This window comes from Clostridium coskatii (assembly GCF_001675205.1).
GTDB classification, from domain to species: Bacteria; Bacillota; Clostridia; order Clostridiales; family Clostridiaceae; genus Clostridium_B; species Clostridium_B ljungdahlii.
In genome coordinates this window covers 1-194,032 of sequence record NZ_LROR01000037.1, presented here as the reverse complement: position 1 = coordinate 194,032, position 194,032 = coordinate 1, and the positions used below count along the sequence as shown (strand labels likewise).

The 194,032-nt window shown below is 31.3% G+C and carries 160 protein-coding genes, 2 pseudogenes and 3 riboswitches; of the genes and pseudogenes, 124 read left to right on the top strand and 38 right to left on the bottom strand.

Annotation, left to right across the window (positions count from 1 at the left end):
• Positions 1–151 precede the first annotated feature (151 nt).
• The 4 genes from CLCOS_RS07360 to CLCOS_RS07345 all read left to right on the top strand — a co-directional run bounded on the left by CLCOS_RS07360 (position 152) and on the right by CLCOS_RS07345 (position 3,244).
• Positions 152–637 (top strand): RNA polymerase sigma factor, encoded by a 486-nt coding sequence (locus CLCOS_RS07360; protein ID WP_082853490.1) that lies wholly within the window; start codon positions 152–154, stop codon positions 635–637.
• A complete protein-coding gene (locus CLCOS_RS07355) occupies positions 616–843 on the top strand; it encodes a helix-turn-helix domain-containing protein (protein WP_063600307.1) in 228 nt (75 codons plus the stop codon). The genes CLCOS_RS07360 and CLCOS_RS07355 overlap by 22 nt, the downstream gene beginning before the upstream one ends.
• Before the next feature lie 433 nt (positions 844–1,276).
• Positions 1,277–1,423, top strand: coding sequence for an SHOCT domain-containing protein (locus CLCOS_RS07350; RefSeq protein ID WP_058953099.1), 147 nt, complete (start codon positions 1,277–1,279; stop codon positions 1,421–1,423).
• 60 nt (positions 1,424–1,483) lie between these two features.
• Complete coding sequence (locus CLCOS_RS07345) at positions 1,484–3,244, top strand: recombinase family protein (RefSeq protein WP_063600308.1); 1,761 nt, start codon at positions 1,484–1,486, stop codon at positions 3,242–3,244.
• A gap of 163 nt (positions 3,245–3,407) precedes the next feature.
• On the opposite strand, the gene CLCOS_RS07340 is transcribed toward CLCOS_RS07345, so the two are convergent.
• Positions 3,408–5,195, bottom strand: coding sequence for a sigma-54-dependent transcriptional regulator (locus CLCOS_RS07340; protein WP_013237063.1), 1,788 nt, complete (start codon positions 5,193–5,195; stop codon positions 3,408–3,410).
• A gap of 261 nt (positions 5,196–5,456) precedes the next feature.
• On the opposite strand from CLCOS_RS07340, the gene CLCOS_RS07335 reads away from it, so the two are divergent.
• The 21 genes from CLCOS_RS07335 to CLCOS_RS07235 all read left to right on the top strand — a co-directional run bounded on the left by CLCOS_RS07335 (position 5,457) and on the right by CLCOS_RS07235 (position 28,589).
• Positions 5,457–6,728 (top strand): four-carbon acid sugar kinase family protein, encoded by a 1,272-nt coding sequence (locus CLCOS_RS07335; protein ID WP_063600309.1) that lies wholly within the window; start codon positions 5,457–5,459, stop codon positions 6,726–6,728.
• Position 6,729: 1 nt separating this feature from the next.
• Complete coding sequence (locus CLCOS_RS07330) at positions 6,730–7,890, top strand: iron-containing alcohol dehydrogenase (RefSeq protein ID WP_063600310.1); 1,161 nt, start codon at positions 6,730–6,732, stop codon at positions 7,888–7,890.
• Between the two features lie 49 nt (positions 7,891–7,939).
• Positions 7,940–8,839: a 4-hydroxy-tetrahydrodipicolinate synthase gene (gene dapA, locus CLCOS_RS07325; RefSeq protein ID WP_063600311.1), complete on the top strand. Its 900-nt coding sequence runs from the start codon at positions 7,940–7,942 to the stop codon at positions 8,837–8,839.
• Between the two features lie 23 nt (positions 8,840–8,862).
• Positions 8,863–9,864, top strand: coding sequence for a 4-hydroxythreonine-4-phosphate dehydrogenase PdxA (pdxA, locus tag CLCOS_RS07320; RefSeq protein WP_063600312.1), 1,002 nt, complete (start codon positions 8,863–8,865; stop codon positions 9,862–9,864).
• A 97-nt stretch (positions 9,865–9,961) separates the two neighbouring features.
• Positions 9,962–10,912, top strand: coding sequence for a phosphoglycerate dehydrogenase (locus CLCOS_RS07315; protein WP_013237068.1), 951 nt, complete (start codon positions 9,962–9,964; stop codon positions 10,910–10,912).
• Between the two features lie 35 nt (positions 10,913–10,947).
• The gene (locus tag CLCOS_RS07310) at positions 10,948–12,261 is read left to right on the top strand and encodes an MFS transporter (RefSeq protein WP_023162612.1); all 1,314 of its coding nucleotides are present in this window, start codon (positions 10,948–10,950) and stop codon (positions 12,259–12,261) included.
• A gap of 401 nt (positions 12,262–12,662) precedes the next feature.
• Positions 12,663–13,100, top strand: a complete 438-nt coding sequence (locus tag CLCOS_RS07305) for an MFS transporter (protein ID WP_341467282.1) — start codon at positions 12,663–12,665, stop codon at positions 13,098–13,100.
• 135 nt (positions 13,101–13,235) lie between these two features.
• Positions 13,236–13,496 carry a YkuS family protein gene (locus CLCOS_RS07300; protein ID WP_013237071.1) on the top strand — a complete coding sequence of 87 codons (261 nt, stop codon included), beginning with the start codon at positions 13,236–13,238 and terminating at the stop codon, positions 13,494–13,496.
• Between the two features lie 265 nt (positions 13,497–13,761).
• Positions 13,762–13,965 (top strand): hypothetical protein, encoded by a 204-nt coding sequence (locus CLCOS_RS07295; RefSeq protein ID WP_013237072.1) that lies wholly within the window; start codon positions 13,762–13,764, stop codon positions 13,963–13,965.
• A 176-nt stretch (positions 13,966–14,141) separates the two neighbouring features.
• Complete coding sequence (locus CLCOS_RS07290; RefSeq protein WP_023162614.1) at positions 14,142–14,579, top strand: M20/M25/M40 family metallo-hydrolase; 438 nt, start codon at positions 14,142–14,144, stop codon at positions 14,577–14,579.
• Positions 14,580–14,743: 164 nt separating this feature from the next.
• Entirely contained in the window at positions 14,744–16,456 is a 1,713-nt protein-coding gene (locus CLCOS_RS07285) for a methyl-accepting chemotaxis protein (protein ID WP_013237074.1), read from the top strand.
• Positions 16,457–16,562: 106 nt separating this feature from the next.
• Positions 16,563–16,892: a DUF3870 domain-containing protein gene (locus tag CLCOS_RS07280; protein WP_013237075.1), complete on the top strand. Its 330-nt coding sequence runs from the start codon at positions 16,563–16,565 to the stop codon at positions 16,890–16,892.
• A 226-nt stretch (positions 16,893–17,118) separates the two neighbouring features.
• Positions 17,119–18,057, top strand: a complete 939-nt coding sequence (locus CLCOS_RS07275) for a DMT family transporter (protein ID WP_013237076.1) — start codon at positions 17,119–17,121, stop codon at positions 18,055–18,057.
• Between the two features lie 331 nt (positions 18,058–18,388).
• Positions 18,389–20,101 carry a methyl-accepting chemotaxis protein gene (locus CLCOS_RS07270; RefSeq protein WP_013237077.1) on the top strand — a complete coding sequence of 571 codons (1,713 nt, stop codon included), beginning with the start codon at positions 18,389–18,391 and terminating at the stop codon, positions 20,099–20,101.
• A gap of 87 nt (positions 20,102–20,188) precedes the next feature.
• Positions 20,189–21,127 carry a glycosyltransferase family 2 protein gene (locus CLCOS_RS07265; protein ID WP_013237078.1) on the top strand — a complete coding sequence of 313 codons (939 nt, stop codon included), beginning with the start codon at positions 20,189–20,191 and terminating at the stop codon, positions 21,125–21,127.
• Between the two features lie 23 nt (positions 21,128–21,150).
• Positions 21,151–24,207: a 6-pyruvoyl-tetrahydropterin synthase-related protein gene (locus tag CLCOS_RS07260; RefSeq protein WP_063600313.1), complete on the top strand. Its 3,057-nt coding sequence runs from the start codon at positions 21,151–21,153 to the stop codon at positions 24,205–24,207.
• Between the two features lies 1 nt (position 24,208).
• Positions 24,209–24,832, top strand: coding sequence for a Firmicu-CTERM sorting domain-containing protein (locus tag CLCOS_RS07255; protein ID WP_013237080.1), 624 nt, complete (start codon positions 24,209–24,211; stop codon positions 24,830–24,832).
• Complete coding sequence (gene xrtG, locus CLCOS_RS07250; protein ID WP_013237081.1) at positions 24,829–25,425, top strand: exosortase family protein XrtG; 597 nt, start codon at positions 24,829–24,831, stop codon at positions 25,423–25,425. The genes CLCOS_RS07255 and xrtG overlap by 4 nt, the downstream gene beginning before the upstream one ends.
• The gene (locus CLCOS_RS07245) at positions 25,406–26,776 is read left to right on the top strand and encodes a TIGR03111 family XrtG-associated glycosyltransferase (RefSeq protein ID WP_063600325.1); all 1,371 of its coding nucleotides are present in this window, start codon (positions 25,406–25,408) and stop codon (positions 26,774–26,776) included. Before xrtG ends, CLCOS_RS07245 begins: the two co-directional genes overlap by 20 nt.
• 56 nt (positions 26,777–26,832) lie before the next feature.
• Positions 26,833–28,056 (top strand): GGDEF domain-containing protein, encoded by a 1,224-nt coding sequence (locus tag CLCOS_RS07240; protein WP_013237083.1) that lies wholly within the window; start codon positions 26,833–26,835, stop codon positions 28,054–28,056.
• 41 nt (positions 28,057–28,097) lie between these two features.
• Positions 28,098–28,589 carry a 6-carboxytetrahydropterin synthase gene (locus CLCOS_RS07235; RefSeq protein ID WP_013237084.1) on the top strand — a complete coding sequence of 164 codons (492 nt, stop codon included), beginning with the start codon at positions 28,098–28,100 and terminating at the stop codon, positions 28,587–28,589.
• A 42-nt stretch (positions 28,590–28,631) separates the two neighbouring features.
• Here CLCOS_RS07235 and CLCOS_RS07230 read toward each other — a convergent pair whose 3' ends face one another.
• Positions 28,632–28,946 (bottom strand): hypothetical protein, encoded by a 315-nt coding sequence (locus CLCOS_RS07230; RefSeq protein WP_041705006.1) that lies wholly within the window; start codon positions 28,944–28,946, stop codon positions 28,632–28,634.
• Positions 28,947–29,282: 336 nt separating this feature from the next.
• Here CLCOS_RS07230 and CLCOS_RS07225 point away from each other — a divergent pair, with 336 nt between their 5' ends.
• The 3 genes from CLCOS_RS07225 to CLCOS_RS07215 all read left to right on the top strand — a co-directional run bounded on the left by CLCOS_RS07225 (position 29,283) and on the right by CLCOS_RS07215 (position 32,325).
• Positions 29,283–30,512 carry an ammonium transporter gene (locus CLCOS_RS07225; RefSeq protein WP_013237086.1) on the top strand — a complete coding sequence of 410 codons (1,230 nt, stop codon included), beginning with the start codon at positions 29,283–29,285 and terminating at the stop codon, positions 30,510–30,512.
• Positions 30,513–30,640: 128 nt separating this feature from the next.
• A complete protein-coding gene (locus CLCOS_RS07220; protein WP_013237087.1) occupies positions 30,641–31,015 on the top strand; it encodes a P-II family nitrogen regulator in 375 nt (124 codons plus the stop codon).
• Positions 31,016–31,194: 179 nt separating this feature from the next.
• On the top strand, positions 31,195–32,325 hold the full coding sequence (locus tag CLCOS_RS07215) for a THUMP domain-containing class I SAM-dependent RNA methyltransferase (RefSeq protein ID WP_013237088.1): 1,131 nt from the start codon (positions 31,195–31,197) through the stop codon (positions 32,323–32,325).
• A 38-nt stretch (positions 32,326–32,363) separates the two neighbouring features.
• Here CLCOS_RS07215 and CLCOS_RS07210 read toward each other — a convergent pair whose 3' ends face one another.
• A complete protein-coding gene (locus CLCOS_RS07210; RefSeq protein WP_013237089.1) occupies positions 32,364–33,002 on the bottom strand; it encodes a TetR/AcrR family transcriptional regulator in 639 nt (212 codons plus the stop codon).
• Positions 33,003–33,191: 189 nt separating this feature from the next.
• On the opposite strand from CLCOS_RS07210, the gene CLCOS_RS07205 reads away from it, so the two are divergent.
• The 3 genes from CLCOS_RS07205 (at position 33,192) to CLCOS_RS07195 (ending at position 38,434) form a co-directional block, all read left to right on the top strand.
• Positions 33,192–34,466, top strand: coding sequence for an efflux RND transporter periplasmic adaptor subunit (locus tag CLCOS_RS07205; RefSeq protein WP_013237090.1), 1,275 nt, complete (start codon positions 33,192–33,194; stop codon positions 34,464–34,466).
• 14 nt (positions 34,467–34,480) lie between these two features.
• Positions 34,481–37,537: an efflux RND transporter permease subunit gene (locus tag CLCOS_RS07200; protein ID WP_013237091.1), complete on the top strand. Its 3,057-nt coding sequence runs from the start codon at positions 34,481–34,483 to the stop codon at positions 37,535–37,537.
• 402 nt (positions 37,538–37,939) lie between these two features.
• The gene (locus CLCOS_RS07195) at positions 37,940–38,434 is read left to right on the top strand and encodes a methyltransferase domain-containing protein (protein WP_013237092.1); all 495 of its coding nucleotides are present in this window, start codon (positions 37,940–37,942) and stop codon (positions 38,432–38,434) included.
• 272 nt (positions 38,435–38,706) lie between these two features.
• Here the strand turns inward: CLCOS_RS07195 and CLCOS_RS07190 are convergent, their stop codons facing one another.
• Positions 38,707–40,152 carry a DEAD/DEAH box helicase gene (locus CLCOS_RS07190; RefSeq protein ID WP_063600326.1) on the bottom strand — a complete coding sequence of 482 codons (1,446 nt, stop codon included), beginning with the start codon at positions 40,150–40,152 and terminating at the stop codon, positions 38,707–38,709.
• A 130-nt stretch (positions 40,153–40,282) separates the two neighbouring features.
• Here CLCOS_RS07190 and CLCOS_RS07185 point away from each other — a divergent pair, with 130 nt between their 5' ends.
• The 3 genes from CLCOS_RS07185 to CLCOS_RS07175 all read left to right on the top strand — a co-directional run bounded on the left by CLCOS_RS07185 (position 40,283) and on the right by CLCOS_RS07175 (position 43,404).
• The gene (locus CLCOS_RS07185; RefSeq protein WP_013237094.1) at positions 40,283–41,500 is read left to right on the top strand and encodes a deoxyguanosinetriphosphate triphosphohydrolase family protein; all 1,218 of its coding nucleotides are present in this window, start codon (positions 40,283–40,285) and stop codon (positions 41,498–41,500) included.
• A 201-nt stretch (positions 41,501–41,701) separates the two neighbouring features.
• Positions 41,702–42,703 (top strand): sodium:calcium antiporter, encoded by a 1,002-nt coding sequence (locus CLCOS_RS07180; protein ID WP_013237095.1) that lies wholly within the window; start codon positions 41,702–41,704, stop codon positions 42,701–42,703.
• A gap of 272 nt (positions 42,704–42,975) precedes the next feature.
• On the top strand, positions 42,976–43,404 hold the full coding sequence (locus CLCOS_RS07175; protein ID WP_013237097.1) for an Lrp/AsnC family transcriptional regulator: 429 nt from the start codon (positions 42,976–42,978) through the stop codon (positions 43,402–43,404).
• Between the two features lie 51 nt (positions 43,405–43,455).
• On the opposite strand, the gene CLCOS_RS07170 is transcribed toward CLCOS_RS07175, so the two are convergent.
• Together CLCOS_RS07170 and CLCOS_RS07165 are read right to left on the bottom strand one after the other, a co-directional pair.
• Positions 43,456–44,685 carry an NAD(P)-dependent malic enzyme gene (locus tag CLCOS_RS07170; protein ID WP_013237098.1) on the bottom strand — a complete coding sequence of 410 codons (1,230 nt, stop codon included), beginning with the start codon at positions 44,683–44,685 and terminating at the stop codon, positions 43,456–43,458.
• 105 nt (positions 44,686–44,790) lie between these two features.
• Positions 44,791–46,200 carry an aspartate ammonia-lyase gene (locus tag CLCOS_RS07165; RefSeq protein ID WP_063600314.1) on the bottom strand — a complete coding sequence of 470 codons (1,410 nt, stop codon included), beginning with the start codon at positions 46,198–46,200 and terminating at the stop codon, positions 44,791–44,793.
• 259 nt (positions 46,201–46,459) lie between these two features.
• Here CLCOS_RS07165 and CLCOS_RS07160 point away from each other — a divergent pair, with 259 nt between their 5' ends.
• From CLCOS_RS07160 to CLCOS_RS07125, 8 genes are all read left to right on the top strand, one after another.
• Positions 46,460–47,887, top strand: coding sequence for an amino acid permease (locus tag CLCOS_RS07160; RefSeq protein ID WP_063600315.1), 1,428 nt, complete (start codon positions 46,460–46,462; stop codon positions 47,885–47,887).
• A 370-nt stretch (positions 47,888–48,257) separates the two neighbouring features.
• A complete protein-coding gene (locus tag CLCOS_RS07155; protein ID WP_013237101.1) occupies positions 48,258–49,406 on the top strand; it encodes a methyl-accepting chemotaxis protein in 1,149 nt (382 codons plus the stop codon).
• Positions 49,407–49,812: 406 nt separating this feature from the next.
• Positions 49,813–50,325 carry an RNA polymerase sigma factor gene (locus CLCOS_RS07150; RefSeq protein ID WP_192847877.1) on the top strand — a complete coding sequence of 171 codons (513 nt, stop codon included), beginning with the start codon at positions 49,813–49,815 and terminating at the stop codon, positions 50,323–50,325.
• Complete coding sequence (locus tag CLCOS_RS07145) at positions 50,322–50,771, top strand: hypothetical protein (RefSeq protein ID WP_023162644.1); 450 nt, start codon at positions 50,322–50,324, stop codon at positions 50,769–50,771. Before CLCOS_RS07150 ends, CLCOS_RS07145 begins: the two co-directional genes overlap by 4 nt.
• Positions 50,752–51,276, top strand: a complete 525-nt coding sequence (locus CLCOS_RS07140) for a hypothetical protein (RefSeq protein WP_063600317.1) — start codon at positions 50,752–50,754, stop codon at positions 51,274–51,276. Before CLCOS_RS07145 ends, CLCOS_RS07140 begins: the two co-directional genes overlap by 20 nt.
• Positions 51,269–51,574, top strand: a complete 306-nt coding sequence (locus CLCOS_RS07135) for a LiaI-LiaF-like domain-containing protein (RefSeq protein WP_023162645.1) — start codon at positions 51,269–51,271, stop codon at positions 51,572–51,574. The genes CLCOS_RS07140 and CLCOS_RS07135 overlap by 8 nt, the downstream gene beginning before the upstream one ends.
• A gap of 109 nt (positions 51,575–51,683) precedes the next feature.
• On the top strand, positions 51,684–52,955 hold the full coding sequence (locus CLCOS_RS07130) for a WS/DGAT domain-containing protein (protein WP_023162646.1): 1,272 nt from the start codon (positions 51,684–51,686) through the stop codon (positions 52,953–52,955).
• A 32-nt stretch (positions 52,956–52,987) separates the two neighbouring features.
• Complete coding sequence (locus CLCOS_RS07125) at positions 52,988–53,638, top strand: HAD-IA family hydrolase (protein ID WP_023162647.1); 651 nt, start codon at positions 52,988–52,990, stop codon at positions 53,636–53,638.
• Positions 53,639–53,873: 235 nt separating this feature from the next.
• On the opposite strand, the gene CLCOS_RS22770 is transcribed toward CLCOS_RS07125, so the two are convergent.
• The 4 genes from CLCOS_RS22770 to CLCOS_RS07105 all read right to left on the bottom strand — a co-directional run bounded on the left by CLCOS_RS22770 (position 53,874) and on the right by CLCOS_RS07105 (position 58,826).
• Positions 53,874–54,338 carry a hypothetical protein gene (locus tag CLCOS_RS22770; RefSeq protein WP_242866884.1) on the bottom strand — a complete coding sequence of 155 codons (465 nt, stop codon included), beginning with the start codon at positions 54,336–54,338 and terminating at the stop codon, positions 53,874–53,876.
• Positions 54,339–54,763: 425 nt separating this feature from the next.
• Positions 54,764–56,143 (bottom strand): hypothetical protein, encoded by a 1,380-nt coding sequence (locus tag CLCOS_RS07115; protein ID WP_063600319.1) that lies wholly within the window; start codon positions 56,141–56,143, stop codon positions 54,764–54,766.
• A 96-nt stretch (positions 56,144–56,239) separates the two neighbouring features.
• Positions 56,240–57,613 carry a hypothetical protein gene (locus tag CLCOS_RS07110; protein ID WP_063600320.1) on the bottom strand — a complete coding sequence of 458 codons (1,374 nt, stop codon included), beginning with the start codon at positions 57,611–57,613 and terminating at the stop codon, positions 56,240–56,242.
• 361 nt (positions 57,614–57,974) lie between these two features.
• Complete coding sequence (locus CLCOS_RS07105; protein WP_023162649.1) at positions 57,975–58,826, bottom strand: AraC family transcriptional regulator; 852 nt, start codon at positions 58,824–58,826, stop codon at positions 57,975–57,977.
• Between the two features lie 136 nt (positions 58,827–58,962).
• On the opposite strand from CLCOS_RS07105, the gene dapA (CLCOS_RS21875) reads away from it, so the two are divergent.
• From dapA (CLCOS_RS21875) to CLCOS_RS07090, 3 genes are all read left to right on the top strand, one after another.
• Positions 58,963–59,844 (top strand): 4-hydroxy-tetrahydrodipicolinate synthase, encoded by an 882-nt coding sequence (gene dapA / locus CLCOS_RS21875; protein WP_013237112.1) that lies wholly within the window; start codon positions 58,963–58,965, stop codon positions 59,842–59,844.
• Between the two features lie 33 nt (positions 59,845–59,877).
• The gene (locus tag CLCOS_RS21870; RefSeq protein WP_063600321.1) at positions 59,878–61,146 is read left to right on the top strand and encodes a dicarboxylate/amino acid:cation symporter; all 1,269 of its coding nucleotides are present in this window, start codon (positions 59,878–59,880) and stop codon (positions 61,144–61,146) included.
• A gap of 252 nt (positions 61,147–61,398) precedes the next feature.
• On the top strand, positions 61,399–61,644 hold the full coding sequence (locus CLCOS_RS07090) for a hypothetical protein (RefSeq protein ID WP_013237114.1): 246 nt from the start codon (positions 61,399–61,401) through the stop codon (positions 61,642–61,644).
• 687 nt (positions 61,645–62,331) lie between these two features.
• Here CLCOS_RS07090 and CLCOS_RS07085 read toward each other — a convergent pair.
• From CLCOS_RS07085 to CLCOS_RS07055, 7 genes are all read right to left on the bottom strand, one after another.
• Complete coding sequence (locus CLCOS_RS07085; protein ID WP_063600327.1) at positions 62,332–63,603, bottom strand: SpoVR family protein; 1,272 nt, start codon at positions 63,601–63,603, stop codon at positions 62,332–62,334.
• A 5-nt stretch (positions 63,604–63,608) separates the two neighbouring features.
• Positions 63,609–64,811, bottom strand: coding sequence for a sporulation protein YhbH (gene yhbH, locus CLCOS_RS07080; protein WP_063600322.1), 1,203 nt, complete (start codon positions 64,809–64,811; stop codon positions 63,609–63,611).
• A 4-nt stretch (positions 64,812–64,815) separates the two neighbouring features.
• Positions 64,816–66,738: a PrkA family serine protein kinase gene (locus CLCOS_RS07075; protein WP_013237117.1), complete on the bottom strand. Its 1,923-nt coding sequence runs from the start codon at positions 66,736–66,738 to the stop codon at positions 64,816–64,818.
• Between the two features lie 217 nt (positions 66,739–66,955).
• Positions 66,956–67,447 (bottom strand): MarR family winged helix-turn-helix transcriptional regulator, encoded by a 492-nt coding sequence (locus tag CLCOS_RS07070; protein WP_063600323.1) that lies wholly within the window; start codon positions 67,445–67,447, stop codon positions 66,956–66,958.
• Entirely contained in the window at positions 67,404–68,981 is a 1,578-nt protein-coding gene (locus CLCOS_RS07065; RefSeq protein ID WP_065080047.1) for a DHA2 family efflux MFS transporter permease subunit, read from the bottom strand. Before CLCOS_RS07065 ends, CLCOS_RS07070 begins: the two co-directional genes overlap by 44 nt.
• Positions 68,982–68,993: 12 nt before the next feature.
• Positions 68,994–69,647: an HlyD family secretion protein gene (locus tag CLCOS_RS07060; RefSeq protein ID WP_013237120.1), complete on the bottom strand. Its 654-nt coding sequence runs from the start codon at positions 69,645–69,647 to the stop codon at positions 68,994–68,996.
• Positions 69,648–69,667: 20 nt separating this feature from the next.
• A complete protein-coding gene (locus CLCOS_RS07055; protein ID WP_013237121.1) occupies positions 69,668–70,636 on the bottom strand; it encodes an HlyD family secretion protein in 969 nt (322 codons plus the stop codon).
• A gap of 457 nt (positions 70,637–71,093) precedes the next feature.
• Here CLCOS_RS07055 and CLCOS_RS07050 point away from each other — a divergent pair, with 457 nt between their 5' ends.
• From CLCOS_RS07050 to CLCOS_RS07040, 3 genes are all read left to right on the top strand, one after another.
• The gene (locus tag CLCOS_RS07050; RefSeq protein ID WP_063600328.1) at positions 71,094–72,143 is read left to right on the top strand and encodes a carbamoyl phosphate synthase small subunit; all 1,050 of its coding nucleotides are present in this window, start codon (positions 71,094–71,096) and stop codon (positions 72,141–72,143) included.
• 44 nt (positions 72,144–72,187) lie between these two features.
• A complete protein-coding gene (carB, locus tag CLCOS_RS07045; protein ID WP_023162656.1) occupies positions 72,188–75,394 on the top strand; it encodes a carbamoyl-phosphate synthase large subunit in 3,207 nt (1,068 codons plus the stop codon).
• A 132-nt stretch (positions 75,395–75,526) separates the two neighbouring features.
• Entirely contained in the window at positions 75,527–76,699 is a 1,173-nt protein-coding gene (locus CLCOS_RS07040) for a M20 metallopeptidase family protein (protein ID WP_013237124.1), read from the top strand.
• Between the two features lie 643 nt (positions 76,700–77,342).
• Here the strand turns inward: CLCOS_RS07040 and CLCOS_RS07035 are convergent.
• Together CLCOS_RS07035 and CLCOS_RS07030 are read right to left on the bottom strand one after the other, a co-directional pair.
• Positions 77,343–78,557, bottom strand: coding sequence for a sensor histidine kinase (locus CLCOS_RS07035; protein ID WP_013237125.1), 1,215 nt, complete (start codon positions 78,555–78,557; stop codon positions 77,343–77,345).
• Between the two features lie 3 nt (positions 78,558–78,560).
• Positions 78,561–79,238, bottom strand: a complete 678-nt coding sequence (locus tag CLCOS_RS07030; protein ID WP_013237126.1) for a response regulator transcription factor — start codon at positions 79,236–79,238, stop codon at positions 78,561–78,563.
• 268 nt (positions 79,239–79,506) lie between these two features.
• Here CLCOS_RS07030 and CLCOS_RS07025 point away from each other — a divergent pair, with 268 nt between their 5' ends.
• The 5 genes from CLCOS_RS07025 to hemL all read left to right on the top strand — a co-directional run bounded on the left by CLCOS_RS07025 (position 79,507) and on the right by hemL (position 86,679).
• The gene (locus tag CLCOS_RS07025; RefSeq protein ID WP_013237127.1) at positions 79,507–80,457 is read left to right on the top strand and encodes a glycosyltransferase family 2 protein; all 951 of its coding nucleotides are present in this window, start codon (positions 79,507–79,509) and stop codon (positions 80,455–80,457) included.
• Between the two features lie 162 nt (positions 80,458–80,619).
• The gene (locus tag CLCOS_RS07020) at positions 80,620–81,039 is read left to right on the top strand and encodes a GtrA family protein (protein ID WP_013237128.1); all 420 of its coding nucleotides are present in this window, start codon (positions 80,620–80,622) and stop codon (positions 81,037–81,039) included.
• A 12-nt stretch (positions 81,040–81,051) separates the two neighbouring features.
• Positions 81,052–83,259 (top strand): glycosyltransferase family 39 protein, encoded by a 2,208-nt coding sequence (locus CLCOS_RS07015; RefSeq protein WP_013237129.1) that lies wholly within the window; start codon positions 81,052–81,054, stop codon positions 83,257–83,259.
• A gap of 583 nt (positions 83,260–83,842) precedes the next feature.
• A riboswitch (cobalamin riboswitch) is annotated at positions 83,843–84,021 on the top strand.
• 158 nt (positions 84,022–84,179) lie between these two features.
• Complete coding sequence (gene hemA, locus CLCOS_RS07010; RefSeq protein ID WP_063600329.1) at positions 84,180–85,376, top strand: glutamyl-tRNA reductase; 1,197 nt, start codon at positions 84,180–84,182, stop codon at positions 85,374–85,376.
• Positions 85,377–85,404: 28 nt separating this feature from the next.
• Positions 85,405–86,679, top strand: a complete 1,275-nt coding sequence (hemL, locus tag CLCOS_RS07005; RefSeq protein ID WP_013237131.1) for a glutamate-1-semialdehyde 2,1-aminomutase — start codon at positions 85,405–85,407, stop codon at positions 86,677–86,679.
• Between the two features lie 292 nt (positions 86,680–86,971).
• On the opposite strand, the gene CLCOS_RS07000 is transcribed toward hemL, so the two are convergent.
• From CLCOS_RS07000 to CLCOS_RS06990, 3 genes are all read right to left on the bottom strand, one after another.
• Positions 86,972–87,775, bottom strand: coding sequence for a lipid II flippase Amj family protein (locus CLCOS_RS07000; protein WP_063600330.1), 804 nt, complete (start codon positions 87,773–87,775; stop codon positions 86,972–86,974).
• Positions 87,776–87,921: 146 nt separating this feature from the next.
• Positions 87,922–88,791, bottom strand: a complete 870-nt coding sequence (gene galU / locus CLCOS_RS06995; protein WP_063600331.1) for a UTP--glucose-1-phosphate uridylyltransferase GalU — start codon at positions 88,789–88,791, stop codon at positions 87,922–87,924.
• Positions 88,781–90,427, bottom strand: a complete 1,647-nt coding sequence (locus tag CLCOS_RS06990; RefSeq protein WP_242866885.1) for a glycosyltransferase 87 family protein — start codon at positions 90,425–90,427, stop codon at positions 88,781–88,783. The genes galU and CLCOS_RS06990 overlap by 11 nt, the downstream gene beginning before the upstream one ends.
• 132 nt (positions 90,428–90,559) lie before the next feature.
• Here CLCOS_RS06990 and CLCOS_RS06985 point away from each other — a divergent pair, with 132 nt between their 5' ends.
• The 3 genes from CLCOS_RS06985 (at position 90,560) to CLCOS_RS06975 (ending at position 94,377) form a co-directional block, all read left to right on the top strand.
• Positions 90,560–91,399 carry a DNRLRE domain-containing protein gene (locus CLCOS_RS06985; RefSeq protein WP_063600332.1) on the top strand — a complete coding sequence of 280 codons (840 nt, stop codon included), beginning with the start codon at positions 90,560–90,562 and terminating at the stop codon, positions 91,397–91,399.
• A gap of 151 nt (positions 91,400–91,550) precedes the next feature.
• Positions 91,551–92,447, top strand: coding sequence for a DUF6385 domain-containing protein (locus CLCOS_RS06980; protein WP_013237136.1), 897 nt, complete (start codon positions 91,551–91,553; stop codon positions 92,445–92,447).
• Positions 92,448–92,574: 127 nt separating this feature from the next.
• Positions 92,575–94,377 (top strand): tetratricopeptide repeat-containing glycosyltransferase family 2 protein, encoded by a 1,803-nt coding sequence (locus CLCOS_RS06975; RefSeq protein WP_192847878.1) that lies wholly within the window; start codon positions 92,575–92,577, stop codon positions 94,375–94,377.
• A 30-nt stretch (positions 94,378–94,407) separates the two neighbouring features.
• Here CLCOS_RS06975 and CLCOS_RS06970 read toward each other — a convergent pair whose 3' ends face one another.
• The 4 genes from CLCOS_RS06970 to CLCOS_RS06955 form a co-directional block, all read right to left on the bottom strand.
• Positions 94,408–95,310: a sensor histidine kinase gene (locus tag CLCOS_RS06970; protein ID WP_063600333.1), complete on the bottom strand. Its 903-nt coding sequence runs from the start codon at positions 95,308–95,310 to the stop codon at positions 94,408–94,410.
• Positions 95,311–95,383: 73 nt separating this feature from the next.
• Positions 95,384–96,124, bottom strand: coding sequence for an ABC transporter permease subunit (locus tag CLCOS_RS06965; protein ID WP_063600334.1), 741 nt, complete (start codon positions 96,122–96,124; stop codon positions 95,384–95,386).
• Positions 96,117–97,040, bottom strand: a complete 924-nt coding sequence (locus tag CLCOS_RS06960; RefSeq protein WP_063600335.1) for an ATP-binding cassette domain-containing protein — start codon at positions 97,038–97,040, stop codon at positions 96,117–96,119. Before CLCOS_RS06960 ends, CLCOS_RS06965 begins: the two co-directional genes overlap by 8 nt.
• Positions 97,041–97,126: 86 nt before the next feature.
• Positions 97,127–97,822: a response regulator transcription factor gene (locus CLCOS_RS06955; protein ID WP_063600336.1), complete on the bottom strand. Its 696-nt coding sequence runs from the start codon at positions 97,820–97,822 to the stop codon at positions 97,127–97,129.
• 114 nt (positions 97,823–97,936) lie between these two features.
• Positions 97,937–98,037: riboswitch (SAM riboswitch) on the top strand.
• Positions 98,038–98,115: 78 nt separating this feature from the next.
• On the opposite strand from CLCOS_RS06955, the gene CLCOS_RS06950 reads away from it, so the two are divergent.
• From CLCOS_RS06950 to CLCOS_RS06925, 6 genes are all read left to right on the top strand, one after another.
• Positions 98,116–99,072, top strand: coding sequence for a methionine ABC transporter ATP-binding protein (locus tag CLCOS_RS06950; RefSeq protein ID WP_013237142.1), 957 nt, complete (start codon positions 98,116–98,118; stop codon positions 99,070–99,072).
• Positions 99,073–99,074: 2 nt separating this feature from the next.
• On the top strand, positions 99,075–99,731 hold the full coding sequence (locus CLCOS_RS06945; RefSeq protein WP_013237143.1) for a methionine ABC transporter permease: 657 nt from the start codon (positions 99,075–99,077) through the stop codon (positions 99,729–99,731).
• Between the two features lie 81 nt (positions 99,732–99,812).
• Positions 99,813–101,087: a nickel-dependent lactate racemase gene (gene larA / locus CLCOS_RS06940; RefSeq protein WP_063600337.1), complete on the top strand. Its 1,275-nt coding sequence runs from the start codon at positions 99,813–99,815 to the stop codon at positions 101,085–101,087.
• A gap of 168 nt (positions 101,088–101,255) precedes the next feature.
• A complete protein-coding gene (locus tag CLCOS_RS06935) occupies positions 101,256–101,642 on the top strand; it encodes a GntR family transcriptional regulator (RefSeq protein WP_013237145.1) in 387 nt (128 codons plus the stop codon).
• Between the two features lie 21 nt (positions 101,643–101,663).
• Positions 101,664–102,800 carry a DUF1648 domain-containing protein gene (locus CLCOS_RS06930; RefSeq protein ID WP_013237146.1) on the top strand — a complete coding sequence of 379 codons (1,137 nt, stop codon included), beginning with the start codon at positions 101,664–101,666 and terminating at the stop codon, positions 102,798–102,800.
• 776 nt (positions 102,801–103,576) lie between these two features.
• Positions 103,577–104,761, top strand: coding sequence for a pyridoxal phosphate-dependent aminotransferase (locus CLCOS_RS06925; RefSeq protein WP_013237147.1), 1,185 nt, complete (start codon positions 103,577–103,579; stop codon positions 104,759–104,761).
• 717 nt (positions 104,762–105,478) lie between these two features.
• On the opposite strand, the gene CLCOS_RS06920 is transcribed toward CLCOS_RS06925, so the two are convergent.
• Positions 105,479–106,240 carry a LysM peptidoglycan-binding domain-containing protein gene (locus CLCOS_RS06920; protein WP_063600338.1) on the bottom strand — a complete coding sequence of 254 codons (762 nt, stop codon included), beginning with the start codon at positions 106,238–106,240 and terminating at the stop codon, positions 105,479–105,481.
• A gap of 7 nt (positions 106,241–106,247) precedes the next feature.
• A riboswitch (cyclic di-AMP (ydaO/yuaA leader) is annotated at positions 106,248–106,383 on the bottom strand.
• Positions 106,384–106,838: 455 nt separating this feature from the next.
• Here CLCOS_RS06920 and CLCOS_RS06915 point away from each other — a divergent pair.
• On the top strand, positions 106,839–108,002 hold the full coding sequence (locus CLCOS_RS06915; RefSeq protein ID WP_063600339.1) for a DUF116 domain-containing protein: 1,164 nt from the start codon (positions 106,839–106,841) through the stop codon (positions 108,000–108,002).
• A gap of 19 nt (positions 108,003–108,021) precedes the next feature.
• Here the strand turns inward: CLCOS_RS06915 and CLCOS_RS06910 are convergent, their stop codons facing one another.
• A complete protein-coding gene (locus CLCOS_RS06910) occupies positions 108,022–109,479 on the bottom strand; it encodes an MDR family MFS transporter (RefSeq protein ID WP_063600340.1) in 1,458 nt (485 codons plus the stop codon).
• A gap of 162 nt (positions 109,480–109,641) precedes the next feature.
• Entirely contained in the window at positions 109,642–110,091 is a 450-nt protein-coding gene (locus CLCOS_RS06905) for a MarR family winged helix-turn-helix transcriptional regulator (RefSeq protein WP_013237151.1), read from the bottom strand.
• A gap of 320 nt (positions 110,092–110,411) precedes the next feature.
• Here CLCOS_RS06905 and CLCOS_RS06900 point away from each other — a divergent pair, with 320 nt between their 5' ends.
• From CLCOS_RS06900 to CLCOS_RS06850, 11 genes are all read left to right on the top strand, one after another.
• Complete coding sequence (locus CLCOS_RS06900) at positions 110,412–110,774, top strand: DUF2089 domain-containing protein (protein ID WP_013237152.1); 363 nt, start codon at positions 110,412–110,414, stop codon at positions 110,772–110,774.
• Positions 110,775–110,799: 25 nt separating this feature from the next.
• On the top strand, positions 110,800–111,189 hold the full coding sequence (locus tag CLCOS_RS06895) for an SHOCT-like domain-containing protein (protein WP_063600341.1): 390 nt from the start codon (positions 110,800–110,802) through the stop codon (positions 111,187–111,189).
• Positions 111,190–111,201: 12 nt separating this feature from the next.
• Positions 111,202–111,453 carry a hypothetical protein gene (locus CLCOS_RS06890; RefSeq protein ID WP_063600342.1) on the top strand — a complete coding sequence of 84 codons (252 nt, stop codon included), beginning with the start codon at positions 111,202–111,204 and terminating at the stop codon, positions 111,451–111,453.
• A gap of 50 nt (positions 111,454–111,503) precedes the next feature.
• Positions 111,504–112,775, top strand: coding sequence for an MFS transporter (locus CLCOS_RS06885; RefSeq protein WP_063600343.1), 1,272 nt, complete (start codon positions 111,504–111,506; stop codon positions 112,773–112,775).
• 113 nt (positions 112,776–112,888) lie between these two features.
• Positions 112,889–113,437 carry a hypothetical protein gene (locus CLCOS_RS06880; protein WP_063600344.1) on the top strand — a complete coding sequence of 183 codons (549 nt, stop codon included), beginning with the start codon at positions 112,889–112,891 and terminating at the stop codon, positions 113,435–113,437.
• Between the two features lie 461 nt (positions 113,438–113,898).
• Positions 113,899–115,302, top strand: a complete 1,404-nt coding sequence (locus tag CLCOS_RS06875; RefSeq protein WP_063600345.1) for an amino acid permease — start codon at positions 113,899–113,901, stop codon at positions 115,300–115,302.
• A gap of 56 nt (positions 115,303–115,358) precedes the next feature.
• Positions 115,359–116,768, top strand: a complete 1,410-nt coding sequence (locus CLCOS_RS06870; RefSeq protein ID WP_063600346.1) for an amino acid permease — start codon at positions 115,359–115,361, stop codon at positions 116,766–116,768.
• Positions 116,769–117,240: 472 nt separating this feature from the next.
• Positions 117,241–118,953, top strand: a complete 1,713-nt coding sequence (locus CLCOS_RS06865; protein ID WP_063600347.1) for a methyl-accepting chemotaxis protein — start codon at positions 117,241–117,243, stop codon at positions 118,951–118,953.
• Between the two features lie 325 nt (positions 118,954–119,278).
• Positions 119,279–120,217 carry a sensor histidine kinase gene (locus tag CLCOS_RS06860; protein ID WP_063600348.1) on the top strand — a complete coding sequence of 313 codons (939 nt, stop codon included), beginning with the start codon at positions 119,279–119,281 and terminating at the stop codon, positions 120,215–120,217.
• Positions 120,218–120,306: 89 nt separating this feature from the next.
• Positions 120,307–121,179, top strand: a complete 873-nt coding sequence (locus tag CLCOS_RS06855; RefSeq protein WP_063555714.1) for a tRNA 2-thiocytidine biosynthesis TtcA family protein — start codon at positions 120,307–120,309, stop codon at positions 121,177–121,179.
• Between the two features lie 80 nt (positions 121,180–121,259).
• On the top strand, positions 121,260–121,529 hold the full coding sequence (locus tag CLCOS_RS06850; protein ID WP_063555715.1) for a hypothetical protein: 270 nt from the start codon (positions 121,260–121,262) through the stop codon (positions 121,527–121,529).
• 72 nt (positions 121,530–121,601) lie between these two features.
• Here CLCOS_RS06850 and CLCOS_RS06845 read toward each other — a convergent pair whose 3' ends face one another.
• On the bottom strand, positions 121,602–121,982 hold the full coding sequence (locus CLCOS_RS06845; RefSeq protein WP_063600349.1) for a hypothetical protein: 381 nt from the start codon (positions 121,980–121,982) through the stop codon (positions 121,602–121,604).
• 26 nt (positions 121,983–122,008) lie between these two features.
• The gene (locus CLCOS_RS06840; RefSeq protein WP_063600350.1) at positions 122,009–122,449 is read right to left on the bottom strand and encodes a cell wall hydrolase; all 441 of its coding nucleotides are present in this window, start codon (positions 122,447–122,449) and stop codon (positions 122,009–122,011) included.
• Between the two features lie 181 nt (positions 122,450–122,630).
• Between CLCOS_RS06840 and CLCOS_RS06835 the strand changes: the two genes are divergently transcribed.
• Positions 122,631–123,686 carry a cell wall-binding repeat-containing protein gene (locus CLCOS_RS06835; RefSeq protein ID WP_063600351.1) on the top strand — a complete coding sequence of 352 codons (1,056 nt, stop codon included), beginning with the start codon at positions 122,631–122,633 and terminating at the stop codon, positions 123,684–123,686.
• 71 nt (positions 123,687–123,757) lie between these two features.
• On the opposite strand, the gene CLCOS_RS06830 is transcribed toward CLCOS_RS06835, so the two are convergent.
• Positions 123,758–124,105 (bottom strand): type II toxin-antitoxin system MqsA family antitoxin, encoded by a 348-nt coding sequence (locus tag CLCOS_RS06830; protein WP_242866445.1) that lies wholly within the window; start codon positions 124,103–124,105, stop codon positions 123,758–123,760.
• A 225-nt stretch (positions 124,106–124,330) separates the two neighbouring features.
• Here CLCOS_RS06830 and CLCOS_RS06825 point away from each other — a divergent pair.
• Positions 124,331–124,432: pseudogene (locus tag CLCOS_RS06825) on the top strand (transposase); the annotation flags it as partial.
• A gap of 287 nt (positions 124,433–124,719) precedes the next feature.
• On the opposite strand, the gene CLCOS_RS23165 reads toward CLCOS_RS06825, so the two are convergent.
• Positions 124,720–126,114 (bottom strand): DDE-type integrase/transposase/recombinase, encoded by a 1,395-nt coding sequence (locus CLCOS_RS23165; protein WP_065080046.1) that lies wholly within the window; start codon positions 126,112–126,114, stop codon positions 124,720–124,722.
• A 154-nt stretch (positions 126,115–126,268) separates the two neighbouring features.
• Here CLCOS_RS23165 and tnpA point away from each other — a divergent pair.
• The 4 genes and pseudogenes from tnpA to CLCOS_RS06800 all read left to right on the top strand — a co-directional run.
• Positions 126,269–126,655 (top strand): annotated as a pseudogene (gene tnpA, locus CLCOS_RS06815) (IS200/IS605 family transposase); the annotation flags it as partial.
• A 770-nt stretch (positions 126,656–127,425) separates the two neighbouring features.
• Complete coding sequence (locus CLCOS_RS06810; RefSeq protein WP_063600354.1) at positions 127,426–130,983, top strand: cell wall-binding repeat-containing protein; 3,558 nt, start codon at positions 127,426–127,428, stop codon at positions 130,981–130,983.
• Between the two features lie 6 nt (positions 130,984–130,989).
• Positions 130,990–131,208, top strand: a complete 219-nt coding sequence (locus tag CLCOS_RS06805; RefSeq protein ID WP_063600355.1) for a hypothetical protein — start codon at positions 130,990–130,992, stop codon at positions 131,206–131,208.
• Between the two features lie 354 nt (positions 131,209–131,562).
• Complete coding sequence (locus tag CLCOS_RS06800; protein ID WP_063600356.1) at positions 131,563–131,823, top strand: hypothetical protein; 261 nt, start codon at positions 131,563–131,565, stop codon at positions 131,821–131,823.
• 96 nt (positions 131,824–131,919) lie between these two features.
• Here CLCOS_RS06800 and safA read toward each other — a convergent pair whose 3' ends face one another.
• A complete protein-coding gene (gene safA, locus CLCOS_RS06795) occupies positions 131,920–132,531 on the bottom strand; it encodes a SafA/ExsA family spore coat assembly protein (protein WP_063600357.1) in 612 nt (203 codons plus the stop codon).
• A gap of 358 nt (positions 132,532–132,889) precedes the next feature.
• Here safA and CLCOS_RS06790 point away from each other — a divergent pair, with 358 nt between their 5' ends.
• The 5 genes from CLCOS_RS06790 to CLCOS_RS06770 all read left to right on the top strand — a co-directional run bounded on the left by CLCOS_RS06790 (position 132,890) and on the right by CLCOS_RS06770 (position 138,154).
• Positions 132,890–133,981: a tyrosine-type recombinase/integrase gene (locus tag CLCOS_RS06790; RefSeq protein ID WP_063600358.1), complete on the top strand. Its 1,092-nt coding sequence runs from the start codon at positions 132,890–132,892 to the stop codon at positions 133,979–133,981.
• Entirely contained in the window at positions 133,971–135,422 is a 1,452-nt protein-coding gene (locus tag CLCOS_RS06785; protein ID WP_063600359.1) for a tyrosine-type recombinase/integrase, read from the top strand. The genes CLCOS_RS06790 and CLCOS_RS06785 overlap by 11 nt, the downstream gene beginning before the upstream one ends.
• Positions 135,409–136,935, top strand: a complete 1,527-nt coding sequence (locus tag CLCOS_RS06780; RefSeq protein ID WP_063600360.1) for a tyrosine-type recombinase/integrase — start codon at positions 135,409–135,411, stop codon at positions 136,933–136,935. The genes CLCOS_RS06785 and CLCOS_RS06780 overlap by 14 nt, the downstream gene beginning before the upstream one ends.
• Positions 136,919–137,347, top strand: a complete 429-nt coding sequence (locus CLCOS_RS06775) for a DUF6262 family protein (RefSeq protein ID WP_063600361.1) — start codon at positions 136,919–136,921, stop codon at positions 137,345–137,347. Before CLCOS_RS06780 ends, CLCOS_RS06775 begins: the two co-directional genes overlap by 17 nt.
• Positions 137,348–137,461: 114 nt before the next feature.
• Positions 137,462–138,154 (top strand): metallophosphoesterase family protein, encoded by a 693-nt coding sequence (locus CLCOS_RS06770; RefSeq protein ID WP_063600362.1) that lies wholly within the window; start codon positions 137,462–137,464, stop codon positions 138,152–138,154.
• 59 nt (positions 138,155–138,213) lie between these two features.
• Here CLCOS_RS06770 and CLCOS_RS06765 read toward each other — a convergent pair whose 3' ends face one another.
• Both CLCOS_RS06765 and CLCOS_RS06760 read right to left on the bottom strand, forming a co-directional pair.
• The gene (locus CLCOS_RS06765) at positions 138,214–141,276 is read right to left on the bottom strand and encodes an insulinase family protein (RefSeq protein ID WP_063600363.1); all 3,063 of its coding nucleotides are present in this window, start codon (positions 141,274–141,276) and stop codon (positions 138,214–138,216) included.
• Between the two features lie 372 nt (positions 141,277–141,648).
• On the bottom strand, positions 141,649–142,608 hold the full coding sequence (locus CLCOS_RS06760; RefSeq protein WP_013237171.1) for a helix-turn-helix transcriptional regulator: 960 nt from the start codon (positions 142,606–142,608) through the stop codon (positions 141,649–141,651).
• A gap of 371 nt (positions 142,609–142,979) precedes the next feature.
• Here CLCOS_RS06760 and nifH point away from each other — a divergent pair, with 371 nt between their 5' ends.
• The 10 genes from nifH to CLCOS_RS06710 all read left to right on the top strand — a co-directional run bounded on the left by nifH (position 142,980) and on the right by CLCOS_RS06710 (position 157,757).
• Positions 142,980–143,798 (top strand): nitrogenase iron protein, encoded by an 819-nt coding sequence (nifH, locus tag CLCOS_RS06755; RefSeq protein ID WP_013237172.1) that lies wholly within the window; start codon positions 142,980–142,982, stop codon positions 143,796–143,798.
• A gap of 147 nt (positions 143,799–143,945) precedes the next feature.
• A complete protein-coding gene (locus tag CLCOS_RS06750; protein WP_063600364.1) occupies positions 143,946–144,272 on the top strand; it encodes a P-II family nitrogen regulator in 327 nt (108 codons plus the stop codon).
• A 13-nt stretch (positions 144,273–144,285) separates the two neighbouring features.
• Positions 144,286–144,678: a P-II family nitrogen regulator gene (locus CLCOS_RS06745; protein WP_063600402.1), complete on the top strand. Its 393-nt coding sequence runs from the start codon at positions 144,286–144,288 to the stop codon at positions 144,676–144,678.
• A gap of 23 nt (positions 144,679–144,701) precedes the next feature.
• Positions 144,702–146,312 carry a nitrogenase molybdenum-iron protein alpha chain gene (nifD, locus tag CLCOS_RS06740; RefSeq protein WP_063600365.1) on the top strand — a complete coding sequence of 537 codons (1,611 nt, stop codon included), beginning with the start codon at positions 144,702–144,704 and terminating at the stop codon, positions 146,310–146,312.
• On the top strand, positions 146,312–147,673 hold the full coding sequence (gene nifK / locus CLCOS_RS06735; protein WP_063600366.1) for a nitrogenase molybdenum-iron protein subunit beta: 1,362 nt from the start codon (positions 146,312–146,314) through the stop codon (positions 147,671–147,673). Before nifD ends, nifK begins: the two co-directional genes overlap by 1 nt.
• Before the next feature lie 642 nt (positions 147,674–148,315).
• Complete coding sequence (gene nifE, locus CLCOS_RS06730) at positions 148,316–149,653, top strand: nitrogenase iron-molybdenum cofactor biosynthesis protein NifE (protein WP_063600403.1); 1,338 nt, start codon at positions 148,316–148,318, stop codon at positions 149,651–149,653.
• A 22-nt stretch (positions 149,654–149,675) separates the two neighbouring features.
• Positions 149,676–152,369, top strand: a complete 2,694-nt coding sequence (nifB, locus tag CLCOS_RS06725; RefSeq protein WP_063600367.1) for a nitrogenase cofactor biosynthesis protein NifB — start codon at positions 149,676–149,678, stop codon at positions 152,367–152,369.
• 27 nt (positions 152,370–152,396) lie between these two features.
• Positions 152,397–153,461, top strand: a complete 1,065-nt coding sequence (locus tag CLCOS_RS06720; RefSeq protein ID WP_242872328.1) for a homocitrate synthase/isopropylmalate synthase family protein — start codon at positions 152,397–152,399, stop codon at positions 153,459–153,461.
• A gap of 49 nt (positions 153,462–153,510) precedes the next feature.
• Positions 153,511–154,269, top strand: coding sequence for a homocitrate synthase (locus CLCOS_RS06715; RefSeq protein WP_063600369.1), 759 nt, complete (start codon positions 153,511–153,513; stop codon positions 154,267–154,269).
• Between the two features lie 176 nt (positions 154,270–154,445).
• The gene (locus CLCOS_RS06710; RefSeq protein ID WP_063600370.1) at positions 154,446–157,757 is read left to right on the top strand and encodes a cell wall-binding repeat-containing protein; all 3,312 of its coding nucleotides are present in this window, start codon (positions 154,446–154,448) and stop codon (positions 157,755–157,757) included.
• A gap of 89 nt (positions 157,758–157,846) precedes the next feature.
• Here the strand turns inward: CLCOS_RS06710 and CLCOS_RS06705 are convergent, their stop codons facing one another.
• Positions 157,847–159,406, bottom strand: coding sequence for a cell wall-binding repeat-containing protein (locus tag CLCOS_RS06705; RefSeq protein WP_063600371.1), 1,560 nt, complete (start codon positions 159,404–159,406; stop codon positions 157,847–157,849).
• Positions 159,407–159,821: 415 nt separating this feature from the next.
• Between CLCOS_RS06705 and CLCOS_RS06700 the strand changes: the two genes are divergently transcribed.
• The 3 genes from CLCOS_RS06700 (at position 159,822) to CLCOS_RS06690 (ending at position 162,720) form a co-directional block, all read left to right on the top strand.
• Positions 159,822–160,958 (top strand): TolC family protein, encoded by a 1,137-nt coding sequence (locus CLCOS_RS06700; protein ID WP_063600372.1) that lies wholly within the window; start codon positions 159,822–159,824, stop codon positions 160,956–160,958.
• A 32-nt stretch (positions 160,959–160,990) separates the two neighbouring features.
• The gene (locus CLCOS_RS06695; RefSeq protein ID WP_063600373.1) at positions 160,991–162,133 is read left to right on the top strand and encodes a TolC family protein; all 1,143 of its coding nucleotides are present in this window, start codon (positions 160,991–160,993) and stop codon (positions 162,131–162,133) included.
• Between the two features lie 161 nt (positions 162,134–162,294).
• On the top strand, positions 162,295–162,720 hold the full coding sequence (locus CLCOS_RS06690; RefSeq protein WP_063600374.1) for a hypothetical protein: 426 nt from the start codon (positions 162,295–162,297) through the stop codon (positions 162,718–162,720).
• 279 nt (positions 162,721–162,999) lie between these two features.
• Here CLCOS_RS06690 and CLCOS_RS06685 read toward each other — a convergent pair whose 3' ends face one another.
• Positions 163,000–164,757, bottom strand: coding sequence for a WG repeat-containing protein (locus CLCOS_RS06685; protein WP_063600375.1), 1,758 nt, complete (start codon positions 164,755–164,757; stop codon positions 163,000–163,002).
• Positions 164,758–164,992: 235 nt separating this feature from the next.
• Between CLCOS_RS06685 and CLCOS_RS06680 the strand changes: the two genes are divergently transcribed.
• From CLCOS_RS06680 to CLCOS_RS06560, 26 genes are all read left to right on the top strand, one after another.
• On the top strand, positions 164,993–165,865 hold the full coding sequence (locus CLCOS_RS06680) for an SLAP domain-containing protein (protein ID WP_063600376.1): 873 nt from the start codon (positions 164,993–164,995) through the stop codon (positions 165,863–165,865).
• A 152-nt stretch (positions 165,866–166,017) separates the two neighbouring features.
• A complete protein-coding gene (locus CLCOS_RS06675; protein WP_192847879.1) occupies positions 166,018–167,859 on the top strand; it encodes a cell wall-binding repeat-containing protein in 1,842 nt (613 codons plus the stop codon).
• A 181-nt stretch (positions 167,860–168,040) separates the two neighbouring features.
• Positions 168,041–169,384 carry a cell wall-binding repeat-containing protein gene (locus tag CLCOS_RS06670; RefSeq protein ID WP_063600378.1) on the top strand — a complete coding sequence of 448 codons (1,344 nt, stop codon included), beginning with the start codon at positions 168,041–168,043 and terminating at the stop codon, positions 169,382–169,384.
• A gap of 143 nt (positions 169,385–169,527) precedes the next feature.
• Positions 169,528–170,571, top strand: coding sequence for a hypothetical protein (locus tag CLCOS_RS06665; RefSeq protein WP_063600379.1), 1,044 nt, complete (start codon positions 169,528–169,530; stop codon positions 170,569–170,571).
• Between the two features lie 30 nt (positions 170,572–170,601).
• Positions 170,602–171,285, top strand: coding sequence for a YveK family protein (locus CLCOS_RS06660; RefSeq protein ID WP_063600380.1), 684 nt, complete (start codon positions 170,602–170,604; stop codon positions 171,283–171,285).
• 88 nt (positions 171,286–171,373) lie between these two features.
• A complete protein-coding gene (locus CLCOS_RS06655) occupies positions 171,374–172,141 on the top strand; it encodes a tyrosine-protein phosphatase (protein WP_063600381.1) in 768 nt (255 codons plus the stop codon).
• Positions 172,142–172,179: 38 nt separating this feature from the next.
• Complete coding sequence (locus CLCOS_RS06650; RefSeq protein WP_063600382.1) at positions 172,180–172,899, top strand: CpsD/CapB family tyrosine-protein kinase; 720 nt, start codon at positions 172,180–172,182, stop codon at positions 172,897–172,899.
• A gap of 120 nt (positions 172,900–173,019) precedes the next feature.
• Positions 173,020–173,247: a DUF1659 domain-containing protein gene (locus CLCOS_RS06645; protein WP_063600383.1), complete on the top strand. Its 228-nt coding sequence runs from the start codon at positions 173,020–173,022 to the stop codon at positions 173,245–173,247.
• A 52-nt stretch (positions 173,248–173,299) separates the two neighbouring features.
• Positions 173,300–173,518 (top strand): DUF2922 domain-containing protein, encoded by a 219-nt coding sequence (locus CLCOS_RS06640; RefSeq protein WP_063600384.1) that lies wholly within the window; start codon positions 173,300–173,302, stop codon positions 173,516–173,518.
• A gap of 238 nt (positions 173,519–173,756) precedes the next feature.
• Entirely contained in the window at positions 173,757–174,380 is a 624-nt protein-coding gene (locus CLCOS_RS06635; protein ID WP_063600385.1) for a sigma-70 family RNA polymerase sigma factor, read from the top strand.
• 19 nt (positions 174,381–174,399) lie between these two features.
• Positions 174,400–174,981, top strand: coding sequence for a sigma-70 family RNA polymerase sigma factor (locus tag CLCOS_RS06630; RefSeq protein WP_063600386.1), 582 nt, complete (start codon positions 174,400–174,402; stop codon positions 174,979–174,981).
• Between the two features lie 923 nt (positions 174,982–175,904).
• Entirely contained in the window at positions 175,905–176,573 is a 669-nt protein-coding gene (locus CLCOS_RS06625) for a sugar transferase (RefSeq protein ID WP_153042914.1), read from the top strand.
• Positions 176,574–176,690: 117 nt separating this feature from the next.
• Positions 176,691–178,067 (top strand): nucleotide sugar dehydrogenase, encoded by a 1,377-nt coding sequence (locus CLCOS_RS06620; protein ID WP_082853494.1) that lies wholly within the window; start codon positions 176,691–176,693, stop codon positions 178,065–178,067.
• A gap of 8 nt (positions 178,068–178,075) precedes the next feature.
• Positions 178,076–178,927, top strand: coding sequence for a glycosyltransferase family 2 protein (locus CLCOS_RS06615; protein ID WP_063600387.1), 852 nt, complete (start codon positions 178,076–178,078; stop codon positions 178,925–178,927).
• A gap of 13 nt (positions 178,928–178,940) precedes the next feature.
• Positions 178,941–180,059 (top strand): glycosyltransferase family 4 protein, encoded by a 1,119-nt coding sequence (locus tag CLCOS_RS06610; protein ID WP_063600388.1) that lies wholly within the window; start codon positions 178,941–178,943, stop codon positions 180,057–180,059.
• A gap of 21 nt (positions 180,060–180,080) precedes the next feature.
• The gene (locus CLCOS_RS06605) at positions 180,081–181,220 is read left to right on the top strand and encodes a glycosyltransferase (protein ID WP_063600389.1); all 1,140 of its coding nucleotides are present in this window, start codon (positions 180,081–180,083) and stop codon (positions 181,218–181,220) included.
• A 194-nt stretch (positions 181,221–181,414) separates the two neighbouring features.
• On the top strand, positions 181,415–182,014 hold the full coding sequence (locus CLCOS_RS06600) for an acyltransferase (protein ID WP_192847880.1): 600 nt from the start codon (positions 181,415–181,417) through the stop codon (positions 182,012–182,014).
• Positions 182,015–182,097: 83 nt separating this feature from the next.
• Positions 182,098–184,002, top strand: a complete 1,905-nt coding sequence (locus CLCOS_RS06595; protein ID WP_204524433.1) for an alginate lyase family protein — start codon at positions 182,098–182,100, stop codon at positions 184,000–184,002.
• 11 nt (positions 184,003–184,013) lie between these two features.
• Entirely contained in the window at positions 184,014–186,143 is a 2,130-nt protein-coding gene (locus CLCOS_RS06590; protein ID WP_063600392.1) for a bi-domain-containing oxidoreductase, read from the top strand.
• Positions 186,140–187,531, top strand: a complete 1,392-nt coding sequence (locus tag CLCOS_RS06585) for a phenylacetate--CoA ligase family protein (protein ID WP_082853495.1) — start codon at positions 186,140–186,142, stop codon at positions 187,529–187,531. Before CLCOS_RS06590 ends, CLCOS_RS06585 begins: the two co-directional genes overlap by 4 nt.
• Before the next feature lie 13 nt (positions 187,532–187,544).
• A complete protein-coding gene (locus tag CLCOS_RS06580; protein ID WP_063600393.1) occupies positions 187,545–189,050 on the top strand; it encodes a DUF362 domain-containing protein in 1,506 nt (501 codons plus the stop codon).
• Between the two features lie 120 nt (positions 189,051–189,170).
• Positions 189,171–189,371, top strand: a complete 201-nt coding sequence (locus CLCOS_RS23160) for a CapA family protein (protein ID WP_082853496.1) — start codon at positions 189,171–189,173, stop codon at positions 189,369–189,371.
• A 213-nt stretch (positions 189,372–189,584) separates the two neighbouring features.
• On the top strand, positions 189,585–190,865 hold the full coding sequence (locus CLCOS_RS06575) for a glycosyltransferase family 4 protein (RefSeq protein WP_063600394.1): 1,281 nt from the start codon (positions 189,585–189,587) through the stop codon (positions 190,863–190,865).
• Between the two features lie 29 nt (positions 190,866–190,894).
• Positions 190,895–191,824: an NAD-dependent epimerase/dehydratase family protein gene (locus CLCOS_RS06570; RefSeq protein ID WP_063600395.1), complete on the top strand. Its 930-nt coding sequence runs from the start codon at positions 190,895–190,897 to the stop codon at positions 191,822–191,824.
• A 52-nt stretch (positions 191,825–191,876) separates the two neighbouring features.
• Positions 191,877–193,031, top strand: a complete 1,155-nt coding sequence (locus CLCOS_RS23155) for an EpsG family protein (RefSeq protein WP_063600396.1) — start codon at positions 191,877–191,879, stop codon at positions 193,029–193,031.
• A gap of 152 nt (positions 193,032–193,183) precedes the next feature.
• On the top strand, positions 193,184–194,032 hold an 849-nt coding region (locus CLCOS_RS06560; RefSeq protein ID WP_065080045.1), incomplete at its 3' end, for a glycosyltransferase family 2 protein.

The following is a 194,032-nucleotide window of genomic DNA, read 5'->3' as shown; positions in this document are numbered from 1 at the left end:
GTGCGCCTTTTTTTATCAATATGGTTATTTCAAATCATAAAAATTTGTCTTTAAACTTCTAACAATGCTTTTGCAACTTCTAAACATCTTTTATTCATTTTTATCAGTGAGTTTCGCAATTACCTATGGCTAAGAAAGGAGGTGATATTCTATGAAGCCATCTTCTTTCAGCAAAGTACCATTCGAAAAACTTAACCATCAGATTCAGGAAGATTTTCAGACAAGCATTCAATTCCAATTTGACTATATAGCAAGAAAAGTTATGATACGTACCAGAAGTAATTGCTATCGTTCTATTGGTAGACGAAGTAAGCGTGAATGTCTGTTTTCAGAAATGTCGGAATTGGAATTGAACAAGCTACAAACCTTTGATACCTATCATCTTGATAGTCGAATTTATAAGATCTTGTCGCTGAATGTGGAAGTTATTGATTATCAGATTGCAGAGGCACTGGATATTTTACCAAAACGTAAGCGTGACATCATTCTGATGTCTTACTATCTGGAAATGTCGGATGCAGAAATTGCGGATGAATTAGGTGTAAACCGCAGTACAGTATATCGCAACCGTACTAGTGCATTAAAAATCATAAAAACACTATTGGAGGAAGAGTTATGCAAAAAACAAAAAAGTTGATTCCCTTTCCTATAATAAAAGCAGCAAGTAATGGTGATGCTGTGGCAATTGAATATATACTGGATCACTACCAAGGATATATTGCAAAACTTTCTACAAAGGTGGTTACTGATGAATATGGTAATGGATATTATTTTGTGGACAAGTACATTCAAGAACAGATTACCACTGCCCTACTGAAAATGATTTTAAGTTTTAAAATCTAAACATATAAGGGCGTATGGATCTCCAATACGCCCTAACTTTGAAGTTGTCATTCTGTAAAAGCATATTGTCTATTTAAGTATGCTTTTACGGGTTGATAAAACCTATTTGTTCTTTGACAAAGAAAATGCCATTCGTGGCATAGCATAAAATAATCGGATACATTCAATATGTAGAGAGCCGGCGAACTGGAGCGCCATGACCACTAAAGGGGGAAATAAAAAGTGAGCGATTATTCCAGTGATTCGCAAGTGACCTTTGGCAAGGTTGCTGCCATGACCTGCATATTGGGATAATGATACTCCCGCCTTGAACGTCTGCACGGCATTGGGCGGTATACCCATAAGCATGGGATAAGGCCAAAGTCCTGTGGAGCTTTGCCGAAGCCATCCGATTTGTTGATTTTTTATATATTTAAAAGCAAGGAGGTTTTTAATGGATAAAAAATTAATTCGATACAGTATGCAAATTGCTATGCTAAAACAATTACTTTCCTGTAAGCTAATTTCAAAGAAGGAATATAATCTCGTTAAAAGCCGACTTATGAAAGACTATAAAATATTTTCTGATATAACAGCTTGAAAATGTATTGTCTTATGTAGTATCATAATACTATAAAGTAGATACAAAGGAGGATGTTATATGCAGGAAGTTGAGGTTATAAAAGCAAGAAATGCATTGACAAAACGAATACGCGGGAAAAAGATAGAACGTTTACGTGTTGCTGCTTATTGCCGTGTCAGTACAGATAGCGAAGATCAATTGAATAGTTATAAATCACAAGTCAATTATTATACTGATTTGATTAATAAGAATAAAGAGTGGGTCTTGGTAGATATCTATGCAGATGAAGCAATTACAGGTACACAAGTCACAAAACGTGAAGATTTCCAGCGTATGATTAACGATTGTATGAATGGAAATATTGATATGATTATTACAAAATCTATTTCAAGGTTTGCCAGAAATACCTTGGATACACTAAAATATGTCCGTATGCTCAAAGAAAAAGATATCGCCATCTATTTTGAAGATGAAAAAATAAACACCCTTACGATGGATGGAGAATTGCTGCTTGTTGTACTTAGTTCTGTAGCTCAACAGGAAGTTGAAAACATTTCTTCCAATGTCAAAAAGGGATTAAAAATGAAAATGAAACGTGGAGAATTGGTAGGATTTCAAGGCTGTCTTGGATATGACTATCATCCAGAAGACAAGACTATTACTATAAATAAAGAAGAGGCGGAGATTGTCAAGTACATTTTCAAGCGTTATATTGATGGTGCTGGTGCTTCTGTGATAGGACATGAGCTAGAGAATCTTGGGTACAAGACAAAATATGGGAGCTCAACATGGGCACCATCTACAGTTATTGGAATTATTAAAAATGAGAAATATAAAGGTGATCTGTTGCTGGGTAAGACTTTTACTGTCGACCCAATTTCAAAGAGGCGGCTTGAAAATATGGGAGAGGAAGATCAGTTTTATATACGTAATCACCATGAACCCATTATAAGTGAAGAAGTCTTTGAAAAAGCACATGAAATACTTAAAAGAAGAAGCAAAAACAGAACAACAGTAGGTGTTGGAAAGAGAGAAAAATACAGCAGAAAATATGCTTTTAGCTGTATGCTGAAATGTGGATTCTGTGGCAGCAACTTGTCAAGGCGTGTCTGGCATAGCAGTTCCAAGTACAGCAAGATTATCTGGCAGTGTGTAGTAGCTACCAAAAATGGTAAGAAGTTTTGCCCAGATAGCAAAGGTATATCAGAAAAAGCAATTGAGGACGCTTTTGTTCAAAGTTATCGTCTGCTATGCAGCGATAACAAAGATGTATTAAATGAATTCCTTCAAAGGATGGATGACACACTAAGCAGTAGTACTGTAAATAAACAGCTTGCTAAAGTAGAAAAAGAGATAGGTGCAATAGAAAACAAGAAAAATAAGTTAGTAGATATGCTTCTGGAAGAAGTTATAGATAAAGATATGTATGAAACAAAATATTCTGTATTGATGGAAAAGCAGGAACAACTTTTAAACGAGCGTCAGAAGTTACAAGAAACGGCAGGTGATGAGAAAAATATTAAATGCCGTTTGAAAGAGTTTAAGAAAACATTGGAACAAAATGAGGTCCTAAATAAATTTGACCGATATGTTTTTGAAAGTGTTGTGGAAAAAGTGATTGTTGGTGGATATGATGAAGATGGCAATAAAGATCCAGCACAACTTACATTTGTATATAAAACAGGTATGAAAAATAATATGAATGGAAATAAATTTAAGCCACAAAGAAGAAATATTAAGGATAAAAATAAGACTGACAAATTGTGCTCCCATGATAATAACGAGGTAAATAAATTGTCTTCTCATAATAGCGTTGATACACGTGGAGTGTGTAGTTAAGCTAATCAAGGTAAATCAATAGATTTGTGTAATTAAATATGAAAATTTGGCTGTTTGCCACCCATTTGCCACCGCGTTTATTTTCTGGGTGGCAAATTATTTTATATTAGAAATAACAAATTCTAATATGCCCTTTCCCCAAAATAGATAGTTTGCAGAACATCTATTTAGATTTAATTAAACGCCACAATGTAGTTCGACTGATTTTGAGACTTTCAGCAGCCTTGGTTTGATTGCCGTTACACACCTCAATTACCTTTAGTGCAATATTTTTGTCAATTTCACTAAGAGGACGAGATAGGTCTAATAGCTTTGCAGAATATTTAGAATTGAAAGAAGTTGAAAAAATAGTTTTCTCTTTACTTAAGACTTCTTTTACCTCATCAGAAGAAATATATTGACCTTTAGTTATTATAGTGAGATTTTGAATAACCCGAGTAAATTGCGTATAGTTATAAGGCCAAGAAAATCCGCAAAGCATCTGTATTGCATCTGGCGTGATTCCTAAAATTTGTTTTCCAGTAGATATATTTAGTTTGTTAAGATATAGTTTTAAAATTGAATCTATGCGCGCTGGATCATCTCTTAATGCTGGTAAAGTGATGATAAAACAGTGCAGGTGATTTATAAATGCCATCATATTTGAATCAAGTGTTCCGCTAGAAGAACTTATACATGAAAGTAAAACTCTATTTCTTTTACAAATTTCCATATCTGTCATGGCAATTAAAAGCTCCTTTTGCTGCTGCTGACTTAAACCATTTACATTTTTTATAAAAATAGTGTTACCAGAATCACATAAAGGTGAATTATGATTATTTAAAATGTAATCCCATATTTTATCACTTAATAGAGTACAATCAATTTCTATAAATGGCTGCTTAACTGCAGGACTGTTTAAATAGATAGCCTTAGCAATTTGCTTTTTTCCTGTACCTTCTTCACCAGAAATCATAACAGGGTAAAAATTTTGATTTACTTGGTCAATGGTGCTGTTAAGTTTATCAATTGAACCAACTATACTATAAGCACTATTGAAATAATCTTTTTCTACTTCTTTACTGCTACTGTAATTGATACCGCATTTGTTGCCAGATAGTGGAGGCTTACTAACAGAAAAATAGAAAGCTATATATTCAAATTCGTCAGAGAGAATTCTCTGTCCTTGAATAGAATAAAGCAGGTTATTTTGACGATGTAAGAAATGACGTTTTCCAGTTGGAAGAACTTCATCTATTTTTTTATGAAGTGTATCTAAAATATCTGTATCATCATCTAAAAGTGTAGAATAAAATAATTTCCCATCATTTGTAAAAACTACTGTTTTGGCATCTCTTCCATGGATAAGTTGTCTTAAAAAGTGATTTTCAGATCTCATATTAGTATAGTTATTACAGTAAAAAACAGAAGTATCAAATGCATCACGAATACTTTCAATTCCCGATGTAATTAAAAATGCATTCATACCAAATTTTCTAGCAGTTGTATAGGTAATCATATCGCAAAGAATAGCATGGTAACCAGTATCTTTTAAATTTTGTAGAATTGAAATATCTTCATCTGCAGAATTTATTGTAAATATGTCAATTTCATATGGTAATAATTCCATTAAAGATAAAAGGTCCTTTGTAATATTTGGGAAACCAACTACTGCGACTTTTTTTGTATCAGCATCTGATAATTTTAAAGTACGTAAAATATCATAAACAGATGTGTTAATTTCAATTACAGGCAGTGAAACTGACTGTTGAAGTAATTTAGCAGTACCGCCTCGTGATATAATAACATCGTAGTTTCCGTGAAAATTATTTTGAGCGATTTCTACTCCTTTTTTTAAATCTCCCACTGTAATTGTCAGATCTATATTGGGATAATCTTTTGAGACCTTAATTAGTAAAGGCTCCATACTGGAATATGGTGCAATGGCTAAAATTCTTATTTTAGATGACATTTTATATCTCTCCTTATAATCATATGTTCAAATATGAAATACTTATGTAACAATATTATAATATTTCATCAATAAATACAATAAGCTTTAATATTGTTTCAAAATTAAACGAAAAATGTGGACGTTTTCATTTAATGGAATTATAAGTTCTGATATTATAAGGGCATAAAGAACACGGCATAATGTCCATGAAATCTTTATTAAATATTTTATTTTTATTAATAGAAATCATTACATTAATTGGAGGAGGCCTTACATTACATGGTTAAACTATTGATAATAGCAGATGATTTTACAGGAGCACTAGATACAGGTGTGCAGTTCACACTTAGTGGTGCTGTAACATATGTGATAGTTGATTCTCAAATCAATTACACTAAAATAGAGTCAAATGTGGAAGTATTAGTAATTGATGCAGAGACTCGCCATCTTGATAAGGCAGAAGCGTATCAAAAAGTATTTTCAATTGTAAGACAAGCAACTGAAATCGGAATTTCATATATTTATAAAAAAACTGATTCTGCTTTGCGTGGAAATATTGGTGCAGAACTTACGGCGGCAATGCTGGCAAGTAAATCAAAACACATTCATTTTATTCCTGCATTTCCGAAAATGGGTCGCACTACTGTAAATGGTGTACATTATATAAATGGAATTCCAGTTGCTCAAAGCATTTTTGGTCAGGACCCCTTTGAGCCGATTTGTTACTCAGATATAAAAGAAATTATTAATTCTCAGTCTGAGCTTCCAGTTCATATTATGAGCGCAGATATTTCAGAATCATGTGAATCAACAGAAGGAATCATAGTGTATGATTCGAGTTGTGATCAGGATATCAAAAATATTGCTGAAAAGCTTAATAAAAAGGATGAAATGCATCTAATAGCTGGTTGTGCAGGATTAGCATCTATATTATCACAGATTCTTCAGCTTGGAAGCGAGAGACCGCGAATACCTGAAATAAAACCCAATATGTTTGTAGCATGCGGCAGTGTTAATCCAGTTTCAGTTGCTCAATGCAATGATGCAAAGTGTAAGGGAATACCATATTTTAGACTTACTCCAGAGCAAAAGCTGAACACTGATTGGGCAGAAAACTGTGATGCAGATGAATTTATTCAGAATTTGTATGATTCTAGTGAAAATAATCATATGGTCATTCTTGATACAAACGATATGGAAGGCACTGAGAGCACAACTGCTTATGCACAGAAAAGAGGAATTTCAGTTGAACAGATGCGTACACATATTATATCTAGCATGGGCAAGATTTTGAAGCGGTTAATTGACAAGGGATGTGATAGTACCATTTTCATTATGGGGGGAGATTCACTCCTTGGATTTGCACGTGAGGCTGGTATTAAAGGTATATTTCCTGTATGTGAAATGGATTGTGGAGTTGTGCTGTCACAGCTTAATTATAATGGAAAGATGCTAAATGTAATTTCAAAATCTGGTGGATTTGGTAAAAAAACTATATTTAGCGATTTATCAAAAATGCTTTTAAGATTAAATGAGGGAAGGAAGTTATAAAATGTTAGAAAAATATAATCTAAAAATGCCACATGTTGTATATAGTGGTGAAAATTCATTAGAAAATATAAAAACAATTATTTTAAAAAATAAAGTAAATAAGTTAGCTGTTTTTACAGACAAAGGAATTGAAAGTGCAGGTTTATTAGATTATCCTATGAACTTTGTGAATGCAACAGGAGTTGAAGTAACTATACTTGATGATCTACCACCTGAACCTACATATAGTCAAGCACAAAAGCTTGTAGATGAATTTAAGGCAAGTAAAGCTGATTTTATTATGGCAGTAGGCGGAGGCAGTGTTATGGATACTGCAAAGCTTGCTAGTATACTTGCAACAGATGATTATGGAGTTCATGAATTATTAGATGAACCTAAATTAGCTAAAAAGTGTATAAAGACTTTGATGATACCTACAACAGCTGGAACTGGAGCTGAAGCTACACCTAATGCAATTGTGGCAGTTCCTGAGAAAGAATTAAAGATAGGTATAGTAAATGAAGAAATGATTGCAGATTATGTTATTTTAGATGCAATTATGATTAAAAAGTTACCTAGAAAAATTGCAGCTGCTACTGGTGTAGATGCATTAGCTCATGCTATTGAGTGCTTTACTGGAAACAAGGCAAATCCTTTCAGTGATATTTTTGCTCTAGAAGCTTTGGATATGATTCTTAATAATATTGTTAAGGCCTGTGATGATGCTGAAGCAATGAGTGCTAAAAATAAAATGCAAATTGCAAGTTTTTACGCAGGAGTTGCAATAACAGCTTCAGGAACAACAGCTGTACATGCTTTAAGTTATCCACTTGGTGGTAAATATCATATTGCTCATGGCGTATCTAATGCGATTCTTTTGGTACCTGTAATGAGATTTAATGAACCAGTGTGTCGCGCAAAATTTGCTGAATCATATGACAGATGTGTTCATGGAGAAAAAACTTGCACTACTGTGAAAGAAAAAAGTGAATTTATGATTAAACAGTTTGAAAAAATTGTAAAGCATTTGGATATTCCAACGAGTCTATCTACTTTTGACGTACCAGCATCTGATTTGGATATTTTAGTTGATGCAGGAATGCAGGTTACACGTTTACTAGATAATAATATGCGTAAAGTTACCAAAGAAGATGCCTGTGAATTATATAAACAAATTCTTTAAATTAAAGTTTTTATATAAAATTAAGTTTTTATAGAAAGGATGTTTAAAAATGAAACAAGTTGAAATTAAAGGAATTATATCAGCAATGATTACACCAATGAATGAGGATGAATCTATAAATGCTGCTGCACTTAGAGAACAAGTAAATCGCCAAATTGAAAGCGGTGTACATGCTATATTCTGTTTTGGTACTAATGGGGAAGGTTATATTTTAAATAAAGAAGAAAAAAAGTTAGTTCTTAAAACTGTAATTGAAGAAACTAATGGACGTGTTCCAGTATATGCAGGTACAGGATGTGTTTCAACTAAAGAAACAATTGAGCAATCAAAAATGGCAATGGATTTAGGAGCTGATGCATTAAGTATAATTACACCTAGCTTTGCAGTAGCCAGCCAAAATGAATTATATGATCATTATAAAACTGTAGCCGAAGCAGTAGATATGCCAATCATATTATATAATATTCCAGCTCGTACTGGTAATGCTTTAGCTCCAGCAACAGTTGGAAAGTTAAGTCAAATTCCTAACATTATTGGTGCAAAAGATTCTTCAGGTAACTTTACAAACATTCTTGGATATATTTCTGCAACTGAAAAAAATAATTTCAGTGTCTTATCTGGAAATGACCAATTAATTCTTTGGGCTTTAAAAGCAGGTGGTGTTGGAGGTATTGCAGGTTGTGCAAATGTATATCCTCATACTATGGCATCAATTTACAATTCTTATATAGAAGGTAATTGGGAAAAAGCTAAGGAATACCAAGATAGCATAGCTAGTTTCCGTGGCTGCTTCAAATATGGAAATCCAAATACAGTTGTTAAAACAGCAGTGTCATTATTAGGATACAATGTTGGCAAATGTCGTGCACCTTTTAATCAATTACCAGAGGAAGGCATTGAAGCCTTAAAGAAAGTGCTAAAGGAAAATGCAGATAAAGGAATGAGATAATTTTAGAGCAAGGAGGAAAAGAGATGCTTAAAAAACCTGTAATTGGTATTACAATGGGTGATGCAGCGGGAATTGGTCCTGAAATTATAGTAAAGGCACTAAGTCATAGAAATGTATATGATATTTGTGCACCAGTTGTAATAGGAGATCCAAAGTTTTTAAAAAAGGCAATAGAAATTACTAAGTCTGATGTAAGCTTAAATTTAATAAATGATATAAAGGATGCAGAGTTTTCATATGGTAAAATTGATTGCTTTAATATTGATATAATTCCTGAAGATTTAACTATTGGAAAAATGTCACCGGTTGCCGGAGATGCAGCATTTCAATTTGTAAAAAAAGCTGTTAAACTTGCAAAAGAAAATAAAATACAAGCTATTTGTACCGCACCTTTAAATAAGGAAGCAATGCAAAAAGGTGGACATAAATTTGCTGGACATACAGAAATTTTAGCAGAATTAACTAATACAAAAGATTATTCAATGATGTTATCATCACCAAAACTTAAGGTAATTCATCTTACAACACATGTTGGTCTTGTAAAAGCAGTTGAAATGATAAATCCTGAAAGAACTTATAGGGTTATTAAATTAGCTAATGATGTATTAACTAGAGCTGGATACAAGAATCCGAAGATTGCAGTTTCTGGTATAAATCCACATGCTGGTGAAAATGGACTTTTCGGAAATGGTGAGGAAGAAGAAAAATTGATTCCAGGAATAAAAAGAGCTCAAGAAGAAGGTATAGAAGTAAGTGGACCTTATCCACCTGATACAGTATTTTTCCGTGCTGTAAATGGTGACTTTGATATTGTAGTTGCCTGCTATCATGATCAAGGACATATTCCTATAAAAGTTCTTGGAATGTCTGATGGAATAAATGTAACAGTTGGGTTAAATGGAGGAGTTATACGTACGTCTGTTGACCACGGAACTGCCTTTGACATAGCTGGAAAAAATATTGCTGATGAAAAGAGCATGTTAGCTGCAATTAAATCAGCAGTTGAATTAGTACCTAAAAATTAATAATTATACTATCATTATAAAATAATTGAATTTATCAAATTAGTATGTAAATTTGTTCATACTGATTTGGTAAGAAATGAGAGAGGACGTGTAATAAATGAAAGTAATATCTACATCACCTTCATTTGCAAAATATTCAAAAGAACCTATAGAGTATTTAAGTAAAAACGGTATAGAAGTCAGTTATCTGCCAGCAGATATTGCAGAAGACGAATTTATAGAAAAGATACACGATGTTGATGCATTAATAGTGGCTTTTACTCAAATTAATGAAAACGTATTAAAAAATGCGCCAAATTTGAAAATTGTATGTAAACATGGTGTTGGGGTTGACAATATTGATTTAGAAGCAACAAAAAAGAGAAATGTATATGTAACAAATGTTCCGAATGCTAATAAACATGCTGTTGCAGATTTTGCGTTTGGATTAATACTTGCTTCAGCAAGACAAATCCCTCAAGCTAATGATTTGACAAAGAAAGGCGAATGGCCAAGGACTTTTGGAACTGATGTCCATGGAAAAACTTTAGGAATTGTTGGACTTGGAAACATAGGTAAAGAAGTTGCTTTTAGAGCAAAGGGATTCAGTATGAATGTATTTGCATATGATCCTTATCCAGATGAAAAGTTTGCAGCTGAAAATGGAATTACATTTGTAACGATAGATAAATTATTAAAACAAAGTGATTTTGTTTCAATTCATATTCCACTTTTAGATAGCACGAAGAATTTAATTGACTATAAAAAATTGAAGATGATGAAAAAAAGTTCATATTTAGTTAATGCATCAAGGGGGGGGATTGTTGTAGAAGAGGACCTTTATAAAGCATTGAAAGAAGGAGTAATTTCAGGGGCAGCTTTAGATGTATTTACAGAGGAACCCTTAAAATCACACCCATTATTTGAGTTACCTAATTTTATTGCATCACCTCATATTGCTGGCTATACAGCTGGGGCTACTGATGCACTTGGAATGACTTGTGTAGAAAATATTGTAAGCGTATTAGTCAATAAAGAAAAACCTAAATTTATTGTGAACAAACTTTAAGTTCTTTATAAATAGGTTAAATTGGGGGTATAGTTGTGGAAAATAGAAAAAGTACATTGAAAAACAGCATGGGTAGAAGGACAAATATTCGCTGGATTGTTGCTGCTATGATGTGGGCTGCAATTGCAATTAACTATATTGATCGTACAGTACTTTCTACAGGAGCTACTCATATATCTAAAGAATTTAGCTTATCATCTGGAGAAATGGGTATTCTCATGTCTGCATTTTTCTGGTCATATGCATTATTACAAATTCCAGCAGGTTGGGTTGCAGACAGAATTGGTCAAAAAAAGACCCTTGGATTTGCTGTTGGCTGGTGGTCTATAATGACTGCTGTAACGGGTTTAGCAGTAGGATTTAAATCATTGCTAGGATTTCGTGTAGCTTTAGGAGCTGGAGAAGCTGGTGCGTATCCAAGTAATGCAGGAATAACTTCAAAATGGTTTCCTAAAAAGGAAAGAGCTACTGTTTCTGGATTGTTTGATAGTGGCTCCAAATTTGGAGGAGCAATTGCAATGCCATTAATTGCATGGCTTATTGTAACATTTGACTGGAAATTAACCTTTGCTTTTATAGGTTTGTTAGGCGTTATATGGACTATTATATGGTTGTTATTTTTTAAGGAAACTCCTGCGGAACATAAAGGAGTAAATAAGCTTGAGTTAGATTACATAAACCAGGATAACAATGAAAACGTTAAAGCTGAAAATGTTGATTCAAAGAGTTCGATAAAATGGTATCAATTACTGAAATATAAAAATATTTGGGCTATGTGCATAGGATTTTTTATGATAAATTATAATTCATATTTCTTTATTACATGGCTACCTACTTATTTGGTCAAAGAAAGAGGAATGAGTTTACTTAAAATGGGATTTGCGGCGTCACTTCCTTTATTATGTGCTATGGTTGCTGAAATAATAGCAGGTTGGCTATCTGATAAGGTATACTCTAAAAAGTTATTATCACTTACTGCAACGAGAAAGGTATTTTTAATTGTAGGCTTATTAATGGCATCTTGTATTGGAGTAGCAGCGTTTACTAAATCACCAGCTTTAGCAGTTGCATTACTTTGTATTGCTAAGTCGGGTAACACTGTAGCAGCTTCTCAAGTATGGGCACTACCTGGAGATGTTGCACCTAAAAATATGACATCAGTAGTTGCTGGAATGCAAAATACAGTTTCTAATATGGGTGGAGTTGTAGGACCAATTATTACTGGATTTATTGTAGGAGCAACAGGATCATTTGTTCCAGCACTATTGTTCTCAGCTGTTCTAATTGTAATTGCCATTTTTAATTATTTATTCTTATTGGGAAAGGTTGAACGTATTGAAGTACAATAAATAATAATTGATTTATAGTATACTTTAAATAAATAAGCTGTTACGTTAATTAGCGTAACAAAGTTGAAAAAAGATATTGTAAACTAATATTCCAACGGATTTATTCCACGGTGCTTTTGTACCGTGGATTTGTATTCTTACAATAAAAAGATGGTAGGTTGTCCGTTGAATATATCGTAGAAATCGTGCTATAATGTAAACTCTAGAAAGATGTAAATAGCCTTGAGAGAAGAACTCTTAGGGCTTTTATTATACAAAAATTAAGGCTTCAGACTTATGTTCTGAGGCTTTTGTTATTGTTGGAGGAATATTGAGGTCAAGATTTTGCCTATGTCATCAAATATTATAGCTGTAAGATAAGATAAAATTCTTATATAGAAATTTGGAATTATAGGTAATATATACCAGCAACTTTAATAGGTATTATCATCATGATTGTTTCTTCAAAATTGGCAGACAGAGGAAAGTTATCTATGATAGCGTTTTTTTCATTTGCAGGTATATTAGTTGGAGGAGGAAGCCTTTTTTTTAACAATTTTTATATTATACTTTTGGGAACTACTTTTTTCATGGCAGGATATATGAATTTTAGTGCAATACTCCCGGGAAGTGTAACAAAACTTTCTACAAAGGAAATTAGAGGAACTGTTACTGGTATCTATAATACAGTACAATTTATTGGCTCATTTGTGGGTGGAACTTTAACAGGTATATTGTGGGGAATAAATAGTCATTTTCCAGCAGTATTTATTATTATAGTTAGTATAGTAGGATGTATTTTTGTTAGAAAATTAGAAACTATAGACAAACATACATCTACTGATAAAATAAAGTTGTAAAGGAACTTAATGAAAGTGTAGGTAAATTTAAATTATAATACACCATTATGAAACAAACAACTTTTATTAAAATAAACGTGATAAGTATGTATATCCACACCTATGAGTGGAAAAATAAATACGAGGTGATAACATATGAAAAACATTGGTGTGGAAAAAGGATTGTCTAGAATGGCAGATTATCTAAATGCTCAAGGATATTCAGTGCAAATTTTAGGAGAAGATCTTGAGAATAATGTTTCAAAGTGCAAAAATTTAGATGCAATTGTTACAGCAGGATATAATACAGATATGATGGGTTTTAGTGATACTTCTACAAAAGTTCCTGTTATTAATGCTGACGGTTTAACACAAGAAGAAGTAAAGAATATGATTCAGCAGAAAACTACTAGATAATAATATCAGCATTTCTGTTCGTAGAACGTAGAGTATGAGAAATTATAATAGGATTAAGGAGTAAATGCCTTGGTCCTATATTTTATGTGTGGATGTGTAGCATAATGGTAGTTAATGGATCAATTACTAACACTGCTTGCAATCTCTCAATGACTTAAATAAAAGCTATCCATTGTCTTTAATAAGAAAGTTGTAACAAATGATACTGAACTTATAGTTTTTCAGTGATAAACTAATAGTAAATCAATTCTAAGGAGGAAAGAATATGGATATAGTAAGTTTAAAAAGGCAGCATAGTGAAGAAATGAAGAAAGTTACTGAAGCATATGAAAATTATAAATCAAAATATAATACATCTAATAAAATTACAAATAATATTGAAGGGTTTAAACAAGATACAATACAAATTTTTAAGGCCTTATCAGATAGAATAGATAGAGAAGAAAAGGAGTTATATCCATTACTATAGACGTCAAGTTTTATATAGTGTTAAAGAAGATGATAGGGTTGTACATAGAGAAAAATAGAATATTAAAGGCTTAGTTAAATTTTAGTTTGTAAAAATATAGCTAAGCTTTTTTCTGCTGTATATCTAAACACTATAATACAATTAAAAATCTTCCTTTTGCCAAAGAAAATTCAAAGTTGTACAAAGGACCTTCAATTAATTTAGCAATGATTCATGGAGGGGAAGTATATAATAAAGTACCTGATTATTGTAAAATGTCTCTTGATATAAGAACTTTGCCTGAACAAAATATAGATGATATTGTTTTACAAATTAAGAATAAAGTAGATTGTAAAATAATTATTTCAGATACAGGGGATCCAGTAAAAACTGATATAAATTCTCCTTATGTTAAAAAGCTTAAAAATGTAGCTTCACAATTTTTAGATAGAGATTGCATTTTATTTGGACAACATGGCTCTGCAGATACACGTTTTTATTCAAAAGATAACATTCTGGCAGTAGAGTTTGGATCAAGTGGGGTAAACTGTCATGGAAATGATGAATATGTTTTAATAGATACGATTACAAAATATAAAAATATTTTGAAACAGTATGTAAAAACATTTCAGTAGTTTATGCGTTATGTGAAAAATGACAATAGTGAATAAGATTTATATAGTTGAGAAGCATTTACTTAGGTAGGTGCTTCTTATATTGTGCAACACCGGATAATTTGGATTTTATTAGGCATTGTTGTAATATATAGTATATAGGGGAATGAAAGGGGAGATAATATATGACTTTTTTTAAAAATATGAGAGTAAGGATAAAATTAATTTTATGTTTCCTTATTATATCTATATTAATTGTTATTGTTGGAATTATAGGTATAAAATCGTTAGGAGTTGTAAATGCCAATTCTGAAGAAATGTATAATAATAGACTACAAAGTGTGTATATGCTTACAGATATGAAGCAAAATTTGACACAGGCTGAGTCTGATATATTACAGTTGGTATATGTAAAGGATAATTTTAAAAAGGATGACTTAGAAAAAGATATTCAACAAAATAAGGCTGAAAGTGATAAGTATATCTCTAGTTATGAAAAGTTATCCATGAATGACGAAGAAAAGCAAATATGGTCTACATTTAAAAGTCAACTTAGTCAATATAGAACTTTAAGAGAAAACGTTGTCGAATCTGTGAATACGGCAAATAATGATAAAGTAGTAACACAGTATGAACAATTAATAGGATATAAGACGGAAATGTTTAGCAACCTTGAAAAACTTATAAGTATAAATAACGATAGTGCCAAGGCATCTAATGTAGAGAACCACTTAGTATATATAACTTCAAATAGATCTATGATAATATTAATGATAATAGGGGCATTAATTGCAATAGGTCTTGGATTATTTATATCAAGGGATATAAATAATCCACTAATGGAAACATTAGATTTTGCAGAAAATTTATCAAAATTTGATTTAACCCATGAGTATCAAGTTACTAGAAAAGATGAATTTGGTAAAACCAGTGAAGCACTTATAAAAGCCCAGAAGAATATCAAAGAACTTATAAAGGTAATAATGGATAATTCACAGGATATGAGTGCATCTAGTGAAGAACTTTCTTCTACATCAGAAGAATTGTCATCCAAAGTTCAAGAAATAGACAATGCAGTAACAAATATAACAGCTCAAATTGAAGATGCAAGTGCATCATCACAACAAATATCTGCATCTATACAAGAAATAGATTCAAGCATCAATGAGTTATCTGGCAAAGCAATAGAGGGAAGCAATAATGCAAACAATGCAAAAGAAAAGTCCACCAAAGGCAAGAAAGATGGAAAAGAGATTATGGATCAGGTACAAAATTTGTATACGGAAAAGAGAAACAATATGCTGCAGGCAATTGAAGATGGAAAGGTTGTTAAAAATATAAGGGTTATGGCAGAAACTATTTCAGGTATTGCAGAACAGACAAATTTGCTTGCGCTAAATGCGTCTATAGAGGCAGCTAGGGCAGGAGAGCAGGGAAAAGGTTTTGAGGTAGTTGCACAGGAGGTAGGAAAACTTGCAGAGGAATCCCAAAATGCTGTAGCAAGTATACAGGATACTATTTTAAAGGTTCAGGATGCATCTAAAAAATTATCTGAAAATGGTAGTGATTTGTTAAGGTTTATAAATGAAGAGATATACGGAAAAATTGAACAGCTTAGAGGTATAATAGATTACTATAGTGAGGATTCAAATTTTGTAAGTAAGATGTCAGAAGAAATAGCATCTATGTCGGAAGAACTTACTGCTACAGTTGCTCAAGTAAGCGATGCAATTCAAAATGTGGCTTCAACTTCACAGAAATCGAGTGAAAATGCACAAAATATAAAAATTGGTGTTAGTGAAACAACTAAGGCAATAGATCAGGTGGCTTTAAGTGCACAAAGTCAGGCTGAATTTTCACAAAAACTCAGTGAAATGGTACAAAAATTTAAGATTTAGAAGAGGTCATATCTAAGGATTTTTTATGATAAATATGATATAATGATGCTGTTTAGAAATTTTGCCATAAGGGTTCATCAAGATTAAAGTTTAGGAGATAAGTGAGTTGAAAAGAAATAAGATATTTGTTAGTGGTTATGCAAAACTTCCAGGTGGAATAACTGCAACTGAGGTTTATACTGAGATTGCAATGACAGCTGTTTTAGATAGAGTTACAGGGAAAATATATGAAATAGAGTGTACACTTGTAACGAATACAGCAAGAGAATATATAAAAAAATTGCTGGCTGGTAGAAACATAAAAGATATAGATGATATGGTAAAAGATATTGCTGATAATTATTTCGGAATCGCTAAAAAAGCTATAATAGCATCGTTGACAAACTGTTATGAAAGATATATACTTATTACCAAAAGCGGTAATGAAGACAAGTAAATATAAGTTTAATGAAATTGCCATTTTGTTATGGTGTAAAGTTATCCCTTTGCATAAAAGTGACAGGAACACGGCATTGATATATTCTAAAGTATATTAATGCTGTTTTTTGATGTTGTTTTTTAATTGAAAATATGCAAGTTGAATAAAAGGAGGTATAAGTAAAATTAAAAGAGGTTTCAATTAATATATTTAAATAATATTTTGGGAAAGGATGTTTGTAATTGTGGGTTACGTATTTATTATTTTAGCTGCTGTAATTTTTAGTACGATGGAAATCGTAGGCAAATTAGCTGTGGGTTTAAATCCGTTGCAATTAAATTTTCTTAGATTTTTAATAGGAGGATTAATTTTATTTCCACCAACTATTAAAGCTATGAGAAATAAAAAAATGAAGTTTAAAAAGGATGATTTATATTATTTTCTAGGTACAGGATTTTTATGTGTTGTACTCAGCATGTCCCTGTTTCAATTGGCAATTACATTTACAAAGGCATCTACGGTTGCCATAATTTTTAGTACAAACCCTGTATTTACGGTAATGTTTGCATATTTGTTCTTAAAAGAAGATTTAAATAGAGGTACTATTATATCAATTATACTTAGTCTGGTTGGTATAGTGTGCATACTAAATCCTTTTGGTACAGTTAGTGATGTAAAAGGTATAGTATTATCTATTTTAGCAGCGGTTACTTTTTCACTTTATAGTGTAGTTGGAAAGCTGAGATCTGAAAAGTATGGAAGTATTACTTTAAACTGTGTTAGTTTTTTAGTTGGAGATATTATTATGCTTGTGATTATATTATTATCAAATCTTCCAGTAGTTAGCAGCATAATAAATCCTAAGGGTGGTTTAAGTTTTATGTCTCATATACCAATTATTTATGGAATAAGTGCTGCTAATATAATTCCGGTAATATTTTTAGGAATTGTAGTAACAGGATTAGGATATATGTTTTATTTTATGGCTATGGACGAGACTTCAGCAACCACAGCATCTATAGTTTTCTTTATTAAACCAGCACTTGCACCTATTTTTGCATTAATTGCTTTAAGCGAAAAAATACCTATGAATACTGTCATAGGAATATGCTTCATACTAATTGGATCTTATTTTTCCTTTACAGCTAAGGGTGGGACTAGAGTTGAAGAAGTGGAAAGTTAAATAGGGATTGTACAGTTATAATTTAACTTTACAGGATAAGAATTTTGTTGAATAAGGTATGTATTTGTGTTAATATTATTGATAATGTAAAGGAAACTATGATATATATGCCGTAATTTGGGTATCAGACATATACGGAGTTAATGATACAACCGACCTTACATCTATAATCTATAGGTGTGAGGTTTTATTTTTACAATTTAATAATTTCCATATTTGTAAATAATATAGTAATGATTTTTATTATTTATTGAGGTGGAAATTTAGTAATATATTTAAGTTTTATGTTGTTTAGGACAAGTTATTTGATATCTTACGGGGGGAAAATAATATGAGATGGTTTAATGATTTAAAAATTAAACAAAAGCAGGTTATAGGCTTTTTTATGGTAACTTTATTCGTTGTAATTGTAGGAATAATAGGCTTGGTGAACATGCATAATATAAATAAAGGTGCAAATGAGATGTACAGTGTGGATTTAGAAAATGTTAAAAATCTTGACAAGTTTGATGCTGATATAATGCATCAGCGCTTAGAGACAATAGATCTTGTTGAAAGCAGAGATAAAGATAAGGTTCAGGATACTATAAAAAATATAGCTCCTTATCAAAATAAAGATAACAGTATATTAAATAATTATAAAAACTCTGATTTGACTTTGCAGGAAAAAAATTTAGTATCTAAGTTGGAAAGTCAATTGATTGACTGGAGAAACATATGTAATAAAATTATAGAACTTATGGGTCAAGGAAAATATGATGATGCCATGAATGTAAATAAGGAAGCAGCTACTTATAGAAATAAATTAACTTCTACTATTGAGCAGTTGACTCAAACTGAAGTTCAAAAAGCCAATGATAAGAATAACAGCAATATGTCTATATATAATGAGTCATTGTATATGATAATGATAATTACTCTAATTGGAATAGTTGTAGCTTTCTTTTTAGGAAATAGGATTGCTTCATCAATTTCAAAAGAAGCAAATAGTATTTTAAAATTTACAGATGCTATAAGTCAGGGTGATTTAAGTAAATCTATTCAGGCATTGAGTAAAGATGAAATGGGAACTATAGCTGGAGAATTGGGTAAGGCCAATAAAAATATTAGAAATTTGGTACTTGAGATAACGCAAAGTACTGAAAATATAAGTGCTTCTAGTGAAGAATTATCTGCTACTACGGAGGAAATCTCCTCTATGATGACGTCTGTAAATGAGTCTACTTCACAAATAGCAGGTGGATCTGAAGATTTAAGTAGGATTACAGAAGAAATAAGTGCCTCTTGTGAAAAAATGGAGCAAAATACACATAAGCTTACCCAAAAGGCAAATGAAGCTACAAAGTCTTCAACAGAAATAAAAAAACGTGCTGTAGACATAAAGGAAAAGGCAGCTCAAAGTATAGAAGAAGGTAATGATATATATAATAAAAGAAGAGATGATATTATAAAGGCTATTGAAAAGGGTAAAGTGGTTTCAGAAGTTAAAATTATGGCAGCTTCTATTGGTGATATAGCAGAGCAGACAAATCTTCTAGCCTTAAATGCAGCTATTGAAGCTGCAAGTGCAGGTGAGCATGGTAAAGGATTTGCGGTAGTTGCAGATGAAGTTAGAAAATTGGCAGAAGAATCTTCAGAAGCAGTTGAAAATATAAATAGAATGGTACTTGCGGTGGAAGATGCTTTTAATAATTTGTCTGACAGCGGCAAAGAAATTTTGAATTATATATCAAATAGTGTTAAACCCAATTATCAAATTCTAATGGATACAGGGCTACAGTATGAAAAGGATGCAGAATTTATGAATCAGATGTCAGAGGAAATTGCTGTAGCTTCAAAACAGATGAGTGATATAGTATCTGAGGTAAATGGTGGTATCCAAAGTGCAGCAGCTACTGCCCAGGAGTCTGCGGCTGGATCTGAGGAAATTTCCAGTAGTGTAAATGAGGTTACTAAGGCTATTTCAGATATATCTGGTTCTTCTCAAAGCCAGGCAGAACTTGCAGAAAAACTTACAGATATAGTAAGTCAATTTAAAATATAAAAATTCGAATATTAAAGTAAGAAGTTTGTGCATAAAATTATTTATACTTAATATTATAACTACAAATTGATATAAGGGGTTGAGATTATGGTTTCCATAATTATACCAATATATAATGAAGAACAGCAAGTATATTCTAATGTAGTTAAAGTAATGTCAATTTTATTAGAGAATAATATAGAACATCAATTTGTATTAGTCAATGATGGATCTACGGATAACTCTTCTAAAGAGATGAATAGATTGTGCAGGGATTATAATAACATATCCATTATTGAGTTAAGCCGTAATTTTGGAAAAGAGGCTGCTTTATGTGCAGCGTTAGAGCATGTATCGGGAGATGCTTGTGTCATACTTGATTGTGACTTGCAGCATCCCCCAGAATTAATACCTGAGATGGTACGTCTTTGGAAGGAACAAGGTTATGATGTGGTAGAAGGAATTAAATTGGAGAGAGGAAAGGAACCTTTATTTAGGAAATTTGCTGCGTCAGCATTTTATGATTTGTTCAATAAAGTGTCAGGAATAAACTTAAACAGTGCATCTGATTTTAAATTATTGGATAGAAAAGTAATAGAGGCATGGAAATCAATGCATGAATCAATTACTTTCTTTCGAGGTATGTCAGCCTGGGTGGGATATAATAGAATTCAAATTCCCTTTGAGGTCCAAGCTAGAACTAGTGGTAAGTCTAAATGGTCACTTGGTAATCTAGTAAAGCTTGGAATATACTCTGTTACTTCTTATACATCACTACCACTGTATATAGTTGCTTGGTTAGGCATTATAATGATGCTTGTTGATTGCATTTTATTTGTACAAACTTTGTATATGAAATTTAATGGTAAGGCTTTTACAGGATTTACTACAGTCATAATTCTGATACTGGGAATTGGAAGTTGCATAATGATAAGTTTAGGAATTATTGGCATATATATATCTAAAATATATGACGAAGTAAAGAGAAGACCTAGGTATTTGATTGCCAAAAAACAAGGAAAAGAATTCTATTATAAAAATAAATAGGAATCATTAGGTGGTGATTTTTAGTGAAGTTTCAAGGATATAAGTATAAATTTAAAATAAATATTTCTCATAGTGTTTTAATCAATAATAGACGTGGAAATTTACATTCGCATACGTTTGAAATTTCACTTTTCATAAAAATTATCAACGATGATTTTGCCTTATATGATGATGTTGAAAAAATAGTACAAGAATTTTTGAATATTTATGATGAAAAAGAATTAAACTTGATTGAACCTTTTGATAAGATAGAACCCACAATTGAAAATGTAGGAGATTTCTTATACGTTCGGCTTAAAGAAATATTGAAGAATAATAATATGATACTTGTAAGGTTAGAAATTAGTGAAACTCCTGCAAGGGTTTATGTTGTAAATTATGATGAAAATGATATAAAAGAACCAGGTTACGAGGAAGAGTTTAAAAACTATAAAAAAAGAATGACAAGAATAATTATTAATAATATTTTAAATACTACAGCTAAACAATTAACAGATGATTTAAAAAATTCAAGTAATACTATTGTTGAAGGAACATGGATACAAGAGGATGATAAAAAGGAGAAAGTTATAGAAAAGAAGAATACTATAAAAATAGAAGAAAGTAAAAAAACTCCTAACGCTATAAGGCATAATGACAAAATGAGAAAAAGTAATCATGTTTTCTTAGAGACAGCAGGAGCAATATCTGTTTTGCTAATTGGAACAATAGTACTTTTACTTTGCATAGCAAAAACAGGAGGATACCCCTGGGGTGCAGATACTTATGGACATATATTTAAAGGAGATTTGCTATACAAAAGTATAAAAGAAGGCAATATATATCCACTTTTTACTCAGTTTTGGTACAATGGCGTACAACCCTTTAGGTATTGGGGACCGCTTTCCTATTATGTACTTGCTGCATGTGAATTTATTTCCGGTGGAAATCCCATTAATGGGTATGTAATTTTTATTGGATATTCATTTTTTATAGGAGGTTTAGGGTGGCTGCTGTGGGGTATACACCAGAGAAGGATATTACTTTCCTTAGTTTTTGGAATTCTATGGTTTTTTCTTCCAGAAAATATAAGAGTGCTTTTTGTTGCTGGAAACATACCTAGGGTTATTATTGCAGCACTTATACCTTACTTGTTCTATTTTGTATGGAAATTTGTAAAAGATGATGATAGATCTTCTATTATACCTATTGCACTGTTTATGTGTGCCATAATAATGTGCCATTTAATGATAGGGGCTATGATAGGAATTGCTTCATTTATATTTTTATCTCTTTATTCTATAATGAACAAGAAAATTGAAAGAAGCTTTCATGTTATATTAACAATGCTTTTATCTTTTGCAATTTGTGGAATTTGGATTTATCCTGCTTTAAAGGGCGGACTGGTTTCTATGGATAGTGGAGCTACTTCTTCTCAGATGATGGAGCTTTTAGCTACTCCATTTACTATTTCATTGAATCCATTTTTAAGATTATTTGGTATAGTAGATAGAGAATATTTTTATTATGGATTGTCAATTTTGATTATATCGATTTTGGGAATATTTGTTTCAAACAAAAAAAGTGTACCAGGATTTATTACCTCTATAGTGATATTTCTGGGAACAACTACAGCTTTTGTACCTATGCTTGAAAAGATGCCCTTTAGCCAGCTATTGTGGATGGTTAGATTTACTCCTATAGCCTATGCATTATTTATTATTAGTTTATTGAATTGGACAAAATGTAAAAAATATTTTATGATTATAATGGTGGTTTTAATAGCTGCTGACAGTTCTTTATCATTTAATCTTTCATTATACCCACAAATTAAATCCGCTGAAGTAGACAATATTTTGAGTTCAGCTAAAAATATTACAAAACAGAGAATTGCACTGCTCGACAACAGTACATTTGGGGCATATCCATCTTTTTATATTTGCAGTGAAGACAAGAAAACTTCATATTCCTATGGTTGGGCATGGCAGGGGGCAGCAACGGCTCAAAATATTGTGCTTTTAAATACTGCACTTGAAAAGGGCTATTACAATTATATGTTTGACAGATCCCTTGAAATGGGATGTGATACTGCTGTTGTAGCCAAAGCACCTATGAAAAAGAATAAGAGAGATTTTAGCATTATAAATAGTGCGGCAAAGCTTTCTCAATATACATTATACAAAGAGACAAGCGAGGGTTATGTATTTCATAGAAAAACTTCGGAAAACTTTGGTGTGGTAACAAAATATTCCGGTTTGTGCATAGGGCGTTCTGCATCGGATATACCTCTTCAATATCCTTCTTTTGAAATAGGATCTTCCTGGAATATTGAAGATTATACGTTAGATGAACTTAGTAAATATAAAGTGATTTATCTTTCAGATTTCCGTTATAATAGTAGATCTAAAGCGGAAAATATGGTTTCTAAGTTAAGTAGTATGGGGATAAAGGTTATTATAGATATGAATAGAATTCCGTCAGATACAATTACAAATCGTATGGTTTTTCTTGGGGTTACAGCCCAGCCCATTACGTTTAGTACAAAGATACCGGACATGTTTTTTAACAATAAAAAGTATGAAAGTGTAAATTTTAAAGATGAATATAAAATATGGAATACAGTTTATTTAGATAATGTTCCTCAGGTTACAGGATTCTCTTGGGTCAACGGCAAAAAAGTTCCTTTTCTCGGAAGTGGAAAAGGAAAAAATAAAAATATAACTTTTTTAGGCTTTAATTTAATGTTCCACGGAATGGAAAATGACGACAGCAAAGTACTAACTATAATGGATACAATAATGAGAACTAAATCTTCCATACTGCCTAAGCGGATTCTTATACCTATAGATTTAAAATATGGACAAAATTCAATTACTATAAATTCTCCTAAAAACAATGTCAATACAACAGTTGCATTTTTAGATGCCTATAAAAGTAATAGTGGCGAAATCTATTCAAAACAAAATCTTTTGAATGTAAATAAAGGCGAAACTAAAATTAGAGTTACTTATCCCTATTTATTTCAAGGAATAGCTGTATCTGTAATAGGACTAATGGGGTTTGCATTTTTTATTATTTATATATATAAAAGGGTGGTCTAAAATGAAAAAGATAATTACAATTATATCTGTACTCCTTATATCTGTAATGTTTTTATATCCTTTAAAAGTATATGCTGCTGACAGTGGAGTGACACTAGATGGATATTTTGATGACTGGATTGATAAGCCAAGCCAAAAATTATATTATTGGCAGGGAGCAGTTCACACTGTGAAGTGGTATTCAGACGATAAAGATTTATATTTATATATAAAAATGGCAACTGTAGGAGGCCAACAGTTAAATAACTATACAATAACATATTCTGATAATAATGGCATTCAAGGAAACTTGACTATACAGGTTGATAGACCGTCCAAAGGGCGTATATCTATTTATAATTATAGCATGGATTACAGGCCGTTTTCTACAGACGGATACGTAGTACGTGGAAGCAACAGCGACGGAAAAACAAGTGATCAGGGTGAATTTAGAATACCTTTAACTATTTTTCAAAAGGACAGCAAAGATCAAATGATTACTTTAAATCTTGGGTTTCCTAATTTAGGCAATCAGGGTGTAGCATTTCAAGTAGGTAGTACTTATCCTTACATGGGAGTTTCTATAGGTATCTTGATCGTTGCTTCTGGATTTTTTATCTATCGTAGAAAGAGAAAAATAGAATGAAGATATTAATATGCTTTTTACTAATTGTATGGATATATTTAATAACGGTTTTTACAAGAGCTAAATTGTATTTCTTTAAATTTGTGGCGGGATCTGTTGGTTTGTTTTTTTTCATGATGGTGATTTTACAGCCTTATTTAGTAAATGTGTTAAGTCGTTCAGTTGCAGCAGCCTCAGGTATTATGGGAGATGTCACAGGATGTTATCAGGCATTTTACCAGTATTCACTTATACTTATACAAAGTGGAGGATCAGCTATATCCATGTATATAGACTATGAGTGTTCAGGAGTAATAGAGATACTTGCTTTTACTGCACTTTTATGGTTCTTTCCTTTATATAATACACTGGAAAAAATAATGTACAATATAATAGGAGTAGTGTGGATATTCCTGGCAAATATAATTAGAATTTTTATTATTTGTGTACTTGTATATTATTATGGTAACAATATTTTTTATTTTGCTCATACTATATTTGGAAGAATAGTTTTTTATGCCTTGTCAATAATTTTGTACTTTTACGTATTTACCAGGTCTCAAATTAAAAGGCAAAAGGTAGGTAATGTTTTATATGGAGATGATATTAAGTAAAACCTTTAAGGAAATGATTTTTTGGATGGCATGGATTATAATACCATTTATAATGGAAATTGTGCCTTCCATTGTAGGATTTTTTATTTTAATTAAAAAGAAAATGTCCCTAAAAAAGGAATGTTTTTCGGGAAAACTTCCGGAAATAACAGTTATTGTTCCTGTATATAATTCTGCACAAACCCTGGAATCTTGTATTAAATCCATATATGAATCTAATTATCCTACTGAACTTATAGATGTGATGCTTGTAAATAATATGAGTAGTGATAATAGCTTTGAAATTTTCACAAAAAGTCAGAAAGAATTTGAAGGGCTGTCCATGAGGTACTTAAATGCTAAACAGGGTAAATCAAAAGCACTTAATATGGCACTTTTTAATAGCGGAGGGAAATATATAATTCATATTGACAGTGATGGCATACTTGAAACTAACGCAATAAGGAATATGGTTGTACGTTTTGAACAAAATACGCATATCCACTGTATGACCGGTGCAATTTTAACCGATGCCAAATATATAGAAAACACTAAAACTCCGTTTTTAAAATTAGTAAGAAGGTGTGAATTTTTTGAATATGCTCAAGCATTTTTAGCAGGAAGAAATTTTGAATCGGAGCTCAACAGTATATATACTTTATCTGGCGCCTTTTCAGCGTTTAGAAAATCCACAATTTTAAAAACTCAGCTCTATAATAGTGAAACTGTATGTGAAGATACCCAGATAACTTTTCAGGTTAGGCATTTGCTAAAGAAAAAAGTATATTTGTGTGAAAATGCACTTTTTTTTGTTGAACCTATCGATAATTTTAATAAACTATATACTCAGCGCCAGCGTTGGCAGCGGGGTGAAATGGAAGTTTCACATATGTTTTTAAAGGACAAACTCTATTCAGCTGGAGGATTTTTTAGCAATTTTATGATAAGGATATTGATGTATGATCATACGTTTGCGTTTCCTAGGATGATATGGTATTTTGCCCTTATATTTCTTCTATTTATGGATTACCCACTTTATCTTGTCTTAGGATCTGTATTTGTAATATATTTATTATATGTTCTATCTGCATTCTTATTTTATCTAAATGTAAGGGTATATCTTGCAGAGTATAAGGATATAAGAAAATATTATTCTGCAAAAGTTTATTTGATTGTTTTAATGCCTCTATTTAACTTTATGATATTTTGGATAAGGTTTGCAGGAATTATCAATAGCATAAAGCTTGAGAGTAAGTGGAGAACACTGAATTTAAAAGAGGAGTATAGAGCCTTTTGCAATATAAGTAAGTCAGATTTTAAAAGAGTATTTAAAATAATAGACCAAGTAAGAAGGATAGTCAATAATCCATAATATTGTATTGGAGAAATAAAGCTAGAATCATAATTTCAAGAGAGGAAATTGCATTGATGATGAAGAAGAGAGCATCAGAAAATTATTTGATAAAAATACTTTTAATCTTTATAATAACTGCAGCCTTTATTTCAGCATTGTGGCTCGACGTATTTTATGAAATAGGCAATCATAAAAAGAATATAATAGATGCTTTTTCAAGAGAGCAATATTCAATTACTAATCAATTATCAGACAGGCTACAGGAAAGTTTAAATGATTATGTACAAAATAAGGGATTTACATTACATTCAGCAGAAGAAAAGGTTATAAGCGAGATTATTAAAAAGGAGATAAATTCTCAAAATAAATATGTGTTTTTTTATAATAGCAAGAATATTTTATTTGAAAGAAATTATTTAACCACTGAACAGTATAAGGGTAAAGGATTAAAAGATAGTTTTAATTTATGGGAATATAATGGCGGCAGTAACTTGGATGAAGTAAAAAGTCTCATGAACTCTGGGATAAGTGGTAAAGGTGAAATTGTAAAGGACAGTAAAAAGGGAAAAGAAATGGTTTCCTGGTGCTTTTTTAAAGTATTAAACGAAAAATATGTTATAGGAATGTCAACTTCAGAAGATTATCTATTTAGAGAGACTTTATTTAATCAACACATTGTAAGATTATATATTCTTGCTGGAATAGCTACTATGGCAATTATAATACTTTCAGTGGCTTTTTCACTATACTTGTATTTTATGTTTAAAAAGGTAAAAAATCTTAAAAACCAACTTAAAAATAAGAATATTCAAGTACAAAACTTTGTTTCTACAATAAGTCAGCTGGAGAAATCTGCACGTAAAGCTACTATATGTGATCCACTTACGGGAGTTTATAATAGAAAATTTTTTTATACCATCCTTCCTAAAATGAATGAGGAGTTATTTTTGCCTATTGCAGCAATTAGAGTGAATATAGAAGGTATAAAAAATATAAATAATGTTTTAGGTCGTGGAAAGGGTGATGAGGTATTAGTAGAATTAGCAGAAATACTTTTAGAAAGTTGTAATGAATCTGATATTGTTTCAAGAATAAGTGATAATAAATTTGTATTGATTATGATTAACACAGATAGAGAAGCTGCTTTCAGAAAAGTAGATGAAATAGGAGAAAAAATAAAAAATAGTTTTATTGGTGCTATATGCAGCATATCCTTTGGAATTTCAGTAAAAACATCTGAAACGCAAAATTTATTTAGAATTTTAAAGTCTGCAGAAAAAAATATTAGACAACTGTAATTTGAAGTATAACTATTATGTGGAAATGGAGGAATAAACTTTTGAAATATAACCAATATAGATTTAAATTTTACCTCAATGCATCACATTCCATATATCTAAAGGGTATTTTGGGTGAAGAACACCCACATACCTGGGAGATTACCCTAGATACAGTTAAGTTAGAAGATAACTTTATTATTTTTAATGATATAGAAAAGAATATTGAAAAATATCTACAAAAGTTTCAAGATAAATATATTAATAACATTACTCCATTTAATACGTTGAATCCAACACTTGAAAACATATGTGCATATTTTAAAGAATGTTTTGAAAGCTTACTAATGGAAAATAAATGGCTTCTATTATCTATAGAGATAAGTGAAACTCCAACACGATCATATATTATTGATGTTTCTGATGAAATTAATTACAATAATATTTCATATATTAAAGGCAAAGAAAAATATAATTCGAATAATGGCATTTCCATTGTAAATCAGGAGATTGATCGGATCACAAAATTAGTTATTGATAAAAATAAATCATAAAAATAGATTCATGAAAGTAAAATATTCATGAATCTATTTTTCTTAACTTATCTTAAATGCACCTACCATTTCTTGAAGGTTGTCAGATGAATATTCTAAAGTATCACTTATTTCTTTTAACCTTGTTGTTTTGCTCAGTATTTCTTCAAGTAGATTTAGGGATTTTTCACTGCTGTTAGTACCTTTAACGGTTCTTCTATTTATTTCATCTGCAGCTTGATTTATATTTACAACCATGTTGTCTACATCTTCGATTTCTTTATTAGTTATTTGAAATATATTGTCCGTAGTTAAATTGGAAACTACTTCAACAGAGTCTTTTGATGTTTTGGAAGAAATACCAACTCTCTTTATCATAGACATTTGATTATTTATAAATTTGTTAAACCATCTTGAAAGCTTACCTATTTCATCGTAAGAAAGTTTGTCTACTATTTTTGTTAAATTTTAGCTTATAGTATTCATTAATAATGTGTAGTATATTTCTTAATCTTATATACAATACTGAAATATATAAGAATAAATTCTTATATGAATATTAATGAACTAAATTCTGCAATTGTTAATAAAAATATACTATTCATAATAAATTATTAAAATTTTAATATTACTATTGATAATTTGTCTAAAAATTAGTATTATATATATAAGTTTTTCAAAAATTTATACACATTTTTAAAAGGAGGTATTTTTATGAACGGAGTAAATGGAGCAGATACAGTTTTCGTACTTATAAGCGCGGCACTAGTAATGATAATGACTCCAGCACTGGCCTTATTTTATGCAGGAATGGTTAGAGGAAAGAACACTTTAAACAGCACTCTTCATAGTTTTTCAGCTTTAGCAGTTATATCTATTCAATGGATACTTATAGGATACACATTGTGTTTTGGTACAGACATTGGGGGAATCATAGGTGGTTTTAATTTTGCAGGTTTAAAAGGAGTTGGATTTGCACCAAATGCAGATTACGCAGCTACTATTCCACAGCAAGTATATATGTTGTTTCAGCTTATGTTTGCTATAATAACTCCAGCACTTATATCAGGATCTATTGCAGAAAGAATGAAATTTATGCCTTGGGTAGCATTTGTTTTACTTTGGACAACTTTAGTTTATGATCCTATTGCTCACTGGGTATGGGGAACAGGTGGATGGCTTAAAAATCTCGGAGCTTTGGATTTTGCAGGTGGTAATGTAGTTCATATTAGTTCAGGTATTTCCGGACTTGTAGCAGCACTTATGCTTGGGAAAAGGAAGAATGTAGGCAAACCTAGTAACCTGCCGATGACATGCTTAGGAGCTGCCATACTTTGGTTTGGTTGGTATGGATTTAATGCTGGAAGTGCACTTGCTATAAATGATGTAGCAGTAAATGCTTTTATAACTACAAATACTTCCGCAGCAGCTTCAGCAATAAGTTGGAGTATTTGTGAACTTCTCTATAGGAAGAAAGTTACTTCTCTTGGAGTCGCTAGTGGAATAGTTGCAGGTCTTGTAGCTATAACTCCAGCTGCAGGTTTTGTAAGTCCTTTAGCTTCAATACTTATTGGATTAATAGGAGGAGCTATTTGTTATACTACTGTTACTTTTGTAAAATCTAAGTTTGGATATGATGATGCACTTGATGCTTTTGGATGTCATGGTGTAGGAGGAATCTGGGGAGGAATTGCTACAGGAATATTTGCATGGAAAGCAATAAACTCTGCCGGTGCGAGTGGACTTATACATGGAAATCCTAAATTGGTTTTAATTCAACTTACAGCTGTTGTGGCAAGTGTTGTATATTCTGCAATAGTTACATTTATAATAATTAAAGTAATTAAAGCTGTAAGTGGCATAAGAGTAACTGATAAAGATGAACAAATTGGACTTGATGTTACAGAACACGGTGAAGAAGCTTATGGAGGAATGAATATTTAACAATTGACTATTTTATTGTAAGAAAGGGAACTCTAGTTTAAAATAAGAATTGAATTAGAGAGTTAATTTTCATAAAATATCATAAGCTGTATTATGAAAGCAAATATATGTTTAAAGGAGGTAAAATAATGGGAGACAAACTTACTAAGGTTGATATTATTACTTCTGGCGGAAGATTTGAAGAGCTGAAAAAAGCATTAGGAGATATAGGCATTTCAGGTATGACTGTTACAAATGTTTTAGGGTGTGGAATGCAAAAAGGCCATAAAGAATATTATCGTGGGTTAACTATGGATATTAATTTATTGCCTAAAGTTAAAGTAGAGATAATAGTTTGTGAGGTACCTGTAGAGAAAGTTGTTGAAACTGCTAAAAAAGTTCTTCACACTGGAGAAATGGGCGATGGAAAAATATTTGTATATAATGTAGAAAATGTTATACGAATAAGTACTGGTGACGAAGGCAAAGCCGCCCTTCAATATAATAAAGATGATAAAAGGTAAATATAAACAGAAATTCTGAATTAATAATACTCTGTCCAACAATTAATAATACTTGTTAATTGTTGGCCTTATTTTTTATATTTTATAATTTCTATATAAATTAAAACTACATTTGATATAATAACTATAGAACTTGTAAAGGAAAGCTAGATTTATATATATAACTTTAGGAGGATAATATGGACTATACTTTAATTGCCACATCAACTTTTGGACTTGAGTCCGTAGTGGCTAAAGAGCTTAAAAACTTAGGATATGATGACTTAAAATTGGAAAATGGTAAAGTTACTTTTCCTGGAGATGAGATGGATATAGTTACCTGTAACTTGTGGCTTAGAACTGCAGACAGGGTACTTATAAAAATGTCAGAATTTAAAGCTGAAAGTTTCGAAGAACTTTTTCAAGGAACACTTGCTGTAGATTGGGGAAGCATAATGCCTGAAAATGCGTTTATGCATGTAACTGGAAAATCTATAAAATCCAAACTACATAGCGTGCCGGATTGCCAGTCAATAGTTAAAAAAGCTGTTATTGAATCTATGAAAAAAAAGTATAACAGAGAGAAATTTAGTGAAGATGGAGTAGAATATAAAATAGAAGTAGCAATATTAAAGGATATAGTAACTTTAACGGTAGATACTTCCGGTGAAGGACTTCATAAGAGGGGATATAGGAAGAACTCAGGTGGAGCACCTATGAAGGAAACTTTAGCAGCAGCTTTAGTTCTCCTAAGCAAATGGGAGCCCTCTAGAGTACTCGTAGATCCTATGTGCGGTTCTGGAACTATTGTCATTGAAGCTGCTATGATAGGAAAAAATATAGCACCAGGTTTAAATAGGAGCTTTGTGTCAGAAAAGTGGGGTATAATTCCTCATGATTTATGGGATGATTTGAGAAAGCATGCTAGAAATTCCATAAATAATAAAGAGTTTAAAATTTTAGCTTCGGATATAGATGGCTGGGTAATTAAAACCGCAAAAGATAATGCTAAAAAAGCAGGAGTGGCAGACCAAATTGAATTTCAAAAAATTCCTGTTCAAAGTTTTAGTTCAAAAAAGAAATATGGTTTTATAATAAGTAACCCACCTTATGGCGAAAGACTTGGAGATGTCAAGGAAGTGGAGAAACTTTATGAGGATATGGGCAGCGTATTTTCAAAGCTTGAAAATTGGTCTTATTTTATAATAACGGCTCATGAAGGATTTGAAAAACATTTTGGAAAAAAATCAGATAAGAATAGAAAATTATATAATGGCAAATTAAAATGTTATTATTATCAATATTTTGGAGAGAAGCCAAAATATAATTGAGTGATCTATAAAATGACTTACATATTTTACTATATAAGTCATTTTTGCTTTATCCCATTTAGTAGCAAATCGCAGTATGTCTCTGTGATTTCATTTATAGATTTTTCATGTTTTTTATATGTGGCATATCCTTTGGAAAATTCCACTTCTGGTATATTGAGTCTCTCCACAATGAAATCTCTGAGAAGTACCATATTTCTAAATATATAAAATATCATAATATTTTTATCTAAATCCCTACGTATCAATTTTTTATCTTGAAATATATCTATTATAGCTATAAATTCTTTTCGATTTGTTGGTAAATAGCTTTTAAATTGTTCACTTTTACAGGCATGAAAAAGAAAGCTAGCATAGTTGTAATACATAAAATCAAATTCCAATACATGTATTACAAGTTTTTTTGACAACGTTATAGCATCTAAATGCTCTTCTTCTGGTTTAAAGTTGGTTATATAAGCTAATTGCTTGTTTAAGGTATAGTTAATAAGAAAGATATATAGGTCTGTTTTATTACTAAAATATCTATAGAAGCTTCCCTTAGCAATTTTTAAATTAGTTATAATTCTATTTAAAGAAGATGAATCAAAATCGTGATTTGAAAATTCCTTAATAGATATTTCTATAATTTCCTTCTGTCTTTCTTTGGGCAAATTAAAAAAAGTTTTATTAGGCAAAGTTTATCACTCCTAATTTTATAATTAATACAATTTAAGCAATAGGTTTATAATCATGGAATCTCTCAATAGTAATTATAACATTTATGATCAAGTTTTCTAGTATTGACAATAAAAGTACGTAGGTGGTATAATTTATTGATTGACCACATGGTCGCGACTTATCATTCTTGTATTAGGAGGTGTATTATGTCAAATAAAGTTCTTAATGTTATAAGAGAAAAGGTACCTAATGTTGTTGTAAGAAAAAAAGTACCTATTATTTGTTTAGTTGTTGTGGTTATTATTGCATTAACAACGTATTTTACAGCTTTTTCAAAGAATAAAGAAAAAGAGCCTATTGCTAAAAGTTATCCGGTAAAAACTGTGGAAATTAAAAGCGGAAGTTTTCCTATGACACTCCAATATGAAGGATTAACAGGAGGCAGTGAAGTTAGAAAATTATCTTTTAAGAGTTCAGCTAAAATTTCAAAAATATATGTATCGAAGGGCCAACATGTAAAAAAAGGTGAAAAATTAGCAGACCTTGATAAAACTGATTTAAATTTTGCAGCACAAGCTGCTAAATCTCAAATGGATACAGCTTCGGCACAATATAGTAAAGCAGTAAATGGAGCACAGCAGGAAGATATAAATAAAGCTCAAATAGCTGTGCAAAATGCACAGGATAACAATAATTATTATAAAGATTTATATAATAAATATCTTAAATTAAATCAAGCTGGAGCTATTTCAAATCAGCAGTTAAATGATACAAAGCTTCAGGTAGACAGTACTCAGAATGCATTAGATAGTGCCGAGCAAAGTTTGCAGCAGCTTCAAAATGGGTCTAGACCAGAAGACAAACAAGCAACTCTGGACCAACTAAATGAGGCAAAAGCAGATTATGATTCAAAAGAAAGTTTACTTAATGATGCTACTATGACTGCAGATATGGATGGTTATGTTGTTGATGTATTAGGTAAAGAAGGAGAAATGCAGCAGGCAGGTAATCCTGTAATATTGTTTAGAAGTGAAAATCAGGTTATTACAGTAGGTCTGTCGGATGATGATGTAAAGAAAGTAAAAGTTGGGACAAAGGCACAAGTAAATATTGGAGATGATAAAGCACAAGGAGAAATTGTAAATATAGTCCAAATGGCAGATAGTAAATCTGGAACATATAGTGCTGAAATCAAGTTGTCTACTGCTATAGATGCTAGCAAATATTATGTAGGTGAAACTTCAACAGTTTACATAGACATGGGTCAAACGAATTCTATATCCGTTCCAATTAGTTCAGTCTTAAATGATGGCGAAGATTATGTTTATGTAGTTGAAAATGGACATGCTGTTAAGAAAAATATAACTTTAGGCGATACTGATGAGGATAAAGTTTCAGTAGATGGGTTAAAAGATGGAGATGAACTTGTAGTTCAAGGAATGAAGAACTTAAAATCAGGATATAAAGTTACAGTTAAATAGAAGGAGAATATAATATGGGATTAATTAAAGCAGCTATAAAAAATAAAAAAATTGTATTATTTCTAGTGGCTATAATTATAGTTAGTGGCTTTTACTGTTATAGTGGAATCTCAAAACAGGAAACCCCAGATGTTGCATCTCCAGCAGCTATGATTACTACAGTTTATCCAGGTGCTTCACCTAGCGATATAGAAAAGTTGGTTACTAAAAAGGTTGAACAGAAAGCCGAGGAAGTTGATGGATGTGACTATGTACAATCTTATTCAGAAAGCAATGCGTCAATAGTTATACTCTATTTAAACAATGATGCTGATGAAGATAAATCTTGGAGAGATTTAAGAGATAAGATAAAAGATTTAAAATCTGACCTTCCAAGTGGATGTAATGATAGTGAAATTAATACTAATCTTACAGAAACAGCTGGCAGCATAATAAGTATATCAGGTAATAATTATTCTTATCAACAGTTAGGAGATTATGCTGATGATATAAAGAAGGAACTTCGTGATACTGAAGGTGTTTCTAGGATAGATGTAAAGGGTAAGCAGGATAGACAAGTAAAAGTAGATATAGATTGGAATAAAATAAATAAATATCAAATATCTGTAGCAGATGTATGTTCTGTATTAAAAGCACAGAATGTAGACATACCATCAGGTTCCTTAAATTTGGTTACGGGTAAGATAAAAGTAAATACACCAGGTATGTTTAGTTCACTGCATGATATAGAAAATACTGTTGTAGGAGTCTCAAGTAGTACAGGTGAAATGGTAAGAATTAAAGATATAGCAAAAGTATATATGGACTATGATGATGATTCAACCTATAAATTTACTGACAATGCTCAAAATGCAGTATTGCTTGCGGTGTATTTTCAAAAAAATAAAAATATAATTCCAATAGGAAATGACATAAAGAAAAAATTAGACACAATAAAAAAAGGAACTCCAAGTGATCTCAAAATAGATGAAGTTACTTTTCAACCTAAAGATGTAAGTGATTCTGTCTCATTTTTTATGAAAAATCTCAGAGATGGAATAATACTTGTAATCATAACTGTTCTTATAGGCATGGGATTTAGAAATGCAATGGTAGTATCTGCAGTTATACCTATATCAATATGCATGACTTTTGCTATTATGTATGCTCTTGGAATAAAAGTTGAACAGATGTCAACTACAGCACTTATTATAGCACTTGGAATACTTGTTGATGATGCCATAGTAATAGGAGATGTCATACAGGTTGGAATAGATGATGGATTGCCGAGAAATGAAGCGGCATTTAATGGAATAAAGAAATTATTTGTTCCAGTATTTACCTCTACATTAATTATTGTAGGAGCCTTCTTACCGCTGCTTTCCATATCTGGAGTAGTCGGCAAATTTTTAAAGAGTTTGCCACAGGTTGTTATAATATGTGTAATTTGTTCTTATTTATGTGCGTTGTTTGTAACACCAGCTATGTCTTCTTTGTTTTTTAGAAAGAGTAAGGAGAGCAAACGGCAAAATCCAATCCGTATGATGTTTGAGAATCTTTTAAAATATGGACTTAAGCACAAGAAAACTATTATTGGGGCAGCATTAGCTGTTTTTGCAGTGGCATTGATTTTAATTAAAACTCTCGGAATGCAGCTCTTCCCTTATGTAGATAAAAATATGATATATATAGATGTCTCAAATGAAAAAGTTGCGGATATAAAAAGTACCAGCAAGTTGGTGAACCAAATAGAAGGTATATTAAAACGGCAAAAAGAAGTTACAGCTTATACTTCGGCTATAGGTGGTGGTATGCCTAAGTTTTATGTAACACTTCCTACAGTTGCACCTGCTGATGATACAGCCCAAATTATGGTGAAAGTAGATTTAAAGAAGACAAATAGATTTAAAACTAGGCAGGAGTTAGTAGAATATGTACAAAATCAAATAGATAACAATATTTCAGGAGGTACGGCTACAGTAAAGCAACTTGAGGAAGCAATGCCTATAGGTGCACCGATACGTTTGAGACTTACTGGAGATGACTTAGATCAGATTCAGCAGGCTTCTGAAAAGATACAGCAGCAGTTAAAAAATATACCTGGAACTATGAATGTAAGAGATGATGCTGCTAAAAAGACTTATGAATATGAGGTAGATATAGATGAAAATAGAGCATCACAACTTGGCTTATTAAAATCAGATGTCCTGCAGCAGATTAATATTGCACTTAAAGGATATAAGGCTTCTACTTATAGAAAAAATGGTAATGAATATGATATTATGGTCAAAACAAATATTTCATCTGTAGGAGACTTGAAAAATTTATATATTGAATCAAGTGTTACCAAGAATAAAATACCTTTATATGAGGTTGCATCTGTTAAACTTAATTCGGAAATAGATAAGATAACCCATTATAAAGAAGACAGAACTGTAACTATTTACAGTGATGTTAAAAGTGGATATAATTCAGTTAATATAGAAAAAGAATTGCAGCAAAAAATAGATGGAATGAGTATAGATCCAGTAAAAGTTATATATGATGGTGAAAAGGCTCAGATAAGTAAGTACTTTACAAGCCTTGGTGTAGCAGGTGTGCTCATTTTAGTAATAATATATGTACTTTTGTTTATCCAGTTTAAATCATTTGTACAACCGCTTGTAATAATGTGTTCTCTGCCGCTGTCCCTTATAGGAGTTTCAATAGGGCTTCATGCTTTTGGAATGAATCTGTCACTTACAGCTTTTATGGGCATAATAAGCTTAATTGGAGTTGTTATAAGAAATGCCATACTTCTCATTGAGTATATAAACAATGGTAGAGAAGATGGGCTTTCTGTAGATGATGCTTGTATGTTTGCTGTAAGCCAAAGATTTAGGCCTATAATATTGAGTTCTACGGCAACTATTACAGCACTTATACCACTGGCTTTTTCAGGTAGTGCACTTTTTGGACCTATGTCTGTTGCCATGATGTGTGGACTTTTGACAGCTACATTCCTTACTTTTGTGGTAGTACCTGTAGTTTATTCTATGGTAAATACGAAACTAGAGAAAAAGATTAAGAGTAAAGAAGTTATTACTGATTAAGAAATGCAATATAGAGTTCTAACTTAAAAATCAACTTATACCTAGAAATATTTAATTGTACTTGTGGTTGTACAAATATTGGGAGTATAAGTTGATTTTTTGCTTAGAAATTCCATAACAGGAAAAGGGTAAGGTATATTAATATAAAAAGTTTAATATAATTATAGTAAAGAAAGTATGAATTCGTTGGATACTTTTCACATTTTTATGTAGCTGTAAATAATATATATTAAAAGCATGAAGGAATATTCTCTAGTAAATGTTTAGGAGTGGTTTATAACGAAATATAATAGTGAAGAAGAAAATTGCTATAAAGATAGGGGGTATAGGAAACTTCATCTTGGATGTGGAAGAACTATACTTGAAGGATGGATAAACTTAGATCTTATAAAGCTTCCAGGTGTGGATGTAGTTGCAAATTTAGATGAATGTACTAATGTTAAGCTTCCATTTGAGGATGACTATTTTGAAGAGTTTTATGCAAGCCACTTAATTGAGCATATAAAAAATGCACTGCCTATGATGCAGGAACTTCATAGAATAGCAAAACCAAATGCTAAAGCTACTTTTAGGTGCCCTTATGGATCCAGTGATGAAGCTTTTGAAGATCCTACTCATGTTAGGCAGTATTTTTTAAACTCTTTTGGGTATTTTGGACAACCGTTTTATTGGAGAGCTGACTATGGTTATAGAGGAGATTGGAAAGTAAAAAGACTTATTTTAACAGTTGATAAAAATAAATATGAGGGTGTTGAGCCTTATAAGATTTTAGAGGAAGTAAATAAATTTAGAAATATTGTAAAGGAAATGGTTGTTGAATTAATAGCAATAAAGCCTATAAGAAAGCCTAATAAAGATTTACAAGATCGTGTAAATGTTGAATTTAATCTAGTTTAGCTTTACGCCTATAGGGGTTCTAGATTGAAAGTTAACTTATAAAAAAAGTTTTTAAGTGTGATTTCCATTTTGTTAGTATATTTTATGTATAAGTTAAAATTTCAATTGGAAACTCTATACAAGTTCTCTAACTTAAAAATCAACTTATACGTAGATATATTTTACAATAAACAAGTACATTTAAACTTATCAAAATATTTAATTGTACTTGTGGTTGTAAAATATTCGAAGAATAAGTTGATTTTTTGCTTAGAATACTTATAGGTTTAGCATTATTTTTGAGCTATTTCTACTCTTACAGATTTCCCCTTGATGGTTTTGTGTTTAAGCCCATCGAGAACTATATGGCCTTTCCCAGATAGTATATCAACGTAAGAAAAGTTATCTTGAATTTCTATTATGCCAACGTCCTCAGGATTAATACCATCGATACTTGATATAGTTCCAGCAATATCTCCTGGTCTTATTTTTTTCTTTTTACCTGCACTTATATATATTTTTGTGATGTCTTTATTTAGTTTAGTGGATTTATCTTTTTTTATCTTAGGAGCAGCTTTTAATTTTTCCTTGTATATATCCTTACCTTTTTCTACTTCTTCTTTTGATGGAATTGTACCTTTTTCAATAGTAAGATTGAAGAATTTTTCTATTTCTTCTAGAAATCTATATTCTTTAGGTGTAACAAAAGTTATGGCAGTTCCACTTTTCCCGGCACGACCGGTTCTTCCTATTCTATGAACATAACTTTCTTTTTCCATAGGAATATCATAGTTTATGATATGAGTTATATTTTCTACATCTATCCCACGGGCTGCAACATCCGTGCATACAAGGAAAATAAATTCTCCTCGTTTAAATCTTTTCATAACATCAATTCTTTCGGATTGAAGCATTCCTCCGTGAAGACCACTGCAGGAATAACCTTTACCTTTCATTTGAAGCACAAGGTCTTCTACATTCTTCTTTGTTCTGCAAAATATCATAGAACTTTCTGGCCTTTGAGTATATACTAGCTTATTTAACAAATCGAATTTTTTATATGCCTCTATCTGATAATATATTTGATTGATTCTATTTATTACGGGATCTTCGGCGTCTATTTCTACATTAATAGGATTATTCATATATGCAGCACATAATTTAAGTATTTCCTGGGGAATGGTTGCAGAAAAAAGGAGAGTTACTCTATTTTTAGGCAGCTTATCTAGAACAGCCTTAACTTGGTCTATAAATCCCATATTTAGCATTTCATCTGCTTCATCTATGATCAAATATTGTATTTTCTTCAGGGAAAGAGTACCTTTTTCTATATGATCTAGTGTTCTTCCTGGTGTTCCAACTATTACGTGAGTTCTTTGTTTAAGTTCTTTTATCTGAGTTGTTATAGGCTCTTTTCCAAAGATTGCAGTACAATTTATTCTCTTAAATCTTCCTATATCGTAAAAATCTTCTTTTATTTGCAGTGCAAGTTCTCTTGTAGGAGCAAGTACTAATACCTGGGGATTTTTTTCTTCAAGTTCTATTTTTTCACAGATTGGTATGGCGAAAGCTGCTGTTTTTCCGCTGCCGGTTTGTGACTTTACTATAATATCCTTGTTTTTAAAAATAAGTGGTATTACTTTTTCTTGAACCTGAGACGGATTTTTATATCCCAATTTTTCTATTGACTTTAATATATCTTCGCTTAATGCGAAATCTTTAAATTCTAGTTTATCCATAATTTTTTTTACCTCGTATACTTTTATATTAACAATACTTATCATACTATTATGTCCTTATAATGTATAGGAAATTATAGTTATGTTATAATATTTACGCGATACAAGTTGCAAAAAGGAAGGTCGAAAAATGGAGAGAAAAAAATTTTTAGATGTTGCTACTACAGAGAATAACGAAAAATGGAAACAAAGCATTTCTAGAGAAAACAAGTTGTATGAAAGAAACCATGAGCTCCGAAGCGAATTTTCAAGAGATTATAATAGAATATTGCATTCTACTTCATACAGGAGACTAAAACATAAAACTCAAGTATTTTTTGCAACAGATAATGACCATATATGTACAAGAATCGAACATGTAAACCATGTCTCTGCTGTGAGCTATACTATTGCCAACTATTTGGGGTTAAATACACAGCTTACTACAGCCGTTGCTATTGGACATGATTTAGGACATACCCCTTTTGGACATGAAGGTGAAAAAATATTAGGAGACTTTTCTAAAGCACAATTAGGCAATGAATTCTGGCACGAAAAAAATAGTTTAAGGTTTGTAGATAAAATAGAAACTTTACCAAACCCTGCGGGAAAGCAAAGCAATCTTGATTTAACCTATGCTGTAAGAGATGGAATTGTATGTCACTGTGGAGAGGTAAGAGCAGAGGCAATTTTTCCAAGAGATCAGGTTGTAGATTTAAACGACATACAAAAAACATTACAAATATCTTCTTATACCTGGGAAGGTTGTGTCGTCAAAATAGCAGATAAAATATCTTATCTGGGGCGGGATATAGAAGATGCTTTTAAACTTGGAATATTAAAGAGAAGTCAATTAAAAGAACTATATAATATAACAAAAGATACTGTTGGTATACACAGTATAAGAGAAATAAATAATACGGTGCTCATGCATAATTTTATTGTAGACCTATGTCAAAATAGCAGTCCGGATAATGGTATTGTATTGTCAAGCAAATATTTGACTTTTATTAATCTTGTGAATAAATTTAATTATGAAAATATTTATAATCATGAAAGGCTTAATAATTTTAAAAATTATGTAAAATTAGTTTTAGACACCATATTAAATACTTTAATGCGTTATTATGATGGTGAAAAAACTTTAGACAAAATTAAAGACTTTAAAAGAATATATCCTTCGCTGCATGAGGGGTTTTCTGGATGGTTAAAAAAATATTGTATTCAATTTAAAGGAAAATGGAGAGATAATGAAAAAATTTATGATTTAAAGAATTATCGTGATTATATCCAGGCTATCATAGATTATACATCCGGTATGACGGACAATTTTGCCATAAGAGTTTTTAATGAAATGTTGAGATTTTAATTGACAATATAAAGTTATGTGAGTAAAATATAATAAATTGATATATAGTCAAGAGGGAGTAGTTTGAAAGATAATGTCAACATATTGGCTTTTTAAAAACCTGGCATTATCCACAATTATGTGTAACGAGACTTTTGGTGTATTTAGTTTAATACACCAGAAGTCTTTTTTTATTTTTTACTTTAAGAGGAGGCGTTTAAAATGATTTTATCTGGTATTACTATGCTTTTGTCAGCTCTTTTAATTTATTTTAGCTGCGAATTTTTTGTTAATAGTATTGAATGGGTGGGCAAGGCTTTTAATATATCCAAAAATGCAGTAGGAACTGTACTTGCAGCCTTTGGTACTGCTTTACCTGAAAGTATTGTGACCTTAATTGCAGTAGTATTTGGAGCAAACTCAAGCCAAAAGGATATCGGAGTTGGTTCAGCTTTGGGAGGTCCTCTTGTACTGAGTACCATTGCTTATGCAGTAGTTGGGGTAAGCATAATTATGTTTAGTAGTAAGAGGAAAATAGGAAAGCATATTAAAATTAACGCAAGAAAGTTGGGAAGAGACCAAATTTGGTTTATGTGTATTTTTGTATTTAAAGTAGCATTGGGATTTGTAGCTTTTTCTATAAAGCACTGGTTGGGATTCTTATTCCTGGCTGTTTATGTACTTTATTCTTATGGGGAATTAAAGGCAGGTGCGGAAGAAACTGAAGAAAAACTTGAACCTTTAAAGATTAGTCCTAAAAATACGCATCCTACAAAAATTATGATTTTAGGTCAAACCATAGTATCTCTAGTATTTATTTTTGCAGGTTCTCAGATATTCGTACACAATTTAGGCTCACTAAGCAGCTTCCTTGGAGTACCACCGCATATAATAGCATTGATACTCAGTCCTGTGGCAACAGAACTCCCGGAGACACTAAATGCAGTTATATGGGTAAGACAGGGAAAGGAAAATTTAGCACTTGCAAACATCAGTGGATCTATGATGATTCAAGCTACTGTGCCAAGTGCACTTGGAATTATTTTTACACCATGGATGTTTGATAAAAGTCTGGCGCTTTCAGCTTTTATAACTTTTATAGCAATCTTATTTTTATGGATAACTTTAAGAAAAAGCCATTTATCAGCTTGGAGATTATCTCTTAATGCCTTACTATATGTTGTTTTCATAGTTGGAATATTATTTATAAAAAGTTGTATATAGATTATTTTGTTTTTTTAGTTGGTAAATTAAATATTAAATTAAAAAAATTAATTGGGAGGATGAAAAAGTTTATTTTAAAAGTTATTGAGGATAATTTATTGACATATAGTATATTTAAACTATAATAAAAATGTACTACAATTGGATAAGTGGTAGTATTCTAATGGAATAAATTTACATATAAATGTTTACATTTTACTAAATTTACCTATAAGAGATATTCAGAACAAAATTGTTTTCGTCTCATTTTTTACATTATGGAGGAATAGAAAATGGACATGATTGATCGTCAAATTGTAAAGTGCCTGCAGAAAAATGGTAGGATTTCAATAAAAAAATTGTCAGAAATAGTTTGTCTAACTCCTCCTGCGGTCGCAGAACGCATAAGAAAGCTTGAAGAAGCAGATGTTATTATGGGATATAGGGCTGTTATTAATCCCCAGAAGATGGGAATGAATATAGAAGCTCTTATAAATATTACATTAAAAGCAGGTAAACGAAAAGAATTTATTGATTTTGTAAGAAAAAGTAAGTGTATAGTGAAGTGTTATCATGTTACAGGAGGTTTTTCCATGACTGTTAAAGTAATAGTCAAAGAGACGTCCGAGTTAGAAACATTAGTAGGTAAAATTCAGCAGTATGGTAATACACAAACTCTTATTATTCTTTCTACTATTATTGAACATAAAGGAATTGTATAGATAATATTTTTAAAGTCTGGAAGAAAACCAGACTTTAAATTTTTGTGTTTATTATGATTGTACAAGCTTTTTAGTATGTTCTTCTACCATTTCAGGAGTGATGTCAGTTCTTCTTGCAACTCCACTTTCTATGGCAGCTTTTGCTACATAGTAAGCTACCTTTGGTGCTATCCTTGAGTCGAAAGCATCTGGTATAACATAATCTTCATTAAGTTCTTTTTCAGTTATTATGTCTGCTATAGCACATGCAGCAGCTATTTTCATTTCTTCATTTATTTTTGATGCTCTTACATCAAGTGCTCCTCTAAATATTCCAGGGAATGCAAGAACATTATTTATTTGATTTGGAAAGTCCGATCTTCCTGTACCAACTACTTTGGCACCTGCAGCTTTTGCTTCATCAGGGTAGATTTCAGGCTTAGGATTGGCCATAGCAAAAATGAGGGGGTCTTTAGCCATTGTTTTTATCATTTCAGGAGTAATTACTCCAGGAGCAGATACACCTATGAATACATCAGCTTCTTTTAGTACATCTTTAAGTGCACCTTTTATCATACTAGGATTTGTAACTTCTGCTAAGTCTTTTTTTGCAGCACTTAAATTTTCTCTATCTTTTGATATAGCACCTTTTCTATCGCATACAATAATGTTTTTAACTCCTCTACTTACAAGCAGTTTTGCAATTGCTGTACCTGCAGCTCCTGCACCATTTATTATTACTTTTAAGTCTTCAAATTTTTTGTTTACTATTTTAAGTGCATTTATCATAGCAGCTAAAGTTACTACTGCTGTTCCGTGCTGGTCGTCATGAAAAACTGGTATATTGCAGACCTTTTTTAATTTATCTTCTATTTCAAAGCACTCAGGTGCTTTTATATCTTCTAGGTTTATTCCTCCAAATGTGGATTCTATTAATTTTACTGTTTCTACAATCTTGTCAGGATCTTTGCTGTCAACACAAATAGGAAAAGCGTCTACTCCTGCAAAAGTCTTAAATAGAATAGATTTACCTTCCATTACAGGTAAGCCAGCTGCAGCACCTATATTTCCAAGTCCCAAAACTGCACTGCCGTTAGTTACTACTGCTACATAATTTCCCTTAGAAGTATAATCGTATAACGTATTATAGTCCCTGTTGATTTCAAGACATGGTTCAGCAACACCTGGAGTATATGCTAAGCCTAGGTCCTCTCTAGTTTTAACAGATACTTTACTTTTAAGTGCTATTTTACCTTCATGTTCTTTATGAAACTTTAATGCTTCTTCCTTTAAATTGTTCATATGTAAACCTCCTTGTATGATAAAAAATATTTCCAGCAACCAAAATAACTAATGAAGAACAGGTTGCTGGAAATTATATTACGTTATAGGTTTTCTAAACCTATATTAAGCAAATTCATATTTTTTTAATTCCCTAGGTTCAGTCATACTTATAGGATCTAGTATACGATCTAATTCAGATTCTTTTAAAATACCATTTTGAAGTATGATTTCTTTTACTGGCTTTCCTGTTTTTATAGCACTTTTTGCAATTGAGGCAGCCTTTTCGTATCCAACATAAGGGGTAATGGCAGTAACTATACCAACACTATTATCCACTAACTTCTTACATCTATTTGTATTTGCTGTTATACCTGAAATACAATTTTCTGTAAAAGTTTTTACACCGTTAGTAAGGGTTTCTATGGATTCAAATAAGTTGAAGAATATAACTGGCTCAAAGGCATTTAATTCCAGTTGACCAGCTTCAGCAGCCATTGTTATTGTAACATCATTTCCTATAATATTAAAGGCCACTTGAGTCATTACTTCTGGAATTACAGGATTAACTTTTCCCGGCATTATGGAAGATCCGTTTTGTTTTGGTGGAAGATTTATTTCTTCTAAACCAGTTCTTGGACCTGATGACATAAGCCTTAAATCATTTGCCATTTTGGATAAGTTAACGGCACAGGTTTTTATAGCACCAGATACTGACACAAAACCATCTAAATTTTGTGTGGCATCTATCAAATCATCAGCTTGTTCTAATTGTATACCAATAATATCACTGAGTATAGGTACTACTGTATTCATATATTTATTATCTGCATTTATTCCAGTACCTATTGCAGTACCACCTAAATTTAATACTTCTAATTCTTTTTTTGCGGCTTCAAGTCTTGAGATATCTCGTTTTATAACGGAACTATAAGCTTTAAATTCTTGTCCTAATCTAATGGGAACTGCATCTTGAAGCTGAGTTCTTCCCATTTTTATAATATTATTAAATTCTTTTGCTTTCATATCTAAATTCATATCTAATTTCTTTAGTTGTTCTATAGCTTTTAAAAGAAGTTTTAAAGCAGTTATTTTTCCTGCAGTTGGGAAGACATCATTTGTAGATTGTCCCATATTAACATGGTCATTAGGATGTACAATTGAGTAGTCTCCTTTTTTTTCACCTAAAATTTGAATAGCTTCATTTGCAATTACTTCATTTGCATTCATGTTTGCAGAGGTACCAGCTCCACCTTGAATAGGGTCTAGTATGAATTGATCTTGCAAATCACCACCGAGTATTTTATCACTAGCCTCAATTATTGCTTTTTCAATGTTTTCATTTAAAAGACCTGCTTTATAATTAGCTATAGCTGCTGCCTTTTTTATTTGAACAAGGCTTTTTACAAGCTCTGTATTTAATTTATATCCAGTTATATTAAAATTTTCAGCTGCTCTCAATGTCTGAACTCCATAATAAGCCTCTGTAGGTACTTCCTTTGAACCGATGGAATCACTTTCAATTCTAAAATCCATAAATATTCCCCACCTTTATTTTTAAATTTATAAATTGTAAATACTTTTTCTTTTAACTTAATAATAATCCCTTAATTTAAAACAGTAAATAAAATTAAGAAAACTCCGTAATAATGAAAATAAATCACTATATTTAGTTTATAAAAATTAGAAAAATATAGGGTTAACTTAAAAAATTAAGGTGGTAATACAACTGAATGTTTTTTTAAATTTAACAAATACTATCCTTAAGATTATATAGGCTTGAGGTGGTATATTAATGAAAAGTAATCATAAAGGACTTTCAGCAGGTCAGCTTACAATGATGGCTTTAGGAACTGTAATTGGTGGTTCATTTTTCCTAGGTTCTGCTGTGGCTATTCATGCATCAGGTCCTTCTATTATTATTGCTTACATACTAGGCGGAATTTTAGTATATTTTATTCTTTCTGCACTTTCTGAGATGACTGTATCTGACCCAGCTCCGGGATCTTTTGCTACCTATGCAGGTAAAGCTTTTGGACGTGGAACTGAATTTATGGTGGGATGGGTTTATTGGACTGGAATGGTTCTAGCTATGTCCAGTGAAGCAGCAGCAGTATCAATTTTAATTCGCAGATGGTTTCCTAAGGTATCTATATCCTTAATTGGAAGCATTGTTATTATTTGTATTACGCTACTCAACTTGTTGGGCCCAAGTAAATTGAGCAAGCTTGAGAGTGCCCTTGCTTCTTTTAAGATAGCTGCCATACTATGTTTTGTTATTATTGGGATACTTCTAGTTACAGGGTTAATAGGTGGAGTTTCACAAGTTAAATTAGGTCAATTGGGGAGAGAACCTTTTTTTGCTGGGGGAATAAAAAGCATTGCAGGAAGTATGCTTATAATTATGTTTGCCTATGCTGGTTTTGAGATAATTGGTTTAGCTGCTTCAGAAACTAAAGATCCTAAAAAGGTAATTCCAAAAGCTATTAGATATACTGTGTTAAGCCTTGTTGGTCTTTATATAGTTTCTGCGGCTGTAATTATATTTTTAATTCCTACGGCTGCCATTAGTGAAAATGTAAGTCCTATGGTAGCAGCCCTTAACAATTGGGGAATGGGTTGGGCAGGTAATGTTATGAACATAATAATGATTACTGCTATACTTTCTACAATGTTAGCAGCTATGTTTGGACTTGGAAGGATGATTCGGTCTCTTGCAGATAGAGGGCATGCACCTGCATTATTGAGGGATAAAAAGGATGTGCCTTATAGAGGAATGATGCTTTCGGGGTTTTCTATGCTTTTGGGACTCATAATAGGGCTCTTATTTCCAAAGGTTTATTTATTCTTAGTAAGTTCAGGAGGTTTTGCTCTACTTTTTACCTATGCGATTATTGTAGCTTCCCATATTCGTTTTCGCAAAAGAAACTTACAGGAGTTAAAGAAAAAAGCGTATCCCTATGGTTCATTGATTACTTTAATAAGTCTTGTCGTTATCATTGCAAGTATGCCTTTTATTTCAGGGCAAACTTCAGGTCTTGTAGCTGGAATTATAATTATAGCTGTATACTTATTTATATATTTAGGTGTAGAAGTCTATAAAAGAACTAGGAAAGCTATAAATGAGAATAATAAGTTAAGTGTAAAAAAGCAAATAGTTGATTTACTTACAGAGTTTTCTGAGGAAATTACTAATCATAAGAAAGATAAAAAAGGAGAGTAATTATATGTGAGTAATTTCAAATAAAAGTTTTATTCTATTTTTTATAATCTTGGTTCCCCATGAATATTTTTAAATTAAAAATAAGACATAATAAATATTTTGTTTAATTTATTATAACATAATATAGTCTTAAATCCAGTTTTTATTAAAATATTTACATAAAAGTACCATAAAGGATAACATTTATTTACTTATGGTGTAATTTTGTGTAAATTTATGGATAAAATTTGCTATTAATAATAAAAAAATTTATTTAATTTCACAATAATATGACAAAATATTTATTATGTACTAATAATGTAAATTATATTTTATAGTACCACAGTTTAATTAAAATGTTTAATATAGAATGGAAGGGAATAGTGAGGATATGATCAAGGTAAATCAAATAGACAGTGTAAAAGAATTTGCTAAAGTTCAAGCAAATTTAGTATCTGGTGGAGTTGTATACGGAATTATAGAAGGTGATACCATGAAATGGGTGCAGTCTTCAGATTCATTTAGTTTGGATGTATTTCATGTTGGTAAAAAATTTGATAGTAATAGTACATCTCTTACTGCAATTCGTGAAAAAAGAGTATTGTCTCAGAAAGTTCCTCGTTCCGCTTATGGAATGAGACTTTCAATAACTTCAATTCCTATAGTGGACGAGCATGATAAGGCTGTTGGTGTTTTTTCTATGGCTTTTCCAAGATTACATCCTGTAGCAAAAGCTTTTGAAAATTTTGCACCGATGTTAGCTGAAATGTTTTCGGAAGGTGTTTTTTTATGCTTAACTGATCTTGAAAAGTTTGTAAGTATACAATCTTCAAAACAATTTAATATTAATTCTATAAAAATAGGAGATGAATTTGAATCAGATTTTATCAGTAAAAAAGTGATAAGTACAGGAAAATCCAAAGTTGAAAAAATAGATGCTGTAAAGTATGGTACTCCTGTTATGATGTTAGGTTATCCACTAATTGATGAAGATTCAAATGAGATTGTTGGTAGTTTTGTTATAGCTATGCCAAAGGAGACTGAAGCAGAGTTACGTAATATGTCAGGCAACCTTACGGAAAGTATAACAGGGATATCTTCTGCTATTGAAGAATTGGCAGCATCAGCATCACAAATACATAGCAATGAACAGGAACTTAATAATGATATAAGTCAGATAACAGAATTATCAGAAGAAATAAATAAGATATCTTCTTTTATAGAGGATATTGCAAATGAAACAAAGATGTTGGGACTAAATGCTGCTATTGAAGCTGCTAGAGCAGGACAAGCTGGTAGTGGCTTTGGTGTAGTGGCAAATCAAATAAGAAAACTTTCTGAACAAGCTAAGAGTACCGTGCCTAAGATTAAGAAATTAACGGATAGCATTAAAGAAAAGGTAGATGGATCTAGCAAGAAAAGTAAGGGATCTCTAGCTTCAAGTCAGGAACAGGCTGCTGCGACTGAAGAAATTACTGCAAGTATAGAAGAGATAACTACCATGTCAGAAAAATTAAGTGAAATTGCACTTAAACTTTAATCCTATAGAGTCTCTAAACGAAAAATCAACTTATACTCTGAATATTTTTTACAACCTTCAGCTCCTTAAATATTTTGATAAGGCTAAGGAAAAAATTTAAAAAAATATTGAGAACTTTTGAAAACTCGTACCTCAAACAATTCAAAAGTTCTAGGTTTTTTAAGAATTTTTTCCTAAGACTTATATACAAAATATTTGAAAGAGCTTCATTGTTGTAAAAATATGCCTGCGTATAAGTTGATTTTTAAGTTAGAGATTTATCCTCATATGATTATTCTAAATAAAATTTGAACTTATAAATACAGATATGCTGACAAAATTGAAAGCACATTTAAAAAATTTTTAAATTTAATGAAGTGTTTTTTGTTTCTGAATCGTTATAGTAAGTGTAAGGATAAAAAGGGCGGTGATGATTATTCAAAGAGACGAATTTGCAAATTATATAAAACAATATGAACGCTTAATCATTACTATATGTTTATCTTTTACAAAAAATTATTTTGATGCGGAGGATTTGGCACAACAAACTTTTCTGGCTGCTTATAAAGATTATGAGAAATTTCAAGGAGAAAGTTTTAAAGCCTGGCTCACTAAAATTGCTGTAAACAAGTGTAAAGACTATATGAAAAGTCCTGCACGAAAAATAAATAGTTTAACTGATCAAGAATATGAATGTTTGGAAGACAAGAAAAGCTGCATTGAAGATACTGTGATAGAAAATGATACTTCACAGAAAATACATGACTTGTGTAATAAATTAAAGGAGCCTTACAGGACTGTAGCCATAAATTATTTTTGTAAAGATATTAAACTTTCTCATATGGCTGAATCTACGGGTCAAAAACTAAAAACTCTGCAGACACGTTTGTATAGATCAAAAAAATTATTAAAAGTTTTATGGAAGGAGGAGTTTATGTGAGTGAAATACTGTTTGATGAAAATGGACATTTAACTAAAAAATCCATAAAGTGCCTTAAGGACGGTTCCTTAAAAAGTGAGGAAAGCATTATGATTTTAGATCATGTTTCTGAATGTGAAAAGTGTAGTGCCTACATTGCTGATGGTTTTGATGATACTGAACTTGTAAAAGCTCCTTCTGGATTTTGTGATGAGGTAGAGAATAAAATAAAAAAGAGAAAGAGCAGTGAATTTATTTTTTACTCGCTTAGAGTTTCAATTGCAGCTTGTATGGCACTCATGATTGTTTTTTCAAACACATTAAATTTTATAGTAAATACAAAAAAAGTAGTAGGTATTGCACCGCCAAATTTAAGTATTGTAAATTCAATAAATACGAATATAAGTAATTTTTCTCAGAAGATAATTAACATGGAGGGTTTTAATAATGAGAATGAAAAAAGGTAAGATTTCAACATTTATTTTTTCACTTTTACCTGGCGCAGGGCATATGTATATGGGATTTATGAAAATGGGAATATCTTTTATGTCAGCTTTCTTTTTTGTAATATTTATAGCTGGTTGGCTTAACATAGGTCCTCTCTTGTTTGTTTTACCTCTTATTTGGTTTTATTCCTTTTTTGATTGTGTAAACAAACGGTATTCTTCAGATGAAGAATTTTTAAATTTAGAAGATAATTATTTGTTTTCACTTGATAAGCTATTGAAAGTTGATCAAAAAGTATTTACAAAGCAGAGATTATTTGTAGGTATAGTATGTTTATTCCTTGGGTTGTATTTAATATGGGATAACGTAATGAATACTTTATGGGGTCATATTCCAAATGAGGTGTATGAGATGCTGTCTGATATAACAAGAACTGCACCTAGAATAATTATAGGTATTGCAATAATTGCTGCAGGTATAAAACTAATTAAAGGTAAAAAGAGGGAGATGGATGAAGATGTTTAAAGGTCGTAGAGTTGGCACCCTTACGGCAGGTATAGTGCTCGTTATGTTTGGAACAATGTTTTTGTTAAATAGAATGCTTCCCAATATAAATTATTATCTAATAGTGTCATTGTGGCCTATTATTCTAGTACTTTTAGGTATTGAAATTATTGCAGGCTATATAATAAATAATGAAGAAAAGATGAAATATGATGCAGGTGCCATTATTTTAGTAATATTATTATCTGTTTTTTCAATGGGTATGGCAGGTGCCCAGTTTATAATTCTTCATTTCCCCCAATGTAAAATCATTTTTTAAATAAGGAAAATCCTATTAAATTAATTTTAAATGGTAATTGACAGAAACAGGTTTGATGTTTAACATTAAACCTGAAATTTTTGCGTATATTTTAATAGGAGTGAGTGATATGTTAATGACTGATGTTAAAAGGTATAAAGCTGAAACTTGGGACATAATGCAATTTATGTTTGAAAAATTCAATGATCATCAACTTCATTGTGTAATTGAATTGGATAGCCATATTGATGAAAATTGTTTAAAAAAAGCAGTGTATATGTCAACTTGGGAATTTCCATTAGTAATATGCAAATTTGTAGAAAAGAAGTCCTCACCTTATTGGCAAAGTTGTAAATTTACAACAGATGATATTGTAAGAATAATTGAAACGGAAAAGGTTTATGAGGAGATAGAAAAATGTATTGTACTAAAAACAGATACATTTAAAGGACCACAACTTAGGTTAAATATTATAAGAAGTAGTACCCGTGATTGTCTTTGCATAATAATTAATCATATGCTCTGTGATGCTGCAGGCTTTAAGGATTATCTTTATATGCTAAGCTCTATATATTCCAACCTAAAAGATAATCCGGGTTATACCCCTAATTTTCAGATGAGTTCTAGAAGTGCAAAACAGGTACTGGATAACTTTAGTGATTTGGATAAGGTTAAAATATTTTTTTCTTCATCACAGGTATCCAAATACAATGGGGGCATCTATTTCCCATTGGAAGGAGATAATAATAATCCTTTTGTTGTTATTCATAAGATTACTAAAGATAGAGTTAAGTTTATAAAAAAATATGCTAAGGAAAGTAAAACAACTATAAATGACATTGTTATTGCATCATATATAAGGGCTCTTCAAAAGGAATTACATTGCAGCCATATAGCTCTTCCTTGTCCTGTGGATCTTAGAAGGTATATTCCAGAAAAGAAGGCACAGGGAATATGTAACTTAACATCAAATATGGTATGTGATATAGGAAAAGATATAGGTGAAAATTATAAAGAAACTCTTTTAAAGGTAAAAAAGTCCATGGAACATGAAAAGAAAAGTTTTTCATGTCTTAATGGTCCAATGATGCTTGAAATTATATTTTCTCTATTACCTTATAAATTTGCAAAATCACTTGTATGCAAGTTATTTCATAACCCTCCTATAGCTATGACCAATATTGGAATTATAGATAAAGAGAAGCTTTCATTTTATGGAGCTGGAGTTAAAGATGCTTATATGAATGGATCTATTAAATATAATCCTTATTTTCAAGTTGCACTTACTACCTTTGATGATGAATTTACCTTTAGTGTAAACTTTTGCGGTACACAGAAAGATAGACAGAAGATCCAGAGTTTTTTGCAAACCCTTGATGATGAACTCCCTAAACTGATATAATTTAATTTATATAGAATTTGGGGGAATATAAAATGAAATATAAATATATATTATTTGATTTGGATGGAACAATTACAGAGTCTAAGGAAGGAATAACTAAATCAGTACAGTATGCATTGAAGAAATTTGGTATTATAGTGGAAAGTCTTGATTTGCTTGAAAAGTTTATAGGACCACCATTAAAATACTCATTTAGTGAATATTTTGGTTTTGATGAAAATAAGTCTCTTGAGGCAGTGCAGTATTACAGAGAATATTTTGAGAAAAAAGGAATAATGGAAAACAAGGTATATGATCATATTGAAGATTTACTAAAACAATTGAAAGAGCTGAAGTTAAAATTAATTATAGCCACATCAAAGCCTACTAAATTTTCAAATATAATATTAAATAACTTTAATCTAACCTCATATTTTGATGCCATTGTTGGCAGCAATATGAATGGGACAAGATGTACAAAAGGAGAAGTAATAAAGCATGTATTAGAAAAGTATAGGATTAATTCTGATGAAGCTGTAATGATAGGAGACAGAAAATATGACATGATAGGGGCAAGACAAAACAATATGGATTCTATAGGAGTAACCTATGGATATGGATCTCTAGAAGAATTAAAAAATGAAAATCCAACCTATATTGCAGACAGTGTAATGGATATATTGAATAAAGTTACACAGCAATAAAGAGATTATAAGCAAAAAATCAACTTATACTCCGAATGTTTTCCACTAAGACTTATATACAAAATATTTAAATGTGCTTGTTTATTGTAAAATGTTTCTACGTATAAGTTGATTTTTAAGTTAGAAATTTATATTATACGTAAGATCCTTCACTCTATTTTATCCTGGAGCTGCTTTATCTTTTTTATGTCCAGAATAGCCAGAATCTCCTTTAGCTTCTTTATCTCTATTTCATCTAATCCAGGGCAACACGGATCTCCTTTTGGACCTCTAGGGCCGGGACAGCCAGGGTCTCCATCATGTCCTCTAGGCCCAGGACAACCAGGGTCTCCTTTTGGACCTCTATCTCCAGGACAGCCCTTATCACCTTTATCGCCTTTAGGCCCAGGACAGCCAGGATTTCCTTTGTCACCTTTAGGCCCAGGACAACCAGGATCGACCTTATCACCTTTATCGCCTTTAGGCCCAGGACAACCAGGATCGCCCTTATCGCCTTTAGACCCAGGATCGCCCTTATCACCTTTATCGCCTTTAGGACCAGGACAGCCAGGATCGCCCTTATCGCCTTTAGACCCAGGATCGCCCTTATCACCTTTATCGCCTTTAGGGCCAGGACAGCCAGGATCGCCCTTATCGCCTTTAGATCCAGTGCAGCCGGGATCGCCTTTATCGCCTTTAGGACCAGGACAACCGGGATCACCTTTTGGACCTTTCTTACCGCAAATTGTTATACATTTATGATAACAATCATTTTTTGATTCATCATGACATTCAGAACCATCCATATTGTGTTTACTTGTCTCATCAAGTTCCATTTCCTGTGTCTCAATATTTTCACTTTCATTTTTATCAACAAATTCACGGCTGCTTTTTGAGTGATCCGATCTTCTATGCTTTGCCATATATTTATTTCCTCCTTTTTATAATGATTTAGATAACATATCTAAAGTTGTGTCAAATTAAAAATCAATAGAAATAAGGCTTACTTAATTTAAGGACTTCATCCTTAATACATAGTATGTTGATTTATTAATATTGCAACATAATCAAGGCTTAAAATTATATATGCCAGTACTTTAAAAAATACTGGCATAATTAAAATTTTGTTATATTATATGATTAAATTTAAGAACATGGTTGTCTGCAGGTTAGGTTAAGTGTAATATCTATATCAGATTTAACAGGTAGGTGTCCTGCACCAAGGAATACCTGAGAATTTGGCTCTGACAGGACTATGCTGTTTACAGTATTTTCGATAGTTGCAGTACCGAACAGTGAACTTGATATAACTGTAAAACGTACTGTTCTATTTATTGATCCTCCTGCAGGTATTTGGAGGTTATTATCGCTAAGTGTAATATTTATAGGGCCAACTATATTAGTGCTAAGAGGAACTGATTCCTCACTTGAAGTAAATTTGGCAGTGAATCCACCAAAATCATTAAACTGTAATGTTATACCAGATGGTATGAAAAAATTGTCAATTACATTGACAGTAGTATTAGGCGATAGGTCTATAGAGGAAATTGTTACTGTAAACGAAGCGCTATTTTCATTAATATTGCAGCATTTTACAACACCTAGTTCAACAGCACTAAATTCCGTTGAACAAGTATCTGTACTTTCTGTGCCTGTTGCGGATGCTCTAACTGTATTGTTTACAGTATAGGTTCTAGGCACAGTTATACTAGTAATTGGAATTGTATAAGTTACAGGTATTGTATCTCCCGGGCTAATGGTACCAAGATTTCCACTTATAATAACTTCTCCAAGAACAGTTGTATTTATTGAAAGGGTAGATGGATTGACTGTAATTGTACCTAGTACCAGTGCGGATGAAATAAAAACCGTATCAAGATACTGTACGTTATTAAGAGCAGCATTTCCTGTATTTGTAACATTAACTGTGTAGTTTAAGGTTACTTGATTATTGGTAATTGTATGATTACATGTTTTTATTACTGAAAGTACTCCCTGATCATTACATTTAGGAAGAAGAAGGCAATCGCAATCAAAAGTTAATATATTGTTAGCAGCTTTTATTTTTATTGGCTGTGTGTCAGTAGGAAAATTGCCTACTAATTCAATTCTATACTCTACACTTACGCCTTTTTGGTATCTTTCGCTAACTTCTATTTTTAGCCATTGAAAGCCTGAAGGTGCATTACCAAAATTAGGATCAGCTAAAGATAGTGTAAAATTGATAGATTGAAATTGTCCACACCCATCTATTTTTTCAAAAACTTCTACACTTTGGGATGATATAGATTGACAAATAGGAATAACAAAATTACTTATAGATCGGGTATCTTTATTGCAGTCAGTAATAAACTTATAAGTCCAGAAAGATTTTGTAAGCAGAGGATCATAAGCTGGATTGTTGACTACCCTTCCATCAGAAAGAGTCTGGCATTGTGGTTGTACAACTGAAATACCATTTTGTGCTCCACAGCAGCATATATTTGTATAGGATGTGCAGCTACATGGCTGTACTTGGTCTGCCATATAATATCACTCCTCTTTTATTCTAATTAAAATTATAACTCTAATTTAATATATTAAAAAATTAAAAAGGCGTTACAAAGATAAGAATTTGTACATTTACTGGCATTTGACACTAGGAAGTATATCTATGTTAGATGTTGATGATAGATTTTTTATATCAATAAGTACCTGTGAATTAGGATTTGCTAGAGTAATACTTTTTAAAGTATTTGTGATAGTTATCTTGCCTGCTATTGTACTGGATATTACTTTAAATGTAATTGCTTTGTAGGTGCATCCATCTTGTAGTATTTTGAGATTTCTGCAGGTGAGTATAATATTTTGTGGACCAGTTATATTGGTGTTAATAGGCACAATATCATATTTATTGCCAAATGTAGCAGTATACATCCCAAAATTATTAAATTGTAAAGTAATCCCAGATGGAATGAATAAGTAATTTATTATGGTTACTTCTGTGTCAGGTGAATAACGCGTATTCCATATTGTAAGTATAAAAGAGACTTTATTTTGATTTATTATACTACAGTGATTTTCTGAGCTAAGTTTTACCACATCAATATTCGAAGAGCAGACGCTGTGAGCTGATGTATACATAGCAGAAACTACAACATTGCTGTCTATTTTGTATTTTTTTGGTTTAGTTATATTTTCTACTGGAATTGAATAGATAACTGTTAACATTTGACCAGGTTTTATTATGTCAAAACGTCCGTTGATTAGAATTTGACCGGGTATATTTCTATCAATAGAAAGATTAGATGTATTAATGTGTATTTTACCTAGGATAAATGAAGTTGGAATATATATTTTATCGTTATAAATAACGTTATTGAGAGCAGTGTTTCCTGTATTTAAAATATTGACCTTGTATTTTAAAATAGCTTTGTTATTGATAATAGAAGTGAAGCAGCTCTTTTTTACAGTAAGATTTCCTTTAGAATTACAAGTTGGTACAAGTATACTATCTTCAGTAAATTTAATTATATTATAAGTTGTTTTTATTTTTAAGGACTGACGACTAGAGACATAATTCCCGAAAATTTCTAAAATGTATTCTACACAAACTCCTCTATAATATCTTTTTAAATTTTCTATTTTTAACCATTTAAATCCTTTAGGAGCATAGTAGAAAGAAGGATCATTTTTTATAAGGGTAAATGGAACAGGATTGAATACAGTGTTACAGTCTAGTCGTTCATAAACTTTAATATTTTCTGACTTAATTAAGTGGCAAATAGGAATACCAATACTTTTTATACTTCCATCCATTTGCATATCACAGTCAATTATGAATTTGTATGTCCAAAAGGATGATGCAAGTGACGACACATAAGCTGGATTGTTTACAGTACTTCCATCTGGAAGTACCTGATATTCTGGCTGTATTATTGAAATACCATTTGAATATTTGCAGGAGTATATGTTTTTATAAGGTATTTTATTGTAAGGTTGAGAAGAATCTGCCATAAGAAATTTCCTCCTTTAAAATATATAATTTTTAAGTCTTAATAATTAATATATTTACAAAATGTTTTAGTGATACAAAAATTCAAAATTTGATAATAAATATAGTTTTTTATATAAAAAAGAAGACGCTTGGAAAGTAGATGGAAATTATGAAAAGATATTTAATTAAGCAACTACTTAGTAGTAACTGGAAAATTATTGGTGTACATTGGAAAGCATATATTAGACAGGATAAATGATATAAAAAAGAGTACGACAAAAAAGCCTAAGGTTTTAGATTTGTCAAAAGTTTTTATTGTGACGAAATTTGTTATTACATGCTTTGTATAAGTTAACTTTCAAACTAGAAACTCTACAGAAGTTAGCTCTTGTAGTATTTTTTAGGAGAAAGTCCAAACATCTTTTTAAAGGCTCGCACAAAGTTGGAGTAATCTCCAAAACCAGATTTTGCACATGCATCTGATGCATTTTCACCGTTGGTTATTAATAAATTAGCCATAATCAATCTTTTTTGAAGTATATAATTGTGAAGGGTATACCCGGTTTGTTCTTTAAATTTGTGCATTAAATAGTACTTACTTACATAAAATTTAGAGGATAGAGCATCTACAGAAAGGTTTTTGCTTAAGTTTTTATTTATATAATCTAGAATATTATCCATGCTCTTATCATATTTTATGTCATTGGACTCTGAAATATTTTTTTGTTTTAAAAACAATCTATTTATATAGACTATAAACTGTAAAAAATAGGATACTCTCAGCACGCTGTAACCTAATTCTTTGTTTTTAAAGGTATCTTCAATCTGAAAAAGTATTTTTTTTACATCTGCAAGCCATGTACTTTCGAGTCTCAATAAATTAAATCTTTGTTTTGATGCCAGTTCAAAGCAGCTTAATAAATTACAGTTATGATTATATCTTACTAAAAAGTCTGAATTTAACCACATAATTATACGTTCATAGGTTTCGTTTGAGTCTATTATAGCTTTGTGTATATCATTGCTGTTTACAAGAAGTATATCCCAGGGCTTTAATTTGTAAGATTTACCTTCTATTAGATAGGTTACATTGCCTGATATAAATATTACTATTTTATTAAAATTATGATAGTGAAATTGGAATTTAATATCTCTTTTATCTTTTAAGTGAAATATTTCAAAGTCACTTTTCAAATAACCTCTCTTTACTTTTTGAGTTGTATTTTTAATCATTCAACCATACCTCAACTATATTATATTTATATGCTAAAGCATTTTTCGCAATATTTCAAGCACTTTTCGCAATAAAACAAGTAAAAAATCAGTATATAATAAATATAAAGATTAAATCAAAAAATGAGGTGTTTTTATGAGTTTATTTACTGGTTCTGCAGTTGCAATTGTAACTCCATTTAAAGATGGCACTGTAAACTTTGACAAATTAAAGGAACTTTTAGAATGGCATATAAAATCAGGTACGAAAGCTATAGTTATTTGTGGAACTTCAGGTGAAGCTACTACAATGACGGAAAAGGAAAAGAAAGATACTATAAAGTTTACTGTAGATACGGTAAGTGGAAGAATACCAGTAATAGCTGGTACAGGTAGTAATTGTACTGCGCAGGCTGTAGATATGAGCGTATGGGCTGAAAGCATAGGTGTAGATGGTCTTCTCGTAATTACTCCTTATTACAATAAAACTACACAAAAAGGAATTATAGAACATTTTAAAGTAATAAACGATAGAGTAAAAACTCCTATAATAGTTTACAATGTTCCAGGAAGAACAGGATTGAATATACTTCCAAAAACTTTGAAAAAATTATGCGAATTTAAAAACATAAGCGGAATAAAGGAAGCCAGTGGTAATATAAGTCAAATTGCTGAAATGAAAGCACTTTGTGGTGAGAGAATTGACATATATTCTGGAAACGATGACCAGGTAATTCCAATATTGTCTTTAGGGGGATGTGGGGTAATATCTGTAATGGCGAATATAGTACCCTGTGATATGGAAAAAATGTGTGAATTATTCTTTAAAGGTGATATAAAGGCTGCACTTAAGTTACAGTTGGATTTATATTCACTTATAAAGGCAATGTTTATAGAGACGAATCCTATTCCAGTAAAAACTGCTATGAACATTTTAGGCAAAAATGTTGGAAACTTAAGACTTCCACTTACTACTATGACAGATGAAAACTTAAAAATATTAGAAAATGAATTAAAAAATTACGGACTTTTAGGATAGAAATTAACAGTTTGTAGAAAGGAGTGATAGGAAATGAAAAGCTTTTTTAAAAACTACAAATTTTCCATTATATTATTAGGCTCAATAATTTTAGGTGCAATTATAGGCGTATTGTTAGGATCTAAGGCACTAGTATTAAAGCCCTTTGGGGATTTATTTTTAAATTTAATGTTTATGGTTATAATACCTTTGGTATTCTTTAGCGTTACTTCTGCTATAGCAAACATGAAAGGTATGAAAAGATTAGGTAAAATTATGGCAAGTACCTTTGTAGTATTTATATGCACTGCGCTTGCAGCGTCTGTAATTGGTCTTATAGGTGCTTTAATAGTAAATCCTGCAAGAGGTATAGATTATTCAGCCCTTAAAAAGATTGTAACAGCTGGAGGAGGTGCTGCTGATAAAGTGAAGCAAGTAGGGCTTTTACAGCAGATTGTAAATACTCTTACTGTTTCAGATTTTGTTTCTCTGTTTTCTAAAAGTAATATGCTGCAGCTCATTGTATTTTCAGTACTTTTTGGTATTTCGACTTCAGCCCTTGGGGAAAAGGCTGAACCTGTTGCAAAATTTTTAGAGGCAGCATCTAATGTAATGATGAAAATGGTTAAAATAATAATGTACTATGCTCCAATAGGTCTTGGATGTTATTTTGCTGCAGTAATAGGATCTCTTGGACCACAAATACTTCAGGGATATTTAAGAGTATTTATTCTATATATAGTTATATCAGTTATTTATTATTTCGGGTTCTTTACTTTCTATGCATTTTTAGCTAGTGGCAAGATTGGAATTAAAACATTCTGGAAAAACGCTGTAGCTCCAACAATAACAGCACTAGCAACTTGCTCAAGTGCAGCAAGTATTCCTGTTAATTTAGAATGTACAAAAAAAATGGGAGTACCAGAGGATATAGTTGAAACGGTAATCCCATTAGGGGCAAATATTCATAAAGATGGTTCTGTAATTGGTGGTGTTATGAAAATCACTTTCTTGTTTGGACTATTTGGAAGAAGTATGACCAGTCCTTCAGCCATACTTTCCATAATTTTTGTATCCTTTTTAGTTGGAGCTGTAATGGCAGCTATACCTAGCGGAGGTATGATTGGTGAGATGCTTATATTAAGTGTATACGGACTTCCAACGGAGCTGCTTCCTATAATTGCAGTTATAAGTGTAATAATAGATGCACCGGCTACTGTGCTTAATTCTACAGGAAATACAGTAGCTAGTATGGTAATATCCAGACTTGTAGAGGGAAAGTTAACATTTGAAAAAAAGTATGGCATAATGGAAGATAAGTAAGACTATAAGATTGTATAACTTAACTTTTGCACATAATAAGTTGTGACCTAATATAAAAATAATGCGAAGTAATTTTTTAAAGAACAAAGTGCAAAGTTCAAATGTCAAATAAGGATAATTTTCTTCCTAACGTCAGAAAATCTTTAAATTATAGATTTCCTGAGGTACGATGGAAATCATCTTTATCTGTTCTTTGTTATGTGAACTTTAAACTTTAATTATTAACTCTTAATTAGATAAAGGGGGTATTTTATGAAGTATAAAATTGGACACGAAATTCAATTTACTCAGAGTTTTTGGCTGCCAGTAGAAGGTGGTAAAAAGCTGAAGGTATTAAAAGGAGATAAAGCCGTAGTGGTTAAAAAAATAGATGATAATTCAGGAGAAATATTATATATGACAGGGGAGGCTTCCGGCAAAAGCCAAGTTATAAATATTCAAGTGGATGATGAGATAGATGGGGATTATATAGCAAGACAAATAATGGAAGAACTTTAATTGAAACATCATAGAATTTCCAAACGAAAAATCACTTATACTGCGGATATTTTTTACAACCTTCAGCTCGTTAAACATTTTGATAAGGCTAAGCAAAAAATTTAAAAAAATACTGAGAACTTTTGAAAACTCGTACCTCAGACAATTCAAAAGTTCTAGATTTTTTAAAAATTTTTTTCTAAGCATTATATACAAAATATTTAAAAGGGCTTCATTATTGTAAAAATGTGCCTGCGTATAAGTTGATTTTTAAGTTAGAATACCTATGCAGATTGTAGAGTTTAAAAATAAATCTATAAGTGTTGAAAATTGCTAATTATAAATCTTGGTTGAATTTATAATTTTAACATTTAAATTAAACTGACAATTTGGACAAGTTTAATTCTAGGATTAACTATCTAGAGGGCTTTAAACCTAGAAAATCTATATAGTGATTTTAATTTGAATTTTAACTTATACAAAAAAATGTAATAACAAAATTGAAAGCACCTTTAAAAACTTTTCCATAAGTCTTAGTGAGGTATTTTAGAAAATCTTAGGAGCTTAGATATGTCTGAGGTACGAGTTTAGTTAAGGTTCTTAGATTTTCAAAATACCAAACTTTAGACTTGTCAAAAGTTTTTAAGGCGTTGAAATTTGTTATTACATGCTCTGTATAAGTTAATTTCCAATCAAGAAACCTTATTATTAATCACATCTTAAAGTTTTATAAGTGATAGTAGTAGGCTCGCTGCAGCATACTTCTATATCTTCTTTGCTTATTTTAGTGTTTAATTTCACGGGATATCCCCACAATTCATAAATGCATTTTAAAGTAGCTTCCATATAATTTGAATTTAATTCTCTCCCATCGTAAATATGTTTTAATACGAGGGTATTGTCCTTTTTTAAAATATCATCAACAACGATATTGGGAATGGAACCCATGCTACAATTATTGCATAGGGTATTTCTAATTTCAATCCAGCCCTTTTCATCAGGAATTTCTTTTATTACATAGTCACTGCGCTGTTTTGCATATTCAAATAAATTTAGTTCATAACACAGCTCTTTTGTTAAGTATCTTCGAATAAAAGATGCATCTCTTTCCAGTGCTCTTACTTCAAATATCTTATTTTCTCCGTATCTTTTATCTAAGTCTTCAAATATTTTAAAGCCAATATAATAGGGGTTAATTCCTCCCATAATAGGTGTAATTATATCATTGTGTCTTTTAATGAATTCAATGTGAAGTGAAGGCGAAAGGTCGAGTCTATTTAAGGTCTTATAATGCCAGTAACTTGCCCAACCTTCATTCATAATCTTTGTTTCAACCTGAGGTATAAAATATGCAGTTTCTTTTTTTACTACATATAAAACATTTTTTTGCCATTCTTCTAGTTGACTGTGATTTATAATAAAATCTATTAAATCTTCTTTTGATTCCTCCTCTGTTTTTTTTGCACCTATGGTTCTGTTTGTTTGAAATCTTATGGAATGAGCGGCATTTAAAATTTTTTCTACTCCTTCATACCCGATGCTTGGGTCATTTATATATTCTCTTATCATATCTGCATCATTTTTAAACATTTCAAGAGTATAGGATGCTTTAGTACCCTCTTTAAACAACCTGTTATTTTTAAAGAAATCATTGTGTCCGTATACATGAGCCATTGTTAGAATTTGCAGTAGTAGTGTATTGTCCTTCATCAAATAAGCAAGACAGGGATTTGAGTTTATTACCATTTCATAAGGAAGTCCTGTAAGGTTATATTTGTAAAGTGATTTTGTCCTGTCATAGGATTTGCCAAAACTCCAGTGAGGGTATCTAGCAGGCATTCCCAGATAGGCTTCGTATCCTATCATGTCTGTATAACTTACAATTTCAAATTCTTGAGGATAAAAGTCAAGTCCTGATTTTTTAGATGTATCTTCTATAATGTCACACCATTTTTCTAAATCTGTACCTGTATATTCCAGAAAAATCACCTTCCTTCCAGTTCTTTTTTCAGTATTTTTTTAAGAGATATCCATAAGTCTTGCTTCTCATTAATAGTTACAGTGGAAAAGTTATTTTTATCTATTCCTCGACGGAAAATATTTTTTATATTACTTCCAAAATAACTGGGTATGATTTCTGCATAGCTAAAAAGATTGCAGACTTCACATAAATCTTTGGCGGCTTTTAAAGCACGCTCGTTGTCTTCATCCCAATTGTCACCGTCACTTACATAAAAGGTATATACGTTCCAGTAAGCAGGATTATAATTTTCTTCAATTACCTCAAGAGCTTTATTCAATCCGCTGGATATATAGGTTCCACCAGATTCTACCTTGTGGAAAAATTCATTTTCAGTAACTACCTTTGCTTTAGTGGAGTGAGAAATAAATTTAATTTCAACATTATTGTATTTAGCTTTTACAAATTGATACAAAATAAAGAAAAAGGATCTAGCTAAGAATTTTCTAGTGCTATCCATGGAACCTGATGTATCCATTACGCATATGACAGCAGCATTTAATTCACGCTTTTTTTTCTCCTTTATTCTGAAATATCTTAAATCTTCCTGTCTAAAAGGAAATCTTGAGTCTATATCTTTAGAAATAGTTTTATTTTGAAATAGTGGGTCTTTGGAAGCTTCTCTAATAGCTCTTTTAGAGTTTTGCTGTCTTTTTAGTTTTTCTATAACAGTTCTTTTCTTAGCAAGCCTTGGATTTATTCCATTTCTTTGATATCCTGATTTCTTTAAGGATTTTTTAGATAATAATTCTGAAAACTTTTTTTTGTCCATCAAAGGTAGCTCCATATCTTCAAGAAGGTAATTCATAAGTTCTTCTAGGGTAATTTCAGTTTCGTACATATCTTCCCCTTCTTCGTTACCTGCACCGCCTTTGCCTTTGCTTCCATTTTTCTCTAGGGATCTTCCAATTTTATCTCCTCTTTTTTGAGATCCATTTCCACTTCCAACTTGGGGACTATTGTCTCCATATATAAAGTGGTATTCTTTAATGCCTTTTATGGGAATTTTAATTTTCTTATCTTTACTTTGACCTATAATGCTTTCTTCTGATATTATATCTGCAAGATTATCCTTTATGGATTTCTCTACTAATTGTTTGTGGCGCCTTCTATCTTCTAAGGATCTATCATGGTGATCCCTTGGATCAAATTCTCTAAAAATAGCCATAATATCAATCCTTCCATAGGTTGTTGGCAGCATATTTTAAAATAACGTCACAGCAGTGGTCACAATATCCATCTGCTTTCATTTCCTCAACCATGGAATTATATTTTTCATTTTGTTCCTTGCCCCTTACTTTTGATTTAGTTATAACTCTGGATAGTTCTTTTACAGATGCAGTGAGTTTTTTCTCAATAGCTTCTTTAAGAGGCTCATAGGAAGTATAGCTGATTTTTCCTCCATTTCTTATAACGTAGAACATATATGAAGTTACATCGGTTCTAAATCCTTTTGCAGAATTTTCGGAGATGCCAATATGTTCTTCTATAGATCTCATGAAAGTCTCATCTGGTTCTAATTCTTCTCCAGTAGATTGATCCTTAATTTTATTTTTATTTACATAAGCTTCTGCATGATCTAGGTAATTGTCAAAAAGGCTTTCTGCCTGTTCTTTAAAACTGTGAATAAAAGCTCTGGTTATTTCTTTTTCCAATACTTTGTTATATTCTTTTCTAATGGTATCTTTTATAAAAGTTAAATATCTTTGTTTATCATCTTCAGCTGTGTCTAAATCTTTAACTGCTTTTGTTAAGCTTTCCATTACGCTGAGAGGATTTATACAGTTGTACTCTGAGTTTGAAAGTGCACTATCTAAGGCTTTTACTATAAACCTGGTGGAAATGCCTGTCATTCCTTCTCTAGAACCTGCTTCCTCTTTTAATTCTGAAAAGTCAATTTTTTTAGTTGTGCCTTTTTCAACTATATCTTCTCCATTATAAATTTTTAATTTTGTCATAGGATCTACCTTGTTGGAAGGTGAAAGTCTGGATAGAATTGCGAACATTGCTGCTATTTCTATGGTATGAGGTGCTATATGTGCATTAAATTGACTCTTGCCAAGTATTTTTTTGTATATTTTAATTTCTTCATTTAATTCCATGCAGTAAGGAACTTCAATTTTTACTATTCTATCTAGTATTGCTTCGTTAGTATGATCAGATTTAAATTTGTTCCATTCAGATTCATTAGAATGTGCTAGAATGATTCCATCAAAATAAATCATTGAACCCTTACCTGGAGATGGAACTGATTTTTCTTGGGTAGCTGTAATTATTGTGTGAAGATATTCAACATCGTTTTTAAAAACTTCAATAAATTCTACAAGCCCTCTATTACCTACGTTGAAAGCACCATTTAGTGAGAATATTCTAGGATCATCTTCAGGATACATATCCATCTTTGATATATCAATAGAACCTGTGAGTACAGATGTATCTTGGTTATTAGGATCAACTGGTGGTACTACTCCAATGCCCTTTCTTGATCGTATGGAAAAGTCAGTAGTAGTTACAGGAAATTTTTCATATTCGCCGCCGTAATCATGCTTTAGCCTATATTTACAAACAGGGCATAAATCGCCTTCAATTTCTACACCGAGTGCTTTTTCAAAGCTTCCTTTTAAATGTTTTGGTATAAGGTGCAGAGGCTCTTCTCTCATAGGGCATCCTTCAAGAGCATAAATAGGCTCTGAGGTTTCAAGAGCTTTTTTAATTGATTCTACTAGAGATGATTTACCAGCTCCTACAGGACCTACTAGGTAAAGCACCTGTCTTGATTCTTCTCCCATCATTGCTGCAGAGTGGAAATAATTCACTAATTTCATTATGACTTTGTCAATTCCAAAAAAGTCATCTTTAAAAAAGTTATACCTTCTAATTGGTTCATTACCGTATAATTTTTTTATTCTTGGATTTTCTTCAGGTTTTAAGACTTCATAACCTTTATTCATTATAATATCATACATTCTTCTATGAGATAATTTTACGATTTTAGGGTTCTTTTTTACAATTTCTAAGTACTCTAGAAAAGTTCCTTTAAACTCATGTTTTTTCCTTATTTCCCTGTCTTTTTCAATTATATCTTTAAAGTTCATATTCTCCTCTCCTTTTTATTATATCTATTAAATACTACGCAGCATAGGTATTTATTATGTATAATAATTGATAGCACTTGTGATTTCAATCAAGTGATTCTTAGATTCAGGTGGAGTTTGCTTAAGAGGATGGAAGCCACGGATAAATTTATAAGGATCAAAAGAAAGGTAAAGGGAAAATACTTCAGCAGCAAATTTTGCGGAAGCATTTTCCCTATTATTTAAGATCTTCTAATAGTGATTTGTAATGTTCTAAGGCATGAATAAATTGATCTACTGTCTCGTTATCCATATTTCTTATAGTATCGGATATACAGTTGGAAATAAAGACTTGTCTTATGTTTACTATATCATTGCTTTTTTTAAATTTTTCTGATATAGATAGTCTTACAATTCTCCTGTTGTTTTCAGGTATTTCTCGGGTTACAATGCCTTGATTTACCAAACGATCTATTATACCGGATACTGTACTCTTTGCAAGCAACAAATGATTGCTCAACTCATTTAATGTCATACCAGGTTTTTTATATAGATGAACTATAACTGCCAGTTGAGGTACCGTAAATCCGTATTGTCCTGCAATCTCTCTAAATTTATGACCAATAATTTTATGGATACTTTTAAAAAGATTAATTATTTTATCCGATTGCTCTAATATTAATTCATCATTTCGTGGCGGCAAGTTCTTTTGTGTTGGTATTGTGATCATCTCCTTTCACTGTTTTTTTACTTTTCATCATTAAAGTTAAGACTATAGTGACAATTACTATAACAGAAGTAATAGCAACTGCATAAGCCATAGCATCTATAGTAGCCTGTCCTTGAAACAATTTACTTAACGTAGATAATGCAGAGGCTTTAGCTGTGCCTTGGGGCAGGCCTTCTTGCATATATGATTTCGTAAGAATATTTATTGTATCATTAGCGGGTTTATTGTAGACATTTATTTGCTCAGATAATTTTAAATAATTATAGTTAGTTTTGCTTTGTATTATGGCGGACATTATTGTTACGCTGAGGGAACTTGCTATTTGTCTTATAGTACTAGAAAGAGCAGATGCTTTCCCAATTAAGTTTTGTGGTACTACATTCATTCCTGCAGTATTAATTGGCATCATGGTAAATCCTAGCCCAATTGACCTTATACATAGAATTAAGGTTATCATTTCTCTACTGGAATTCATGTTTATTAAAACTGAAAGATGATAGGAACTTAAGGCTAGTATTATAAGTCCGGGTATAACTAAGGGCTTGGCACCAATTTTATCAAACAAGTTACCGCTAACAGGCATTAGTATTCCAACTACAAGTGCAGCAGGCAGCATGATTAAACCTGTTTCCATTGCTGTATATCCTCTTATGTTTTGGAGGAATAAGGGCAGCACGTATACCCCACCCATAAGTGCCATGGTCAAAACGCAGATTATTATTTGACATACACTAAAATCAAATAATTTAAATACAGTGAGGTCTAAAAGTGGCTGTGGGTGGGTAAGTTCATTTACTACGAATAGTATAAGACTTAGGCATCCTAAAGTCAAAAGCAGTGGGTATTGTACTTTGCTCCAGTCAATTGAAGTCCATTCTCCAAGTACATATAAAATGCTTACTACTCCAATTGTAGAGGATAAAAAGCCTATTACATCAAAAGACTTAAATGTAATTTTTTGGGAGTCTTTTAGTAGAATTCCAGCTAAAATTACACCTAGTATGCCTATGGGAACATTAATGTTGAAAATAAGTCTCCAGTTCATATTTTGAATAATATATCCACCTAAAGTAGGTCCTATGGAAGGCGCTGCCATGGAAGCTATTCCCCAAATTCCAAGGGCTAGGCCTATTTTATCTCTAGGAAATATTTCATATATTATGGACATACCTACAGGCATTATCATGCCGCCGCCTAAAGCTTGTATAATACGAAATACTATCATAGATGTATTGTTCCAGGCAAATCCACACAGCATGGAGCCCAAAGTGAACATTGCAAGCGCAAACATATATATTTTTTTAGAACCGAAAACTTCCTGAAGATACCCCGTAAGAGGTATAATTGCACCAAGAGCTAGGGTATATGATGTCAGTATCCATTTTGAATCATCCATTGATACTCCAAAGACTGCCATCATCTTTGGAATAGCGATATTAACTATACTACTGTCAAGTATGGACATAAAAGTTCCTATTACTACAACAATTAATGCTAGCCAGCTGTATATAGATTTATTGTTGTTTTCTTCCATTATATCACCCCATTACTTTATGCGAATTTTAACAACGGCATTGGTACCTGGAAGTATTTTGTTGTTAAATTTATCTAGAGAAATTTTTATAGGTATTCTCTGAACTACTTTTGTAAATGTACCACTAGTAGTAGTTGGTATAATAGATAGTGCAGATTGGGCTGCTTCTCCTACAGATTTTACTTTACCGGTAAATTTTTGAGACCCATACTCATCTATAGTAATGCTAACTGGCTGTCCAACTCTTATTTTTCCAAGCTTTGTTTCTTCTATGTCAGCAGTTATATAAAGTTTATTTGGATCTATTAAAGTAGCTAGGGTTTGACCAGGAGACCAAATTTCACCGATGGTTCCCTGCTTTTTAATAATTATGCCATTTATAGGTGATCTTATTAAAGATTGATCTACCTTTGAGTCAGATAGGTCTGACATTTCTTGACGGGCTAATATTTGATTTTTAATAACAATATCTCCTTCATCCACATTGAGTTCTAGCAATTTACCACTGATTTGTGGAGTTACGTTGACTAGGTCTGCATCTACTCTTGCATCGTCTGTTGAAACATAGTAGGTATTTTCATACCAATAATAAAATCCTATACTACTGAGTGCGGCTGCAATTACTACTAATATTCCTACAATCAATATTTTTCGTTTCTGTTTCATATTTGAAATACCTTCTTTCTCTATTTTTCAAGTCCAATTTCAGCAAACATACCGGGTTTTAGCTGTGAATCTTTATCTGTTAGGCTTACTTTAACTAAAATGTCTCTGCTTTCAGAATTTAAATTAGAATTTATAACGGCTATTCTACCCTTAAATTGTTTATCTGGTATTTCAGATACTTTTACAGCTACTTCTTGTCCTTCTTTAATTTGACTTACAATATCTAAAGGTGCATAGGCATTTACATAGAGGTTGCTGGAATTTATTATAGAAAGAAGTGTTGCACCAGGGGATACTGTATCTCCTACATTGACATTTCTTGTGTTTACTACTCCAGAAATAGGTGCTGTAATAATAGCATTGCTTAGAGCTGTCTGTGCAGTTTTTAAAGCTGCTTGAGCTTGATCTACCTGTGCTTTGTAAACATCTATAGATGATTTTGTGGGACCATTTTCTAGCATAGCGAGTTGTTCTTGGGCAGTTTTATATTGTGAATCTGCTGTAGCAAGCTGCTGATTGGCCGAATCCAATTCCTGCTGAGTTGCTGCTCCTGCATTTACTAAAGCCTGTACACGGTCGTAGTTCTTTTTTACTGTTTCGTAACTTTGAGAAGCACTGCTTACAGAAGACTGAGCTTCAGCGATTTGTTCAGGACGAGTGATGTTTTGGGCATTAGTTAAATTTGCATTTGCTGTATTTAAAGCTGCTTGGGCTTGATCAACTTGTCCTTGAAGATCTTTTGTATCTAGTTTAATAAGTACGTCGCCTTCATTTGTTTTTGAACCCAAGTCAACGGATATTTCAGAAACTTTTGCTGAAATTTTTGAAGTTATATTTGCCTGTTCATTTGTTGAAATTTTTCCTCCCATTAAAAATTGATCATTGGTATTTTGATTGATGTTTTTAATATTTTTACTTGTAGTATTTGTAGAACCGCAGCCTGTCAAAAATATTACTGTAGCCAGGCTAAATAAAATAGCTTTTTTCATATACAACCTCCTTTAATGGTTTATTCAAGCATTATTTGTATAAAAACTGTTCGTGTATTAACAGTTCTTATTATATACCCGTTTGTTTTCATTTTCAAGAATATTATTCCAAGTAATAATTTAAGTTTTATCTGATAATTGATTTTGCCATACTTAAACAAACAGGATGTTTAATTTAAAAAATACATTTTTTGATACTTGACATAAGCGCATATTTTAATTAAAATAAAGTTTAGAATTTAAGTGAAAAATACACTTTAAATTGGTCCTGTGAGGCCAGAAAGAGGTATGTTATGGGTAAGCTTTTTTATATCCTAAAAAAAATGAATAGTTTTGTATTTGAATATAGAAACTTTGGCAATAGAAAAATTATTTTTAAAAATATTTTTCTGTTGCTTTTTTTGTTTTTTAAGATGGATAAGTGTATTTTTACTTGTAAAAATGCAGGAGGTATATTATGAAAGCAAAACTTATATTGGAAAATGGAAGTATCTTTGAAGGGGAAGCTTTTGGGTATCTAAAAGATACTATAGGTGAAGTAGTATTTAATACTGGGGTGACAGGGTACCAGGAGATACTCACAGATCCTTCTTATTATGGTCAGATAGTAACTATGACTTATCCCCTTATAGGAAATTATGGAATTAATTTAGAAGATATGGAATCATCCAGCCCAAAAGTAAAAGGGTTCATTGTAAGAGAAGTATGTAGTTATTCCAGCAATTTTAGGTCTGAATTAGAACTATCTGATTATCTTAGAACAAATAAAATTTTGGGACTTTCAGGGATTGATACTAGAGCACTTACAAAAATGCTTAGAACAAGTGGTACTATGAAGGGAATTATAACTATAGAGAACTTGGACTTTGCAGCTGTAAAAGATAAAATTAAATCTTTTTCCAATAAAAATGCAGTATCTGAGGTAAGTACAAAGGGAAAATATGCTATAGGTGAAGGCAAAAGAAATATTGCTATTATGGATTTCGGAATTAAAAAAACTATGGTAAAAGCATTTGTAGATAGAGGATGTAAAGTAACTGTATTTCCTTCAAATACTAAAGCAGAAGATGTACTTCAAATTGATCCAGATTTGATATTTTTATCAAATGGTCCGGGAGATCCAGATGATCTTACCTGTGAAATTGAAAATATAAAAAAGCTTATAGGCAAAAAACCTATTACAGGAATATGTCTTGGACATCAGCTTTTGGCATTAGCCCTAGGAGGAAGCACAGCTAAACTCAAATTTGGTCACAGAGGATGCAACCATCCTGTAAAAGATCTTATAAGCGGTAAAGTGCATATAACTTCTCAAAATCATGGCTATTATGTCAATATACTGCCTGAAGATATGGAAATAACTCATGTAAGTTTAAACGATGGAACTATAGAAGGAATGAAGCATAAAAGTCTTCCTATATTCTCAATACAATTTCATCCGGAAGCATGTCCGGGACCGGAAGACAATAATTATATATTTGATGAGTTTATGAAATACGCACTTTAAAATAGTTGAGAATTGTGCATTGAATAGAAGGGAGATAGGTTTTTATGCCTTTAAATAAAAATATTAAAAAAGTATTAGTAATAGGATCTGGCCCTATAATTATAGGTCAGGCAGCAGAGTTTGATTATTCTGGAACTCAGGCTTGTGAATCTCTTAGGGAAGAGGGGTTAGAAGTTGTACTTATAAACAGTAATCCAGCGACCATAATGACAGATAAGGAGGTTGCTGATAAAGTTTATATAGAACCTCTTACGGTTGAATTCGTAGAAAAAGTTATAAAAAAAGAAAGACCTGACAGCCTTTTAGCAGGCATGGGTGGACAGACTGCATTAAATTTGACAGTGGAATTGTATGAAAAGAAAATACTTGAAAAATATAATGTGAATATAATAGGTACCTCTATAGAAGCTATAAAAAAAGGTGAAGATAGAGAACTTTTTAGAGATACTATGAATAAAATAAATCAGCCAGTTGTGGAAAGTGAAATAATAACGGATATGGAAAGCGGTAAAAAATTTGCAAACAGAATAGGTTATCCTGTTATAGTAAGGCCTGCATATACCTTAGGTGGAACAGGCGGCGGAATAGCTGAAAATGAAGAACAGCTGGAGACCATACTGGAATCGGGACTAGAACTCAGCTCCATAGGGCAGGTACTTCTTGAAAGGAGTATAAAAGGCTGGAAGGAAATCGAATATGAAGTTATGAGGGACAGCTTTGGAAACTGCATAACTGTATGCAACATGGAAAATATAGATCCTGTTGGAATTCACACAGGAGACAGTATAGTAGTAGCCCCTAGTCAGACCTTATCTGATAAGGAATATCAAATGCTTAGAACTGCATCCCTTGATATAATAAACGCAGTTGGAATAGAAGGCGGATGCAATGTCCAGTTGGCACTTAATCCAAAATCTTTTGAATATGCAGTTATAGAAATAAATCCAAGAGTAAGCCGTTCTTCAGCTTTGGCATCAAAGGCTACTGGATATCCTATTGCAAAGGTTGCAGCTAAAATAGCTCTTGGATATGGACTGGATGAAATAAAAAATGCAGTTACTAAAAAGACTTATGCTTGTTTCGAGCCATCTCTTGACTATGTAGTAGTAAAAATTCCTAAATGGCCATTTGATAAATTCCACAATGCGGATAGGGAACTTGGCACAAAAATGATGGCTACAGGTGAAATAATGGCAATAGGCAGTAACTTTGAAGCAGCATTTTTAAAAGGTATTAGATCTCTTGAAATAGGGGCCTATTCTTTAGAATATAAAAAATTTAAAGATTTCACCATGAAAGAACTTAAAGAAAGAATAGCATATCCTGATGATGAAAGAATATTTGCGATGGCAGAAATGATTAGGAGAAAATATAGAATTGAAAAACTAGCTGAGATTACAGGAATAGACATATTCTTTATAAAGAAATTCCAATGGATAATAGATGAAGAAGAAAAATTAAAGTTAAGTGACATTTCCAATATGGATAAAGAGTGGCTAACTTTGCTTAAAAGGAAAGGATTTTCAGATAAAGGCATAGCAGATATGCTCCGAGTATCTCCGGAAGAAGTATATAAGCTTAGAAATATATGGAGCATAACTCCGGCTTATAAAATGGTAGATACCTGTGGGGGAGAATTTGAAGCCCTATCACCTTATTATTATTCTACTTATGAACAATATGATGAAGTTCAGGTTTCAGATAAAAAGAAGGTTATTGTAATAGGCTCAGGACCTATAAGAATAGGTCAGGGAATAGAATTTGACTATGCTTCTGTTCACTGTATAAAGACCCTTAGAAAGTTAAATATAGAAACTATTATAGTAAATAACAATCCTGAAACTGTAAGTACAGATTTTGATATTTCAGATAAATTGTATTTTGAACCTATAACTGAAGAAGATGTACTAAGTATAATAGATAAGGAAAAACCTTATGGTGTAATACTTCAATTTGGTGGAGAAACTGCCATAAAGTTAGCAGAATTTTTAAAGGAAAAGAATATAGTTACCTTAGGTACAACAGCAGACCAAATAGATGAGGCAGAAGACAGAGAAAAATTTGATGACCTTTTGGAAAGACTAAATATAAGTAGACCTAAGGGAAAAGGTGTCTGGTCTGTAGAAGAAGGATTGGAAGAAGCAAGAAGATTAGAATTTCCTGTACTTGTAAGGCCGTCTTATGTACTTGGTGGTCAAGGAATGGAAATAACTTACGATGAGAAAGAACTTACTTACTACTTATCCATGGCTTTTAAGAAAGATAGGAAAAATCCTATATTAATAGATAAGTATTTGATGGGAAGAGAAATAGAAGTAGATGCAATTTGTGATGGAGAAGATGTGCTTATACCTGGAATTATGGAGCATCTTGAAAGGGCTGGTATACACTCTGGTGATAGTATAACTATGTATCCTAGTCAGAATATAAGTGATGAAATGAAGAAAAAAATATTGGATTATACCGAAAAGCTTGCAACTGGAATCGGAATAAAAGGTATGATTAACATTCAGTTTATAGAGTATAAAGGAAATCTGTATGTAATAGAAGTAAATCCAAGAGCTTCAAGGACAGTTCCATATATAAGCAAGGTGAGCGGTGTACCTATAGTTGATATTGCAACTAGGGTAACTCTGGGTGAAAAGCTAAAGGATATTGGGTACGGAGTTGGAATTTCAAAAGAACCAAATATAGTAGCAGTTAAGGTGCCTGTATTTTCTACACAGAAGCTTCCAAATGTTGAAGTATCACTTGGACCTGAAATGAGGTCAACTGGAGAAGTGCTGGGTGTTTCAAATACTCTTACGGGAGCACTTTATAAAGGATTTTTAGCTGCAGGAATGTTTTCTAATATGAAAAATGGAGTAATGCTTGCTACTATAGGAGATCACGACAAACAAGAATTTTTACCTATAGCTAAAGAAATTTACAAAATGGGAATAAAATTTATGGCTACTCGAAATACGGCAAAACTTTTAAGAGATAACGGAATTGATGTTAAAGAAGTTAGAAAGATGAACGAAGAAAATCCTAATATAATAGATGTCATAAAAAATGAAGAGGTGGATTTAGTTATAAATACACCAACTAAAGGGAACGATTCTAGAAGAGATGGATTTCACATAAGAAGAACAGCCGTAGAGAGAAACATTCAAGTAATAACTTCTTTAGATACATTCAGAGCTATGACCTATGTCAAATCAGAAGATGTAGATAGTGATGAATTAGATGTATTTTCAGAGTATCAATGAATCTTACTTAGTTGGAAAAGCAGATATCCCAAATCTTTGATTTGGTGATAGTCACTTTCACAGAGTGCGTGGGAGTGTTACAGTAGGCAGCCATCAGATAAGTAAAAATACAATAATGAAAGGTTTGAAATTATGAGTGATATAAAGGAACTTACAGAAAAATATTACCCAGAAATAGTTGAGCTAAGAAGATATTTTCATAAATATCCAGAGTTAAGTAAAAAAGAATTTGCTACTCAAAAGAAAATCATTGAAGTACTGGAGGGCTTAGACTTAGAAATTAGAAAAGCTGCTGGTACAGGAGTTATTGCTGAATTAAAAGGTGAAAAACCAGGTAAAATTATAGCAATTCGAGCAGATATGGATGCACTTGCTATAGAAGATGAATGTGGAAAGCCTTATCAATCTCAAAATAAGGGTGCATGTCATGCTTGCGGTCATGATGGACATATTGCTATGCTTTTGGGAGTCATAAAAGTGCTTAGTAATCTTCGTCATAAGATACAGGGAACTGTAAGATTTATATTTCAACCTAGTGAAGAAGAAGTAGCTGATGGGTCAGGAGCAGCGGCAATTATAGCTGATGATGGACTAAAAGATGTAGATGCAATTATAGGAGCACATCTATGGCAGCCTGTTAAATTTGGAACAGTAGGAATATCTGCTGGTCCTATGATGGCAGCAAGTGATGAATTTACAATAGTTATTGAAGGAAAAGCAGGGCATGCCTCTATGCCACATCAGACTATAGATTCTATATTAACGGCATCCCAAATAGTGGTGGCATTGAATACAATTGTTGGAAGAGATGTAGACCCAATGAAGCAAGCTGTTGTATCCGTTGGAGTATTTAACTCAGGGCGTGTTTACAATTCCATAGCAGGAAGAGCTGAACTAAAGGGAACAATAAGGTCTCTTGATGAAAATGTGCGAGAAAAAGTATTTGGCCATATAAAAAAGATAGTAGAAGATGTGTGTGATATGGCAGGTGCGAAATGTGAAATCGAGAGAGATAGGTGCACTTATGTGCTGTCAAATGACCCTAAGGTTACTAGTATTGTTTTAGAAGCTGGTAAAGAGATGGTTGGACATAAAGCTCATGCTATAGAGCCTTTTATGAGTAGTGAGGATTTTTCGTACTATTTGCAAAAGATTCCAGGGTGCTTCATCTTTGTAGGTGTAGGTAATCCTGAAAAAGGTATTATATACCCTCAGCATCATCCTAAGTATGACATAGATGAGAGAGCCATGGCATACGGGGTAGAAGTCATGAGCAATGCTGCATTGAAATTACTTTCAAGTTAGAAAACCTATAGAATTTATAAATGAAAAATCAACTTATACTTCGGATATTTTTTACAACCTTCAGCTCGTTAAGTATTTTGATAAGGCTAAGAAAAAAATTCAAAAAAATACTGAGGAATTTTGAAAACTCGTACCTCGAACAATTCAAAAGTCCTAGATTTTTTAAGAATTTTTTTCTAAGACTTATATACAAAATATTTAAAAGAGCTTCATTATTGTAAAAATATGCCTGCGTATAAGTTGATTTTTAAGTTATAGAATCTGGATAGGTTTTCTAAGTTAAATTTGTCAGCATATGAATTGGTATAAATGAACTTTTCATATATAAACTCCATAGAGTTTTTCTACATGTACGTTCATTTTTATGAATAATATTATATGAGATATTATAATTGAAATTTTAACTTATACATAAATATACTAACAAAATTGAAATTACATTTAAAAACTTTTATAAAAATAAGTCTTAGCTTGGTATTTTAGAAAATCTTAGGTACTTAGATGTGTTTGAGGTACGAGTTTATCTAAGTACCTTTAGGTTTTCAAAATACCAAGCTTTAGACTTATTAAAAGTTTTTAGTGTAATGAAATTTGTTAGTATATGGCTGTTCTAAGTAAACTTTCTACTTAGAAACTCTATATTTTAACTCACCGGAAATATAACTTTAAAAGTAGATCCTTTACCTACAGTACTTGATACATCTATAGTTCCATTATGTTCTTCCACTATGCACTTTGCAATGGAAAGTCCAAGTCCAAAATTACCCTGTCTATTTGATCTAGATTTATCAACTTTGTAAAATCTCTCAAAGATTTTATTTAGATGCTCTGGAGCTATACCTTCCCCTGTGTCAGACACTGTTATTTCAATTTTATTTTTTATTTTTCCTAAAGTTACTTTGATGGAGCCACCTTCAGGGGTATGTTTTATTGCATTGTCAACTAAGATAGTTATAAGTTGGTTGATCCTTCCCTCATTCCCTAAAAAAATTATATCCGGATGAATATCTGATAAAATGGCTATTTTATGTTTTGTGGCAACTGGTTCAAGAGGAACTACAGATTTAGTTACAGCACTGCTTATATCAAAGGAAGAAGTATCAAATCCGTTTTTATGAGAATCTGATCTAGCAAGAAATAGAAGATCTTCTATGAGTTTAGTCATTCGTGTAGTTTCAATCTTAATATTTTTAAGCCATTTATCCTGGCTTTCTACGGTTTCATCTTTATTGTCTAGTACTATATCTAAATTAGTGGTTATAACTGCAAGGGGAGTTCGAAGTTCATGGGATGCATCTGCAGTAAAAGCTTTTTGTTTTTTCCAGGCATTTATAATAGGTTTTAGAGATATGTTGGCAAGGAATAAGCTTATTATAAATACAAAAACGAGACTTATTATGTAAATTGTTACAGATATAGTAATCAATCGACGCAGTACTTCATCGTCGAAGGCTTTATCTTGAAAAACCACAATAAGTCCATAGCTTTTAGGAACTTTAATATATCTCAAAATATAATTTCCATATGTTGAAGTGCCGTTTAGTTTGTCTTTCTTTAATATTTTTTCTAATAGTTCTTTATAGTCTTTTTCAGACAATGGGGAATTAGGGGATATTTCCTCAATTTGATTTTTAAAATTTATTTTTATAAAAAAGCTTTCAGAAGCAGTCATGTTTTTGTCATGAGGCCCGGAAGGTGGAATATTTTCCATTTCAGCTGTTTTACTCATACGCATATAGGCAGAATGTTCAAAACTTGTGTTCATAAGTATATATATGCCTGAAAATATGGTTATTAATACCAAGCTTGTAAGTATTAAATTGATTAGAATAAGTTGTATTTTTAATTTACGAAACATAATTTAAACCTCTTTCAAGCAGTAGCCTATACCTCTTATAGTTTCAATGACTACATTACATTTTAATTCTCTTAATTTTTTCCTCAAGTATGAAAAGTACACTTCAATGTTGTTATTCATTTCTATGTCAGAATCAAGGCCCCATACTCTATCTAGAATTTGATCTTTAGTTAGTACTTGATTTTTATTGCGGGCTAAAAGCTCTAGAAGCTGGGATTCTTTTGTAGTTAGTTTAGTTTTGTTACCATTGCATTCAATTTCTCCCCTCAGTGGATTGAAAGTTAGAGAGGACAGCTTAATGCTTCCATGTTGGATAAAATCTGTATGCCTTCTGCTGAGAGCTCTTATTCTAGCTAGCAGTTCCTCCTTAGAGAATGGCTTTACAAGATAGTCATCTGCTCCATTGTCAAGTCCTTCTACTCTATTTTCAATTGAGTCCATAGCAGTAAGCATAAGCACTGGGGTTTCAATACCTTTTTTTCTTATAAATTTTAAAATATCAAGTCCGTTTTTTTCTGGAAGCATTCTGTCAAGTATTATCAAATCATATATTTCGGATTCAGCCATTTCCTGTCCAGTAATTCCATCATAAGCTGCATCTACAGCGTAATTATTTTTCTTTAAAATATAAACTAGAGCATCTGAAAGCATAACTTCGTCTTCAACTAAAAGTAATCTCATAATAAAATTCCCTCCTTATCTCTAAATATTATACTATAAAGCTATATGATTTTAACTATAAAATATAATTAACAAACTTTTCTCCATTTATTGTTATAATTTTAAGTTTGTTTTAAGGTTGAAACCTCAAAATAATAATTAAGCTAGATCGATAAAGTTTCTAAGGTATTTGAAAGAAAATAACAAGTCAAAAATGCGACGGATATTTTTTATAATACTGACTGGTTATTTCTTTAAAAATGCCTAACATTAAATTGAGGTGAATAACATGAATGAAAATGTAATGTATTCTATAGTAGTACCACTGTATAATGAGGAGCTAGTAATAGATGAAAGCTATAGAAGACTTAAAAAAGTTATGGACTCTACTTTAGAGAATTATGAAATTATATTTATAAATGACGGAAGTAGCGATAAGACTAGGGAAAAGACGGAAAAGATATGTAGTGAGGATGAAAATATAAGACTTATTAATTTTTCGAGAAATTTTGGTCATCAATGTGCTATAACTGCAGGAATGGAAAACTCCATAGGGCAGGCTGTAGTTGTAATAGATGCAGATCTTCAAGACCCTCCAGAGGTTATTTTAGATATGATTAATAAGTGGAAGGAAGGCTATGATGTCGTCTATGGAAAAAGAGCTAAGAGGGAAGGAGAATCGTTTTTTAAGAGATTTACAGCAAGGTCATTTTATAGATTATTAAAGAGTATGACTAGCATTGATATTCCTGTAGACACCGGAGATTTTAGACTTATAGATAGAAAAGTGTGCAATGCATTGAATTCACTACCGGAAAAAAATAGATATGTGAGGGGACTTGTAAGTTGGGTTGGGTACAAACAAACCTTTGTAGAATTTGTAAGGCATGAAAGATTTGCGGGGGATAGCAAGTATCCGCTTAAAAAAATGATGAAACTGGCTTTTGATGGTATAACATCATTTTCTTATAAGCCGCTTATGCTTGCTGGATATTTAGGAGGACTATCACTTTTTATTGGAATTGTTTCAATCATAGTTGAGTTTACAAAATGTATATTACAAAAAACCAGCATAGTAAATTTTGGACTCATAATATCAATTGATTTGATAATGTTTGGGATAATATTAAGTTGCATGGGTATAATAGGCCAGTACATTGGAAGAATTTTCGACGAAAGTAAAGGAAGACCTAATTATGTTATTGAAAATATAGTAAATAAGGCATTTGAAAGAAAATAACAAGTCAAAGATGCGACGGATATTTTTTATCAGACAGGGAGGTAGGTTTCGCAGATAGTGAATCCTATCTAAGGGTTCTGCCGACGCAGTATGATAAAAAATAGGCTAGCATACTGACTGGTTATTTCTTTGAAAATGCCTAATAGAAAGGAGTAGATAAGTATGGATCAATTAATTAAAACTATGGATTTTATTTTCAATGGTAAACTAAAACTACTAAGTCGTTTTTCTGCCACTGGTGTCATAAATACAATAATAGATTTTGCTGTATTCACCCTTTGTCAAAGTGTATTTGGACTCCATTATACTATAAGCCAGGTTATAGGCTATAGTTTTGGAGTTATAAATAGCTTCATATTCAATAAAAAGTGGACTTTTGAATATAAAAGTTCTGGAAAAAAGGTGATTCGAGAGGTATCACAATTTGCAATAGTAAATCTTATTTCACTTATTTCAACACTTGTGTTTATGAAATTTTTAATAAATGATTTTAATCTAAACGTGTATTTATCAAAAATAATTGTAACACTCATAGCTCAGGTAATAAATTTTTTATTATATAAAATATGGGTATTCAATTAAGGAGGAAAACTTATGAAAAAATTAAAATTTACAAAAGAAAGATTTGCACTATGTATAATTCTGGTCATATCTGCAATATTAAATTTTGCAAATTTAACTATAGAAGGATATGGAAATTCATATTATGCTGCAGGTGTAAAGAGTATGCTCATGAATTTTAAAAATTTCTTTTTCGTATCATTTGATCCCGCGGGATTTGTATCCATTGATAAGCCACCTTTAGGTTTTTGGATACAGACTATATCAGCAAAAATATTTGGATTTAGTGGATGGAGTATATTATTTCCCGAGGCTCTTGCCGGAGTAATTTCAGTTGGAATCTTATATTATATAGTAAAGAGATCTTTTGGAGAGATAGCAGGACTTATATCAGCTCTATGTCTTTCAATAACGCCAGTTTTTGTAGCAACCAGCAGGAATAATACTATAGACAATCTATTAATTGTGACATTACTTTTTGCCTGCTTATTTTTATCCAAAGCTGCTGAAAAAGGCAAGCTTAAATATTTAATAATAAGTTTGGTTCTTGTAGGATTAGGGTTTAATATAAAAATGCTTCAGGCATATATGATAGCTCCTGCTCTATATATAACTTATTTGATTTCTTCAGCTGTACCTGTAAAACAGAGGATAAAACATTTGATTATAAGTACACTTATTCTTGGAGTAATATCTTTATCGTGGGCAGTAGCAGTGGACTTGGTTCCATCGCAAAACAGACCTTTTGTAGGGAGTAGTACAAATAACACCGTTACTGAACTTATATTTGGACATAATGGATTGGAAAGGCTCAGCAGTACTAATGGTGGTATAGGTGGAGCACCATCAGGAAAGGTAGGAAATTTTCAATTTAAAGAATTTAGAAGTAATTTTAGCAAAAATCAGGCAAATTTACAAAGTGGAAACAATAATGCTCCTAGTGCAATGACACCTCCACAAAATTCAAAAAATTCTGTTCAAAGTCCACAAGGAGGCCCAGGAGGTCAGAATACACAAGGTAATTTCAAAAATCAAGGTGGAGGACCTGGTGGTGGCGGACCTGGTGGACCAAATGGACTTTCAGGAAGCTTTGGAGGACAGACAACGGCAGGTATTACTAGATTATTTTCTAAAAATGTTTTGTCAGACCAGATAGTTTGGTTTTTACCTCTAGCTATATTTGGACTTGCTGCATCTGTAATAGTAGAAAAACTTAAGTTCCCATTTGATAATAAGAAAAAATTGGGGTTAACATTATGGACATTATGGTTGGTACCTGAATTCATATATTTCAGCTACACAAAGGGATTGTTCCATCCATATTATTTAAGTATGCTGGCCCCTCCAATTGCAGCCTTATGTGGAATAGGACTTACTTCCATGTGGAAGCTATATAAGGAAGGCGGCATAAAATCATGGATAATGCCTGCAGCATTTATTGTAGAAGGATTGGTACATCTTTTAATGTTATCCTATTTTATTACTACTATATCCACTACTATAAAATCTATAATTATAGCAGCTATAATATTGTGTTTTGCATCTGCCGCACTGCTTATAATATATAGAATAGTCAAGAGAGGAAATTTGGATCAGGGCAATAATGGAAGCTTTGCCGAGATATTTACAACACTTGCCCTTGTAGGAATTTTGGTAACACCTGCTGTCGGTTCTGCTGCTGCTATAACTCACAGCTTAAGTTCTTTGCCTGCTGCAGGATTAGAGCTCCTGTCAAGCGGTGAATCAGGGAATTTCATGATGATGGGCGGACAAAATAGTAGTAGGAATTCAAAGCTTATAAAATTCCTTGAAAGTCATACTTCAAATGAAAAATATGCTCTTGTAGTTTCAGGTTCTGCTTCTGCTGAAGATATTATAATTGAAAGCGGCAAAAGCGTAATGGCTCTTGGAGGTTTCTCAGGATCTGACAAGATACTGTCCTTAAGCGAATTTAAACAAATGGTTAAAAAAGGTGAGGTAAGATATGTACTTACAGGAGGTATGGGAGGAAGAGATTCTCAGGATATAATGAATTGGATTCAGAGAAATGGAAAAGCTGTTTCAACTGCTGAATGGAAAGACACTACTAATTCTCAAGCTCAAAAAGGTCAAAGTTCTACTAATAATACTGATAATAGTAAAATGGATAGTAACTCAAAAAGAAACAGCAACTTACGTTTTCAGCCAATGGGCGGCATGAACAATGAAACACTGTATGATTTAAAAGGCACTGTAAAATAGAGGTAGAGTTTCTAAACAAAAAATCAACGTATGCTCTGGATATTTTTTACAACCTTCAGCTCGTTAAATATTTTGATAAGTCTAAGTAAAAAATTCTAAAAAAGCTAAGAACTTTTGAAAACTCGTACCTCAGACAATTCAAAAGTTCTAAGTTTTTACGAATTTTTTTCTAAGACTTATATGCAAAATATTTAAAAGAGCCTCATTATTGTAAAAATATGCTTGCGTATAAGCTGATTTTTAAGTTATAAATCCACATTGAGGTATTCTAGCTTGAAATTTCAACTTATACTTGAAAATAATGCTGACAAAATTGAAATCGCACTTAAAAACTTTTTTTATAAGTCTTAGTGAGGTATTTTAGAAAATCTTAGAAGCTTATATATGTCTGAGGTACGAGTTTATATAAGCTTCTTTAGATTTTCAAAATACCGAACTTTAGACCTATAAAAAGTTTTTAGTATGATGAAATTTGTCAGCATATGAACCGGTATATGTCAACTTTCAATCTAGAAACTCTATAGTTGATTCTTTTTATGATAATGTTATAATTAAGGTGAAAATTAATGTTGTAAAATAAAATTTAACAAATAATAGTATAGGTTTAATTACATTTAATTAAAAGGGAATCAGGTGGAAATCCTGAACTATCTTGTAGCTGTATTAGGTGAATTTAAGTAAGACAAGCCACTTGTAAATAGGGAAGGCATACTTAAATGATGAAGCTTAAGTCAGAAGACCTGCCTATATAGTAGGCCATTAACTCTACAAGTGATAGGGGGCATTGTAATAAATAAAGTATTTATTACTTATGTTTTATGTGTGAAGACCTTTTAACACTTAGTTAAAGGGTTTTTTAGGTATATAGTGAAGTTATATTTTAATTATAATAATATAGTTGTAATATTGGAGTTGATAAAATGATACAACTTATAGGGGTAAAAAGTGAATGTGATATTGAAATAAGGCAGAAGTTCTCTATTGTATCGTCAAAATTAGAAGATAAATTAAAAAATGTTTATAAAATTACAGCAAACGTTTTAATTTTGAGTACTTGTAACAGAACAGAAATATATGTGGATTCTAATATACAAGGTGAAGAACTAATAAATGCTGTATTTGATGCTTTAGGTTGGAGCAGGGAACTTATTACATATACCTTTTATGCAAAAAGTGAAGATGCTATTAAGCATTTAATGGAAGTAAGTTGTGGTTTCCATTCTAAAATTTTGGGAGAAGATCAAATTTTAGGACAAATTAAGACTGCATATAATATGGCATTAAAAGCTAAGACTATAAAAGGACAGCTTCAGAGGCTATTTCAGAATGCAATAACTTGTGGTAAGAAGTTTAAGAATGACTGTGAAATGTATAAAATACCTGTATCTGTACCATCAATAGCTGTTAAAGAAGCAGAAAAGAGCAAAGTAAAAAGGTATATGGTAATTGGGTTTGGTGAAATAGGAAGGCTTGTTCTCAAATATTTAGCTGGCTTGAATACCGAGATAGTATATATCGTAGTACGTGATTTGAACAAAGTTAAAGATTTATATGAAAATTGTAACTGGATTAAGTTCATAACTTTTAAAGAAAGAAAAGCTTATTATAGCAATGTGGATTGTATTATAAGTTGTACTTCTGCACCTCATGCTATAATTTATAAAGAAGAACTTCCTAAAAAGAAATTTCTCATATTTGATCTTGCAGTACCTAAAGATATAGATGCAGGTGTATTAACTCTTCCAGATGTAAAAGTATATGATATAGATAATATAAGCAGTATTGATGAAAATAATAAGATTATGCGAAAAGAAAAAATGGAAAAGTACAGGTATATTATCCAAGAATATATAGATGAATTTATAAAATGGCAGTCTTTAGATGAACTTTCACCGGAAATACAGAAGATGAAAAGTTTTGGAAGTGAAATATGTGAAAAGAGGATAGAGACTTTTAAAAATAAGAGGTATACCAAAGATAATGAAGTACTCGTACAAACTATGATACAGAGTACAGCCAAAGTGTATATAAACAGGGCTATAGATGTGTTAAAAGAAGCAAAACTTCAAGGAAAAGAAGATGAATATTTAAAGCTTATAAATAAAATATTCTGTTAATGATGAAGAAATGGAGATGTAAAACTTAATGAGAAATGATGATATATTTAATGAATCCAAATTATACATGCCAGGAGGAGTAAATAGTCCTGTTAGAGCATTTAAAGATGTGCCTTTGAATCCACCTGTTATAAAAAGGGGAAAAGGAGCTTATATTTATGATGAGGATGGTAATAAATACATAGATTTTGTATGCTCATGGGGGCCTATGATTTTAGGACACTGTGATGATGATGTGGTAAAGGCTATAAAGGATACAAGTGAAAATGCTATATCTTTTGGTGCTACTACAGAGCTTGAATTGGAGCTTGCAAAATATGTATGTACCACTTTAGATAATGTAGAAATGCTTAGAATGGTAAATTCAGGAACAGAAGCAACTATGAGTGCGGTAAAGCTTGCTAGAGGGTGTACTGGAAGAAATAAAATAATAAAATTTGCAGGTTGCTATCATGGTCATTTTGATGATTTTTTAGTAGAAGCAGGTTCTGGAGTCATGACAGAAGGAATTCCAGGAAGCGCTGGGGTTCCTGAGGACAGTGTGAAAAATACTTTAATAGCTAAATATAATGATCTTTCTAATGTGGAGAAAATTTTTGAGAAGCATGGTAAAGACATTGCAGCGATTATAGTAGAACCAGTAGCAGGAAATATGGGCGTAATTCCTGGGGATGCCAATTTCTTAAAAGGGCTTCGAAGTATTTGTGATAAAAATGGAAGCTTGCTTATTTTTGATGAAGTAATGAGTGGATTTAGGGTAGCCTATAAAGGAGCCCAGAGCATTTATGGAATAAAACCGGATATAACTACTTTTGCAAAAATTATAGGTGGAGGTCTTCCTTGTGGTGCTTATGGTGGAAGAAAAGAAATAATGGAAAAACTTTCACCAATGGGACCTGTCTATCAGGCAGGAACAATGTCCGGAAATCCCCTTGTAATGGCTGCAGGAATTGCAACTTTAAAGAAGCTGCACGACAATCCTGATTACTATGAACATCTTGAAAAATTAGGTGCAAAATTGGAACAGGGTATAAAGGACATAGCAAAAAAGAAGGGCATAAATGTTGTAGTAAATAGGTGCGGAGCAATGTTTGCTATATTCTTTACTAAAGATTCAGAAGTTAGAAATTATGAAGATGCTAAAAAATGTGATACTGCTCTTTTTGCAAAGTATTTTCAGCATATGTTGAGCAAAGGCATTTATATTGCACCTTCTCAATTTGAAGCTATATTTTTAAATGTAAAGCATACTGAAGAAGATATTGATAAATTCTTAGAGGCATTCAGCACATTTGAAGCCTAGATAGGGTTTCTAAGCAAAAAATCAACTTATACTATGGATATTTTCTACAACCTTCAGCTCCTTAAATATTTTGATAAGTCTAACCAAAAAATTTTGAAAACCTAAGATCTTTTGAAAACTCGTACCTCAGACAATTCAAAAGGTCTAAGTTTTTCTGGAATTTTTTACTAAGACTTATATGCAAAATATTTAAATGTGTTTGCTTATTGTAAAATATTTCTACACATAAGTTTATTTTTAAGTGAGAAACTAAACTTTATAGTTTGGAAATTAAAACAAACTTTCACATGAACTAAATTAACTTTGCTATAAGGACTATTAGATGTGAAGCAGGCACTAATATTAATTGTGCTAATATACTTCCAATAATCAATCCACCAACAATAAAAATTATGCAGCGGTTAAATTCCAATTCTGTACGTTCTCCTCTTATCACATCATCTGTCATCATAGATAAATATGGATCAATAAATATAAACATGAATATTGTTGAAATACTGTTGATTACAGATGCTAAAGTGCTGCAAGTAGTTCTTAAACTAGGACTTAAGCATCCAGCATATAATGATGATAAAATACTTATACTTGATATAGAAAATGCAATAATATTTAGTAAAATTACCTTTTTAGGAGTTTTTCTAAAGTTCTTTAATTCAGATAAATTTTCTCTTTTAGGAATTGAAATACTATTTTTAAACTGCTCAATTCCTGATTTTGAAAATGCATGAATCATCAATCTAGGTACAGACCTGTAAACACTAAATGATATAACCAATTTGCTAAACACTTTTATAAAAGTTGGCATTAAAATTGCACCAGCTATTGTGGCTAACGTAATAGAAAAAACTATCCATCTAAAAATATACAGTAAGTTACTAGAATGACCTGTATTTATACCATTTTCAATAGTTTTTGCTAACAATGGAGCTTGAATAGTATTAGCTGTTCTTTGTATAAGTACAAAAACATTAAATACAGCAAAAGATACTGCAATTCTACCAGTTTTTATTCCCACAGTTCTAGTAGAATATGCTAATGTTCCTATAACATAAATAATAAAAGTTAGCATAAAAACTAAATATACCTGTATTGTCATTTTTCTTACCACCTTATGGATTCATTAGTTTATTTCATAAATTTGTATATGCAAATTATATCACAATTTTAATTTTGATAGGAACTTATAAGATGAAATTTGTCAGCATGTTTTTATATGACTTGAAACTTCTACTTAGAACTTTCCTAAAGTGCAGTTTTAATTGTAGATAAATATTCCAAAAGCTCACCTTTTAAGACATTATTTTTTAGCGCATAGTGTATATTTGCTTGAAGGAAACCAAATTTATCTCCTGCATTATATCTTTGGCCTTCAAAACAATATCCATATATTGCTTCAGTTTTTACAAGTTCTTTTAGGGCATCTGTTAGCTGTATTTCTCCTTTTTTATCTGATTTGTTTTTTTCAAGTATTTCAAATATTTTTGGAGTTATAATATATCTCCCTAGAATTGCGATATTTGAAGGAGCTTCTTGGACTGTTGGCTTTTCTACCATATCTTTGACTTTAAAAGTTCCCTTTTCAACTTCAATGTCACTTATAATACCGTATTTTGATACAGCTTCTTCCTTTACAGGCTGGACACCTAAAATAGAAGTATTGTAGTTATCGTAACAATCTATAAGCTGCTTGAGACAGGGTATTTTGCTGTCAACTATGTCATCGCCTAACATAACTGCAAAAGGTTCATCTTCTACAAAATTTTTAGCAAGACTTATAGCATGACCTAATCCTTTAGGTTCTTTTTGTCTCGTATAATATATATCTACCATGTTGGATATGTTTTGAACTAACTTTAATAAAGTGGTTTTATTATTTTTTTTAAGTTGATCTTCAAGCTCTACGGATTTGTCAAAATGATCTTCAATAGATCTCTTATTTTTGCCCGTTATTATTAATATTTCTTCAATTCCAGAAGATACAGCTTCTTCTACTATATATTGAATTGTCGGCTTATCTACTATAGGCAGCATTTCTTTAGGTTGAGCTTTTGTAGCAGGAAGAAATCTTGTACCTAGTCCTGCAGCAGGAATTATTGCTTTTTTAATTTTCATAAGTTACACGTCCTTTCATTTTTAACATTAAATCTATTAATATTTTCATAAGATATATAAACAAAATTATGTTTAGCATCGAAACACCATCAGTTATTAAACTGTGAGAATCTGAATTCATTCCTCTTGAACCACCAAACAAAATATAATAAATATTGGTGTAAATTGTTATAGTGTAACCAACTGCTAAGGTTAATAGTCTTTTATCTTTTAGGTATATAAAGCTTATAATTGATAATGCGGCAGCAGGAAATAAATATCTTTCATGCATTCCTGTGGAAAATGTGAAAACACCTGAAATTTGAACAAATGCTGAAGCAAAGACAAATGCTCTGTTTTTGTTCTTTGCATATAAGTACCAGCAAGATAAAGTAATTGCAATTATTGCAATCATTCCCCAAATCTGATAGTTAAATATGAAAAACACTTCTGAATTCTTTTTATAATTCGCTCCAATTAAATTAAAAAAGTTAAATCCATTTACAGAAGCATAAGGGTACTCTGATATAGTTTTTGAATATAATTTAAATATCCACAGGGCATTTTGATTGTAAGAAAAAGGTAGTATTATAACTAAAGCTGTGATAAGGGCCGAAATTATTGATTTTACACATGTTTCTAAATTCCTTTCTCGTACTAGTTCAAATAGAAGAACTGGCAAAAATATAATTCCCTGAGGTTTCATAAGCACTGCACAGGTAAATGCTATAGATGATAAGACTGTCTTCCCTTCTGATAACAAAAACAGTGACAGTACTATAATTAGTGTAAAGAAAGAATCTACTTGTCCCCAAAGTGCAGAGTCTATAAAAGTAACCGGGTTAAAAATGTAAAATGCACTAAGGAAAACGCTAAATTCTAGTGATAAATACTTTTTAGCTAATCTGTATATAAAATAAGCTGTAATCACATCAGTTACTATTGATGGAAGTTTCAAAAGTAGTGTGTAATATGGATTAATTGAACTTGCACTTGCAATTTTACCAATTAAAAATAGTACATACATATATAAAGGTGGATAGTCGCCAGATTTTGCATTTGTATAAAATTGAGAGAAACTATTTGCTGCAGTTGATGCCCAATCTTTAAATAAATTTATGTCTCCGCCATAGCCTTCCATAACTGTAGACAGTGAAATCCTTAAAAATAGTCCTATACACAATAATGAAAAAATCAATATTTTTATATTATTTCTATTTATTTTTAAATCTCTATGAGTTATAAAGTAGAAAGTTCCAGCACACAAAATTAAAAAGGCTATTAAATATAAGGTTAAAAAAGGTGCATATTTGCTTTTGGTAGATGAAAAGTCTCCTCTCATATCTCCACCGGGTATTTGATGTGTACCATTTCTAGATCTCTTACTGTTTTCTTTGCCAAAATGCATACTATTACCTGGCTGATTTTGAATGTTATTTTTTTGATTATACCTGGTTCCATTTGAAAATTTAGCATTATCTTTTGGAACAGGAATATTTTTATTGCTTTTATTATTGTTAAATTGTTGTATGTTGTTTTTAGATATAATAGTATTTGCTTTGTAATTTTTTATACTGTAAATACAAAAAAATGCGGATAGTAATATTAGAAAAATAAGACCTATCTTAAATAGATTCTTTTTTAGAAATATTGTCATCATTTCACTCTCCTCTCTTAGAAGTTAATTATATTTTCGGTCATGAAACTTAAAAAAGGCTTAAAAAAAGATAAACTTTGTAAGCCTTTTTTTTAAGTTTTATACATATTCTAGTTATGAGGGGGGAATTGCATGCCTTGTGAAAAAACACAAATTGTATGTAAAAAATGTATTACAATAACAAATTCAAATTCTCAAAGTAACATAGAACATAATGATTTAAAGGCTGGGTTTACAAGAAAAAATACTTACAGAAGTTATATGTATTTTAATATAGATGATATATCTAAAAATATAGTTGTAGATTCTGCAGAGCTAAAAATATACTTAAATAAAATTAATATACCACATTCTAAAACAAATTTTTATATACATCCACTTAAAGAGGAATTTGATCTAAATACGTCATTTGAAAATCAGCCTGAGTATTATGAAAAACAGGTAAAGTTTGAGTTAAATAAAAACTCTCATGGAATTATTCATGTAGATATAACTCATATATTTGATCAGTGGCATGATAATTCTATAAAGAACAATGGATTAGTTTTAAAATCTGGAGAAAAACATAGAGCACTTGCTAGCTTTTCCTCAAGTTTGGGCCCTAATTATGAAGGTGCACCTAAATTAGTGATTTGTTCTTCAAAAATAAACCATGACCAGAAGATTGTAGATGTTGTAGAAAAGCATTGGGAGTTAAAAATTTTTAATACAGCACTTTCGCCTACAGTAAATGTAGAACGTATTATAAATGGTACGTTTTTTATTGAAAATACTAGCGGTGTGCAAATTAAGGCAGTGGTAGAAGTAAGTGTAGATTCAAAACACTGGATTGAAGATACAGGAGTGGTTGTTAATGCCAATAAGTCACAAGTTTTAATAGCTAAATACTATGGAAAATATTATAGGGTGAAGTTCAATTGTTCTGGATTTGCATATGTAAAACTTAGCTTTATATGTCAGGTTTATCAATAGAAAGCTTGGGGTATATATCCATCTTACTAGATTAAAATTGTAGAAAATGTAAAATATATCACAATTAATAGATGAAAGAATAACATATTAGTAGGCCTGAAAAATAAGGCCTATTCAAATGAATTAAACCATAAAGAGGAGATGGAAATTCATGCCTAATAATTTAGTATTTAATGGCACAGCTAATGATTTAAAAACCCAAATGTATGCTTATAATAGTGGTACAAATCAAGCTGAGGCTTTAACTATATCAGGTGGTAATTTAGCAGTAGCAGGAACGGTAACAGTAGGAAATACAGTAGCCGTAACAGTAGGAACAGTAACAGTAGCAGGAAGCGTAACTGTAGGGAATACAGTAACAGTTGAAGGAACCGTAAGCGTAGGAAATACAGTAGCTGTAACAGTAGGAACAGTAACAGTAGCAGGAAGTGTAACTGTAGGGAATACGGTAACAGTTGAAGGAACCGTAAGCGTAGGAAATACAGTAGCTGTAACAGTAGGAACAGTAACAGTAGCAGGAAGCGTAACTGTAGGGAACACAGTAACAGTTGAAGGAACCGTAAGCGTAGGAAATACAGTAGCTGTAACAGTAGGAACAGTAACAGTAGCAGGAAGTGTAACTGTAGGGAATACAGTAACAGTTGAAGGAACCGTAAGTGTAGGAAATACAGTAGCTGTAACAGTAGGAACAGTAACAGTAGCAGGTACTGTTAGTTCAGTAACCACTGGAGTTGGATTTACTGCAACCAGCACTGCTATAACCACAGGTACCGGTATAGGATCAGTGCTGCAGCAGGATACTTCTCAGCAATCAATGTACTCTTATTATATTAAAAATAATGATACTACAAATGCAATTACAGTAGCGCTGCAAGTTTCCCCAACTAGTACAGCATCTTATTTTGTAAATGATATTAATCCGATAAGTCTTTCTGCAAATAGTGCTACGGTTTTAACTACCAAGTATTATATGAATTATACAAGGCTTTACTATGATACGGGAACTAATACCGCTGATTTTGAGGCTTATTTTAATGGAAAAATTTAATTATATTGGTGCTGTCTTTTAGGCAGCACCATGTTAGCCATTTTCAAAGAAATAACCAGTTAATATGTTTGGCTTGTTACTTTCTTTCAAATGTTTTAATAGGAATCTAAAAAGGAGGTTTGTAGATGTGCCCATAAGTTTGTGTATGATAGTTAAAAATGAAGAAGATGTCCTTGGAAGATGTCTGGCAAGTGTAAAACACTTTGTAGATGAAATTATAATTGTGGATACGGGATCTACTGATTCTACTATAGAAATTGCTAAGAAATATGGTGCAAAGATTTTTTATTATAAATGGGATAACAGTTTTTCTAATGCAAGAAATTGTGCATTGGAGAAGGCTGAGAAAGATTGGATTCTTATAATGGATGCAGATGACGAATTTGAAAAAGAGGATACAAATAAGCTTCTTAAATTAACTAACGATAAAAATAACAAAACTAATGTATATTTTATGCAAACTCTAAGCTATTCAGGAGATAATGTAAGCAGTGGTGATATTACTTTGAATTTGAATGTAAGACTTGTGAGAAATAGAAAAGGGTACAAGTTTCTAGGTGACATACATGAACAGCTTATACCTCCACCAGAGCACATTATTAGTAAGGATGATATAAAGATTGAAAATATAAGATTTTATCACTATGGATATTTAAATGAAATTGTAGAATCAAAAGATAAAAGGCAGAGAAATATGGCCATAATTCAAAAGGAGCTGGATAAGGATACTCACAATGGATTTATGTTATTTAATATGGGAAATGAGTACTATGCTAAACAAGATTATAAAAAGGCATTGGAATATTATATGAAAAGCTATGAACAGTTTAATCCAATGGAAGGCTTTAGTTCTAAACTCATATTGAGGATTGTTTCCTGTAATCAAATACTTGAAAATTATACAGAAGAATATAAGTTTGTTGACCGAGGGTTAAAATATTATCCTAATTTTACAGACTTAGAATTTATAAGAGGCAATACTTTTATTAGTGAAAAAAAGTATCTTAAGGCCATAAGTTCACTAAAAAAATGTATTAAGATGGGGGAACCTCCTATTCAGATAAATGAATTAGTTGGAGTGGGTTCCTATAGAACCTACTTGGTTTTGTGCAGTATATATTTATATCTAGGAGACAACGACTCGTCCCTTTATTATTGTGACAAGCTATTAAAGATGAAACCAGGATATATTAAAGGTATTTATAAATTCTGTGAGATAATGGCAGCTAAAAAAGCTTCTATAAATGAAATGAAATCTAAGTTTGACGGTTATGTTGATAAAAGTTCAGATCCAAATATATATTTAGTTTTATCAGACGTATTTTATGGTCAAAATAAGTTTGATATTGCCTATGAATATGCAGATAAAGCTGACAAAATATGTAAAGGCGAAACTAACAGATCTAAAATATATTATTATAAGGGAGTTTGTTTGTTTTATCAGAAAAAATTTAAAGAAGCTTATGGTTTTCTAAAAAAGATAAGTTCAGAGGAATTTATAGATAAAGCTTTTTATTATACTATGCTTTGCAATACCTTTGATGACACCATATCTACTAAAGATGTATTGACAGATGAGCCTAAGGATATACCTGACAATAAAAAGTATATGATATATATGAAGTTTAAGGATTTATTGGAAGGAAAAAAGTGTACAGACCTCTCAGAAGATATTGAGGATTCAAAGGATTTCTGCGGGCTTATATTTAGTCTGCTTGCCATTTTGTTAAAAATAAATTGTTTTGATGAATTTGAAAAAGGTCTTCAACTCTTAAACTTAATTGAGGATCAGGACGTTTTATTATATCTGGGAAAACTTTATTATAAAAATGGATATTTTAAATTAGCTTATAAAGAGCTTGTACGATCTATAAAAATATATGATAAGACTGATGTAGAAGCTCTTGAAATGATGAAAAAATGCTTGTAAGGGGGCGAATCCCCTTACATCAAATTCAAATTAAGAAATTTTCCACTTTATAATGATACTTAGTTTGTTGTCTTTAAAATTAGCAGTAATGCTGTGTCCCATTTGTTCAACCAAAGCTTTTGTTATAGCAAGGCCCAATCCAGTGTTTTTGCCCGTTCTCGTCCTGTCTCCTGTAAAAAATCTTTCAAATAGGTGATCTATATCATCTGAATTTAAATTATTAGCATTATTTGCAAATGTAGTTACAATGTAATTTCCATCTTTTTTTAAAGATACGGAAATAAACTTATCACCGTGTTTTAAAGCATTTTGAATGAGATTTGAGAATACACGTCTTACTGCATTTTCATCTCCTATAATTTCAGGTGCATTTTCATCAATTTCAATTAGAGGTTCAATTTCTTTATTTGTAAAATCGTTGTAAAAAGATGCTATTAGTTCACAAAGTATATTTGAAAGTGAGATAGACTCTAATTCAAAAGCATATTCATTAGCTTCAAGTCTTGATAGGTCAAAAAAACCTGATATAAGCATTTTTAAAGATTTTGCACGGTTTAGTATGATGTCCATATATTCATTTTTTTCATCCTTTGATAGATCGTCACTTTTTATAAGTTGAATATATCCTATAATGGAGGTAAGGGGAGTACGCAGGTCATGGGAAATATTTGCTATAGCCTGCCTGAGTTCCATGTCCATATGTTTGTATTTTACTTCTGTCTGCTGCTTTTTATCTATATTTTTGTTTATTTCTAGGGCTAAATTTTGAAAACTGCGGTTTTGAAAGGATAATGTCACTTTTTGGTTTGTATCTATGTCGTTTATTTTCTTCAGGCTGCCAGTTATATGTTTGATTTCACTTTTTGTAAGAAAAAGCAGGGTGATACTTATACCTGCTAAAATTCCTAATAAAATTATAATAAACAAGTACATATATATCACCCTTTCAACTTATTTTATCCCATGGCTCCCATACTCTTAAGTAAATTCCACCTGAGTCTAAGAATTACTTTATTTCCATCTTTCTAAATATTATAATACCTATTATAGTAAAAATAATAGTATATGCAAATCCCAGTCCTGCAGAAGGGAGCATTTGCAGCAAAGTTAAGTTTGGATTTTTTATTGGAGTTAGTGCACTTATGTTAGTAGTAATTAAAATGTTGTAAATTCCATAAAATTTATTGGATACAAGTGCACAAAGCAATTTTATAAAACTGCCCATTAAAGCAAATATAGCTGCATAAGTATAGGCATATGCATATTGATTTTTTAAAATAAAGCTGAGGAATACACCAAAACTAATTGCAGCTATATAAAGTGGTATGGCGCATAAAATCCTTAATGATAAGTTTATTAAAAATGCAGGACTTAAATTACCAGGTTTAAGAAATAAAAAGGTGCTTCCTACAAAAAAAATTAATACTAATAAGCAGGTTATAAAAGATAAAATTATAGGAATAATTACTTTTGAAATATATAGTTTTTCCCTTGATAAACCTGAAACCATTACATTTCTTAAGGTTTTATCCTTTAATTCTTCTGTGACGTCAATATACACTATAACTAGAAAAATTACTGCATCTAGGCAGCTCATGGCCATATATAGAGATTCCAAGGCTGTGACCTTAGGACCTATAAATAGTGCATTTGCGCTCACTGATAGTAAAACTAAGACTAATATTATAACTTTATAAGAAAGTCTATTTAAACCTTTGTAAAGTTCAGCTTTTATATAATTAAGCATTGATGCCACCTCCAATTAAATCCATGAAGTAATTTTCTAGATTTGCAGATGTCTTACTTATGGAATATATTTTAATGCTATTTTTTATAAAAGCTTCACTTACCATTTCAGGCTTATCTAGGTATTTAAAAATCTTAATTTCGTTCTCAGGAAGCACTTGATAGGAGGTACAATTTAAATTCTTTTCAAGTATAAGAGAAGCATGAGCTGCATCGTCTACTTTTACGGATAAATATTCCCTGCATTTTTCCTCTAAATCCTTTGCAGAAATTTGTTCTATGAGTTTCCCATTATCGATAAAGCCGTAAGTGGTGGCAAGCTGAGAAAGTTCCCCTAAAATGTGGCTCGAAATTAATATAGTTGTATTTTTTTCTCTATTTAATTTTTTTAATATATCTCTGAACATCACTATACCAACAGGATCAAGGCCATTTATAGGTTCGTCTAAAATTAAAAAATCTGGACTTGCAATTAAGGCTAGGGCCAGGCCAAGACGTTGCTTCATGCCAAGAGAATAATTTTTAAATTTTTTATTACCTGTATCCGAAAGGCCTACGGTATTAAGCACTTTATCTACACAGTCTTTTTCAGGAATTCCTTTTTGAATTCTATAGTATTCAAGATTTTTTTTACCTGAGAGATAAGGAAAGAAACTGGGTGTTTCTATTATGCATCCTGTTCTCATTCGTTCTTTGTTTAATTCGTCTTTGCTAGTTTTTGAAAATAATTCTATTTCACCGCTGTTTTGCAAAGAAAGACCTGTTATTATTCTCATAAGGGTTGTCTTGCCAGCTCCATTTTTGCCTACAAGACCGTATATATCACCTTTACTTATTTTAATATTTACATCATCAAGTGCCTTGTGATTTTTGTATTTTTTAGTAAGATTTTTTGTATGAAGTACTAAATCATTCATGATATCAACCTCCGTTTTCTTGTTGATTTTATATTAGAACAAAATCAGCAAGATACACTAAAGAAAAACTTAAGAAATCATTAAGTTTAATCTTTCATCTTAAAACCTATTCCCCAAACGGTATGTATGTATTCTGTGTCCGGGTCAATTTTAGCTATTTTAGAGCGGAGGTTGCTCATATGCACATTTATGGTGTTATCATCGCTTATAAATTTATCTTTCCATACATGTTCAAATAAATTAGCCTTTGTAAATACTTTTTTGGGGTAAGACATTAGAAGTTCTAGTATACAAAATTCCCTTATAGTTAATATTACTTCCTGAGAATTTATAAAAACTTTGTGATTTTCCCGATCTAAGGTCATATTTTTATAGGTCAATATGTTTTGTTTTTCATTTGAGTTTGAAAATATCATATACCTTCTAAGTTGTGCACAAACTCTTGCCAGTACTTCTTCTACATCGAAAGGTTTTGATATAAAATCATCTGCACCTAGCTTTAAGACTTGAATTTTTGTTTCTTGAGCCGTTTTTGCAGATATTACAATGACAGGCATAGTTTTAATCTTTCGAATTTTTTCTATAAGCTTTTCTCCTGTAATGCCAGGTAGCATCAAATCAAGTAAAACTAGCTGAAAGTCATATTTTTCAATGCACATTTCAGCTTCAGTACCTGAAAAAGCCCCGCGGACATTGTAATTATTTTTTTCTAGTATCTTGCACAATAACTTATTTATATCTGTATCATCTTCTACTATTAAAATATTTATATTTTTGTTCATAGGTATTCCTCCAGAGTTTTTGAGTTAAGACAATTATAACATTTTTAGATAGGATGTATTGACATAATAAATCGTCACGTCTATAATTAAAAGCATAATTGAATATAAATCTTGAACTTATCAAGAGTGATTGAGGGAACGGGCCCTATGAAATCCAGCAACCAGTACAGTGTATAATGGTGCTAAATCCTGCAGCGAGAGCTGAAAGATGAGAGAAATTTTGAGTTAACTAAGTCTGAGATTTTTCTCGGGCTTTTATTTTTTCTTAAAATTGATATGGGAGGTTAAATATATTGATAGATATTAATAATGTAGGCAAGAGTTTTAACAATAAAAGTGTGCTTAAAAGTATAAATCTTCATATACAAGAAGGTGAAATATTTGGAATAGTTGGTCACAGTGGTGCTGGAAAATCTACACTTTTAAGGTGCTTGAATGGTCTTGAAAGCTATGACGCAGGAAGCATAAAGGTAATGGGCAAAGAAGTGAAAGATTTAAAAGGTAAAGAAATAAGGACTTTTAGAAAAAACTTGGGAATGATATTTCAAAATTTTAATTTATTAAACAGAAAAAATGTATATGATAATATCTCACTTCCACTTGAAGTCTGGGGATTAGAAAAAAGTAAAATAAAAACTAGGGTAAAAGAATTGTTAAATTTAGTAGGCCTTAGTGATAAAGCAAAGAGCATGCCCTCCGAATTAAGCGGTGGACAAAAACAAAGAGTAGCTATTGCAAGAGCTTTGGCGCTAAATCCAAGTATACTACTTTGTGATGAAGCCACATCTGCACTTGACCCAAATACTACCAAGTCAATACTTGAGCTTTTGAGAAAAATAAACAATGAATTTAAAATAACCATAGTAGTTGTAACCCATCAAATGGAAGTTATAAAAGAAATATGTAGTAAAATTGCCATTATAGATGAAGGCGAAATAAAAACTTCTGGAAATGTAGAGGAAATATTTTTAAAACCAGGGAAAAATCTAAAGAAGCTGCTTGGAAATGATAGTTTACTTCCAGATGAAGGTATAAACATAAGAATATTCTTTCCTAAGGAAATAAGCCAGGACAATTTGATAACTTCTATGGCTATAGATTTGAATATAAAGTTTTCTATAGTATGGGGAAAACTTGAAAGATTCCGCAGTGATGTTTTAGGAAGTCTGGTTATAAATGTAAATGATAAAGACAAAGAAAGTATATGTAATTATCTTTCTTCAAAAAATGTTAACTGGGAGGTAGAGTAAACATGGGATTTAGTGAAACATTTCAGGAAATACTACTTCCTGCTATTGGACAAACATTTTATATGGTTATAGTTTCTACAATACTTGCAGTAATTATAGGATTTATACCTGCTATCTTACTAGTTGTAACTGAACCTGGTGGATTAAAGCCTAATAAAGTAGTATACAAGATACTGGATGCAATAGTAAATTTATTGAGGTCATTTCCTTTTATAATACTTATGATAGCAATTTTTCCTTTTACAAAGCTTATTGTTGGAAAAACCATAGGTACAACAGCAGCAATAGTTCCTATTACAATAGCAGCAGCACCTTTTGCATCGAGAGTGATTGAATCTTCACTTAAAGAGATAGATCCGGGAATAATAGAAGCTGCAAAATCGTTTGGTGCAAGTAATATGCAGATAATATTTAAAGTTATGATTAAAGAGGCACTTCCTTCTATAGTACTTGGCATAACTCTTACTGTAATAAGTGTAGTTGGATGTTCAGCTATGGCAGGTACAGTAGGCGGAGGTGGACTTGGAGATGTGGCAGTAAAATATGGATATTATAGATTTCAGACTGACATAATGGTATACACTGTAATAATACTCATAATTTTTGTCCAGGTACTTCAAACTATAGGAAATCTTATATATAAAAAGCTTAACAAATAATTATTTGTTGAGATCGTATTTGTTTGGTAAAGTAATTATTGTAGAGTCACTTTAAAAATACATTTCTCGGAGGAAATTAGAATGGCTAAAATAGAATTACCATACCATAAAAAAATAATAGAAGCTGAAATAGATGACAACAACTTACTTGGCATACTTGAATCAAAAGCAAGCGAATATAAAGCAGAGCTAGGACAATTGGAAATAGTAGAAAAAGCTCTTGACAATCCTATAAACTCACCTAAACTTGAACAATTGGCTGAGAATAAAAAAAGTATAGTTATAATAAGCAGCGATCATACAAGACCTGTTCCTAGCAAAATTATTATGCCTGCACTTTTGAGAAGAATAAGGAGTATAAATTCTGATGCTAATATTACTATACTAATTGCCACAGGCCTTCATAGGGCTACTACTAGGCAGGAACTCATAGATAAATATGGAGAAGATATAGTAAAAAATGAAAAGATAGTAGTACATGATGCACAGAATGAAGATAATCTGGTAAAAATCGGTACATTGCCATCTGGTGGTGAACTTATAGTAAATAAACTTGCAGTTAAAGCAGATCTTTTAATTGCAGAGGGGTTTATAGAATCACATTGTTTTGCTGGCTTTTCAGGAGGTAGAAAGAGTGTGCTGCCTGGAATAGCCTCTGCCAAGACCATCCTGGCAAATCACTGTGCTGAATTTGTAGCACATCCTTCTGCAAGAGTTGGAAATTTAAAGGGCAATCCTGTTCATAAGGACATGCTATATGCAGCTAAAAAGGCAGAATTGGCTTTCATAATAAATGTAGCACTAGATGAAGATAAAAGGATAATAAATGCTTTTGCAGGAGATGTGAATGATGCCCATGTAAAGGGCTGTGAATTTGTACATAATTTATCAAAAGTGAGTAAATTAGTAGGTGGCATTTCTATTTCTACCAACGGAGGGTATCCGCTTGATCAAAATATATATCAATCTGTTAAGGGTATGGCAGCAGCTGAAGCCAATTGCAGGGATGGCGGCGTAATAATAATGGTGTCTGCTTGCAGCCAGGGCCATGGTGGCGAAACCTTTTATAACAATTTAGCTAATTTGAATACTCCGGAAGAATTCTTGAAAAAAGTCTCACAAGTTCCTAGAAATAGAACTGTGCCTGATCAGTGGGCATCTCAGATGCTTGCAAGTATACTTTCAAATCATACAGTAATTGTTGTAACGGATATGTGCGATCCTAAAATAATAAAAAGTATGCATATGCAGCAGGCAGATACTTTTGAAGAAGCTCTAGAAAGTGCATATGGTATTATGGGGAAAGATGCTAAGGTTGTGGTTATACCAGATGGACTAGGGGTAATTGTAGACTAAAAAATTAAAAAGGTTATTTCATAATAAACAAAAATTCATTATGAAATAACCTTTTATTTTTTGCATTTCGTTAACCTTTAATTTTCCTCAAAAAAATGTAAAAAAACTATTGCACATGTTTTCTATTTGTTATATATTATATATAACAAATAGAAAAGGAGGGACGCTATGTTAGTTCAAATAGATTTTGAATCGGAAATGCCTATATATGAACAGCTTAGGAGGCAAATAATAGAAGGAATAGCCTCTGGTAATCTGAAATTAGGAGAGAGCCTTCCTTCTGTAAGACAACTGGCAGAAGATATTGGAATAAATCTTCATACAGTAAACAAAGCATATAATGCGTTAAAGTCAGATGGTTACTTGAATGTAGATAGGAGAACAGGAGCTGTAGTAAGTGGAACATTCCCTGAAAGTACGGAGGAGTTTGACAAAAAACTTAAGGAAGAATTTACTTACTTGATATGCGAAGCTCATTTAAGGGGAAAAAAGATGGAAGATATTCTGAGTCTGTGTTCTGATATATTTAAGCAGTATATTAAAAAAGATAAATAACTACTAAGGTGGGTGAATTAAATGAAAGATAATTTGTTTATGTGTATATATTTATTTTTTATTTTTGTGATAATACTCGTAATCAATATGTTGACTCCTAAATTTACAAGAAAAGAAATTGTATTTGGAGTGAGAATCCCTGAAGATAAGATCGATTCAGATGAAATTAAGCATATAAAAGCACAATTTGTAAAGAATAATTTAATTATAGGAATTCCCTTTATTATTTTATTTAGTGTGCTAAATTATAGTTTTTTAAACGTAGGTATGATTTTGTTTACTACTTTTGCCTTTGTATTTATAAGCTTTTTAATATATCTTATATCAAACAGAGCTATGAAAAATCTTAAGTCACAAAAGTTGTGGCTTCAAGGTAAGAAACAGGTTGTAACTGTAGACACTAGTTTTTCTAGAAGCAAGAGCAATATGCTTGTGTCAGCTTGGTTTTTCTTGATACCTGCAGCTATCATTATAGTAAATATAATTTTAGGATATATGAATTATAACTCTTTACCTTATAAAGTCCCTACACACTGGGATTTTTCCGGTAATGTAACGGGATATCAATTTAAATCCAGGTTTCTAATTTGGGAGATGCCAATTGCTCAGATTTTTAGTACTTTTATATTTTTTATAGTCTATAAGGGAATTGGATGGTCAAAACAGCAGATTAGTTCTATAGATCCAGAAGCATCCGTAAAGAAAAATAGTATATTTAGAAGAAGTTGGTCCATATATATGGTTGTCTTTGCTGTAGTGACCAATCTTTTACTAACTGTTGCTACTGTTCAGATGTTTAGAGTATTTAATGTGAGTAATACTTTTTCAATCATCATAATATTGGCTTTTGTATTAATTACAATTTTAGGAAGTATAGCCTTATCCTTAAAGATTGGACAGGGTGGAAGCAATATAAAATTTAAAAGTGATGATGAAGAAAAAGGAAAGTCCGGTTTTGGCGATAAAGATGATGATAAGTGCTGGGTACTAGGAAATAGTATATATTATAACAAGAATGATCCATCCTTATTTGTGGAAAAAAGATTTGGCATAGGCTGGACCATAAATGCAGGCAGACCACTTGGAATGGCAATATATATAGGAAGTATTGTGATTATAATTGTAACTATAATTTTTGCTGTATTTAGTGGAAAATAATAATTAGAATATCTATAGGAATTCTAAGTAAAAAACAACTTATACTTCGGATATTTTTACAACCACAAGCTCGATTAAATATTTTGATAAGCCTAAGTAAAAAACTTAAAAAAATACTGAGAACTTTTGAAAACTCGTACCTCAGACAATTCAAAAGTTCTAGATTTTTTAAAAATTTTTTCCAAGGCTTATAGACAAAACATTTAAATGAGCTTGATTATTATAAAAATATGACTACGCATAAGTTGTTTTTTAAGTTAGAAAATTCATGGATATTCTAATTGAAAATTATCATTATATACTTTGGAATAAATTCACCTTAAAACTATAAATCGCTTAAAGTTTCACATTTGCAAGTTGATGTGCTAAAATATTTTATATAATGATAAAATATAGTTAAAAATTGAAAGTTGAGGGCTATGAATGATTTTCTTCTATTAACACTTTGGAAAATTGACCTTTACTTTCAGCTCTTAACTTTATGTTTATAGAGATCCTAATCGAAGTTTAAACTTATACATAAAATGTAATGACAAAATTGAGAACACCTTTAAAAACTTTTCCATAAGTCTTAGCGAAGTATTTTAGAAAATCTTAGGGGCTTAGATATTGTTTGAGGTATGAGTTTAACTAAGGTTCTTAGATTTTCAAAATACTGAGCTTTAGACCTGTCAAAAGTTTTTATGGTGTTGAAATTTGTCACTACATGCTTTGTATAAGTTAACTTTGAATTTTGAGAATCTATAATTACGAATTGAAAAAAGGGGGCAATTTTTATGATATCCAATAAAATGAAAGAACACGTATCTAAAAGTTCTATAATAAGGGCTATGTTTGAAGAAGGAAAGAGACTAGCTTCAATTTATGGGGAAGAAAATGTATTTGACTTTAGTTTGGGAAATCCAAATGTAGAACCGCCAGAGGCTATAAAAAAGGCAGTAAATGAAATCATATCCGAGGAATCTCCCAATATGGTTCATGGTTACATGAGCAATTCGGGTTATGAGGATGTAAGGGCTAAAATTGCAGAAAACATAAATAAAAAATACAATTTGAAGCTTACTGAAAATAACTTGGTAATGACTTGTGGTGCAGCAGGAGGACTTAATATAATTTTCAAAACCCTTTTAAATCCAAGAGATGAAGTTATTACATTTTCACCTTTCTTTGGGGAATATGAGAATTATGTAGATAACTTTGGTGGAAAGCTTGTAATAGTACCTTCAGATACAGAAACTTTTGAGCCAGATTTAAATGCATTGGAGCAATCTATAAATGCTAAAACAAAGGCAATAATCATAAATTCACCAAACAATCCTACAGGAATAATTTATTCAGAAAAGCTTATTAAAGATTTATCACAGCTTTTAGACAAGAAACAGGAACAACTTGGTACTAGTATATACTTAATTTCAGATGAACCCTACAGGGAAATAGCATATGATGGAGTAAAGGTTCCATACATATTGAATTATTATAGAAATTCTATTGTAGGCTATTCTTATAGCAAATCCCTTTCGCTCCCGGGTGAGAGAATAGGATATGTAGTTTGCAGTAGTGATATGGATGATTTTAAAGATGTAATGCCTGCCCTTAATGTGGCAAATAGAATTTTAGGTTTTGTAAATGCACCATCTTTATTTCAAAGGGTAATTGCAAAATGTTTGGATTCAAGCGTAGATATGAATATATATAAGAAGAACAGAGACTTACTATACAATCATCTTGTTAAAATAGGATTTTCTTGTGTTAAACCTGAAGGTGCTTTTTATTTATTTCCTAAGTCATTAATTGCTGATGACGTTGAATTTGCAAAGGAAGCAAAGAAATTTAACCTGCTAATAGTTCCAGGTTCATCCTTTAAATGCCCTGGTCACTTTAGACTTTCCTATTGCATTTCTTACGATAAAATAGAAAAATCTTTAGACAGTTTTGATAAGCTTGCAAAGAAATACCTCTAGAATAGAGTATCTAACTAAAAAATCAACTTATACTCTGGATATTTTTTACAAACTTCAGCTCGTTAAATATTTTGATAAGTCTAAGAAAAAAATTCTAAAAAAGCTAAGAACTTTTGAAAACTCGTACCTCAGACAATTCAAAAGTTCTAAGTTTTTATGAATTTTTTTCTAAGACTTATATGCAAAATATTTAAAAGAGCTTCGTTATTGTAAAAATATGCCTACGTATAAGTTGATTTTTAAGTTATAAATCCATATATAGATGGATAACTCTATAATTAAGTTTATCCAAATTGCCAGTTTCATTTAAATGATAAAGTTATAAATTCAACTAAGATTTATAATTAGTAATTTTGAGTAATTATAGTTTAGCTTTAAACTTTACGATCCATAAATCGTTAACTCTAGAACGTAGCCCTTCTAAATTGCTAATTGGGTTTTAAATTCTACCATTTATATTGAGATATCCTAGTTTGAAATTTGAACTTATACCAGAAAATAATGCTGACAAAATTGAAGCACACTTAAAAACTTTTTTTATAAGTCTTAGTGAGGTATTTTAGAAAATCTTAGAAGCTTATATATGTCTGAGGTACGAGTTTATATAAGCTTCTTTAGATTTTCAAAATACCGAACTTTAGACCTATAAAAAGTTTTTAGTATGATGAAATTTGTCAGCATATGAACTGGTATAAGTGGAATTTCAATCTAGAAATTCTAATATGTGAATACCAGTTTCCCAACTCTTAAAGCAATTGGTTTTGACCAGAGCCAAGTATTTGTAGTGGAATCATCAAAATAATAAATAGCACCTTTTGTTGGATCAGAACCATATAATGCTTCTAAAGCAGCCTTTCTAGAACTATCAGAAGCAGGTTTGTTTATCCATCCATTTAATACTGGAGTAAATTGATAATATCCATTGGATACTTGGTATATTACACCTTTTAATGTAGATGGAAACTGAGGACTTTGAACTCTATTTATAACTGAAGCAGCTACAGCTACTTTAGCTGTGTAAGGTTCACTTTCTGCTTCAGCAGTTACAAGTCTTGCAAGCAAATCTACTTCGCTGTCAGTACAGGAAATTATATATTTTGAAGAGGTTGTCCCATTAAAAACATAACCTGCAGGAATATTTAGCACTTGTCCAGGGTAGATATAACTGCTTACATTACTATTGGCAGCAATTAAAGTGTCAACAGATATGCCAAATTTTTTTGCTATCAAGTAAAGTGTGTCAGAGGCTTGTACAGTATAGGTCTTTGAATTAACATATAGAGCTTGACCTGGATATATGCTATTTCCACTTAAGCCATTATCATTAATAATTGTAGTTGCAGTTGTTTTAAATAATACTCCTATTTTAAATAGAGAGTCACCAGGTTTTACAGTGTAACTAGCTGCATGTACTTGAGTAAAAGATAATGTGCATAGAAATGCGGCAAATAACATTGTCCTGATTTTTTTAAAATTCATAAATATAGATCCCCCTTAATTTTGCCTGCGAGGTTAGTTGACGGGTTCGGGATTGGGATACCCCTACTTTTTAGTAAAAAGATTCACCCCAAAAAATAATTATCCCCCGCATCTCATTCCTGAGATTTAGGCTTGTCTATGTTTGCTATTCTAACAGTATTTCCAGAGTATATCCATATTAAATAGATGGGACTATTGACATAAAAAAACTTAAACATAAATTTAATACTTCTATAGAAGAAATTGCTGCAATAGTAATTTTTCACTGCCAATTGTCAACTGCTTTGAAACCTAACTCAACTTTCACAGTTAAAAAACTTGGGAAGCAATTTTTTTAAAGAACAAAGTTTAAAGTTCAAATATCAAATAAGGGTAAATTTCTTCCTAATGTCAGAAAATATTAAGATTGTAGATTTCCTGAGGTACGAAGGAAACCATCTTTATCTGTTCTTTGTTATTTGGACTTTGTTATCTTCAAAAGCTTTGATCTACAAAATTTTGATAATAAGTTAAAAATTCATAACATGACTTCTCGTTATTAAAAGTGATAATATAGTTGTATAAGTAAAATTCAAATGTGATTAAATAGGAGAATATTATGGAAAATTGTATAACCTATTTTCTTAGAGATGAATCTAAAAATTCAAACGAATACTACAGGTGTATATCCAATTTTTCAAATGAAGTTATCGAAAAAATTGAAATCGAAGCAAATAATATAATAGAAAATTTTATAAATTTTATTAAGAATAATAGCATAGAAGAACTTAGAAGTAGGGAAGAGTATGAACTTGAATTCTTAATCATTGGAGTTTTGTGGAAAACCTATATAGCAAAAGCTTTAAATGCAGATAGACTGTCCTTGAATCTTTTAAAACTTCTATTTAATTTGAGGACAAAATCGAAATTTTTAAGAAAAAGTGTGGACAATTTAAGGGGAAGGCTTGCTTGTAAATATCTTTTAAAGAAAGAAGTGGAGCCTTCTTCTGTATCTTATGATGAAAGTGACTTTGAAAAATTACTACTTTGGTTAACTGCTTCAGGGGAATTCAAATATGAATGTAAGAGAATGAACACATGGCTGCTATTTTTAAAAAATAGCAGTGAAGAATATATTATAAAAGTAAGCAAGTGTGCCTTTAAAATATCACTGTGGTTTGAAAAAAGATCTATGGAGGTACTTGGAGTATATACTCCAAATGTACAAAAATTTTTAAACACCAACTATAGGTTATACGGAATAAGAGAGGATAATGTTTTCTGTGGTAGAAAGGAAGTTGAGTACCATCTAAATATGGTGGGAGCAGAGATATTAAGTAAGGCATTTAGAAAGTTATTTGTTAAAACAAAGGAAAGAAAAGTACTCCTTCCTGCTTGCATTTGCTTGAAACCGGAGGGGGTATGCAAGAGAAAAAGGGTCAAAGATGGTTTCTTGTGTAGAAATTGTTCTAAAAGCTGCAGGGTAAATGAGCTTACGAAGCTTGGCAAATCCCATAGCTTTCAGGTATTAATTGTCCCCCACGAAACTGATGCCTTTTCAAATGCAAAAAATATTAGATATGGAGATGTGGGCGTTGTAGGAGTAGCTTGTGTACTCAACCTAATAGAAGGTGGGCTGAAGGCTAGAAGCCTAAACCTTGTCCCACAATGTGTTATCCTTGATTATTGCGGATGCAAAAGTCATTGGGATAACAATGGAATACAGACGGATATCAACTGCAAAAAGTTGTTTGAAATTTTGCAAGTTGCCGAAAATATATGATATTCTTTATATAAAGCTATCAGGCTCTGCTGCTTTTAGATTTTTTACTAATAGCATTATTTGCTATAAATAAAGATAAAATTAGGGCAATAACAAGAACGAAAGTTTCAATCGTAAAAGCGTGCTTTACTCCGAATACTAAACTTAAAGCTTGACTCTTTGCATTAGATGGATTGCCTGCAGCAAATAAGTATTTTTTTTGGGATGCACTCATTATAGCAACAAATAAAGAAGTTCCAAATGCTCCTGCTATTTGCTGTAAGGTGTTCATTATGGCAGTTCCATGAGGATAGTATTTTGGAGATAATTGATTTAAACTATTGGTTTGTACAGGAGTATTTATAAGTCCAACAGCTATTAGAGATAAACAATGGAGCACAATAATAACAGGAATAGTTATACTCATAGATATGCAGCGTGAAAGTAAAAAGAATGTAATAGTTGATATTGCATATCCAGGTATAATTAATGCTTTAGGACCAAATTTGTCATATAAATGACCTGAAATTGGTGATATAATTCCGTTTATAAATCCACCAGGTAACATTAAAAGACCAGCAGTAAATGCAGCTAAACCCAGGGCACCTTCAAGAAACATTGGTAAAATAAGCATAGTAGCAAAGTTAATCATGTGCATAATTATCATAAGTATACAGCCAAGGCTAAACATAGATTCTTTAAATGGATGCATGTCCAGCATAGGTTCACTCATGTGTAATTGATGTAGTACAAATATGGCTAATGCTATACAAGAAATAATAATAGGAGCTGCTATTAAATATGTATAAGAGCTTCCAATATTACTAACACCGTATATAAATCCACCGAATCCTATAGTAGACAGTACAATTGATAAAAAATCTATAGGTGGTTTTGTAAGTTCTGTTACATTTTCAACATATTTGTAGCCTAAAGCTAAAGATATAACTGAAAAGGGTAATATTATAAAGAACAACCATCTCCAGTTGAGAGATTGAATAATTAAACCAGAAAGAGTTGGTCCAATAGCTGGTGCACAAAACATTACAAGATTAAATATACCAAGGGCTTTTCCACGTTTTTCTATAGGGTTTATAATCAATAAAGTGTTTACTATATTTGGTATTAAAATACCAGTTCCAATAGCCTGAATTAGTCGGCCTACTAGTAAAATTGAAAAAGCTGTAGAGAAACCACTTATAACTGTTCCAACCAAAAATATGGTTACAGAGGTTAGAAATAGCTGTCTTGTTGTAAAACTTTGAATAAGCAATGCAGAAACAGGAATTGCTATTCCCATAATGAGCATGTATCCTGTACTCAGCCATTGTACGGTATTTGCAGATATACTAAATTGGACCATTAAATTTTTTAATGCCATATTTAGTAAAGTTTCATTTAACATACACAAAAACCCTGCCATGATTAGGGCAATAGTTATTGGTACTACATTATAATTCCTTTGTTGATAATTTGACTCTTCCAAACGTTCTTCCATAAAATTTCCTCCTAGTTAATAATTAAATTAGTCATTTGCACAGCTGTGCAGATATTAGAATATATAAAAATCCTCCACTATGAAAAATACATTGTTACAATACAAAATAAAAATCATAATAGAGGAGGGTTAACCATGTTTTTATAAAAGGTAAATAGCTTATTATTTTTTGCTAATTTTCTTCTCTTCTATAGATATGTTTTTTTCAAATTTATTTAAAGTATCTATAAACAAATCTAATTGATCTTTTGAAATTTCATTTGTAATGTTTGTAAATAAGTGTTCAATGAATGGATATACTTCCTGTTTTAATTTTTTACCTTCAGGTGTAACGTAAATTAAAAATGAGCGCCTGTCTTCAGTACTTTTTTTGCGTATTACTAGTTTTTTTCTTTCAAGAATATCTAGTATTCGAACTAAAGTTGCCTGATCTTTGTCAACCTTTTTAGCTAGCTGTTTTTGGTTGACACCGTCTTCTTCTGTTAAAGACAATAATACTGACCACTGTTCTGTGGTTATATTATATTTCTTAAGATTTAAAGATAAAAATCTTAAAATTTTTCTATTAATAGAGTTTATATACATACCAATGGACTTATCAAGAGAACTCATAGCTTTTTGCCTCCTAAAATATATGATGTAGATATAATTAATTTACATATAGTTAGTATACTAATAATATGCTAGACTATTAAAAATGTCAAGCAAATTTTAACTTTGAGTATTTCTAAAAGGCTAGAATGTTATTAAATGTAAGAATATATCTGCATATAATCTGATTTTTAAGTTAGAAAGCACATTATTTAATTTTACAAATATAAAACTTAATAATATTAATATATAAATAAATTAATATTAAAATATTTAATATTAATATTGATTTATTTAATTTACAGTGGTATATTATAAACATGGAAAAGGAGAGTGGTAATTTGACATATAAAATTATTAGCAAATGTCCTGTTTGTTCTTCTAAACTTTTAATTTCAAAGATAAAATGCCCTAAATGTAATACTGTAATTGAAAATGATTTTGAAATGTCAAAGTTTGAATATCTTACAGACAGCCAACTGAAATTTATAGAAGTTTTCTTGAAAAACAGAGGGAACATAAAGGATGTAGAAAAAGAACTAGGAATATCCTACCCTACTGTGAGGGCAAAGCTAGATGAGGTTATAACAGCACTTGGATATAATGTGGCAAAAACCAACACTGTGGATAAAAAGAAAGTAGTAGATATGCTTGATAAAGGTGAGATAACTGCAGATCAAGCCATTAAAATGTTAAATGAATAAATATATTGAAAAGGAGAAATAAAAAATGAATGAGGAAATATCAAAAATTTTGAAAATGGTGGAAGAAGGAAAAATTACCTCTGACAAAGCTCAGGAGCTTATTGAAGCACTAAACGATAAAAATACTTCTCTGGACGTTAGCAGCAATGTTTTAAATGACGATGACATTATAAATAAAATGCTTAAAATAAAAGTTATTTCCCATGATGGAGATAATGTAAATGTGAATTTACCTATTAGATTTGTAAAGACCATGCTTAAAACTATAGGAAAAATTCCTATACCAGAAAGTGCAAAATGTATGGAAAATTTGGATTTGAGTGTTATTGCAGAAGCAATAGACAATGGACTTTCAGGAAAGATAGTAGACGTAAAAAGTGCAAATGGTGACATAGTGGAAGTTAGCATAGAGTAAAGGAGAAAACTTATGAGGGTTCACATCAAGTCAGGTAAAATTAGATTCGTAATACCTTGCCCTATAGCTTTTCTAAAGTTTGGACTTTCTATTGCAGGATCTTCCTTTATACAAAAGTATATTCCTGAGAAGGATAAAAAATATGTAAAGATGATTGATTTTAAGAAACTTTCAAAGTGTATGGACATTTTAAAAGCATACAGAGGATTAAAACTTGTTGAAGTAAAATCCAGGGATGGTAGCTATGTTGCCATAATTGTATAGACAAAGTTCACAATATTTCAAATATTATATTAATTAAGTAGGCGATAGAAATGAAAAATAATAAAAATTTACTATTTTATATGCTGGGAAGGTTTATATCTTATATTGGAACGGGAATACAGCAGGTAGCGATACCACTGTATATATTGGATATAACTCATTCTGGAATTATGATGGGTATATTTTCAGCAGTTAACTTTATTCCTAATGTTATAACTTTACCTTTTGCAGGTATTTTAGGGGATAGGAAAAATAGAAAAAATATTATGGTAGTAACGGACTTTGGAAGAGGAATTTTAGTATTAGCTTTAGGAATTTTAGTTGCTGAAAAAAATTTAAGTATCTATATGCTGTTTTTACTACAGGCCTTCATTTCAATTATGGATGGAATCTTTTTAGCTTCATCTACGGCAATTCTTCCAGAGCTTGTTTGTGAAGATGAACTTATGAAAGCAACTTCCTTAAGAGGAGGAAGTGATGCAATTTCTATGATTATAGGGCCTGCACTTGGAGGTATAATATATGGGCTTGCTGGTATGAAGATAGTATTTGGTCTAAATGGTTTATCTTTTATAATGTCAGCAGTATGCTCTATGCTTATAATTTATAAAAATATAGATATAGAAAAAGGAAAAATAACTGTAAAATCTTTTTTTACAGAAAATGGAGAGGTAATAGGCTTTATAAGGAAGAGTAGAGCTTTAATGCAGTTAACTATATTTTTTATGGTAGCTAATTTACTTGTAGCTCCTTTTGCAGATATAGTACTCCCTTTTGTATTGAAAAAATGTATAGGATTTGGTTCACAGCAGTATGGGTATTTAATTTCGTTCTTTACTTTAGGTATACTTTTAGGAAATATAGCCCTTGGAACTTACTTAAATAAATTTAGTACAAAGACAATTATAAGGAGGGCACTTATATTTGAAGCAGGTGTATTTTTCATATTTGCATTTTCCTTGTATCCAGCTTCAGTAAGATATTTTGGAGGACACGGTTTAAAGTTATTTGCAATTTTGGGCATTGTAACATTTTTAATAGGTTTATCTAATTCAGGAATCAATACTCCTATGAATGTAAATTTACAAAAGATGGTTCCAAATGAAATGCGTTCAAGGTTTTTTGCAATACTAGGTGTATTTTGTCAGGGAGCTATTCCTTTAGGGGCAATTATATATGGATTTGTTCTAGATAAATTTCCTTACTATTATATACTCCTTACCATAGTACTAATATTTTCTCTTGTAACTGCAATTTTTATGATAAAGGCAGATCCAGAAGCTTATGAACCTGAGATACCAAAAAATCTTGAGAAAGCATGATAGAAATGATGTAGCAGAATTGAATATTTTTAATAATATATAGTATACAAGCTTTTAATTCGTAGTTGAAGCCCTTTGTTTTTATGCTACATAAAAACAAAGGAGGTGTTATTTTGAAAAAGGAATATTCTCATTCTAAATTCCATGATGTTGAATTAAAAGATTGTAAATATTTAGGAAAAGGCCATAGCGGCATGGTTTATCTTATGCCAGATGGAAAAGTCCTTAAAATATTTAAAAGTTCAACTAGCTGCAAAGCTGAATTTGATATATTAAAATCTGTAGAAGGAAGTCCCCATTTTCCCAAGGCTTATGAATTGGGAGATCATTATATGATAAGAGAATATGTAGGTGGAATGAATGTGTATGATTATATAAAAAAATATGGATTGAACAAATCCTTTGTACTAAAGGTAGTAGATTTAGTTGATCATATGAAAAAGCTAGGATTTACGAAATTAGAAGTTAGATTTCCACACCTATTTGTTCAAGAAGATGGTACGCTCATGTTGATAGACCCGAGAAAAAGTTATGAAGAATATATACCTTATCCTAAGTCCTTTTTTAGGAAACTTAAAAATATGGGACTTCTAGATAAGTTTGTACAAATATTAGAAGAAGAAAGAAAAGGTTTGAAATGGATAGAATATATTAAAAGATAAGTAGAAAATGAGAGAGATTGCAGTTAAAATTGATTAACTGCAATCTTTTATATTTAAAATGATTTTTTATAATGTATTTTAAATAAATATGAATAAAACAATGTATTTATTTAAAATACATTGTTTTAAAAATGAATACTTTATTGTAATAATATGCATTTTATATTGAAATTAGGCATTTTATAAGGTATAATGAATAATGTATAAATTATATAAGGGCATGTAGGTTTGAGTAATTACACCAACTGCATGCCCTTTTGCAATATGGTATATTTTTATGCATTTCATAAAAATAAATGAAATTTATCTGACGGCTATCTACTGTAACGCTCAAACTTCTATCAAAGTGGGAGCTAACAGTAGCTACGCCCCTAGATAATTCATCTAAACTTAGTGGAAGAAACAACCTCCCACTAAGTAAGATTCATTGATACTTTAAACATTAATAAAGGGGGCATTTTATGAACATTTTTAAGAAAAAGTCGCTTGAACAACTTAGAGATAGTGTAAAAAAGACAGGTTTGAAGAAAAATCTTAAAGCAACAGATATAGCGGCTTTAGGAATTGGGGCTGTTGTTGGAGTTGGAATTTTTGTAGCAACTGGTGAGGGAGCTCATGCAGCTGGTCCAGGAATCATACTTTCATTTTTCTTATGTGGAATAGTAGCTTGTCTTTGTGGCTTATGTTATTGTGAACTTGCTACCATGTTTCCAGTAGCAGGAAGTACCTATTCTTATGCTTATATAGCATTTGGAGAATTTGTGGCAATGATTATTGGATGGTGTTTAACTGCTGAATATTTAGTTGCAGTTAGTGCAGTTGCGTCTGGATGGTCTGGAACCTTTAGAGGTATTTTGCAAAATGTAGGGGTTACACTGCCTCATGCTATTAGTGCATCTCCAGCCAAGGGCGGAATAATAGATTTGCCAGCTGTTTTTATAATATTAGTATTAGCTTGTCTTTTGTACTATGGAATGCAGGAAAGTGCAAAAGTTAATAATATTATCGTTGGTGTGAAAGTATTTGTAATACTCTTATTTATTTTTCTTGGAGTATCTCATATAAAGCCATCTAATTATACACCTTTTATGCCTTTTGGATGGAAAGGGGTTTTTACAGGGGCAAGTACAGTCTTCTTCTCATATATAGGATTTGATTCTATTTCAACTGCAGCAGAGGAAGCTAGAAACCCTAAAAAAGATGTATCACGTGGAATTATAATGTGTCTTATAGTAGTTAGTATACTGTATATTTCCGTTGCAGTTGTACTTACTGGAATGGTTCCGTTTAAGGAAATAGTTTCAGAAAATGCTGTGCCTGCTGCACTTGCAAGGGTTGGCATTAACTGGGGATCAGCACTTGTAGGTGTTGGAGCTATTCTTGGAATGATTTCCACTATGATAGCTATGCTTTATGGTCAGATTAGAATATTTATGGTTATGTCTAGAGATGGATTACTCCCTAAAGCATTTTCAAAAATCCACAGCGTACATAAAACTCCATATATTTCTACTATACTAACAGGTGTTATAGCTGCCATAATAGCTGGGCTCTTACCTCTTGATATTATTGTAGAGTTTTTGAGTATAGGTACATTACTGAGTTTTGCAGTTGTATCTATAGGTGTTATTTATTTGAGAAAGGCAATGTCTGATATAGAAAGAAAGTTTAAATGCCCGGGAGTGCCTTTTACACCAGTAATAACTGTATTGTGCTGCATTGTACTTTTGGCATCAATGCGTGCAATAACCTGGATAGGATTTTGTGTATGGCTTGCTATAGGTATAGTGTTTTACTTTATTTATGGAAGAACCCATAGTGTTGTTCAAAATGAAAATTTGGACGAAAGTTCCCATAGCGCATAATTAAATTTTAATACCTATTTATATTGCATTTTAAATGCACAAGGATGAGGAAACTTATGAATATTTTTAAAAAGAAACCCATTGATCAATTGATGGATAGTGTAAAAAAAACAGATTTAAAGAGAAATCTTAAAGCAAGGGATATAGCAGCACTCGGAATTGGAGCTGTTGTCGGAGTTGGAATTTTTGTAGCAACTGGAGAAGGAGCTCATGCAGCTGGCCCTGCAATTATACTTTCATTTATTTTAGCTGGTATAGTGGCTTGTCTATGCGGCCTGTGTTACTGTGAACTTGTAACTATGTTCCCAGTAGCAGGAAGTACCTATTCTTATGCTTATATAGCATTTGGAGAATTTGTGGCAATGATTATTGGATGGTGTTTAACTGCTGAATATTCAGTTGCAGCTAGTGCAGTTGCATCTGGATGGTCTGGAACATTTAGAGGAATTTTGCAATCTGTGGGAATTACACTTCCCCAGGCAATTAGTGCATCTCCATCTAAAGGTGGGATAATAGATCTGCCGGCTGTTCTTATAATATTAATTTTAACAGGGCTTCTATGTTATGGAATGAGTGAAAGTGCAAAAGTAAATGATATTATTGTTGGTGTGAAAATATTTATAATACTTCTTTTTATAGTTTTAGGATTATCACACATACATATAGCTAATTATAAACCTTTCATGCCTTATAGTTGGAAGGGTGTTTTTACAGGAGCAAGTACAGTATTTTTCTCTTTTTTAGGATTTGATGCAATTGCTACATCTGCAGAAGAAGCAGAAGATCCTAAAAAAGGTGTATCAAGGGGAATTATACTATGCCTTATAGTTGTTTGTTTCCTTTATGTTTCAGTAGCAGCGGTGCTTACGGGAATTGTACCTTATAAAGAGATAATTTCAGAAAATGCCCTGCCTGCTGCACTCCAAAGAATTGGAATAAACTGGGGATCAGCTCTTGTAGGAGTTGGGGCTATTCTTGGAATGATTTCCACCATGATTGCTGTTTTATATGGACAAGTTAGGGTATTTATGGTTATGTCTAGAGATGGGTTAATTCCTAAGGCTTTTTGCAAGATACACAAAACCCATAAAACTCCATACATTGCTACAATAATAGCAGGCAGTATAGCTGCTGCTATAGCAGGATTTTTACCTCTTGATATTATTATGGAATTTGTAAGTATAGGTACATTATTGAGCTTTATGGTTGTGTCTGCTGGAGTTATATATCTTAGAAAAGCTATGCCAGAAATTGAAAGAAGATTTAAATGCCCGGGAGTACCCTTTACGCCTATAGTAACTATATTGTGTTGTTTGGCCCTTTTGGTATCTATGCGTGCAATAACCTGGATAGGATTTTGCGTATGGCTTGTTATAGGTATAGTGGTGTACTTTACTTATGGAAGATTTCACAGCGTTGTTCAAAAAGAGGAACCACAAGCTTTTCGCAAATTAAATAGTAAGTAACAACTTTCACGTATATAAAATTTTGACTTAATATAAAAACTTTGCGAAGCAAAGCTTTTGAAAATAACAAAGTTCAAATAACAAAGAACAGATAAAGATGATTTCCCTCGTACCTCAGGAAATCTATAATTTTAATATTTTCTGACGTTAGGAAGAAAATTATCCTTATTTGATATTTGAACTTTGAACTTTGTTCTTTAAAAATATTGTTTCGCAATATTTTTAAACTGCGAAAGTTGAGTTAACAAATAGAAGAGCCTACGGCTACTTACAAATAAAGTAGCCGTAGGCTATTTTATTTGCAAGTTAAATGGTTAAAATTAAGAAGTGTACAATTAATATGAAATAAAGGAAACAAAGCAGGTATAGCCCCTTTATTTTAATAAAAACTTAGTGCAAAAATTTCGATATATTATGATATAATTAGATAAATAATATTAGTACTTATACATATAGATGGGAGGATTATTATATGAAATGGTTTTCAAACATAAAAATTTTAAAAAAATTGTTAACATCATTTATCATTGTATCACTGCTTGCAGGTATACTGGGAATGATATCTATTATCAAGATGGGAAAAATAAATGGAAACTTAGATAATATATATAATGTAGATTTGAAGGGGACAAACAATCTTCAACAATTAAAGACGAATGTAATGGCAATTAGAGGAGATATGCTTATAACTACTGATCCTGCAAATAAGAGTGACTTAAAAGCTATAACAAATGAAATTAGTAGTTTAAAAGATAAAAATAATAAACTAATATCAGATTATAAAGCTACTATCAAGACTTCTGAAGATAAGCAGCTGTTTGCACAATTTGAACAAAATTTAGAAAGTTGGAGAAATTCCCGTGAAAATGTTATTAGTTTAGTTCAGCAGGGAAATTATGAAGTCGCAAAAGAGCAATTTGCTAAGTCAGAAGCTTATAGAGTAAAAATGGTTACAGTACTCGATAAAGATATAAATTTAAATATGAAAACCGCTGAAGCCGATTATAAAGACAGTATGAATCAGTACAAAGCTTCTTTTAGCATGATGGTTGGCGGAATTATTATAAGTATAGTTTGTTCTGTTTTACTTGGATTTATTGTTGCAAAGGATATTAATACTCCAATTTTAAAAATTAAAAAATTTGCAAATGAATTTGCTGAATTTGATTTTTCTTCACCTATAGAAATGTCCAGAAAAGATGAATTAGGAGAAGCTGCCTTAGCACTTAACAAAGGGCAAAAGAATATAACTGATTTAATTAGAACAATTATGGCAAGCTCTGATGAAATGAGCAGTTCTAGTGAAGAATTATCTGCAACTGCAGAAGAGCTTTCAGCAAAGTCTGAAGATATGGATAATTCAGTGAAAGTTGTAGTAAGCAATGTAGAGGAAACAAGTGCGGCGTTTGAAGAGATAACTGCATCTGTAGAAGAAGTAGATTCAAGTGTAAATGAATTGTCTGCAAAAGCTGTAGATGGAAGTAGTAAAGCAAATGAATCCAAAAAAAATGCTGTTGCTGTACAAAGTAAAGGAAAAACAGCTATAGAAACAACACAGGAATTATATAAGCAAAAGAGAGAAAATATGGTAAAAGCTATTGAAGATGGAAAAGTAGTAGAAGAAATAAGAGAAATGGCAGAAACTATTGCAGGAATAGCGGATCAAACCAATTTACTTGCACTTAATGCAGCTATAGAGGCAGCCAGCGCAGGTGAGCATGGGAAAGGTTTTGCAGTAGTGGCAGAAGAAGTAAGAGAACTTGCAGAACAATCTGCGGAATCAGTTGCAGGAATTCAAGAGACTATTGTAAAAGTACAGGATGCATTTAAAAATCTTTCTGCAAGTGGCCAGCAGGTATTGGCATTTATCAATGAAAAGGTAAATCCAGAATTTAAAGCATTTGGTGATATGGGAAAGCGATATTATGATGATTCTGAATTTGTAAGTAAGATGTCAGAAGAAATAGCTGCTATGTCAGAACAACTTACTGCTATTATAGGGCAAGTAAATGAAACAACACAAAGTGTAGCATCTAGTGCACAAAAATCTTCAGAAAGTTCAAATTCTATACAGCAGAGCATTGGGGAAAATGTAAAAGCTGTAAATCAGATAGCTATTACAGCACAAAATCAAGCAGAAATAGCTCAGAATTTAAACGAATTAGTTCAGAAATTTAAAATTTAAATGTAAAAGTAAGTCAGTTCTACTTCAAAAGAGGTGGAGCTGATTTTATTTATCCGAAGAATCACTTGATAAATAGTTAATTATGTTTTGTAAAATTAATACATAAAAATTAAAAAATTACATAAAATTTCCACTTAGGATGTTTCTTTTTAATTTTATAGGTGATATAATTAGCATAAATGGTATTTTTTCCACTACTATTAAAGATAGTTTCTCATAAACGTTCATATAGTGCAATAATTGTTAATATAATTTATATATACATTTAACAAAGTTAGTGTAATAAAATGTAATTATTAATGATATGGAAATGGGTGTGAGATTTATGAAGAATGTTAATGAAGACGATGGAATTAGTGAAAATGAGCTAAAAAATTTAATTATGATGAATTATACTCTAAGTCTGGAAAGAGAAATAGAAGAACTTAAAAGTTATGCAAAAAAAAATAGTGAGAAATTAAATGAAAGTCAGGAACTTAATAAAAAAATTTTACAGTTTATATATGGCCTATTTCATGAGCTTAAGACACCTTTAAATGTTATTTTTTCTGCAGCACAGGTAATGTCATTGTGTACGGAATATAAAAATGAAGGAACTTTAGAGAAGCAGGGTCAGTATCTTAAAATAATCAAGCAAAATTGTTATAGACTTATGCGGCTTATAAATAATTTACAGGATTTAAACAAATTGGATTCAGGATTTGCCAAATTGGAGTTGCACAACAGAAATATTGTAAGTTTTGTTGAAGATATTACTTTATCTTTAATTCCTTATGCTAAAGGCAAAGGCATAAATTTGATTTTTGATACCAATGTAGAAGAGAAGATTATGGCTTTAGATTACAATAAAATAGAGAGAATTATTCTAAATTTACTTTCAAATGCAATTAAATTTACACCTGAAAAAGGTACAATATGTATAGGGATTGAAGACAAAGACGATAATGTATATATAAGTGTCAAAGATACAGGTATAGGAATACCTGAGGATAAGTTTAAATTTATATTTGAGAAATTCAAGCAGTGTGATAAATCACCCATAAATGGCAAAGTGGGAAACGGCATAGGACTTTATCTTGTAAAATGTCTTGCTGAGATGCACGGAGGTAAAGTTAGCGTAAAAAGTGCTGTAGGACAGGGAAGTACATTTACTGTAAAGCTTCCTGTTAAAGTTATAGAAGAAAAACTCAATAAAATAATTTACAGTGAAAATATGGATGAACAGCTCAGTATAGAGTTTTCAGATATATGTCCTAAAATTTAATAGGGCAGCTTTTGATTCCACACTATAGAAATGTTTATTTTACAAATTATAAATGTTATAATTGTTGTGGTAAAAAAGGCGGTGATAGTATGGATGAAATTGCAGGAACTGGATGTGACATATTAGTTCCTTTTAATGAAAGAAAGCCCTTAAAGGAGATAGAACATAGTATTACAAAAAGATATAGAAAGCATATATGGTCTAAATTTGTAAGGGCAATAAGTGAGTTTAAACTGGTAGAAGAAGGAGATAAAGTTGCAGTAGCAGTGTCTGGTGGAAAAGACAGCTTGACTATGGCTAAATTGTTTCAGGAGCTTCAAAAACATTGGAAAGTAAATTTTGAATTAGAATTTATTGCTATGGACCCAGGATATCATAAAGATATAAAAAAGCTTTTAGTCAGTAATTGTGAGTATCTAAATATTCCAGTGCACATTTTTGAGTCCGGTATATTTAATGTAGTAGATAATATTGCAAAAGATTATCCTTGTTATATGTGTGCAAAAATGCGCAGGGGTGCACTGTATTCTAAAGCAAAAGAACTTGGCTGCAATAAGCTTGCACTTGGGCATCACTTTAATGATGTTATAGAAACAACTCTTTTAAATATATTCTATTCGGGAAGCTTTAAAACCATGATGCCAAAGCTAAGATCTCAAAATTATGAAGGAATAGAACTTATAAGACCTCTTTATTATGTAGAAGAATCTTACATTGAGCGTTTCATACAATCAAGTGGTATATGGCCTCTCAATTGTGCCTGTATGGTTGCAGCAAAGAGAATAGGAAACAAGCGTTATGAAATTAAGGATATGATAAAGAAGTTGAAAAAGGATTTTAATAAGGATATAGATAAATTAATTTTCCATGCCACTGAAAATGTAAATATAGATTCTATATTAGGCTGGGAAAAAGATGGAGAAAAACATTCATTTATAGAATCTTATGAAAGAAATAGTTAATAACTGAAAGACGAAAATTAAAAAAATTGTCAATTGTGAACTGTGCATTGTAAATTGTGAATTGATAAAGGGTGTGTCAAATGCTGAAAATATGGGGAAAGTTAGTTAAGCACAATAAAATAGTAAAAGATGGAGTAGTTGTATTAGAGGGCGGAGAAAATTATCAGGAAAATTTAAAAAGTTGTATTCTGAAATTGTGCAGGAAATTTGACATTGAAAAGCCTTATTGGCTTCCTGCTAACTTGGAAGAATATAATAGAAGGAGTAAGACATCTTTTAATTCTGATAATTTTATAGATGAATTTGAATTCGATAAATTTGAAATAGAAGAAATTGATGATGAAAAATAAAGAGATCCTGAAAGGAACTCTTTATTTTTTACGACTAAAAAATTGTGCATTGTGAACTGTGCATTGAATAAGCTAGTCGAAAATGACAACAAATTTTATAGAATATATATCTGACAGCTCTTTTGTGTTTGTCTCTTCATTTCTTAGTATTATATAGCTAATTCCTACATTTTCCAATACCCCAGTACGATCCTGGAGTGCTACTGTACCCAAAAGGTAAGTTACCCTAACTCTTTTACCTATTTGGGTTCTTAAGTAACCTTGAGTGTAATTTATATCCTGCTGCACTGGAGAACCTGGAGCCATTTCAAAAGGAGAAGGAGTTGGCATTGGTGGAGGAGATGGCATTGGCGTTTGACGGATTTCATCACTGGAGTCAAATTCAGGCATTTCTGGTTCAGGTTCAGGAGTCATGGGCATAGTCCTAAAGTAATTGGGATAATTTGAAATCATTAAAATACCTCCATATTTATTAATAATCAAGTTTTAGCATATAGTTCTGTTGGATTGTAAAAGCAGTGCTGTACTACTTTCACTTGAAAACTTCCTGTGCCAGTGGAGGGAAAAATCCACGGACATGGGGCAAAGGGATTGAAGTACCAGAGAGAGTAGCCTACAGTAAATAATCTGTTACCTGCAAGTGCCCAGTCTGCTATGTCATAGTGTATTTGTTCAGGCACCATTGACCAGATATTTTGAGGATTGGGAACGCCCCCTAGTTCAGTACGCATACAGTCAAATTGTCCTTTTTGATAAAGTACTTTTCTAAGGTCACCTTGACCTATTCTTTGATATTCCCCATAGGGTACTCTAACTCTATTCATAATGCTAGTTGCCACTGCTTTCATACCATTTTCCCCTTCACCGCCTGCTTCACATTTTATAATCCTAGCCAGTAGCTCTCTATATGAAAATGCCATGATTTCACCTCGTATATTTTGCTTACAATATTAGTGTATTTAAAAAGGTACTAAAAAGTTACCAGTATTTCGGAATAGTAATATATTTACCAAAAAATTTTATATTGTCTATAAAAAAAGCTGCTATTGTTATATAATTAATTTATATATGTTAATAATTAATTGAAGGAGAGGTAAACTAATGTTGAAAAAGAGAAGGTTTTTAAGCCCTATATTGACTGCCCTTGTACTATCAGTCACTTTAGGAGCTGCAAATGTACAAGCTGCTACAGTAAAAAGAACAGATGGTGGGGCTGGAGGAAGAATAGGCACAGCTAATCAAGTAGCTTTAGATTTGTTTAGTAAATCTCAAAATGTAATATTGGTAAATGGATACGGATATGCGGATGCAGTAAGTGCTACGCCTTTGGCAAAACAGCTTAATGCCCCAATACTTTTAACTCATGGAGATGCTTTGGAATCTGAAGTTGCTTCAACTATAAGTAGTTTGGGAGCAACAAAAGTATATATAGTTGGCGGTACGGGAGTTGTATCTACAGATGTAGAGAATACTTTAAAAGATAAATATGATGTAGAACGTATAGCTGGTGTTACAGACAGTACTAGAATGGGAACTAATGCAGAAGTTGCCCAAAAAGTTCTTAGCATGAGCAATCAGAAAAATGCAGTACTTGTAAATGGACAGGATGGATATGCAGATTCACTTTCAGTAGCTTCAATTGCAGCTCAAAAGGGATATCCTGTATTATTTGCATCTAAAACTCAAGTAGCACCTGTAGTTAAAGATGTAATAACTTCCAAAGGATTAACTATACAAGCAGTAGGCGGAAGTGGAGTTTTACCACAAGATGTAGTAGCTTCCGTAAGTGGAACTAAAGTTACAAGTGATGCAGATTGTGCCAATAGATTTGCTACAAACTTAGCCGTTTTAAATTACTTTAAAAACAATGGTGGTTTGGATTTTAGTACTATATATGTAGCAGCAGGTGGAGCGGCAGAAGATCAATTTGCAGATGCACTTGTAGCATCAGCTGCAGCAGCAAAAACTGGTTCACCGGTTGTTTTAACAGGTTTAGGAGCAGGACAGGCACAGGTAATAGATGCTAACAGTTACATATTTGCAAATGCTAAGGATAACTCAAATGTAGTAATAGTTGGTGGAACAGATGTTGTTTCCCAGGACATACAAAATACCCTTCAAAGTACTGATGATTTGCAAATCATAGGAATAGAGTAAAAAAGAGCCTTTGGGCTCTTTTTTTAGTTAAGAATTAATAGTTAATTCTTTATTTGGTCACTTTAAACTTTTTAAGCTGCTACTTCAGAATAGTTTACAACGAATATTTCAACTTTATTTTTCATAACTTCTTCAACTATTTTTTCTAATTTCAATGCTATATCATTTTCAATAAAATATTCTCCACATTGTTTACAAATGTTTGCTGGGACTCCTTTAATTATAATAATATGTCCATCCAAGTCTACAATATGATTAACTTTGCCTTGAACTAAATTTGACTTACATAAAACACAATTCATATATATTACATCCTTTATTTTTATTTTTCTTTGATGCATTCGCATAAGTATATGTCCACGCCATTGTATTTTAGAATTTTTTATAAGTTCTCTTACAATATATATATCAAAATTCATTATAATTTTCTCCCTTTTAATCTATTAATAATCATATCTTTAATATAGTCATTTTCTCATAAATATAGTCATTTGTATAGTAAATGACTATATTTAGTTGTCAAGAAAACCACCGGTAATGCCGGTGGATAAAAGGGCTTAAGCTCTGAACAATAAAAACCCCCTATGATATAATTTGAACGACTGACAATCGCAAAAATTAAAATATCATAGGGAGGTGTCGTTATGGGAAACGACATAGCAAGCTTATCACATACAAAATGGAGGTGTCAATATCATATAGTGTTTGCACCAAAATATAGAAGGCAAATAATATATGGCAAGATAGTGTAAAGTGAGCTATGAAAAAAATAACTCTAAAAAATATGTCCATAAGAGCTTAGGTGGTTGTGAATTTTTCCTAAAATAAGGTTTGATTGTTAGAACCGCCACCCTTGACTGCATGATAAATAAATGCTCTAAAATTGCAACCGACGGCGAAGAAACTCAAAAACAGATAGAGTTCACCGTCTTGTTCACAGCATTTTAGCATTTATTTATAACGCCATCAAGGGCAAGCCCGAAGGGTGGCTAAGTATTTACCTCTAGCTCAAAAATCTAAAAACAGATAGTAGTTAAGCCACTGGATTTTCCTGCATATTTAGAATGGTTTGTTGTCCAAGGTAAATAAGAAGCTGCCACTTGGCAGGCATGTTGTCTGCATGACTTAAAATGTCTAACTCATTTAGTGGATTCCAGTAGTTATAAGGATGGGGTCGTAGAAAATTATAATAGGCAACCCAAAGAGAAACGCCATAAAGAGCACCATTTTCACTTCCATAACCACCAGTAACACGGTAGGAAGACTTGAAGGTGCGGTTAAGCCGTTCTACAATTTGCTTTACCCAACGGAATTCAGTGGATACAGCATCATCATTAGTAAGTCCAATAACTTGAGTAACATCAAAATCCCAGCCATTCATGAGTTTGCATTGCTGGCTGGCAAGAGGGTAAGCGCTGTAACCATCTGCAATAAACTTTAGGGCTTTATTAGGAAATTCTTTGAACTTTTCAAAAGCCATACGCATAGCTAGAATACAAGGTCCTACAGCACGAGTATCAGACACCTGGTAACCAAGAATAGACTTTTTACAGGCATCCATGACAATCCAAACGTAGTGTTTTATGCCTTTAACCTTGATATAAGTTTCATCAGCAGAAAGAATTTTAGAAGGTTTATAGTCAAAAGTATCTGTAAAAGGTTTAATAACTGCGGCAGCAGTCATAGCATAATTAGCAATCATTGTATGTGAAATCTTTATGCCATGTACTTCTGATAAAGCATGGGCAGTTTGCCTGGTAGATAACTTAAGATTTACGTGATAAGTAAGGCATAATCCCATGATATAGGCATTGAACTTCTTATACTTAAAGTTAATAGCACTTTTAGGAAGTCCATGTAAGTCCATCTTAAAAAAATCTACTGTGAATTCACGATAGATGTAGTGAAGCTTGTACTTGTGTTTATCAGCAGCATTTAAGTTTTTAGGCAGTTTAGCAAGGTTACTGAGATAGTAAGAGCACTTTGGATTAACACATTTATGTATGCGAAAATGCTTTCGATCTTTTTTTGGCGAAAGAGTTTGTCCGCAATAGGGGCACACAAACACTATAGGTTTTGCAGCATAATTGCTTTCGTTGAAATTTTGACCGCAAACCTTGCACTGAAACTGACCTCTATTACCGTTGTTATCGTAGATATAATGGTGAGGGGCACCGCATCTTGGGCACTTAATATTTTTAGGGATAGACTTTCCGTTACGCCTTTGAACGGGCTTAGTTAGCTTATTGTATTTATGTTTGTAATACGCTAAAAGAAGTTTATAATCTACCTTTTCAAAACGAATATGTGAATCCTCATAAGCCCACTGCTTAAGAGGAATATATTTAGCAATAAATAAAAGTAATTGAGAAATTACTTTCAAAAGATGTTGATTATATAAGAATAAATAAGTTATAATTGAATCCAAGACAATGACACCCTTTCATGTGATTTTTGTTTGGTTGGATATTCAATTATAACATGAAATTAGGGGGCCATTGTTTTTTTATTTAAAAAAACTTTGTAACCCTTGATATATAAAGAATATTTTTAAAAAATAGTGTAAAAAACTTTACACTAACTATGGCAAATATAAAGTACAAATAGGAAAAATATTAAGAGAGATATGTATAAGAAATAATGTAGAGATAATAGAAGCAAATGCATGTATAGATCATATACATATGCTTGTAACAATACCACCCAAAATGAGTGTATCAAAGTTTATGGGAATACTTAAAGGAAAAAGTAGCTTAATGATATTTGATAGATTTGCAAATTTAAAATATAAATATGGAAATCGTCATTTTTGGTGTAGAGGTTATTATGTAGATACAGTTGGAAGAAATAAAACAGCAATAACAAAGTATATACAAAATCAATTACAAGAAGACCAAATTGCAGAACAAATAAGTATAAAGGAATATATAGATCCGTTTACAGGTGAGCAAGTAAAAAGAAGAAAATAAACAGCCACCAAGGGTGGTTGCTGGAAATGTTTTGCGATTGGCGGTCTATTCAGGGCGCGAGTAGCGCTTGCCAGTACCATGCCCTTATAGGGCTTAATCAAGCCACCAGCTTAGCTGGTGGTACTTGACTATATTTGAGTATAATCTGAAGTTTGAACTTTTTAGAAATTTTTACCCAAAAAAGTTGTGAACTGTGAATTGTAAGTTATGAATTGAAAAAAAGGATTTTTATAGATTGTGTAGAATAATATATAAGTGCTAGAAGTATAATTAAACGAGATTATTAATTTCCAGACATATAATAGGAATATATTTCCCATATAGCCGTAAATTACTACGACATAAAGTATGGAAAAACTAGAAATGATGTTGTATAATTGAATCATATCTTATTAATAGTAATTCATAAATCCTTTATCATAAGATGTAAGCCGTAGAAATTATGGATTTATTATGATATAATAGAGGATGAATTTGTTACTATTGTTATATAAGTATTAAAATTTTATGAAAAATAGCGTAAGATTGCACAAAATTAGTAGAATGTGTAGTTTATATGTGGTATAATAAGGTCTGTTTCATAAATGTTGACCAAGCAGTATAAGTGTAAAGGAATGGGATTTTAGAAGAATGCATACATAATTGTAAAAATTACTTAAATAACACTTAGCCGCACGGGAATACATTTTAAGAAAGTATATATTTAAAATATATATATATATATAAAGAATTTTAATTAAAATTCACTTAATCGAGGAGGGTATTACAATATGAGTAAGAAAAGTACAAAGGCACTTGCAAGTGCTACACTTATGTCCTTAGTGTTAACTACAGCTTTATCAGCAGGTCCTGTTAAAGCTGCATCACAAGTACAGCCAACAAGGGTAAGTGGTGGAGACAGATATGCAACAGCTGCAAAGGTTGCTACAACAAACTGGACAACTTCAGACAGCGTTGTATTAGTATCAGGTGAAGGATATGCAGATGCAGTAAGTGCTTCAGCATTAGCTAAAAAATTAAATGCACCTATACTTTTAACTACATCAGACACACTTAGCTCAGATGCACAAAGTGCATTAAACACATTAAAACCAAAAAATGTATATGTTATTGGAGGAACTGCTTCAATTTCACAGAGCATAAGAGATGGTCTTAAAGCTAACTATACTTTAACAGAGTTAGGTGGACAAAACAGATATGAAACTAACATAGCAGTAGCTAAACAATTAGTTACATTAGGAGTTAGCCCTAGCAACGTTATGGTAGTTGGTGGACAAGGATTTGCAGATGCACTTTCTGTAGCACCAGTAGCAGCAGCAAAGGGACAAATCTTATTATTAGCAAATAATGATCAAGCTTCATCTCAAGGAGCAATTGATTTTGTAAAAGACAATAAGTCAACAGCTACAATTGTTGGAACTGCAAATGTTATAAGCGATGCAATAAAGAATGCTTTTGGATCAACAGCAACTAGAGTAAACGGTGGATCAAGCAGATTTGACACTAACTTAGCTGTATTAAAGGCATTCAGCAGTGATTTAAAGGCAGATAAATTATATGTAGCAAACGCAAGCGCAGCAGATCCAGATAATCTTTATGCAGATGCATTAGTTGCTTCCGCAGTAGCTGGAAAATACACTGCACCATTAGTATTAGTTGATAAAGATGGTACAAATGCAACTAATAATGCTGTAGCTTATATTAAGAGTGAAAATGCAAAAGAAATAGATGTAATAGGTGGAACAAGTGTTGTTCCTGATTCAATAATCAGCGAAATTACAGGACAGACATCAAATACTGATCCAGAAGTTTCATCTATAAGCTCTATTGGATTAAATCAGATAAAAGTTGTATTCAATCAGGAAGTTGATCAAGATACAGCAGAAGATGTAACAAACTACAAAGTAGATGGATCAACACTTACTGCTCAAGGTGTTCAGAGCACTACTCCTAGTGATACTGATGCTAAAGCAACACTACAGAGTGATAACAAGAGTGTATTAATAACTCTTGCAAAAAAAGAAAAACAGAATGATAGTGTAGATGTAACAGTTAAGAAGGGAATACTTACTGCTGATAAATCAAATAGTGTTCCAGAACTTACACAGACTATAACTTTCGCTGATACTACTGCTCCTACATTGAGTTCAGTATCAGCAAGAGGAAATAATAAATTGGATGTTGTATTTTCTAAACCTATAAAGGTAAAGGCTGCAAATCAGAGAGAAGCACTTCAGCAAATAGCATCCAAACTTAAGATAAATGATAAGAATTTATCTTCTTTTGGAATCAACTATGATCTTAATAGTGACACTTCACTTGAATATTCAGCATTGGATGATTCACTTAAAGCATCAACTGAAGCTGGATATTATTATACAGATGAAGTAGAAGTGTACTTTGATACAGCTCTTCCAACTGGAAATAATACTTTAAAAGTTTCTGATGCTGATGATTATGTTTTGTCAGATGCTGCTGGTTTCCCAATAGCAGATACAACTCAGAACTTTACAGTAGATACACTTTCTTCTGCACCTAAGATTACAAGCATAAAAGCTGAAGACAGCGGAAAAGTATTTGTTAATTTTGATAGACCAATGGATTCTAAAACAGCAACTGAAGCTGGTAATTTTAAGATAAATGGTACTGTTATTTCTAATGCACCTGAATTAAAACAGGGAGATACACAGGTAAAAATAACTGGAGTAAGTGGTTTACTTAACAAGAATTCAAATACAATATATATTAGCGATAAAGTAGAAGATGCTTATGGAAATAAGGTAGCTGAAGATACTAATCAAGCATTTACTTTAGATGAAGACACTACTAAACCTACAGTAAATTCAGTATCTGCTCTTGATGATACTACAATAAGAGTTAAATACAGCAAAGATGTAGACGCATCTTATGCAACTAATGTATCCAACTATAAATTAAAAGATGGTGATGGTACTGATATAACATCAGAAATACCTTCTACAAATGGAATTACTGTTCCAGGTAAGACAACAATACCTACTACAACAGATGTAGTTGATATACATTTGAACACAAAGTTAACTGATGCTCAGTATACTATAACAATTAAAAATATAGAAGATACTGCAACTACTCCAAATGTAATGGACGATTATACTAAGACATTTGATGGATCTTCTGATGTAAATGCTGAAGTAACAGGAGTTTATGGAGTAAATGATACAGATAATTTAGGCAGAAAGATCACTTTAGTATTTAATAAGGCAATGGATTCAAGTACCCTTAATAATATTTCAAGCTACCAATTTAAAAATGTTAAGGGAGATACAAAAACACTTCCAAGCGGTGCTGATATTTCACCAAGTTCAGATAATAAGAGTGTAACTATTAAATTACCTACTTCATATACTTATTATTACACTACTAATGGTAATGTAGGAGCAGGAGTTAATTCTAAAATAACTTCAACAGATAATCAGGTAACAGCTTTATATGCACCAGGAGTTAAAGATGCTAATGGTAATACACTTGAAGTTGGAAGTTATGGTGGTGATGTACAGGCACCAGGTACTGGAGCAACAGTAAAAGCTAATTCATTAAAAGTTTACTATGTTAATGATGACTTGAAAGCTGATGTAAGCTTTAATACTCCAGTTGATGCAGATACAATGGATGCTTCCAAGTTCCAATTAGGCGGACAGGCAGCAGATTCTGCTTATGTTGATGGAAACAAAGTAACTCTTACTTTTAAGAGCAACAATGATGATACAAATAATGGTACAACAGATTTTACAGACCCTACAAAATTTACAAAAATCAATACAATTAAGAAGTTGGGTGAGAATGCACCATTAACTATTACTAATGATGGTACTGTAAAAGATGTAACAGGTGCACCAGTTACAACTGGAGGAACTGTAACTCCATATTTTTATGATGCAGCTCCAAGAACAGTTATAACAAAGAATGGTGGCACTGTAACTGATTGGAGTGCAGCAATAGACTCAACTAATTCAAAGGTTGATGTTTCTGTTCAATTTGATACTCCAATTGAAGCTAGTAGTGTTCAGCCTTCAGATTTTACATTTAGCATAGGTGGAACTACAATTGATGCTGATGATGTTGATACTAGCAATGCAGCTAATGGAGTTGTTACATTTGTATTTGACAAGATTAACAATCACAGTGGATATGATAAATTTATAAGTGCTAATACACCTGGAAGTACTCTTAAGATTACTCCTAAGACATCTTCTAAGATTTCTACACCTAAGGATGGAAATGGAGATTATACTTACTATGTACCTACAGACGACGATTTGAAGGGTGTAACTATAACAGCACATTAATAATTAATGCAACTTGTTGGACAAATTACAGATCCTGCAGTAGCAAACTTTAAAACAGGAGTAACTCCTACTACTGTAGGAAATACAGTTAAAGTTTATGGGACGGATGGAACAACTGAAATTGCTTCACCTGCTGCTACTATTGATGTTGTTACTGGTGATGTATTAAAAGTTTTCACATCAGGAGGAACATTAATAACTACTTATACTATTACAGTAAAATAGTTTTTAGAAAGCTCGGAAGACATTCCTCGCAAAGGGGTCAGACCGCTAGGAAAATATGTAAATATAAAAATAGAGGAGAGGAAGGGAAGTACAACCTTCCTTTTCCTATTTAAATATGAACGGATGAAATTGTACTAACATATCTTAAAATATCTTTGAGTCATAAAAATAGTCAGGTCCTACTCTGGTTGAAAAATTAAATAGTCAAATCAATATAGAGGGTATCCTTCGAGGATATTCTCTTTTTTCTAGCAAATACCTGATGAAAATTTTATTTCATATTTTAGAGATTGAAATATGGAATTATAGGTGCTATAATATAAAAACAATATCTTTATTGGCGGTGAGAAAAATTTGGATAAGGAAACAAATCAGATATTTCAACTTGTTTTGCAAAAATTAGATAATATTGACCTAAGGTTTGATAACATAGAAAAAAGACTTGACAACATGGAAAAAAGACAAGATGAGATATATAATGTAGTAAAAGCAATAGAACACAGCAATAATGTAAGAAAAGCTGAGATGGATAATTTAACTCATAAAGTAGCACATGTAGAAGGGACAGTTAATGGAGTTGGAGAACTAATCCAAAATAGAAGATCGATTAAATAATTATGTGAATTTAGGAGGGTGTAACCTCCTTTTTGCTTTGGTACCTGTCACCGAGTGGAATAAAAATGTTCCAATGCGGTGACAGGCATCTATTGCTTAATAGGACTTTATAAATTGTTGGGTCCAGTAGCACGTTCCATTAGAATTTTTAGCGAGACCAACTCCTATTTGATTGAAACTTGGATTTAAAATGTTGGCTCTATGTCCTGGAGAGTTCATCCAGGAATTCATTACCTCCTGTGCAGTTCTTTGTCCCATGGCAATATTTTCGCCAGCAGCAGTAAATTTTATGCCGAAGTTTTGCATCATGGTAAAAGGTGAACCATAGGTAGGAGATGTATGATCAAAATATCCTTTGTTAGCCATGTCTTGAGATTTGTATCTGGCTACTCTTGATAGTTCCCAATTTGCTGTAAATGGTTGTAATCCTGCATTTACTCTTGATTGGTTTACCAGCTTTATAACTTGATTTTCCATTGTTTTTACATCTATATTTGGAATAGATATCTTCTGTCCTGGTATTATCATGGCAGGATTTGCAATCTGCGGATTGGCAGATATCAGCTCACTTATTCCAACTTGGTTTTTTACTGCAATTTTCCACATGGTATCTCCGGATACTACGGTATAAGTTGACGATTGTGCGTGAACTGTACTTGTAGATAATACAAAACATAATATCAAACTTGATAAAAAACTTTTTTTCAATGAAATCACCTCAGTATATTTTGTGACAGATATAAAAATTTATCCCACTAGGTGCCTGGCACCGAGAGGGATATTTATTACCCCATTCAGTGCCAGGCACCAAAGAGAAAGGAACGATAAACTATGTTATCTTTAGTGATTATAGTATAGGTAGTAAATAATAATATAACTATATAAAATAGTAGTATTATACAAGGATAAGAGAGTATAGATAGAGAGTGTATAAGAGTAAGTGAGTACCATACTTGATATAGATATTAATAAGGTAATATTATCATTGATATAGACTTAGTATAAATGGTAAAATGATAGTATGAACTTGTTAGACATATAAAATAAGTATGGAGGAACAGAAGAAGTGGAATTACACACGATAAGATATAAAGAAAAAGATATTGTTGTTCTGTTAGATAATAGTATGAGGTTGGTTAAGCCTGTATATGACTACTTGAAATACCTTAGACAAAAGGATAGAGCATTTAATACTATAAAGGCTAATGGGACAGATTTAAAGATATATTGGGAGTTTTTGAATAGAGAAACTTATCAATATGACGAAGTAACACCTAATATTATAGGAGAGTTTATAGAATATCTTAGAGAGCCTAATGGTACTTATAACGTAGTTAGTGTATATGCAGAAAGTAAGCGTACAGGTAAAACTATAAATAGAATGCTTAGTACTGTTTATAACTTCTATAAGTATTGTGGAATGGTTAGAGAGATAAATAATCCTATCATAATGGAAGAAGTAAATAGACCATTTGATATGTTTAAAAGCCTACTACACCACGCAAGAAGCAATAACAAAACTAAGCAATCAATATTCAAAGTTAAAGAAAGTAAAACTACTTTTAAATTAATATCAGATAATGATGCCGAAACATTTTTAAATGCTTTGCCTACTTGGAGAGATAAATTAATATTTAAAATAATGTACCTTACAGGGGCGAGAATTGGTGAAGTATTAGAACTTCAAATTGAGGATATACCATATTCAGACACTTCCAAAGAAATTGGAATGTTAGAAAATATAAAATCTAAAGGTAAAACAAGAAACTTATATATTCCTATGGCTTTACTTGAAGAAATAGATAATTTCATAATGGAAGAAAGAAATAATATTGACACAGAGCATAGTTATATCTTTGTATCACAGCAAAAACAAAATTTAGGTAAGCCTTTAACGTATAGAGCAACCTATGAAGTTTTTAATACAGTTAAAAAGAAAACTGGAATAAACCTTAATTTTCATGATTTAAGGCATACTTGTGCAACTGATTTAGTCCAAAGTGGTATGGATATTAGTGTTGTTAAGATAATTTTAGGGCATGAACATATCACTACTACTCAACAATATACTCATATTTCAAATCAGTACCTTGAAGACAATTTAAGCAGATATTGGAATAAGAGTTCTTTAATTGGAGGTGGAGCAAATGGCAAGTAAAATGCCTAATGGTGATGTGTGGAAATTAATAGATAATGATAGCAATTCACAATGGTATGGAAAGAAGTTTAGGTTCGATTTTTCATATATCGAGAGCGATAGCATTAAAAATATAGTTAAAGCTTATGTTTGGAGAAATTATAAAGAAGGAAATAAGACATTATCTAAATTGTATTCAGATAATGGTGGCTTTAAGTTGTTTAATGATTTTCTAATTGCTCATAATATAAGTTCGTTAAAGGAATTAACTAATAATAATATTGAATTATTTATATCGTTCCTTAAAACTTATATATCAAATAAAACTAATAAACCACTTTCTTACCAAACTCAAAAAATACATTTAGATAAAGTAAAGGCTATTATTCGTTGGGGGCAATCATATATGCCTAATGAAGTGCCTAAAGTAGAGATATTTACAGGTAATGAATATGTAGGTATTAATAGAAAACTTAAAATAGATTTTATTCCTGATGAAGTTTTAGAAAAGATAAATAAATCCTTAGTTAATGAAGAAAATCCATATATTAAATATGGAATAATCATTCTACAATCAACAGGAATGAGAATTGGAGATATGCTTAAATTAACTACCGATAGCATTAAGCCACATTTAATTAGTGGATATATTTTAACTTGGTATGACCATAAAAACCGTAAAGAACGCCAACCAATGCCTATTCCTAATGAATGTGCTATCGCAGTTGAAAAGTTGATAGAGCATACAAAAAATTTAAGAGAACGGGCTAGTGATAGTATTAAAGACTATTTGTTTGTTCATGATATAAGAAAGGCAAATGCTATATCTAATAGAATTGGGGAAATTGATGTTATAAATCAAAGGACTTATAGCTTCTGGTTAAATAAATTTATTAAGAACAATGATATTAAAGATACCAATGATGAATATTATAACCTTACAGCACACCAATTTAGAAGAACACTTGCTACTGATATGCTATCCAAAGGAACTGATTTAAAGGCTATACAAGAAGTTTTAGGACATTCTTCTCCTATGACTACCAAACAGAGTTACGCTGATGTTAAAGATAAAGAAAGAGCCGAAGTATTTAAGAATATAGGTATTATCGGTAACATCAACAAAGTTGATGAAACAGTTATATCGGATAAAAAAGATTTAATTTGGTTCAAAGAAAACAAGGATAAAGGAGCAAGAATGGAAGATGGTTATTGCACAAAGCCTTGTAGTGATGGAAAGATTTGCGATAGATTGCTAAAAAGGCAAAAATGCTACACTTGTAGTAGATATATCACTACTCCAGAGTATTTACAGGCTCATAAAAATCATTTAGCAGAGTTAGAAAGTCAATTAGATGGAAATATCTATGGCGACCATTATGCGGAGCATTTCCTCCCTACCATTGAAATTCTAAAAGAGATTGTAAAGAGATTGGAGGGAATGCAAGATGGCAATAACTAAATTAAATTTTCAACCAATAACTACTGAAAATGATTATAGTAATATAACTATTGGTAATTCTAAGTTTACTGATGATGTATGGGATTTATCACCTTTTATAACTGCTAAAACAACTAAGAATAACTATAAGAAAATCACCTTCAATTTTATTAAAAATGAAGATATGAAATTAACTGTGAAACTTTATGCCTATTATAAATTAGGACAAATTAAGCCTAAGAGTATAAGGGATTATATAAATGGTTCATTGCCTTTATTCATTGAATATTGTGATTTAAACGGTATTTATAGTTTTAATGAAATAACTAAAGAAGTATTTTTAAATTATTCTTTATGGCTTAAAGAAGATAAAAATGTCGCTAATCAAAGTGGTTATATGTCATCAAAAGTTGTTGAAGAAATTATTAAAATAGGTCAAATAAAAGGTTGGAATGTACCTAAAACTAATATATTTGTAGATTTTACTTCTAATGATTTATGGGATTTAAAAAAGAGTTTAAAAAAGAATAAAACTAAACCTATTCCAGAGGATATATTTGATAAAATACTTCAATGCGCATCACAAGAAAAAAATATTCTAACTAAAGCAGGAATAATAATTCAAAGTCAAACTGGACTTAGAATTAATGAGGTATTATCTATTCGACAAGGTTGTGTGAACACAACGAATGATGGATATGATTATATCGAAGTTACTCTTGGTAAAACTGAGAAAGGTGAATCTATAATTCATAAGGTATTTATTAATGAATTAGTTAAAAATACAATTGTAGAACTTGAAGAATATACTAAAGATTTAAGAGAAAAAAGTGGATTAAAGGAGTTATTCTTAGTAAACAATTTAGGAATAAGAGTTTTGAATGTTAATAAATGGACTTCGAGAAGACTTCCTAATTTCATTGAAAGATGGGATATAAGAGATAGTAAAGGTAACTTATATCCATTAAAATCCCACCAATTCAGAGCAACATTTGTTAGAGAACTTATAAAGCAAAAAGTTCCTATAGCACACATTATGAAACAATTTTCTCATGTGTCTATTGAAATGACTTCACATTACCTTACTTTAAAGGAAGAAGAAGTTAAAGAAATATATTCGGATATGATACTTGGTAAAGATTCTAAAATTGCTGGACTTAGAGCGAAGGAAATAAAGTCTAAACTTAATGAACAGTTTCGTGGTAAAACAGAACAAGAGATTGATGATATAATATCTAATTTATCTAAATCTATGAGTTTTAATCCGTTGCCGACAGGAGTATGTCTGTATGATTTTAGAAGGGGTAACTGTTCTGATGGTGATGGTTGTTTCTTCTACAACTGTCCTAACTACATTACCGAGGTTAAATTCTACCCTATCTTAAAACAAGAATTAGACCTTATGGAAAAAGAAATGACAAGATATAAAGAGTTAGGGCAACAACGTTCTTGGGAAAGGCAATATGTTAAATATAAGTATTTAAAACCACTTGTAGATAGTTTGGAGGTGCAAATGAATGGCAAAGAAGCTTAATAGAAATACAGAAGGTTTAAAAATATTTGCAGAAAAGAAGAATCAAGAAACTATCGACAAAGTTAATAAAGTAATAGATAAATTAAAGCGTTCAAAAACGAAGAAAATTAACTTTAAAATAGTAGCTGAGGAAGCAGGAGTATCTAAGGCTACTTTATATAATAATGATATTTTAAAAGAACGTATATTAAGTCTTAGAGCTATTGAGAAAGGTATTCCTGATGATAGTATAGTTGCTACACCAAAAGATAAAATAAAAGCTAAAGATGATAAGATAAAGCAATTGTATGAAGAAATCAAGAAATTGAAAGAAGATAAGAAAAACTTAATTATCCAGTTAGTTGAAATGGAAGAACTTAAAGATGAAAATAAAAGATTAAGAGAGCAATTATCAAAAATTGAATCAATATAAAGATATTCACAAAGTTATTAACATGTTATACACAGAAAATAGTATAAAAAGAAAAGAGGTGAGTTTTAGTGGGAGTTTGGTACTTATTATACACTCTCTCACTAAAGATAAACTATGAAGATAGCAGTTATTTCCGATATACACGGAAACCTGGAAGCACTTAAAGCAGCACTTTGTGATATAGGAAAGAAAAGCATTGATACTATAATATGTCTTGGAGACTTGGTAGGATATGGACCTTATCCTAATGAAGTAATTCAGCTTGTAAGAGAAAAGCACATATTAAATATACTTGGCAACTACGATGCAGCAGTGCTTGAGAAAAAATTTAATTACATAAGAGACAATGAAGTCAATAAATTTTGTATGCCTTGGGCGGCAGAAGAACTATCAGAGGAAAACAGGGATTATTTAAAGTCACTTCCTGGAGAAATAGTACTTGATTTTAAAAATAAAAGATTTCATTTTGTACATGGAAGCAATAGATCCATAAATGAATATTTAAAAGAAAATTCCAAAGAAGCGGAAGAAGCAATGGATGTGCTAGAAGAAGATGTTCTAATATGTGCTCACACTCATATTCCTTATAGGAAGAAATATGGTGATAAAATTCTCTTAAATGATGGAAGTATTGGAAAACCTAAGATAGGCAGACCTAATGGAACTTATCTCATAATGGAACCGGACGAGGATATAAAAAGTACTATTGTAGAATTTACTTATGACTATGAAAAAACAGTGAAGGTCATGGAGGAAAAAGGGATACACAAAGCCTGTATAAAAAATATAAAAACTGGAATAGAATAAATTGGTGGCAGGCACCGAGAGGGACATTTACAACCCAATTTGGTGCCAGGCACCTTAGTTTATTTCTGCATATCTATAATCTCATTAAATAATTGTTTGTTTTGTTCAATCTTATCTGCTGAACCTTCTGCAAAGTATATATTTTGTTTTAGAACTTGATCCAGCATATTTCCATAATTTCTTATATCATCTGGTGTAGTTGAAAGTGCCTCTTTCTCATAGTTCAAAAGATCATTTACAGAAGAATTTGTAAGATACATTGAATCACAAAGAGAACTTTCCTCGAGAGGTCCGCTGGATTTTAAATTTACAAAACTTTTAATAGCTCCTATGATGTAATTTGTCATTTCGCTGTCTGTTGCCTGAAAGTTTTTAAGGTAGTTTACCGTACCTTGAAAGGCGTCTAATGTCTCTTTAAGGTTTGGATCTCTCATTGATGCAAGTATAACTTCACCATTAGGTGATAATGCAGATTGGACACCATAGGCACCGCCGGTTGTCCTTACCTTATTCCAAAGATATCCGTTATCTAATACGTTTTGCAGTACCATCATCTTTCCACTATAGGTATAGCCAGCTTTTTTAAAATCTCCAACCTGTATTATTGTTTGTACTTTTGCTGTGGAAGAAAAAGCTGTATTTTTATCAGGTTGTGCAAAAGTATATTTTTGCTGTGGAAGTACCTGAGAATTAATTTTAGGACTTATATTACTTAACTCATTTTTAAATGTTTCAGAAGTATTTTCATTTCCACTGTAAGTTGCTATAAGATCATCTCTGTTAAATGCAAGTTTGCGTATATCATTTAGGTTTTTAGAGATCTCATCCCATTTTGAATCAAAGTTGCTGTCCAAGTCTTGCAAGAACTTATAATAGGAAAGTCCTGTAAGCTCTTCACTGTATCTTCCACTTTCACTCATATAGGAACTCATTCGCATAATTGCAGCCGCACCTGATCCTGAAGTCAAAGTTGCCTGTAGGGCTGATTTATTTTGCTCAATAATTTGTTTTATTCTCTGCTTATTTGTAAACTGGCTGTCATTTATAATTTCTTCAGTTAAATCAAGAGACTTTGAAATATTCTCGTCAGGTGCTAAAAGAGATACTGTTAATTTAGGACTATAGTTATTGGGATCTTTATTGCTTGATACCGCTGAAGGTGTAAAACCAATAGTACTTCCTACATACTGCAGCATTTCATTTGAAAGCTGATCATAACTATGTTCCTTAGTATCTACATTTCCAAGCAAAGATGAAAGTAGGCTCAAATAATGTAATTTATCTTGTGGAACCTTTGATGTATCAAAGTAAAGACTTATGTTTGAAAGCCCATTTAAATCTGCATTATGGGTAAGAACTTTCATACCTGATTGATTTTCAACCTTATAGCTTAAATTTGGTAATTCGGGTTTAATATCCTTAAGTGAAAGCTTTGGTAAAGTTTCCAGTGCTTCTTTTGAATCTCCACTTTTTTGCCATGCATTAAAATCCTGGGTATCTTTTAAAAGTGAATTAACACCTGATTCTCCTATTTGATTTTTATAATCTGCAAGTTTTTTAGCCGTAGCTTCAGTAGTTTTACTTTCAAGACCGGCTTCAGGCTTTAATACAACCATTGAGTGATAGTTGTTTGAAATTAGGTACTTGTCAATTAAACTTGTAAAATATTTATTGGAATCCGATTTCTTTATCTTTTCCATTATGTCACTTGTATCAAAATACATGGTAGGATCTTTATCATATACCCATGTGGACAATGCAGTTTGGGATAATACAAGACCATTTCCACCAAGCATAGGTGTTGTAAGTTTTTCAGATCGATCGCTTATGTCATAGGACTCAAGGGCAGATTTAAGAAAATCTTTATCAAATCCATTTTTTGAAATATTCTTTAGAGTATCAAAAATAGTTTTTTCAAAAACTTCTTTTGAAGATTCATCAGAATTAGTTGCATTAATTGAAAATACTGGCTGAATACCATTCATACTAAATGAAGAACTTACATTTTCTGCAATACCCTTTTCTGTAAGTGCTTTTTTAAGAGGAGCATTGTCTGTTCCCATAAGTAAATAATTCAAAAATGTTAATGCTGTATTTGTTTCCTTATCGCCTATATCGCCTGTAACAAAATTTAAAGAGAGATAAGTTTTCTTTTTTGTGTCTCCATCTTTAGGAACAGGATAAGAAGCTATTTTATCAGGTATATTAGACAATGATTTTTCGGCCTTAACGGAAGTATCTACATTAACTTTGCCAAATTTGCTTAAGTAATTTTGATCAATATATTGAAGATATTGTCCTATATCTAATTTACCATATAAATATATGTAGCTGTTTGATGGTGTATAGTTTTTCTTGTAAGTTGAAATTAACTGATCTCTTGTAAGAGAAGGAATATTCTCTGGATTTCCACCTGAATCCCACTTATAAGAAGTATCAGGAAACAGTGATTGATTTACTGCATTACGTAAAAGCCACTGAGGATTTGAATAGTCACCCTTCATTTCATTGTACACAACACCGTTAATTGAAAGAGCTGAGTCCTTAGATGGTAGATCATACCTCCAACCTTCCTGCTTAAATATATTAGGATCAGTAGTAACATTTGGGAGAAATACTGCATCCAAATATACTCCCATAAGGTTTTTAAGATCCTGCTCATTCGTACTTGCTGCAGGAAATGTAGTATAATCAGCACCTGTCATGGCATTGATGAAAGAACCCAAGGAGCTCTTAAGCATTTGCTGAAATGGAGATTTTACAGGATAATTTTTGGAGCCATCAAGAACTGAGTGTTCAATAATATGATTTACACCACTGTTGTCTGAAGTAGGGGTGCGAAAACTGATATCAAAAACTCTCTGGGTATCATCGTTTTTAAGATACATTAGTTTTGCACCTGTTTTTACATGAGTAAACTGCATAACAGTAGAATTAACTTTTGGCATATCCTTCACTGAAGTAAGTTGGAATCCATAATAGGTCTTTCCAATCTCATTACAGCTTGTAACATTTGTATCTGCTGCATAGGCAGTTTCATTAGAAAATGCCGTATTACAAGAAGAAAACAGCATGAAAAATGCTACAATAACAGTCGTTGCTTTTTTCAAAGATATTTTCATTATATATGTCCCCCCATTATTATATTTTTATGTCTACACTATAGACTTTTAACCAGTTATTTCCTATAGTGTTAATGCTATTATATATTTTTTTAAAGAAAATTTATTAATTTTATAAACAGAGTTCTTGGCATCAGATGAAATCTGATGCTTAGAAATCGTTATCCAGGGACGTAACCGCTCTTTACTACCACTTTGAGAAAAGCAGATATCCCAAATCTTTGATTTGGTGATAGTCGCTTTTCTCAAAGTAGGGGTATTAGAGCGGGTAGTCATCGGATAAATTATTTATAATTTGTTCACAATTATAATAAATGAAGCAGTGCCATTTTAAAATTAAGGGGAACAAGCATAATTTGCAGCCGGTAAACCTTAAAGTTCTGCTATTATATTTCCCATTTCAGTAAGATCATATCCGCCTATTCCTAGGAGTTCTGATTTAAATTGATTTGAACGGAGTATTTCAAGTATTGAGTTAAAGGGAGCTTTATTTATGTCTTCCTTCTTCATTACCAATTCATATCTTTCTTTTTGAATAGGTATAAAATCCACATTATTAACTTGAAGGGCTGTTTTTTCATTTCCGAGTCCTACATCAGCATCACCCCTAGCCACAGTACTAGCTATTTCTAGGTGAGAAAAATGTTCTTTTGCATAACCTTTTATATCACTACCACTTATGTTTAATAATCTAAGATGCTCATCTAAGAGGATTCTTGTACCACAGCCTTTTTCCCTATTTATCATAGTAATATCAGGTCTCTTTAAATCCTCAAAACCTTTAAATTTTTTAGGATTACCTTTGGCTACATAAAAGCCTTGCATTCTGCAAGCAAGATGAATTATTACAGTTGGAATTCCGGGAATTAATCTTCTTACAAAGGGTATATTATATTGATCGGAATCACCATCCCAAAGATGAGCGGTGGCTACCTGTATTTTTCCCATATAAAGTGATAAAAGTCCACTGTAACTTCCTACGTAGGAGCGGAAAGTTCTAGTACCGGGGCAGCGAATTTCTATGTACCTGGATAAAATATCGAGAAGTACATCCTGTCCGCATATTATAAAGCCTCCATTTGTATTATCTCTTGTAGGATAAAAAATATCAGGAGAAGATAGATCATTTTCTTTAACATCACTGGATTCATTTTGTGTAGTGTGTTTTGTCTTATTTTTATAATTTTCTACATCATTTAAATCAACTCTAATTTTTTTGCCAACTTTATAGCCGTTTAATTCTCCTCTTTTAATCAATTCATATACTGTATTTTTAGCTATTTTTAGCATATCGGCAACTTCCTGTGGAGTTAAGGTCGTATTTTCTAACATAAATTATCCTTCCTTTCAATGGTGCCTGTCACCATAGTGGGATATTTTTGCCCCCATTCGGTGCCTGTCACCTTATACAAACATTATATAATATAACTACATATTAAAGAAGTAAAATTAATTGGGAAGAGTTATATAACATAGTATAAACAAATATAGCATAAATGATAAGTTATTGACAACAATCAGTGGGTAATTATTAAAATCATAATTTTTATGCTTATATTTTAAAATGTTATCGGTTACAGTATATATTTTTTAATAAATTAATAATTTAAATGTTGATTTTTCTAAAAAGGTATGATATATTTTTTATAAATTATTAAACAATAATTGTCATAAAAAAATTATAAGTGAGGAGTGAGTGTAAAATGAGACAGGTAGCTATTTATGGAAAAGGTGGTATTGGAAAATCTACTACTACACAAAACTTAACTGCAGGATTAGCAGAAATGGGTAAAAAAATAATGGTAGTAGGATGTGACCCTAAAGCAGATTCAACCAGATTACTTCTAGGAGGACTTGCACAAAAGACAGTTCTTGATACTTTGAGAGAAGAAGGAGAAGATGTAGACTTAGATGAAATATTAAAAAAAGGATATGGTGGAATAAAATGTGTTGAATCAGGTGGGCCTGAACCTGGAGTTGGATGTGCTGGAAGAGGTATTATAACTTCAATTAACATGCTTGAACAACTCGGCGCTTATGATGATGATTTGGATTATGTTTTTTATGATGTACTAGGTGATGTTGTCTGCGGTGGTTTTGCAATGCCAATACGTGAAGGCAAGGCACAGGAAATATATATAGTAGCTAGTGGTGAGATGATGGCTATGTATGCGGCAAATAACATATCAAAAGGTATAAGTAAATTTGCAAACAGTGGTGGAGTTAGATTAGGAGGCATTATATGCAACAGTAGAAAAGTTGAAAATGAGAGGGAATTACTTGAAGCTTTTGCAAAAAAACTTGGAACTCAACTTATCTATTTTGTACCAAGAAGTCATGATGTTCAAAAAGCAGAAATAAATAAGCAGACTGTTATAGAGTTTAGTCCTGAAGTTGAACAAGCAGATGAATATAGGGCACTTGCAAAAGCTATAGATGGAAACGACATGTTTGTAATACCAAAGCCAATGGCACAAGACGATTTAGAAGCTATACTTATGGAACATGGGTTGATGGATTAAAATGAATATTAAAAATAAAACAAAAAACACTAGAGTATACCTCTTAGTTTGTGAATGGAAACGCCAAGAGATATACCCAAAAAATAAGTCAGAATCGGTCAAATTCTAACTTTTTATAGTGTAACACAAAAGGGGAGGGTATTCAATATGTTATTGATAAAAGCTATTATTAGACCTGAAAAAGCACCAGAAGTTCTATCAGAATTATGCGATGCTGGGTTTCCGGCAGTTACCAAATTTGATGTAGTAGGCAGAGGTAAACAAAGAGGCGTGAAAGTAGGCGAAATATTTTACGATGAAATACCAAAACAAATGATGCTCATAGTAGTAAAAGATGAATATAAGGATGATATTATAAAAATCATTACTAGAAGTGCAAAAACCGGTAATAAAGGAGCTTTTGGAGACGGAAAAATATTTGTAACTCCTGTGGAGGAAGTATATACAATAAGTTCGGGTACAAATGAATTATAAGGAGGCATGTAAGGTGAAAGAAGTTATGGCTATTATTAGAATGGATATGGTGGGCAAGACAAAAGATGCCCTTGCTGCAGCTGGATTTCCATCTATTACATGCAAAAAAGTTGTTGGGCGTGGTAAGAAAAAGGTGGATTTTTCTATAATTGAAGATTATATATCTGGAAGCGATATGGTGGATTTTTCAGATAAAAAAGTTGCAGAGCAGATATCTGAAGTGCACAGATTAATTTCAAAGAGGTTAATTATTGTACTGGCTAAGGATGAAGAAGTAAAAAAGGTTGTTGATGCTTTAATAGAGACAAATAGGACAGGAAATCCTGGAGATGGAAAAATATTTGTAATAGATGTAACTGATGTTGTGAGAATAAGGACAGAAGAAACTGGAGATGAAGCTGTTTAATCTTTATGGAAGGATGTGATTTTATGAGAAAAGAACTAAATAAAATAGTAGATGAAGTTTTGGAGCCATATCCAGCTAAAACCTATAAGAATCGAAAAAAACATATAGTTGTAAAGACAAAGGAAGATCCAAAACCCATCATTGAAGCAAATATAAGGACAGTGCCTGGAGTAATTACATCTAGAGGATGCTGTTATGCAGGCTGCAAGGGGGTTGTCATGGGCCCTATTAAAGATATGGTTCATATAACTCACGGACCTGTTGGATGTTCTTTTTATAGTTGGGGTGGAAGAAGAAACAAAGCTAAAAGTGAAAAAGGCAGCCAAAATTTTATGGAATATGTTTTTGGTACAGATATGGAAGAAAAAGATATAGTTTTTGGCGGAGTTGGAAAGCTTAAGCAGGCAATAAAAGAAGCAGTTGAAATTTTTCATCCTAAAGCTATAGGTATATATGCTACATGTCCCGTCGGACTTATAGGTGATGATATAAATGCAGTGGCACAGGAAGCTAAAAAACTTTATGGAATCAATGTGCTTGCCTTTAGCTGTGAAGGATATAAAGGAGTAACCCAATCTGCAGGACATCATATAGCAAACAATACCGTTATGAGTGAAATCATTGGCACTGGGAAGGGTGAGCATAAAAAGTATTCCATAAATATATTGGGCGAATACAACATTGGCGGAGATGCTTGGGAGATTGAAAGAATTTTAAACAAAATAGGGTATAACGTAGTGGCAACTCTTACTGGTGATGGGAGTTACGAACGTATTCAAAATGCCCACACTGTAGATGTAAACTTAGTGCAGTGTCATAGATCTATAAACTATATAGCAGAGATGATGGAAACCAAGTATGGCATACCGTGGATTAAGTGTAACTTTATAGGTATACAGGGTACTGTTAATACTTTAAGAGATTTAGCTAAAGTTTTTGATGATCCATATTTGTATAAAAAAACTGAAGAAGTCATTGAAGAAGAACTTGCAGATATTCAGGTAGATATGCAGTATTATAGGGAAAAACTTGAAGGTAGACTTGCTTGTTTATTTGTTGGTGGATCAAGGTCACATACTTATCAGGTGCTTTTAAAAGATTTTGGGGTAAAAACAATTCTTGCAGGATATGAATTTGCCCACCGTGATGATTATGAAGGCAGGGAGGTCATTCCTACAATAAAGATTGATGCTGATAGCAAAAATATTCCTCAATTGACTGTACATCCTGACAAGGAAAAATATCATGTGGTTTTGCCTAAAGAAAGGGTAGAAGCTCTCAAGGCAGAAGGTGTACCTCTTGCTTACTATGGTGGAATGGAAAAAGAAATGGATGAAAATACGGTAATAATAGATGACATGAACGCACATGAAATGGAAAAATTCATAAAGGAACTGCACCCTGATATGTTCTTGACAGGAATAAAGGAGAAATATGCCATTGAAAAAATGGGAGTTTTGTCAAGACAGCTTCATTCTTATGATTATACAGGTCCTTATGCAGGATTTAAAGGTGCAATAATATTTGCAAGGGAACTTGCAGGGGGGATATATACTCCAGCATGGAGGTATTTAACTCCACCTTGGAAAAAAGAATCCTTATTGGAAGGAAAAGTTATAGGAGGTGAACAGTAATGTTAGATGCAACACCAAAAGAATTAGTAGAAAGAAAGCAGCTGCGAATAAATCCGGCTAAAACCTGTCAACCTGTTGGTGCTATGTATGCGGCTCTTGGAATTCATAATTGCCTTCCACACAGCCATGGTTCACAAGGATGTTGTTCTTATCACAGAACTGTACTTTCAAGACATTTCAAAGAACCTGCTATGGCTTCTACAAGCTCATTTACTGAAGGAGCTAGTGTATTTGGTGGAGGGGCTAATGTAAAAAAAGCTGTTAAAAATATATTTGCCATGTATAATCCAGATATTATAGCTATTCATACGACATGTTTATCAGAAACTATAGGAGATGATTTACCTACTTATATAAGAGAGATGGAGATACCTGAAGGTAAACTTGTCATTCATGCCAATACACCCAGTTATGTTGGCTCCCATGTTACTGGATTTTCCAATATGGTAAATGGTATGGTTCAATATCTTTCTAAAAGTAGTGGAGAGAAAAATGGCAAATTTAATATAATACCGGGATTTGTAGGTCCTGCAGATATGAAAGAAATGAAGAGAATTTTTAAACTTATGGACATTCCATATATAATTTTTCCTGATACAAATGGAGTGTTTGATACTCCAAATACAGGGGATTATAAAATGTATCCTAAAGGTGGAACAAAAATTGAAGACATAGTTGATGCTGGAAATTCAGATTTTACTGTAGCCTTTGGAAATTATGCTTCAGAACTTGCGGCAAAATCTCTTGAAAATAAGTGTAAGGTTCCATATAAAACCTTGAGGGCACCTATTGGAATAGATGCCATGGACGATTTACTTATGAATTTAGCTAGGTTGACAGGTAAGGAAGTATCAGCAGAACTTGAGGAGGAAAGAGGACAGCTTCTTGACATGATGATTGATAGTGCCCAGTACTTTAATGGTAAAAAAGTAGCTATAGTTGGAGATCCAGATGTGGTCATTTCCCTTACCCAATTTGTCATAACCTTGGGCATGATTCCTAAATATGTCATAACTGGTACTCCAGGATCATTATTTGAGAAGGAAATTAAAGCTATGATGGACGAAGCAGGTTTAGAAGGAATTGTGAAAGCCAACAGTGATTTCTTTGAAATGCACCAGCTTATAAAAAATGAAGGAGTAGATCTTCTTATTTCAAATACGTATGGTAAGTTTATTGCTAGGGCAGAAGATATCCCGTTTGTTAGATTTGGATTCCCTGTAATGGACAGATACGGACATCAATATACTCCAAAGGTTGGATATTACGGTGCAATAAAATTAGTTGAGTCAATGTTAAACGCTATGCTTGATAAAGAAGAGAGAGAATGTGCGGAAGAAGATTTTGAAACAGTAAGATAAGAATTCTAAGTTGAGAGTTGAAATATACTGCAGGATATGCTGACAAATTTCACCACTATAAAAACTTTTAATAAGTCTAAAGCTTGTATTTTGAAAATCTAAAGAAACTTAGCTAAACTCGTACCTCAAACAATACCTAAGTTTCTAAGATTTTTCAAAATACGTCGCTAAGACTTATAAAAAATTTTTTAAATGTGCTTTCAATTTTGTCATCATATTACCAAGTATAAGTTCAAATCTTACTTAGATTCCATATTGTGAATTCTTAACTGTGCATTGTAAAAATATCTCTATAGTATAAATTAAATTTTAATCTAAGAATCGTGTAACGGAAGTCAAAGTAAATTATCCTTATTTGATATTTCAACTTTATACTTTGTTCTTTAAAAATATTGCCTCGTAATTTTTTAAAACCGCCAAATCACTATTATTCAAATAAATGAAACTAAAGCCTATTGAAGCGAAGCTGCAATGCTTATTACATTTTAGATTTTCTGAAGCTTTAGCGGAAGAAAATCATCCATAACTCTTAACTATTAATTCTAAACTATTAATTATAAAAAAGGTGGGTTGTTTATGGAAAAAATAAAAGAAGATTTTTATCATGACCTTCACGAAAAAAATAGAGATAGATTTTTAAAATTGGAAGCTAGAAAGTCAGAAATCCTAGAAGATAGAAAAGAATTTGTCTGTTATAACTCCAAGGACAAAGATACAAAAATCAGATGTGAGGAAAACAGTGTTTCTGGAGCTGTCAGCCAGAGAGCATGCGTGTATTGTGGAGCAAGGGTAGTTTTAAATCCTATAACAGATGCTTTTCATTTAATACATGGGCCAATAGGTTGTGCTGCTTATACATGGGATCTTCGTGGAAGTTTGTCAAGTGGTTCTGAATTATTTAGGAATAGTTTTTCTACGGATTTAAGTGAAACTGATGTTATATTTGGAGGTGAAAAAAAATTAAGAGCAGCTGTAGATGAAATAGTAAATAAATTTCATCCAAAGGTTATATTCATATATGCAACCTGTATTGTAGGAGTTATCGGAGATGATGTAGATGCAGTCTGCAAGATGGCCGAAGAAAAATACAAAATAAGAGTAATACCTGTAAAGTCTCCTGGATTTTCGGGAAATAAATCTACTGGTTATAGAGCTGCCTGTAATGCCATATTGAAACTCATAGGAAATAAAAAAAGTGAAAAAAAGCTAAATGGAATTAACTATCTCGGTGACTTTAATCTGGCAGGAGAAGTATGGGTGGTAGAAAACTACTTGAAGAGAATAGGAATTGACATTGTTTCAAAACTCACAGGTGATGGAAAAGTTGATGAAATAGTGAAAGCACCTGGGGCAAAACTTAACATAGTTCAGTGTGCCGGTTCTATGGGATATTTAGCTAAAAAGATGGAAGAACTATATGATATTCCGTTTATAAAGACAAGTTTTGTAGGTCTTGAGGATACTGAAAATTCACTTTTGCAGGTGGCACATCTTGTAGGAAATGAAGAAACTGTAAAAAAGGCAGAAAAGCTCATAAAAGAAGAGGAAGAAAAGATACAACCTGAACTTGAATATTATAGGGGAAGGCTTAAAGGTAAAAAGGCTGCAATATATGTAGGAGGCGGCTATAAGGCTATATCACTTATAAAACAATTTAGGGATCTTGGAATTGAAACTGTAATGGTTGGAACTCAAACTGGAAAACCAGAGGATTATGAAATAATAAGGCAAATTACAAATGAGGGGACTGTAATACTTGATGATGCAAATCCTTATGAACTTGAAAGATTCATGGTTGAAAAGGGAGCAGATGTCCTTGTAGGAGGAGTTAAAGAAAGACCTCTTGCATATAAACTTGGAGTTGCTTTTTGTGATCACAATCATGAGAGAAAACACATACTAGGAGGATTTCAGGGAGCTATAAATTTTGCTAAGGAAATAGATTTGACTGTAAATAGTCCTGTTTGGCAATATATATAAATTTTATGGAGGGATGATGGAGATGAGCAATAAAAAATTGGTAAATGTAGATATAAATCCATGTAAAATGTGCATGCCTATGGGAGGAGTAATGGCCTTTAAGGGAATAGAAAATAATATGGTAATTTTACATGGTTCTCAAGGTTGCAGCACTTATATCAGAAGACACATGGCCACCCACTATAATGAACCTGTGGATATAGCATCATCTGCTCTTACGGAACAGGGCACTGTATATGGTGGAAGTGAAAATTTGAAAAAAGGCCTTAGAAATATGATTAAAATGTATGAACCTACTACTATTGGTGTAATGACAACCTGTCTTGCAGAGACCATAGGAGAGGATACAAAGAGGATAGTAGAAGAATTCTATAATGAAGAAAAGGATAATGAGAAAATTAAAAATATAAAGATAATAACAGCATCCACACCGGGATATGGTGCTACCCAGGCAGAAGGTTACTTTCAAGTTTTAAGAAGTATTGTTGAACAAGCATGTGAAAAATCTGAGAGTACAGGGAAATTAAATATAATATGTGCCAACTTAAATCCGGGTGATGTGAGAAATATAAAACAAATACTAGATGATTTTAAAGTAGAATATACGATTTTACCGGATGTATCTAATACTCTTGATTCCGCTCATAATGAAAAATATAAGAGAATTCCATCTGGAGGAACTAAAATAGAAGATATTAAAAAGATGTCTGGAGCAGTAGGCACTATTGAAATGGGCATGACCATTTCAGATGATAAATCTCCTGGCACATATTTAAAAGATAAATTCAAAGTGCCTCTTTACAAATGTCCCATACCAATAGGTTTTAGAAATACAAATAAATTTATTGAATTCATATCTAAAATAACTGGTATTTCAATACCACATAAATACGTAGTTCAAAGGGGAAGATATTTAGATGCCATGGTTGACAACCATAAGTATACAGGTGAGGCAAGGATACTTTTATATGGAGAGCCGGAACTTGTATATGCAGTGTCAAGGCTCTGCGAAGAAAATGGAATATTAATAAAAATGATAGGTATGGGATCTAAAAATGAAATGCTTAGAGAAAAGTTAAAGGAAGAATTAAAGGTTCAAAAAGAAGAATGTATCGTTTTAGATGATACTGATTTTAAAACTATGGAAGATTATGCTGAAAAGCTTAAAATAAATTTGATTATAGGAAATTCAGATGGTAGAAGAATGGCACAAAAATTGAAGCTTGAAATAATAAGAATAGGATTTCCTATCCATGATAGAGTTGGAGGGCAGAGGCAGGTAATAACAGCATATAGTGGATCTGCCTTTTTAATAGATTCTGTGGCAAATGTTATGCTTTCTCATACCCAAAATACTTACAGGGAAAAAGCTTATAATGACTTTTATGCACCTTTTGCAAAAATGGCAGAAAAAGAAATCGTACAATCTCTTGTTGATAAAAGCTGTACACATCCTTGTTTTGGGGATAATGCACATAAATTTGCTAGAATGCATATACCAATAGCTCCAAAATGTAATGTAAGTTGTAATTACTGCAGCAGAAAATATGATTGTGCAAATGAAAGTAGGCCGGGAGTAACAAGTGAGGTTTTAAGTCCAAAAGAAGCTCTTGAAAAGTTCAAAATTGTTAAGAGTAAAATGAAAAATTTGACTGTAGTAGGTATAGCAGGTCCTGGAGATGCCCTTGCAAATTTTGATCAGGTTAGAGAGTCGCTAAAGCTTATAAGAGAGTATTCTCCTGAAACAACTTTTTGCTTATCTACCAATGGACTTATGCTCCCATTCTATGCAAACGAACTGGTACAGCTTGGCATATCACATGTCACAGTTACAATAAATACAGTAGACAGCAAAATAGGATCAAGAATATATAAAGAAGTAAATTATTTAGGACACAAATATACTGGAGAAGAAGGAGCAAAAATACTTTTAAACAACCAACTTACAGGACTAAAATACCTGTGCTCTAAAGGTATAATATGCAAGGTGAATATAGTTATGCTCAAGGGTATAAATGATAATCACATAAAAGAAGTAGTTAAGAAAGTTAAGGAATGTGGAGCATATATGACAAATATAATGCAGATGATACCAGTTTCGGGAAGTGTATTTGAAGATCTGCCTCTTGTTTCCAATATAGAATTAAATGAAATGAGAAAAGAATGTGAAGTGAGTATGAAACAAATGTACCACTGCAGACAGTGTAGGGCAGATGCCATAGGAACACTCTCAGAAGATCGTTCTATAGATTTTAGAAATGTAGGCTGCGGAGGCTGTTTGGGCAAATGTTCTGATGATAAAAAAGTAGAAGAAGAGAAGCTCCTTAAAAATGCAGCTAAAAGTAAAAAATATAAGTTTGCAGTATCCTCTAAATCAGGTATTAATATAGATCAGCATTTTGGACACGCTAATGAATTTTATATTTATACTTATAATGATGGAACTACAAAGTTTTTGGAAAAGAGGAATGTGGATAAATATTGCACAGGAGTGTACGAATGTGATGAACATGAGGATAAAATGGAAAAAACCATGAAAGTCATAGGTGACTGTAATGCGGTTCTTGCACTTAGGGCAGGTGTTGATCCAACAGAAAAGTTAGAAAAAAGAGGAATTAAGGTTATTGAAATGTATGATTCTATAAACAAAGGCATAGTAAAAGCTGTAAAAATATTAGAAGAGGATAAAATTCATTCGGAAATGAATGCAGGATAGGGATGCTAAAATTGTGAACTGTGGATTGTGAATTGTGTATTGAAAGGTAGTGTATGTATGTCCATCATATTAGGAAAAGAAAAAAAGCTTATTGTAGATAGAACTTTACCTGAAGTTGTAAAAAGGGCTGAGATAGTTGATCAGGATTTAGCGGATGAATTTATAACACTCGTTAAAAATATAGGTGTAGATTTTATAGAAATTAATGGTGAAGTACTTCAAAAAATAAAAAACCTTCCTGAAAATGTAGACTACATATACAGGGTGGGAGATCTATTAGATGTGTACGAATTTGAACATTTAATTATAGATTACAAAAAAGCTGAAATATTACCAGAGGAATTTTTAAATAAGTTAAGAAATAAAAAGATAATACTAGAAGTAGATATTAAAGTTTTAGAACAGTTCAATGTAAAAGATAACTGTAAAATTTTTGGCAAACTTAATATAATATGCATTAGAATAAAGGGCATTGTAAAGTATAACATAGCTGGGTGGAACAGACTTATAGAAAATATAAAAAATCGGTTTTCAGTATATGTGGATTTTTGTGCAGATGATAAATTTTATATGGCAACTTCCGTAAGCATTGAATCCTGTGTTGATGGTGCTGATGTTGTAACTGCAGCTTTTAATGGACAGGTTTATGGATTTGCATCTTTAGAAGAAGTTATTTTAGGCTTAAAGGTCATAAAAGGTGGGAAAGTATGTGGAAACTTAGAATTTATGGAACAGCTAGTAGAAGTGTATACAAAACTTACCCACAAAAAAGTACATCCTATGAAAGCTGTAATAGGAGAAGATATTTTTAAATATGAATCCGGTATTCATGTAGATGGTATAGAAAAAAATCCAGATACTTATGAACCATACAATCCCTATGATATTGGAAAGAAGAGAATCATGTATATAGGAAAACATTCTGGGAAAAAAGCAGTGATGATAAAACTGAAGGAACTTAATATAGACTATCAGGATGTAGATATTGGAGAATTTTTGAAAGAAGTAAGAAAAAACAGTATTAAACTTAAAAGAAATATTTTTGATAAGGAACTGATTTCAATGTTTAATGATTTTAAAAATATTCAGTAACTATTCACTATTAATTATTAATTCTTAACTAAAAAAGGAGGTGCTTCATATGGATGTTAATATTGTAGATACTACTTTAAGAGATGGTGAACAGAAAGCAGGAATAGCCCTTGGAATAAATGAAAAAGTTAAAATTGCTAAAATTTTAAATGATATGGGTATTTATCAGATAGAAGTGGGTTCGGCAGCTATGGGTGGAGAGGAAAAAGCAAGTATTGAAAAAATTGCAGCGTTGGGTTTAAAGAGTAAAATATCATCCTGGAACAGGGCAAATATTAAAGATATAGACGCTTCCATAGATTGTAGTGTAGATATAGTTCATATATCTATTCCCACATCTGATTTACAGATTAAATATAAACTTGGAAAAGATAAAGTCTGGGTTTTAGAGCGTATAAAAAAATGTACAACCTATGCTTTACAAAAAGGGTATGAAGTAACCGTAGGTATGGAGGATGCGGCAAGGTCTGATATAAGTTTTTTAATTGAATTTTGCACAGCTGTTTCTGAAATTGGGATCAAAAGGATAAGATATTCTGATACTGTAGGAATATCTTATCCAAGAAAAATTTTTTATAGTATAAAAAAATTACTTCAGGAAGTACCTATAGAAATAGAAATTCACGCTCATAATGATTTCGGAATGGCACTAGCAAATTCCCTTGCAGCTGTAGAAGCAGGAGCTAAGTTTGCAGACTGTACAATTTCAGGCATAGGAGAAAGGGCAGGTAACTGTGACTTTATTAAGTTTGCTAAAACTCTAGATATGTTTGAAGGTGAAAAAGTACTTAGGTGCCTGGCACCATAGTGGGGCATTTACGTTCCCATTCGGTGCCTGTCACCATAGCGGGATATCTATGTTCCCATTCGGTGTCTGGCACCAAATAATGTAATTGCAGTAAAATAAATAAATCCTATCATTAAAGCAAAAATGTATGGTACAATATTCATATATTGCTAAATAAGGTAGGAGGTAATAAGTATATGAAAAGAAATGCTATAAAGGCAATAAGCACCACGGCTGTACTATCGCTGCTGCTTTCACCGGCACTTCCTGTTACTTCTGCTAAAGCGGCAGCAGGGGAAGTTACAAAATTATCTGGAGCAGATTGCTATGAAACAGCAGCTACAGTTGCTACACAAAATTGGACAAGTACTGACAATGTAATACTTGCTTCAGGTGAAGGATATGCAGATGCTATAAGTTCTGCAGTACTTGCAAAACAATTGAAGGCCCCTGTGCTTTTAACTGAAGCAGGATCGCTTAATTCCAATGCAAAATCTGCACTGGATAAATTAAAACCAAAAAATATATATATAATAGGTGGAACGGCTTCAATATGCCAAAAAACAAGAGATGATCTAAAGGGTCAAGGTTATAATTTAATTGAATTAAGTGGGAAAAATAGATATGAAACTAACCTTGCAGTAGCCAAGCAGCTTGTAAAGCTAGGGGTAAGTGCAGATAATATAATGATGGTAGGAGGAGAAGGTTTTCCAGATGCCCTATCTGCTGCACCTGTAGCAGCTGCTAAAGGTGAAATACTTTTACTTGGAGTAAATAGCGCTCAAGTTATGAGTCCTATAGTAGATTTTATAAAGAGTGACAATTCTAAAGTCACTGTTATAGGTACTCAGACTTTAATAAATGATGATACATATAAAAGTATAGGTGCCGTAAACAGGATATCTGGAGGAGCGGATAGATTTGCCACTAACTTAAATATATTGAATCAATTTGACAGTGATCTAAAATCAGATAAAATTTATATAGCAAATGCTACTGGTGATAAATATGCAGATGCATTAATTGCAGCTTCTGTGGCTGGAATAAGTGATGCACCTCTTGTACTTATTGATGGACAGGATGACACCGGTACTGCAAATGCAATGAATTATATTAAATCAAAAGCAAGTTCATCTACAGATTTAAATGTAATATCGGAAAATGGTGTAGTTTCAGATAGTACTATTTCTAATATTAAAAATGCAGCTCAAGGGATTGTTAATGAAAGTGATACTGTAAATTCTGTAACTACACTTGGGCTTAATCAAATAAAAATTATATTCAATACTAAAGTCGACAAGGATTCTGCCGAGAGAACAGCAAATTATGAAATAGATGGTGGCTATCTTGGATCGGAAGCTCAGACGGAAGCCTCTGCAAGTCTTCAAGATGATGGTAGAACGGTTATAATTACTTTTAGAAATCCATTTAAGCAGGGAAAAAATGTTAGCTTTAAAGTAAAAAACAATGTACTTAGTGATGGTTCATCATCTGCTATAACTGAATATGAAAAAGAAGTTACATTTCAGGAAACAGGTGCTCCTTCTATTGAATCTGTAACACCAATTGGAGGAAATAAGTTGGAGGTTAGATTTTCCGAGGCAATAAGGATGGATGAAGACAATTTGACTTCTATGAAGATAAACAAAAAAAGTATTACGAACTATGGATTCAATAAATCTTACACTAAAATTGCAAATGAGTGTGGAGATTGGGCAAGTGGAGTAGATATTTATTTTAATTCGCCTCTTCCTATAGGTGATAACACATTTAGTATGCCAGATGGTACTTCAGAAAGTAAATTTGACAATGCTGCTAATATTCCGATTCAAAATCAATCTAAGAATTTTGAAGTTGAATCTGTATCAGGAACTCCACAGGTTGAAAGTGTAACTTCAAATAATGCAGGTGTTATATATATAAAATTTGACAGAGCAATGGATACACAAACAGCCCTTGAGTCCACAAACTATAAAATAAATGGAAGTACAGTAGATGTGGATGATTCCTATGTTACCTTTGATTCTGGATCAGGCGATAGCATAGTGAAAATAAAAAATATAGGAAGTATGCTTAATCAAGGAACAAATACAATTTTGGTTAATGATAATGTACAGGATACTTTTGGAAATACGCTGTCTCAAACAAGTAAGAGTCTTTATTATGGAAGTGATAGCAATAAGCCTACAGTTGAATCGGCAAATATTCTAGATGCAGAAACTATAAGAGTTAAGTTTAATAAAGATGTTATAAGAAGTTCTGCGACAAATACAGGAAACTATACTATTGTTGACTCTGATGGAAATGATATAAGCTATAAATTGAAAAACATAAATACTATAACTGTTGATGGAAACAACAATAGGACCTTTGACCTTAAATTTGATGATAATTCATTAAATGGTTCAGCGTATACTTTCACTGTAAAAAATATAATAGACACTGAAGCAAAAGCAAATTTAATGGATACTTATACGAAAACTTTATCTGGTACAGATGATGAAGACATAAAAATTGAAGAGGTAGTAAAAAGAGCTGATGATGATCAAGCTGTTGCTGTATTTTTCAATAAAACCATGAATGAAGATTCTATATCCGATAAATCCAACTATTTATTTAGAGATGGAACAGGAAAGGTGAAGAGTCTTCCAGGAGGAGCAACTATAACACCTTCTTCTGATGATAAGAGTGTAACTATTGAGTTCCCTTCAGATTATAATATAGGAAGTGGATCTACTGCTAGAGATGTACTTCAAATAGGAGTTCAAAAAGTGGTTGACAAAAATGGTAATTCTCTTGGTTTAGGATATATAGGGGACATAAGTGCATCAAGTAATGACGGACCTGCAATTATATCCGGTACTGCAGATATGTCTTTCAGTAGTGATGATATAATTGTCAAAGTATCTCTTTCATCGTCAATTGACACACTTGACATGAATGATTTCAGAGTAGATGGCTGCAAACCTGATAGTGCTACTACAAGTGGTAACACTGTAATACTTATATACAAGTCTGGTATAAAAAATGGTGAAAAAATAGATGATATAAAAAATTGTGGCGAAAGTACTGATTTAAGTGTTGTAAATACAGGCTCAGTTGATGCTGCAGGACGTACTATAAGAACAGGGTCTACAAAAGTTTATATACCTCCTGTAACAAAATCAGACAACTTTGAGGCAATTAGCGCTTCAAATGCAGATACTATAGATGTAGCATTTAATCAGGATATAGATACTGCCATACAGAACCGATATGGTGATGACTTTATATTTACAGATATGACTACAGGTAAGACGCTAGTTCCAAATGCTATAAGTGTGGATGATAAAACTGTAGTTTATAGATTTAGTGCGTCATCTTTCAATAAAGGGGATGTAATTAAAGTAGCTGCAAACAGAGATTCATCAAGTATAAGTATAAGAAGTGAAAAACATGACAATGCTGCCTATACTATGTATTCGCCTTCAAGTGATGACTTAGATGGATATAATATTACTGCAAAATGATAAATTTTAATGTTAAGTTATAGAATCTTGATTAATAGTGTTAATTAAAGAAAGGAGAGTATCTTTATGGTACTCTCCTTTTTCCCTAATTATTGTTGCTTATAACTAGTTAAAGCATTTCCAAGTCTTGTATCTAAATCATCTATTCCTTTATTTCCATTTTCAATATTGGAAATACTATTTCCATCACTACCAATATTTTCGAGTTCTGTAGTAGATTCCTGTAATTTATCTATATCCATATTGTCCAGTGCATCTTTCATTTCAGTAAATATGTTCAGACAACTAGTTGTATATTTCATAGTTGTGTCTACGTAATTAATTTGTGTATTTATATTATTTAGATACTGGCTGTTGTAAGTGTCTAACCCACTAGGTACTGAAAGGCTTGAGACATCATTTTTAAGTGTTGTGAGATCGCTTTTGTAAGAAGATAAATAAGAATTACCCTGATTGAACAAAGTAATTAATTGTTCTATATCTGAGGATAAATCTTGTGCTGTTGATGCAGAAGTAATAGCTACTCTTATATCGGTTGTTTTATTATATATATCCTCCATCTGTGTTGAAACAGTGCTTGTTTTATCTTCATAGGAATCACAGTAGCCTTTTAAAGAAGTTATATAGTCTATTTCAGTTTTAGGTATTAATGAAGTAGGTTTCAACAAGTATTCTACTGATAAATCTACGGAATTAAGTCCACCTAAAAGGTATATGTCTTTATATCCTTTTTCATCTATATAACTTTTCTGGTTTGATATATCTCTGCCGTCTGTCAGCATTATAGGTGCACCTAATTTAGAAGCTAGAGCACTTCCAGACAGTGCATCCGGGAAATTTGAACCGTTTGCCAGCACTGCTGAATTTGAATTTGAATTAAAGTATTTACATATGCTGAGAGAAGTATCATATCTAGTTTGGCCGCCTATTCTTACTATGTTACTGTCTGTTAAAGACGGCTGAAGACTTTTTATTTCATTTACTACGTCATCACTTATAGAACTTTGTCCACCTATTACATATATTTTAGATGGCTGTATGCTTGAAATGACATCTTTATTATCTTCAGAAAGGATTCCATTATCTGTCATAAATATAGGGTATTTATAACATGCAGCTACACTTGATACGCTGAGGGCATCTGCAAATCCCCAACCATTAGTAATAACTAAAGGAGTACCTTTTTGAACATTCATGGAATTGATTATTGACTTGTTGGTCTCAAACCTGTTGCTGCCACCGAATCGTGTTACATTTCCATAGCCAAGTCCTTTTATATAGCTTACAAAATCATCACTTACAGAAGAAGTACCTCCTAATATGTAGATATTTCCGCTCTTACTTAAATGGTTTTGTATGTAATCTACTGCATTTGAAGAATTCTCAAAATCATCATTTAATAAAAGTATTGGTGCGTTATATATTTTGGAAAGTACGCTTCCACCTAGAGCATCAGGAAAGTCCTTTCCACTGGATACTATTACATTTTGAGCTGTTCCGTCTTCAAAGTTATCTGCAATTTTTTCCGAAGTTTCAAATCTGTTGTTCCCTGCAAGTCGTGTTACATTATACGTAGTTTTAGCATAGGTAGTATTTGACATACCCAATACTATAGCCGCTGCTGCAGCTATTCCTAGTATTTTCTTCACTATCCTTCCATCTCCCTTTAAAGTATATATACCTTAATTTTAACATAAAGCTACAAAAAAACCTATAAGAAAAATTTGTCTGGATTTGTAATGGAGGGAACTGAAAATAAGATATTCATCTTATGGTAGATATTAACTATTAATTTAATAGATGTGTAAATAAATCCAAAATCATACTCCAAGTCTGTATCCAGCTCCCCATACAGTTTCAATGTACTGGGGATTTGAAGGTGAAGATTCTAGCAAATGCTGTAGTTGCAAACATAAGTGTTCCAATAGTAAAACTTATACAATTTTAAACAAAACCGTAGGTTAACTTTACCATGGAAATATAAATATAATTGTGATAGAATTAGTTATGATTGAAATATTATATTTTGGAAGAAAATAATTTAATATATGGAAGGAGGAAAAAATGAATAAAATTAAGATATTAGCTGTCACAGCTGCACTAACACTTTGTACAAGCACTGCAGTTTTTGCTGAAGGAAATAGCCTAGATATTGATAGCTTGATTAATACTGCCATTCAAAATTCTTACGATGTTAAAAGTGCAGACATTTCTATAAAACAAGCTCAAAACTCCTATACTAGTGATACAAAAAATGCAGCTTCTTATTCTGATCAATTGGATAAGGGTGGAGCAACATTAGATCAATATACTCGATTACAGTTGATGGAGAATATCAGTAGTAGTGAGCAGCAAGACAAATTTTCTGAATATAAGTACGGACAAATAAAAACTGTAGCTGAAAATCAGGTGAAATTATCTGCTTATACTCAATATACAAGCATCATGAATGACAAGGATGCAGTAGATTTGGAAAATCAAAAGTTTAGTAATGCCCAGGAACAATATAATAGTGCACAGCTTAAATTAAGCCTCGGTACTATAGCTTCTTCAGATGAGAAACAAGCTGAAGCAGATTATACAGCAGAAAAAAATCAATTGAGAAAAGCCGAGAGACAATATAATTCAGATATTCAGAGTTTAAATAAAATTGCAGGAATTGATATATATACCCAGTACAGTACTCTTCTTAGGGATAAACTTACTGAATCACCTTACATAAGAAATTACAATGATTATTTGAGTGATGCCCTTAAAAATAGGGCAGAAATTTTAATTGGACAAAAAAATATAGAACTGCAAAAATTTAAATATAATGTTGTAAATGGGGTATTCTCTGATAAGCAAAGTGTTCCAAACAGACTTGCACAGGCAAATATAGATAATGCTTCGGATAGCTTAGAAATTCAAAAATTGAATATAACTTCGGAGATTAATGGCTTGTATAATGATCTTCAAGTTAAGACAAGAATACTTGGATCAAAAAAAGATGCCTTGAATTTAGCACAGACCAATTATAATACTGCACAGGTAAAATATAATGTAGGGGTACTTAGCAGGATAGATTTTGATACCCAGGCTGCTAATTTAAAGAGTGCACAAAATGATTTGAAATCTGCAGAGAGAAGTATATGGATGGCACAGACTAAGTTGGAATTAGCTTGTGGTGCAGGAAGTGATACTTCAAATTTATCTAATTAATTAGAAGTTCTCATGTCGAAAGGAGGAAAAAAATGAAAAATAAATTAAGTATAGCAATTGGATTGATATTAGTCTTAAGTACAGGTAGTACATGCTTTGCAGCAAGTAATAGTACCATAACTCCTGTAAATAGCATTGCAGGTGATGCAACTTTAACTTTGGATCAGGTAGTTAATGATATAGAAAAAAATAGTGTATCTATTCAAACTAAGGATCAAAAAATACTTTTATATCAGAGACAATTTGACAGGGATAATATGAACGCAGCTCTTATAAATAATAGTGGAACAAGCCAGGCTAATTATCCAAATGGACAATATGTAAATATAAAACTTACTACAGATGTAATTCCAAAAGTAGATGACCAGAATATAAAGGATGCAAAACATGACAGGGATGATTCACTACAGAATCTTAAGTTTTCTACAGAGCAGGAATATTTAAATGCCATCACTAACGAGGATCAGATAAATACAATTAATGACCAGATAAAAAATGTAGAGGAACAAATTGACCAGACCAAGGTAAAAATAGCAAATGGACAACTTACAAATAATGATTTGCAGTCTTTAGAGGTCCAAGAAAGTCAGCTTCAGGCTTCTTTAAACCAACCTAAAGCACAGCTTCAACAAAATTTATTGTCTATCAAGCAGACTATAAATATGGACCTTGATGGAAATTTGACTCTGGTTCCGGCTGAAAAATCTTTCGTAAAATATGATGACAGTAATATAGAAGATAAAATAAATAAGGCGGTAGATAATAATTATAATATAAGTAAAATAAATAATAATCTGGATATACTCAGGATAAAGGAGGATATATATAAGCAGTATTCTCACAATGATGCATCAGGAGAGGTAAGCACAGGACTGAGTATTGAAGATCTTGAAAATAGCCGAAGCAATACGATATTAACTATTAAAACTAATTTATGGAATGGCTACTATGGATTAAAAGCTTTAGAAGATACTGTAGAAACTGAACAAGCAAAAGTAGCAAGTGCTCAGTCTACTTACGATACTACGGAAGCAAAAGTTCAGCAGGGAGTTGCCATACAGCTTCAAGCAGATTCTGCAGCTCTTGCACTTAAAAGTGAAAAAATTAATTTAAAAAATGCCATAAATAATTATATGGTAGCAGTAGAACAATTTGAATATAATTTAACACAGTAATTTTAAAATACAAAATTGTATTTTAAACCTATGCCGGTAATATTTAGCATAGGTTTATTTGTGTAGAAAATTAAATTTTTATTAAAATAAATAGAAATACTATAAAATAGAATCATATATGATAAAATAAGATCTGAAATAATTATATGGAGAGTGATAATGTGAAACACAATTTTAAAAAATTAGGAATGCTTGCCTTGATTTTGATACTGTTTGTATCTTTATCAGGATGTTCCTTTGGAAAACAAGCTGCTCAAAGTGATGCTGTAAAAAATACTTCTCAAAAGCAGAAGGAGGCAGCAAAGCAGAAAGAAGCAGCAAAGCAGAAAGAAGCAGCTAAGATAACAACAGACACTGATAAAACAGCCCAGCTTAAAAAGGAAAAAGCTATATTTAATGGACAAGTATATGTACAAAATAATAGAGCTATAGCTACAATGGTAATTAAAAGTGGAGTTAGTGACAAAGAAGCTAAAGATCTTGCACAAAAATATGCCCAGGATTTGAAGAAAAAGTATAAGAATATGCAGGTAAATGTAATGGCTGTAAGAAATGATAAAAATATAGTTAATTTGACTGTAAAGTAGAAAAGTACATTATAGAAATTCTAATATATTGGTTTATAACTTAATATAAAAACTTTGCGAAGCAATTTGCTTAGTTGAGAATTGAGAGTGGAAAGTGGAGAGTTAATGTGGATTTTTTCCGTTACACTACAAAAAATCTTTAATTAAATTTTGAAGGCTCGTTTCGCTAAAGCGAAACATTGATGGTTCATATAAGTTTAAAGATTTTTTGCGATAGCTAGAAATCAACCTTCACTCTCAACTCTCAATTTTCAATTCTCAACTCAAAAAAATTTCATACTAGTTATCTAATACTTGAAAGCTCATTTCTGTAACATCAGGTTTTAATTTATTCCCTTCCATATCTTGTATGTTGTATTTGCCGTTACTTAAGACTGTAATGGTATATGTTTCTCCAGGGGTATAGCCATTAGAAGGTGGATTTATCACTATAGTATCAGGGCTTTCAAAAGTAAAGGAAACATTGGCATATTCCCCACTGCTGTCAGTAACACTAATATTGTCTGTCATGGTCATGTCTATGTCATTTAAAACAGTGTCATCTTTGTTTGAAAGAGTTTGTTTTCCATCTATGGCTTTAGAAAATTTTATATTCCATGTTTTAAAAGGATTTTTTATTACAGTGTTTGGTATGGATTTTATATCTGGATTTTTTATTATATTACACTTGCCATCTTTTATGGCAAGGCAATAGCCTTCATTGAAGCAAGAAGCACTTTCAAAATCATAGGTAATAAAAGTGGAGCCAAGTCTGTCAATATACCCCCATTTTATATATTTTTTTTTGAGTTCTGAGTCATCAGAATCATCAACAGAAGAAGACTCGGTATTTTCCTTTACAGCAGCATATCCTTCATTAAAATCTGAAGCATCTTCAAATACGGGATCTATTACCAAATCACCTTTTGAGTTTATAAATCCATATATACCACCTTTTTCCACCTTTGCCATGCCTTCCTTAAAAGCATATACTTTATCAAATTGAGATTCATTGGTTAGTTCTCCATTGGTATTTATGAATCCATACTGACCCTGTGAACATACAATAGCTTTTCCTTCATGAAAAGTGTCTATCCAACTAAATTGAGGTTGAGCAATTATTTTACCTGTAGAGTCAATAACACCATAGTGGTCATTTTCAACTATTTGGCACATTCCATCATCTGTAGGTATTATGCTGTCATAATTGAAGTCTAGGATTAAGTTCCCTTTGTTATCTATGGCACCACGTTTGTCTCCGCTTGATACTTTTATTAAATTATTGTTCAAATATGATATATCCGTATATTTGGGTTCCACGATTATTTTTCCATTCATATCTGAAAGACCCCAAAGTTTATCTTTTTTAACAGGAATAAGTCCGAGAACTGGAGATTTTATTTCATCAAAATTAAATAATGTGAAGTTTCCCGATTTGTCTATAAGCCCCCAGGTACTTCCTTTTTGGACAGCAGCATATCCATCGTTAAAATCATAGGCATTATTATAATTACATCCAGACAGTAAACTCCCGTCACTTTTTAAAAATCCATAACTACTGCCTTTTCTGACTCTCATAAGTCCGTTATAGAATCCATAAACTGCATCGAACTGGGGCTCAGTTACAATTTTTCCGGAACTATTTATTACCCCCCACTTGGAGCCTACCTTCACAGCTGCTAGTCCATTTGTAGAGAAGTCTGAAACTTCTTCAAATTGTGGTTCTACTACAACGGATCCATTTTCATTTACAAAGCCAAATTTAGAACCTTTGGCAACTTGTGCATATCCATTTTTAAAAGAAGATATGGAGGTAAATTCAGCTGGTGATTTTATACTACCATCTTTGCCAATTAATCCATAAAAATTGTTATTTTGAAATTTTGCAAGGTCATCTTCAAAGGCATATACATTTGTACAGGATATATTTAAATTTGTAATTGAATAATTTAAGTTGTTCGATGCTAATACTTTTGGTGAGCTGCAGATAAATGCGGTGCTGAATAAAAATAGAAGAGTGAAGACTAAGCTTAAGTGTTTTTTAAAGACTTTTTTCAAAGTTCTTGCCTCCTTAAATATATTTTTTAGATTATTATACCATTTATATTATGATATTAGCATTAATATCAATTAAATTTACATATTGGTAATTTAAGGCGAAAAGGCTACCAACATTTTAATAGTGATTCAAAATTGACAACTGAAAATGGTAATGATATATTTAATTAAGATATTATTAAAATAAGGAACAACTATTTATTATATGATTATTATATGAATTTGGAGGTATAATATGGTTAAAAAAGCACAGAAAAACAGGGTACAGGACGGTGAAGAATATGTTTCCACAGTTCTTTCACTTTTAGATGAAGAAGAAAATGTAGTTTCAGATGTGCAAAAAGAGATTTTTGAAGATGAAATAAAAGAATTGCCACCTATAAAAGAGGGACAACTTAATGTATCAGGTATATATGTTTATGATGTAGGAGACAAGCTTGAAGTTAAAATATATGTAAGAAATGGTCTTTCAAATAAATTGAATTTAAAGATGATACCTTTTGTAATTAAGAACTCTAAAGGAGATATTCTGGCAGCACAGCAATTCAATTTATCTTGCCTTGGAGAAATGCCATCTCATTCTGCAAGACCTATAAAACTTTATTTTGACAAAAAAAATGTTAAAGTAGACAAGATACCTCAGGATGATTGGCAGGTTGCCTTAAATGGAGAGTTTGATGTTAGATCTACTGTGAGACCTATATATGAAGACCTCCCTGAAGGAATAAGTGATGAAGACAAAATGGTTTTTAATAAGTTTTTAGCTGAACTTCCTGAAATGGAAGAGGGGGAGTTTAGTATATCAACTTTTAGCATTGGAATCCAAACAAATGGGAATATTTTAGTAACTGCTGTCATGAGAAATGCTTCAAATCAGCCTATCACGATAAATAAAATGCCTATGACTGTACTGGATGCTAAAAAGAGAGCTGTTAAATCCGAAAGTTTTGAATTAGAAGATTTTACAGTAAGTCCTTATAGGGCGAAGATATGTAATTTTGCATTCCCTACAGATGTACATCCAGAACGAGATCAAGAATTAGCTGGATGGTCTGTGGCATATAAACTGGTTAAGATAAACGGTAAAATTAACATAAGAAAAAAATAATTACCATAATTCCCTACAGAAAATTATGAAATGTACGAATATAAGGTAAGTATATGATTTTATTAGTGTTGGAAAAGTATGTATTTGAAATAGGATACATATGTAATAAATTGTTCAATGAAGAAATATATAATAATTTGGAGGGATTACTTATGCAAAAAAAGAGCAAGAAAGTTCTGTCGGCTTGCAGCATAGCGTCTTTACTTGTAACTACTACTGCAGTTTCAGCAAATGTAAAGGCTGCAGATTCTGGTATAAATAGAGTAGGCGGAGCTAATAGGTATGAAACAGCAACAAAAGTAGCTGATTCAGGCTGGACTTCATCAGATTATGCTATAGTGGCAAATGGAGAGGGTTATGCAGATGCACTTTGTGCTACACCTCTTGCAAAAGCTAACAATGCACCTATACTTTTAACTACAGGTGACAGCAGTAACAGTTTGGAGCAAAATGAATTAAATGAACTTAAAAAATTAAATGTAAAACATGTAATTGTAATTGGAGGAACAGGAGTAGTACCTGACAGCATTTTAAACAGTATAAAGGGACAAGTACCTGATGTAGAAAGAATAGGTGGACAGGACAGATATGAAACTTCTGCAAAAATAGCAGAAAAACTGGGAACACCTACGAAAGCAGTTATTGCCAGCGGCGAAGGCTATGCAGATGCTCTTTCAGCAGGTCCTGCTGCAGCTATAAATGGAATGCCTATACTTTTAAGTAGAGCAGGCAGTTTGCCAGGTGCAATATCAAGCTATCTTAACGCACATTCACAAATAACTCAAACTTATGTAATAGGTGGTACAGCTTCTATAAGTGATTCTATTTTAAACTCACTTCCATCAGCAAAAAGGTTAGGTGGACAAACTAGATATGATACAAATGTGGCTGTACTCAAAGAATTTGCTTCAAGTTTTAAATTCAATAGTATCTATGCAGCTCTTGGAGATGGACCTTTAGGCAACGAATTTGCAGATGCACTTACAGGTGGAGCACTTGCTGCTAAACTTGGCAATCCTCTTGTAATAACAGGAAAAACAATAAGTTCTTCTACTGCAAGCTTCCTTAAGGAAAAGGGATTTACAAATAGTACTCTTACGGTATTAGGAGGAACAGCTAGTATACCTGATTCAGTTGCCAGTGATATTAAAGGTGATATTGGAAATTCATCAACACCAGGTGGTGGAAGCAGCGGCGGATCAAGCACTACTGGAACAGATTTAACTTCTAGTTTAAAGAGTGGATCAGGAGTTCTTGCAACTGCATATGAAAAATATAGAGACAAAATAAACAAGAATTCTCAATATAGTCAATACTTTACTGTAGATAATAATAGTAGTGAGCTTAATGATACTAGTTATGTAAATATAGATTTAACAAGTAGATCAAGTGAGATAAATAGCATAAAAGATGTATTTACAAAAGCTAAGATAAGATATGCTATTAACTCAAGTGGTATTATTACTAATACTACTCAATTTAATAATGATATAACAAAAATTAATGATAAGTTAAAATCAAACTTTGGAAATGTTACAATTAATAACGGAGGTTTATTAACATTTTTAGGAACCTTAGGTTCACAATATTTTGATACAAATGGATTAAAAGCAGATAAAATTCAAGCTGTAATTCAATCACATCCAGAAGATACAACAGGTGCAAGGGCTTATACAGATTTCCAAAATGAAGTAAATAATCAAGTAGATAAATATTTTACTGAAAATGCTGCTGGCAAAAGTTTAGCATCTGAAACACCAAAATTGATTTATGATGATCTTTATCAGTTAAATGAAATTTATGATATTAATAACTCTAAGATAATGTTTAATGTTAGTGATGGTACTTATAAAGCTGTTCAGGAATTAGTTAATAACTTTATATTACCAAACTATGATTCTAATTATAATGGTGGTACTTATAGAGTATATTTGAATGGTGGAGATTACGTTAATGTAAAAGTTAACCCTGCATCTACATCCTCAGCAGAATAGTAGTAACTAAGCATAAAAATTGAAAATTTCAATAAAACTCAGGCCTAAAACCTGAGTTTTATTAATAAGTATAAATATAATAGAAATTCTTAAAATTACTATAACATGCAAAACAATATTGGTAGACAAAATAAATTTTAAAACTTACTATTAAATTGTGAATGGAATAAGGGGGATACTTATGTTACGAAGAAATAAAATAATTTCAAAATTAATACTTGGCGTTTTTCTTGCCTCCTCTACAGTATTTTCTGCAGGGCAAAATGTGTTTGCAGCATCTGGTAGATTATGGGGACAGGATAGATATGCAACTTCTACTGCTGTATCTGAAAATAGTTGGGCATCTTCTGACTACGTAGTACTTGCCAGCGGTGAAGGTTATGCAGATGCCCTCTGTGCAGCACCTGTTGCAAAAAAATACAATGCACCTATACTCTTGACTGGAAGCAAAGAGTTAAATGAAGGTGTTAAAAGTGAAATAACAAGGCTTAAGGCAACTCATGTAATAGAAATAGGTGGAGAAGCCTCCATTTCAAGTGATATAGAAAATGAGTTGAAGTCCATGAAACTTAATGTACAGCGTTTAGGAGGACAAAATAGATTTGAAACTTCTGTAGTTGTGGCAAATTCTCTGGAAAATGTTACTAAAGTAGTTGTAACTTCAGGATATGGATTTGCAGATGCTCTCTCCATTGCTCCTATAGCTTCAAATCAAGGTATGCCTATACTTTTGACGGGAAAGGACTCACTGTCTGATGCTGTACAGAATTATATAAATCAGAATAAAGATTCTATAAAGAACTCCTATGTAATAGGTGGACAAGGAGTTATAAGCGACAGTGCTATTTCAGGACTGCCTACAGTTGCTAGAATAAGCGGTCAAAATAGATTTGATACAAATGTAAAGGTATTGTCTTATTTTAAAGGTAGTATTGACTTTGATAATTTATACGTAGTTAAAGCAGATGGGCCTACTGGAAATGAATTTGCAGATGCTCTTTCTGGATCTGCAGCTGCAGCAAAAACATCTTCACCTATAATTTTGACTTACAATACACTTTATTCTGGAATGGAAGATTTTATAAAATCGAATGTGCCTAAAACTGCAAGCGTTACAGCTATTGGTGGAACTGGAGCAGTTCCTGACAGTTTGGTAAGTATTGTGGAGCAGACTGTATCAGGAATCATCATACAAAATCCTTCAACACCTGGGGGAGGATCATCTTCAGGTGGGTCATCTTCTTCAGATGATGCGAATTTGAGTTCGGTATTAAGTAAACTTAAATCTATGGATACTTCTAAATTGGATAATAATCAAAAAACCATAGTTTCAGATATTATAACTGCTTTAGACAAATATGAGGCAGATTCAAATTATAATTTGAATGCAGATGCTCAGAATGTAAAACAGCTTTATAATAACCTTACACATGATGAAAAGAGCAGCTTGAAGACTACTGTGGTAAATGCTGGAGTTAGTATTTCAGAAGGAATTACACTTGCCAGTAAGTTTGGATTATATTAGAAGTAAATTTGGATTATAAAGTTTTAATTTACATCAATTAAATAAAATTCTTTTGTAAATAAGTTATCTTTAAATATGTTATAATAAGTGATGTATTTAAGGATAACTTATTAAATCATTTTTAAATTTTAGGAGAAAACAGTATGGGTAAATTGAAAAGTAGAAAAAAACCGGTGATTTTAATTATAATTGCCTTATTTGTTGTGGCAGTAGTAGTCTTTGCCAAACTTGTTTTTTGGAATTCGTCCTACAGTTCACCTAAATATAGGTTTTCAGCGGATCTTTTGACAAAAGTATTAAAAGCTCAGGAGAGCGGTGGAACTGCAGAACTTTCAAAAGATGAGGTGAATGGAGTTATATCCCTTTATTTTAAGCAGTATAAAACTAGTGACCTTGTAGTAAAGTCAGTGGAAGCAGATTTTAAAGACGATAAGATGGTATTTTTTGCACCTGTTACCTATAAAAATTTTAATCTATTGTTGTCATCTCAAGGAGATGTTTCTTTTGAAAAGGGAAAGATAATATATAACCCTGAATACTTTAAGTTAGGTAAGATTGCTTTACCAAAGTCCTATGTATTAAAGAAATTACAACCTAAGTTAAAAAATGGAATGGCCCTTGAAGGGGATTCCATAACTATTAGTACTAGTGGACTTCCAATAAGCATTAAGAATATAAATGTAAAAGATCAGAAACTTTTAGTCACTCTTGAAAAGAAACAGCTTAATATTGAAGATATGCTTAAAGGGAAAATAAGTAGTTCATTACAAAATTTTATAAAAAATTTTTCTAATGTAAAGAATTTAGATCCCTCTACGAAAACTAATAATGGAAATACAGATACGAAAATAAAGGATAGCAGTGATCAATCAAGCAGTAGTAATACAGGCAGCAGCAAAACTCCTGTATCACAGGAAAGACAACAGGCCTTAAATAGGTTATCAGGCGGTCTTAATGCGGCTTCAGGTGCTGTAAGTACGGGAGGACAAAAAGCAGTTATATCACAGATGGCATCTATTGTAAATAATATGAAAGATTCTTCATACAATCCTTATTCCGCAGAAGGTAGCGTTAGAGCTGCCTATAATAAATTGTCTTCTCAAGAAAAAGCTGAACTAAAAGCTGCTATAGGTTCTAATGTAGATTCATCTGCTGTAAGTATATTAAGCAGTATGATAGGAAATTAATTTACGCCAAATTCAAGGAGGAATATCTTAATGGAAGAAGAAACAACGCTAGATCTTAGAGACTTTTATTATATATTGAAAAAGAGACTTAAACTCATAGTAATAGTAACGATAGCTTGTACTTTACTGGCTGGGATTTTAAGTTTTTTTGTAATAAAACCAACCTATGAAGCAGGTACTACTATAATAGTTGGAAAACCTCAAAACACCCAAAAATCTAATACCCAATATAATGATGTTATGATGTATCAAAATTTGGTAAAGACCTATGCACAAATTGCAGGATCAAATGCTGTTATGGAAAGTGCTTCTAATAAGATGAATGGCTCTGTAAGTGCAGGTCAACTTAAAAATATTATTACAGTTACACCACAGCAGGGTACACAAATTTTAGAAATAAAAGGACAGAGCAAAGATCCATCCCAGGCTGTAAATATGGTAAATGCAGTATCAAATTCTTTTATAGCTGAGTCCAAAAGAGTATTTCCAACAGGTGGAGACATACAGATTATGGATAAACCTCAATTCCCGGATAAACCGGTAAAGCCTAAAAAAGTGCTTAATATGGCAATTGCATTCTTTATTGGACTCATGGGATCTATTGGATTTTGCTTTATGCTGGAATACATGGACAATACTATAAAGACAGAAGAAGATGTAAATAAAACTTTGGGAATGCCTGTAATAGGAATAATACCAAAAGGCAATATGTAGACAATTCACAGTGCACAATGCACAATTGAGAATTAATTGTGAACTGTGAACTGTGAATTGTGAATTGTGCATTGAAAAGAGGTATAGCATGATAGATATACACAGTCATATACTTCCAGGTATAGATGATGGATCAAAATCCATGGAAGATACTATGAAGATGCTGAGGCTTACAGAAGAAGATGGGGTGGAAACTATAGCCGCAACCCCTCATTTTTATAAAGGATATTATGAAAACAGCTATAAAGATGTGCTTGAATTGGTAGACAAGGTGAGGAATGAAGCTAAGCAGGAGAATATATGTGTAAATATTGTTTCAGCCCAGGAAGTGTTTTTAGATAGGCATACCATTGAAAATTTTAAGTCAGGGGAAATAGCATGTATTGAAGGAACTAATTACATGTTGGTAGAACTTCCAATGATGAATGTACCCAAAAATGCCCTGGATATTATATATGAACTTGAAATAAGAGGTGTGCATCCAATTTTAGCTCATCCTGAAAGGTATAAGTATATTATAGACACACCTTCTAAAATAAATGAATTTATGAATGAAAAATGTTTACTTCAAGTAAATACAGGAAGTGTTTTAGGCCTCTTTGGGAAAAAAGTAAAAAAAACTGCAGAACTTCTCATAGAAAGTGGAGTGTGCAGCTTTATAGCTTCAGATGCCCATTCCACAGGAGGAAGGTGTCCGGGTATCAGCAAAGCTTTAGAAGAAGCTTTACGATTTAACAAGGATATAGAAGAACAAGTACTAGATAATTGCAAAAAAATGCTCAAAAATGAAATAATACAGCTGCCAGAGGAAAGAATAAAAGAGAGAAAGGGTATTTTTAGTTTTTTGAGAAGATAGATAAAAGTACCATATGATAGATAAATGGAGTGAAGACAATGGAAAAACCAGATATAATCACTGTAAAAAATCCTAAAGATCCTATTGCCGAAGCTTATAGGACACTTAGAACCAATATTCAGTTTTCTTCTTTTGATAAGAAGATACAGACTATAATGCTCACGAGTTCAGGGCCTGGAGAAGGAAAATCAACTACTTGCTCAAATTTGGCAGTAGTTATGGCAGAGTCAGGCTCAAAAACAATTATAATAGATTGTGACCAAAGAAAACCTAGGCTTCACAAGATATTTTTGACTTCAAATGAAATTGGATTGTCAGATGTTTTGGCTGGAAAAGTTGAATTTGAGGACGCTGTAAAAGAGACGGTAATAGAAAATCTCAACCTGCTTACTTCAGGTACCAGACCGCCTAATCCATCAGAGCTTTTGGGATCAAAGAAAATGGAAAACTTTTTACAGGACTTGAAGGAAAAATATGAATACATAATAATAGATACGCCTCCTGTAGTCGCAGTAACAGATGCCCAGCTTTTGTCCCGTTATGCAGATGGATGCCTGCTTGTAATAGCATCTTCCCAGGTAGAAAAGGAAGCAGCAGTAAAGGCTAAGGAATTACTTGTAAAGGTAAATGCCAATGTAATAGGAGTAGTTTTAAATAAGCTGGAGATAAAGGAAAAAGGTTACTACGGCTATTACTACCATTATTATTATGGCAGCGATGGAACTAAAATTAAAAAGAAAGAAAAAAGAAAAAAGTAATATATTTTTAAAAAGTGGTTGGAATTCTAAGTTAGATATTCTAACCATTTTATTTTTTTGAAAAAATCTTGCCTCTTTTTTAAGAGGTGCATATATATTACTTGAAAGGGGTTGATAAACATGGCTGTAAAGTCAACAATATTACAAACTTCATTAATACTAAAGTATAAGGATGGTTTAGATGCCAAGGGTAAAGAGGTAATTAAACAACAGAGGTTTTCAAACATCAAGACAACTGCTGCAGACCAAGATATCTATGATGTTGCAAAGGAAATAGAAAAGCTTCTTGGAAAAACATTAAATGAACTTGTAAAACAAGATCAGAATGGCATAACAGTAACTGCTTAAACTTAAAATTGTGAACTGTGAATTGTGAATTGAATCGAAGGGTGGGAAAAATATGAGTAAATCATTAGTTATGAGTTTTTTTAATGAGCAAGGCAAAAAAACTTCCATAAAAGTTCAAAATGTAAAAGAGGGCATCACAGACCTGGAAGTAAAAAATGCTATGACTACAATTATTGCAAAAAACGTATTCACTTCAAAAAGTGGAGATTTGAAATCCATAGACGCAGCACATATTTTAGATAGTTCAACTACGGAACTTGAGGTAAAATAGGTATAAGTAAGTAAAAAGCAGCGGATTTAGGCTAGTGTTGTCTAAATCCGCTGTTTCTAGTTTATTACAAAAAGTTGGATAAAAAGTGTTACTTTTATGGATAAAATGTGGTCTTATATAGTAGAGGCATATATTCTCATATTTAGCTTAATTTACATAGTATGCATTTCAATTATAAATGTTATAGATGTTATGTTGTAAATATTACCTTTAAAAATACTGTATTGGGGGAATGGCTATGGAAAATGACATCCACCTGAAGGAGCTTATAAAGGGAGTTAAAAATGGAGAACCTTACTGGATAGCTAGACTAGAAACACACTTTATAAAAATTATAGAAGAACTTTATGATGAAAAGATGTTTAAACACTGTGGAAGTATTTATGAATCAGATGTGAAAAATAAATGCCTTCACAAAATGATTGTATACTGTGAAAAATTCAGGGGAAGCACCTGGAGTGAATTTAAAAGCTACAACATAAAGATAATAAGCAGTGTCATAGTAAATACTATAAATAGTACTTCTAAGATAAAAAATATTACACTAAATTTAGAAAACGATTTCAATGAAGAAAGTTCAATGGACTATATTTATATTAAGCATAAAAACAGCATGACTATGGAAGATGAGATATTAAATAGAATTATTTTAGAGGAAATGCTTGAATATTTTAATGGACAATTAAATGAAAAAGAAAGAAAAACTATGCATTTAATTATTTACTATGACAATTTAAAGGAATATTCCAGAAAAAACAATTGCAATTATGATGCACTTAAGCAAAGAGTGTATAGGCTCAGGAAAAAATTGAACAAGCTTAGAAAGAACTATTACTTAAAAATCGGACTTGATGAAATTTGAAAATTAGGGGGATAAAAGTATGGAAAATCTACAGCTTGAAATTTTACTTGAAAGAGCCCAAAGTGGAGACAAAAATGCAGTAGAGAATATATGCATCAAATTCAATGGTATGGTAATTAATATGGCAAAATGTACTTATATAAAAGGATATGATATGGAGGATTTGATACAAGAAGGGCGGTATTCTGTTATAAAGGCAATTGGAATGTATGATATAAATTCTAAATATCCATTTGCCGCCTATGTGAAAAGTTCTGTTAAAAAGAATTTCTATAATATGATAAGAAGCAATATAAGGAAAGTAAGCTGCTGCAGCCTATACAGCAAAAATGAGGAAGGGTGCGAGTTCATAAATATGATAGCTTCAGATGAAAATATTGAAGAGGATTTGATAAAAAGAAAGCTCATAATTCAGCTAAAGAAATCTATGGACAAGCTTCCTGAGGATAAAAGGGATTTAATAGATTGGTACTATATTCAAGATAAAAGCTTAAATAAGTATGCTGAAAAAGAGAGGATCTCTTATAGGACTGCGGTATATAGGAAGAGAAAAGCCCTGGAGAGTTTAAAAAAATATATAGAGTTTCTAAGCAAAAAATAAACTTATGCTCCGAATATTTTTACAACCGCAAGTACGATTAAATATTTTGATAAGTCTAATCAGAAAATTTATAAAAACCTAAGGGTTTTTGAAAACTCGTACCTCAAACAATTCAAAAACTCTAAGCTTTTTAATAAATTTTCTATTAAGACTTATATGCAAAATATTAAAATGTACTTACTTATTGTAAAATACTTCTATGCGTAAGTTTATTTCTAAGTTAGAAAGCTTTGCGTAGAGCTCCTAAAAAATACCTCACTAAGACTTATAGAAAAGTTTTTAAATGTGCTTTTAATTTTGTTAGTATATTTATGTATAAGCTCAAATTTCAATTAGAAAGTATAAAATAAAAATTGAAGAGGCTGGCAAATCCAGACGCCATTTTTTTATTTTTAAATGCAATTGTGTTTAAAAAAGGAGAATAATACGACAAGATTTTTTAAGAATAATGTATTAAAAATTGTCAATTTTTAATTCCAGTAAAGTTGAGATTAAAGATAGATATTTTTTCGATTTTTTGATTGAATCTTACAAATAAGTTATATTTAAAGGTTGTCTATATTTAAGTAGGGTATTATAATTAAACAGAAGGGTAGCATATTAATCTAATTGGTGAAAAATGTGTATAATTTGGTTAATATATATGATTTTTTACATAAAGTTCAATAAGGTATAAACGAAGATACTAATGTGGAATTGATAGATATTAGATCAGATGAGAAATTTCATGAAAGGTTTAAATGAAGTAAATTTTTCATGAAACGTTTTATGATGGGTTTATTTTCGTAATGATTAAAATTGATGAGCTTAATATAATATATAAAATTAGTTCTAGATTTGAAGAAAGTGGCATATAGATATAAAGATTTTGTTTAAAAAAAGTGTTATGAGAGTTTGATTATTGTATAAGTAGGGGGGATTATATGACAGAACTGCAAAGTAGACCTATGGAAGTAACAGTAGAAAATATGGAAAAGTATGAAAAAAGTACTGCTTATTATTTTGTTAAAAGAAGTATGGATTTAATTTTATCTTTCATAGGTATCATTGCTTTTTCTCCTATGATGCTGATGGTGGCTATTGCAATCAAGCTGGATTCAAGGGGACCTGTTATATTTTCTCAAATGAGAGTGGGTATGAATGGAAAACCTTTTAAAATGTATAAATTTCGCTCCATGGTAGATGATGCAGAAGAGCTCTTGGATAATCTTAGAGGCAAAAATGAAATGACAGGACCTATGTTTAAGATAAAAAAAGATCCGAGAATTACAAGGGTAGGTAAGTTTATAAGAAGAACCAGCATTGATGAACTTCCTCAATTGTTCAATGTAATTAAAGGGGACATGTCACTTGTTGGTCCAAGACCTAACCTTCCACATGAGGTGATAAAGTTTACTGAGTATCAGAAGACTAAGCTTATTGTAAAACCAGGTCTTACGTGCTACTGGCAAGTTATGGGTAGAAGCAATATTGATTTTGAACAGTGGATGAAGCTTGATATTAAGTACATAGAGGATAGAAATACATTGCTTGATTTAAAGCTTATATTTAAGACTTTTGGGGTATTTTTTGGAGATGACGGAGCTGCATAGATATAAGAATTTTAATTAATATCAAAGTACTATGAATATGATCTGGCGGTTAAAGTATAAAGGCTTATCATAGTAATCTAATTAGAAGATACGTAATAATTAAAAGGGGAAAATTTGATGGAAATATTAAAAAATAATTTAAGCAATTTAAATATAATTAAAAATTTAAATGAAAATATTGATGAAGATAATATAAATAAAAGAGTGTGTATATTTGGACAAGGATTTGTAGGATTACCCCTTACTTTAAGTTTTGCTTTTAGAGGATGCAAGACCATAGGTGTGGATGTTGATGAAATGTTAGTAGCTAATACTAATAAAGGGTTAACGCATCATACAGAGAAGTTCTATGGAGTAACTATAACAGAAATATTAAATATGCAGTTACAGAGTGGACAATATAAGTCTACGGTAGATGGAGCAGCAGCAGTACGGGAGTGTAATAACATAATTGTAACTGTAGGTATTCCTATAAAAGATGGCAAATATATAATGGATTATTTAGAAAGTGCTTGTACAACTATAGGTCAAAATTTAAAAAAGGGCGATCTTGTTGTTATAAGAAGTACAGTAATACCAGGAACTACAGAAGAATTTATAATGCCAATACTAGAAAAAGAGTCAAAAATGAAGGCAGGAAAAGATTTTTACCTTGCCTATGCTTCAGAAAGAATTGCAGAAGGAAAAGCTTTTGAGGAGTTTGCCAATATGCCTACACTTGTTGGAGCTGTAAACCAAAATAGCTTAAACAGGGCAGCAGAACTTTTATCTGTGGTATGTAAAGCTGACATTATAAAAGCATCCTGCATAAAAGCAGTAGAAACATCAAAGGTATTTGAAAATGTTCAGAGAGATGTAAATATTGCCATGTCACAGGAATTTGCGAGATTTACAGAAGCATTAGGGATAGATATTTTTGAAGTAGTAAAGCTGGCAAATACACATAAAAGAGTAAATCTTTTGACACCGGGTCCTGGAGTAGGTGGATATTGTATACCTAATGCATATCATTATATAGCTCCAAAGGCAGAAGATATGGATGTGAATATGGAAATATTGAAGCTTGCGAGAAAGAAAAATGAAATAATACCAGAATTTATAGTAAATAAGTTAAAACAACTTTTAAGAGAGCAAGGAAAAGAAATTAAAAGTTGTAAAATAGCAGTTTTAGGACTGGCTATGAAAGATTATTCTAACGATGACAGAATAAGTCCGCCTATTGATATATGTAAGCTGCTTGTGAAGGTTGGGGCAGAAGTAAGGGCTTTTGATCCTGTAGTCCCTACAAAGTATAATTTTAAAGTAAAGTCAGAGAAAGAGGCTCTGCAAGATGCCGATGCGGTATTGATTTTAACAAAACAGTATAATATTAATTTTGATGATTATGAATACATGGCTAAGCTTATGAATGAGAAACCAGTATGTATAGATACCAAGGCAGTAGTGAATGCTGTGGAAGCTGGAAAATATGGCTTTTTATATTGGAGAATATAGGTGACTAAATGAATATTTCAATTATTTGTCCACTTTATAACGGAGAGAAATATGTAAAAAATTTAGATAAAAGCTTGAAAATGCAAAAAAAAGTTAATTTGGAATCTATAAATTATGTGCTAACTGAGAGTGTAGACAATACAGAATCAATACTAAAAGATTTAAAAGCTAAATATATACAAGTTAGTAAAAAGGAGTTTTCACATAGCTTAACAAGAGAAAAAGCTGCAATGGAAGCTAAAGGGGATATTATTGTATTCATAACACAAGATGTAATAATTAGGGATGAATGTTGGCTGTACAATCTAACCAAAGATATAGCAGCAAAAAAATGTGAAGCAGCTTTTAGCAGGCAAGTTTGTGAAAGTGAAGGAATTGAGAGATATATAAGGCCTAAAAATTATCCTGAAGAGTCAAGAATTGTATCTAAAAAGGATATAGAAAAATTAGGACTTATGACTTTTTTCTTTTCAGATGCATCATCAGCTATAAAAAAGGATGTATTTGTAAGATTAAATGGATATGATAGTAAGAAGTTGGTTATAAGTGAGGACATGTATTTAGCATATAAGATAATTATGAATAATTATAGAATAAAATATTGTGCTGATTCTATAATCATTCATTCACATAATTTTACGTTAAAACAGCTGTATAAAAGATATTATGACACAGGCACGTTTTTTAAAGAGAATAGTTATTTACAAAGATATAATGCTAATAGAAGTGGAATTGCATTGACTAAGTATGTTTTTAAGCAGTCAATTAAAAATAGGGATTATAAAACGCTTTTGAATATAGTACCTAATTTTGCGGCCAGGTTTATTGGTATGCAAATGGGAAAAACAAGTAAAGAATAATGGGAGATTTTATATGAAACGCATTTTATATTTGATTACAACTCAACAAAAAGATGGACCAGGCAATGTTTTAATTAATATAGTTAATAATATTAATAGGACAAAGTATATACCGATTATTGCATATATGTATTATAAAAAAGATGCTATAGAAAGTATAAAAGATTTTGTAAAAGATGATATTGATATTGTTGATTTAAATATGAAATCTTTATTTAGAGGATGGCTTGATTTTAGGGTAATATTCAAAATACGTATAATAATTAAGAAATATCATATTGATATTATACATATGCACCTTCATAGACCTATAATATTTGGAACTATCGCATCAGGAAAGAGATGTAAAAAAATAGCTACAATTCACAATCAAGAGCCTCATCAAAATCCAAGTTCTGCATTTGAATATGTTGTAAATAAGTTAGAAAATTATACACTAAAGAGGTGTGACTATATAACAACAGTATCAAAAGCAGTTAAAAATTCTATAATTAAGTGTTATAAATTGAATAGTAACAGAATCAATGTGATTTATAATTGTATAAATGAAAATAAGTATTCTTTTGAAAGTATAAATTTAAAACAAAAATTTAATTTGAACAGAAAAGATGTATTAGTAGCATCTATTGGTAGATTAGAGCCACAAAAGGGAATAGATTGTTTAATAGAAGCTAGTAAAATTTTAAAAGAAAATGGTGTTAACAATTTTAAAGTTTTGATAATTGGAGAAGGAAGTTTAGAAAAAAAATTAAGATTATTAGTTAAAGATAGTAATTTGGAAGATTTAATTATTTTTACGGGATATATATGTGATATTAATAGTATATTAGATCAAATAGATATTATGGTAATGTCTTCTATGTTTGAGGGATTAGGGTTATCATTAATAGAAGCAATGGCTCATAAAATTCCATGTATTGGTACAAATGTTGGGGGAATTCCAGAAGTAATAGGAAATGATGGAATAATAGTTGATAAGGCTAATCCTGTAAGTTTAGCGAATGCTATAAAAGATCTATTAGAAGATGATAGAAAGAGAAAAAATATTGGTGAAAGGTTATATAATAGATATAATAAAGTGTTTACATATAAAAAGATGATTAGTGAATATGAGAGTTTGTATGATAGGTGACATATAGGAGTGATTATAGAAATGAAAAAGATAATTATGTGTGAACATCTTGGGTTTGACAGCGAATTTAAACTAGGTGGTCATCATTATGCGGAAAGCTTTTCTAAAGAACATTATGATGTATTGTGGTTATGCCCTGTATATAATGAATTAATATATTTAAAAGACAAAGACTTATATAAAAAGAGAAAAGGAATCAATAAAAAACCTTTTAAGAAAATAGATTCTATTAGTACATATGCACCATATTCGTTGATATTGTACGGAAATTATAAATTTTTAAATACTAAATTAATAAATAAACTAAGTATTGATCTTACATTGCCAAATTTATATAAAACTTTAAGTGAAAATAAATTTCAAGAAGTAGACATATTATGGATTACAAATATAAAATATTATCCTCTAATACAAAATGTAAAATATAAGAAATTAATTTATAGGTGTTCAGATAATCAAGAGGAGTTTAATACTACATGTAAAAGTATGGTTGAAATAGAAAATGAAATTATAAAGAAGTCAGATATAGTGTTTGTAACATCACGTAATTTAATTGAGAAAAAGAGAAAGGTAAGAGAAGATCTTGTGTACTTGCCTAATGGAGTTGAACTAAATAATTTTATTAGGGATAAATATGTTATGCCTAAAGAATTTAAAAATAATCCAAGAAAAAAATGTATTTATATAGGTGCAATTGATTATTGGTTTGATTTAAAACTTGTAAAAAAATGTGCTGACAATTTAAAAAATATTGATTTTTATCTTATTGGACCGTGGAAAATAGATTTATCATCTTTAAAAAAATATGATAATATTCATTTATTAGGTAAAAAAGATTATAAAGAAATACCTAATTATTTATATTATAGTGATGTTTCAATAATTCCATTTGAAGTAAGTGCGCTTACTGATTCAATAACACCAATAAAACTCTATGAATATATGAGTGTAGGTCTTAATGTAGTATCTACAAATTTTAAAGAAATGGAACATATAAATAGTCCTGCTTATATTGGAAAAAATTATAATGAGTTCTGCGATTATATATTATTAGCAATTCAAAATAAAGAGAAAAATAAAGAAAAAAATATTGAATTTGCTAAAAGCAATACTTGGGAGAAAAGATTTGAGAAAATAAAAAAGTATATTGAAAAAGATTGATATGAAAATCAAAAAGTTATTTGTAGCATTTATGTAAATATGATTATTACATTTTTGGATAGATTTGTTTGAGACAGCTTTGGATAGTCTAAATATTACATTTTACTTTGAACAATGGAATGAAATAAAGAAAGCATATGTAATATTTTAAGCATATATAAGGAGAAGCTATGAACAAATATATTAAATATTTTTTGAGTATTTCGTTATTGAAGAGTATATATTATAGTTTTAAATTCAAAGGAAAAATTCTAATTGGTCATAATACAAAAATTCAGGCGGATAAAAATGGCAGAATTATAATTAATAAAGATGGATACTTAACTATTGGAGTTAAAACTAATTTACCTCAAGGTACAATATTAGAAATGGGAAAAGATTCCATTATAAAAGTTAATGGAAAGGTACATTTATATAAGGGTAGTAAAATTGTTATAGGTAATAATGCAATTTTAGAAATAGGTGATGGTACTTTTATAAATGAACATAGCAAATTAGTTTGTCAAAAAAAAATTTGTATTGGAGATAATTGTGCTATAGGATGGAACGTTAATATATTAGATACAGACTATCACAATTTAATAAACAATGGAAAAGAAAATATAAAGAATAAAAGTATTATTATAGGTAATCATGTTCGGATTGGTTGTAATTGTACAATTCTTAAAGGTATAGAGATTGGCAGTAATTCAGTAATTGGGGCACAGAGTTTGGTTAATAGAAATATATTATCTAATACTTTAAATGTAGGCAATCCATGTAGCAAAATAAAAGATACTGTAAATTGGAAATAAAGTTGTTTTATAAGAGGCATTTGTATCCTATGAAGATAATCACAAAGTTTCAAAAACTAAAATCTTTAACATTCAAACAGTTTATGAAAAAAGTTATAAGAAAGTTAAATAAGAAGATTTATTATTTTTATAGAAGAATAAGAGTTGCAGATAATTCCAGTATGTTAGAGGATTCTTTTTTTTATAACTTTAGCAGTAACTGTAATTTTTTATATAATGTAAAAAAAATAAAATGGTATTGTGTTAATTTAGAAGAAATGGATTTGTTTAATTCCATAATTACATCAGCTGATAACATTTGTAATCACAAATTTAATTTGTTAGGCTCAGAGCAAAAATATTTAGGTGGATCTCTTCCGTGGAATGAGGATTTTAAGACAGGTTATAATTGGAAAAGTAAGTTTTATAAAAATATAAAAATAGTAAATTTACTAAATAATGCAGATGTAAAAGTCCCTTGGGAGCTTTCAAGATTTCAACACATATTTACCATTGGAAAAGCCTACTGGATAACTAATGATGAAAAATATGCTTTGGAATTTAAAGAAGAAGTAGAAGATTGGATAGAAAAAAATCTTGTTGAGATGTCTGTAAATTGGACCTGTACTATGGATGTTGCTATAAGGGCGGTGAATTTAATCTGTGGGTATTTTTTCTTTGAAAAATCCAGTAGCATAGACAGTGAATTTTGGGTTCAGTTTAATAAATTATTGTATCTTCATGGTAGGTTTATATTTAAGAATCTTGAAAATGAAGGGCAGCATAATGGAAACCATTATTTATCGGATTTAACTGGATTAATATGGCTTGGAATATATTTTGATGATTTTGCTGTAGATGATAAAGAGAAAAAAAATAATCCTAAAGATTGGCTTCAATTGGGATTGAAGGAATTTGAAAATGAAATAAAAAATGAAGTAAATGAAGATGGAACGGATTATGAAGCTTCTACATCGTATCATAGACTTGTAACTGAATTATTTTTAACTACTACAATTTTATGTGATAAAAATAATATACATTTTACAAAGGAATACAAGGAAAAGCTTGATAAAATGTGTGAATTTATAATGAATATAACAAAGCCTAATGGATTATCACCAGTAATAGGTGATGCTGATGATGGAAGATTATTAATAGTATCTAATTATGAAAATTGGGAAAAAAGAAATTTTGCGCATATCTTAGCTGTCGCAGGAGAATATTTTGACAGAGATGACTTTAGATATATAGGTAGAGACTTTAAAGAAGATGCATTATGGATTATAGAAAATTTTAAGAAATCAGAGGTAATGCCTAAGTTATCATCAAAAGCTTATCACAAAGGTGGCTATTACATATTAAGGGATGATAGAATTTATTGTTTAATAAGATGTGGAGAATTATCTTGCAGAGGTGAAGGTGAACATAGCCATAATGATCAATTGAGCATTGAATTAAATGTTAATGGGGAGGATTTTATTGTAGATCCAGGAACTTATGTTTACACTTCTGATTATAATATGAGAAATTTGTTTAGAAGTACAAAGATGCATAATACCTTACAAATTGGTAATTGTGAACAAAATGATTTTGATAAATATGACTTATTTTATATGAAGGAACAGACTTTTGCAAAATGTTTGAAGTTTAACCAGACTACATTTTTAGGTGAGCATTATGGATATAAGGAAAAATTTAACTTAGTTCATCAAAGAATGATAAATTTATATGAAGATGAATTAAATGTGGAAGATAAACTTATAGGAAATGAAATTAGTGGTAAAATTTATATAAATTTTATCTTGGATTATGGTGTAGAAACTGTAGAACACCAAAATGGAATTGAATTAATTAAAAATAATAAGAAAATCTTTATTAAATTTAAAAATTCGTATAATATAATTGATACTTATTTGTCATACAATTATGGGCAAAAATTAAAAACGAAGAAAATTAGCATTCAATTAGAAGAATGTCATAGTGAGATAAAATTTATTTGTTGCTAGGAGTGGATTATATGAAACAGGTATTAGTAAAACAAGGACAGACAATAGTAGATAATATACCAGCACCTGTAGTTTCAGATAATGGTGTTTTAGTTAAAGTCTTATATTCCTGTATTAGTGCAGGAACAGAGATGATGGGTGTTAATGAATCGGGAAAGTCTATTATAAAAAAGGCTATGGAACAGCCTGAAAAAGTAAAAAAAGCCTTAAATATGTTTAAGAATCAGGGAATTAGTTCAGTATTAAATAAAGTTAAAAATATGGAATCAGCAAAACCTACAGGTTATAGTGCATCAGGGATAATATTAGGTTTAGGTAAAAATGTTAAGGATCTAAAAGTAGGTGATAGGGTAGCTTGTGCAGGGGCAGGACTTGCTAATCATGCAGAATACATAGATGTACCTAGAAATCTTGTTATGAGAGTCCCTGATAAACTTAATATGGATTTGGCAGCTACAGTTACAGTTGGTGGTATTGCAATGCAGGGAGTTAGAAGAGCAGATTTAAGACTTGGAGAAACTGCAGCTGTAATTGGAATGGGAATAATGGGACAACTTTCAGTTCAGATGTTAAAAACTTCAGGATGTAAAGTTATTGGAATAGATATTGATGATAGAAGATTGTCTATTGCAAAGGAAACGGGATGTAATTTTGTTATGAATTCTTCTAAAGTTGATGCAATTAAAGAAGTGGATAAAATTACAGAAGGTTATGGAGTGGATGCAGTAATAATAACAGCGGCAGCAAATTCAAATGAAATATTATCTGAAGCTTTTAACATATGCAGAAGAAAGGGAAAAGTTGTACTTGTAGGTGTTGTTGGAAATCAATATAAGAGAGAGGATATGTATGAAAAAGAGTTGGATTTTATAATTTCAACTTCTTATGGGCCGGGAAGATATGATTCTAATTATGAAGAAAAGGGAATTGATTATCCTTATGCATATGTAAGATGGACTGAAAACAGAAATATGGAGGAATATTTAAAACTTTTATCAGAGAGTAAAGTAGATTTAAAACCGCTAATTGAAAGAGTATATTCTATAGATGAAGCACCAAAAGCTTATAATGAATTAAAAGATTCCAAAGATAAACCATTGATTGTATTATTAAAATATAGTCAAGAGAATAAAGATAATATAGAAAGAAAAGTTTATATAAATAGTACCAAGGCGGTAAAAAAGGATGATAAAATAAATGTTGCAGTAGTAGGTGTAGGTGGATTTGCTAAAGGAATGCATCTACCAAATTTGAAAAAGTTAGATAACATATATAACATTTATGCTATTATGAGTAGAACAGGAACTAATGCAAAGGCAATAGCAGAACAATATGGTGCTGCTTATGCTACCACAGATTACAGTGAAATATTAAATGACTCTAATGTAGATATGATTATGATTTGTACAAGGCATAATCTTCATACAGATATGTCAATTGAAGCAATGAAAAAAGGCAAGTCAGTGTTTGTAGAGAAACCTATGGCACTTAATGAAGAAGAAATGGATAGGGTATTAGAGACCATAAATGAAACTAATGTACCATATACTATAGGTTTTAACAGGAGATTTTCGAAATATGCAGTTGAAGCAAAAAATCATATTGCAAATAGAATAAATCCTATGATAATAAATTATCAGATGAATGCTGGTTATATTCCATTAGACCATTGGGTGCATACAGAAGAAGGTGGCGGACGTATTATAGGCGAAGGATGCCACATATTTGATTTATTTAATTATTTTACAGATTCAAAAGTAACAAGTGTATCTGTAGATAGTATTGATTCTAAAAGCAAAAATATCTCTCCGAGGGATAATGTAGTGGCTACATTAAAATATGATGATGGTTCATTGTGTACACTTACATATACGTCCATTGGAAATGGCAGCTATCCAAAGGAATTTTGTCAAATTTATTGTGATGGCAAAATTATAACTATAGATGATTATAAAAAACTAAATGGTTATGGTGTTAAGTTACAAAATATAGAAAGTAAAGCTTCTGAGAAGGGACAGTATGAGGAATTGGTAGAATTTGCAAAGGCAATAAAAGAAGGAAAAAATTATAGTATACCTATTTGGCAGTTAGAACAGGCAACAAAGGTAAGTTATTTAGTCGAGCAGGAGTTGGTTAAGTGATAATAAAAGAAATTGCAAAGAAATCACCATACTTTATTCAACGACCAATAAGAAGTATATATGGAATAATACCTTATTATAAAAAGTTGGGAAAAATATTTAAAAATACTTATGATTTTCTGGGAAAGTCTCAGTATTGGAACAAAGAACAACTTGAACAATATCAAGTAGAACAATTAAAAAATTTACTAGTTCATTCCTACAATAATGTTCCATATTATTGCAAGCTTTTTAATGAATGTGGATTTAATGTTGAGAAATTTAAATATTTAGATGACATTGACAAAATTCCATTTTTGACAAAAGATTTAGTTATGAAAAATACTAAGGATTTAATGGCAAAAAATTTTAAAAAGTCGGATTTTATATATTCTTCTACAGGGGGAACTACAGGGAAACAAATGAGGTTTTTTACACAAAAAAATTTTTCCGCTAGTAGAGAATGGGCTTTTATGATAACTCAATGGTCAAGAATAGGATTTGATTATAAAAATTCAAGGAGAATTATTTTAAGAAATCAAGTTCTGCCGAAAGGTAGGCTGTGGATTTGGGATAACTGTCAAAGATCACTAGTTGTAGATACGTATCATTTAACAGATGAAAACATAAAGAAAATAATTGATAGACTAAATTATGAAAAAAATCCATATATACATACGTATCCATCTGCAGTAGCTATAATTTGCGATTACATCAAAAGAACAGGATATGGATTAACTTATGATTTAAAGGGAGTCTTAGCAAGTTCTGAGAACATTTATGTAGGTCAAAGAGAGCTAATTGAGAGTACATTAAATACTAGAATGTTTAGTTGGTATGGCCACAGTGAACAGTGTATATTAGCAGGAGAATGTGAAAGATCTAATAAATATCACATTTTTAGTGAATACGGATATACGGAATTAATTGATAATAAAGGTAATGTTATAAGAGATAATGGTATAAAAGGTGAACTTGTGGGTACAAGCTTTAATAATTATGTTATGCCATTTATAAGATATAAAACTGAAGATTATGCTTGTTATTCACAAGATCAAAATTGTAAGTGTGGTAGAAACTACAAGTTATTAGATTCTGTGGAAGGACGTTGGCTTCAGGAAATGATTATTACTTCAAAAGGCAACAAGATATCAATAACCGCTATGAATATGCATTCTGATATTTTTGATAACGTGAAGAATTTTCAATTTTATCAAGATACACCTGGGGTTTGTATTATAAATATTGTTAAGAAAAGTAGCTATACTGTTAAAGATGAAAATGTAATTTATCGAGAATTATCAAAAAAACTTGGAAATGATGTAATTCTTAAATTTAATTATGTTAATAATATAGAAAGAACTAAAGGTGGGAAGTACAGATTTTTAATACAAAAAATAAAAACTTAAGAGGGTATGTTTGATGGAGAATAATATTCTTAGTAATGGGCTAGTTGGTATATATGAAAATAGAGATGTAAATAAATATTTTGAAGAGGCACCATTTAATCCATCTGAAAAGTACAGTGAGTATAAATTTAAAGATTGTATAAGTTTAAGTAAAAATTATATATATAGTAGTGTGCGTGAATGCTTAAAGTTATTAAATTTAGATATAAAAAATTATAATAAAGAAAACTGGAATCCATTAAAAACTATAATTAAACCTGGAGATAAAGTTGTTATTAAGCCTAATTTTGTTTTAGATAAACATAATTATGGTGGAAATATTTGGTCCATTATAACTCATCCAAGTATTATTAGAGCTATAGTAGATTACGTATATATAGCTTTAAATGGTAAAGGACATATAATTATTGCTGATGCACCTCAGGCGGATTGTGATTTTAATAATTTTTTAAAAATATCTAAGATAGAAACTATAAAAAAACTTTATAAGGAGAAAGTTAATTTTGATATTGAAATTTATGATTTAAGACAAGTCAGATATGTAGTCAATCATCATGGATTTTTAGATAGCAATTCTAGAATTTATCAAAATGGAGATCCGTTAGGTTATGAGGTAGTTGATTTAACAAGCAAAAGTGAATTTAGTACTTTAAATAATTATGATAAGATTTATGGTGCTGATTATGATAGATCAGAAACAATAAAGCACCATACCAAAGATAAAAATGAATATTGTATTTCTAAAACAGTTCTCTCTGCTGATGTAATTATTTCTGTCCCTAAAATAAAAACACATAGAAAAGCAGGGGTTACTTTAAATCTTAAAAATTTGGTAGGGATAAATGGAAATAAAAATTATCTTCCACATTTTCAAATTGGGACACCTGAAAATGGAGGAGATGAATTTCCACAACTTAATAATAAGCAAAAAATAGTTTTTTATACAAATAGAAAATTAATAGATAAATTGTTAGCAAGACCTAATCTAATTAAGGATAAAATATATGGGACTTCAAAGTTTTTGTATAAGTTTATTAAAAAAATGCTAAAGATTAATATAGAAACAAAGAATGTTATATCAGCTGGTAATTGGTATGGAAATGATACTACGTGGAGAATGGTGGTAGACCTAAATAAAATTTTAATATATTCAGATAAAGTTGGCAATATGCGAAATATTCCTCAAAGAAGATTTATATCTTTTGTAGATGGAATTATTGCAGGTGAAGGAGAAGGTCCACTCATTCCAGATTCTAAGCCTTGTGGCATTATTGCGTGTGGTTTCAACCCCTATGTTGTTGATATTACTTTAACTAAATTAATGGGGATAAATTATAAAAAACTTAAAAAATTTCAAGCAATAAACAAGTTAATTAATTTTAGGATATTTAATTGCGATATTGATAAAGTTGTTATTAAATCAAATAATAGTAGATATGAGTGTCTATTAAAGAATGATAGTGATAAATTTTTACAATTTAAACTTCCCAGGGGCTGGAGGAATAAAATTGAATTATAAAATTTGTTAAATTTTTTAATAATTATAATTGTATGACTTTCAATCTTGAAACAACAATTTCTAATAATGATGGGATAAAAATGGATTTATAGGTGCTTATAATTCATTTAATGTAACAAAATTAATATCAGCTTAATTCCATCACAAACTCCAAAACAAGTTAGAATAGCATATAAACTTGTTGACTATGGGGCTAGTATGATTTTAGAACACTATCCTCATGTAATACAAGCATATGAAATTTATAAAAATTTTTTTATTACTTATTTACTGAGCAATTTCCAAATTTGTACACATAAATTTGATTTAAATACAAAGTAGGTAAATATGGTTGAAATTAACTTTCAAGATGATCAGATAAGTTTTAATATTATACCAATATATATTAACAATAACGTACCAAATATATTATTAAGAATGAAAATAAGAAATATGGCATATATAAAAGTATTATTAAAAATAATAAAATACAAAAAAGGTTTAATAAAATTTATATAATGATTATTGATATTAACTTAATACGTGGAGGTAGATATGAAAGTTTTATGGCTATGTAACATTCCATTACCAGATGTTTCAAAAGCATTAGGTGTACCTGAAATAAATTTAGGAGGTTGGCTTGTTGGATTATCAAATGACTTAAAAGCACAGGATGATGTAGAACTAAGTATTTCATTCTTATTGAAAAATATAAATTATATAAAAAAAATAAAAGCTAATAATATAAATTATTATGCAGTTCCACAAGAAACTAAATCTTTGGACAAGTATGATATGCTATTGAAATCAAAATTTGGGAAACTATTAGATATGGTAAAGCCTGATCTAGTTCATATATGGGGAACGGAATATCCCCATGCTCTATCAATGGCAAGTATATGTAAAAAGAAATTTATAAAAACTGTTATATCCATACAAGGCATTTGCAAAATTAATAGTAGCGTATATCATTATTTTGCCAGTTTACCATTTAGAGTACGAGTGGGATTTACATTAAGAGATTTAATAAGAAAAGATAATTTATTATTAAGTCAAAGAAGAAATTTTAATAAAGGTATTAAATTTGAAACTGAAATTTTAAAAAAGGCAAGTTTTATTATAGGAAGGACATCAATGGATAAGGCGTATATAAGTCAGGTAAATCCAAAAGCTAGATATTATTTTTGCAATGAGACATTAAGAGATGAGTTTTATAAGCATGAATGGAATGTTAACAATTGCATAAGACATTCTATTTTTATTAGTCAAGCAATAGTACCTTTAAAAGGATTGCATTTTATGCTTGAAGCTATGCCCAAGATAATAAAGGTATATTCAGATGTAAAGCTTTATGTAGCTGGAAAAGATGTTACAAGAAGTAATGGATCGTTTAAAGAGAAGATGAAAATAACGTATTATGGAAAATACATAAAAGAGTTAATAAAAAAGCATAATCTAAAAAATCATGTAATTTTTACTGGAAATTTAGATGAAAAGCAAATGTGTAATAAATTTTTAAAAAGTAATGTATTTGTATGTTCTTCTAGTATTGAAAATTCACCTAATTCTTTAGGTGAAGCAATGTTGTTAGGTGTTCCATGTGTAAGTTCGGATGTAGGGGGAGTTAAAGATATGCTTGAACATAATAAAGAGGGATATATATATCAGCATGATGCTCCATATATGTTAGCATATTATATATGTAAAATATTTAAAGATGATAAATTAGCATATTATTTTTCAAAAAATGCAAGACAACATGCAAAAAAAACTCATAGCAAAGAAGAAAATTTAATGACTATGTTAAATATATACAAAGAAATAATTAATGAATAATAATAATTTTTATATGAGGCGATGATTTGATGAAGGTATTAGTTACAGGTGGGGCAGGTTTTATAGGTTCCCATATTGTCGATACGATGATAGAAAAAGGTTATGAAGTATGCATTATAGATAATATGTCACATGGAAAAGAACGAAATATTAATAATGAAGCTAAATTATATAAAATGGATATCAGAGATTCTAAAGTAATTGATATATTTCAAATAGAAAAACCAGATTATGTTATTCATGAAGCTGCACAAATATGTGTTAATAATTCAATAACTAATCCAGTAGAAGATGCTGAGATAAATATTATAGGTACAATTAATGTATTAGAAGGATGTAAGAATGCTGGTGTTAAAAAGATAATTTATCCAGCATCAGCAGCTATATTTGGAAATCCTAAGTATTTGCCAATAGATGAAAATCATCCATTAGGTATGATATCTCAATACGGCGTGACAAAACATGCTGTTGAGCATTATCTAAGAGTATATAAGTATCTTTATGGAATAGATTATGTATGTTTAAGATATTCTAATGTCTATGGACCAAGGCAAGATTCATCAGGAGAAGGAGGGGTTGTATCAATATTCTGTGATAAGGTGAGAAAAGGAGAAACTCCTATAATATATGGCAGTGGTCAACAGATAAGGGATTTTGTTTACGTAAAAGATGTAGTAAGGGCTAATATAATGGCTTTAGAATCTGAAAAGTCAGGGATATATAATGTTTGCACTAATACAAAAATTACAATAAATGAATTACTAATATGTATAGAAAAAATTTTTAATGTAGATATAGATCCTAGACATGTGAAAGAAAGGAAAGGAGATATAAGAGATAGTTATATGAGTTATGAGAAGATATATAAAGAGCTCGGATGGAAGCCTCAATATAAGTTAATAGATGGAATAAATGGAATAAAAAATCACTTAAAATTTCTAAGCATAGATAAATTTTAGACGCTTAAAATATATAAATTAAAAAATCAAGTTTCGATTATAGGAGAATAAAATGATAGTTATATTTTTATCATACATATTTTTATTTGTTATCTCTTTTTTGTTTACAAGAAAAAAAATTAATATTTATTTTTTTATAGTTAGTTTAACTTTTGCGATTATTGCATTTTTTTTTATACCTAATGAATACTTTGACTTATATAGACATTACGCTATAATTGATATATTCAGACAATATGGGTGGAATATTGGAGTCAGTAATAGTGAATTTCCTTCATTAATAATAGCTAACGTACTTTTTTATTTAATTAGTTTTTTACCAGCAAAGGGATTTTTACCAGCAATTACTGCATTTGTTACTTATTATTTGCTACTTAATATAATATATAAAGTAGCAATTAGATATGATCTTGCTAAAAAAGATATTTTATTAGCTGCTTTCTTTTTTGTGAGTACATTAAATTATGTTGGACTCATTAGTGGAATTAGGAATGGTCTTGCAATTGCATTGTTTACTTATTTTCTTTATATGGATTTGGTTGAAAATAGAAATAAAATTTTATGTTGGATTATGTATATCTTGCTTTGCTTTTTACATTTAAGTGTTCTAATATTATTATTATTTAGAATTATAGTCCAGTTTAATAATAAATTTATTAGAATAATAGTTATGTTTTTTTCGTTAACGTGGTCTTTGTTTCTTGTGAATATAGTTGATATTATAAGTAGATTTAGCAATTTAAAAATATTTTATGAATTTCAACAGAAAATTCAGATATATGGAATTGATCATCAATACAATACTTACTCATATTCAGTTGCAGTACCAATAATTACTCTTATAGGTATACTTATAACTTATATATTTTTTTTACATATAAATAAAAATAAATATATAGAAATGAAAGTATATTTTAATTATATAACATTGATAATCACGTTTTGTATCGGTTGTATTAATTATTATAGATTAATAGTGACATTTGTATCTATGATATGCTTTTTATCAGTTACTTTTATTGAGCTTTTAAATTGTAGTAATACTTTAAAAGCTCAAGTAAAAAAAATTAATAATTTTAATACAATGTATAAAATAAAGATAAGATGGACAAACTGTATTTTTACATTAGTTATTATTGGGATTTCAATGTATAGTATGTTTATTTATTTTAGATATCAGTATTTAACAGTAGTTTTTAAAATATAAATAACAATTAAAATTAATTATATTAAGAAATTCTTAGTGTAGAGTCAGGGAGAAATACCTATTTAAATTTGAGAAAAAATATGTTATGTGAAAATGCTTGTATGAGAAACTAGATACATAATGCTTAAATATAAACTTGGAGTTGATAATTAGTGAGTAATCATAAACCATTAGTAAGTGTTATAGTGCCAGCATATAATCATGAAAAGTTTGTGGGTGAATGTATAGAAAGTATAATAAAACAAACTTATGAAAATATAGAACTAATAATAGTAAATGATGGATCAAAAGATAACACGTCTCAAGTTGTAAAAAAATATGAAAATAAATGTAAACAAAGATTTAATAGATTTATTTTTATAGATAAAAAAAATGAGGGAATATGTAAAACTTTAAACAGAGGCATAAAAGAGAGTTCTGGAAAATATATTTGCTTTCTTGCTTCAGATGATTTAATGTTAAATAGTTGTATAAATGATTTAGTTAACTATTATATTAATAATAGTGTAGAAAGAATAATTTGTAATTTTTATTTATATCATTATAACATAAATACAAAAGAACTATATTATAATGAAAATCCTAAATGGGTAAATTATATGAACTTAAATAGACAAAAATTTTATATAGAAAATTTGTTACAAAATCAAATAACTACATTTGGAATGTATTGTAGAACTGTATTTGATAAAGTTGGATTATTTGATGAAAGTTTATTGATTGAAGATTGGGATATGAATTTGAGATTAATAAATAAAGATATTAAATTAGGGTATGTTTCTAAACCTTTATATTATTATAGAAAACATAGTAAAAATATTTCAAGTAATATTAATAGCTATAAATTTATGTTAAAAGGTTGCTTACAGATAATTAGGAAAGTAGAAAATGATGATAGTATAACTTTTAGAAATAAAGAAAAAGTGATAAGTAAAGCAAAAAGTAATAAATATATAGGTGCGGCAATATTTTTAAAAAAAATTAAAGATATACATTATAAA

What these genes read in the sequence shown, in the direction of transcription:
- CLCOS_RS07360 (WP_082853490.1), top strand. Translation starts at nt 152, where the DNA reads ATGAAGCCATCTTCTTTCAGCAAAGTACCATTCGAAAAACTTAACCAT.
- CLCOS_RS07355 (WP_063600307.1), top strand. Translation starts at nt 616, where the DNA reads ATGCAAAAAACAAAAAAGTTGATTCCCTTTCCTATAATAAAAGCAGCA.
- CLCOS_RS07350 (WP_058953099.1), top strand. Translation starts at nt 1,277, where the DNA reads ATGGATAAAAAATTAATTCGATACAGTATGCAAATTGCTATGCTAAAA.
- CLCOS_RS07345 (WP_063600308.1), top strand. Translation starts at nt 1,484, where the DNA reads ATGCAGGAAGTTGAGGTTATAAAAGCAAGAAATGCATTGACAAAACGA.
- CLCOS_RS07340 (WP_013237063.1), bottom strand. Translation starts at nt 5,195, where the DNA reads ATGTCATCTAAAATAAGAATTTTAGCCATTGCACCATATTCCAGTATG.
- CLCOS_RS07335 (WP_063600309.1), top strand. Translation starts at nt 5,457, where the DNA reads ATGGTTAAACTATTGATAATAGCAGATGATTTTACAGGAGCACTAGAT.
- CLCOS_RS07330 (WP_063600310.1), top strand. Translation starts at nt 6,730, where the DNA reads ATGTTAGAAAAATATAATCTAAAAATGCCACATGTTGTATATAGTGGT.
- dapA (WP_063600311.1), top strand. Translation starts at nt 7,940, where the DNA reads ATGAAACAAGTTGAAATTAAAGGAATTATATCAGCAATGATTACACCA.
- pdxA (WP_063600312.1), top strand. Translation starts at nt 8,863, where the DNA reads ATGCTTAAAAAACCTGTAATTGGTATTACAATGGGTGATGCAGCGGGA.
- CLCOS_RS07315 (WP_013237068.1), top strand. Translation starts at nt 9,962, where the DNA reads ATGAAAGTAATATCTACATCACCTTCATTTGCAAAATATTCAAAAGAA.
- CLCOS_RS07300 (WP_013237071.1), top strand. Translation starts at nt 13,236, where the DNA reads ATGAAAAACATTGGTGTGGAAAAAGGATTGTCTAGAATGGCAGATTAT.
- CLCOS_RS07295 (WP_013237072.1), top strand. Translation starts at nt 13,762, where the DNA reads ATGGATATAGTAAGTTTAAAAAGGCAGCATAGTGAAGAAATGAAGAAA.
- CLCOS_RS07285 (WP_013237074.1), top strand. Translation starts at nt 14,744, where the DNA reads ATGACTTTTTTTAAAAATATGAGAGTAAGGATAAAATTAATTTTATGT.
- CLCOS_RS07270 (WP_013237077.1), top strand. Translation starts at nt 18,389, where the DNA reads ATGAGATGGTTTAATGATTTAAAAATTAAACAAAAGCAGGTTATAGGC.
- CLCOS_RS07265 (WP_013237078.1), top strand. Translation starts at nt 20,189, where the DNA reads ATGGTTTCCATAATTATACCAATATATAATGAAGAACAGCAAGTATAT.
- CLCOS_RS07255 (WP_013237080.1), top strand. Translation starts at nt 24,209, where the DNA reads ATGAAAAAGATAATTACAATTATATCTGTACTCCTTATATCTGTAATG.
- xrtG (WP_013237081.1), top strand. Translation starts at nt 24,829, where the DNA reads ATGAAGATATTAATATGCTTTTTACTAATTGTATGGATATATTTAATA.
- CLCOS_RS07245 (WP_063600325.1), top strand. Translation starts at nt 25,406, where the DNA reads ATGGAGATGATATTAAGTAAAACCTTTAAGGAAATGATTTTTTGGATG.
- CLCOS_RS07240 (WP_013237083.1), top strand. Translation starts at nt 26,833, where the DNA reads ATGATGAAGAAGAGAGCATCAGAAAATTATTTGATAAAAATACTTTTA.
- CLCOS_RS07230 (WP_041705006.1), bottom strand. Translation starts at nt 28,946, where the DNA reads ATGATAAAGAGAGTTGGTATTTCTTCCAAAACATCAAAAGACTCTGTT.
- CLCOS_RS07225 (WP_013237086.1), top strand. Translation starts at nt 29,283, where the DNA reads ATGAACGGAGTAAATGGAGCAGATACAGTTTTCGTACTTATAAGCGCG.
- CLCOS_RS07220 (WP_013237087.1), top strand. Translation starts at nt 30,641, where the DNA reads ATGGGAGACAAACTTACTAAGGTTGATATTATTACTTCTGGCGGAAGA.
- CLCOS_RS07215 (WP_013237088.1), top strand. Translation starts at nt 31,195, where the DNA reads ATGGACTATACTTTAATTGCCACATCAACTTTTGGACTTGAGTCCGTA.
- CLCOS_RS07205 (WP_013237090.1), top strand. Translation starts at nt 33,192, where the DNA reads ATGTCAAATAAAGTTCTTAATGTTATAAGAGAAAAGGTACCTAATGTT.
- CLCOS_RS07200 (WP_013237091.1), top strand. Translation starts at nt 34,481, where the DNA reads ATGGGATTAATTAAAGCAGCTATAAAAAATAAAAAAATTGTATTATTT.
- CLCOS_RS07190 (WP_063600326.1), bottom strand. Translation starts at nt 40,152, where the DNA reads ATGGATAAACTAGAATTTAAAGATTTCGCATTAAGCGAAGATATATTA.
- CLCOS_RS07185 (WP_013237094.1), top strand. Translation starts at nt 40,283, where the DNA reads ATGGAGAGAAAAAAATTTTTAGATGTTGCTACTACAGAGAATAACGAA.
- CLCOS_RS07180 (WP_013237095.1), top strand. Translation starts at nt 41,702, where the DNA reads ATGATTTTATCTGGTATTACTATGCTTTTGTCAGCTCTTTTAATTTAT.
- CLCOS_RS07175 (WP_013237097.1), top strand. Translation starts at nt 42,976, where the DNA reads ATGGACATGATTGATCGTCAAATTGTAAAGTGCCTGCAGAAAAATGGT.
- CLCOS_RS07170 (WP_013237098.1), bottom strand. Translation starts at nt 44,685, where the DNA reads ATGAACAATTTAAAGGAAGAAGCATTAAAGTTTCATAAAGAACATGAA.
- CLCOS_RS07165 (WP_063600314.1), bottom strand. Translation starts at nt 46,200, where the DNA reads ATGGATTTTAGAATTGAAAGTGATTCCATCGGTTCAAAGGAAGTACCT.
- CLCOS_RS07160 (WP_063600315.1), top strand. Translation starts at nt 46,460, where the DNA reads ATGAAAAGTAATCATAAAGGACTTTCAGCAGGTCAGCTTACAATGATG.
- CLCOS_RS07155 (WP_013237101.1), top strand. Translation starts at nt 48,258, where the DNA reads ATGATCAAGGTAAATCAAATAGACAGTGTAAAAGAATTTGCTAAAGTT.
- CLCOS_RS07140 (WP_063600317.1), top strand. Translation starts at nt 50,752, where the DNA reads ATGAGAATGAAAAAAGGTAAGATTTCAACATTTATTTTTTCACTTTTA.
- CLCOS_RS07135 (WP_023162645.1), top strand. Translation starts at nt 51,269, where the DNA reads ATGTTTAAAGGTCGTAGAGTTGGCACCCTTACGGCAGGTATAGTGCTC.
- CLCOS_RS07130 (WP_023162646.1), top strand. Translation starts at nt 51,684, where the DNA reads ATGTTAATGACTGATGTTAAAAGGTATAAAGCTGAAACTTGGGACATA.
- CLCOS_RS07125 (WP_023162647.1), top strand. Translation starts at nt 52,988, where the DNA reads ATGAAATATAAATATATATTATTTGATTTGGATGGAACAATTACAGAG.
- CLCOS_RS07115 (WP_063600319.1), bottom strand. Translation starts at nt 56,143, where the DNA reads ATGGCAGACCAAGTACAGCCATGTAGCTGCACATCCTATACAAATATA.
- CLCOS_RS07110 (WP_063600320.1), bottom strand. Translation starts at nt 57,613, where the DNA reads ATGGCAGATTCTTCTCAACCTTACAATAAAATACCTTATAAAAACATA.
- CLCOS_RS07105 (WP_023162649.1), bottom strand. Translation starts at nt 58,826, where the DNA reads ATGATTAAAAATACAACTCAAAAAGTAAAGAGAGGTTATTTGAAAAGT.
- dapA (WP_013237112.1), top strand. Translation starts at nt 58,963, where the DNA reads ATGAGTTTATTTACTGGTTCTGCAGTTGCAATTGTAACTCCATTTAAA.
- CLCOS_RS21870 (WP_063600321.1), top strand. Translation starts at nt 59,878, where the DNA reads ATGAAAAGCTTTTTTAAAAACTACAAATTTTCCATTATATTATTAGGC.
- CLCOS_RS07090 (WP_013237114.1), top strand. Translation starts at nt 61,399, where the DNA reads ATGAAGTATAAAATTGGACACGAAATTCAATTTACTCAGAGTTTTTGG.
- yhbH (WP_063600322.1), bottom strand. Translation starts at nt 64,811, where the DNA reads ATGGCTATTTTTAGAGAATTTGATCCAAGGGATCACCATGATAGATCC.
- CLCOS_RS07075 (WP_013237117.1), bottom strand. Translation starts at nt 66,738, where the DNA reads ATGAACTTTAAAGATATAATTGAAAAAGACAGGGAAATAAGGAAAAAA.
- CLCOS_RS07070 (WP_063600323.1), bottom strand. Translation starts at nt 67,447, where the DNA reads ATGATCACAATACCAACACAAAAGAACTTGCCGCCACGAAATGATGAA.
- CLCOS_RS07065 (WP_065080047.1), bottom strand. Translation starts at nt 68,981, where the DNA reads ATGGAAGAAAACAACAATAAATCTATATACAGCTGGCTAGCATTAATT.
- CLCOS_RS07060 (WP_013237120.1), bottom strand. Translation starts at nt 69,647, where the DNA reads ATGAAACAGAAACGAAAAATATTGATTGTAGGAATATTAGTAGTAATT.
- CLCOS_RS07055 (WP_013237121.1), bottom strand. Translation starts at nt 70,636, where the DNA reads ATGAAAAAAGCTATTTTATTTAGCCTGGCTACAGTAATATTTTTGACA.
- CLCOS_RS07050 (WP_063600328.1), top strand. Translation starts at nt 71,094, where the DNA reads ATGAAAGCAAAACTTATATTGGAAAATGGAAGTATCTTTGAAGGGGAA.
- carB (WP_023162656.1), top strand. Translation starts at nt 72,188, where the DNA reads ATGCCTTTAAATAAAAATATTAAAAAAGTATTAGTAATAGGATCTGGC.
- CLCOS_RS07040 (WP_013237124.1), top strand. Translation starts at nt 75,527, where the DNA reads ATGAGTGATATAAAGGAACTTACAGAAAAATATTACCCAGAAATAGTT.
- CLCOS_RS07035 (WP_013237125.1), bottom strand. Translation starts at nt 78,557, where the DNA reads ATGTTTCGTAAATTAAAAATACAACTTATTCTAATCAATTTAATACTT.
- CLCOS_RS07030 (WP_013237126.1), bottom strand. Translation starts at nt 79,238, where the DNA reads ATGAGATTACTTTTAGTTGAAGACGAAGTTATGCTTTCAGATGCTCTA.
- CLCOS_RS07025 (WP_013237127.1), top strand. Translation starts at nt 79,507, where the DNA reads ATGAATGAAAATGTAATGTATTCTATAGTAGTACCACTGTATAATGAG.
- CLCOS_RS07020 (WP_013237128.1), top strand. Translation starts at nt 80,620, where the DNA reads ATGGATCAATTAATTAAAACTATGGATTTTATTTTCAATGGTAAACTA.
- CLCOS_RS07015 (WP_013237129.1), top strand. Translation starts at nt 81,052, where the DNA reads ATGAAAAAATTAAAATTTACAAAAGAAAGATTTGCACTATGTATAATT.
- hemA (WP_063600329.1), top strand. Translation starts at nt 84,180, where the DNA reads ATGATACAACTTATAGGGGTAAAAAGTGAATGTGATATTGAAATAAGG.
- hemL (WP_013237131.1), top strand. Translation starts at nt 85,405, where the DNA reads ATGAGAAATGATGATATATTTAATGAATCCAAATTATACATGCCAGGA.
- CLCOS_RS07000 (WP_063600330.1), bottom strand. Translation starts at nt 87,775, where the DNA reads ATGACAATACAGGTATATTTAGTTTTTATGCTAACTTTTATTATTTAT.
- galU (WP_063600331.1), bottom strand. Translation starts at nt 88,791, where the DNA reads ATGAAAATTAAAAAAGCAATAATTCCTGCTGCAGGACTAGGTACAAGA.
- CLCOS_RS06990 (WP_242866885.1), bottom strand. Translation starts at nt 90,427, where the DNA reads ATGACAATATTTCTAAAAAAGAATCTATTTAAGATAGGTCTTATTTTT.
- CLCOS_RS06985 (WP_063600332.1), top strand. Translation starts at nt 90,560, where the DNA reads ATGCCTTGTGAAAAAACACAAATTGTATGTAAAAAATGTATTACAATA.
- CLCOS_RS06980 (WP_013237136.1), top strand. Translation starts at nt 91,551, where the DNA reads ATGCCTAATAATTTAGTATTTAATGGCACAGCTAATGATTTAAAAACC.
- CLCOS_RS06970 (WP_063600333.1), bottom strand. Translation starts at nt 95,310, where the DNA reads ATGTACTTGTTTATTATAATTTTATTAGGAATTTTAGCAGGTATAAGT.
- CLCOS_RS06965 (WP_063600334.1), bottom strand. Translation starts at nt 96,124, where the DNA reads ATGCTTAATTATATAAAAGCTGAACTTTACAAAGGTTTAAATAGACTT.
- CLCOS_RS06960 (WP_063600335.1), bottom strand. Translation starts at nt 97,040, where the DNA reads ATGAATGATTTAGTACTTCATACAAAAAATCTTACTAAAAAATACAAA.
- CLCOS_RS06955 (WP_063600336.1), bottom strand. Translation starts at nt 97,822, where the DNA reads ATGAACAAAAATATAAATATTTTAATAGTAGAAGATGATACAGATATA.
- CLCOS_RS06945 (WP_013237143.1), top strand. Translation starts at nt 99,075, where the DNA reads ATGGGATTTAGTGAAACATTTCAGGAAATACTACTTCCTGCTATTGGA.
- larA (WP_063600337.1), top strand. Translation starts at nt 99,813, where the DNA reads ATGGCTAAAATAGAATTACCATACCATAAAAAAATAATAGAAGCTGAA.
- CLCOS_RS06935 (WP_013237145.1), top strand. Translation starts at nt 101,256, where the DNA reads ATGTTAGTTCAAATAGATTTTGAATCGGAAATGCCTATATATGAACAG.
- CLCOS_RS06930 (WP_013237146.1), top strand. Translation starts at nt 101,664, where the DNA reads ATGAAAGATAATTTGTTTATGTGTATATATTTATTTTTTATTTTTGTG.
- CLCOS_RS06925 (WP_013237147.1), top strand. Translation starts at nt 103,577, where the DNA reads ATGATATCCAATAAAATGAAAGAACACGTATCTAAAAGTTCTATAATA.
- CLCOS_RS06920 (WP_063600338.1), bottom strand. Translation starts at nt 106,240, where the DNA reads ATGAATTTTAAAAAAATCAGGACAATGTTATTTGCCGCATTTCTATGC.
- CLCOS_RS06915 (WP_063600339.1), top strand. Translation starts at nt 106,839, where the DNA reads ATGGAAAATTGTATAACCTATTTTCTTAGAGATGAATCTAAAAATTCA.
- CLCOS_RS06910 (WP_063600340.1), bottom strand. Translation starts at nt 109,479, where the DNA reads ATGGAAGAACGTTTGGAAGAGTCAAATTATCAACAAAGGAATTATAAT.
- CLCOS_RS06905 (WP_013237151.1), bottom strand. Translation starts at nt 110,091, where the DNA reads ATGAGTTCTCTTGATAAGTCCATTGGTATGTATATAAACTCTATTAAT.
- CLCOS_RS06895 (WP_063600341.1), top strand. Translation starts at nt 110,800, where the DNA reads ATGAATGAGGAAATATCAAAAATTTTGAAAATGGTGGAAGAAGGAAAA.
- CLCOS_RS06890 (WP_063600342.1), top strand. Translation starts at nt 111,202, where the DNA reads ATGAGGGTTCACATCAAGTCAGGTAAAATTAGATTCGTAATACCTTGC.
- CLCOS_RS06885 (WP_063600343.1), top strand. Translation starts at nt 111,504, where the DNA reads ATGAAAAATAATAAAAATTTACTATTTTATATGCTGGGAAGGTTTATA.
- CLCOS_RS06875 (WP_063600345.1), top strand. Translation starts at nt 113,899, where the DNA reads ATGAACATTTTTAAGAAAAAGTCGCTTGAACAACTTAGAGATAGTGTA.
- CLCOS_RS06870 (WP_063600346.1), top strand. Translation starts at nt 115,359, where the DNA reads ATGAATATTTTTAAAAAGAAACCCATTGATCAATTGATGGATAGTGTA.
- CLCOS_RS06865 (WP_063600347.1), top strand. Translation starts at nt 117,241, where the DNA reads ATGAAATGGTTTTCAAACATAAAAATTTTAAAAAAATTGTTAACATCA.
- CLCOS_RS06860 (WP_063600348.1), top strand. Translation starts at nt 119,279, where the DNA reads ATGAAGAATGTTAATGAAGACGATGGAATTAGTGAAAATGAGCTAAAA.
- CLCOS_RS06855 (WP_063555714.1), top strand. Translation starts at nt 120,307, where the DNA reads ATGGATGAAATTGCAGGAACTGGATGTGACATATTAGTTCCTTTTAAT.
- CLCOS_RS06850 (WP_063555715.1), top strand. Translation starts at nt 121,260, where the DNA reads ATGCTGAAAATATGGGGAAAGTTAGTTAAGCACAATAAAATAGTAAAA.
- CLCOS_RS06845 (WP_063600349.1), bottom strand. Translation starts at nt 121,982, where the DNA reads ATGATTTCAAATTATCCCAATTACTTTAGGACTATGCCCATGACTCCT.
- CLCOS_RS06840 (WP_063600350.1), bottom strand. Translation starts at nt 122,449, where the DNA reads ATGGCATTTTCATATAGAGAGCTACTGGCTAGGATTATAAAATGTGAA.
- CLCOS_RS06835 (WP_063600351.1), top strand. Translation starts at nt 122,631, where the DNA reads ATGTTGAAAAAGAGAAGGTTTTTAAGCCCTATATTGACTGCCCTTGTA.
- CLCOS_RS06830 (WP_242866445.1), bottom strand. Translation starts at nt 124,105, where the DNA reads ATGAATTTTGATATATATATTGTAAGAGAACTTATAAAAAATTCTAAA.
- CLCOS_RS06810 (WP_063600354.1), top strand. Translation starts at nt 127,426, where the DNA reads ATGAGTAAGAAAAGTACAAAGGCACTTGCAAGTGCTACACTTATGTCC.
- CLCOS_RS06805 (WP_063600355.1), top strand. Translation starts at nt 130,990, where the DNA reads ATGCAACTTGTTGGACAAATTACAGATCCTGCAGTAGCAAACTTTAAA.
- CLCOS_RS06785 (WP_063600359.1), top strand. Translation starts at nt 133,971, where the DNA reads ATGGCAAGTAAAATGCCTAATGGTGATGTGTGGAAATTAATAGATAAT.
- CLCOS_RS06780 (WP_063600360.1), top strand. Translation starts at nt 135,409, where the DNA reads ATGGCAATAACTAAATTAAATTTTCAACCAATAACTACTGAAAATGAT.
- CLCOS_RS06775 (WP_063600361.1), top strand. Translation starts at nt 136,919, where the DNA reads ATGGCAAAGAAGCTTAATAGAAATACAGAAGGTTTAAAAATATTTGCA.
- CLCOS_RS06770 (WP_063600362.1), top strand. Translation starts at nt 137,462, where the DNA reads ATGAAGATAGCAGTTATTTCCGATATACACGGAAACCTGGAAGCACTT.
- CLCOS_RS06765 (WP_063600363.1), bottom strand. Translation starts at nt 141,276, where the DNA reads ATGAAAATATCTTTGAAAAAAGCAACGACTGTTATTGTAGCATTTTTC.
- CLCOS_RS06760 (WP_013237171.1), bottom strand. Translation starts at nt 142,608, where the DNA reads ATGTTAGAAAATACGACCTTAACTCCACAGGAAGTTGCCGATATGCTA.
- nifH (WP_013237172.1), top strand. Translation starts at nt 142,980, where the DNA reads ATGAGACAGGTAGCTATTTATGGAAAAGGTGGTATTGGAAAATCTACT.
- CLCOS_RS06750 (WP_063600364.1), top strand. Translation starts at nt 143,946, where the DNA reads ATGTTATTGATAAAAGCTATTATTAGACCTGAAAAAGCACCAGAAGTT.
- nifD (WP_063600365.1), top strand. Translation starts at nt 144,702, where the DNA reads ATGAGAAAAGAACTAAATAAAATAGTAGATGAAGTTTTGGAGCCATAT.
- nifK (WP_063600366.1), top strand. Translation starts at nt 146,312, where the DNA reads ATGTTAGATGCAACACCAAAAGAATTAGTAGAAAGAAAGCAGCTGCGA.
- nifB (WP_063600367.1), top strand. Translation starts at nt 149,676, where the DNA reads ATGAGCAATAAAAAATTGGTAAATGTAGATATAAATCCATGTAAAATG.
- CLCOS_RS06715 (WP_063600369.1), top strand. Translation starts at nt 153,511, where the DNA reads ATGGATGTTAATATTGTAGATACTACTTTAAGAGATGGTGAACAGAAA.
- CLCOS_RS06710 (WP_063600370.1), top strand. Translation starts at nt 154,446, where the DNA reads ATGAAAAGAAATGCTATAAAGGCAATAAGCACCACGGCTGTACTATCG.
- CLCOS_RS06700 (WP_063600372.1), top strand. Translation starts at nt 159,822, where the DNA reads ATGAATAAAATTAAGATATTAGCTGTCACAGCTGCACTAACACTTTGT.
- CLCOS_RS06695 (WP_063600373.1), top strand. Translation starts at nt 160,991, where the DNA reads ATGAAAAATAAATTAAGTATAGCAATTGGATTGATATTAGTCTTAAGT.
- CLCOS_RS06680 (WP_063600376.1), top strand. Translation starts at nt 164,993, where the DNA reads ATGGTTAAAAAAGCACAGAAAAACAGGGTACAGGACGGTGAAGAATAT.
- CLCOS_RS06675 (WP_192847879.1), top strand. Translation starts at nt 166,018, where the DNA reads ATGCAAAAAAAGAGCAAGAAAGTTCTGTCGGCTTGCAGCATAGCGTCT.
- CLCOS_RS06670 (WP_063600378.1), top strand. Translation starts at nt 168,041, where the DNA reads ATGTTACGAAGAAATAAAATAATTTCAAAATTAATACTTGGCGTTTTT.
- CLCOS_RS06665 (WP_063600379.1), top strand. Translation starts at nt 169,528, where the DNA reads ATGGGTAAATTGAAAAGTAGAAAAAAACCGGTGATTTTAATTATAATT.
- CLCOS_RS06660 (WP_063600380.1), top strand. Translation starts at nt 170,602, where the DNA reads ATGGAAGAAGAAACAACGCTAGATCTTAGAGACTTTTATTATATATTG.
- CLCOS_RS06655 (WP_063600381.1), top strand. Translation starts at nt 171,374, where the DNA reads ATGATAGATATACACAGTCATATACTTCCAGGTATAGATGATGGATCA.
- CLCOS_RS06650 (WP_063600382.1), top strand. Translation starts at nt 172,180, where the DNA reads ATGGAAAAACCAGATATAATCACTGTAAAAAATCCTAAAGATCCTATT.
- CLCOS_RS06645 (WP_063600383.1), top strand. Translation starts at nt 173,020, where the DNA reads ATGGCTGTAAAGTCAACAATATTACAAACTTCATTAATACTAAAGTAT.
- CLCOS_RS06640 (WP_063600384.1), top strand. Translation starts at nt 173,300, where the DNA reads ATGAGTAAATCATTAGTTATGAGTTTTTTTAATGAGCAAGGCAAAAAA.
- CLCOS_RS06635 (WP_063600385.1), top strand. Translation starts at nt 173,757, where the DNA reads ATGGAAAATGACATCCACCTGAAGGAGCTTATAAAGGGAGTTAAAAAT.
- CLCOS_RS06630 (WP_063600386.1), top strand. Translation starts at nt 174,400, where the DNA reads ATGGAAAATCTACAGCTTGAAATTTTACTTGAAAGAGCCCAAAGTGGA.
- CLCOS_RS06625 (WP_153042914.1), top strand. Translation starts at nt 175,905, where the DNA reads ATGACAGAACTGCAAAGTAGACCTATGGAAGTAACAGTAGAAAATATG.
- CLCOS_RS06620 (WP_082853494.1), top strand. Translation starts at nt 176,691, where the DNA reads ATGGAAATATTAAAAAATAATTTAAGCAATTTAAATATAATTAAAAAT.
- CLCOS_RS06615 (WP_063600387.1), top strand. Translation starts at nt 178,076, where the DNA reads ATGAATATTTCAATTATTTGTCCACTTTATAACGGAGAGAAATATGTA.
- CLCOS_RS06610 (WP_063600388.1), top strand. Translation starts at nt 178,941, where the DNA reads ATGAAACGCATTTTATATTTGATTACAACTCAACAAAAAGATGGACCA.
- CLCOS_RS06605 (WP_063600389.1), top strand. Translation starts at nt 180,081, where the DNA reads ATGAAAAAGATAATTATGTGTGAACATCTTGGGTTTGACAGCGAATTT.
- CLCOS_RS06595 (WP_204524433.1), top strand. Translation starts at nt 182,098, where the DNA reads ATGAAAAAAGTTATAAGAAAGTTAAATAAGAAGATTTATTATTTTTAT.
- CLCOS_RS06590 (WP_063600392.1), top strand. Translation starts at nt 184,014, where the DNA reads ATGAAACAGGTATTAGTAAAACAAGGACAGACAATAGTAGATAATATA.
- CLCOS_RS06580 (WP_063600393.1), top strand. Translation starts at nt 187,545, where the DNA reads ATGGAGAATAATATTCTTAGTAATGGGCTAGTTGGTATATATGAAAAT.
- CLCOS_RS06575 (WP_063600394.1), top strand. Translation starts at nt 189,585, where the DNA reads ATGAAAGTTTTATGGCTATGTAACATTCCATTACCAGATGTTTCAAAA.
- CLCOS_RS06570 (WP_063600395.1), top strand. Translation starts at nt 190,895, where the DNA reads ATGAAGGTATTAGTTACAGGTGGGGCAGGTTTTATAGGTTCCCATATT.
- CLCOS_RS23155 (WP_063600396.1), top strand. Translation starts at nt 191,877, where the DNA reads ATGATAGTTATATTTTTATCATACATATTTTTATTTGTTATCTCTTTT.